Raw genomic sequence first — 230,686 nt, 5'->3', positions numbered from 1 at the left:
GTTGCTGTGCAACATCTTTTAACTCAGGCCATTGTGAAGGATGAAGCTTCAATAAATGGCGGCGAATAAGAAGACTCAGGGCATTTTTATTTTTGAAGCGAACTAAAAGATTTTGTGGCGTTTGCTCTAAGAAATCATAAAGTGATTTCTTATCTTTTTTAATTTTAATATCTAAGTAGTGAGCATCGAATTCGACTCGATTTATGTCGGCATTAAATTTTATATCTGCACAAAAACGGACCAGATAGTCTTGAATATCCTGAGGCTTAGAGCAGCGTACTGATATGCTATTTAAGGTAATTCGTTGGTCTACTAACCAACACATAAGCCCGTGTATTAATATTAAAAAGGTTGCATAGGTAAACATGCGTTTAGGTTGTTCACGATCATGAATCACTAAATAAGCTTTTCCTTGCTCCCGAATTAATTCTCCACGCATGTCATCAAGCACAAAGTTAAAAAACTTTAAAATGTCGTAGAGTGCTTTTTCTAAAGTTTCTGCGGTACTAACGAGTTTAGTCAGTAATTTATAGCTGCCACGACGCATTGGGTGGCTATCCATCCCAAAGAATTCATCGTTCATTACATTGGCAAGCTCGATCCATAATTGGGCATATGTCATAACAGGCACACGAGCCTTTGGAGACATCAGTAGTTCAGCGGGAATACCTGCATTATTTAGAATGATTTGTGTATTTAGCCCTTTGGCATAAGCCATACTCAGCGCTTCATGTACTAGCGCAATCGAAATTGTTCCTTTACTCAAAGAAGATTGGACAACCATGTCAGAGACTCATATTTTATAAACTTATTTCAAGTGAAGTATTTAATATTCAAGATCTGGAGTGATCAAAAGTTGCAAACATTTTGCTGCTTTTTGAAATTGTATCGGAAAAAAACAACTTTTACTCTCACTACTAAGCTTAAAGAACATTTCTATAGGACATTAAATCATGAAAATTCAAGGGAAACATTTTGTAATTACAGGGGGTGGCTCTGGTTTAGGTGCTGCAACTGCCGAATATTTAGTACAGCAAGGTGCTTCTGTTACATTGGTAGACATGAATGTAGAAGCGGGTGAGCAGCAAACAAAGCAATTAGGATCAAAAGCTGACTTTGTAAAACTTGATGTAACCGATGAGCAAGCTGCTGAACAGTTCTTTAAAGATATATTGGTAAAACATGGCAGTTTGCATGGTTTAGTCAACTGTGCAGGTATTGGTCCTTCTGCGAAGGTGGTTGGCCGTGAAGGTGTACATGATTTAGGGTTGTTTTCAAAGACTTTGCAGATTAATGTCACAGGTACATTTAATATGCTGCGTTTTGCAGCGGATGCAATGAGTAAAAACACAGTTGAAGCAGGTGAAGAAGATCGAGGCGTAATTATAAATACAGCTTCTGTGGCAGCTTTTGATGGGCAAATTGGTCAGGCAGCATATTCAGCATCTAAGGGTGCTATTGTGGCCATGACATTGCCGATTGCTCGTGAGTTGGCACGCCATGCTATTCGTATTATGACGATTGCACCGGGAATTATGGAAACTCCAATGCTTAAAGGTATGCCTCAAAATGTTCAAGATGCTTTGGGGCAAATGGTGCCGTATCCATCTCGTTTAGGAAAACCAGAAGAGTTTGCCCGTTTGGTTGCCCATATTGCTGAAAACTCATATTTAAATGGCGAAGTTATCCGTTTGGATGGTGCTATTCGTATGGCGCCAAAATGATGAGAAGGCCTTTTAATCATTGCTTGTGAAATAGCCCCAGTTGAAGCAATAAATTTCTTAACAATAAACGTTGAGTGCAAAAAACCGCATGGCATTTGCGGTTTTTTGCAATTAAAAGAAATATCCGTTTTCGTTATTCAAGGTTGGCTTTGGCTTCCTCGCCAATTAAATAAAAGGTTCCACCAGCGATATAGTGTAGGCTTCGAAGTTCTTTTGGAGCATCTTGAAAGTGCCAATGTCCATCTCTAAAAACACGGTTATCTGCCCATGCGCCCACAACAGAACCAATAAATAAATCATGAGCTGCCTGATTATGCGGTTCAGGAATAAGTTTGCATACGAGCCATGCGATACAACCTGATACAAGTGGGCTTGTAAGCCCTTCTTGATAAAATAGCTCTACTCCACAATGTTTAAGTTTTTGTGGGTCGTCTAATTTACTGATTGTTCCTAACCGTTGGGTCATATCTAGCTGAGCAAAGCAGGGAACTTGTAGTGTGAAATAGCCGCTTTGTTCCACAAGTTGTCGGGTTTTAGTACTCTTATCTAAAACTACAGACACTTTGGCTGGCTTAAATTCTAAGGCACATGCCCACGCAGCGGCCATAACGTTGCGATCATCTTCATGCTGAGCAGAAACTAATACCGTTGGACCATGATTTAACAGGCGATAAGCTTTTTCTAATTCGACAGGTGCAATATATGATTGAGACATATTTAGCCTAAGTGATAAAGAAAATAGATACCAAGTATTGTTGCAGAAAGTAGGGTAGATGTAATGTAGTGAATAAAGTTTAAAAGAATAAAAGGTTGTTTTTGTTTTATGGCTTTTCTAATCACTGACTTAATCATAAAATCATTTCGCCACTAAGTGAAAGGATCAATGCGTGACAGATCATCAAGATGTCGATTTTGTAGAGTTAAGTGATGAAGAGATGCATCTCTATAGCCGTCAGATTTTACTTGATGGATGGGATATTGAAGCTCAAGAAAAACTTAAACTCGCTAATATCCTGATTGTTGGTGCCGGAGGGATAGGTTGTAGTAGTGCAGAGTTATTGGCACGTGCAGGAGTTGGGAAAATAACACTCATTGATGCAGATACAATCGAAGTGAGTAATCTACAACGCCAGATTGCATTTGGTTATGAAGATATTGGCCGTTATAAAGCAGAAATTTTGGCAAAACGATTACAGAAAATTAACCCTTATATCTCTGTTGAATACTATAACGAACGTTTAGATGAACATAATATTGATGAACTCATTGCACACCAAGATGTCGTGTTAGATGGCTGTGATAACTTTACAACGCGTTATCTGGTAAATACAGCTTGCAAGAAATATCAGGTCGCATTAATTAGTGCTTCAGCAATTGGTTTTCAGGCACAAATGTTTATGGTGGAAGGCGATTCTGCGTGTTATGAATGCCTTTTTCCAAAAGAACAGCATGCCAATGAAGGGCTACGTTGTGCTGAGTCAGGAGTACTTGCTACTACTCCTGTAATGATAGCGTCATTACAGGCTCATCACACTTTGTTGTATTTAGGGCTTAATCGTACCCCCTTAAAACAGAAACTGTTGCTGTGGGATGGATTAAATATGACACAACGTCTTGTTAGTTTTGATAAAGATATAAATTGCCCACTTTGTCAGGCAAGCTAGTCAGCAAGTGAAATAAAATTTGCTACACTCAACCTGAATGTTTTGGTTTTGAAGAAATATGAAAAAAAATATTTTGTTTGATGGGCTGCGTTCAGTTGCCCGTATTGGTGAAACAGCAGTGGTTGCCGCTAAAGCTGGTATTAAATACGCAACTGAAAAACCAAGTAATGCCAAACTTATGAGAGAAACTTTTGAGTCGCTTGGCTCGACTTACATCAAACTTGGACAGTTTATTGCAAGTACGCCATCGCTTTTCCCTCGTGAATATGTAGAAGAATTCCAAGGTTGTTTAGACCAGACCCCAACTCTGCCATTTAGCTATATTCAAGAGGTTCTTGCTTCTGAGTTTGAAGGGCGAGATTTAAATCAGATTTTTAGCTATATCGATGAAAAGCCATTAGCTTCTGCTTCAATTGCTCAGGTTCATGCGGCTAAACTGACCACTGGCGAAGATGTCGTTATTAAAGTACAAAAGCCTGGTGTTGAAACCATTTTATATACAGATTTAAATGTTGTGCATTGGGCTGCTAAATTACTTGAACGCGCAGTACCAAAGATCAAGTTTGCTGCTCTTTCTGATATTGTTGATGAAATTAAAACCCGTATGGTGCGTGAAGTTGATTTCATTGAAGAAGCTCAAAACTTAGATGACTTTGTAGAATATTTAAATATTTCTCAAAACCATGCTGCGACTGCGCCTAAAGTTTATCATCAGTTTTCTACACGCCGTGTTTTAACCATGCAGCGTTTATATGGTGTGTCTTTGACAGATTTTAGTGTGGTAAAACAATATGCTAAAGACCCATCACAAGTGCTTATTACAGCAATGAACACATGGTTTGGTAGTCTAATGCTCTGTAAGAGTTTCCATGCAGACTTACATGCCGGAAACTTAATGTTGCTTGAAGATGGACGAATTGGTTTTATTGACTTTGGTATCGTAGGTCAGCTAAACCCAGAAGTTTGGACAGCGTGTATGGCCTTTATGGATGCATTGCAAAAAACAGATTATCAGGCAATGGCAGAAAACATGCTGAAAATGGGTATGACCCATAACAAAGTTGATGTGGATGTATTGGCTCAAGATTTAGAGCGCTTGTTTAATGGTGTTTTGATGGCTGATCCGCAGCAAATTCTGTCTACCAATCCTGCCGATTTAAACGACATTATGATGGATATGGTGGGTGTGGGTGAGCGCCACGGTATTAAATTCCCTCGAGATTTTGCTTTATTATTTAAGCAAATGCTTTATTTTGATCGTTTTATGCGCGTACTCGCACCATATACTGATATTTATGCAGACCAACGTTTGAAAATGGTTCAAAATATGGAACCTGCTTCGTTATTAAAGCACTAAGGTCAGTTTGAATTTATGGATGCCATAATTATTGAAGGTTTAAAGGTGGAAACAGTCATTGGCTGTTTCAACTGGGAAAGACAAATCATTCAACCTTTAATGTTGGATTTAACCATTCATAATGATTTGAGCCGCGCTGCACAGTCTGACAAACTTGAAGATACACTCAATTATGCGCAGATTTGTGAGTTGTCGGCTCAAACGATTCAAGATGCTAAGCCTGAATTAATAGAACATGCAGCACACTTGGTTTTGCAAAGCTTGTTTGAAACTTTTCCAACAGTTGAAAAAATTACCATAACCATCCGTAAGCCCGCCATCATTGCAGAAGCTAATGCTGTAGGAATTCGTCTTGAACGCACCAGAAACAATTTTTGCGCTCGCTCTGGCGAGTAATTTAGACGCAGAACAACACTTTAATTTTGCTTATAAGCAATTAGCAACATTGGGGAAAGTGCAGTTTTCATCTGTTTATCAAATTCCATGCCGAGATGGTATTGGAGATGATTACTGGAATTCAGCATGTCTATTAAAAAGTACTTTAGCCTGTGAACAAATTGAATCTTTTCTCAAGAAACTTGAGTCAGATTCTGGTCGTGTTCGTCCATCGCATCATATTTCTTTAGATGTAGATTTGATCGCATGGGGAAATGATCTGGACCATATGCAATTTAATTCTAAAAAATTACCTTTAGCACTTGATGTAAAAATCCCTTTATATGAGCTTTGGCATTGTAAGACTTTAAAGGCTGATAGCACGCTTTATCCAGTCGTTAATTTTAAAGTTTAGATTCTTTTAAACTAGATTTTACGTAAAATTTACGCGGTCTTTGAGTTCCTCAATAGAGAATTTACGAGCATTTTACCCATACTGAAATTCACTAAATTAGTGTTATTTCAGGACAATAAAGATGCTTATAAATTCTCAAATGCGCATCTTGCATCAGTCAGGCATTGTTTTATGCGGACTCAAAAAAAATGATATTTCTTCGTTTCTTCTTATTTCCAGTTTGGCAAATCAAGCCTTGGAATATAAAGGAGAATAGCCATGTTAGAACTTATACTTGTTTTATTTATTACTATTTTTTTAGCATGGTGTCTGAGTAAATATCTATCCAAAGTGATGGCAAATCAGCCGATGTGGGGTGATGGATTATTTCGTTGGATTGAAAATCCTGTTTATCGCTTGTTAGGTATATCTCCACAACAACAAATGAACTGGAAACAATATTCTTTAGCATTTGTTGTTAGCTGTGTCTTTCTGGCTGTAGCCGTTTTCGCTATTTTCATGACGCAAGCATGGCTACCATTAAACCCAAATCACGCACCAAACATGAGCTGGGATTTAGCATTACACACGACTATTTCATTTTTAACTAATACCAATCAACAGCATTATTCTGGCCAAGCTCAATTGTCTTATTTGTCGCAAATGACTGGTATTGTGGGCTTACAAGTCATCACACCAATGATGGGGCTAGCTTTAGTTGTTGCGACTTTAAGAGCTTTCTTTTATCAACGTCCTAGCCATATTGCAGCAGATGTTGCTGAACAGCCAGATCAAATTTTAATTGGTAACTATTGGGCAGATGTGATCCGCCCTACAGTACGTTTCTTGCTTCCACTTTGTTTTGTCTGGTCATTATTGCTCAATAGCCAAGGCGTGCCAGCAACTTTTCAGGGCGGACCCGAAGTACAAGTTATTGATAAAGCGAATACAGTACAAACCCAAAAAATTCCATTAGGACCAGTTGCCCCAATGGTGGCGATTAAGCAATTAGGTAGTAACGGTGGGGGCTGGTATGGTCCAAATAGTGCTGCACCTTTAGAAAATCCAACGCCACTATCTAACCTCTTTGAAATGATTGCGATTTTACTCATTCCAATGACAGTCATTTTTATGGTGGGGCATTTTACCCAACGCAAAAAATTTGCCTACTTTGTGTTTGGTAGCATGCTTTTGATGTCAATTATTTCAGGTGCTGCAGCTGTCTGGTCTGAAAGTATGTCATCGACGGCATCTCAAATTGCCGTAATGGAAGGTAAAGAGCAACGATTCGGAGCTGCGTCATCAGCAGTTTGGGCTGCGCTTACCACACAAGTGAATAATGGTTCGGTCAATATGATGCACGATTCTTCGGCACCTCTCACTGGGCTGGTTGAACTCATTAATATGTTGATTAATGCCATTTGGGGTGGTGTGGGCTGTGGTCTGCAACAGTTTATGGTTTATCTGTTACTTGCGGTATTTATTGCAGGTTTAATGACAGGCCGTACGCCTGAGTTGTTTGGGCGCAAAATTGAAGCCCCAGAGATCAAGTTACTTGCAATTATTATCTTGATTCAGCCTCTTATCATTCTTGCTTTTACAGCTCTAAGTGTCAGCATTCCGGGCTTATCTGGCATTACAAACCCAGGGCCACACGGTATTACCCAAGTGTTCTATGAATATGTCTCTGCATTTGCCAACAATGGTTCAGGCTTTGCAGGCCTTAAAAATACTACAGTCTGGTGGAATGTCACTTGTAGCATTGCACTTATTTTAGGGCGCTTCCCAGCTTTAATTTTGCCATTAATGATTGCGACACGTTTAGCAGCAAAAAGAAAAGCACCCGAAACAACAGGTAGTCTTCAGGTTGAAACACCAACTTTTGCGTTAACACTGATTACGATTGTTGTGTTGCTTACCTTATTACAATTTATGCCAGTTCTTGTCCTTGGGCCAATTGCCGATCAACTTTTGTTGGTTAAAGGCTAAGGAGGCGAGTGAAAATGAATACACAAACTCATGTAAATAGCCATAAAACAACTGTGGCAGTACCAACTTTTGAAGTTTGGAAAAATGCTTTTGTGAAATTGCTACCCCAGCATGCAATTAAAAACCCAGTTATGGCAATTGTATGGCTTGGAACAGTGATTACTGCTCTAAGTACCTTAATGGGATATGCCACCCTAGTGTTTGGCTTGGTCGTCACAGCAATTTTGTTTATTACGATTTTATTTGCTAACTATGCTGAAGCGGTTGCAGAGGCTAGAGGTCGTGGACAGGCATCTTCATTGCGTGCAGCAAGAGAAAACTTGACTGCTCGAAGACTCAATTCTTTGACCGACCGTCAAACGACTCAAATTCCAGCAACTGAACTTCACTTAAATGATTTTATTGAAGTACATGCAGGTGAGCTTGTTCCAGCCGATGGTGAAATTGTAGAAGGTTTTGCCACGATTAATGAATCGGCTGTTACAGGTGAGTCAGCACCTGTGCTACGTGAAGCAGGAACAGACCGTTCAGGAGTCATTGGCGGAACCAAAGTACTTACAGATCGTATTGTCGTACAAATCACTGCTGAGTCTGGTCAAAGTTTCTTAGACCGTATGATTGCTTTGGTTGAAGGTTCAAACCGTCAAAAAACACCAAATGAGATTGCACTTGGTTTCTTATTAATGGTGATGACACTCACGTTTTTAATTGTCGTGATTAGCCTGCCGTTTATTGCTCATTATCTGCATATTGAACTTGATCCAGTCGTGCTTGTGGCATTATTGGTTTGCTTGATTCCAACAACAATCGGCGGTTTGTTACCTGCGATTGGGATAGCGGGTATGAACCGTGCTCTCAAAGCCAACGTTTTAGCGAAATCAGGTAAAGCTGTCGAAGTTGCTGGTGACATTGATGTGCTTTTACTCGATAAGACAGGAACCATTACTTATGGTGACCGTCAAGCGACCTCATTTTACCCTTTAACTTCTGTGAGTGAGTCTGAGTTAAGAGCTGCTGCTTGGGTAAGTTCACTTGCCGACCCAACACCAGAAGGAAAATCAATTGTTAAGTTAGCAAAAGAACAGGGTCTAAAACAGCAAGAACCTAAGCAGGCCGAATTTATCTCTTTTAGTGCTTCAACTCGAATTTCTGGCGTGAATTTACCTAATGGTGACCAGATTCGTAAAGGTGCTTTAGATGCGATCTTGAAGTTTGTAGATGAAGATTATTCTCAAGATTTAGAGTTAAAAGCGCGTGTTGAACAAGTTGCCAAAAAAGGTGCAACACCATTGGTTGTCGCAAATCAACATCATGTATTGGGCGTCATTGAACTCTCAGATGTGATTAAACACGGCATTAAAGAACGTTTTGCCCGTTTAAGAGAAATGGGCATAAAAACCGTCATGGTCACAGGTGATAACCCATTAACTGCTGCCGCGATTGCTGCTGAAGCAGGGGTGGATGACTATATTGCCGAAGCAAAACCAGAAGACAAATTGGCCTGTATTCGGAATGAACAACAACAAGGTCGTTTAGTTGCGATGGTTGGTGATGGAACCAATGATGCACCGGCATTAGCGCAGGCCGATATTGGTTTAGCTATGAACTCGGGTACACAAGCTGCCAAAGAGGCCGGCAATATGGTCGATTTAGACTCTGACCCGACCAAATTGCTGGCTGTGGTTGAAATTGGGAAACAGCAACTTATTACTCGCGGCGCTTTAACAACGTTTTCTTTAGCAAATGACGTGTCTAAATACTTTGCCATTTTGCCTGCACTATTCGCGGCCGCAATACCGCAAATGCAAGTATTGAATGTTATGCATCTAGCGAGTCCAAATAGTGCGATTTTATCTGCATTAATTTTTAACGCGATTATTATCCCGCTATTAATTCCAATTGCACTTCGTGGTGTCAAATTTAAACCTTCAACTGCAACTCAGTTACTACGTCGAAATATGTTGATTTATGGTGTGGGTGGTGTGGTTTTACCGTTTATTGCCATTAAAGCAATTGATGTTGTGATTGTTCAATTATTTGGTTTGTAATCTGGAGTTTGAAATGAAAACTTATGCACAAAATTCAGAAGCAAATTTGGGTCAGACCTTAAGAGCATCTTTAGGACTCCTAATCTTTACCTTGGTTGGTTGTGGTGCTGTTTATAGTGCTATCGCTACAGGTGCTGGACAGGTTTTATTTAACAATCAGGCCAATGGTAGTTTGATCGAAATAGATCATAAAGTTTTAGGGTCAAAATTAGTTGCTCAGCCATTTGTTGGAGAGGCTTATTTTCATCCACGCCCTTCAGCAGTTGCTTATGATCCAATGTCTATGGGGGGTACAAATTTAGCCCTCACGAATCCAGACCTGCAAAAACAAATTGATGCTCAGATTCTTGAAGTGAAAAAACAGGATCATACGGGTAACACACCTATTCCAAGCGATTTGGTGACTAAATCGGGTAGTGGTATCGATCCTCATATTAGCCCAGAAGCCGCTCAATTACAGGTTGCTCGAGTGGCTCAAGTTCGTCATTTAGAACCTAAAGCTGTGGAAGAACTATTACAAAAGCATATTGAACCAGTTCAGTTTGGTGTATTAGGGCAAGCTCGTGTTAATGTATTAGAACTAAATATCGCTTTAGATCAATTACAATCTACACATTAACTTAAAAATAAAATTGTTAGTTTACCGGATGATATCAAGTGCAAAGCAATCGCGAAAATCAGGCTGAAGCCTTATTAAATCATGTCAACAGATATCAAGCCGGTCGACTAACGGTCTTTCTCGGTGCAGCGCCTGGCGTTGGTAAAACCTATGCCATGCTTGCCCGCGCTAAAGAGTTATTTCAACAAGGCACAGATGTTGTTGTTGGTATTGTTGAAACCCACGGAAGAATAGAAACTCTAAAAATTTTGGAAGGGTTGCCTCAAATTGCTAGAAAGGAAATGCAATATCAGGGGCATACTTTAGAAGAAATGGACCTAGATGCCATTTTACTTAGGCATCCAGAAATTGTTTTGGTTGATGAGTTGGCTCATCGCAACATACCAAATAGTCGCCATGAGCGACGTTGGCAAGATGTTAATGAATTGTTAGATGCGGGTATTGATGTATTCACGACCATCAATATTCAGCATTTAGAAAGTTTAAATGATGTGGTGCACCAGATTACTGGCATTAGAGTAAATGAAACTGTGCCAGATCGAGTGTTTGATCGTATTCGAGACATTCGCTTAATTGATTTACCCGTTAGTGAGCTTATTGAAAGACTTCATCAAGGAAAAGTCTATGTGCCCGAGCAAGCAAATCTGGCGTTACAAGGCTTTTTTAGCATTTCGAATTTAACTGCACTACGTGAGCTAGCAATGCAATGCGTTGCTGAGCATGTTGATTCAGATTTAAAAGAAAGCTATGTCTCTAAAGGTTTAAAATCTATATCGTTGCAAAATGAATTAATGATTGCGATAGATGGGCAAGGCTCTTCTGAGTATTTAGTACGGGCAGGTTGCCGTTTAGCAGAACGTTATGGGGCTACATGGACTGTAGTGAATGTAGCTAAGAATCTAGACTTTGGACAGAGTTCAGGAAATTCATATAAAAAAGAATATATCGAAATTGACCGTGCGTTTGAACTGGCCCGCCAACTAGGTGGCCGTACAGAAGTTTTATATGGGCATCGAGTTGCGTCAGTATTAATGGATGCGGCAGTTGATCGGGGAATTTCAAATCTTGTTATTGGCAAAAGTATCTCACCATGGTGGTTAAAATTATTTAAGAAAAATTTAGCTCAGCAATTATTGAATCAAGAAAACTCAATTGCCTTAACCATTTTGCATCCAGAACAAGGTACTAAAAAAACAACTCAGCTTGAAAAGCCATCATTTCTATCATTAAAAGAAAGTATTTTTGTTCTAGCTGTTACGTGTGCCAGCATTTTTGTAGCTCACTTTGCTGAAGTTTTATTAGGGATTGAAGACTTTTCTGTCATTTTTATTATTTCAGTTTTAATTGTAGCAACGAAAACTAGAATGCTCGCTGCGGTAGTGGCAGCGTTAATCTGTTTTTTATCTTATAATTTTTTCTTTATTGCCCCCCGTTTTACTTTTCAGATTTCAGCACACCAAGGGGTAGTGACCGTTGTTGCTTTTTTTGCAGCAGCTTTAATCGCTGGACGCTTGGCTTCTCAATTACGTCAGCAGGTTTTGTCTTTAAAAGCTGCCAATGTCTATACTACGGTGATGCAGGACTTGGCGCGTAAACTCTCTAGTGCCGTAAATCTTGAAGAAGTTATGCAAACAGGTCGTATGACTTTAGAAACACAACTTCAAACTAAGGTGTGGATTTGTATTCAAGATAAAGTAATTTCATCTGATGTTGAGTTAAACGATAAAGAAAAAGTGGCAGCAGATTGGTGCTTAAAACATCAACAACCGTGCGGACGTTTTACCGATACACTTAGCCAGTCAAATTGGTGGTTTTTACCACTTTTAGAACAAAAAAATAGCCTAGGTATAGTCGGAATTTATTTTAAAAATGAAGTGGTTTCTTTAAATTTTGAGCAAAAGAAACTGACGGAAAGTGTAATTGAGTATATTGCGCAGGCAGCACTTCGAACTCAATTAGTGAATGAACTTGAACAGGCAAAAGTAACCAGTGAAACAGAACGCTTACGTTCTGCTTTATTATCTTCGGTATCTCATGATTTACGTTCGCCACTTGCTTCTATTATTGGAGCAGCGGACACACTTGCTAATTTTAAAGCTGACATGTCAGAACAAGACCAACAAGATTTACTTGAGACGATTCATTTAGAAGGTGAGCGTTTAGACCGTTATATTCAAAACCTGCTTGATATGACCCGTTTGGGGCATGAAGGTTTAACTTTAAAAAGAGACTGGATTGGGATAGATGAGTTAATCGGTTCGGCAACCCGCCGTTTAAAGCGCTATAAACCAGATACCCAAGTCATAGTTCAGTTGCCTGAACAAACGATTAGTTTGTATGTTCACCCAGCACTGGTAGAACAAGCCATTTTTAATGTTTTAGAAAATGCGGCAAACTTTTCACCCCCAGATGAACCTGTCATGATTCGCGCTAATCTTTCATCAGAAGATGAAGTGAAAATAGAAATTGAAGACAGAGGTGTGGGAATTCCTGAAGAAGAAAGACACCGTATTTTCGATATGTTTTACACGATGGAGCGTGGAGACCGTGGAAAATTTGGTACTGGTTTGGGCTTAACGATTGTAAAAGCAATTATTGGCGCTCATATGGGAACAATAGAGGCATTTGCAGGACGACAAAAAAAAGGTACTCTAATTCAAATAAGATTACCCCTTCATCCAATAAAAGAATAAGTTGTAAATTCATGATAAGTCCAGAAACATCTCCAGTAGAAACACGTATTGTGATTATTGATGACGAGCCTCAAATCCGTAAATTTTTAGATATTGCTTTAAGAACACAAAAATACAAAACCATGCTTTGTGAGACTGGGTATAAAGGTCTAGAAGCCTTGGCAACACAAGGTGCCGACTTGGTTATTCTAGACTTAGGCTTGCCAGATTTAGACGGTAAAGAAGTACTGCAAGAATTACGTAGCTGGTCAAATATTCCAGTGATTGTGTTATCTGTACGTGCCGATGAATATGAAAAAGTTGCCTTGCTAGATGCTGGCGCAAATGATTACATGACCAAGCCTTTTAGTGTACAAGAGCTGTTAGCGCGTATACGCGTTATTTTAAGAAATCAACCCATTCAGCAAGAAGCGCATGTTTATGATGATGGCTACCTAAAAGTCGATGTTACACAACGTTTAGTTTGGATTGAGCAACAGCCAATTACTTTAACTCGAAAAGAATTTCAGCTTTTGACGCTATTAATGCGCTATCAAGGACAGCTTTTAACACAGCCCCAGCTCCTAAAAGAACTCTGGGGGCCAACCCATCAAGAAGATACTCACTATTTACGTATTTTAGTGGGTAAGTTGCGCAGTAAACTAGGGGATAACGCAATTCAGCCACGTTATATCGCAACTGAGCCAGGTGTTGGTTTGAGATTCTTATCTAAACAAAAAGTTATGAATTAAATAAAAAAAACCTTAGGGAATTTCTCCCTAAGGGATTGCAAAGTGGTTTATAGTTTTTTTGCTTTTTTTTATTTATATATCCCAATGTTGTTCTGCTTCAGTCATTTGACTATAAATATTTTGATACTCTGCCTGTTTAACTGTGTACCAATGCTCGACAAAGTCAGCTCCCAAATATCCTTTTAAAATAAGGTTCCCTTTAAATATTTTTAAGGCTTCTTGTTGATTATTGGCTAATAAAATGTGCTCATCTGGAAATTTTAAAAGATGTGCAGGTTTGGGCAGCGGTAATTTATGAGATAAGCCGTAATACACGCCGGCTAAAATAGTAGCTGTAACCAGATAGGGGTTACAGTCAGCTCCAGCAACCCGATATTCTAAGCGTTGATTTTGTACATCTGAGCATGGAATGCGGATGGCCACATTACGATTATTGGTATCCCAATTGGCTTCTAATGGCACATGATGACCAATTTTAAAACGTCTATATGAATTAATATTAGGCGCTAAAATAGCCATAGATGCTGGCATTAACTCAATTAGGCCACTAATCGCACTAAGTAGTTTGGGCGAAGGTTTATCTTTTTCTACTTCCGAACTGAATACATTTTCATTGTATTGATTAAGCATGCTCATATGAAAATGCATGCCACTACCAGCCTTTGATAAGTTTGGTTTAGCCATAAAACATGCAGTTAAGTCATGTTTTCTTGCGACTTGTTTTACAATTCTTTTTAAAGCATTAATTTGATCACAAAGCTTTAAAATATTATGGCTATGTTGAAGATTTAATTCGTATTGTCCTGGGGAAGACTCTGCCACTATCGCTGTAATTTCAATAGATTGCAGTAAAGCGGCTTTTTCTACTTCTTCTAAAACCTGTTGATAGTTTGTTGGTGCATCTATATCAAAACATTGCTTTTCTAAGCACGGTTCATTTTGATGATGGGGTGAAAAAAGATAAAACTCTAGTTCAGCAGCCATGACCGGAAAATAATGGACAGTCTGTAACTGATTTAATAATTTTTTTAATATATTGCGTGGCTCATAGCGACAGTCTGTGCCATCTTCTTCTTGCATTGATAAGTAAAGCTGGGCATTCAATTCAGGGGTTAAAGCACTGGGTTGTAAACTAGCTAAAATGGGCACGCATAGTCTGTCTGGTTCACCAATATATTTGCCTAAACCTGTTTCTTCAATAACTTTTCCATCGAGGCTCATTGCATAAACGGAAAGCGGGAAATAACATCCGCCAGAGAGATTTCTTAGACTTTTAACATCAATCCGTTTCCCACGAATATGTCCATTTAAATCATGTAGACAAATATCAATATGTTGAGTCTGAGGATATAAACTTAAATAGTCATCAACTTCTTTCAAAAACAGTTCTGAGTTGAAAGTATGATCTTGTATCGGTGAAATAAAATCATCTGATATTTTAAATGCCTTAAAGTGAGAATCTTTTAAGTTTAAATTGGGGTAAATAAGCGTACTCATTATAAGAAACCTTGGTGGTTATTTTGCTAAAATCCTACCTTAGCCTTTGAAGTTAATCGCGTAAAAAAAGAGTAAAATGATTAAAGTACATTTTAAAAAAAAATTATAATTTTTTGTTAAAAATTAAATGGTTGAAAATAATTTTCACATGTAACCTTTAAATAAAAATAGTGTATAGGGCAGTTTAATCGTGGATAAATTCTTCCGGTTTTTCCTTTTAAAATTAAATGATAGTACGAATTTTGAGCTTTGAATTTGGTGAGATGTTTAAACTGATTTAAACTTACGTTCTTATCCAGTTATAAACTTTTTGAAGTCTTCAATAGAGCAAGACTTAAATCGGGTATTTATTGGAATTTTATTTTTGCGTTTTTTTAATTTTATTTTTGAGTTGTCTTAATATGAAAAATATCGGTTTAGCCATTCTAGCAATCAGCCTTTCAGGTTGTGCTGCAATGAGTTTAGAAGAATGTAAGACTGCAAATTGGTCGTTAGTGGGTGAGAAAGATGGGGCGAAAGGTTCCACGCCTCGTTTAGATCAATATTACAAAGCATGTGGAAAAGCGAATATCGTTCCCGATCAAAAGTCATATGAGCGTGGATATAAGGAAGGCCTTGGATATTATTGTCAACCAGCGAATATTTTTTATAACGCTTTGGAGGGAAATGGTAACTTTAACGCGTGCCCAGTCGAGAAGCGTAACAGTTTAAGACCTTATTATCAGGCAGCTTCCGATTACTATAATGCAAAAAATGAGTATGATCGTTATGACGAAAAATTTAAGCAATATTCTGATAATGCTTACAATGAAAAATTGAAACCAGAAGAGCGTGAACGTTATCGTAAGCTTTTAAGAGAGTTACAAATTGATCGTGACCGTATTAATCGAAACTACTGGAACTCCATTCGAGATGTCGAGCGTTTTAAATACGATCATGGATTAAAATAATATTTGAAAAGAGGATTGATCATGATGAGATCAATCCTCTTTTTCTTTAAAGATAATAGCTGGTTTTTGTCATTAACTTCGAAATAGCTGTCATGGTGATTTTCACAGCATAAGGTAATTCAACACCGCCTGCTTCCAGTGCAGTATGGCGATGGTGTAATTCATCTTCATTCATTTGCTCTAAAATTTTACGAGAGCGTTCATCTTGAGCAGGTAACTGGTTTAAATGATCTTGTAAATGAAGACTCACCTGACGTTCGGTTTCGGCCACAAAACCTAAACTATATTTATCACCTGCAATACCAGCAAGAGCACCCATACCATAAGAAAGGCCATACCAAATTGGGTTTAATAAACTGGTATGACTATTTAACTCTTTTAATCGAACTTCACACCAAGCCAAATGGTCTTGTTCTTCAACTGCCGCTTGTTGCATTTCTTGGCGAACATTGGGTAATTTTGCCGTTAATGCCTGACCATGATAAAGGGCTTGTGCGCACACTTCACCACTATGGTTAACACGCATTAGACCTGCTACATGGCGAGCATCTTCTACTCCTAATTTTGCTTCAACTGTTTCGGCCGGATTTTGGCGCTGCGCTGCTGTTGCACCTGGAACAAGACTACGTAATGCCTGATCAAAAGAGTTAATAAGTCGATCAATGCCTGTATATTGGCGCATAAATTAGTCCTCTAAAGAAAGGTGGGCTGTGGCAAGCATTGGTTTTAGTCGAGCTAGAAGCCAAATACTAAAGATTGCACTAAGTACAGCTGTAATAATAAAAAGTATTTTAATATCAATTTTTAAAACACTTAAGATTAAGATTGAAAAAATTGCGGAAGAAACCATAAAGACGGCATTCAAAATATTGTTAGCCGCAACGACACGAGCGCGATGTGAGCGTGGTGAATATGCCTGCATCATTGCATAAAGGGGAACAATATAAAAACCACCACTAATGCCCAGTAAAGTCACTGCCAGCATGACATGATAGTAAACCCAGCCTTGAGTAAAAATATCTTTTAAAGTGAGCAATGCACCCGTTCTTTCTGGTACAAATGCTAGACTGGCTGCGAGGTAGAGCGCAAAAACAGTGAGGCCAATTGCACCAATCGGTACCATTTTAATATTAATCTCTGAACCACCAATTTTTCGGCAGAGAAGCGACCCCACACCAATACCAACCGAAAAGAAAGTAAGTAAAAGACTAACTACATTTTCTGAAGCATGAAGATTTTGCTGAGTAAGTTGAGGAATCTGAGTTAAATAAGTAGCACCATAAAACCAGTACCATGAGTTACCTAACAAAATTGTGAACACTAAAGGTAAGCTTTTGGCATATTTAATGGTTTGAAAACTGGTACGAATGAAATTCCAGTCAATTTTTAAATCGGGAGCAGCAACTTTCTGTGGCAAGATGAAGCGACTACATAAATAGCCAATACCAGCAATAATTACAACAGTAAGACTAATCCACAATAAGTTTCCATGGGAGGATGCAATTACAGCACCACCTAAAATCATCCCAAACAAAATAGCCATTGAAGTGCCTGACTGAAACAAGGCATTACCAGACATCAATTCATTAGGTTTTAAAATTTCAGGTAAAATTGCATATTTGATAGGGCCGAAAAATGTTGAATGTGTCCCCATCAAAAATAAAGCAAGTAACAATAGCCATAAATGTCCTAATAAAAAACCAGCAGAACCGATGAGCATAATGATGATTTCTAAAATTTTTATGCCACGAACGAGTTGTGAACGTTCATATTTATCTGCAATTTGTCCAGCTGTTGCTGAAAAAAAGAAATATGGCAAGATAAACAAAAGGGCTGCTAAATTATTAAGAGTACTAACAGGGGCAGATTGCTGCTGAATCAACCCATAAGTAATCACCAATAATAAAGATTGCTTAAAAACATTATCATTTAATGCCCCGAAAAACTGGGTAAAAAACATCGGTACAAACCGACGTGACGTCATCAGGTGCTCATCTTGTTTCATCATGTGCAAACTTCATTGTGTTTTATAAAAAAATGTGACCGAGTGTTAATTTGCATCGAAAACCATGTATGATATTTTTAACGCTTGATTAAATGAAAAATCAATGGTTTTGAGTGAGTTTTACACTCACCTTGGTGCGTTTTATTAAAAAATAAGTCTAGAGTTTTCTATGCCTTCTAAAATTAAGTTTAAACAGTCAACTCTCTCTCATTCTATGCATTTAATTTTAAAAATGCAGGGGATTCCTAAACTTATTTGTAGCAGCTTGTTGTTAACGGTTTGTGTAACTCCAAGCTTTGCTCAAACCTCTGTTGAGAGTAATTCCTCAACTTTAAACCAGACTGTGTCTGATGCATCAACTGAACAATTAGTTCCTGTGAGTCAGCAAACTGCTGCTCCAATAACCGATATTGCTACACTTGTAACTCAAGCTCAGCAACAACAAGATAGCTTGGCTATATTGCAACAACAAGAACAATTTCCAAATCAAATTAACGAATTTAAGCCAATTAGTCTTGATAATCTTGAAGATTTACCAGAGTTGCCTGTTGACCAAAACATGGCAAATGAAATTTATAAAGTTGCTGAGCAAGCTAAAAGTGAGGCGCAGAACTTCCAAAATGGCACTCAGAAGCTACCAGAAGTTACAGTCAGTGACGCAACTCAGTCTGAATTAAATCAGATTAATCAAGCGCCTGTAAATATTGACCAACTTATGCAAGAGATTAAATCTGATAGTCAGATTGTAGTCGAAGCCAATGAAACGGGAAAAACCTTACCTGAGTTAACTCCAGAGGCCGAAGTGCCGCCTGAGCAAGCTGGTTTCTTTAAACGTATTTTGAATAAAGTGCGTCCACCACGCGTAATTCCGATGGAGCAAGTACCTCGTATTACTGCGGAGGTAGATGGGGCTTCAGATGCGCTTGCTAAAAATATTAAAGGTAAGCTATCAACATTTACTCAAGAGTCATTTGAAGATTTTAATGCGGCCTTACCTCAGCTTAGAACATTGAGTAATCAGGCCGCGCAAGCAGTCGGTTATTATAATGCGGAGTTCCGATTTGAAAAATTAAGCCCAAGTCGAGTTCGTGTAAAAGTCACGCCGAATGAACCTGTTCGAATTAATGAACAAAATATCCAATTTACAGGTCCAGGCGAAAAACAACCACAGTTTCAAGTTATTCGCTTAGTTCCCGATCAAGATGTCGGTGATATCTTTAATCACGGTTTGTATGAAACCACTAAAAATCGTATTGTTAATGCAGCATCAGATAATGGTTATTTTGATGCTTTTTGGCGCTTGCATGATGTAAAAGTAAGTCAGCCAGAAAATAAGGCTGATATTAACTTACGCTATGAAACAGGTGAGCGATACAAACTTGATAAGGTTGAGTTTCGTATGAGTGATCCATCGAAACCTTTGCCATTGAATTTGAATATTTTAGAAAGTATGGCGCCATGGAAAGACGGCGATGATTATGCATTTTGGCGGGTAAATGTTTTAGCTAATAACTTAACGAACTCGCGTTATTTTAATTACACCTTAGTTGATTCAATAAAACCTGATCCAATTGAAAAGCCACTTGAGTTACCGCCAGATTTACAAGCGCTTGTCGATGAGCAAAATATTGATGTCGATGAATCTAATTTACTTTCACCAGAAGAAAGACAACTTGCTAAAGCTCGTCAATTAGCCACGTCGAATAAAGAAGTTACCCAAAATGTAGTAGATGAAAAACAGTTTGCAGGAACACAAAAGGTAAAAGAGGCAGGACCTCAAACAGCGATGTTGCAGAGTGCCCCAACTCAACAAAGTGAAAAAGAAACTGAACAGGATCGCCTGCAAGAACAAGCGCGTGAAACTAAAAGAATTCCGGTCATTGTGACTTTAAATGCAGATAAGCTAAACAGTCTAGAGACTGGTGTCGGTTATGGAACCGATACGGGCGCCCGATTACGTAGTCAGTATCGCCGTTCTATTGTGAATAAATATGGTCATTCTTTTGATGCCAATATGGAAGTCTCTCAAATTCGTCAATCTATTGATGGTCGATATAGTATTCCTTATAAACATCCGTTAAATGATTACTTTAACATTGTGGGTGGATATGAGCGCGAGACGAGGAATAATATTGGTCCTGATGTAGGTTTGCTTACTGAGTCGGCAGTATTAGGTGGAGAGCGCATAATTAAACGCCCATTAGGGAACTGGCAGCATACTTTTGGCGTACGTTATCGTTTAGACCGTTTGACCCAACAGGGTAATGTTGATATTTCTGAGTTACCAGATGCTTTTAAAACTGCTGCCTCAGAGCAAGAAGCATTATTATTTAGTTATGAGACATCTAAAACCACGAGTAATACACGTTTAAACCCAACGAAAGCTTTTAAACAAACTTATAAATTAGAATTAGGTAGCGAGTCTTTATTGTCTGATGCCAATATGGCAATTGCTAGCGCGGGCTGGAGATTTATTTATTCTCTTGGTGAAAATGATGATCATCAATTCGTTGGAAGATCTGATCTAAGCTACATTTTTACCGATGATTTTAATAAAGTTCCGTACAATCTTAGATTCTTTACTGGTGGTGACCAAACAATTCGTGGCTTTGACTATAAGAGTCTTTCCCCAGAAGTCGATGGATATAAAATTGGGGGACAAGCTTTGGCTGTAGGTTCTTTAGAATATAACTATCAATTTAAGGACGGTTGGCGAGCTGCTATTTTCTCTGATTTTGGTAATGCCTATGATAAAGACTTTAATAATCCAGCAGCTTATAGCGTTGGGGTTGGAATTCGGTGGAAGTCTCCAATCGGCCCAATTCGTTTAGATGTCGCTTCGGGTATTTCAGATGAAAACCATCCGATTCGTTTACATTTCTTTATAGGCCCACAACTTTAAAAATAAAATTTTATTAGGTTTATTTTATGGCGGAAGTAGAACAGCAGCCAACTTCGGCACCTAGGTCTCCTAAGAAACGGCGCATTTTGCGTAGTTTCTTGCTGACGATATTAATCATATTTTTATTATTAGCGTCTTCGTTAGTGATCATGATGTCAACAGATCGCGGAAGTCGTTTTTTATTAGATCGGGTTTTAGAAGCCCAGAAAATAATTAAATATGAATATGAAGGGGGTAATTTACTTAGAGGAATTATCCTTAAAAATATTATTGTTCAGTTAAAAGAAGTTGATGTTACTTTAGATAGAGCTGATGTTCGCTTAGGGTGGCGTTCTTTATTATTAGAAAAAGAAGTGCATTTAAGTCATGCAGATGTACGCAACTTAAGCATTATTAATAAAGCTCCACCATCGAATAAACCCTTTGAATTTAAACCCATTAAATTACCGTTTGTGCTTCGGGTAGATAAGGCAAATGTCGATCATTTAGAAATTAAAAATTCAGGCTCTATTGTAAATTTCCATGACGTTCACCTAAATAATGCGCTGTGGTCAGAGACTAAACTGGAGTTTGAAAAATCCAGTATGGATATGGGTTATCTCTCAGTCCATAACGCTACAGGAAAGATGGACTTTAGCGGGAAATATCCACTTAATGCGACCGCAGATTTAAGAATTCCGTCTTTAAAAAGCTTAAATATTCAAAATATTAAGGTTGCAGCTCGAGGAAGTTTAGATACTTTAAAAGCGGGTGTGGCGACAACAACACCAGATTTATTAACAGGGTGGGTCGTTTTACATCCAGTCCGTCATGAAGTGCCTATGCAAGGTGCGTTGTTATTCAAAAATTATCACTTGCCTTTATTGGTTGAACAAAAATTATTTGCAAAAAATGGTGTGATCAAGTTTCAAGGTGATATTAAACAACTTAATTTGGCACTTGATACCGATTTAAAGGGTGAGAATTTACCTGAAGGTCAATACAACGCTTTAATGAATACTGACTTGGTTCATCAGTTGAATATCACTGATTTTAATGGCCAAGTTATGAAAGGCACTGTTAACCTTAAAGGCTTGGTTAATTGGAAAGATCATGTAACGTGGGACGTCAAAGGCCGTTTAGACCATATTAACCCTAAAGACAAAGCAATTCCTCAGGTTGTTCAAGACTTTTTACCGCCAAGTTTAGATGCTGCTGTTGCCTCAAACGGTTCTTTGGAAAAAGGTACTGAAGTATTTGCTAATGTTAATTTTGACCGTTACGAGTCTTGGAAACTCAAGTTTAATCAGGCTCCTGAAAAAAATAAAAAACCCCAACCAATGCTCATGAATGTAGCTTGGACAAAAATAAATCGTGCAATGCCTTATATTGGATGGTTAAGTAGTGACAGTGGTCAGGTTGATTTAACGTTACGTGATGGCCAGCAAGATATTAAAGTGGCTACAAAAGTATATCAGCATGAAAAAACCTTATTGCTGACAGGACAGTATTTAGCCAATCTGAATATTAAAGATAATGTTTTAAATGTTCCCAATTTTAGTTTTACTGCTGAAAAAGGTAGCTTAACTGGTCAGGCTAAAGTTTTACTTCCTACGGAAAAACGCCAGTTAGTTTGGAACGCCTTGTTAAATGCAAAAGATTTTAATCCACAAAGTATTCAAGCGGCAGCGCCTATTAATCTTTTAAATGGTTCAATTAAGGCAAATGGTTTTGCTAAACCAAACCAGCAAATCATTCAATTTGAAAAAATTGACTTAACTGGTCGACTGGCTCAAGCCAGTCAAGAGACTGTAACTTTAGGTGGGAAAAGTACAGCTGCCTTATTATTCCATGATGTGAAAGCTGGTGGCGGCTTTAAAGGTTTTGCAGTTAATTATGATGGATCTTTAAAAGCCCTAAAACAGGCAAATGGTTTATTGAAGTTTTCTATAGCAGGTACGCCAGATTTTATTCGAATTAACCAGTTACAACATGATGGGGTAGCTGGAAAAATCTATGCGACAGGTTCTGTAAATCTAAAAGATCGTATTGCATGGGATATTAATAGTTCATTGGTACGCTTTAAACCCCAATATTTTACTTCAACTGTAAAAGGTGAAATTTCAGGGAATTTGAAAACACAAGGGGTTTGGTCAGACCATTTGAAACGAATTAATATTCAGCAATTGAACCTTGCTGGCTTTATAAATAATAAGCCTGTCCGAGGTAAGGGTAATTTATCTGTATTGTTGGACTCTAATCAAAAGGGTTTTTTACCTCAGCAGTTTGAAGCAAATAATTTATTTTTGGTGTATGGACAGAATCAGCTACAAGCGACTGGTAATGCACAAAATCTAAAAATCAAGCTCAATGCGCCTGCACTCTACGAGTTATATCCGGGACTACGCGGTCGAGCTTATGGTGACCTGAATGTACAATCACAACCACGTTTAAAAGCAACAGCAAATATCGCAATAGATAACTTTGCTTTTAATACTTTAGTCAGCGTGAAGAGATTGAGTATTCAGGGTGAACTTCCAACATCGGAAACAACACCGACTCAATTAACAGCAAAATTAGATAATTTACGTAGTGGAAATAGAGAAATTCAGTCTGCCGAATTGAATTTAACTGGAACAAGAAAAGCGCATTTATTGAAAGTGCTCGGCAATAATAGTATTTCCAAGTTCTATGTTCAGTTGGCAGGCGGATTTAATCAAAATAATGATTGGTTAGGTCAAATTCAGAAAGGAAGTTTTGATTCAAGACGAATTCGTCTAGCACAAAATCAAAATGCTCCAGTGATTTTTTCTTCTGCAAGGTCTGAGCTGTATGTAGGTCAACACTGTTGGCAAAGTGCGAATAGCCAGCTCTGTTTTGACCAGCCAGTACGGGTAAGTAAAGCACGCGGTAATATTTCGTTTGTAACTCAGAACATGGATTTAAGTGACTTCGCAGCATTTATGCCAGACGGCTTAGCAATGACTGGGCAGTTAAACGGTTATGCCAAAGCGGCATGGGTAAATGGAGGAAATCCAAAACTTGATGCACGTTTAATTACACGTAAAGGTGAAATTGGTTTAGCGGCTGAAGATCCTCAAGATCCTCCAACAACACTAGCTTATGATGAGTTAAGTGTTATTGCAAAAAGTGTATCTGAGGGTCTGTTGTTCCGTGTAGATGTTAAAACACCTGATATTGGTACGGGTTATGCGAACGTCATTATCAATCCCTTCCAGTCATCAATGCCAATGCATGGTGAGGTCGCCTTTAACGATGTTCAGTTAAAAGTCTTGAAACCATTTATTCAAGATGTCCGCTTACTAAGCGGGACCTTAGCCTTAGCTGGTAAAGTTAATGGTACATTAACTCAACCGCAGTTTACTGGTGAAATGCGTCTGAAAAATGGTGCAATCAGTATGATTTCGCTGCCAGTTAATTTAACTAATGTTCAGATCTATTCATCAATTCGTCAGGACATGGCAACAATTGATGGAGCATTTAACAGCGGTCAAGGTGTAGGGCTTTTAAAAGGTAGTTTTGAATGGAAAGATGCACCACGTCTTCAATTAAACCTCAAAGGTGATAATTTACTTGTACGTCAGGCTCCATTAATTACAGCAATTGCCAATCCAAACCTTACACTTGATATGTATCCTTTCGATAAGCGTTTAAGTTTAAAGGGATCGGTAGATGTTCCTCGTGCACGTATTTCAATGCCTGAGACAACTGCTCCAGTTATTAATACCTCATCAGATGTTCGCATAGTTCGACAAGGCCAAGACCCGCTTGCAATTTTACGTGCTGCTAAACCTTGGGATATTCGAGCAGATATTGCTGTTAATATTGGTAATCAAGTGATATTCCAAGGCTTTAACAGTAATATTCCTTTAGTAGGTCGTCTAAATTTAACCCAACGTGGCTATGAAACTGCAATGAGAGCTAACGGGGCAATTGGTGTCAGTCAAAAAGTAAAAATTGAAGCCTATGGACAAAGTTTAGATTTGAACCGAGCAATTGCACGTTTTAATGGTCCATTGGCAAACCCGACTTTAGATATCGATGCAAACAAAAATGTTCAGGGCAGTATGGTAGGTGTACGCGTGACAGGTACTGCCACAGCACCAAACATTCAAGTTTATAACGATGCAGGCCTATCTGAGCAAGAAGCATTGAATGCGCTTGTTACGGGGCGTATTAATGAAGGTTCAAGTGGTTTAAGTAATGCAGAAGGGTTTAAATCTGATGTAAATAACACCATTGCTGCCGCAGGGATCAGTATGGGCTTGGGCGGTACACGTGCTTTAACTAACCAGATCGGGCGTACTTTTGGTTTGAGTGGCTTAGCTTTAGATGCACAAGGTACGGGTGAAGATACGCAGGTGAGCTTAACGGGCTATATCACACCTGATCTATTTATCCGTTATGGTGTTGGCGTATTCACTCCAGTGAACAAACTCACTTTACGTTATCAAATGAATCGACGTTTATACTTAGAAGCAAGCCAGTCTTTAGAAAGAGCAATCGATTTATTCTACAACTGGCGCTTTTAGTAGATGGAAATTAAACATTAGAAAAGTACGCTAGTACCTATAATGATTTGATTAGTCTCAAGTAATAACGAAATAAAAGCTCACTTCTTAGTGGGCTTTTATTTTAAGCACTTCTATAGGATTTAAAAAAGTTGAATATTTATTATATAAAACATCGATTCTTTTAAAAGGAGCCAAAGCTTGAATACGGTTCTCATTAAAGAAAACTCACTTGAAAATTGCTATTTTATAAATTAGTTTTCAGAATCATTAAGTGAAATTAATAATACCTTGTTGAGAAGTGCAAATGAGGTGGGTTTTTCAAGGATATATCAGTGAAAATAGATACTTATGTTGAAATTAAATATAGCAAGGAAAACGATACAGATATTAAATATCGTGAGCTAATTCATAAATTAACAGCAACATTGTCATTGACGCTTTTGTCATTTGGATGGTGTTCCTCAGTAAATGCTGCACAACAACAAATCGCCTTAGTGGGAACATGGACATCAATCCCTGATGCACCACTTGTGCAAAAACCAAAACAAGCCAGTGAAGGTTTATACCAGCTTCAAGTAAATCGAGATGGGACTTTAACTCCTGTTAAGGTATTGAAAATGAAAAGTCCGTCTTGGATTGTAAAATCTAAAGATGGTCGTTTTGCATATACAACTAATGAAGAAAATGAAGGGTCGGTGACTGCATTATCCGTTCAAAATGGAAAGGTAGAGGTGTTGAACACGGTGAATAGCCATGGTGGGCATCCAACACATGCATCAATCAGTTTAGATGGTAAATTCCTGTTTGTATCGAACTATTCGGCATTTGATAAAGGTCGTGGGGGAGTGGCTGTTTTTCCAATTTTGCCGAACGGCCATTTGGGTGAAATGGTACAAAATATTGTTTTTGCGGAAGGTTCTGGCCACATCAAAGGTCGACAGGAGAGTGGTCATGCACATTCGACAACTTTCAGCCCAGATGGTAAGTATTTATATGCGACCGATCTTGGAAATGACAAAGTCTATACCTTTCTTTATAACCCGAATAAGCCTCAGCCACTCGAAGCGGACAGCACCCGAGATGTGAATTTTACGCATGGTTCTGGCCCACGTCATATGGTCTTTTCACCAAATGGCAAACATGCGTATGTCACCGCAGAAATGCGAAGTGAAATTGTGACATTTAATGTGCAAGATGGTCATTTGAAAAAAGTGACTGAGCTAAAACTGATTCACGAGGACAAAACACCTGAATTCAAGAGTGCGAGTGGAATTATCCTCAGTCCAAATGGCCAATATGTGATTGCTGCTAATCGCGGTGCAGACAACAAACTTTTAGTATTCAAAATTCAACAGAATGGATTACTAGGTAAGCCGACAGTTTATCAAGCCAATGGTATTGAACCACGTGCTTTTTCATTCGATGCGTCTGGTAAATATTTGTATGTGACGAACGTTTTTACTAATAACATTAGTTTGTTCCGCTTTGATGCGAAAAATGGCACTTTAAAACCAGCAGGTGATGCAGCAAAAATACCGACACCGACAGATATCAAATTTTTTAATTAACCAGAATGACGAAACTTGCATTTCTAATGCTTGATATAAAAAGACCGAGGGAATTTTATACCTCGGTCTTTTTATAGGGTAGTTTTTGCAAAAATATTGATTTTCCGTATGATATGAGCAGCAATAATTAGTGTAGTGAAATGATGAAAAAGATTTTATTGATTGCAGTGAGTTTGTTCTTTGTCGGTTGTTCAGAAAAGAAGCCATTAACACCAGAAGAGCAGTGGCATGGCTTTTGTACTAGCGTAGGAAATGCTGCTAGAAGTATTGTTTTTGATCGTCAGCAATCAATTGAAAAAGCTCAGGCAGTTGAGCATGCAAATAAAATTGAAGATGAAATAACAAAAAAATTCATTCTTAATATTATTGAAAAAGTTTATGCGATTCCAAAAGAAGAACTGACAAAAGATTCTCAAGCACTTCAAGAAAAAGTTAGAAAAGAAATGATGGATGAATGCTTGGCAACACCTCATGACAAAATGCCAAAATATAAATCGTTCTAATTGTGGGTGAAGTATTGAACTTTCACCAAGCTAAAGCTCTTTTTGCTTAAAAATAGCTCAATATTGCCCGATATGCTCATTATTTAAACACTGGTATTTAGATACAAAATAATGGGCATCACGGAGAAACACCCCGTTTTCATTAACTTTTACCTTGAACTCTAGTAAACTTTTGTAGTCCATATTACTTGTGAAGCTTTTTAGAAAGCTGGAATTTGCAAGTAATTTTTCAAAAAAAGAGGAATGAACACCGTGCTAGAAGCTTACCGCCAACACGTTGAAGAACGTGCCGCACTCGGAGTCCCACCGAAGCCACTTGATGATGCTCAAACAGCTCAGCTTGTTGAACTATTAAAAAATCCACCAGCAGGCGAAGAAGCGTTCTTGGTTGATTTGCTTGAAAACCGTGTTCCTGCAGGTGTTGACCAGGCAGCTTACGTAAAGGCAGCGTTCTTGGCAGCGATTGCAAAAGGCGAAGCAACTTCACCACTCGTTTCTAAAGAGCGTGCAGTTTACCTACTTGGCACGATGCTTGGTGGTTATAACGTAGCACCACTCGTTGAGCTTCTTGATAATGCTGAACTTGCAAGCCTAGCTGCTGAAGCGTTAAAGAAAACACTTCTTGTATTTGATGCATTCCATGACGTAGCAGATAAAGCAAAAGCGGGTAATGCCAATGCTAAAGCTGTTTTACAATCTTGGGCAGATGCAGAATGGTTCACAAGCCGTCCTGATGTTCCAGAAGAAATCAAAATCACTGTGTTCAAAGTAACTGGTGAAACAAATACTGATGACTTATCTCCAGCGCAAGATGCTTGGAGCCGTCCAGATATTCCATTACACGCAAATGCAATGTTGAAAAACGAGCGTGATGGTATCAATCCTGAAAAACCAGGTGAAGTTGGTCCATTAAACCAAATCAAAGAACTCATCGCAAAAGGCAATCAAGTTGCATACGTAGGTGATGTTGTTGGTACAGGTTCTTCTCGTAAATCTGCAACTAACTCTGTACTTTGGTTCTTCGGTGACGAACTTCCACACATTCCAAATAAAAAAGATGGCGGTGTGTGCTTAGGTACTAAAATTGCTCCAATTTTCTTTAATACAATGGAAGATGCAGGTGCATTACCTGTAGAAATCGACGTTGCCAACATGAACATGGGTGACGAAGTAGTATTGAAAATTGACCATGCTGCTGCAAAAGTTACTGCTTTTAAAGATGGTGTACAAATTTCAGAAGCAGAACTTAAAACTCCAGTGCTTCTAGACGAAGTACGTGCTGGTGGTCGTATCAACTTGATCATTGGTCGTGGTTTGACAACTAAAGCACGCGAAGAATTAGGTCTTGCACCTTCTACATTGTTCCGTACACCTGTACAACCTGCTGATACTGGCAAAGGCTTCACGCAAGCTCAGAAAATGGTTGGTCGTGCATGCGGTTTAGCAGAAGGTCAAGGTATCCGTCCGGGTACTTACTGTGAACCTAAGATGACTACAGTTGGTTCTCAAGATACAACTGGTCCTATGACTCGTGACGAGTTAAAAGACTTAGCTTGCTTGGGCTTCTCTGCTGACTTGGTAATGCAGTCTTTCTGTCACACTGCTGCGTATCCAAAACCAGTTGACGTAACTACTCACCATACATTACCTGACTTCATCATGAACCGTGGTGGTGTATCTTTACGTCCAGGTGACGGTATTATCCACTCTTGGTTAAACCGTATGTTACTTCCAGATACAGTTGGTACTGGTGGTGACTCACATACTCGTTTCCCAATCGGTATTTCATTCCCAGCGGGTTCTGGTCTTGTTGCGTTCGCAGCTGCAACTGGTGTTATGCCGCTTGATATGCCAGAGTCTGTACTTGTTAAGTTCAAAGGTAAAATGCAACCTGGTATCACTTTACGTGACCTTGTACATGCAATTCCTTACTACGCAATTCAAGCGGGTGACTTAACTGTAGAGAAGAAAGGTAAGAAAAACATCTTCTCTGGTCGTATCCTTGAGATCGATTTGTCAGAAATGGAAAATGACTTGACTGTTGAGCAAGCATTCGAACTTTCTGACGCATCTGCTGAACGTTCTGCGGCTGGCTGTTCAATCACACTTTCTGAAGAGAAAGTTGCTGAATACTTACGTTCTAACATCACCATGTTGAAGTGGATGATTGCAGAAGGTTATGGCGATGCTCGTACAATGGCGCGCCGTGCTGAAAACATGCAGAAGTGGTTAGACAATCCAAGCTTGTTAAAAGCTGATGCTGATGCAGAATACTTAAAAGTTTACGAAATCGATCTTGCTGACATCAAAGAACCAATTCTTTGCTGCCCGAACGATCCAGATGACGCGAAACTTCTTTCTGACGTTCAAGGCGACAAAATTGATGAAGTATTCATCGGTTCTTGTATGACGAACATCGGTCACTTCCGTGCAGCTGGTCAGTTACTTGATAAAGTACCTGGTGGTTCATTGTCTACTCGTTTATGGTTGGCTCCACCAACTCGTATGGACGAGCACCAATTAATGGAAGAAGGCTTATATAACATCTATGGTCGTGCTGGTGCGCGTACAGAGATGCCAGGCTGTTCATTGTGTATGGGTAACCAAGCACGTGTAGCGCCGAATACAACATGTGTATCGACTTCTACTCGTAACTTCCCGAACCGTTTAGGTCAAGGTGCAAACGTTTACTTAGCGTCTGCTGAGCTTGCATCTGTAGCTGCGGTTCTTGGTAAATTACCAAGCCCAGAAGAATATCAACAGTACGCGTCGCAAATCGACAGCGCTTCTGCTGACATCTACAAATACTTAAACTTCGACAAGATGAGCGAATATACTAAAGAAGCTGATCAAGTTGATACTAAGAAAATCCAAGCTGCTCAATTGACTTAATGAGCTAGGATCAAGAAAAGCCGAAAGGCTTTTCCCTAGCGCAAGAGCAAAGCTATGCTTTGCTTGAGTAAAAAGCTAAAAATAAGGGCTGATTAATCAGCCCTTATTTTTTTTAATAATTCCTAATGAATCTAAATTTTAAGACCATGCTTTAAATCAAAAAATTGTAGTAACTTCTGTGCTATACATCTCACCATTTTAATTGACATGGCCCAGTAATTTTGTCTTTACAATTCAATCCATCCATCATTTAATCATTGAAAATGAGTGATTTAAAAAGTAGATTCAACTAAATGGCTAAACAATCACGTTTCTTATGTATTGGTGGATTTCTTAACGGTTCAGCGGTTAAAGGCCAAGGGGACAGCTTTGTTTGTGTTGAAAATGACAAACAAGTAACCTATTACAAAAAGGAAATATTCCATCCAGACTCATGGGATCAAGATTATTACGTCTGTGAAACTACAACAGACCAACAAGCACGGAATTGGGTTTATGATATTAAGTCCGATTAATTAAGCAGATATAATTTAGTACTTTTAAATAAATATATGAAAAAGCCCCATTACAAGGGGCTTTTTTAAACTAAAACAATTCTACCAATAACCTAACACTTTCCACCAAAGTCCACCAATCACCACAAAGATGGTGATATTAACAACACTCATGACAAAGCCAGCTTTCCACCATTCACCAAGTGTGGTGTAACCCGAACCGAACACTACAGGGGACGTGCCAGTCGCATAATGGGTTAATGTCATCATAATACTTGAAGCTGCTGCCATCATTAAAGCAAACAACATTGGCGGTGCACCGAGAGCAAGTCCTGCCGTATAAAAGGCTGCAAACATGGCGGTAATATGTGCCGTGGTGCTAGCAAACATATAATGTGCATACAAATAGGCGAGCATTAATAATAGACAAGCAGGCATCCAGCTTAGCCCTAAATGACCAATACCAGTTTCTAAAACACCCGAGAACCATGCGATTAAGCCAAGCTTATTTAAATAAGTTGCCATCATGACTAATGCTGCGAACCAAGTAATCGTATCCCACGCGTTCTTTTGCGTCAGAATATCATCCCAAGTGAGTACACCTGTAAGCAGCAATAATCCTAAACCAATAAAGGCCGTGGTCGTTGGATCAACAGCCCAAGCGGAGCCAAAAATCATGGCAGGAATACCCGCCCATAACATCAATAAAATACCGAATACACCAAGCATGATGATTTCATTTTTACTGACAGGACCCATTTCTTTTAGTTTAGTTTTAGCAAACTGAGCTGCATTAGGCGTTTCTTTGACTTCAGGTGGATACATTAAATACATAATCAAAGGCATAATGATTAAGGCAATCAACCCCGGCAGTAACATCGCTAGTGCCCAAGTACTCCAACTTAATGAAATTTCACTATGGGTCGCCTTTGCCACTAAATCAACTACTAATGGGTTAGGGGCGGTTGCAGTAATGAACATTGCAGAGGTAATCGGGTTGGCTTGGTAATTAACCAACGACAGGTATTTTCCCATCCGTCCTTCGGTGCCTTTGGCTGGATCGGAATCATAACTAGTAGAAATTGCCAGTACAATTGGATGAATAATTCCTCCACCTCGTGCCGTATTGCTGGGTGTTACAGGAGCGAGAATGAGTTCGGAAAGCACCATGCTATAGCCGATACCAATCGTTTTTTTGCCCCAAACTGCGATAAATAAATAGCCTAATCGTGCACCCAATCCAGTTTTTTGCAAACCTTTAGAGATCATGATGGAAATACCAATCAACCAGATCAGGGGATTAGCAAAACTGCTCAGGGCATCTTGTATTGCACCACTTGGGCTGGTGTTGGTAACGCCAGTAAGGGCGACTAAAGTTATTGCAATAATGGCAATTGCACCAATTGGCATAGCTTTTCCAATGATTGCCGCAATCACGCCCACAAACATCGCTAATAAATGCCAAGCATTGGGATCAACACCTACGGGTACAGGAATCACGAACCAGATTAGCAATGTAATAAATAAAGAAATAAGTGTAGGGAGGGCTTTAAATCCCATGTAATTTCCCCTTGTTTTGATGTGTTTAAAAAATTAAAGTTCTTTATGAGTAGATCGCTAAAGAAATAGAAATAAGTATTAAAGTTCTATTATCAATCAAATCATTCAAAAATTCAAAATAACTCGTGGTAAGTACTAGTTTTCATTTCACTGGAAAAGACAATTCTTTTGAAATTAAGTATTTCTTAATTGAAATGAAAATTGTTAAGTTTTATTTTGTAATGGTGGCATTGAATTAATCTTTAAATTATAAATTGTCTATATAGGTATCATTCTAATAAATAGTACTTAACATTGTTAATTTTAGAACAAGTTATAAAGATATTTATCTGAATTAAAATATTCTAATACTAATTTTTAGAAAATTTTAAAGATCAAAAAATAAATTATATATTTATATGAAGGTGAAAGTTTCAGAAAAATTATTTAATAAAATAACTTATATATAATTTTGGGTAAAAAATAGACTTTTTGAGTTATTGTTTTTATTAAAAGCGTGAATTGGGTCGTACATTTATTTAAAAATAATAAATGCATCATTTTAAATTTAATATATATAAAATTAAATATAGTACTAGAAATTAACTGGTTTTTTGTTTTAAAATAATTAAACGAACTTAAAAATAATTAAAAAAAATATGAGTATTTTATATAGGGAATTTAAGAATGCTAAAGACAATTGTTGAATTTAAATTTGATGATTATCAACTTTATGAGCAAAAAACATACTTTAACGAAGGCGGTGTTTTAGTTCAAAAAACTGAAGATATTGCACAATATATTTTTAGTATATTGAAAAATAGATACCATTTAAATGTAGAGCTATATAGTGAGAACTGGGGATGGCAAATTGAGATTCCATTGCCTGAAATAACGATGTATCTTGGAATAAGTGTCTATGAAGAACATAGCAATGGATTCGCAATTTTTATTTCTCCAAATACACCTATTTTAAGAAAGTTTTTATTTAGAAAGCTTGATATTACCCATCACATCATGGTGCTGCAAAACTATATAAATATTATCTTAAAATCACACCCAGGCATCTATGATATGTTGTGGTGGGAAGAAAATGAATTCCGATGTGCTGTGGTGAATTGACCTGAGAACAAGTAGAAAATTTTAAATGCTGAAGTAAGTGAAGGAAAATTTATCAAAGACTATATTGGTGAATAGAGGGCAAGAGCTTACTATATCTTTAATATCAAGTGGTCAGATCTATATGCAAAATTCAGCTTGGAAGGGATTGCGTAAGTTTTTCTATAATAATCTTCATAATCATGACTATGAAACTACGATAAGTAGATGTATTAATTATTTTTTAGTCGTATTAATTATTGGTAACGTAGCGGCCGTTTTATTGGAAACGGTAAATGATTTGTACTCAAGTTATCATATTTGGTTTGACTATTTTGAAGTTATTTCAATTGCAATTTTTAGTATTGAATATTTATTAAGATTGTGGAGTATCGCCGATCGTGACACGACACAATCTGCATGGAAAATCCGCTTGAACTGGATGAAAAGTGGGGAAGCAATTATTGATTTGATGGCAATCTTACCTGCGTACTTAAATTTCTTCGTACGAATCGATCTTCGTATGCTCAGAATATTGCGTTTACTTCGTTTATTAAAATTAACACGCTATTTCATCTCGTTACAGATATTGTTATGTGTGATTAAACGTGAGAAAGGTTCTTTTCAGGCAGTTATCTTTATTTTAATTATTATGATTATTATGACTGCTTCTGGAATATATGTGGTTGAAAATAAGGCGCAGCCGGAAGCTTTTAGTTCAATACCTAAGTCTATGTGGTGGGCAGTTGTTACCTTAACTACGGTGGGGTATGGCGATGTCACTCCAGTGACCAGTTTAGGCAAATTATTGGGAGCACTCATTACTATATTGGGTGTTGGTATTGCTGCATTACCAGCAGGTATCTTGGCATCTGGGCTTGCAAATGAACTTAACCAGCGTAATCAAAGGCTAGAGCAAGAATTTCGTGAGTTACTGCAAGTGCGAGGGATTGATATTTTACATGATGAAATTGAAATAGAGCGGATTCGTCAAAAAGTGGGGCTGCCAAAAGAGCAGGCACATAACCTGATTATTCAAATTATGCGTGAGAAAGTATTAGAGGAAAAAGAGGCTGTGAGAGAGAAAAAATGTTATTGCCCTCATTGTGGCGGAAAGCTAACTGATTAGAAATAATAAGTTAGCATTTTCTTTGACTAAACTTTTTTGCTCGCTTTTTCTACTGCGAATGCAATGAGTAAAATGATAAGACCTCCGAGACTCAAAACAAAACCCACCCAGATTGGGGCGATCCAGCCCATTTGGTGGCTGAGTACCCATCCTCCTAAAAATGCACCTAATGCATTGGCAAGGTTAAAGGCAGAGTGGTTGAGAGAGGCTGCTAATGTTTGTGCATCACCTGCAACATCCATTAGACGAGTTTGCAAAGCTCCGCCTAATCCCATTACGGTAAGACCAATCAAAAATAATGAAGCAATAGCAGTATAGATATTACTCATTAAGAAACTAGCTACAACAAAAGCGATAGCTGAACTAATTAATACGCCTACAATCGTTTTGTTCAGGTTTTTATCAGCAAGCCATCCTGCTGCTAAGCCGCCAATAACCATACCGATACCCCAGATAGCTAAAGCGATAGGGACAATTTGGATATTAACTTTTGTATATTCAGTCAAAATTGGTGAGACATAACTATAAACAGAAAACATGCCTCCAAAACCGATAGCACCTACCGCTAGTGTTAACCACATATTGATATTTTTAAGGCCAGCTAACTCTGTTTTTATACTTGCTTTTGCTTGAACTGGAATATTGGGTACAAAGAAACCAACAGCAATTAAAGTGACGAAAGCAATAGTTGCTGAAAACTCAAAACCAACTCTCCAGCCAAAATTTTGACCTAACCACGTTGCGAGAGGAACACCAATTACAGTTGCCACTGTAAGACCCATCATCATTTGGGCAACCGCAGAAGCTCTTCTTGATGGACCTGCTAGTTCTGCTGCAACTAAGGCACCCACTCCAAAATATGCTCCGTGTGGTAAACCTGCAATGAAACGTGAGATTAAAACAGTTTCAGGTGTATGAGCTAAAGCAGTACAGGCATTAGCTACACCATAAAAAAGCATTAAGCCGAGTAATAAAGTTTTTCTCGGAACTTTGGCTCCGAGAATAGCAATGATAGGAGCACCAATAACTACACCCAATGCGTAGGCACTAATAAAGTGGCCAGCTTCTGGTACGGTAATATTTAAATTATTTGCAATTTCCTGAATCAGTCCCATTGCGACGAATTCGGTGGTTCCAATACAAAAGCCACCTACAGCGAGTGAGAAAATTGCTAAAAAGAGTGAATAGTGTTGCTGTGTAGAAAGAGGAGATTGGGGTGACGCCATAATAAGTTTAAAAGAGGCTCAAAAATGAGGAGTATAAGGGAAAAGGGGGCAGAATCATAAAAAACTAAAATATTGAGAGTATGTTTGCATATCTTAAGTAAAAAAATTTATCGAAATTTTTTAATAAATTATATATGATGTTTGCGTAATACTTTAGTTATTACAATAGCTTGTATAAATATTTAAAAAATAGAGAATCTAAATCGTGAGAAAATTATTTATTACCTACCTTATGGGGGTGGTTATGTTATCTATGTCTGGTTGTTCAGTCTTTATGGCGGGTAATCAACCAAGTAAAAAAAATTTAAATGTTTTAAATCCAGGTAGTTCCCGCAATTATGTTATTGCTGAGTTGGGCGCACCTGTACTTTCTGAATATCGTGATGGTACAAGAGTCGAAATTTATAGTTTCCAGCAAGGTTATCCGAAGTGGGCAAAAGTAAGCCGTGCATTTGGACATGGGATAGCAGATGTTGCCTCATTTGGATTATGGGAAGTGTTTGGTACACCTACTGAAGCATATTTCAGTGGGAAAGAAACTTCTTACGAAGTGACGTATGGGCAAGATGAGTTAGTAAAGAGCTTTAGACTTATTGATTTTGAACAAGCATTCCCTAAAGCAAAAGCACAGTAATGAAAAGGGCCATTAGGCCTTTTTCTTTGCCTGTATTAAAATCAATTTTTATTCAAAGAAAGTGATTAACTTTAAAATTATCAATATTCATCTAAAAGAAAAATAATCAAATAAAATTCATGTTGAAGAAAATTAATTAAGCTTGTGATAAGATGAATCTTGCTCATTGGTTGAGATTTATCTGAACTCACTCTATTTGCTACAAAGTGGTGAATAAGTTTAAAAATTTTATAGATAAATCTATTTGTTCAGGCTTGTGCCCATGTTAGAAATTCGTCATCTTAAAACCTTAGTTGCCCTACGTGAACATGGTTCATTGGTTTCAGCAGCTAATGATCTTTGTTTAACGCCATCGGCGATCTCTCATCAATTAAAAGAATTAGATCATTGGTATGGTGTAGAGGTTGTTAATCGGCGTAGTCGTCCTGTTAGTTTTTCTAATGTGGGACAGCGCTTACTCAAGTTAGCTGATGATGTTTTGCCTCAAATTCAAATTACTCAGAGTGATATTACTCGTATTGTGCATGGTCAGACAGGTAGAATTATTTTTTCTTCTGAATGCCACAGTTGTTTTGACTGGTTAATGCCTTTGTTAAATCAATATCGTCAGCAGTATCCAGATGTAGACTTAGATTTTGCTTCTGGATTTGAAGCTAATCCTCATGAACTTTTACAAAATGGTGAGTTTGATTTACTCATTACAGCCGATCCAATTGCATTAAAAGGAATCGAATATTTTCCTATTTTTGAATATGAGTCGCGTTTGGTTTTATCTAACACACATCCGTTGGTTCGCGCTGAAAATATTACAGTTCAAGAATTAGCAGAAGAAGTTTTAATTACTTACCCCGTAGATAAACACCGTTTAGATATTATGTCTAAGCTTTTCATTCCTGCGAATATTCAACCTAAGCATATTAGAACGACAGATTTAACCCAAATGCTTATCCAGCTTGTTGCAAGTGGGCGAGGTATTGCCGCATTGCCTGATTGGGTCGTGAATGAATATGAACAAAAAGGATGGGTGACTAGCCGCCGTTTAGATTGTGTTTCACCAATAGGCTTAAGACGGACATTGTATGCGGGTTACCGCACTGAAGAAAAAGAGAAAAGCTATTTTGAAGGTTTCTTAAAGCAGTTAGAAAAGTTCTCTCTAAAACGAACATCTTATTATTCAGGTTGAATAGATTAATTTAGCCTAAGCATTAAAGCTAAAAAGGTGCCTAATGGCGCCTTTTTTAATGCCAAAATTCTATTTGCCTATAAATAAAGAGAGTAGACCTGCGGCAATAAGGGGGCCAACTGGAACACCACGTAAAAGGGCAACACCTGCTACCGTCCCAATGAGTAAACCTCCCACAACATCAGGCTGGCTCGACATCAATTTCACACCGCGACCACCTAACCAAGCGACTAACAAACCAATTGCAATAGCTGTAAGAGATTTAAAACTAATAAAAGATTTTAAAATACTTTCTCCACTAAGCTTACCACTGGCAATTGGGGTAAGTACGCCAATAGTTAAAATAAGAATTCCTAAATTAAGACCATGTGCTTGAATATAAGGGAAAAACTGATTTAAAGGTGTGATTTTAACTACAATTAATACGCCTGCTGCAATAGTTACAGCTGCATTTTGACTTAATAAACCACAGATCAGCAGTACTAAAAGGACAATTAAATTAACATCAAATTGGGCGAGCATGAGAAGCAGCGAAAGCAAGAAATAAAATGGAATTGTATAATAATTAAGACAACAAATGTAAAAGCCTCCCCAAGTAAACTCATAGTTAAATCATTTTTTTAAAGATAAATCTTTATAGGCCATTCAATGTTAAGGAGTTTTGATTTTTAGTTACGCTTGGAAACAATGTTATATAAATTAACAAGTTAAATATTATTGTTTTCTGAAGCTATGGTATAAAAATAGTTAGTATTTATGGGGCAAGGATAACACCTATGGAAATTATCGATATCAAGATTAAAGATCAATTTGATCAGATTCATGATGCAAAAGCACAGTTAAAGCAAAATTTAGTTGAGCATGAAAATGAGCCCTTAAAGCTTAGTCAACGTATTGAACATATTATTGTGGATAATGAAATTATTTTACCTACAACCGAATTGCTGTTTGAAAGTGAACAGAACGAAAATATTTATCGAGTCGTTGAAGAATAGCGGAAAGTTTTAGTGAAGCAAATGTAAAGTATAGCGAGTAGGGTTTAGCAAAGAGTTGAAACTGCGTTAAAATAGCAGTTTGTTCTAATGAGAAAACTCCATGCTGCTGGAAAAAATTTTACAATCACAAGGGTTTGGTTCACGTAAATATTGTCAGCAGTTAATAAAAAATGGATCTGTAAATATTGATGGAGAAATTGCCAATGATTTGAAAAAGCAATTCTCTCCAGAAAATTTAGAATTTTCTCTTTTTGGGCAAACCTATCAATATCGAGAAAAAGTTTATATTGCTTTAAAAAAGCCAGCAGGCTTCGAATGTTCTCATCAACCTCAGCATCATCAAAGTGTTTTTAGTTTAATACCTGAAATTATGATTCATCGAGGCGTACAGGCAATTGGACGATTAGATCAAGACACAACAGGGTTACTCTTACTTACCGATGATGGTAAATATCTGCAAGCCTTAACTCATCCTCGTAAACACGTCCCAAAAGTTTATCATGTTACAACCACAGATCCAGTCACACCTGAGCAAATTGAAATGTTGAGTCAAGGCGTAAGCCTACATCAGGAAAAAGGTGTTTTTGCTGCAACGGATGTAGAAGTGCTAGAAACTCATCAGTTAACGATGACCATTCATCAAGGTGTTTATCACCAAGTCAAAAGAATGATTGCGGCTGTAGGAAATAAAGTAGAAGCACTACATCGGCATCAGATAGGGCAATTGGTCTTACCTGAAATTGCAGATGGCGAATGGATTTATTTATCAGAACAACAAAAGCAGCTTGCTCAAAATATCATTTAAGAAAGCAGTGGAAAGTCTGAAATTCACTATCTCGAATAAATCCCATCTGTTCATACAGACGATGGGATTCATGATTATTACTTTGAGTTTCTAGAGTAATTCTTAACGCATTTTCTTGTTTAGCAAATAAGATTGCTGTATCAATTAGCTGTTTAGCAGAGCCTTGACGACGAAAAACTGGGGTTACATAGACATCATCTAAGATATAGTAAGTGGAGCAAGCAACTGAAGAAAAACCTAAATAGAGTAAGACGAAGCCTGTAATTTTTTCATCTTTAATATGGATAAAGAATACACTTTCACTATTTTCAAAACGTTGTTTGAGAAAGTGAAGTGATTCATTGAAATTAGGAGAAGCGCCATAAAACTGGCGATATTCATCAAATAAAACAGCGAGTTGCTCTAAGTCTTCAAAAGTCGCTCGTCTAACGATCATTTGGCACTCCTTGTATTTTATCATTATGTTTTTTACAAAGAGAGCATAACTAAAAAAAGAGCCTTCTGACGTTAAAACTTGTTTAAAAATGCAACACTGTTAAGTTTTGTCACTTTCTCCTAACAGTGCATTTAGTTCTTCAAATAGGTCTTCGTGATCATCGTCTTCAGATAGAGCAGATGAATTCTGGTTCAATGAAGATGCTTTTGCTTTTCTCAGTTTTAATAATTGCTCCATATTAATATTCTGATTTTCAATCGCAAAAGGAATAGATTTAGTTAATACGACTTGTTTAAAAAAAAGTCGCACTGCTTGGGCAGGGGTAATTCCCAATTGTTTAAAAACAGCAAAAGCCTGTTTTTTCTCTTGGGAGTCCAGTCGAACCTGATAAACTTCTGTTTTTCGCATGAATAAAAAAACCAAATGATTTTTAATTTTTAGAAATTTATTCTAAACCATTGCAATGTAATTTCAATGTTTTTTGGCATAAAAAATAATCTTTTTGTCATTACGGTTACATTACAATGTCAATTCAAGCTCGGAATTAAAGGACATTTCCTCTTTTGTAAGTGGATCTATGAATGAAATATGTTTAGCTAAAAGTTGTAGCGGTTCTGAAAAATCATTATCAGCTTTATGTTGAACCTCTGGATAAAATGGATCATTTTTAATCGGAATTTCTAAATAATTAAGATGTACGCGAAGTTGATGTTGTTTGCCAGTGGTTGGTGCTAAACAGTATTTAGCCCAATATTGATTATGTTCAAGTAACTCAATTTTCGTTTCAGTATTTGCTTTAGCATTTGCGATAACTTGCATGGTGTAAAAAGGCGTTCCTTTATCTAAGTGCAAACAAAGTGTTTGAGGAAATTTTAATTCTGATTTGTATCTAGCGATAGCATGATAAATTTTATGTACCTGTCGATCTGCAAATAGTTGCTGGTAAATTCCGCGTGATTCAGGGCGTTTGCAAAATAAAACAACTCCAGCGGTTTCGCGGTCTAGTCGATGAATTGGTGTTAAAAATTCATTACCTGTTTGTTTTTTTAATCGAACCAATAGGGTTTCTTTTACATATTGTCCGGTTGGACTAATTGTTAAAAAGTGCGGTTTATCGACCACCAGTAAGTCATCATTTTCAAATAGAATCCGATGCTCGAAAGGAACATGGGGTTCATAGGCAAGAAAGCGATAGTAAAAAATATGTGTATTGCTTAAGTATGGGCTATCTAATGTTAATTTCTTTCCATTTGCTGCATAAATAAGCCCATCTTGAAAACGTTGTTGCCATTCTACTGCTTTGATATGTGGAAAGTGCTGGCATAAATATTGATAAATAGTTTGAGCATTAATGTGCGCTGGAAGGTAAATCTGACTTGCGCTAACTCCATCAATCATTGGCGGAAGAAATTCGTTCGGACTAGACATAAGAGGGTGTCAATATTTAATAAAAGTGATGTAAAAAAAGCCAACATTTAAGGCTTAAGTAGGCTTTTAAGGCAGGGCAATGGTATCATATCGATTATTTTGAATCATGTTATGTGTGCTATGTCGTATTCATTCAAATTGGTCTTAAATCATGAAGAAGATACTGAGCGTCTAGCTCAAGCGTTGGCGCAACATGTTCAGTCGGGTGTGATTTATTTAATTGGAGATTTAGGTGTGGGTAAAACCACACTTACGCGCTATTTTTTACAGGCTTTAGGTCATAAAGGGTCTGTTAAAAGTCCAACCTATACACTCGTTGAGCCATATAAAATCAATGACAAAGAAATTTTTCATTTTGATTTATATCGTTTGAATGACCCCTATGAACTTGAATTAATGGGAATCCGTGATTATTTAGATATTACGGATGCATTATTTTTATTTGAATGGCCATCAAAAGGTGGTGGTGAAATTCCAGAGGCCGATATCACCATTGATATTCAAAAGTCAGACGATGAAATGAGCCGTTTTGTAACTTTAACTTTACTATCAGAACATTTGTACCAGACTTTGCAGGAACAGTTTCATGATAAATGAAAAGCTAGCACAACGTCGTATTCATACATTAGACGCAGCGTTAGCCAACCAGATTGCTGCGGGTGAGGTGATTGAGAGGCCTTCTTCTGTAGTTAAAGAATTATTAGAAAACTCAATTGATGCCGGTGCAACCGAGCTCATTGTGCGAATTGCGCAAGGTGGTTCAACCTTAATTGAAATTATTGACAATGGACATGGTATTCATTCTGATGATTTACCATTGGCAGTCATGCGCCATGCGACAAGTAAAATTAAAACAGCAGAAGACTTACATGCGATTGTAAGTTTAGGGTTCCGTGGTGAAGCACTTGCGTCTATTGCTGCGGTTTCACGACTGACTTTAACCAGTAGCCAAGATGACAGCGGTATCGGTCATCAGGTTGAAGTAAACGGTACGGCATTTGATCATCAAGAGGTGCAAGCAGTTGCTGCACAAAAAGGAACTCACATTCGTGTGCAGGATCTATTTTTTAATGTACCTGCTCGTCGTAAATTCTTAAAAAAACCTAGCACTGAATTTGGTCATATTGAAGAAATTGTTCGCCGTTTGGCATTAACACATTTTGATATACGTTTTGTGCTAGAACATAATGACAATATTAGAATTAATTTACCTATAGCAGACAGTGGCGAACTCCGCTTTCAGCGTGTACAACAATTACTAGGTTCGCAGTTTATACAAAATGCTTACTGGGCTGACGCTGAAAGTATTAGCATGCGTTTGTCCGGTTGGCTTGGTCATCCTTCAGATGCCCGTGCGCAGGCTGATATGCAATATGTCTATGTAAATGGACGTATTGTTAAAGATAAAACGATTTCGCACGCGTTACGCATGGCATACGATGGAATTTTACATGGCCATCAACATTCATCTTATTTACTTTTTTTAGAAGTTGATCCTGAAAATATTGATGTGAATGTCCATCCTACAAAACATGAAATTCGGTTTTTAAATCAGAGAGAGGTGCATGAGTTTGTAAGACATTATGCAAAAGAAACTCTGGCGCAATTTCAGACAGCAAGCGCTGATTTAGCTCAGGCGATGAAGGTAGATGAAAACTCAGATTATTCAGTACAACCTCCACCCAAATATCAAGAACAATTTACATTGCATCGGGCAAATGAAGCTTCAAATCAAGATAATGATGCACGAACTCAAAATGCACCGACAGAGCTATTAACTGATTTTAACGCTAGCCGCCCGCAAGCTATTCACTATGCAGATCAAACACCAAGATATAATGGTTCTCCTCAGTTAAATAATGCGTTAAAAACATATTTAGCGCCACTGCGTGACCAGTCTGCTAATTTTTCAGTAAATGAAGATATCGAGCCAGTAACGAAAGTCGATGAATTTCCATTAGGTATCGCAATTGCACAGCTGCATGGAATTTATATTTTAGCGCAAAATACAGAAGGCCTTATTATTGTTGATATGCATGCAGCACATGAGCGTATTTTGTTGCAGCAAATGAAAAATGCTTGGGATAAACCTGAGTTTTGGACATCTCAGCAGTTGCTCATACCTAAAATTATTTCTATTAGTCGCATGCAAGCAGTGCGAGTAGAAGAATTAAAATCTCAACTTGAGCGTTTAGGTCTTGAAATTGATTTATATGGGGATGAGCAAGTTATTGTTCGTGGTGTGCCAGCCATATTACAAAAAGCTGATTTTGAAAATCTTATTCCCGAGCTTTTAAATGATTTAGATCCAAATGATGAGGCGCAGGGCTTACTTCAAAAGAGAGATGAGTTATTGGCTGGAATGGCTTGTCATGGAGCTGTACGTGCCCACCGACAACTTAGTCTTTCGGAAATGAATGCTTTACTTCGCCAAATGGAACAAACCGAATTTGCGAGCCAGTGTAATCATGGAAGGCCAACTTGGCGTGCATTTCCACTATCTCAATTAGATAAATTATTTGCTCGAGGAGAGTAGTTTTACATGTCAAATCAATTGCCCGTCATCAATTTAATGGGACCAACTGCAAGCGGAAAAACCGCTTTGGCATGTGAATTATACGAACGTGGAAATTTTGAGCTGATTTCTGTTGATTCTGCACTCGTTTATAAAGATATGGATATCGGTACTGCTAAGCCAACTCGTGAAGAACAAGAGCTATATCCTCATCATCTAATTGATATTATTACTCCTCTTGAAGTTTATTCAGCTGCTCAATTTGTTGAAGATGCTTGTAAGTTGATTGATGACATGCATTCACGGGGAAAAACTCCTATCTTGGTGGGAGGCACAATGTTGTACTTTAAGGCATTATTAGAAGGTCTATCGAGTAATTTGCCGAGCGCAGATGCCCAAGTTCGGGCGGCTATTGAAGAAAAAGGTTCAAATGAAGGCTGGCAAGCTGTTTATGATGAGTTAGCTTCTGTAGATCCTGTCGCGGCCTTAAAATTTAATGTGACTGATAAGCAAAGGATTATTCGAGCACTAGAAGTTTTTAAGCTTACGGGCGAACCAATTACTAAATTACAGGCAGAACAACCAAAGAACGTACCATATCGATACATATTTCATAATTATGCTTTACTTCCAGATCGGGTAGAATTACATCAACGCATTGAGCAAAGATTAAGCAAAATGTGGAATATCGGTTTTTTGAGTGAAGTTGAAGCTCTAATTGAAAAATACGATTTAGATGAAAATTTACCCGCAATGCGGTCAGTGGGTTATCGACAAGCACTAGAATTTCTATTAAAAAGTGATATAAGTCTCAAAAGTAAACGTGAAATGGAGGATAAAGCTTTATTTGCAACACGACAACTTGCCAAACGTCAATATACGTGGTTACGTTCTTTGCAAGAAATACACGATTTTAAAACTTACTTGACGATAAAGCAGGCGAAAGAAGACTTGCGAAACTCTTATGGATAAAGCAAAATTTGCACACTGTCTTTTTATAATTTTTAGTTGAAAAATAAAGATAGTTTTTTTTGCGCTGATTTAAAAATTTTTTTTTGGAGTTAAAAATGTCTAAAGGTCAAACTTTACAAGATCCGTTCTTAAATTCTCTCCGTAAAGAACGTATCCCTGTTTCTATTTTCCTTGTGAACGGTATTAAATTACAGGGTCATATTGAATCATTTGACCAATATGTTGTTTTATTAAAAAATACAGTAAGTCAAATGGTTTACAAACACGCGATTTCAACTGTTGTTCCAGCACGTAATCCACGTCCAGCAGGCGCACAAGGTACAGGCTTCCCAGCACAAGGTGGCACTCAAGGCGGCTTCGGTGGCGCTCAAGGCGGCTTCGGTGGCGCTCAAGGCGGTGGCTTCGGTGGTGCTCAAGGCGGTGGCTTCGGTGGCGCTCAAGGCGGCTTCGGTGGTCAAGGTGGCTTCGGCGGTGGTCAAGGTGGCGGCTTCGGCGGTCAAGGTGGCTTCGGTGGTCAAGGTGGTGGTTTCGGTGGTCAAGGCGGCTTCGGTGGTCATCAAGGTGGTTTTGACAACGACACTAAATTTGAAGATGGTCAAGAAGACGAAAATAATCGTTAATTGAAATCTAAAAAAAAACCAGTCAGATAATGACTGGTTTTTTTATGTTTATTTATAAGCCAATTCAAAATATTAAATTCATCAAAGGTCATGATTTGACCATGGTGACTCATATATTTAAATAAATAGAGTTTTAATCGATGCTATTAATATTAGCTGCTGCTTTAAGTAGTGTTTTGGTATCTATCTTATTAAAAAACTTAAAGAAAAAAGGTTATCAGCCGTTACAAATGATTGCATGGAACTATGCGAGCGCGAGTCTTCTCTGCTTTTGGTGGTTTCAGCCTGATATTCAACATATTTCAATACAAAAGACTCCTTGGTGGCTAATTATTGCATTGGGATTAATTTTGCCCAGTATTTTTCTGTGTCTAGCTAAGTCATTGGAATATGCAGGAATTGTTAAGACTGAGGTTGCACAACGACTTTCCGTAGTACTTTCTTTACTGGCAGCTTATTTCTTTTTTCATGAACAATTTAATTCCTTAAAACTATGGGGAATCGGTTTAGGAATTTTTGCTGTTTTACTCGTTCTCTTTGGACAAATGAATACTTCTTCGAGTCATCAATCTCGAAAAGCAATTTTTGCTTTATTGAGTGTTTGGTTTGGGTATGCAGCAGTAGATATTCTTTTAAAATATACGAGTAGTTTGGGGCTTCAATTTACGCTTACTCTGAATCTTATTTTTATTACAGCTTTTATATTATCAATTTCATATTTATTGGTGCAGAAAACTCAAAAGTGGCAGTTTAAAAGTGCTATAGCTGGGTTGATATTGGGTGTTCTCAATTTTTCAAATATCGCTTTATATGTGAAAGCCCATATTCTTTTAAAAGATTCTCCTGCAATTGTTTTCGCTAGTATGAATATTCTTGTGGTGTTATTTGGTATTGCCAGTGGAATTGTTTTATATAAAGAAAAATTAAAATGGCCAACTGTATTAGGAATTATTTTAGGAATAAGTGGGGTGGTGTGTTTAGCAACTGCAATGGTTTAGTAGTTCAAAAGAATTTAATCTTTTGAACTACAAGAATTTTATAAATAGGTGAAAACAGCTTCATCTGGTAGACGTGATTTAGGCAGTTTGGCATTAAAGTCATTTTCACTACGATAGCCTAAAGACACAATGACTGAACTACGTAGGCCTTTTTCAGTTAAACCCAGCTCAGTATTTAAAATATCTTCATCAAAGCCACCCATTGGAGTTGCATCAATTCCTTCTAAACCCGCAGCAAAAAGTAGTTGCCCTAGCGCAATGAATGTTTGATTTTCCATCCACCCAAACAAATTTTTTTGTTCATTTCGATAAAATTCTACATAGCCATGACGAGTATCTTTCTGGCCTAATTTAGCTTTTTCATCTTTAAAACGACCACTTAAATCATCTTGTTCAAGTAATTGATTTAAGTATTCAGATGAAATATCTGTTCTTGTGCAAAGTATAAGTGTGTGTGATGACTCAAGCACTTTGGGAGCATTGTAAGCATATTTACCTGTTAAGGCTTTCGAGATTCTTTCTTTAGCTGCAAGGTTGTCTGCAACGATAAAGTGCCAAGGCTGTATATTTACGGAAGAGGGGGTAAAACGTAAAATTTCTAATAATTTATTGAATTTTTCTTGAGGGATTTTCTTTTCAGGATCATACGCTTTTGTTGTGTAGCGACTTTTAACAGAATTCAATAGGTCCATAGGTGTACTCCATATCAATCTTATGGCAATTGAGAGAATTTAATCTTTTTCATCATACGCTATTTTATTCAAAAACATTTCCAATGTAATTTGATAAAGAAATATAATGCAGATATAAAATTTTAGTAATCTATTGAAAATGATTGATTTAATGCCAATAGATGCAAAGAGTAAGTTAAGGCAAACTAGAATTGTTAAAGCCTTTATCATTTTTGCATTTTTTTTGAGTCTTTTGATTTTATACATTGAGTATCAAAAATATGCACACATAAGCTGGATGTTTATATTTATTGCCAGTACATGTGTAATTTATGATTTTGATTTAAATAAAAAAATTAAAGAATTGAAATTTCAAATAAAAAATGACTAGTTTCTAGCTAATAATTCCAAACAATCAATTCGAGCTGTTGCGAATTTGAAGATGGATCAATTTCCAAAATATAAGCCTGATCTTCACGCCAATCGCCAAGAACAATTCGTTGTTTAGCTTGTACTTGATGAATTGAAGGGCGGTGAGTATGCCCGTGAATCAGTATATCTACATCTGCTAAAGCAGAAATAACGGCTTGCTCATTCACATCCATAATTTCATAGCTTTTTTGCTGTTTATTAGCAGAGCTTCTCTTGCGAAAGCCATTCACCAGCTTAGTGCGAAAACTGAGTGGGGTTCGACGTAAAAGAGCCACTAAGAGCGGATTTCGAATAATTTTTTTAAATTTTTGATAAGAAACGTCGTCTGTACATAGTGAATCACCGTGTTCTAGACGGTATTGATGTCCTGCAATATTGAGGGAATAAATATCTGGTAGTAATACGCCATCAAATTTACTGAGGAAAACCTGATTAAGAGCAAAATCACGGTTACCGACTTGAAAGTAAACCTGATTCCCTTTTTTGTTAAAGTCTTTTAAAGCTTCAACAATTTCATCAAGCCATGGTGCTGAATAGTCATCTCCAATCCAGGCATTAAACCAATCGCCTAAGATGTAGAGTTGAGTGTTTTTATCTTGGTAATGTGCCAACAAGTCTAAAAACCCTCGAACGAGTCGAGGGTGTTCAGGTGATAAGTGTAAATCTGAGATAAACAGATAAGTCACAGTTTTATCCTAAAATTATTCAGAAATAATTTTAGCAGATTCGATTACAACGTTTTCTAATGGAACGTCAGCATGATAACCACGGTTGCCAGTGCGAACACCTTTGATCGCTTCAACAATATCTAAACCTTCAACAACTTTACCAAATACAGCATAACCCCAACCTTGAGCAGTTTTAGAGGTATGGTTCAAGAAAGAGTTATTTTTCACGTTGATAAAGAATTGAGCAGACGCTGAGTGAGGAGCTTGAGTACGCGCCATTGCAATCGTACCTTCGTCGTTACTTAAACCGTTATCAGCTTCATTTTCAATTGAATCACGTGTCGCTTTTTCTTTGAAGTTTTCATCCATACCGCCACCTTGGATCATGAAACCATCAATAACGCGGTGGAAAATAACGCCGTCATAAAAACCGTCACGTACATATTCTAAAAAGTTTGCTACTGTTTTAGGTGCTTTTTCAGCATTCAGTTCAAGAACAATACGACCTTTATTGGTGTTTAATTCGACTTGAGGAAAACTCATTACATTAATCTCCTAAACATGGGCTTATGACCATGGGTTTTTGGTTGAGAGAAGCATAAGCAAACTGTAAACTACAAGGCAAGTAAAAAACGTTAAAATCTTTGTTAAAAATGAAGATAGCGTTTAAATTTTTCGAAATTTTATCTACAAAGAAGTGATTGATACACTATGAAGCCTAATGATGTTGTCTCGAGCCTGCCAAATAACCCGACACCGAATACTCATGCCTCTGTCGATTCTGCGCAGCAAGAACAACAGGCTGGCTTAGATTTTGTTCGCCAAGTCATTACTGAAGACTTGGCTGCTGGGCGTGCAAAGCAGATCGTAACTCGTTTTCCACCAGAACCAAATGGCTATTTACATATTGGTCACGTAAAAGCAATTTGCCTAAACTTTGGTGTAGCTGAAGAGTTTGATGGTTTATGTAATTTACGTTTTGACGATACAAACCCTGATGCTGAAGAGCAAGAGTATGTTGATGGTATTGCTAATGATGTGAAATGGCTAGGTTTTAACTGGAATGGTGAGCCACGCTATGCATCAGGTTATTTTGATCAACTATATGCATGGGCTGTTCAACTTATTGAACAAGGCGATGCTTATGTAGATTTGCAATCTCCAGAAGAAATTAAATTAAACCGCGGTAGTTTTGTTGAACCTGGTAAAAACTCGCCATACCGTGATGCATCTGTTGAAGAAAATCTTGCTCGCTTTGAAAAAATGCGTAGTGGGGAATTCAAAGAAGGTGAAGCTGTTTTACGTGCCAAGATTGATATGGCGAGCCCAAACGTACACATGCGTGACCCAATTTTATATCGCGTATTACATTCAGAGCATCACCAAACAGGTGATAAGTGGAAAATCTATCCAATGTATGACTATGCTCATCCATTGTCTGATGCGATTGAAGGGATCACTCATTCTCTTTGTACATTAGAGTTCCAAGATCATCGTCCGTTTTATGACTGGATTGTAGAAAAGGTAAAATCTAAAGCCGTTCCACATCAGTATGAATCTTCACGTTTAAACGTGGACTACACCATTACATCAAAACGTAAATTACGTAAATTGGTGGAAGGTGGTCATGTGAATGGTTGGGATGACCCACGTATGCCAACTGTAGTAGGTATGCGTCGTCGTGGTTTTACTGCTGAAGGTTTACGTGATTTCTGTAAGCGTGTAGGCGTGTCAAAAACTGATGGTATTGTCGATGTGGCAATGCTTGAGTTCTGTATTCGCCAGTCTTTGGAAAATACAGCTGCGCGTGGTATGGCTGTTTTAAGCCCACTTAAAGTGACTTTAACTAATTTACCAGAAGATATGGATCTTAAGCATGCTCGCCATCCTAACGTAGATATGGGCGATCGTGTGATTCCTTTAACCAAGGAAATCTATATTGACCGTAAAGACTTTGAAGAAGTACCACCAAAAGGCTTTAAACGTTTAATTCCTGATGGTGAAGTGCGTTTACGCCATGCTTACGTTATTAAATGTGATGAAATCATTAAGGATGCTAATGGTGAAGTGGTTGAATTGAAGTGTTCAATTGACCCTGAAACCTTAGGTAAGAACCCTGAAGGACGTAAAGTAAAAGGTGTAATTCACTGGGTATCGGCAACCAAAGGTATTCCTGCTGAAGTACGTATTTACGATCGTTTGTTCACAGAAGCAGACCCTGAAACTGGCGATGATTTCTTAGCTAACTTAAATCCGGATTCGTTGAAAGTATTGGACGCTGTAATTGAACCAGCTTTGGCACAAGCGAGCCCTGAAGATCGTTTCCAGTTTGAACGTGAGGGTTATTTTGTTGCTGATCAACATGATCATTCACCTGAAAAACCAGTGTTTAACCGCATTCTTGATTTGAAAGATAGCTTTAAGCCTGAGAAAAAGTAAGACGAGTAACATGTTTTGAGTAAGTAGTAGATATCAAAAAGCCCAACTCAGTTGGGCTTTTTGATATCTACTTTCCTAGCTATATTATTTTTTGGCAAATTAGCTAAGCTGGATTAATCACATAAAAATAAAGAACAATTACTATAAGAAGGATAAATGCTAGCGATAAATAAGTATTCATCGTATGAAAGCTTTTAATAAATTTCAGGATTTCCATAGTAAATCAGCGTTTATTTTGTGTTACAAAGTTAATAAATTAATAATACACTTAAATTAATTATAAATGTTACCAAATATAAATTAACAATCCATCTTTAGGTGAAAAAATAAGCATTTGGCTTTATGGATATAATTTAATTAATATATTGAATTGTATATTAATCGCTATACCCAATACGCTTAAGAAATTTTTGCATAACGTCAAAAGCAGCATGTTCGAGACTTTGAGCATATTGCTGATTTTCTTCGCGGAGTTTTGGAATTGAAATATTGGCTTGGCGAAGTTCACACGTATGGCCAATTAACCATTTTTCAAAATGTTCTTCAGTCGTTTCAATATGGAACTGTAATGCAAGAATATTATTTCCAACTTCAAATGCCTGATTGGTATAAATATCAGAACTTGCTAAGAGCACAGCATTTTCAGGAAGATCGAAAGTGTCACCATGCCAATGTAGAACATGAACATTATTAAGCAAACCAGATAAAACCTGATTAGCGCGTAGGCTTAAGCTTAGTGGGCCCCAGCCAATTTCTTTTTGATGTCCTGCATATACTTTTGCACCCAGCGCATGAGCAATAAGCTGTGCGCCTAGGCAAATGCCAAGAGTGGGTTTATCCGCTGCCAAGCGTTGTTTGAGTAGTGAGATTTCATCTTTTAAGAATGGATAATCGTCAGTTTCATAAACACCGATTGGGCCACCTAAAATAATGGTTAAACCTTCATGTGAAAAAGCCGGGATTAAATCATCAACACCCGCCTCAAAATAACGGACGCGAAATCCGAGTTGATAAAAGACATCTTCTAATGAACCTAAGTCTTCGAAAGCGAGATGCTGAATGGCATAAATAGTTTTAGGGAAGGCGTTTGTTGTGTTCATACAAATGATTCATAGAAGATCAATACGTGGAGTATAGCGATAAATATAAAGAAGAGAATATCTGTATAAATCACCAATACCTGAAAATTGATATTTTTCGTTACGATAATGTTGTAATGCAAGGAATTATTTATGCAGAATCCCTTGCATACCCCACGCTATTAAAATAATAATTTTTGAGTATCGTTTTGGCCTATGTTTGAAAGCTGATGTTCATCCTTCAAATTTACTCCTGACATGCCAAGTTGTTTTGATTTTTTCATAAGTGCCATTAAACGTTGAGTTGCAACGGCAATACTTAATCCAGCTGGGCGAACATTGGAAATACAATTGCGTTTCGCATCGAGGCAGCCTGAATATGCATTCCATGTATAGTAAATGCCCATACTGTCCGGAGAGCTTAGTCCCGGACGTTCGCCAATAAGCATAACAAGCATAGATGCCTTAAAGATTTCAGCAACTTCATCACCAAGAGCAACTCGGCTACCTGTCGCAAGTGAAACTGGTGCAAGACTCCAGTTTTCTTGCTGAATTTGTTCGCTTAGCGCTGTAATAAATGTCACAGCGTTTGCTTCAATTGCTCTTGCAGAGAGTCCGTCACCTACCACAATACAAACATCGTATGGCTTCGGATTTTCTGCATATTCCTTAATTAAGACATCTTTTGATTGATCTGAAAGCTGACGTCCTAAATCTGGGCGTTTGAGATAAATTTCTTTATTGGATGCATTACTTTGTACATGAATGCTTGGAAGCTGCTGTTGCTGTAATTGTTCAGATAAATGAAAAACGTCCAGATCTTGATAAACCGCATCTTTTGCTTGTGCATGAGACAATTGGAACTCAAGTAAGGCTCGTGTTGGGATGCTACAACCTGCACGACCCAAAGCAATACGGGCATCGGTAAACTGTTTGAGTTTTTCCCACTGATCTTGATGGGTAGAGGAGGGATATTGAATATCACGACTGAGTTTCATAGTGTTCTCCCTAATTCATGAGCAGACGAGAGAATTGGTCGGGCATGTGATCTGCCCAACAAATTTGAGAGTTTTGTTGTTTAAAAATACCTTGTTGTTCAAGCCAAGCGGAAAATTCTGGAGCAGGTTTTAAACCCAGGAGTTGTCTTAGATAAAGAGCATCATGAAACGAAGTCGTTTGATAGTTCAGCATGACATCGTCTGAACCCGGAATTCCCATAATAAAGTTGATTCCTGCTGCTCCAAATAAAGTAAGTAGAACATCCATATCATTTTGATCAGCATCGGCATGGTTGGTATAGCAAATGTCACAGCCCATGGGTACACCAAGTAACTTGCCGCAGAAGTGGTCTTCTAAACCCGCACGTATAATTTGTTTACCGTTAAAAAGGTACTCTGGGCCAATAAAGCCAACGACTGTATTCACTAAAAGCGGGTTGTACTTACGGGCTACGGCATAGGCACGCGTTTCTAATGTTTGTTGGTCAACGCCGTGATGTGCATTGCTGGATAGCGCACTGCCTTGACCTGTTTCAAAGTACATGACGTTTTGTCCAAGGGTTCCGCGTTTAAGTGCGAGTGTGGCTTCATAACCTTCTTGTAGTAAATCGAGTGAAATTCCAAAACCTTCATTGGCTAGTTGTGTGCCAGCAATCGATTGAAACATTAAATCAATCGGCACATTTTTTTCAGCAAGTTGAATACCTGAACTAATGTGAGTGAGGACGCAGGATTGTGTCGGAATCTGATATTCCTGAATCACATGATCAAGCAATTTCAGTAGCTCTGACAAATTATGTAAGTTGTCTGTTGCAGGGTTAATGCCAATCACGGCATCACCATTGCCATACATCAAGCCGTCTAAAATACTGGCAGAAATGCCAAGCACATCATCGGTCGGGTGATTGGGTTGTAAGCGCGTAGAAAGATGGCCTTTTAGACCAATGGTGTTGCGAAATTGGGTAATCACTTCACACTTACTGGCTATATAAATCAAATCTTGATTACGCATAATTTTGCTGACAGCAGCCACCATTTCCGGAGTTAAGCCCGAGGCTAGTGCTTTTAGGCTCTGTGCAGTTGCTTCTTCGCCAAGTAGCCAATTTCGAAAATCACCTACAGTAAAGTGAGAAATAGGGGCAAATGCTGCCAGATCATGTTCATCAATAATCAGTCGTGTAATTTCATCTGTCTCATAATCGACCACGACTTCATTTAAAAAAGTTTTAAGTGGTACATCGGCCAGTGTCATTTGAGCCGCAACATGTTCAGTCGCATCTCTTGCTGCTACACCTGCTAATTCATCGCCTGAACGTAACGGCGTTGCTTTTGCCATTAAAGTTTTTAGGTCAGCAAAGTAATACTGTTGATTGGCGACAATATTGCGATAACTCATTGTTGTATCCTTATATTATTTATAGTTCTTGTTCCGCAGCTTTAATATTTGCAAACTCTTCTTCTGGCGTTCCTTTAACTAAATGATAGCGGCTATAGAATAAAAAGTAAGCAATAAATACGATATAAATAGCCGCAGCAATAAACCAGACTTTCGGGTTTACCACAAAGCCTGCCACCACCGCAGCCACTGCCAAAACTAATGCAATGCTTGAGGTTACAATGCCGCCGGGCGTTTTATAAGGACGAGGCATGTCGGGTTTAGATAGGCGCAGTTTGATGTGGGATAAGAGAATCAACACATAGGAAATGGTTGCACCAAAAACAGCGATTAAAATGAGTGAATCACCTTCTTTGGTGAGTGAAAGTAAGAAGCCGATAATGCCCGGAATAATAATCGCAAGATAAGGAGCCTTATTTTTATTGGTTAAAGAGAGTGAAGTAGGTAGATAGCCCGCGCGCGATAGTGCAAAGATTTGACGCGAATAGGCATAGATAATTGAAAAGAAACTTGCGATTAAACCTGATAAACCCACAAAGTTTACAAAGGTCGCAAGCCAAGTGTGGGCGCCATAAACTTTAACGAGAGCATCTACGAGAGGAGCGCCAGAGTTTTGTAAAGTACTTGCACCCGCTGCACCTGCGCCCAAGAACAAAATGAGCATAGCAAACGCAGTTAATATGAGCATTGCACCGATTAAACCGCGTGGAAGTGATTTGGCTGGATCTTTCGCTTCTTCGGCTGCCAAAGGAACACCTTCAACTGCAAGAAAAAACCAGATAGCAAAAGGAACGGCTGCCCAGATACCCAAATAACCATGAGGCAGAAAACGACTTGCGCCTACACCTGTACCAACTGGAATATCTAACAAGTTTTGTGTATTAAAATGTAGAATCATTGCCACAATAAAAACTACAAGAGCAACTGCTGCGATAAGCGTAATCGCAAACATAATTTTTAAGGCTTCACCAGCACCTTTCAAATGTATGCCCATAAAAATCGCATAGCAGGCGAGGTAAATCATCCAGCCATTAATTCCAAATAAAGATTCGCAATAACCGCCAATAAATACAGCAATAGCAGCAGGGGCAATCGCGTATTCAATTAAAATAGCTGTACCTGTTAAATAGCCACCAAAAGGACCAAAGGCAGCGCGTGCAAAGCTATAACCACCACCTGCTGTCGGCATCATGGTGGACATTTCCGACATAGAAAGACATAGGCACAGATACATGATTGCAGCGAGGGCAGTGGCAATAAACATGCCACCCCAACCACCTTGGGCTATGCCGAAGTTCCAGCCAGCAAAATCACCCGATATCACATAAGCTACACCTAAACCAATCAGGAGTAACCAACCAACCGTACCTTGTTTGAGTTGACGCTGAGCAAAATATTCTGCTGATGAGACTTCTGTGCTTGAAGAAATGACGGAAGCTGTTTCTGGTTGATTCATACAATACTCCTGCGAGTGGGTCTGTATGAATCAATGCAAAAGCAATGCCTAAATGAAGCACTTTAGAGAGTAGATGGAGCTTTTTTATTCCAAATAATAAAAATTCAAGTTTAACAATCGCAAATAAAGAAGCCAGCAATCTAAATTACTGGCTTCTTATATCATTAGAGATGTAACTTCTTTTTAGAGTTGAGCGTTTTGGATCAACTTGGTGCAGAATTTAGAAGAAGCCCATTGGTTTAGTCGAATAACTGACTAACAGGTTTTTGGTTTGTTGATAATGATCTAACATCATCTTGTGGTTTTCACGGCCAATACCTGATTTTTTGTAGCCACCAAATGCAGCATGTGCAGGGTAGATGTTATAGCAGTTTGTCCAGACACGGCCCGCTTCAATAGCACGACCAGCACGATAAGAAATATGAGCTGAACGTGACCAAACGCCTGCACCTAAACCGTACATGGTGTCATTGGCAATTTTGATTGCATCATCAAAGTCTTTGAACGTTGTTACAGCTAGTACAGGACCAAAAATTTCTTCTTGGAAAACTTGCATGCTGTTGTGACCTTTAAAAATAGTGGGTTCGACATAGAAACCGTCACCCACCTCTTTACGGCCACTACCGCCGAGCAATAATTCTGCACCTTCTTCGCGGCCCGTATTAATACAACGTAAGATTTTCTCTTGTTGTTGCAGAGATGCTTGTGCACCAATCATGGTTTCAGTATCAAGAGGATGACCCGTTTTAATACGTTTTACACGTTCGATGGCAATCTCTAAGAACTGATCAGCAATACTTTCTTGAACTAAAGCACGAGAAGGGCAAGTACATACTTCACCTTGGTTCAAGGCAAACATAGCAAAACCTTCTAGTGTTTTCTCTAAGAAGTCATCTTCTTTATCCATGATATCTTCAAAGAAAAGGTTTGGTGACTTACCGCCAAGTTCTAATGTCACTGGAATAATATTTTCGGTCGCATATTGCATCACCATTTGTCCAGTTTGTGTTGAACCTGTAAACGCAATTTTGGCAATACGTGGGTTTGTCGCTAATGGGCGACCAACTTCCGCACCGAAACCATTCACAATATTAAGCACACCTGGCGGTAAGATATCTTGGATGAGTTCAGCAACCAGCAAAATGCCTACAGGTGTTTGCTCAGCTGGTTTAATTACAACACAGTTACCAGCCGCTAACGCAGGGGCTAGCTTCCATGCTGCCATTAAAATAGGGAAGTTCCATGGAATGATTTGGCCAACAACGCCTAATGGTTCATGAAAGTGGTAAGCAATCGTATCTTCATCAATTTCAGAGATGCCGCCTTCTTGAGCACGAATACATCCAGCGAAATAACGAAAATGGTCGATTGCAAGTGGAATGTCTGCTGCTAAAGTTTCACGGACTGCTTTACCGTTATCCCAAGTCTCTGCTACTGCTAACATTTCAAGATTTGCTTCTAAACGATCAGCAATTTTTAAAAGTATATTAGAGCGTACTGTTGGTGAGGCTTTATTCCATGTTGCTTTGGCTTTATGTGCTGCATCTAGAGCAAGTTCGATATCTTCGGCACTAGAGCGTGGAATACGTGTGAAAGCTTTTCCGTCAACAGGAGATACATTGTCAAAATACGCACCTTTTACAGGTGCTACCCATTCACCGCCAATAAAATTTTCATATTGTGATTTGAATTGAACTTTTGAGCCCGATTGATTTGGATCGATATAGCGCATATAAATATTCCTTTGCTTTTTAGGACTAAAGACTAACAAGAACCCTGTCAGTAGGTACTTTCGTACTTTGTATAATTAGGATATAAAGAAGAAGGTTGGAGAAAGGTTGGAATAGAAATGTGGATATATAAGGAATTTACAAATGTTCACAAAAAAGGATTTATTGCAGCAACGGACGTTGATTGATCAACTGCGCACGCAAAATAGTCTCTCTCCTCAGAACGCTGCCAAACTCGGCCAAAGTATTGCAAGCTCATGGGAACGATCAGCATCTGCTGCAATTCCTAAAGAACGTTTTGCGGCTCCATTAGTCGAGAAAAAAACTGCTTCACAAAATGCTCTAGATATGGCCCTAAGCCAATGTGCTGATGACTTACGTCATATTGCAGAGCAATCCTCAATGGTGATTGCCGTTGGTGACATTGGTAGTACGATCATTTGGACGGCAACAAGTGCTCAAATGCAAAGTGCAGCTGAGCGTGTTCACTTTGTGCAGGGTGGGCAATGGCGTGAAGAATTTGTTGGTACCAATGCATTGGCTTTGTCTTTAAAAACTCAGCAATCAAGTTGTGTTTTTTCTAATGAACATTATATGGAATCGATTCATGATTGGGTGTGCTATGCCGCGCCAATTATCGATCCATACTCAAAACAAACTCTAGGTGTCGTTGATTTATCGACTACTTGGAAGAACCATAATAGTTTAGGAATATTGGCTGCCGAACGTTGTGCATCAATTATTCAATCTGCCTTGCTAGAGCAGCAGCGTCAGCAATTACATATTCGTGCTTTTTCAACACCACAAGTTAAATTTAATGGCAAAAGTTTATTATTAACACCGCGTCAAATTGAAATTTTAACCATATTGGCGTTATGTCCACATGGTTTAACTTTAGAGCATCTCTATCAGGCGCTCTATGGCGAACGTAAAGTGAGTATGGGTACGCTTAAAGCTGAAATGTCTCAACTTCGAGATATTTTGGGTGGTTTACTTGGATCTCGGCCATATCGTTTGCTTGTACATGTTGAAGCCGATTTTTTACAAGCTGAACAAGCACTGGATGCGGGATATGCGGCTTCTGCTTTACAGCTTTACACAGGTGTTTTTCTGGCAAAAACTGAAAGCCCGTTTTTATGTGCATGGCGTGACTGCCTTGAATCGCGCTTGAGCGATGCAATTTTTAAAACGCAAGAAACAGATTTATTACTTAAGCATTTAGCTCATTTCCCTGAAGCAATCGATGCGGTAGAACGTCTTATGGAGTTAGTACCGAGTGAACATCCCGCGCATCAATTGCTGATGAAATACCTTGACTCACCTAAGCTCAGTTAAGTGATTTTTTGATCCAGCCACTGGAACAATTGTTGATAGACTTGTTCTCGTACTGGCTGGGCTGAAAGGACTAAATCATGCAAGCCATTGTGAATAGAGACAACAGAGACATCACCTTTGATTTTTTTGCCAAATTTTTCAATGTCTTTAACGTCTAAAATTACATCGCTTTGAGTCGCATCGGCTCCCCATTTTTTAGGGTTTTTAGTCTGATGAGAATGCATAATCAGTGCAGGAACATTGAGTTTAACTCCGCGATGTATTTCTTTTTGTGCTGTATGAATCGCATGTAGAAAGCTGAGTTGAACCGTAGGGGCAGAGGTAGGTTTCCAGTCCAGATTAAAGTCCCATTCGCCCTTGAGCTGTTTGTGAAGGCTCGCGGTGTACCATTTGTTCAGTTGGCTTGGGAATTTAACTTTAGGTAGATATTTTCCTACTCGACTGAGTACTGGAATACCAAACTTCTTTTCGACCAAGCTTAAATTAAAGTCATAAAATGGACTATTCGTCCATAGCGCTTTAATAAGAGGATGGTTCGGGTGATGGGCAGCATAAAGCGTTGCTGTCAAACCGCCAGTCGAATGGCCTGCAAGCAATACTTGTGTGTGCTGTTCTTTAGCAATGATATCTAATGCTTGAGTAATTTCGGCATCGTATTCACTTAAATCAAGCACATTATAGAAGATTTGATGGGGTAGCTTGGAACGACCGTATTTTCTTAAATCCAAGGCATAGAAGTCATAACCATGCGCGTTGAATTGTTCAGCCATTTCAGTTTGAAAGAAATAATCTAAAAAACCATGAATATACAGCACAGCTTTTTGAGTAGATTGAGCGGCCTTTTTACGCACTAAGGTAGCTACAACTTTACCTTCGTAATCATTAGGAAAGTTGAGTGTAAGCTGTTCGTAGCCAGTACCTAAAATATCTGGAACATAATTTTGAGTAGCTGAGGATGTATTCATTTTTATCGAGCTATTGTAATTAAGACATGCTGAGTATCCTTCAATGAAATGGGAGAATTGTCAATCAGGTTTAGAGGTTGGATTGGAATAGAGGTTTAAAAAAAGGGAATACCGCTGGAGCTAAGTATTCCCCAAAAAGTAAGTCAACGGTCGGAGGGTTTGACTTACTAGAGGGATGTGCCATTACATCAGTATTAAAGTGCTGCTTTGAAAATCTCCACAACTTGTGCATGATTTGCTTTACGAGGGTTGGTCAGCATACATGCGTCTTTTTGAGCGTTATCGGCCATGACAGAAAGGTCTTCAGTTTTCACACCTAACTCTGTTAAACCAGACGGAATACCAATCGATGACGAGAGTTTACGAATGGCATCAATTGCAGCATACGCAGCTTCCATTACAGTCAGTCCATGAGTTTTTACACCCATTAACTCTGCAATTTTTGCGTAGCGATCTGGGCAAGCAATTAAGTTAAATTCGCATACGTGAGGTAACAAGATTGCGTTACATACGCCGTGAGGTAGGTTGTAAAAACCGCCCAACTGATGTGCCATTGCGTGAACATAACCTAAAGATGCATTGTTAAATGCCATACCTGCTAAGTACTGTGCATAGCTCATTGCATCACGTGCTTCGATGTTTTCACCATTTGCAACAGCAGGTTGTAACCACTGACTAATCATGGTAATGGCTTTTTCTGCACAGGCATCCGTAATTGGATTTGCCGCCGTAGACACATATGCTTCAACTGCATGAGTTAAGGCATCCATACCTGTTGCAGCTGTTAGACCCGCTGGTTTTGCGATCATGAGTTTCGGGTCATCAATTGCAATGAGTGGGGTACAACGCCAGTCGACAATGGCCATTTTTACGTGAGTGTCTGTATTGGTAATAATACAGAAACGAGTCATTTCAGATGCAGTACCAGCCGTTGTGTTGACTGCAATCAGCGGAGTCATTGGAACTTTGCTTTTATCGATACCTTCATAGTCACGAATATGACCGCCACCAGCAGTGACTAATCCAATTCCTTTGGCGCAGTCATGAGATGAACCACCACCTAAGGACACAATAAAGTCACAGCCGTTGTCGTTATAGGCATTTACACCGTTATGAACATTAATATCGGTTGGGTTCGGTTCTGCACCCGGGAAAATATGGCTCGCAACGCCTGCTTCGGTTAAATATGTTGCGATAAGATCTGCGACACCAAATTTAAATAAACCTTCATCGGTCACAATTAATGCTTTTTTTGCGCCGAGGTTTTGTGCTTTGGTACCTATTTCTTTAGCACATCCTGGTCCAAAGAGAGATACGCAAGGAATATAAAAACCGTTTGTTTGATCTGCAATATTTTTAAAAGCCATGGAGTGATTCCTTCTTCCATTAGTCCGTTGTTTGTTATGACAGGTGAGCCTCACCATGGCCTTAGTATTGAGATACGAAGATTATTTTCCTACCTACCAAAAACCTACCAAATATTGTTTTGTTATTAGCTATTGATTTATATTGAATTTATAGAAAGTTTGGCTCATTCATTTAATTTTTTCGGGAAAGTCGTTAAGCTATGGGCTGTTGAAGATGTACATATGAGATTATGAAACAGGAAACTGCGCTTAAACTGCTTAAAGCAGGTGAAAATGTCTTTTTAACCGGCTCGGCTGGTGCAGGGAAAACCTATACACTCAATCAGTACATTCAATACTTAAAAGCACGTAAAGTGCCCGTGGCAATTACAGCCTCTACAGGTATTGCTGCAACACATATGAACGGCATGACCATTCATACATGGGCAGGCATCGGGATTAAAGATCAGTTAACTGACGATGATCTAAAACGTATGAAAGAGCGTAAATATCTCAAGGAACACCTTGAAAATGCGCAAGTTCTCGTCATCGACGAAATCTCGATGTTGCATGCGAAGCAGCTTAATCTGGTCAATCAGGTTTTAAAATATTTTAAAGAAAGCGATGAAGCATTTGGTGGTATTCAAGTCATTGTTGCTGGAGATTTCTTTCAGTTGCCACCAGTTGGGCGTAATAGTGAAGCCAACCGTGACAAGTTCTGTTTTATGTCTGATGCATGGGTCGAAGCCAAATTTCGCGTATGTTATTTAACAGAACAACATCGTCAGGATGATGAAATTCTTAACCAGATTTTAAATGCTATACGCGCACAAAGTATTCAAGCAGATCATTTACATGCACTACGCCAATCACGCTCGCATGATATTGGTGAAACCTTTACTCGTCTTTATACGCACAATATGGATGTCGACAATATTAATTATCAACATCTAAACGAAATTGATAATGAAGGGCATCAATTCAATGCGGTTTTAGACGGTAATGAAAAACTGGTAGAAACTTTAAAATCTTCAGTTCGTGCGCCAGAAGAACTCACGCTAAAGAAACATGCAAAAGTCATGTTTGTAAAAAACAATTTTGATATGGGATATATCAACGGAAGTTTAGGTGAAGTCATTGGCTTTGAAGAAGATGATGAAAATGGTCTACTGCCAAAAGTAAAACTCACTGATGGCACAACTTTATTGGTAGCACCTGAAACTTGGTCAGTTGAAAATGATGCAGGCAAAGTGATTGCCAGTTTTCAGCAAATTCCACTTCGTTTGGCATGGGCGATTACCATTCATAAAAGCCAAGGGATGACCTTAGAAGCTGCCGAAATTAACCTCATGAATACCTTTGAAAAAGGTCAGGGCTATGTGGCATTGTCGCGGTTAAAGTCTTTAACCGGGTTAAAGTTATTGGGAATTAACGAACAAGCTTTAGAGTTAGATAGTTTGGCTGTTAAGGCAGATCGTCGTTTCCAAGAGCTTTCTAAAGAAGCCGAAGACAATTTTGCTGATGTAGATTTAACTGCTCAACATAAAGCCTTTATTCGTCATTGTGGCGGAACTTTAAATGAAACCGAGATTTCCCGTAATGAGAAAAAAATCGCAAAAGGTGGAAAACAAAATTACGCTACGGCAACACTAGACGAGACACGTACGTTGTTTGAAGAAGGTTATGAGATTGAAGATATTGCGCATGAGCGTGGTCTTACTCCCGCAACCATCATTAATCATTTGGCACGACTTCATAAAGAGCAAAATCTGGATATTTCGGTTGCCCATCCGGGTGAAGAAGTGGTTGAAGAAATCCGGAAAATTTATAAGAAGCTGAAAAAACGTCAAAACCCAGATCATTTTTCTGACGATGGTTCGATCAAACTAAGACCAATCGTAGAAGCAACCAGTCCACGAATGGGATATGATCAGGTTCGATTAGCTTTATTATTTATTGAGTAAAGTTTAATTAACTTAATTACTTATTACATAAATTGAGGTGATGGCTATGCCGCACGTTGTGGTTGATTATTCAGATAACATAACTGGATTAAACGCAAAACAATTACTTGAAGAAATTAATGGCACACTTATCGAGACGACTTTATTTAGTCCAGAAGACATTAAAAGCCGTGCGCGTAAAGATGATGTTTTTCTGATTGGTTTAGGTGTAGATCAAGCTTATATTCATGTAAAAGCATATATTTTGTCTGGAAGAACAGCTGAACAAAAGCAGCTTATGGGGGATCAGTTACTGGCTACCTTAAGCCAAAAAAATTATTTACAACAAGAGTTTAATAAAGAAATTCAATTGTGTGTCGAGTTGATTGACATGCCAAGAGAAAATTACTTTAAGCAAGTCGTATAACACTAAAAAGCGCAATTTCGATCAAGAATAGAGATCAGCACTATGTAAAAGTAGTGCTATCGAATGAACAGACATAAATGTATGGCTGTATATACTCCAAAGCTGCAACTGGTTTGCGATTATATTCAAAGACATCTAGATGAAGATTTAGATGTTGAGAGATTGAGCCAGATTGCAGCCTTATCCAAGTTTCATTTTCATCGTATTTTTGCCATTCATATTGGTTTAAATGTGATGAAGTTTATTCAATTTTCTCGTTTAAAGCGGGCCTCTTTTCAACTGGCTTTTGAACCTGACCTCAAGATTATTGAGATTGCATTGCAAGCAGGGTTTGATAGTCCAGAGGCATTTACTCGTGCATTTAAACGTTCATTTGATCAAACTCCTCGGGCTTTTAGAGAGAAACCAGACTGGGAATCTTGGCACCAGAAGTTTGTTTTTACGATTCCAAAAAGTGAGCTAAAAATGAATGTAAATATTGTTGAGCGTCCTGCTGAAAAGATTGCCTATTTGTCCCATTTAGGAAGTCCCGATAAAGTTTTTGAAACTGCTGCACGTTTTATTGCATGGCGTAAGGAAACAGGTTTGTCACCTGTGACTAAATCAAAAACCTATGGTATTCCATTTGCAGACCCTGAACAGGCACCATCAGACGCGTTTCGGTTTGACATCGCTGGGTCAATTGCTATGGATGTGCCTGAAAATAGTTACGGTGTACAAACAGGTGAAATTCCTGCGGGTCGTTATGCAACTGTCAGGCATTTGGGAAGTCATGATCAGATTAAAGAAAGTGTGTATTACATTTTTAGAAACTGGTTGCCCGATCAGCCAGAAGAGGTGGGAGATTACCCAGTTTTCTTTCACTACCATAACTTTGTACATGAAGTGAAAGAATGTGATTTGATTACCGATATCTATTTACTTTTAAAGTAAATCTATATGACTAATAAAGGCATAACCTTAAGTTATGCCTTTAAGCCTAAAAGCTTGATATCTGCATATTGCTCAATTAGATTGGCATCTAACATATGGATATAGTCCATAAAGATATTACTAAAGCTTCCCATTGTTTGGGCTTGATTTGCTGCAAGCTTACCTGCAATCGCAAAATGCACATGAGCTGAAAGTGCTGCAATGGTTGGAGTCGTTACCGCACTATATGCAGCAATTAACGCACCTAATGCGCAGCCTGTTGCAGTAATTTTAGGTTGTAAAGGGCTACCGCCGTTAATTTGAATAACGACATTTAGTTCTTTAGATAAAATATAATCTGACTCGCCTGAAATTGCGATACAGTCGGTATGTACTAAGAGCGCGTAAGCCTGTCGATAGGCATCATCACTACTTAGGGTACTATCTACACCTTTAGATTGAACTTGATTGCCCGCAAGCGTACTAATTTCTGAAGCATTACCACGAATAACACTAGGCTTAAACTGTAAAAGTTCATCTGTCATTTGACTGCGCCAAGCTAAAACTGGTCCATAACCCACTGGATCAAGCACCCATGGAATATTATTCAGTTGCGCCGTTTTTGCAGAGATTTGCATGGCCTGCATTTGCTCTGAAGTCGGGGTGCCTAAATTAATGCTTAAAGCCGATGAAATTTTGGTAAAACTTTCTGCTTCATAAGGATTATCAATCATGGCAGGTGAAGCACCAGAAGCGAGTAATACATTGGCTGTATAGTTAGCTGCAACGCTATTGGTAATACATTGTACAAGAGGCGTTTTTGCCTGCATGTTCTGCCAAGCTTCAATGACCTGTTCAATCAAACTAGATGTCGATGTCATCTTATTATCTATCCTTATTAAGCCAGAGTGATTAAATTTTTAGTGGGTAAAATAGTGGTCTTGATGCTTACATTTTTGGCAAATCAAAGACACATAATCTGCTGCATCATAGTCAACGCTTAAATCATTTGAACCACAATACATACAACGTTTGACAGAATAAAAATTTAAACGTGGTTCAATTTTTCGCCATGCTTTCCATACAGGTTGTACAAATATCTGTTCGTCATAACCTAAAAAACGGTTCAGCAGAATGTAGCTCATTTTACTATAAGGAATATTGTGGGGACGAGGTAGCATGGAAGTTTCCCATTTTTCAGTTAATGCTCTCTCACGATATTGCTCTAAAGTTTTCTTTAATAAATTGGTGTTAATAAATTTATCATTGCGCGGCTGTAAAGCTTTTTGCTTATAAAGGTATTCGAGTGCGGTTTGTACTAGATAATAAATTTGTCCAATCGCTAATGAATCCATTAAACGATAACAAAAGCTTTGAAAATTTGTATTGCCCGCAATTTGGATTCCCCAAGTTCGGCAATAGAACTGCATAAACTGGATAATTTCTTGATAAAGTACCTGAAAAAGTACATCTTTCACTTCGTCTGCACTGCGAAAGGGAATTCCTGCACTTAAGTTTTCATAAAACCAATTGCGTAGCTGTTGAGCCACACTAAATAAACTTGGATCGCTATAACCATCTAAACGAATATTTAAGTGAAAACACTGTGGATCATCAGTTTGATCATTTGCATTTAAAATGCCATCTTTATGCAACTGTTTAATTAAGTAGCTCTGAAACATCCAGTTAGGCGTGATGGGATGGTATTTAACTTTGTCCCAATGAATATATTCATCATGAGTAATCTCTTCACGAGCATATTCATCTAAAAGACTCAGCAAGAAAAGTTTATGTAAGAAGCTGAGTTGTTCCAGACTGCGTTGTGGCTGTTCTTTTGACTTAAATTGGCGTTGTTCTTGTAATCGTGTTTGTTGTACAAGCTTTTTACGTTGTTTTGTACACTGTTCACAGTGGCAAGTCATTCGTTCATCTTTAAATACGCGGTGCTGACAATGACTGCACTCATGAAATTGAATGTCTTGTTCAAATTGCTCGGCATCTACCCAGTACATTGAAGCTTGGCAGAGAGGACAATGGCTACTTTCATCCAGTTGTTTCTGTAGAATTTGTAAGGCCATTTTGCTCCGAACATAAAATAAAAAAGATAGACCTATTATACACAGCCGCACTGTAGATGGCTGAGATTGCTAATTTCGTTTGTTGTTAAAATAGAAAGACCTAAAAACTATGTTGAGATTTTAGGTCTTCATCGCGAGTTAAATGGTTTATTAAACAGGGCACGGCAAGTTCTCATCATTCTGTCCAAGTTTTTTAGCATTAATAAGTGCCTGTACTTTTTTACTTGGTAATTTTACTTTGCCGAGTGCATCGTAAGTATTCACGATGGCAGTAACCTCCTGAGTCGTAATAGAAACACCTTCCGCAGTTAAGAATACGGCAATCACGTGGTGATCGAGTCCTGCTGAAGATAGATCATGAATAGCTTTAATATTTTCTAAACGATGAAAATGTGCTTTTAATTCCATGTTGACACCTCTTATTCTCATTGAAATACCTATGTTGGTACATTTAACTAGGCAAGAACCATGCCCAAAATGTAAGCTGACTCTAAAAAATGTTAAAAGCTAAAGGTGTTTTATTTTTATTGTATAGATTGTTTATATAAACAACGATTATCGTAAATTTGGTCTAATCTGTGCTAATAAAACAAGATTCTAATTTGAAATGTATAAATCAAGTCCCATTAATTTTAAAGGTAAGCAAATACAGTATGTATGACTTGGCGTATGATATTTCATGGCGACTCATACTACCGTTTTAGACGAGTATATAAGGAATAAAGATGAATATTGCGGCGCAGCCTCCAGTTCAGGCAGATCAAACAGTTTATTTAAAAGATTATCAAAAACCTGCATTTTTGGTTGAATCAATTAATCTTGATATTCAAGTATATGACGATAAAACGGTTGTTGATTCAACACTGGTCATGAAGCGCCAAACAGAGGGCGAGCTAGTCTTGCTAGGCCGTGATCTTGAGCTACAATCTGTTCAGTTAAATGGTCAAACGCTTACTTCTGCACAATATTCACTCGATAGTGAGCAACTGGTGATCACTGACGCACCAGATGAAGTCATTTTACAAATACAAGTCATTATTCATCCTGAAACTAATACTCAATTAGAAGGCTTATATAAAGCAGACGACTTGTTTGTAACGCAAAATGAACCTGAAGGTTTCCGCAAAATCACATTCTATCCAGACCGTCCAGACGTACTTTCTGAATTTACGACACGTGTAGAAGCAGACAAAAAATATCCAGTGTTACTTGCCAATGGTAATTTGCTAGAAACAGGTGAAGTGGGCGAAAACCGTCACTTTGCGATTTGGCAAGACCCGACAAAAAAGCCAAGCTATTTGTTTGCATGTGTCATTGGTGATTTAGCTGTTCTTAAAGATCGCTATACGACTTCTGAAGGGCGTGATGTTGCCTTAGAAATTTATGCAGTTGAGAAAGACATTCCAAAATGCCATATCGCGATGGAAGCATTAAAGCATTCTATGCGTTGGGATGAAGAACACTATGGCCGTGCCTACGACCTCGACAACTATATGATTGTTGCGGTGAGTCAGTTCAACATGGGCGCAATGGAAAATAAAGGTTTAAATATCTTTAATACTTCATGTGTGCTTGCCGATGAAGAGTACACCACTGATGCTGCAATTATGCGTGTACAGTCTGTGATTGCCCACGAGTACTTCCATAACTGGACAGGGAACCGTATTACTTGCCGTGACTGGTTCCAGCTCTGCTTAAAAGAAGGCTTAACCGTCTTCCGTGATCAATCTTTCTCAGAAGATTTACAATCTGCTGCGGTTCAACGTATTGATGATGTCGCTGTGCTTAAATCGCATCAATTCCCTGAAGATGCAGGTCCATTGTCGCATCCACCTCGTCCAGATCACTTTGTCGAAATTAATAACTTCTATACAGCAACAGTCTATGAAAAAGGTGCGGAAATTAACCGTATGATGTCGACTTTGTTGGGTAAAGAAAAATACCGTCAAGGGACGGATGAATATTTCCGCCGTCATGATGGACAAGCCGTTACTGTAGAAGATTGGGTGGCTGCACTATCTGCGGGTTCAGGTGTCGATTTATCTGCATTCTTAACTTGGTATAACCAACCGGGAACGCCAAAGCTTGAGGTAAAAGGTGAATATGATGCAGCGGCTCAAACGTATCGTTTAAGCTTTAAACAAAGCCTAAAAGCACATCCTAAATATCCCAATTTAAAGGCTGTTCCGATTCCTGTGGCTTTAGCGCTATTTAATGCTAAAACTGGTGAGCAATATGCATTGCACAGTGAGAGTCTATTTGTAAACGGCGTTAAAGATGGCGTGTATTTATTTGATCAAAATGAAGCAACTATTGAATTTACAGGTGTGACTGAACAACCTGTTGTGTCATTACTCCGTAATTTCTCTGCACCTGTAAATCTTGTATTTGATTATACTGATGCAGAATTAGCATTCTTAATTCAGCATGAAACGAATGGTTTTAACCAATGGCAGGCAACTCAAACCTTACTTGAGCGTATTTTGTTAGACGACCATTCTGCGGATGCGTACATTCAAGCCATTCAAAGTACTTTGCCTGAGTTGGTTGGTCGAGACCCGCTTTTAGCTTCGCGTTTGTTTGACGTACCAAGCGAAGGTTATTTGGGTAGTCGTATAGATCATGACTATGCACCAGCCGATATTCATGTAAAACGTGAAGCCTTGCTTAATCGTTTAGCTCAAGATTTAGGCTCGTTCTGGAAAGATACCTACCTCACACTTGACCCAGACTTGCAAAAAGAATTTTCTTTGGCAATGGGTGTACGTGCGTTAAAGAACATCATGCTGATGATGATGGCTCGTCAGGGAGACCAGACTGCATTTGAACTTGCACATGTTCAATATCAAAACACAGGTAATATGTCTGAACGCTTAGGTGCGCTGCGTGTATTGGTTTGGCAAAATGCGCCTCAAGCTCAAGATGCTCTTGCTGACTTTTATGAGCGTTTTAAAGACGAAGCTTTATCTTTAGATCAGTGGTTCATGATTCAGGCAGCAAACCCTAATGCAACAACAGAAACAATTGAGTACCTGACTCAACATCCTGACTATGATTTAACAACTCCAAACCGTATTCGTGCGGTAAGTGGCGGGCTGTCAAATAACCCTGAAAATACTTGGAGCTTTGGTGTAGCTCACTTCATTAATCTTGCACAATATCTCGATGAAAAGAACCCGATTTTAGGTTCACGACTGTTACAGGTATTGTCACGTTGGTACACTCTTGCAGAGCCTCAACGCACTCAAGTGCAACAAGCTTTGCAGGCATTGCAGCCTAAAGTGAAGTCGAAAAATGTCTCTGAAACTTTAAATAGTATGTTGAGCGTTTAATTGAGTTTAAATATAAAAATAAAGGCCTCATAAGAGGCCTTTATTTTTATATAAATTTAAGAATATAGACCAGTCAAAATTGAACTTGTAGATTTCGCCATAAGTAATTATTGAAGCTAAAGCAGTTAATAATTTAATTAAAATATATCTTTTAAATGTCATAAAAATAAAATAGCTGAAACTATTAAGATGAAAGATGGGATGGATAAAGTTTACTTTTTCATAATTAATGATCGAAAATAACCAAATTTTTGACATATTTATTTAAAATTTAACGAATAAATTTTAAATGTATTTTATTAAAACTATTTAAATCAATTGGTTGTATTTTTAAATATTATTTTTTGTTTGCGGAGTGTTAAGTTAAGTAATTGTATTTTATTAAATAGAAATTAAAACAATAACAAGGACATGCATTTTTATTATTTTTATGTATGATGTTTAAAATAGGATGAAAAATAAGCTTTAAAAGAGCAGTCAAATAAAAATGATTGTAAGGATAAGAGTTAATTTTTTTAGATCTATTAATTCGACAATTTAATTTAAAAGGTTTTGGCCATGAAAAAGACTTTTTTTTATTTACCAATACTTGCTGTAGGGTTATTTTCTCTTAATGCAGCAAATGCTGCTACAGCAACGGGGACATTAACTGTTAAGGCGGCAATAACAAATAGTTGTGTCCTTAATACTTCTGCAACAGGGACTACCACAAATGCAGTTTTGGACTTTGGTACTTTAAGCTCTCTCGCTGTTAACGAAGATGCTGATACAACAACAACTGGAGGTACCTCAATCAAAGTCCTTTGTAACAATACTGTGCCGTGGACCCTAGCTTTTGATGGCGGTAAGAATGCTCAAACGACCCAACGACGTATGATTGGTGGAGCAACAAGTAATGAATTTATTCCCTATAACCTTTTTTCTGACACAGGGCGTGCCACCGCAATCGGCATTGCAACAACAGCCTACAGCGGAACTGGTAGTGGTGCAGTACAAACTGTGAACGTATATGGTCGTATTCCTGCTGGTTCAGCATTGCCGAGTGCGGGTAGCTATGTTGACACTGTAACCGTAACAGTAACTTATTAATTTTTATAAATTAGAAATATTGTTAGCTCTTTTTGAAAGGGCTAACACATTAAAAAAGCTATATTTGAGTAAATCATGAAAAAAAATATCATTATTATTACGGGATTATTCTTATCTTTTTCTAGCTCTATTAACGCCGCTACAATCCGTCTTTCGCCTGTGAATGTAGAAATATTAAGTAATCAAAATGCTTCTTCAATTAGTTTATATAACCAGTCAAATGAAAGCGCTGATTTGCAGATTCGCGTATTTGAATGGACTCAAAAAAATGGGCAAGATCAGTTAACAGCTACAGATGAGATTGCAATTAGTCCACCATTTTTAAAATTACAGTCTAATGACTCTTACAACTTGCGTGTAGTTAGAATTAATCCAACACCTATTTCTGGTGAAAAAACCTATCGTATTATTATTGATGAACTACCAAAACCGATTGATAGCCGTAAAGCAGCGCAAGGAGTAAATGTATTACTTCGCTCATCATTACCCGTATTTGTAGTCAATAAAGACGCAATTACTCAACTGACTTGGAAAATTGATACTCATCAGGAAGCACCGTCCTTAAATATTAGTAATATTGGAAACCGGCATGCACTTTTAAATGACTTAATGCTTGTTGATACAACAGCGAATAAAAGTTACCCCATTAAAGTAAATACCGTGAACGGTTATATTCTTTCGCAGCAGGCACGAAGCTACTCTATTAATAATTTCGCATATCAGCCAAATCATAAATACAGCATTTCTCTGACAGTTAATGGTAAGAAAACCACACTTTAAGAGGCTTATATGAAATACATTATAGGTGTCTTATGTGTTGCGTATTTTCCAGCGCATTCATTTGCTGAGCAACTCGTAGATTATACAAATACTTTAATTCCAAGTGTTCCTGAATCTATAGATAGCAATAATAAATATACACAGGAAAAGATCAATGGGCAGGAGCAAGAACTTAATTTTATTCAGCTATTTTTAAATATTTCTATTAATTCTAATACTTCTGAAGACTTGTTTGCCGTGAAACAATCTAAGGATGGAAAGCTATATATTCGCTCTAGCGACTTAAAAAGTTTAAGGATGAAAATGGATGAGCATATTCCTGACAGCCAATGGATGTGTATTAACGAGCTAAAAGGAATCCAGTTTAAATATATAGAAAATGAGCAGTCTCTAAACTTACAAGTTCCTTCGAACATGTTGACAGACTATTCAGTGGACTTAAATGGTCAAAAACTTACGAGTCCTCATTTTTTTAAAAGGAAACCCTTAAACGCGGCTATTTTGAACTACAGCCTGTATCACACCATGACTAATGACGAGAATATTTTCTCTGGTTCAGCAGAAGGTATTTTTAACAGCGCAGTTGGTAACTTTTCTTCAGGGGTTTTATACAACGGTAGTAATGAAACTAGTTATAGCCATGAAAAGTGGGTGCGTCTGGAAAGTAAATGGCAATATGTAGACCCTGAAAAAATCCGGATATATACCTTAGGAGACTTTATTTCCAATAGTTCTGACTGGGGAAATAGTGTACGTCTGGCAGGTTTTCAGTGGTCAAGTGCTTATACCCAACGGGGTGATATTGTTACCTCGGCACTACCGCAATTTTCTGGTTCGGCAGCACTGCCTTCGACTTTAGATTTATACGTTAACCAGCAAAAGATTTATTCAGGACTTGTGCCATCAGGTCCATTTGATATTAAGCAGCTCCCGTTTATTTCCGGAAATGAAGTCACCCTTGTGACCACCGATGCAACGGGGCAGCAGAGCATTACCAAAAAACCTTACTATTTTTCATCTAAGATTTTAGCCAAAGGCATCAATGAATTTTCAGTAGATGTCGGGGTTCCACGTTATAACTATGGGCTATATTCAAACGATTATGATGATGCCACTTTTGCTTCGGGTGCGATTCGATACGGCTATAGCAATTCACTGACTTTAAGCGGTGGTGCGGAGGCTTCAACAGACGGCTTGTCGAACCTCGGAACAGGTTTTGCCAAGAACCTGTTTGGTTTTGGGGTGATTAATGCTGACATTGCAGCAAGCCAGTATAAAGATGAGAACGGATATTCTGCCTTGGTTGGTTTAGAAGGACGGATTAGTAAGAACATTTCGTTTAATACTAGTTACCGCAGAGTATTTGATAATTACTTTGACCTTGCCCGTGTGTCACAAATTCGATATTTAAAAGAGAACCAGATTACTTCTGAACCACAGAATTACTTGAGCTACAGTGCATTGGCAGATGAGATATTCAGGGCAGGGATTAACTATAATTTTTATGCAGGCTATAGTGCTTATTTGGGCTACAACCAGATCAAATATAGTGACAACTCCTACAAGTTATTGTCTGCCAATTTAAGCGGAAGCTTGAACAAGAACTGGGGGTTTTATGCTTCAGCATATAAAGATTATGAAAATCATAAGGACTATGGCATTTACTTTGCGCTGAGCTATACACCGTCTACTCGAGTCAATGCGATTACGAGTGTATCTAGTGATAGTGGCAGGCTGATTTACCGTCAAGAAATTTTTGGCTTATCAGAACCCAAAATCGGTTCATTTGGATGGGGAGGTTATGTTGAGCATGATCAGGATGCGAATCAAAACAATGCATCGGTCTATGGGTCTTACCGAACTCGGGCTGCCTACTTAACAGGTCGCTATAACCGAATTGGAGATAATGACCGAGTTGCAGTTTCAGCGACAGGATCGTTAATTGCAGCAGCAGGACGAATCTTTGCGGCCAATGAAATTGGAGAGGGTTACGCGGTTGTGACTAATGCCGGTCCGCAAAGCCAAATTCTAAATGGTGGGATAAATCTAGGAACAACGGACAAGTCTGGAAGGTTTCTTATTCCAAGCCTCATGCCATATAGAGAGAACCATATTTATTTAGATCCTTCGTATCTTCCTTTAAATTGGAATGTTAAATCTACAGATCAAAAAACAGTTGTAGGTTATCGCCAAGGAACTTTGGTTGACTTTGGTGCACATCAGGTCATTTCAGGCTTAGTGAGAGTCGTTGATAAAAACAACTCACCATTATTACCGGGTTATACGGTTCGAATTAATGGGCAACAAGATGGTGTGGTTGGTTACGATGGTGAAGTATTTGTTCCAAACTTATTAAAACAAAACAAACTTGAAGTAGATCTTCTCGATCATGGTTCGTGCCAAGTTGACTTCACATATAACAGTAATCAGTACTCAACTAAAAAATTGGGACCTTATGTATGTCATTAAATATTATGAATAAGGCTCAAATAGAGAGCTATAAAAAAATTTCCTTATCTTTAAAATACTTTATAGGTATTTGCTTATTTTATCTCGTTTATGCGTTTTTTAGTCCGGCACATGCTGCCTGTACGGTAGCTGGAACGACCAATAATACGTTTACCTACACGGCAGCAAATATTAATAGTGATGCAACTGTAAATTTTTCAGGAACAATTACTTGCACGAATGGAGGACTAATACCTCAGATCTCTCCGTTTATGTGTATGAAGACAGTATTTACGGGAGCGACCAACGCGAATAATAGCGTATCGCTACCATATACAGTCACTGCAACTGTGGGTGGAGCAGGTTCCTCTACCACTAACCAAACCTCTAATGTTTGGTATGGTCCAGTGGTAACTGTTGCTTCAAATAATATTCTTAGTTACTCGGTCAATGTGAAAGTACCGGCGCGAACAGGGTCGCTGATTGCCTATCCTCAAGGAACCTATACAGCTACGGTTCAACTCTTTTGGGATATGGATCTTCTAGCGGCGTTATGTTTAGGGGATGTCATCAGCTGGAGCTCTGGAAATGTAACTTTAACAGCGAACTTTGTGGTGCCGACGCTTTGCCAATTAAACTCAACCTCAATTGTAGATTTTGGCAGTATTCCTGATATTAGTACGACTAATCGTGATTACACTGCGCAAGGAGCTGTGAATACGACTTGTAATTCTGGAACGCCATATAGCATTTATTTAGGGGATGGAGACAACCGTATAAGCGGTGGATTCAGGCGTATGAGTCATGGCAATAATGAATTTATACCCTATCAGTTATACAAAGATGCTGCCTATAGTTCAGTATGGGATGCTACAGGGGGAGTAAATAGTGTTGGTGGAGCAGGTGGAGTGTCTGGTACAGGAACAGGTATCGCTCAAACCACTACAGTTTATGGAAAAATTCCACAAGGTACTACTATCGCAAGTAAACCAGGAAACTATTCTGATAGTGTGGTTGTTACGGTGACTTATTAATTTTTGAGTCTATATGTGGTTCTATTTTAATAGCATGGTTCAGCGTAGTTTTATCCTTTAAAACTGGCTGAATATAAAATGATATAAATCAAATGATTCTAGTTTTTCAAACTTGTTCGTCATTAAAAAAGTTTGACTTAAAAATGCATACTGTATATCTATTTTATAGTTCTAAAAAGGAACTAGTAGATGAAAACAAGCAATTAAAATAAAGGTGAACAAATGTCGGATATCATTTTGCATCAATGGGAAATTTCCCCATTTTGTCAGAAAGTTTCGAGAATTTTGAAATTTAAAGGAATTTCATACGATACAGTTAACTATAACGGCATTTTGGGAGCTAAAGTTCCTTTACTCAGTAAAGTAGGCAAGGTGCCTGTAATTGATCATAATGGACAGCGGATACAAGACAGTACTCGAATTGCCCGTTACCTAGAAGAAACTTATCCAAATACGCCTCGGCTTTATCCAGAAGATCCAAATCAAAAGGCGCTTGCAGAATTATGGGAAGACTGGGCAGATGAAGCTCTCTATTTTTATGAAGTCTACTTACGAGTCAATGACCCTGAAGCTTTAGATGAAGCAATCCGTATTAGTAGTATTGGCCGCCCAGCGTATGAAAAACCAATGGTAAAAGGATTTATTTTAGCCGAATTGAAAACACAACTTTTCTTTCAAGGTCTGGGCCGAATGAAATCTGAAAATGTTGAAACAGAGTTTAGAAGACACCTTGACCGTATTGAGCAGGTTTTATCACAAAGTGAATGGTTAGTTGGAGATTCCCTGACAATTGCAGATATTGCTGTTGCCGCTCAACTAGGTGAAGTGATTCGCACAAGCAAAAAATTTAGAAAAGAAATTTTGGATCGTCCGTTTATTGCATTATGGTATAAAAAACAAACAGGATAAAATGACCATGACATTAGCAACACCAGATAAAACCTTAGATTGTGTAGTTGTTATTGGCGTTGGAGCATCACAGGGTATTGGTGCAGCAGTGTGCCGTCTTTTTGCAAAAGAAGGCTTAAAAGTTTATGTCGCTGGGCGTACTTTCCAGAAAATTGAAGCAGTGGCTGCCGAAATCCATTCGAAAGGTGGCAACGCTGTCGCATTTCGTCTGGATGCAGAAGATGTAAAGCAAGTACAAGCTTTATTTGACACAATCACCAGTCAAAATGAGCGCATTACCGCTGTCATTCATAATGTGGGGGGAAATATTCCCTCAATATTCTTACGAAGTCCGTTGTCATTTTTTACTCAAATGTGGCAATCCACTTTTTTATCAGCTTATTTAGTTTCTCAAAGCTGTCTAAAAATTTTTAAAGGTCAAAACCACGGCACGCTTATTTTTACAGGAGCGAGTGCTTCTTTGCGTGGCAAACCTTTTTTTGCTGCCTTTACGATGGGTAAATCTGCTTTACGAGCTTATGCGCTCAATCTAGCTCAAATTTATAAATCACAAGGCATACATATTGCTCATGTGATTATTGATGGAATGGTCGATGGCGATAGAGTCAATAAAGCATTATTGGGTCTAGGGCGTTTAGCGCGTCTTACGCGTGGCACAGGTGGACTCAATATTGATGCAATTGCAGAAAACTATTGGATGCTTTACCAACAAATGCCTGAGCTTTGGACACATGAACTAGATTTACGTCCTTATCAAGAAAAATTTTGAGAGACTAAAATGCTAAAAAAAATATGTCAGAGATTTCGAAAAAAGCAGGGCTGTGTTGTCGTTGCTGGTCATGATTTACAACAGATCGAGCGTGATTTTGTAATTCTAGATAAAAATGCGAACTTTCCATTACATCTTTATCAAGTTGTACATGATTCAGCCGTGCAAAAAATCCAAGTTCATTCTGTAAACGATGGTGTGACAGCCGTCCATTTGAACTTAGTGAATGCCGATCATTTAAAAAAATTAGTGAGTTATATTTCCAATCACGGACATACAATTGAACTCAGTGTGTTTCAGCCAAGTTTCTCATCTGCGCCAAATATCGAAGCTTTATCTTTAGAAGAGATTGAGCACAATTGGCAGACTACAGGTTTAAGTGCGGTGAACGTAGCGCAAGCTGTGATTAAGCCTATGCTAAAACAGCAGCGCGGCACAGTTATTTTTCTTGGAGCGCCACTTAGCAACTCGTCTCACGATGTATTAAGCCAAAGCATGTTCGCAAGTATCCGTGCTTTAGCGCAGTCATTGGCAAGAGAATTTCAACCTAAAGGCATTCATATCACCTATTGCATGATTGAAAAATGGGATGGGCAAAACCCGCATTTTATTTCATCTCTTAAACAAGTGTGCCAACACATCTATCAGCAACCTGATTCAGCATGGAGCCAAGAACTTAGCCTATCTTGAAGTTTTACTTCGCATGTTCTTAAAATACAGTACTGATCTGGAATGATGACAGAACAATAATTTCGATAGGTATTTAAATGACAAAAATTAAGAATGTTCAGCAAGCAGTTAAAGTGGTTTGTGCTTTGGCGGCTTTGATGTATGTTCCTTCATTGGCTCAAGCATATCAGTATGATCAAACTGCTCGTTTAATTAACGAGCGCTTATCTTATATGAAGGATGTAGCGGGTTATAAGGCAGAACAGCATTTGCCAATTGAAGATTTAACTCAAGAAAAGAAAGTTCTCGATCAATCTGTTTCCGAGGCAGAGTCTTTTGGCCTAAATAGCGAAACAGTAAAACCATTTATTTTGACTCAAATGAATGTTGCCAAGGCAATTCAGTACCGATATCGCGCAGATTGGTTGTCTAGTCCTGAAACCAATTGGAAACCGCAAGATTTAGCAGAAGTACGTTTAAAAATTAGTACCCTAAACACTGAGCTTTTAAAAAATATTGCCTATGAACTCAAGAAAAATAATAACAAAGCACCGTATAGCTGTAGCTACATGTGGCCTGTTCAGCACCCTCAACTTAAAGAAGCCGACAAAAAGGCTTTATGTACGACACTCAATAAAGTTAAGTTAAGAGAATGAAATTCTTAAAGTGAAGCATATCAACTGCTGATTCAATCCATATTCAATCAGCAGTCTGATGTATTTAATTGAGAAACGCTTTTTGCTAAAAAGCGTTTACAACATTTTTATTTATTGAGTAATCAGCAGAACAGCAAGAATAAAGAAGATACAACCACTGATTTTATTTAATCTGGCAAAGTTGTTTCCAGACAGCATTTTTTCTTTAAAAATTGAAGAAAAATTAGCGTATACCAAGTGAATTAAGAAACCAATAAGGCAAAAGGTTAGAGAGAGTATTAAAAATTGGTTTATTATTTTTTCTTTTATATCAATAAATTGTGGAAATAGAGCAATAAAGAAAACAATGGTTTTTGGATTAAGAAGTGACGCAAACAATCCTTGATAGAATAATTTAGATTTACTTACCGCTTTTTCACTTGCTTCGGTATCTAATAAATCTTGAGAAGGTGAAGTTTTTAAAAAGTTTTTATAGCCTAGATACATTAAATAAAATGCACCAACAAATTTCAATACAGTAAAAATAGTTGGATTACTGGTAATGATTAAACCAACTCCACTCGCTGAAATGACTGCAATGACAAACATACCAATAATTAACCCAATAATTCCAAATAGGGCTGTACGTACCCCGTAATTTATTGAGTTTGTAACTGTAAATAAAACGCCTGGTCCGGGACTAGATAGCGTAAGAAAGGCAATTGTTATAAAAACTAGTAAACCACTCACTTAATATATCCTTTTAAAAATGAATTATTTAAATTTTAAAAGCCTTCTGATGTTACTCAGAAGGCTTTTAGTTTTATGCGCTTGCCAGTTCTTTAACTGAATCTAAAGTGGTTTTGTCTCTTACTTCAAAAGCAACAAGGCCTTTCCAATTGTGGCGGTTAATTGTTTCAATAAAGTCAGAATAATTTACAGTACCGCGACCAATACTAAAGTGTTGATCTTGTTCACCATTGTTGTTGCTAAAAGAAATACCTTTAATTTTTTGATGGTATTTTTCTACAACCGCAACAGGATCGCCTTCACCCACATTTGCATGTCCTGCATCTAAGAAGAAATAGACATTTTTGTGGTCAATTTTATTAAAAACATAATCGTATTCTTCCATGTGGGTAAAGACATAATGGAAAGGGCGATAGTTTTTATAATTTGATAAATTCTCTAAATAAATATCAACTGATTTTTCAGCAGCATATTCAGCTAATTCTTTAACAGAAAGAATATAGTTATCTAGAGCTTTTTGTTTAGCCAATACAATTTTCTTTGGTTCTACAATACCGCCGCCATGAATAACCAATGGAGCGCCAATTTTTGCGGCAATATCAATTTCTTTTTTAACATATACAACCGCTGCTTCTCGTAAATAATCTACATCGCTACCTAATGGTGCTTTGAAGTTACCGTGGAAAATTGGTTGAATATTATATTTTTTGATTAAGCTATTTAGATTTTCGATTCGTTCAGAAGACCAGTCTGGAACCATTTCCCCGTGCAAACTTCCATCCACATACCAGTGGGTGCAACCATCATTAAATGCCCTAAGGATACCTTCTTCGGCTGGTAAATACTGCTGATGGGCAATTCCAGAAGCAAAGTTAAGGTAATTATTCATTAACGGCGAAGTCATTGTTATGTTCCTGATTTATTAAAAATATTTTGGGTGTAATTATTTATTCACTAGTTACCCAGCCGACATCTTATTTTTATTTGGTCACAAAAACATTGGACTAAAGTCTAGTATATTTAAGAAGAGCAAGTGTCTATACAGACAGACCTGTATATTGCATAATTTATCAAAATATTTAGGCTCTATCTTTAAAATATTATTTTTGGATTAGTTGGATTTACTCAAAAGTAGTTGGTTTTTAATATAAATAGTTACTAATTTTTATTTTTTAAAATTTAGCGTTTTTTTATTACTGGCATTATATTACAAATTTTACCCTGTATATTTAATAGTCTAATGAAAAAATTAATCGTTTGTTGGTTCGAATTACATACACTATATCAATAGCAATAATGTCTAATAAAGTTAAATTATTCAATCGCAGTGTGAATTTTAATCATCAAATTAAAAGCTATCTTAAATAGAGGCCGATTTTTTATAGATTCCTCTCTATTCAATACCAACAACAGTTGTGATGTAGCTAGTGGTTAAAAGAATAGCTAGGCCTAAAAACATTTCAAATAAAATGGCATAACCCAACTGGTTTGCAAATTTTGAATATTGTAAGCGAGGGGTGAAATACCATTTATTAAAGGCAGCGAGTAGTAAAATACATAGAACAAAAAGTATTTTTATAATGAACGCATGACCATAAGGAGTATTGAGCAACGTATGGAAATCTTTAAGCAAGAGCAGGGCAATACTGGCACCACAGGCAAGTAAGACTCCGACAATAACGGCTGCAATTTTTCCAAACAGATGCATACGTTCTTTTAAAGGTAAACCTTTAATTATTTTGCTCGTTTTCCATAAGGGATAGAGCGACCCCATCCATAAAGACATTGCCAATACATGGGTTGACAGTAAAATTTGGGCAAATAAGGGTAAATTGGTGACATGACCTAATTGAGAAAAACTGAAAACAATGGGTGTTAATAGCAGAGCGAAAATTGTTCCTTCAATTTTGGAAATCTGGCTAGTTCCACTGCTTAATTTTACAAGCATCAAGAACAATAAAAGCAGAAAACTCATTGATCGAATGATATGGGCATGCCCTGTAGCGGTAGTTATCAATATGTTTATGTAGTTACTATCCCACATACCTGAAAGGCCAGTATTGGCAAAACTTCCGATGAGAACTAAGAAGCCAAGCATACTTGAGACAAGGCCCAACCCTGCACCAATAGTGATGTATTTGATAATAATTCTTTTAATTTCTACATACTGCCCAAGCAAGAAATAGCAGAAAGCACCCCCAATAACAAAAGAAACCCCTAGATATAAAAAGACTTTAATCAACCATGTGGCATATATCCAAGTTTCAAAAATCATATTTTCTCTCTCGTTAGGTCAACATGCTATAAACCAAATAGCATGTTGACCATGATTTTTTATTTTTCTGGTTTACTTAATGGTGAAGTTGTATTCGCCACTCATGTTATGACCGTCAGTGCCCATTGTGGCCCAGACCACGGTATATTTTCCTTTCTTAAGGTTAGGTACTGCGAATTTAAATGATTTCTTTAAATCATGGCTGACTTGGTAATTTAAAGGGATATCTTTGCGTTGAGCATCAAGTAAATTGACGTTCATTAACATGACTTCACCACCAAAATTAAGCGTTATATTTTTAGGTTGGCTCACGACTACAGCATTAATGCCGGGGCTTGCGCTTGTAAGGCTGACATGTGCGAATACATTTGAAGCAGCAACAACTAGAGTTGCCCCTACTAAAACGTTCCGTAGAGCAGTCATCTTATTGTGAAAAAACTTCATGTTGTTATCCTCGTAAAACGAATATTTGATTCAGTCATGACCAAATTAAAATAAAGAACGTGCTTTATTGGCCACACGCTTTGTAGATCTATTATTCAAGATTGAGAGAAACGGGTTGATGACTTCAAAATTACATTTTTGTCATTTTTACAATTTGAGTATGCTAGCCCTGAAAGCTTTTTCTGTTTTGGTAATATTTTCTAATTAAGCTACTTGGGCACATCAATTCAATATTTGAATGAATATGTGAAATCAGGAATATCATGATTTTTTAAATATAATTTCAAAAATAATATGTCCCTCATCGTAGCTAGCTTGAATTGTAGCGCCATGTACATCAAGAATAGATTTGGTAATTGCTAGGCCTAAACCTGTGCCTTCTTCAACTCGCTGTCTGGACGCATCGGTACGGTAAAAACGATCAAATAACCGAGAGAGTTGTTCTTGTGATAGGGGCGAGCTTTCATTTTCAATTGTGAGTACAGTTTTATCAATGTTCTGCTGACATTTAATTTTGATTACCGAATCTGATTTTCCATATTTGATTGCATTTGATAAAAGATTGCTAAGTGCTCGGCGTAACATTGAAGGATCACCCTCGACGGAACCTAGGCCAGTTTGTTGTAGTGACATTCCTTTTTCAGCAGCAATAGCATCATAAAAATCAAATAATGCAGAGACTTCTTCGACTAAATTCACTTGCTGTAAGTTTGCTATACGTAAGCCGTGTTCAGCCTTCGCAAGAAATAGCATGTCGGAAACCATTCGGGCTAAACGTTCAAACTCTTCCAAGTTAGAAAATAGAATTTCTTGATAGGTCGTAATATCTCGGCTACGCGATAAACAAACTTGGGTTTGAGTCATTAAGTTATTAATCGGTGTTCTAATTTCGTGAGCAAGATCAGATGAAAAATCCGAGAGTTTTCCTACCGCTGTTTCTAGTCGATCCAACATATCGTTAAATGCGACAGCGAGCGATCTTAGTTCAGTTGGTGTGTTGTCGACTTCTAACCGCTCGGAAAGATGCTGAGCTGAAATACCTTCGGTAACCTTTGCCATTTTTTGAACTGGACGCAGTCCTCGCCAAGCAGCAAACCAACCCAACAACATCAAACAAATTGTACCGATAACGCCGATATATAAGAGCTGGCGTCTAAAATCATTTAAGAAATGTAGGTGTTCAGATGTATCAATACCCACAATAATTCGAGCTGATGGAATAGTAGTGTTTTGATTAAAAGACTTTTTATAAACTAAGCCATGATATATTTTATTTTGAATTTTCCACTCAAGCCACGGGCCATGTTTAGATTTTACGAATGTTTTACTGTTAAGCATGGTAGGCGATGAGCTAAAAATAATTTGACCAGTTGGGCGCTCTATTTGCACAATTAGATCATGATGTCCTACTAAGGCATCTTTTAAATATACGTTTAATTCAGATGGGTTTTGATAATTCTGTTCAAGCAAGTTTTCTACAAGTTGAATTTTTCCTTCTAATTGAGTTCTATCTTGAGTTTCAAAATGATGCATGACGAGTTGGTGAATGACCAATCCCATAATCATTAAAATAAGAACAGTAGAGAAAGAGAAAATAATTGCAATACGAAAGCTGATCGCATTAAACAGTTTATTCAGCATCTTCAACCTCTAAAACATAGCCCATTCCACGTATGTTCTGGATTAGCTTGGGGGTGAAGTTACTATCAATTTTATTTCTTAAGCGTTTAATGGCGACTTCTACAACATTAGTATCACTATCAAAATTCATATCCCATATTTGAGAGGCTATGAGGGTTCGAGGCAAAATTTCTCCACGCCTACGCATGAATAGTTCCATCAATGCAAACTCTTTAGCGGTTAAGTCAATACGTTGACCAGCTCGAGTGACACGACGCTTACGCAAATCAAGTTCAAGATCGGCAATCGTAATAAGATTGCTATCTTCTTTTTGTTGCCCACGACGGAGTAGGCTTTTTATTCTGGCAAGCAGCTCAGCAAAAGCAAAAGGTTTGACCAGATAATCATCCGCCCCAAGTTCTAAACCTTTAACCCTGTCTTCAATTTGATCACGGGCTGAAAGGAAAAGAATAGGCATGGTTTTACCGCTTTTTCGTATATCGTTAATGATATTCCAACCATCTAACTTTGGTAACATTACATCCAGAATAATCAAATCATATTCTTCTAAAAGAGCTTGATGTTTACCCGATAATCCATCTGTGACCCAGTCGGTAATATATCCAGCTTCTGATAGACCTTGCTTAAGGTAATCACCTGTTTTTATTTCATCTTCAACCAATAAGATTCTCATTTATAAAAAATCTCAGATCATTCATTTAGAATATAATAACGTTATAAATACATGATTCGACGTAGATTACAAAAATGTCATTTTCAGGTCACCTAGATGTCCGCCCGAAGCCTATATGGTATTTATATAAAGTTAATTTTTGGACTAGAAAATGAAAATCTTATTTCGTCGTAGTTTAACAACGCTTATGTGTGTTGGAGCATTAATCACTGGAACCCAATCTTGGGCGGGAAATGTTAAACAATCAACGGCTACCAATGCAGAAATCAAGGCAAATACTAAAGCGCAAGAAAAATGCACTAAACCGTGTAGCACGAACAATGATGAAAAAGGGCAACAAGACAAGATGCAGCATGAGCATGGCAACATGGCAGATATGTCTCAAATGGATCACTCAAAAATGGGCGAAATGGACCATTCTCAGATGATGAATATGGATCACTCAAAAATGGGCGAAATGGACCATTCTAAAATGATGAATATCGATCACTCAAAAATGGGTGAAATGGACCATTCTCAGATGATGAACATGTCGAATAAATAAAAGAGTGGAGAGCACTGTTTTAGTAAGGATGGTTAAACAGTGCTCTTTGCATATACTATTGTAATCCAATGAAAAACAATATTTATTTAACCGATTTCTAGCCAATATCACATTGACACCCTAAACCTCTCCGATTATCCTTTGCCTGCTGGCCACATTGCCAGTCGGTTTTAGCAGACCGCCTTTTCATCTAGAACATCAAAAAAGTAATTTTTTGGTGGAGAACTCGTTCGTCCCCCTTCGTAGCGGTAGGACGGAGGAGGGACGCCCTCGGGCGTGCCGGTTCCTAGATGACTGGTCTGCTAACCCTTCTTCGTTCTGCCACCATAATCATTTAGCAGTGATTTGGCAGAACTTCTATTTCATCTAGGAGTCCGTTATGCGTACTAATTTTTCTTCTTATTTTTTGGCTTACGCCAAAGTCTTTACGTCTATACCATTCAACTGGTCTTTAAAACGGTTTAATCGACTATAGGTTTTAACCTTTAGATCATTACGACTAAAAAATCATATCAACAATAAAGCCTGAGATACGCAAGGCAGGGTTTTGTGCTGCCTTGATTTGCCTGTTTTTAACGCTCAATTTAAGAGTGACGGCATTTTTATCTCATTCATATACAACAAAAATTTATTTTAAATAGTACAAATATGCCAAATTTAGAAGCTTCATTTAGAGCACTCAGAGTGCTTCACACAGCAAAAGACTTATTTAATCAATATGGCTTTCATAAGGTCGGGGTCGACCGAATTATTGCAGAAGCCAAAACGCCCAAAGCGACTTTCTATAATGACTTTCACTCAAAAGCACGACTCATCGAGATGTGTCTGACTTTTCAAAAAGATGCGCTAAAAGAACAGGTGGTTTCAATTATCAATTCATACCGTGAACTTATGGTCTTTGACAAACTCAAGCAGATTTACTTTCTGCATGCTGACTTAGAAGGATTTTACCGTTTGCCCTTTAAAGCGATTTTTGAAATTGAAAAGCTTTACCCCGCAGCCTATAAAGTCGTCAGTGACTATCGAAAATGGTTTGTTCAAGAAATTTATAAGCTGCTTTTAACCGTAAAAGTGACTGCTACGCTTGAAGATGCTTACATGTTTTTGTTTGTGATTGATGGGGCAATGGTTCAGCTTTTAAGTGCAAATAAGATCGATGAAAGAGATAAGTTACTAGACTATTTCATGTCGATGTTCGCTTAGATTGATTAAAACTCTAGCGTTTAATGCTCATAGAAAAGCCCTCTAGCGAGGGCTTTTCATTTATCTAAAAGACGGTTGGTATAAGATTTTGTAGACTTTTTCTTTATATGCATCATTTGAAATGACGCCTTTATCTCGCTGTTGTTTTAGCGATCTAAACTGCTGGCCATGAATTTCTCTTTGAATATTCACATTATCATGATTTCTAATGTAGTAAAGGCTACGATCATGATCACTCATATTCACTGTTTCTTCAGTAGCGTAGGATGGCTTAGTTTCCTTTTCTTGATATTGCTTTGCAATTTCAAAAAAATCTACATTATGAGGAGGATTATTAGAATTAGAAAAGTCTTTTGGTTGCCCATTAAATTTATGGTCTTGAGAATTTGCATTTACTGCAAGCATGCTCTTATGCTGATTAAAGTTAGGGCGGTTATATTCTTGTTTCATTTGAAATGTGTTTGTTTCAGAAAATGCAGAGGAAGAAAAAAGACTAATATTTAAAGATAAAAAAATTAATAACAATCTATTCATTTCTTTTGAAGTCCAATTGAAATTGAGTAAATCACTGTATTGTAACATTAAAGTTGAATTTTTTGGGGGCTAATTTTTAGACTGTTTGATCATCAGGTCAATAACAAAGTGCATGGGTGGGTTTACGCAAAGTTCTATTGAAAGCTCTGCACAGAAAACTTTATTTAAAATGAGATCTAAAACTTTCAATTTCAGAGTATTTTTCCATTATCTAATTTTAATATTTGTTCCGTAACAAATTCTTATTTTAAAATGTTTTATCTAAAATTTATTATTAAGTATTTCTAAATAGTTGCGGTGTGACAAGAGCTTTCCAATTTGTTAAATTGTGTGGTTTTTATAACAGTGGGCGAAATTTATGAAGACATTTTTAGTTATATCTTTATTGGGTTTTGGGCTGATTGGTTGTGCCTCATCTACATATAATTCTCAAGAAAATTATTTAAATAAAGCTCCAATTGCACCAGTGAATAAAGCATTTAATAGTTTTAAAACACCCGAACACGGAATTATTACCAATCAAGATGTCTATAATATGCCAGAAAATTCGAATATGAATTTTCGCTATGAAGTGCCTTTTTAAAGAAAAATAAAGTATTAATTAAAACAAAGGTGGAATAACGAAAGCTTACCACCTTTGCTGACTAAAGATAATCAATGATTAATACGACCTTCGGGTGGTTTTTTAAATTTTAAACTGTTAAATTTAAATTATTGAAAAAGGTATTTTAAATGAAAAATTTCACAATTATTGCTTCTTTATTTTTATTAGTTGGGTGTACGACTGGTCACAAACAAGTTACTTCTGTTCAAGTGTCTGATAATAAAATTGTTGCAGAGGCTGAAAAATATAAAAAACAATATCAAAATAAGATTTATAAAATATGGGTTATTCCAAAGTCTTCTTCAGGGATGAGTGCAAGTGTTAAAGTATTCTTAACTGACACTGGCGAAATTGAGCAAATCATCTTTTTAGATAAAGAAGAACAAAAATTTAAAACAAGTATTGAAAAAGCGATCTGGCGTGCAAGCCCATTTGCTTTGCCTTCGGACCCAGAAGTAAGAAAGCAAGCAAGAAGATTCAATATGAAATTTCAGCCGAAATAAATGATCTCTTCTTAAATATGAGGGGGAATTTAAAATTGTTAAGGCATATTAAATTTTCCCTCTAGTTATATGAAGTATTGAGAAGGTATGGTTGCGCATCACAAGAAAATGCAGCATTTGATTCTATAGAGCAAATAAGACAGTTTATTTATAGGTAAACAAAATATAAAAAATTAGTTACATTGCTATCAAAACGTAACATAAACAAAACTTTAAAAGATTATTAAATTATTATAAAAAATGTGTGAATCCTTAAATATATAAAGACCTCACATGAGTGTATTAAAGAAATCTCATAATGAAAGTAAGGTTACATCTGTTGTCGCATGGTGTGTAATTTTTTTCGGCATTGTTTTAGGACTAACCTTTATTTTGTCGTATGGGCAAGTCGAAACAAGAAATGATAATTTAGACATTATTCAGGTGTGGTCTAAGGAAGTGATTACAAAGGGGCTTTTCATTATATTTAATGGGCTACTGTTTGGGTACTTACTTTTAAAAATTAGTAGTATTTTGAATCATCTTGAAAATAATAAAAAATAACCCTGTATCTCAAAGTGCAGTTACACAAATGATGATTGTTTGGTGTTGAATGTATCCGTTAATTATTTAAGCATGGAAGGACACAAGTTAAGTAAAGGATGAATCTCATGATAGATGAAGAAAAACCCTTAAATTTTGACGATGATGAAGAGCCTCTCGATTTTGCTGATGAAGAATTCATCGATGATAAAAAAGAAGATGAGTTATATAACAGCATTACAAAAGATGGCTCAAGTGTAGATCCCGCAGATGATGGTGAGCGACACATTCGCCCTGAAGATGGGGATCCCATCGAAATTGAAGAATAATTCAAAGCCCAATTCAATATTGGGCATTTTTAATATTTTTTGACTCTTTTATCTAAACGGTACGATACGCCCGAGCTTATTCAGTCATTATCATTAATGACTCAAAAAATTAAGAACTAAGCAATGAGTGTTGAGGTGAGTACATATATATTCATTGAATGATTCATTCTCGAATTGAAGAAAAACTATGAGTAATTATATTTCTACATTGACCAATAAAATCAAAAACAAAGCAGTTCCACCAGTCAATGATGTTCTGCTCGCGTTTAGGACTTTGAAAACCGTACCAGGCGGATTAACGCTGTTATCAAAAATTGTTAGTCGAATTGCTCCATATTTTCAGACTGTAAATCCAATTATCCAAAAATTAGATTTGAACGTGTGTGAAGCCTCAATCAAAAAAAATAAATCAATCGAAAATCATATCGGGACGGTACACGTTATTGCTATATGTAATGGATTGGAGTTTGTTATGGGTGTGTTAGCCGAAGCATCTGTGCCTCAACATTTAAGATGGTTACCCAAAGGCATGAACGTAAATTATGTAGCTAAGGCAGATTCTGATATTAAATTAGTGGCAACAATTGATGAAGCGTGGAAAGTTGGGGATATGCAAGTAAAAATTGATGCCTATAGAGCAGATGGACAGCCTGTAGTTCAAGGATATATTACGCTTTGGGTGACAGAGAAAAAGTAAGATGACAGGGCATTAAATGCAAAAAATATTGGATTATCTCCGTAAGATTTTTACTGTTAAGTCTCGGCCAAATGATGCCACAGATAGCTTCATTGCTACGGCAACTGATCATGGCGATGAATTAGTGGGTATCGCTGTTGGTGAGATGTCTCTTAGTGTGGAGGGTGTAAACCAAATCTGTAATTTTGAAGGCTTGAAACTCAGTGCTTATGATGATGGTAATGGCGTATGGACTATTGGATATGGCACAACGCGATATCCTAATGGCCAGCGTGTAAGTGAAGGAGACCGATGCACACTTGAACAGGCTAAAGCTTATATGCAGTATGATTTAAAGATATTTGAGCGCGCAGTAAATAGTGCCGTAAAAGTGCCTTTAAAACAGAATCAATTCGATGCATTAGTCTCTTTAGCTTATAACATTGGGGTAGGCGCTTTTAAAAACTCGACCTTACTCAAAAAGTTAAATTTAGGTGATTACCAAGAGGCTGCAAACCAGTTTGATGTATGGGTAAATGCAGGAGGTAAGCGTTTGCAGGGGCTTGTTAATCGCCGTGCAATGGAAAAGAAAATCTTTTTATCATCAAAGTAGTTATTCAATTCTCTAGTAAGTTTTTTCTGAAAAAGTCATGAAAAAGCCTCCAATGGTCAGGGCTTTTTCATATTGAAATTAAATGGACTAACTTTTATCACCTAAAGTGATTCTGAGCCTGTTTAATGCTCCCATGAGTGAAATGCTGGTCGTTAACTCTACAATCTCTCTTTCACTAAAATGCTGTGCCAATTGAGCTTTTACAGTTTCAATTTTTTCAGATAGAAAAGTGACTGCTTCTGCAAGTTCAAGAACAAGTTGTTGCTTCGTCGAAAAGACATTCGAATGTTTATAGCCCGGAATTTTATCAATGACTTCTTGGCTCACTCCCATATCTCTTAATTCCTGAGCATGAAAGGCGCAGCAGTAGGCACAGCCGTTGATTTGTGACACATATAATTCAGCTAAGGCAACTATTTGAGGGTCGATGCCTGAGGTACGAATAGATGCATGTGCTGAGTACAAATGATTAATCGTTTTTTTAGCAACTTCTTTATATTCCATAATGTAGACCAGTCTTTTCGTGATGAAAAACTATTATTTACCACTAGGTATAGATTGTAAATTAGGCACTATTTTGTTATATAGATATATTTTTTATACCTAATTAGACAATGAAAGATAATATTTCTGGCTGTTCCGTAGAAGAGGCAATGACAGTATTAGGTGGTCGCTGGAGAATGTTAATTATTTCATTTCTCATTGAAAGACCGATGCGTTTTAATGAGCTAAGACGAGCAATACCTAATATTTCTCAAAGAATGTTAACTTTAGAATTACGGTTTCTTGAAGAAGAAGGGTTTATTAACAGAGAAGTTTTTGCAGAAGTTCCTGTTAAAGTTGAGTACTCATTGACTGAAGATGGTAAGAAATTAAACGGTTTAGTTGATGTGCTAAAAGAAGTTGGCTCTTGGTTAAAAATAAGATAGTACAATTATCAAATTTTAGGCGTAAAAAAGCCTGATGCTACGAATCAGGCTTCAGTATTCATCGACAATAGGAGTCAATGAACAAGACCAATCTAACAGACCTGCTCTATAAAGGCAAACCAATGGTCGACTAAACAACTCATCTAAGCCTAAGTTTTCTTAAATTATAGGCATAAAAAAGCCCTTGCTCGAAAGCGAAGGGCTTAGTCGTTCATTGATCTAGCAATGAACTATATAAGGCTCATCTCATACTAAGTTCAGTATATCTGAAATTGAAGCAACAAAGAAGAAAACATTCTAAATATCTTCCTCATTCTATTGAGACTTAATGTATTTATCCCTATAGCAAGTTACATCTTTGATAAATCAATATACAAAATTTGCACTTTGCATTTTTGAGGGTATGGTATTTGTTTGTAGGCTCATGATTGGATTGTCTTAGAAAAGAGAGGGGTAGCCATTTAGAAAATCTTTAAGAAAAAAGTTCAAATAAATATATCAATGAATCAAGTTATTAGCGTTCGGCAAGGAAGTAGAGATGAATTTGATTAGATTAGAAGAACTTTCATTAATGAGTAATGCTGTTTTGACCCCCCAATTAAACAATTGGCCATGTGTACAATCTGAAAATATGGGTGTTATTTGCTGTAACAAACAGAAAGACAGTTTTTCGGAACAATCGGATAAAAAATTTTATAAAGAATGGCTGAAACAGCAAAAGAAAATACTTAAAACTATTCCGAGTAATGCTGTTTTAGTCAGCATCAAAGACCCTCTTTAGACTAGATATGAGACAGGTTTATAAAGATATATTACAAGGATGAGTTTTTAACTAAATATACACACTTAAACAATTAGTTGAAAAAAGCCTCCATCATCTAATCAAATAGCATGTTAAGTTTTTCTCAATCATAAAAATTTAAAAGGACTGAAACATGAAATTTTCATATCAAGATCTTGAAGGAAAGAATGTTGAAGTAGAGTGTGAAAGTTATATTCATATACCGTCAGGAACAGTAACAAAATCTACAGAAGCTAGTAATTACCACCCACCTGAAAGCTTCAGTTTCTTTAAGAAAACTGAAGCTGATTCTATGCCCATCTATCGATTTGCTATTGACCGAAATTTTAATGTTTTTAATAGTGATGAATTACCCGCACTAGCTCAAATTGGTAGTGACTGGAAAAAAATGGGCTAAGTTTTTACTTAAAAATAAAACCCTCAATTGAGGGTTTTATAGCCAAAATTTTAACAATTATTTCTTTTTGAATACGAGAAGTAAGCCCAGTAAAATTGCCATCATTCCTATTAAGCCTGCCAAGGGCAACTTATTTTTTAAAATGAAAAAGTCTAAAAGTGCAGTAACAATAGGAACTAAATAGAACAAGCTTGTCACATTTACAATATTGCCCTGACTTAAAAGTCGATAAAGTAAAAGCTGAGCAACTACAGAAATTAAAATTCCAAGAAATAAGACAGAAATAATCAGTTGTGAATTCCACGTTATTTCAAAATGTTCAAAGGGAACTATAAATAAGCAGACGACAAGGCTGATTACATATTGTAGCGGTAAGACATCTGTAGGGGCTTGTTGAATGTTCTTTTGCATTATGGCCCCAAAGGTTATACAAATGAGGGCGGTTAAGGCAAAAAACATACCGATTGGAGCAATAAAGGACATTGTTAGACTTTTCCAGACTAAAAGGATGAGCCCAGCTAAAGCAATGAATAACCCGACTAGCCTTTCTTTTTGTAAATTCTTTTCTAGAAGGCAAAGCGTTAAAATGGGTTGTATTCCCATAATTGTTGCCATTAAGCCGGGAGTGACTCCATGGGCCATCGCTTTAAAATAGCAAATTGAATAACCTGCAATAATGAGTAACCCTGTAAGCAGAACTTGTTTTCGAGTTCCATGTTTGGGTAAAAGTCTTTTTCTAAAAATAGCCAATATAAACAGAACAATTAAAGCAGTAGAAAAGCGCAGAATTAATAATGCTATGGGCGAGGCATTATCCAGTCCCCATCGAGTAAAAATCGCGGCACTACCCCAGAGCAAAACAAAAGCGGATGTCGCACTTTGTGATGCAAGCATCTGTTTATTTAGGCGCATAAAACCTCCTCTTAGTGCGTTATACCTAAGAAATACGAAGTGATGAAATTAATTGTTAGTAAGTGCAGCTATTAACGTGTTGTTCAGTCATGAATCAATTCATGGCTAATTTCTTTCAGAAAAATGAATTGTTTTAACTTCTTCTGGTTTTAGTATGGGAGAGAGAATGGATAAAGAAAAGCGCATAATTCTTTTATATACTATTTGAAAATCGAATAGATAAAATGTCATGAATTTAAAAAACCTACAGATCGATTGGCTAAAGTGCTTTGTCACGGTGGTTGATACAGGCTCGTTATCAAACGCAGCGCCTGAACTATATCGTTCGCAATCTGCGGTTAGCATGCAATTGAAAAAACTAGAAGAAGCGCTACATTGCCAACTTTTAATCCGAACTCACCGACAAATTGAATTAACCTCTCAAGGACAACTACTTTTAGGTTATGCACGCCGTATTCTTGACTTGCATGCAGAAGCGCAAATGGCATTTCATGGAGATGAGCTGAAGGGGCGTATACGCCTTGGAGTGCCCGATGATTATGCTGCTAAATATTTAACACCTGTACTTAAGCGTTTTGCACCACGTTACGGCGGTGTTGAAATTGAATTGATTTGTGAGCAATCTACTTCGTTGATACCACGGGTAGAAAGTGGTGATATCGACTTGGCATTAATTTCAAGAGATAACGCTCGTCAAGGAACACTTTTATTTCATGAACCAATGGTATGGGTAGGCTCTCCACAGTTTGAACTCTGGCGAGAAGATCCACTTCCAATTGCAGTTTATGAAAGTACTAGCCAAGCCAAAAAGAGTGCTATTCACTCTTTAGCATTACAAGGGCGACGTTACCGTGTGGTATATAACAGTTCAAGTTTAGCGGGTCAAATCGCCGCAGTTGAAAGTGGTTTAGCAATTGCTGTGTTCACACAGTGTAGTGCACCTGAACATTTAACGATCTTGGGGGCTGATCACGGCCTTGGGCCTTTAGAACCCATGGAAGCCGCTGTTTATCGGAGTAGATCATCGTTAGAGTCGAAAGCCGTAGATCACTTATATGATTTACTGATCAAAACGCTCAGACACTCAGTCAATGTTTAATCACCAAATTTAAAATTAATATTTAAAGGTCAGACTAAAGAGCTTTACATTTTTGCGTTAAATCTACAAAAAAGCCTAGAAACGTATGCTGATCATAAAACTAATAAAAAGTATTTATTAACTCACTATTTGAACAATTCATGAGGTGAAATATGACAAAAATTATGGCTACCTTAGGTTTAGCTGCCATTATTTCTTTAAGTGTGAGCGCTTGCCAAGGTGAAAATGATACAAAACAGCAAGATAAAACGACAACCCCTCATTCAATGGACAAAGATTCATAATCGATAAATGCTCAAGCCCATCGCAAGATGGGTTTTTTTATATCTTTTTTATTTTTATCTTAAAGTGTGACTTATGACTCATAATATTTATTTTTAATTGTACTGTTCAAAATATGTTGACTAATATGCTAGGTTTTAAATATATTTAAATTCAACACACATTATTTTAAAAATAACTCAATGTTTAAAATAATTTGCTTTAAGTGTTATCAGATCAGAAATTTAACCTTTAAATTTGATTATAAAAGATTAATTAATCAAGGAGGTGGGTGTGAACGCTAAATTTCATTCTGAAAATGAATATGGTTTTATTCTAGATATTTTGAATACTTACATGGTGATAAAGAAAACACTAAAAGATGACCATTATCCTTACGATTCATTTGGCTACCTTCTTGCTCTTTATCAACCGCTAAATGTTTATATACCGCAACTTCCTCATCCAAAAATTTATATTGAGGTTGGCGGAATTTCATATGACAGAATGATTGTGGGGCAAACACAAGATGAGACGGAAGCCATAAATATTTTATGGGATTTAGGCCAACTCATTGTTTAACGGCAAAACTTAAAGAATTTATTTGGTGTTTCTATTCACGCTCATTAAACAAAGACTCTAATAAGATACAAAAAACCACAAAAGCTAAATCTATAACTTTAAAAGAATTTGTTTATATAACTAAGAACATTAAAAAGTAGGTCATCGTAATGAAAAAAATATTCTTAGCAACATTAACTGGGTTGGCTTTATTGGGTAGTAATGCGGTATTTGCTAAACCTGATGCAGCCTTATTAAAAGAAGCGGCAAAAAATGTAGTCACTGTGTCTAAAGCAAAAACTTTGACTGATGAATCTGGAGTGACTTTAACGGGTACGATCGTAAAACATATTGCTGGCGATCATTTTGAGTTTAAAGATGCCACAGGTTCAATTGGAATCGAAGTTGATGATGACTTGTGGAAGCCTCTAAAACTAAAAGCAGGGGATAAAGTCCGTGTGGTAGGAGAGGTAGATACACACAAAATGAAGCCTACGGATATTGAAGTTTTTCAGATTGAGCGTGTTAAATAAAATCAGATCATTTATATATTTTTCAGCGTAAGTAAAAGAAAACTCCTATTCTTAGGCGTTTTCTTTTTTTTAAGATTAAAATTTTTAATTATTGTGCCGCATTAAATGCTTCATGATAGCTTACATCGCCTTTAGGAGTATTTCCTAAGAAACTCAAAGCTTGGAAATATTCACTTGGTACACCTGGCAAAATTAACTCGGGATAGGTTTTAAAACCAAATCGGCTGTAATAGTTGGGATCACCGAGTAAAACACATCCTTTTGCAGCTAACTTTTTTAATTTTTCTAGTGATTGATTCATCAGAAGCGAGCCAACACCAAGCCCTTGTTTATTGACCCATCATACGCTTTAATTTTTAAAATCAAGTTAACCTCTTTAAATTTTGTCGAAATAACGAAAAGGTATAGAGTTAAAATTCGGCTATTTATATTTTTAAATTATTTTACCAATCGTTAAATTATTTTTGTATTTATTTTTGCCGTTTGTCAGAAAAATTAGATAACTATTTCATGTAATTATTAAATAACTGTAATGGATTTATCTAAATTAATATTTTGCAAGAAATATACTAATTGATAAAAAAGGCAACTTGGCTATATTCCATAAATATATTGCAAAAACAGCAATATATTTCTAGGATGGAATAAAAATGAAAAAAAGAGTAATAAAAATAGCAATAGTGAGTTCATTGTCTCTAATCACAAGCATGAGTTATGCGCAGGAATTTAAAAGATTCTCTGTCTCTGCTGGTTGGTTACATGTAATGCCACAGGGTAAAGCTAATCCATTTAATATTAATACCGCTGTTAAAAATGGAACCGCTGCTAAAGTCGGGACCATTTCCACAACAAGTTTTTTAAATTCTATTGATCCGAATGCCACAGAAGTAGACTTAGGAGGTGAAGTCTTTAATCAGAAGGAGTTTCTAGAGCTGGCTTTAAAAGATGAGTACATGCGAGAGATTATTCTTGACGCTAACGGCAATATTAAGCCTGAAGTTTCAGGTATTGCAACTATTCATGGAATAGAGAACTGGCAACAAAATGAAGCAGGTCTTGAGGTGGATGATGCAGATACATTGGGATTAACTTTTAACTATTATCTTAATGATAACGTGTCCTTACAATTCATTGGCGGAATTCCACCTAAAGTAGATATTAAAGGGAAAGGAGAAATCTTAGCGCCTTTAAGTGGGGTCGCAATGTCTCCGAATGACTTAGTAAAATACCTTTTCCCTAATGGGATTACCTTAGGCCAAGCGATTCCGATTACAAACTTAGGCAATAAATCAAAAGCTGCAACTATTCGAGCATGGACGCCAACTATAGAAGCACAATATCAGTTTGGTAAAAGTGGGGTAAATAAGTTTAGACCCTATATTGGAGCTGGCTTAATGTATGCCCATTTTAATGATATTAAACTTAATGATGGAATTCGATCTGATTTAGTCTCCGCAGGTCATATGATTCAAAATGTGTTAGATGGCAAAGCAGGAGCGGCTTTAGACCGAAAAGAATCGAGCGGAAAAATGGTGGTTAATGTTGATGCGGACGATGCGATAGCGCCTATTTTTACTGCTGGCTTTACCTATGATTTTAATGATTCATGGTATACGGTTGCTTCTGTGTCCTATGCAAAGTTAAGCAATAATGCCCAGATTGATGTAGTCAATCAAAATACGGGTACTCGCCTAATACATGCTACAACAAAAGTTGATATTGATCCGCTTATTACCTATTTGGGTGTAGGTTATCGATTCTAGTATTTTTATTTTTTAAAAAGGGTATCTCAAAGTTAGATAATATTAAATCTTTGAGATACTTTATTTGTTACTAGTTATAAAAAGTAACTACTACTTATCAAATTTATACATAAAGTAAAGTTTTATAAAAATTATTTTTAATATAATAATTTAAAAGAATCTGGAGGGTCATAAATTGAAAAAAACCATTAAAACTTTATTATTAACTACACTCATTTCAATCACATCATTACCTATTTTAGCTAAAAATATTGAGCAAAAAGTTAATTTTTTACAAGGTTCAAGTCATACTACATTAACTGGGAAATTTCAGGGTTATGATGATGTCAAATATAGAGTTTATGCAAAGAATGGACAAATATTGAAATTCAATATTAATAGTCTTGGTAATTTAGCCTATGTCAATATTTTTGCACCGGGTAAAAAACCGGGTAAAGATAAGGCATTATTAATTGGCTCAACGGTAGGATCGAAAGGAGAAATTACATTGCCAGTTACTGGTGATTATATTGTTCAAGTTTATCAAATGCGTAATAGCGCTCGTAAAAATAAAACAGTGAAATATGATTTAGACATCGAATTATTAAATACAGTAAAAAAATAATATTTGATAAAACTTACTAGCTTCACATGAGGGCTAGTAAGTTTGAAAAAAGACATCAATAATGATTATTCGGCTAAAGAAAATGACTCATGAATAGCGCAACTTTCAACAAACGTTTGATCATGTGAAATGAGTAATACAGCACCTTCATAGCTATGAATAGCAGTAGCTAATAATTCTCTAGATTCAATATCTAAATGATTTTCCGGTTCATCTAATAACAGGAGTTCGGGGGTAGGATGTATCTGGCTAAGTGCTAATAAAGCTACCTTGAGCTTCTCACCACCACTTAGTTGTGACAAGAGATAAGTACTTTTATCACCACGAATTCGAAGTTGACCTAATAAATTCCTCCATTCTAATTCTGAAAGCCCGTTATTCATGTGGGTTAGATTTTCAATCACCGTCATCTCATCATATAAAAAGCTAAAGTTTTGATCGAGATAAAAACACTCTACAAATAATTGAATGCTGTCACAGGGCTGATTTTTCTGTACATTGATTGCTTTAAGTAGTGTTGATTTTCCAATACCATTTTGACCCGTGATATGAATTTTCTGAGCTGCGTGTACAGCTAAATCTATTAGTTTTTGAGTTCCGTATTTCAATTTGAGTTTTTTAACTCGAAGAATTTCTCCAGATTTCTTATGAAAAGTAGGAAAGACAAACTGTTGTGGCTTGACGGTTTCGAGACGCATTTTTTTGTCTTTTAAATCATTTTGGCTATTTGAAACTTGTCGTTGGTGTTGAGACTGTATAGCAGTAATACTTTGGCCTGCCTGTTCCTTTTTAAAATCGAGCAGAATTTTGGCTTGCGAATTTGATTCGCGTAATTTATTCCCAGCACGTTCACGTTTTTGAGCTTTCATTAATACTTCATGTTGCTTTTGCTTCATGTGTTTAACCTCACGTTGGTTCTGTTGAACAGATTGCTCTAAAGCTGCAACATGAGTTTGATATTGCTCATCAAATTTTTCATAGTTTCCAGTCGTGTGATGTAGGCCATGTTCATTTAAATGAAAAATATGATCTACTTCATTCAACAAAGTTCGGTCATGACTAATGATAAGTGTACCTGCTGGGTGTTTCTTTAAATGATCAATTAACCATTTTCTAGATTCCTGATCTAGATGATTACTGGGTTCATCAAGCAATAAATAATGATCTGATTTTAAAAATAAATTACTTAATGCCAATTTAGTTTTTTGACCTTCGCTTAGGTCTTTAACTGGAAAGTCTAAATCGGTGGGTAAATCAGCGGAGGCTAATAAGTTATTCCATAAGATGGGGAGGTCCCATTTACCTTCCAATAAATCATAATCATTGAAGCTGGCAACACCTTGCTCAACTCTTTTAAAAGCTTGATAAAGGTCTAAGATATCTAATGCTTCGGCTATGCTTAGTCCTGTTAACCGATGTAATTGAGGTAAATATGCATGTTTTACATGCCAAGATATTTGCCCAGATGTAACAATAGAATCTAATTTAAGCGTCTGATTTAACATTTGCATAAGCAAAGATTTGCCTTGGCCGTTACGACCAATTAAGGCAGATATCTGATTCGATTCAAGGTTGAAATTTAGTTGTTTAAACATGACTTTAGATGAAAATTCTAAAGTGAGTTGCGATATTACACATGCCTGCTGAGTCATAGAAAACCTCATAAATACAGGATGTACAAAATAGGAAAAATTAGCTTTAAGAAAAGACGTTAAATCACAGAAAATAGTCTATTTTGCACATCAAAAAAAAGAAAAAATGATGAGAAAAAAAGACTTACTTCATTGGCGTGACTCACGAAATTGAAAGAATAAGAAACTATTCTATCTGGGTTTTTGGGTGGTGTAAAATTTACACAGTTTATTTTATTAAAAAACCCAATCTAGCGATTGGGTTTTTTGCATCTAAAAAGGTTTATTCTTTTACAACCAATACCTGAATTTTGGTGCTGTTTAAAACATCTTGAGCAAAACTACCCAAAATAAGCTTTTGGAAGCCTTTGCGACCATGAGAACCAATCACAATCAAATCGGAACCTAAGCCTTCTACCGCTTTAAGGATGCCATCTGAGGAAATTTCACCTTGAATAATCTGAGTTTCAGCATCAATACCTTCTTCTGCGCATAAAGCTTTTACTTTTGCGAGAGTCTTTTCTGCATTGGCACGCGCTTCAACAAAATAATCTTTTACAACAGGTGAGATGTAATAAAAATCCACACCGCTAAAAGGATCTACCGCAACTAAGCTAATAGCAGTCAATTTACTCCCAAAAGCTTTTGCAATATGAGCTGCTTGTCTTGCTGCCGCTAAAGAAATCTCAGAACCATCGACAGGTACAATAATATGTTGGTAATTCATAATGTTATTCCTCTTATTTACAGTTGTTATATGTATGAAGCATTTATTAATTAAAGATTAACATATTTCATTCTCGGTAGACATCTATTCGACTACAGGAAAAGAAAATTAAATAAAATTATTTTAAATCATTTGCTTGCATTTATTTTTATGTTGATTGTTATGGGGGAAGTGTTGTTGCTAAATAATCGATAATATTTACATGAAAATTACAAAAAATTACCATTCATATTTCTGTCATATAGGAACCGTATAACAAAGTAATAAATAAAGGGGAGAGAGGAAGATGGCTGATTTAACAGCAAAGAAAGTTAATAAACTCATTGAAGAGTTTCGTCAAACAGGTAAAGAACCTGAAAAGTTAGTTATTGGCTATAAAACGTATGCCAGACTGATGGCTGAAGATAAATTTGCAGAAAAAGTTGTCCCTTCACTTGAAGATTCAAAAGAACGATTATATAAAAATCTAAAAATTAAACTTATAACTGAAAAGCATTACTTTGATGTTAAATAAAAGTTATGTGAATTACATCACTTTTTATTCAAGCAAAGTAACACTTAAATAAGTTTAATAACATGTTCAATGTATAATGATACAAATTAATAGTGTAGCCAACATTTGGAAACAGCAAACGTTTATAAAATCGCTAGAATGAATTGCTTTTATTTTAAATAGTTGAATAAACTGAATGTTAAAATTGATGTTAATTTTATTTTATCTATTCGCTATTCTAGGCTTTTTGTCTGTGCTTGGCGGAATATTAAATTTAAGCCTTTTTTTAATTATTATTGGAATAGGGTTTATTTGTGCTGCTTTTTTATTTAAAAAAGAATTTAAAATTGATGTTTTGTTCTGGAAGTAATTACTCGTAGGTTTTTTATTTTTATCACGAAACTGAGTAATAATTTGGTACAGTCAACCAGATATAAAATATTTTAAAATGAAATATGTTTTTATATTTTAATGTGGTCCTGTTTGAAAAAAGACCTATTTATAGGTCTTATAAAACTTTATTACGATTCTAAATAAAACAAAAAAATTAAAAGTTAGTTTAAATGTTTAAAAATAAAAAGATTTCCTTTACGATGAAACTAAATGAATTGATCTCTTTCATATTAGACAAAGAATAACAAAAGTGAGGTGTGCATATGACTTATAAATACGAGTACGCAGGGTTTTGGCTTAGATTTGGTGCAATGATTATTGATAGCCTTATCCTTTTTTTAGCCATTATTCCAGCTGCATGGATTTTTTACCGTGGTGATTACGATCTGATATTTGCTACAGGTATGAGTACTAAACCTCAAAATTACGGGTTTGATCTCATCATAAATTATGCTTTTCCATTTTTGTATACTGTTTTATGTTGGTTGTATTTTGCAGGTACTCCAGGGAAGCGCTTAATGCGTTTAAAAGTTCTTGATGAGAAAACAGGGAATAAGTTAACTTTTATGCAATCTATAATTCGGTATATTGGTTATATCCCGTCAATTTTAGTGTTTTGTTTAGGCCTTTTCTGGGTAGCTTTTGATGCCAAAAAACAAGGATGGCATGACAAAATGGCGAAAACTGTTGTGGTGAGAGAGCTATAAAGTGTAGTTGATATTTTGTTAACAAAAAAGTTACAAAAAACACCTTGTGTGTTCTATGGTAAAACATATACTTGCCGCGAGTTTATTTAATGGAGATCCTAAATGGGTAGTTGTTCGAGGTTTGAGTTTAATTATCAATTAAACCAAAGCTACTGCTGAGCAAGATAACCTTTAGGAGGAGCTATCTTGCAATGAGATAGCTTTGTTAAAAATTAGATTAAACCCATACAAATTACTTTATTTGTAATCATGTACTTCAAGCACTTATCTGTTTAGTTTCTCGCTGAAATGGGGAGAAGCCAATGTTTTTATATGCTTCCACACACTGTTATAACTACCAAGTTTCAATTTTGGTAAACAATTCGTCTAATACTATTCAAAGTATTCGAACTATGTTCAATATCGTGACTTTCCGTCAGCGTTGGTTCGGCTTTGGGTTAATTTTCTCTTCTTCATCGTAAGTCCACGAACTCCTATTTCTTTCTAAGTTTAAAATTTTAAAAGACTTTATTTTTCAATAAGGTCGAGAGCTTTGTACGCCTAAAAAATGGAGGATTTCGTGATGAAATTCTGGCAACGACTCTTCACAGCATTTTTACAAAGATTTCATTTGATGCGCTTTTTTGGTCGTCATCGATCTTTCAAAGAGCTACATCAATCTAGCTATGCTCAAGAAATTAGCAAAAATTTATCTATGCGTTTGCTTAATGCATCAAGATCTCAAACAAGTGATTTATTAAAAGAATTCGACACTCATTTTACGGGGCTTACAGAAGAGCAAGCACATACACAGCAAATGGCGGTGGGGCTCAATGAGATCACTCATGAAAAGCCATTAACTTGGTGGCAACACCTTTGGTATTGCTATCGTAATCCGTTCAATATTTTGCTTAGCCTTTTGGCATTAATTGCTTTCTTTACCGATGATTTGACGGGTTCAACCATTATTAGTGTGATGGTACTTCTTTCAACATTCCTTCGTTATTGGCAAGAAGCAAAATCAAATCAAGCTGCAGATGCTTTAAAGGCAATGGTCAGTAATACCGCCACAGTATTACGCCATCAGGTGAGTGCAGAAGATTTAGAACTTATGCATCAACGCTATGGCATTGATATTAAAAATCAAACCAATAATCAGTTTGAAATGCCAATTCAATATCTGGTTCCTGGTGATGTGATTTTATTATCTGCGGGCGACATGATTCCTGCTGATTGTAGAATTTTAACTGCAAAAGATTTATTTGTATCGCAAGCTGCAATGACTGGTGAATCAATGCCGGTTGAAAAGTTTCCTTTGCAGAAAAATCTTGAAGAAAACAGTGCTTTAGAGCTAGATAATATTGTCTTCATGGGCACGAACATTGTTTCTGGTTCAGCTCAGGCAGTTGTTTTAAGTACAGGTATCCAAACATATTTTGGTGCATTAGCTCATCGAGTTACAGCTAGTGATCGAAGCACAACGGCATTTCAAATGGGTGTCAACAAAGTAAGTTGGTTACTCATCCGATTTATGTTGGTGATGGCACCTGTTGTACTTTTCATTAATGGGTTTACCAAAGGAGATTGGACAGAGGCATTTTTGTTCTCACTGTCAGTTGCTGTAGGTCTCACGCCAGAAATGTTACCAATGATTGTCACTTCAACATTGGCAAAGGGTGCAGTTTTCTTATCTAAAAAGAAAGTAATTGTTAAACGTCTGGATGCTATTCAAAACTTTGGTGCAATGGATGTTTTATGTACGGATAAAACCGGAACGTTAACTCAAGATAAAATATTTTTATCTCAACATATTGACGTTCATGGTGAAAAATCAGATTTCGTACTCATGCAGGCATTTTTAAATAGCTATTATCAAACAGGTTTGAAAAATTTGCTTGATGTGGCTGTGTTAGAAGCTGTTGATGACCAGATCAAAACGCAAAAGTTACGTTATAAGAAATTAGATGAAGTTCCTTTTGATTTTGATCGTCGTCGTATGTCAGTTGTGGTGCAAACACCTCAAGAAAAAGTGCGCATGATTACCAAAGGCGCAGTTGAGGAAATGTTAAAAGTTTGCCGTTATGTTGAGGTAAATGGCAAAGTAGAACCTTTAACAAAACAACGTGAAGTGGCAATTGAGGCTTTAACTCAACGTTATAACCAAGATGGTTTACGCGTTGTTGCTGTAGCTTATCGTGAGTTTAATAACAATCAGGAAAATTACTCGGTTGTTGATGAAAGTGATTTAATTTTAATCGGTTATGTCGCTTTTCTTGATCCACCTAAAGAATCTGCTAGAGAAGCAGTACAGAGTTTGCATGCTCATGGCGTAACAGTAAAAGTGCTTACTGGTGATAATGAGTTTGTCACCCAAAAAGTCTGCCGAGAAATTGGTCTTAATTACGATCAGGTGTTATTGGGTGGTGTAATTGAGAATTTAACTGATGAGCAACTCAAAACAGCGGTAGAGCAATACCACATTTTTGCGAAGTTAAGTCCGGTACATAAAGAGCGTATTGTTGAGCAGTTAAAAGCAAATGGTCATGTGGTTGGTTTCTTAGGCGACGGTATTAATGATGCTGCGGCTATACGTACTGCTGATATTGGTATTTCAGTAGATACTGCAGTGGATATTGCTAAAGAGTCAGCCGATTTAATCTTGCTTGAAAAGAGTCTGATGGTGCTTGAAAAAGGTGTAATTGAAGGCCGTAGAACTTTTGCCAATATGCTTAAATATATCAAAATGACGGCCAGTTCAAATTTCGGTAATGTTTTTTCGGTATTAATTGCGAGTGCTTTTATTCCGTTTTTACCAATGCTACCTATTCACTTGCTTATTCAAAACTTGCTTTATGATGTTTCACAAATTGTGATTCCATTCGACAACGTTGATGAAGAGTTAATTGCAAAACCACAGCGTTGGCAACCTGAAGAAGTGGGTCGTTTCATGGTAGTGTTTGGACCGATTAGCTCAATTTTCGACATTATTACTTTTGCACTCATGTGGTTTGTATTTTCCGCAAATACACCTGAGCACCAAACTTTATTTCAATCAGGTTGGTTTGTTGTAGGTTTACTCACGCAGACATTAATTGTTCACATGATTCGTACTGCTAAAATTCCATTTATTCAAAGTCGTGCTGCAACTCCATTACTGGTGATGACTGTCGTGATTATGTGTATTGGTATTTTCCTACCAATGGGGCCTTTAGCAAGTTATTTAAAACTACAAGCTTTACCATTAAGTTATTTCTTATATTTGCCATTCATTGTAATTGCTTATATGGGTATTACTCAATGGGTGAAAAAAATCTATATCCGCCGTTACGGTTGGTAATAAAACTATAGGTACAAGATGAAGTTGCAATTTCTACAACATACAGACTTATCTAATATTGTTGATACTTTAATTAGTCTCTCGGTTGCTTTTGTTTTAGGAGCATTAATTGGATTTGAGCGTCAATATAGGCAACGTACGGCTGGCCTTCGAACGAATGTTCTAGTTGCTGTCGGTGCTGCAATTTTTGTAGATGTTGCAACTAATCTTACTGGGGCAGATGGGGCTGTTCGAGTCATTGCTTATGTTGTTTCTGGCATTGGCTTCCTGGGTGCAGGTGTCATTATGCGCCAAGAGGGCAATATCCATGGCTTAAATACCGCAGCGACTTTGTGGTGTTCGGCCGCTGTGGGTGCTGCGGCGGGTTCAGATTTAATTATTGAAGCTATAATGGCAACAGTCTTTATTTTATCTGCGAATACGTTATTAAGACCGATTGTACATATCATTGACCGTCGTCCATTAGACGATGACTCAGAGGTCTTACATGTAATTTATATTATATGTGATCGAGGTCAGAGCAAAGTGGTTATGGATGAATTAAATCTAACCTTGAAGCATCATAATTATCCTCCCAAAGACATTGATGTAACACCTTTTGGAGAGAAAGAGGTTGAAATAGAAGCGACGCTAATTGCGACCTCAATTGAAGCTGAAGAAGCGCAACATATTATTAATCACTTAAATGCTATGCCACAAGTAAGACAAGCTTTTTGGGATAAAAACGCAATTAATTAATTTAACAAGACTTTGCACTTAACTGTTTGTAAGATTCTTTAAATGGTTAAGCGCAAAGTCTTTATTTTAAGTTTTATTTTTTGGCCTTAAATTTAAGTATCACAAATACAATAAGACCGACAATCAATCCCCAAAAAGCTGAGCCAATACCAAAAAATTGAATGCCTGAAGCACTACATAAAAAGGTAAATAATGCCGCTTCACGATCTTCAACGGGTCCAAAGGCAAGCGCAATGTTATGGCTGATCGTACCAAGTAAAGCTATACCTGCTAAAGCTACAATAAAAATATGAGGAAAAGACATCAGCAAGCTAGTGAGTGTTGCTGCAAATAAACCCATCAAAGCATAGAAAAAACCACAGCTCATGCCCGCAATATAACGTTTACTTGGGTCAGGGTGAACTTGATCATCTAAGCTTACAGCAGCACTAATCGCGGCAATATTTACGCTATAGCAGCCAAAAGGAGCAAGAACAACTTGGGTTAAACCTGTCCAACCAATCAGTTGATTAACATGCGGTTTGTAACCATAACTTTTAATCATGGCAATACCGGGTAAATATTGCGAAGCCATACTAATCACAAAAAGTGGTAGAGCTAATCCTAAAAGTGCTGACCAGCTAAACACAGGACTAATCCAAACTGGTTTCGCCAAAGACCACTGAAGAGTCGGCATGTGAAAGTCTAAAAATACAGGGCAGAGAATAATACCTGCAAGTGCTGTGAATACGATGCTATAACGTGGCCACAATTTTTTTGTAATTACATAGATGATGAGTAAAGATAAAACGAATTCCCAATCATTTTGTAAACTGACAAAAAGTGAAATCCCAAATTTAAGTAAAACACCTGCAAGCATGGCACTGGTTAAGCTTTGCGGTATATATGAAAGCGCTTTTTGAAATATACCTGAAAAGCCTAAAATAGCAGTCAGTAAGCCGCCTATTAAAAAAGCACCAATCGCTTCATTTAAGCTATAGCCACTGCCTGTAGCCATAATTAAAGCAAGACCAGCGGTTGACCATGCAGTTGCTACAGGATATTTAAATTTCCAAGAGAGTATGAGTCCTGATAGGCCAATTCCTAGACCTAAAGCCCAAAACCAAGAAGTGATTTGCTCAGGTGAAGCACCTAGAGCTTGTGCAGCCTGAATCACTAAAATGGCCGAAACGCTAATACCAATGAGAAAGGTAATAAAACCAGCAAATACGGCTGGAATAGAAAAATCTTGAAGAATCTTTTGCATGGCTAAACGTTCTAAATCCCTGAAAAATTAATATGTTTCTGCCTTTGTTTTCAGCTAGGTAAATCTAACAATTTTTTTAAAGAAGGTGCTTTCTATTTTTAACCTAAAAGAGAAATAATATTTTCAAAATATTTAATAATGCTATTATTTCTTTCATGAGGAATACTAAATTTGGGATATTGTTTTATGGAAGAGCAGGCTGAAAATTTGACAGTGCTTGAACTTAAAATTATGCGTGTATTACAAGAAAATGGACGTTTAAGTAATGCTGAGTTGGCTAAACTTGTAGGCATAAGTACGTCATCTTGTTGGAATCATACTCAACGCCTTTTTAAAATTGGGGCAATCTTAGATGTGCGTGCTCGAATTAATCCAAGCATGGTGCAGCGTGATACGGTGGTGTTGGTTGGTGTTGTTTTAGACCGTTCAACGCCTGATAGCTTTCAGGCTTTTGAGCAAGCCGCAGGTGATTTAGAGAATGTTCTGGAATGCTATTTGGTTGCCGGAGAAGTCGATTATTTTCTAAAAATTCGTGTTAAAGATTTAGCTGCTTTTAACCGCTTTCATAGTGAAAAAATTATTGCCTTACCTGGGGTAAGACAAGTCAGAACATTTTTCGTGCTTAATGAAGTTAAAACAGATGGCATGCTGGCATTTTAGCAGTTCAACTATGTTCTAACTTCATGAGGTGAAATCTGATGAGATAAAGATTATGAAATAGTTGAGGTTGCGAGTTTTAAACCAAACCCGAAAAATAAAATTCCTACTAAAAAGATACTACTTGCTGCGGTTTTATGGTTTTGTTTAAAAAATGCAGAGAGTTTAATTCCAGAGAAAATGAGTGCTGTTAAATAACTAAAGCTAATAATTTGTAAAATAACCGCTAAAATTAAAAAACTTAAAGCAGGATAAGCGTAGCCTGGTTCAACAAATTGAACAAAGAAAGATAGGAAAAATAAAATTGCTTTAGGGTTGAGTAAGCTAATACTTAATGCTGTTTTATAAGGATGAATTTTATCTAAAGCAGGTAAATCGGTCATTTCAGGTTGAGACTGATGACGTAGCTTCCAGCGTTGAATACTGCCTTGTAAGAGTTTAAAGCCTAAATAAGATAGATAAAGCGCACCTGTTAATTTAAGAATAACAAAAATCCAAGGAAATGCTTTTAATAAAGAAGCAGCACCTAGTACGGTACATAGCATTAAAATTAGGTCGCCAGTAAATATACCTAATGCACCCATATATCCAGTTTTAATACCATAACGTGAAGCAATAGACATCACATAAAGAGAGTTCGGACCGGGCAATAACACAATTAAGAATGTACCAATAATATATGTTGTTAAATCTGTTATACCGAACACGAGAAACCTAATAAAAAACCGATTTTTGTCATAATAACAAAAATCGGTGATTTTGTATGAAAAGTGCAGTTTTTTAAGACTTTATTTCCGCATCAATTCCAAAAGATTGACGTAATAGGAGGCTTAACTGGTCACGTGCTTTAATAAAGCCATCAACACCACCTTGTAAAAGTTGGAAAGCCATTAAGTCATGATTAAGTTCGTCTTTAAAACTTTGTTCGTCTAGCGTTGGTCTAATAATAGCATCTGTTTGCTTTGATTTAGTTGCATCAAGAGCTGCATCGACAGCCCGTGTATCTTGTTCAAGCTCGGTAAGTAAGCCAGGAGAGATCGTCAGTAAATCACAACCTGCAAGACCAAGAACTTGATCAATACTGCGGAAGCTTGCACCCATCACTTGAGTTGGAATATTTTGTTGCTTGTAATAGGTATAGATTTTCTTAACTGATACTACGCCCGGATCTTTTTCGATTGGGTAAGCATCTACACCTTCAGCTTTTTTGTACCAGTCAAGAATACGACCTACAAATGGTGAAATTAAAGTTACTTTTGCATCTGCACAAGCTTGAGCTTGATGCAAACCAAAGAGTAAGGTGAGGTTACAAGCAATACCTTCAGCTTCGAGCACTTTAGCAGCTTGAATACCTTCCCAAGTAGACGCGATTTTAATGAGGATACGTGACTGGTCAATTCCATAACCTTTGTAAAGTTCACATAATTCATGCGCTTTTTGAATGGTCGCTTCAGTGTTATATGAAAGTGCAGCATCCACTTCGGTAGACACACGACCTTCAATCAGTTTTAAAATTTCTACCCCAAACTTTACAGTCAAAATATCAATAGTTCTTTCAATCAACTGATCGCTTTTATAGCCTTCTTCTTTAGCTTGATAATAAGCATCTTCAATCAGCTCTTTACTTTCTGGTTGTTCTGCTGCTGCCGTAATCAATGAAGGGTTTGTCGTCGCGTCTAATGGACGAAATTTACGAATTGCATCAAGGTCACTACTATCGGCAACAACGGTCGTTAATGTTTTTAATTGGTCAAGTGCTGTATGAGTCATTGATATTCAACATCTTCAGTAATAAATCTTATGTTTTCTTTATAGCACAAAGTCTATTCATGCTGTCGATATATCAATTGTTATCTTTCAAAGAAAAACGTTTAGGTTCTGCATCTAAATTGAAATAATTTTAAGGTGCCTGTTGCATTCGTTGCTTACGGATATATTCAATGAGATATCTGGCTGCGGCACCAAGTTCACTTTCACGGCTCCAGACTAAATCGACGTAGTATTCAAATCTTGGGGTGAAATCTAATAAATCCAATATTTTAAGTTTGTTTTTTAATTCGGGGTTTTCTTTGAACATTTCTTGTGGAAGAACTCCCCAACCCAGATTACGTAAAATCATTAAGCAAGCAGAGTGGTGGTTGTCGGTACGCCAATAATGTTTTGAAAACAGCAATTCTGGTTTTAAAGTCTCATCGCGACTTGCGACCACGATTTGTCGTGTAGTCAGAATCTCTTCAAAAGAGACTTGATGTTGGATTGCTAACGGATGGTTCTTTGCAATGACTGGAATTAAAGCCTCACGTTTTAGCTCTACAAATTGCTCTCTATTGTCCAGATGTTCACGTTCAAACATTAGAGCCAATTGGGCAGACCCATCTAATAACATTTGTAAGGCATCTTCTTGTGGAGCAGAAACAATATTAATCTGTAGGTCAGGGAAGCGACTCTCTAGCAGACAAATATAGTCAGTCCAATTGGTATGTAGTAATTCAGATACGATCACAATAGTTAAATTAGCTTCTAATCCTGTGCTTAGTGCATGGGCATGTTGTTTCCATTGGTTCATCTCAATTAAAAGCTGAGAGGTTTTTTCGTATAAAACCCGTGCTTGATCAGTTGGGATAGGTTCGCGTCCCTTACGGTCAAATAAGACCAAGTCGAGATCAATTTCTAGATTGGCAATAGACATGCTCACAGCCGAAGGAACTTTTCCAAGTTTACGGGCTGCTGCTGAAAAGGAACCTGTTTCAATTACGGCTTGAAACATGAGTAGTTGTTCTTGATTAATATTCATCTGTCAAAAAAAATGAAAGAACCTGATTAGATTAATCAACATTATAAAAATAAAATGCACATTATCCAAGTAATTATTGAGTATTTAAAAATGTTGATTTCCAAGAGAAGGCTCATTCATGCAATCAGTTATGAAGGAATTTTATTGGTCATCATTGCGATTGCATTAAGTTTTATTTTTGATATGCCTATGGATGTAACCGGAACACTCGGTGTGTTTATGGCAGTCGTTTCAGTTTTCTGGAATATGATTTTTAACCACTATTTCGAAAAAATTGAACATAAATATAATTGGGAAAGAACGATTCCCGTACGGATTTTACATGCGATTGGTTTTGAAGGCGGGTTGCTTATTGCAACTGTACCGATGATTGCTTATATGCTACAGATGAGTGTAATTGATGCACTTATTTTAGATATTGGCTTAACGCTATGTATTTTGGTTTATACCTTTATTTTCCAATGGTGTTATGACCATATCGAAGATAAGTTTTTCCCAGATGCAAAAGCGGCATCGCTTCATTAAGATAAAACCTAGAAATAAAATAAGCACCCGAATGGGTGCTTATTTTTTAAAGGGTAGTGTAGAAATTATTTTTCTACAATTGCTACAACACCTTCACCACCTGCTGTACAGATAGAGATTAATGCACGGCCTGAACCTTTTTGATTAATCAATTTCGCAGCAGTTGCCAAGATACGGCCACCAGTTGCAGCAAATGGATGGCCAGCACCTAAAGATGAACCATTTACGTTAAGTTTAGAACGCTCAATTGAACCTAAAGGTGCATCTAAACCAACACGTTCTTTACAGAATTTTTCATCTTCCCAAGCTTTCAAAGTAGACAGTACTTGAGATGCAAATGCTTCATGGATTTCGTAGAAATCGAAATCTTGAAGTTTAAGATTAGCGCGTTTAAGCATACGAGGTACTGCGTAAGCAGGCGCCATCAATAGACCTTCTTTAGGTCCACTTTTACCAATGAAGTCAACAGCTGCTGTTTCTGAGAAAGAAAGGTAAGCTAAAACTTCATGACCATTTTCTTTTGCCCATTCTTCAGAAGCAAGCAATACAACAGAAGCACCGTCAGTTAACGGCGTTGAGTTACCAGCAGTCATTGTTGCACTTTCGCCTTTACCGAAAACTGGCTTTAATTTAGCTAGTTTTTCAACTGTGCTGTCTGCACGTAAGTTGTTGTCACGGTTAAGACCTAAGAATGGAGTGATTAAGTCATCAAAGAAACCACGTTCATAAGCAGCGGCAAGTTTTTGGTGGCTGCTTGCAGCTAACTCATCTTGCGCTTCGCGAGTGATACCCCATTCTAATGCAGTGATTGCTTGATGTTCACCCATTGAAAGGCCAGTACGTGGTTCGCCGTTACTTGGTGCATCAAGAAGCTTTTTAAAATCAATTTTTGTTAATGCTTTAAGACGGTCTTTACCAGTCTTAGCAACATTGAGTTCAAGTAAAACTTTACGTAAGCCATCACCCACAGCGATCGGGGCATCAGAAGTTGTGTCCACACCACCTGCAATACCTACGTCGATTTGACCAAGTGCAATTTTGTTAGCAACAACAAAAGCAGCTTGTAAGCCTGTACCACAAGCAATTTGAATGTCGTAAGCTGGAGTTTCAGGAGCAAGATCAGTGCTCAATACAACTTCACGAGTCATATTAAAGTCACGGCTGTGTTTTAAAACAGCGCCAGCAACGACTTCACCAATACGCTTACCTTGTAAGTTAAAGCGTTCAACCAAACCATTCAATGCTGCTGTCAGCATGTCAGAATTCGATGCTTTAAAATAAGCAGTATTTGAACGTGCAAATGGAATGCGGTTGCCACCAATAATTGCAACGCGGCGAACAGTATTTTGGCTCATGGTTTTATCCTGTTGAACAGAAGTTTTGGTTTTTGTTGCTTTTGGTGCTGCAGCTACATCATTAGAAGATGTAGATGGGGTTGCCGTAGCTGCGCTCTTAGTGCGAGGGCTACGTGCAGGTGCAGTCGTTGAACGAGTACGTGTCGTTTTTGGAGTATTAGTTGCTGCTTTAGGAGTGGTGCTGTTACGCTTAGTCGTGTTAGAAGCCGACTTTGATGTATTTGACACTTTTTCCTGAGCAGAATTTTCGACTGCTGGATTTTCTTGAGTTGTTTTGCTCATAAGGCTTTTCCAAGCATATTAACGATATTCTTATAACCTACCTTAACACAATTCAAATAGACCTGTATTGACTAGAATGACATTGTAGATAGCATTCAGGTCAAGACATCAAAAGATGAACTCAAGTATCATTTGGGATGACTCTAATGAACGACTGATTTCATATTGTGCCTCTCCATTTCATAACATAATGAAGCCTGTCGTAGAAAATCATTTTTTTGAGAGATAATAATCATGACTGATCAATACCAAGCATTTACACAATCTCCTATTGGTAAATTTGTTGTTAAAAATCTGGGTTTACCATCGCCAGTTGCATTAGAGCGTTTTGAAAGTGCTCAGCCAGTAGTGAATGGTGCAGTATTGGTTGGCGCGGCGCCGTCAAGTGTATTGTCTGGTGCGATTGCACAAGTACTTAGCAATATTCATGCAGATAGCTATGTAGGCAATAATGTTGCATTACAGCAAGAAGCTGCAAAAGTTGGTTTAAATTTACGCCCATTCAATGCAGGCGATAAAGAATCAAAATTCAAAGCAGTGGTATTTGATGCTTCTGGTATTCAAAACTCAGAACAGTTAAACGAACTTTATAAATTCTTTAACCCGATTGCACGTCAAGTTGCGACTTCTGGCCGTGTGATTGTGATTGGTACAACACCTGAAACTGCAAAAACCGTAAAACAAGCAATTGCTCAACGCGCACTTGAAGGATTTATCAAGTCTGTAGGTAAAGAATTTAAAAAGGGTATTACAGCTCAAGTTGTATATGTAGATGAAGGTGCTGCTGCAAACCTTGAATCGACATTACGCTTCTTGCTTTCTCCACGTTCAGCTTATGTGTCTGGTCAAGTAATTCGTGTTTCTAAGGCAGATGTAGTTGACGTAGATTGGGCAAAACCACTTGCTGGTAAAACTGCGTTGGTAACTGGTGCAAGCCGTGGTATTGGTGAGGCAATTGCACATGTATTGGCACGTGATGGCGCTCATGTTATTTGTTTAGATGTACCACAGCAACAAGCTGATCTTGACCGTGTAGCTGCTGACATTGGCGGTTCTACATTGGCAATTGATATTACAGCTGCCGATGCAGGCGAAAAAATTAAAACTGCTGCTGCAAAACAAGGCGGTTTAGATATTATCGTTCATAATGCGGGTATTACTCGTGATAAGACTTTGGCAAACATGAAGCCAGAGCTTTGGGATTTAGTAATCAACATTAACTTATCTGCTGCTGAACGTGTAAATGATTATTTGTTAGAGAACGATGGTCTAAATGCAAATGGACGCATTGTTTGCGTATCATCAATTAGTGGTATTGCAGGTAACCTTGGTCAAACGAATTATGCTGCTTCTAAAGCTGGTGTGATCGGTCTAGTGAAATTTACTGCACCTATTTTAAAAAATGGTATTACCATTAACGCAGTAGCACCTGGCTTTATCGAAACACAAATGACAGCTGCAATTCCATTTGCAATTCGTGAAGCTGGTCGTCGTATGAACTCAATGCAACAAGGTGGTTTACCTGTTGATGTAGCGGAGACGATTGCATGGTTTGCATCAACTGCCTCTACAGGGGTAAATGGAAACGTGGTACGTGTATGTGGTCAAAGCTTGTTGGGCGCTTAAGCACTCTGAGCGAAATAGGGGGTGCTTGAGCATCCCTTTTTTATTAAAGAATCTATAAATTATAAAAGGTTAGGTATGAATACTCGTCATTTTAGCCAGCTACCAAAAGCGGCATTAGCTTACCCAAAAGTTGTGCAAGGTTTAATTTTTAAAAAACCTACAGGTCCAAAAAATTTGCCACAAGTTGAATATGTGGTAGATCGTCTTGAGATTGATCAGAAGCATCTTAAGGCCTATAACGAAGTATGTGGCTTTGAAAATAATGGCTTTGTACCTGCGATTTATTTGGCTGTGCTTTCTCAAAGTTTGCAAATGCACATGATGACAGCAGAAGCCTTTCCATTTCCAATTTTAGGTTTAGTCCATATTCGTAACCAGCTTAAACAGACTAGACCGATTGGTGTGACTGAAAAATTAACTTTGTCATGCAAATTTGGGGAACTTAAACCACATGATAAAGGTGTTCAGTTTGACTTTATTACCACTGCAAAAGTTGGCAATGAAGTGGTTATGGAAGGCTTAACGACGTATTTATCTCGTCAAAAAGTTGAGAAAAGAGTAGGTGAGAAAGCCAAAGAAGAGCAAGCGCCAACTTATGTTCCTCAAGCTGAGTGGGATATTTTAGAAAACACAGGCCGTCGCTATGCGAAGGTATCGGGTGATTTTAACTTAATTCATATTCATGCTATTACTGCAAAAGCATTTGGCTTTAAGCAAGCCATTGCACATGGCATGTGGAGCAAGGCTAAAGCACTAGCGAACCTTGAATTACCAAATGCTTATGAAGCAGATGTATGGTTTAAGCTACCAATGTTCTTACCGTCAAAAGTTGAGTTTTTAACTGCTCATATAGATAAAAAGACTGATTTCTTGATTCGCAATGCCAAATCACAGAAACCACATGTTGCAGGAACGGTAAAAGCATTATAAAAATATCAGCAGTCTAAACAGATGTTGAGGCTGCTTTTGAGCAAAATAACAAAAAATGTAAGGAAACTCGTGTGATTAAAGAGATTTTATTGGCCGATACCCATAACTATCACGGTGTTTTAGATGAACGTTTTATTGATTTAGCTCACCAGTTCAGCCGTTTTCAGGACGCACGAACAGATCAAGGTGGAGCTGCATTAACGGTTTATTTTAGAGGCCAGAAAGTTGTCGATATCTACACGGGTCTTCAGTCACAAACCCTGCCTTGGCAACCTGACACTTTGGCGGTCTGCTACTCTACGGGTAAAGGTGTACTTGCAACTTTAGCTCACATTTTAGTGAGTGAAGGTTTTTTAGAATACGACAAACCGATTTCGACTTATTGGCCTGAGTTTGCTCAAAATGGTAAAGAGCAAACCACATTACGGCATGTGCTTAGTCATCAAAGTGGTATGTTTGATATTCGAAATATCATTGAAAGTGCGAGAGAAATGCTCGACTGGTCGCATATGTTAAATGTGATGGCTGCGTCTAAACCAAGATTTGTTGCAGGACAGGGCAATGCCTATCAAGCCTTAACATTTGGTTGGCTCGTGGGTGGCGTACTTGAAAAAGCGACAGGTCAATCTCTAGATCAGCTTATGCAAAAATATCTGGTTGAACCTTTGCAGCTAGATGGTGCTTATTTTGGAACCCCTGCAAGCGAGTTAGACCGTGTAGCACGTTTAATTATTCAATCGAAACCAGAAACTAAGCCTGTATCGGTTCCATCTGATAAGACGAAAAGCTCTAAACCACATAAGAGTTCACTTTCGGAAAAAATGATCACATGGACGGGGCAAGACCCGCAAGACTTTCAAGATGCCATGATTCCAAAGGGAATGAAGCACTTTAGTTTCTTTAGTGATGAAGGGCTGCAAGCGGTGATTCCGGCAGCAAACGGAACATTTACTGCAAATAGCCTTGCTAAAGTGTATGCGATGTTAGCAAATCACGGTGAATGGGATGGGCAACAACTCATTCGTACCGAAATCTTTAAAGAACTCAGTACCATTCAGAGTTATGCGCGTGATCGTGTCATGCCTATTCCAATGAATTGGCGTTTAGGATATCACCGCATTATTACCATGGGTAAACGTGCTAAAACTGGCTTTGGGCATATTGGCTACAATGGTTCAGGTGCCTGGTGTGATCCAGAACGCGATCTTAGTTTTGCCTATACTCACAACTTCCAGGTTGGTTCAATAACAGGTGATTACCGTTTGTGGGGGCTTACCCAAGAAGCCTTACGGTGTACCGACCAAATTTTAAAAGGTCGTAAAGGTTGGTTCTAATTTTAGTATTTTACAGCTGGTGTTTTTAATACATGCCAGCTTCTACATTTATAACAATTCTAAGCGAATGATAGTTTCGGTATGGCGCTTGAAGTCTTCTTCGGCTAACCCTTGTAAACCGAGTTTATAAATACCTTCTAATCCGCATACAAAAGCAATTAAGCGCCATGCGATGTCTGTTGAATTAGATATATTTTTAAATTCGCCTTCTTTTTTGCCACATTCAATTGCCTGCACAATCGTTTCATGCCAACTCTGCATGGCGAGGTTATACGCTTTTTGTATTTCAAGATCTTGTTCGATTAAGAGTTCTGCTTCGTTCCATAAGCGTAAATAGGGCTGAAGCCTGTCTATGTTTTCTGCACCTAATAAAATGAAAAGCCTTTGAAATTGGCTATTGGTTTGTAGGGTTTGTTCAATTTCATTCAGCTGTTCCATAAGCTTTAAAAAAGCTTCAGCTTTTAAATGAGAGGCCGAAGAAAAGTGGTGGTGAACTTGTCCTGTAGAGGTTTGAGCTTCTGTTGCGATTCTACGTACTGTCATGGCTGTAAAACCTTCAGCCAAAGCAACTTGCATGGCAGCTTGCAGAATCATTTCTCTGCGTTGATCGCGATTAAGATAGGCCATGTTTCTTTCACCTGACTGAATTTGGCACAAACTACATTAAAATTTAAAGTTGGACAAGTGTCCAGTTGTGTATATAATAACCATGATTTGAACACATGTCCAAGTTTTGGATATTGAAGAGCGTTATGCAAAAAAAATGGTTAATCCTGACAATTATCGTCCTTATTTATTTACCGGTTACGATTGATGCAACGGTGATGCATGTTGCAACACCATCTTTAAGTGCAGCATTGAATTTAACTGCCAATCAGCTTTTATGGGTCATTGATATTTATTCGCTGATTATGGCGGGTTTGATTTTGCCAATGGGTGCGCTTGGTGACCGTATTGGTTTTAAAAAATTATTATTTATTGGAACGGCTATTTTTGGACTCGGTTCCTTAGCTGCTGCTTTTTCTCCAACTGCCTATGCTTTAATTGCTTCTCGCGCTGTTTTAGGCTTGGGGGCAGCCATGCTTATTCCTGCAACTTTATCAGGCATTCGAAATGCTTTTAGCGAAGAAAAACAAAGGAACTTTGCGCTTGGGCTTTGGTCTACTGTTGGTGGCGGTGGTGCGGCTTTTGGTCCATTAGTGGGGGGGGGCTTACTAGAGCATTTCCATTGGGGCGCCGTATTCCTCATTAATATCCCAATTATTTTTGTTGTTTTGATCATGATTGTGATGATCATTCCTAAACAGCAAGAAAAAACTAATCAGCCCATTAATTTAGCTCAAGCATTAGTGTTAGTCGTGGCGATTTTGAGCCTGATTTATTCTCTTAAGTCAGCCATGTACAACTTTTCTGTACTTACAGCCGTAATGTTTGTGATTGGTGTAAGTGCATTAATTCACTTCATTCGTAGTCAAAAAAGAAGTACAACGCCAATGATTGATCTGGAGTTGTTTAAACATCCTGTCATTTCTACGAGTATTGTGATGGCTGTCGTTTCCATGATCGCTTTGGTTGGATTTGAATTACTTTTGGCTCAAGAGTTACAGTTTGTGCATGGGTTCTCACCATTACAAGCGGCGATGTTTATTATTCCATTCATGATTTCGATTAGTTTAGGTGGACCATTAGCGGGAATTTGCTTAAATAAATGGGGGCTTAGACTTGTATCTACTGTTGGTATTTTAATAAGTGGATTTAGTTTATGGGGACTTGCTCAGCTTAACTTTTCAACCGACCACTTTTTAGCATGGACGTGTATGGTCTTTTTAGGCTTTAGTATTGAGATTGCTTTACTAGCTTCGACAGCCGCCATTATGTCTTCTGTACCGCCACAAAAGGCCAGTGCAGCGGGTGCAATTGAAGGTATGGCCTATGAGCTTGGTGCTGGTCTAGGTGTGGCTATTTTTGGTCTAATGTTATCTTGGTTTTATAGTCATTCCATTATTTTGCCAGAGGGCCTTCCAGCTAACTTAATCGAAAAAGCGAGTATTTCTATTGGCGAGACGATGCAACTAGCATCTAATCTTGAAAATCCTTTAGGAGGTCAATTAATTGCAGTTGCTAAACAGGCGTTTAGTTATGCACATAGTTGGGTGCTGACAATTTCAGCCATTTGTTTTTTCCTCTTAACGATATTTGTTTGGTTTAGTTTTCCAAAGAAGGTAAATTAAAAAACTAAAATAAAGGATAAAAAGCGAGAGTTTCCTTTCTTTTTATCCTTAAAAGCTTTTTGGTATTTTGCCCATATTGAAATGTTTCTGGTTATTTAGTTCGCATAAAAAATATTCTTTAATAACTTTCATATTTTTATTTCAAAATGATTCAGTAATCATGTATTTGAAATTTAATAAAAAAATAATCGATCAAAAATTGACTATAAAAAAATCATTTGCTACTGTGCTTTTTGCATGATTCTAAAAAACAAATAAAAGAGGCTGCTGTGAATTTTAAATTGAAAACATCATTCATTATCGGCGCAATTGTTGCATCTTCACTTGTATATGCTGCAACTGTAATTTCACCAAATCAGAATAATAATAGTGGAGTAATTCCATCTGGTTATCCAGATTTAGAATTTTCGTTAGCGAATGGAAATTGGACTAAAAATCTATCTTTGCCATCAAGCGCGAATAATTTAGACAAAATTACAATCCGTTCTAGTGCTGGTTATAGTAGCTATTTAGATACTTCAAATACCAATATTCCATTAGAAGTATTAAAAATAAACTCTGGTGATAATTACCAGTTTGTATTTAATAGTAGTCAAAATAAATGGATCGCTCAGTTATCGACGGTTAGTCCTACTAATGGGACTAACTATGAAATAGTGGCTTTAACCACTGCATCAATTCAAAAAGTACTCATTCAAGATGGTAAATGGGCACAGACTATTGCATTACCAAGTGATGTACGTGATGGAACAACAGTACAAATTGTTTCTACTGCCAGTGTAAGTTCAGAGATCGACAAAACAAATTTATTATTTCCAAGTAGTTTTTCATTAAAAAGTGGGTCTGAATATTGGTTTAAATATTATTCTGCTTTAGGGAAATGGGTACCAGAATATATTAAACCTCAGAAGTTAAATGTACAGCAGATTGGAACCTCTTTAGCATCGGTAAGTAGCCCGTTAACGGAAATCTCATTTGGAGATGGAAATTGGGTTTCCAATTTTACTCTTCCTACGACTGCAAATGATCGGGATAGAATTATTATCAAGTCGACTGCGACTTGGTCTGCAAAAATTAATAATACCAATATTAATAGCCAAGCGACCTTAACGCTTAAAACAGGCGATCAATATGAGTTTATGTATGTAAGTGACAAAGCATATTGGCAACTGATCTCTGCACCAACAAAGGTGATTGATTCAACAGCGACAATTCCTGCAACTTTACCGAATATGGCTGAGCCCGTTTTAAAGGTGAAGCTGTCTACATCAAATTGGCAGTCGACCTTGCAACTACCAGCTAAAGCTCAAGTTGGGGACAAGGTGGTTATTGTGTCGAGTGCATCGGCAGACACCTATATTAATGCTGCTAATGGTTTGTCTTCGATAATTAAAAATGGTGAAAACCGCCGTTTTGTTTATACGGCTCAAGGCTGGGCAGTAGATAGTTATACAATTGATATGCTGTTGGTTTCTAGTCCTGAAGTAAATTCAATTTTAGGAGAGAGTGCTGCCAAACTTAGAATGATCGAAGGGGTAAATTTAACGAATTTAACTGCTGAAAATTCAAATGCACGTTTTTACTTAAGAGAGGTGGGTTATTTAAACTATAAAATCCCTGCTGCCACTTTAAAAGAAGCTATTTCTACTGGGCGAGATGATACGACGGTACAAAATGAGCGAAAACGTGTATTGGCAGACGGTGTCTATTATCAAGGTAATGAACCCGGTGACGGTGGTTGCGGTTGGGCGTGGATCAATGCTTCTGCATATAACATGATTGGAGCAAATGATATCGCAGGTTGTTCTTTCGCGGCCATGCGCCATGAAGTCGGGCACAATCTTGGTCTATATCATAATGGTTCAACCAATATTGGTTCGGGTTTTGCCCATCCTTTAGGAAGTACCGCGATGGGTGGTAATAATATTAATTTTTACTCAAGCCCATACCTATACAACCCTAAATATGGTGTTCGTTTGGGTGAAGAAGGAAAAATTGATGCTGTCAGTGTCATTAACCTAAATGCACAAAAAATTTCTCTATATAACTAATCTCTATTTTTAGCCGTAAATAATGAAGAAAAATAAATTGTTAATAGGAACTGCTATCGCTTGTGTGGCGTTAGCAGTTTTAATCTGGTTTGCTTTTTCACAGCAAAGCTCTTCTGCCTTAACGTCATCTGTAAATAGCCAGAAAGATGAAGTTGGCTTAAGCAAAGTTGAAAATAAGAACGGTTTTGCTCGTCAAAACATGCTGAATTTGAGTCCGCCAGAAAAAGAAAGATTGTCTCAGCAACAAATTTTTTTTAATGAAATTGAGAAGGATCAACTGCCTTCTAGTGTTAACTTTCCACTAATTAAAAATGCTCAAGGCATGGTGATTAAATATGATCCCAATGTGATTGAACTTAAAAAAGTGGGTGACACTGTTAAGTTTCAAATGTTGGAATATGGCATTAATCGTACAGGGAAGATTGTAGAGATCGAACCTGTTGACCAAGATATTGTTCGATGGACTGGAAAATTTGATCAGGGTGATCCGAATCAGAATTTTTTTACCATTACTCAAAGTCAAAAAGATCACTACACGATCATGCAAATTTTTACCGAGAAAGGAAATTATTCGGCTGAAATTAAGGATGGTGTTGGACTGGTGCAAGCGATGGATGAGGGCATCATCGATCAGGAGTTACATCATGATCATCCTTAGATAAATAAATGGTTCTTGTAGAGAAAAGAGGTCAGTTCGCAGTTTATCTGTACGGATATGAGCTTTATGCGTTCACACTCTTTTAAAAACAAAGTATGCTTAAGCCTGTAAAAAGGAGCATACATGTATCAAGTACTTGCTAGAAAATACCGTCCACGTAATTTCAATGAGTTAGTGGGGCAAAACCATGTTTCTCGTGCATTAAGTAGTGCATTGGAACGTGGCCGTCTTCATCATGCTTATTTATTTACAGGAACGCGTGGGGTGGGTAAAACCACAATTGCACGTATTTTAGCCAAGTGTTTGAACTGTGAAACTGGTGTAACTTCTACACCTTGTGAAGTATGCGCAACGTGTAAAGCAGTAAATGAAGGCCGTTTTATTGACCTGATTGAAATCGACGCTGCATCACGAACTAAAGTAGAAGATACGCGTGAACTTTTAGACAACGTTCCTTATGCGCCGACGCAAGGGCGTTTTAAAGTTTACCTGATTGACGAAGTACACATGTTGTCTACGCATTCCTTTAATGCGTTATTAAAAACACTCGAAGAACCCCCAGAACACGTTAAGTTTCTTTTTGCAACGACTGACCCGCAAAAATTACCGATTACAGTCATTTCACGTTGCTTACAATTTACCTTACGACCACTAGCGGTTGATGAAATTACAAAGCATCTTGGGGTGATTCTTGAAAAAGAACAAATTGCAGCCGAGCAAGATGCAATTTGGCAGATTGCCGAATCCGCTCAAGGTTCCTTACGTGATGCCTTGTCTTTGACCGACCAAGCAATTGCTTATGGTCAGGGTGCTGTACAGCATCAAGATGTTAAAGAAATGCTGGGCCTGATTGACCGAACTATTATCTATGATTTGATTTTAGCAATTCATCAGAACCAACGTGAAAAAGTGAGCCAGCTTTTATTGCAATTTAGACATCAAGCATTAGATGTTTCACTTGTGCTTGATCAGTTGATTTCGACATTGCATGAATTGGCTATTTTGCAATATTTGCCTGATTTGAGCTTAAAATATAGCGAAGAAATCAATCGCAAAATCATGCAACTGTCTAAGCTGATTTCTGCTCAAGATTTGCAGCTTTATTACCAAATTGCATGTAAAGGACGCTCAGACTTGCAACTTGCTGTAACGCAAGAGCAAGGTTTTGAAATGTGCGTTTTACGCTTATTGGCATTCCGTCCTTTAGCTCCTAATGAAATTGTGGTATCAGCGCCTGTTCAGCAAAGTGAGCAAGTGGCTGTTGTGAATCATGAAGCACAGCAAATATCCCAAGATATTGCTCCGCCTAATGCTGTTCAACCTGTTGAAGTTATTATCCAACCCGCTATGGTTGAACCTGAACCTGAACCTGAACCTGAACCTGAACCTGAACCTGAACCTGAACCTGAACCTGAACCACGGCCTAATCAGGATTTAATGGTTTTTGACCCAAATCATCATGAGCTCATTGGGTTTGAGTCAGCACCTGTTCACGAAACAATTAGTGTTCTGGAGGAAGATTTCATTCCTGTACCAGAGCAAAAAATTGCACAAGTTCAAGCCGAAACCATCGCTAAAAATATTGAACCAGAACCAGCTTTCACTGCTGAGCCTATAGGTTTATTTGAAACGCCTAGCGCTGATTTTTCACTTACTCAAGATACGCCTGTTACGCCTCATGATTTAGTCTTAGAACCTATGGTGGAGCAGCCGTCACTGGTACAGGCCCAACAAGTGATTGAGAATGTTGTAGCTGAAACGCAATCTAGTTCAAATGATACTGGGCAGCTCATGCCTCAGGATATTTTGAAGCTTTCTCCTCAAGTTTTGGAAGGCGAGTGGACACTTGAAAAATGGGAATATTGGTTCAGAAATAGTCAGCTTTCTCCAGCCGTTCAAGAACTTGCTCAGCATGGCGTGATGAAAGGTCAAATTGGTAGCAATACAGTTTTCCATATTCCTGAAGAATATGAAAATATGCTGACTCAATTACAACAAGGCCTTATTGATGCTTTAAATGAGCAATGGCCAGATACACAATTTACAGTTGAATATGGTGCTTTAAATACGTCTACACCATATACCATTCAAAGTGCGCGCAAAGAAAAAGCCTTTCACAGAGCAGCTGAGTTATTACAACAACAGCCAGTCATTAAAAGTTTGATTGAAACTTTTGATGGTGAATTACAAAACATTCAATTAAAGCCTTAATCTAGTTTGAGTTTTGATCCAGTGAAAATATGAGAATAATAGAATTTTCATATATTTCACTGGATTGAAATATTCAGGTCACGCCACTGTCATTGTACTTTTCTATGTTAGCCATTTTAGATTATAAATGGATTGTACATCGTCATGAAAAGGCAATGCATAGGAATAGCTTCCTTTAAATATTCGTATTTTTTATTAATTAGCGCGATTCTGCTGAGTGGTTGCAACGACTCGGCAAATGATAATTCAAATACACCAGAAACAGGTAAAAAGCCTGTTATGCGCTGTGCCCCATAACTTTAAATAATAAAAAGAACTTGATCATGATTACACGTCGTAAATTTTTAAATTATTCTTTAAACATGGGCTTTGGTGCTGCGGCATTGGCAGCTTTCCCATCTAGTATTCAAAAAGCTTTAGCAATTCCTGCAAACAATAAAACAGGCACTATTCAGGATGTTGAACACGTTATTATTTTAATGCAGGAAAATCGATCTTTTGATCATTATTTTGGTACGTTAAAAGGTGTTCGAGGTTTTGCTGATCGTTTTACGATTCCTCTACCGAGTGGCCGCCGTGTTTGGGAACAGCTTAGAAGTAATGGGCAAGTCCTAACACCTTTTCATTTAGATGGTACAGCCAATAATGCACAGCGTGCAGATGGTACGCCACACACGTGGAACGACAGCCAATTGGCTTGGGACAATGGGCGTATGGCAAATTGGCCAGCCCATAAAACCAATATATCCATGGGTTATTTCAAAGAGAAAGAACTTCCATATCAGTTTGCGCTTGCAAATGCCTTTACGATTTGTGATGCCTATCATTGTTCTATGCATACAGGAACAGATGCAAACCGATCATTTCATTTAACGGGTACAAATGGGGCAACACCGACCAAACGATCATTTGTGAACAATGAGTGGGACTGGATTGATGGTAACCCATCGACAGCAGATCGTGGTTATACATGGAAGACTTACGCAGAACGTTTGGAAGACGCAGGGGTAAGCTGGATTTGTTATCAAAATATGCCAGATGAATGGGGCGATAATATGCTTGGTGCATTCCGTTCATTTAGAAAGGCAAATATTGCGTCTGGCTATCCGGTTGCAAGTGGTGGTGAGCCAAATAAACCTTATGCAGATACAGGACAAAAATTACCCTACAAAGCCTATGATGCTGCGACTGATAATGTCAAAAATCCACTCTATAAAGGCATTGCAAATACGCTACCGGGTAATAAACCAGAAGAGTACCTCGACGCTTTTAAACGAGACATTCGTGAGGGTAAGTTACCGCAAGTCTCTTGGATTAATGCACCATCAATTTATTGTGAACATCCTGACCCTTCAAGCCCAGTTCAAGGAGCATGGTTTATTCAGGAAATTATTGATGCGTTAACTGCGGTGTCAGAGGTTTGGAGTAAGACAGCACTGCTGATCAACTTCGATGAAAATGATGGCTACTTTGACCACGTACCATCACCATCAGCACCATCACGACTTGTAAATGGGCAATACGCTGGCAAATCGACATTAAGCAGTGCCGACATGCAGGATGAATATTTTGACCATGCCGCACCTGACGGAAGCCATTCACAGCCTACACCTGATGGACGAGTTTATGGTCCGGGTCCACGTGTCCCGTTATATGTGATTTCTCCATGGAGCCGTGGTGGCTGGGTGAATTCACAAGTTTTTGACCATACTTCCGTGCTGATGTTTCTAGAAAAACGATTCGGTGTGAAAGAGCCGAATATTAGCCCATACCGCCGTGCTATTTGTGGTGATTTAACCAGTGCATTTAACTTTAAAACTCCAAACGCAGATGTTTTACCGCAGCTCAACGGGAAACAAACACGTGTGCAGGCAGATGAGTTAAGAGTGACTCAAGAAGCTTTGCCAGCTGTTCCTTTACCAACGGATATTAAGTTACCGATTCAGCAAAGTGGCATACGTCTGTCACGGGCATTGCCTTACGAGTTGCATACCAGTGCGCGTTGTAACGCGGATGGCAAGGTGCAATTGATATTCTCTAACACGGGTACGCAAGCCGCTGTTTTTCATGTGTATGACAAGCTCAATCTGGACCTTATTCCAAAGCGTTATATTGTCGAGCCGAATAAAACCTTAGACGATGAGTGGAATGCTTTAAAAGATAACTTAGGCCGCTATGATTTATGGGTGCTTGGCCCTAATGGTTATCATCGTCATTTTAAAGGGGATACTCAACGTATTGTTGATAGTGGCATCAAACCTGAAATTCGAGTGTGTTATGACATTGCCAACGGTGATGTATATGTAGAACTCATGAATGAAGGAACTAAGGATGCAACATTGACTGTCAAACCATGTGCTTACCGAAAAGATGCTCCGTTACAACTCACTGTAAAAGCAGGCCAAGTTGTTAAGCAACATTGGGCTTTAGCTGACGTAGGGCATTGGTATGATTTTGAAATCACGAGCCAGAGTGATCCGTACTATTACCGACGTTTTGCTGGTCGAGTTGAAACGGGTGAAGATTCGTTTAGTGACCCCGCAATGACCTAAGTTCAGACGAGGCAAAAAGAGTAAGTTATTTTCTTTTTGCCTCATTTTTTATAATAAAAAATTCTCTAAAACCTCACGAACTGACTGGGATATTGGAACAGTCTTACGCGTTTCACGATCAACAAACACATGCACAAAATGACCTTGAGCTGAGGCTGGATCTTGACCTTGTTTAAAGATTGCTAGTTCATAACGCAGAGAAGTTGTACCGATTTTACCAATCGCAACCCCTACCTGAATAATTTCGGGAAATGACAGCTCTTGAAAAAAGCTACAAGCTGAATCGACGACTAATCCAATTGATTTTGCTTCATGAATATCAAAACCTGTTTTTTGAATGAGTAAAGCATTGGCTGCCGTATCAAAGTAGCTATAGTAAGTCACATTATTCACATGACCATAGATATCGTTATCTGCCCAGCGAGTTTGAATGTCTAAAAAGAACTTAAATTGGTCTCTGGTTTTTAAAACGGGTTTGGTCATCAATGAATCGCCTGATAAATTGCTAAAGCAGCAGCCTCTGTCATGTCACGTGGGTTATTTTGCAGTAAGCGAGTTTGCAACATAGCATCTTGAGCAAGCAGAGGTAGGTTGGACTCATCAATACCTAGATCTTTAAGTTTTAAGGTTAAACCACTACGGTCTAAGTGATTTTGCATATGGTCAATAAACAAATCGCATAAACCATCTGTGCTGCCATTACTATATGGATCGAGCCATTGCATAAGTTCTGCATAATATTGCTTGGCATTTGGTGCATTAAATTTTAATACTTCAACTAACACTAATGCATTGGTATGGCCGTGCGATAGATGAAAATGCCCGCCAAGTGGATATGCTAAAGCATGCACAGCGGCAACGGGCGAGTTTGCAAATGCTTGACCTGCGAGCATCGAACCGAAAAGCATATTTTGCCTTGCTTCTAAGTCATTCCCGTTTTTAAGAACTTTCGGTAAATTATGGTTCAGTAATTTAAGCGCATGTTTTGCTAAAATATCGGTATAAATATTTTTTTTGTGCTTAGAGGTATATGCCTCAATCGCATGCACCATCGCATCAATACCTGTGGCAGCAGTAATATGTGCCGGAAGATTTTGGGTGAAGTTTGCATCTAAAATAGCTGTATCCGCATATAGTACCGGAGAGACAATTCCCATTTTGGTCGTCTCACCAGTGGTCACAATTGAGATTGGTGTCACTTCTGAGCCTGTGCCGGCTGTCGTTGGAATTAAAATAAGTGGAAGGCGAGTGGTTGTTACTTGGTTTACGCCATACATCTCTTGCAAACTTTGAGTTTGGTTAGGGTGGGCAAGCAAAGCGATTACTTTTGCAACATCTAAAGAACTACCACCGCCAAAACCAATAATGGCATCTACATTTTGCTGTTTTGCATAATTGGCTGCATCTAAAACGACTTGTTCTGGCGGGTCAGCCTGAACATCAGCATAAGTAACATATTCAATATTGAGCGTATCTAAAATTTTGAGAATGGGTAGCTGTAGCTGATTTTTGATCATTCCTGCATCGGTCACTAGTAATAATTTACCGTAACCTTTTTGTGCTAAAACATTCTGTAATTCTTGTATAGAGCCTAAGCCAGAGATGATATTCGGAACAGTTTGAAATTGAAAATGGCTCATATACATTATTTCCTTATTTTTAAACATTATTGTTGAACGGTTCTATAAGATTCAATCTTCAAATAACTTAGCATAAGACACTCTAAAATAAAGTAGTTATGAGGTGATTATGTTTGTCTCAATTTTTTGCTGTACCTGATAACCACTTGTTCTGTTGTAGAATTCAAAATGTAAGTGAAGATCACGCATAATATTTAAGAGCCATAGAAAGGTGGGCTTTTTGTTATTTATGCAGTTCTGTAGATTTTCCTAAAAGCTACTAATTCATATAATGCCCTAACAATTTATAATTTTATTCGGTTCAAAAATGAAAATTTCTAAAACTTTACTTAGTCTTATTGGATGTACTTGTTTAATGCTTAGCTCCGTAGCAATGGCGAAAACCAGCTCTAGTGTCTATTCACCTAAAAAGGGTGTCATTTGTGACAAATATATTTGCGCTGACAAGAAGGGCGTATCTAAAAAACTTACGGCTAAATACTTAGGAACTAACAAAGCAAACAAAGCATTCTCTCAAGGCGACTTTGATACTTCAGCATTCACACTCTCAAATGGTGTGTTCTGTGATACCAAGACAAAACTATGTCATGTCGATCGATACTTTCAGAATGGGCATCGCAGTAAGATTGATAGAAGTGTGACTGATAAACTATTTAAAAATAAATAATTTTTGTTCTAATCTTACTTCAAAGCCCTTGATAGTGGGGCTTTGAAGATAATATAAAAAAGTTATTCCTTGTTTTTGCGAGGAATGAGTTTCAGTTCTAAATTCTTAAAATCTATGACTTGATTAGATGAATCAACAAGCTTTAATTTGAGTTCATCATCAGTATTTTTATTAAAAACTTTAACGACATCTTTATCTGCTGAAATAAAATGGCCGCCAGACTCAAGCATGGCAAGCAATACAATATTTAAGCTTTTTCCTTTTGTAGTGAGTAAGTATTCTTTTCGCTCTCGAACCCCAACTTCTTTATAAATGGATAGTTCAAATATTTCTAATTGGATAAGGTGCTTCAAACGATTAGATAAAATTTGCTTTGATATTCCTGTATTTTCTAGAAAATCATTAAATTTTGTTACCCCGTAAAAAGCTTCTCTCAACAATAGGATCGTCCAACTATCATTCAATATCTCAGCAATTTTGAAGATTCCACATACATCGACTGAAAACTTATGATCAGGAATAATATTTGACATCAGGGGAAGCTCCAATTAACATGGGTCTATAATTTAGACCTAGACTTAATTCAGGTAGCATTATGCCATTTATAAATATACAAACCATAGAGGGTTTACTAGATAAAGATAGTAAAGCTGAGCTTTTCAAACGGATAACAGACTTATTTGTAGAAATAGAGGGAAAGGGAAATGCTTCTTTTCAAGAGCATGTCTGGATACGAATTGATGAATATCCACCTGAACAGTGGCAATTAGGCAGTTTAAGGCCAACGAAGGAAATGATTGAGTTAATTACTACAGCTAAATGATTATTTGAGGCATTTTTCTGAGAGCTCTCTTCGGAGGGCTTTATTATTTCTTTAAAAATTTGAAGATCAAATACTTTGTCGACTGATTTATCAACTTTTAATCTATTGATAAACATTATTTTCCTTTTCAAGCCATGTGAGTTTTGACAAAATGCAATACGTCACAATGGTCAATTCAATTTTGACAATAATTTATAGTTTTGTCAGGATTCTGCATGCACCATATTTATTTCTACGTAATTCAAATGTTTGGAAGTAATTTCTAATGGAAACACAATATAAGGTGTTATGTGTCTGTTTAGGAAATATTTGCCGTTCTCCCACGGCTGAAGTGGTTTTTAGACATTATTGTGATGCATATCAACTCAATGTAATTGTCGATTCTGCTGGAACGAGTAATTATCATCCAAACAAAGCACCAGATCAGCGCAGTCAATTGCACGCTAAAAAAAGAGGTTATGACTTATCTTCATTGCGTGCAAGACAGCTTTCAACTCAAGACTTTTTAGAATTTGATTTGATTTTGGCAATGGATCACCAAAACTTTGATGACATTCATGACAGGCTACAAAGTGCGGTTTCTCAGTTTGGCACTCATCAAATTCGTGCAAAAGTAGCTTTAATGAGCGAGCATGATCCTGAATATAGGCAACAAGCCTTACCTGATCCTTATTATGGCGGTGCTGAAGGCTTTGAACGTGTACTTGACCAATGCGAGTCCAGTAGTTTGGCATGGATTAATATTTTAAAAAAACAATTGAATGTTTAAGAATAGGTTTTTCAATACGATGCAAATTCAAAATCAGGTACAGCTTAAGCCATTCAATACTTTAAGTTTAGACGCAACAGCTTCTCATTACACTAAAGTTCAAACTATTCAGGATATTGAAGAAGCTTTGGATTTTGCCGAGCAGCATAATCTAAATGTACTTGTGTTATCGGGCGGCAGCAATATGCTATTGCCGCAGCAGATCAATGCTTTAGTTGTTCATCTTGATATTCAGGGTATCGAAGTTTTATCGAACGATGATGATTTTGTTCGAGTTCATGTTGGTGCAGGCCAAGTCTGGCATGATTTCGTTTTATACAGCACTGAAAAAAATTGGTTTGGCTTGCAAAATCTCGCACTTATTCCTGGATTAGTCGGCGCTTCACCTGTACAAAATATTGGTGCTTATGGGGTAGAAGTAGGTGAGTTTATTGAGTCGGTACAAGTGTATGACCGTCAATTAAAACAAACTCAGACAATTTTAGCGGAAGACTGCCATTTCGCTTATCGTCATAGTATTTTTAAAGATGATCCGAACCGCTATATCATCACGCATGTCACTTTTAAATTACTTAAACAACCACATTTAAAACTTAACTATGGTGATTTGAAACAAGCCGTTGGAGACAACCAGACAGCTGAGAATTTACAAAATCAAGTCATCCATATTCGCCAAAGTAAACTCCCTAATCCAAAAGAATATCCAAATGTGGGCAGTTTCTTTAAAAATCCGATTGTTAATGCTCAAGAGTTTGAACGCTTAATCACACAATTCTCAACAATTCCACATTATCCTCAAGCCAATGGAAACGTTAAAATTGCAGCAGGATGGTTAATTGATCAGGTGGGTTGGAAAGGTAAACAACTTAATATGGTGGGGATGTTCCATAAACAGGCATTGGTTTTGGTGAATTATGCCACTGCATCTCTTACAGATGTAAAGAAAACTTATCAGGCCGTACAACATGATGTTGATCAGCGTTTCCATATTATGTTAGAACCAGAGCCTGTCCTTTATAACAGTTTAGGTTTAATTGAAAATCATACGGAATAGTTTTATGCCAAAAGTACACTTAATGGTACGTTTTGTACAAGTAGTTACTCTGCTATTTGTACTATTAGGCTGTTTCGTGGTTTTTTTATATTCGCCGTTTTATTCAAAACTTATTGTAGCTGGGCTTAACTATTTCGTTCCAGTAGATGTGAATGAAGTGGCTGCAGAAAGCCAGCGGAAAGCCGCATTAAGTGAACATGATAATTTAGAGCCGGGTTCAAATTTATGGATTGCTCATCAGGCTTATTTAAAGCTGACAGAAGAGGCTGTGCGTGAAAAAAAGACAGCTGATTTGGGCTATATACAAGAAAACTATAAGGCTTTGCAGCAAATTATTCTTTTAGAAGAAAAGGAAGAGGAGCTAGAGGATGAAACGGCAGCTGTCAGTGTTCCTTTGGTTGCTAAAAATTCAGAAATTGATGCAGCAGATGAAGCAAGTGATCCTATTGATGAAGCGCTCTTTATTAATAGTTCGGAAAATAAAGCACTTACAGAGCAATATACCGAGTTTTTAGCAAGAAAACCTGTGCTGCCAGAACATCAACAAGCTGTTAGTGAACCTGAGCAGAAGATTGAATATGTTCGTAAAAATCCTTTACCAGTCCCATCTAAAAAGTTGTCAGAACCTTATGCGATTGTTGTATTGGGTGGTGGTTTGACTCTCGATAAAAATGGAAAAGATATTGTAGTCAATAGTTATACGCGTTTGAGACTGGAAAAAACATTAGAAGTTGAAAAACAGAATCAGCTACCTATTGTACTTAGCGGTGTTGAAGCCCCTTATATGCAAAGTTGGTTAAAAGAGCGGGGCGTTGATGCAAAACTATTAGAAAAACGTAGTATGAACACCTGTGAAAATACACGATTTAGTTCTTTATTGCTTCAGAAAAAAGGTGGAGCGCCGACCGTTATGTTGGTTACAGATGAATATCATATGCCGCGTACACGTCGACTATTTGCTTTAAATGGTATAGAAACAATTCCTGTTGTGGCACCAATGCCAACACCACTGACACGCTGGCAACCAAGTGTGCAAAATTACGATCATAGTCGTCGTGCAAATTATGAATTACTTGCGACAATTCGCGACATGTTGTTTGGCTCAAGTGATTGTCGAGAGGTACCTTAATGTCAGATATCCCGTTTCTCAATCCTGCCGTATTAAAACAATTAGATTTACCGGTTCCCAACCGTGATCTTACGCCACAGGTTTTAAGCCCACTCAATTTAAATACGTTAGAAGAACCATCTCGAGATTTGCTTGCCTACCGCAAATTGTATGGTTTACATTTACTTGAATGTGATCATTGGCAGGGTTATGTTCAAATGCCTTTATTTCGCTTACATGTTCAAGTTTTCAAACCTAAAGTAGAAAAAATACAGGGTACGGTCTGTTTATTACATGGCTATCTTGAGCATAGTGGTATTTATCAGCCTATCATTCGTGAAATTCTTGAACAGGGCTTCAGTGTTATTACCTACGACTTACCCGGGCATGGTTTAAGCAATGGTTCACCAGCAAGTATTCAAAATTTTGATCACTATCAACAAGTCTTGATGGCTGTTTACCAATATGTAAAGCATGCAGATCAATTGCCAAAACCTTGGGTAGGAATTGGTCAAAGTACGGGTGGCGCAATCTGGATGCATCACTTGTTAGAATATGCTGAAAAACGTCAAGACCCGATTGTAGATAGAGTCCTGTTACTTTCTCCCTTGATTCGCCCTGCAAAAACAGCATGGTGGCATAACCCAGTTGGATTGGGCATTATTCGCCGTATTAAGCGTCAAGTACCAAGACACTTCAGACGTAATAATCATAATCCTGAATTTTTGCGTTTTATTCGTTTAAAAGATCCATTGCAGCCTCGAATGATGGGGATGGACTGGATTCTGGCAATGTCAAAATGGATGCAACAGATGGAAGAGCGGCCCGCTTGCCGTATCCCTGTTTGGCTTGCACAAGGTGCTCTCGATCAGACAGTTGATTGGCGTTACAACATTGAATTTATTCGTCGTAAATTTAGGCTTCAAACGCTATTGATGCTTGAAGAAGGGTCACATCAATTAATTAATGAACGTGCCGATATACGTGCAGCTTTAACTGGATTAATTCCGGCCTTCTTACATGCAAAGCCAAAACATTTTTATTATTAAAAAAGTAAGACATCTATCCAATAATTCTGGATAGATGTCTTACTTGCTTTGTATATTTTATTTGGAATTTTGATAAAGCTGCATAAAGTTCTTATAAACTGAAGATTGTTTTTGTGGACTATACATATTGCGTTCAATCGTTCCTTTATCCGTTTTTATCAAAACGTTTACATTTTGAGCATTTTTAAACTCTTGCAAGAATTTGCTTGGAATAATAAAGAACGTTGTTGAATGTTTAGGAACTAATCGACTTACATTGGTTTTTTCAGTCGCTTGAGCCGGTTGATAAGTAAATCGTTTCCCATCAATATCAAATATTAAGTCATTAATATCATAAAAGTTGTAACTACTACTTAAATGAACATCTACACGAAGCTGATCTTTTTGATTCTCGTTCCATTTAACGAGCAAGCTAGGACATAATTCAGTTGGTAAACAGTTGAGCTGACCAGCTGTCTTTACTTCTTTAGGAGCTGTTGCTTTATCTGTACCAAATTGTGTGGTGCTACAAGCCGTTGTCAGTAGACAAGAACTCAATAATAGTAGAGATTTCTTCATCATATAAATTCCAAGATAGTATGTTTAATATTATTTCTGTTAAAGCCAATAAATTTTGACATAAATTAACGAGTAGTTGGGCCTAAAAATACAAAAGGTTTTGCAAATTTAAAGGATGAGGTGGCATCGCCTGCATAGATATGGCTTTGATCTGGCCCTAAATCAAGTCTACGTGTTTTACCATCTTTAAAATTAATTTTTTTCAAATCAACCCAAAACACGTTTGGTGATAGCGCCGACTCGAAAAAATAGAGCATCTGTTGATGATCGGCAACAGTTCGCCAACGGGTCGAAGAGATATTAGGTTCTTCTTGAGTATTTAGTCCATAGGGAACAGACGCATTTCGAATTACGCTAAATACAGAGACTTGAGCCTGTTTACTATCATCATTTTTAGGAATTGCATTAATGTAAAATGATGCACGTGCAAAGCGATCAGATGCTCGGTTTGTACCGGGAAGCATGATCGTTCCACCAATTTGTTTCCAATATTCTGCAAGTGCAAGTTGCTTATCGAAAGTAGGTGAGTTAGTCATGACTTGATAGCTACGGCTATGATGAATCACTTGTTTTCCACCAATATATTCAATAATTGCGCTATCACCTGTTTTGTCAGAAATGGATAAATGCAGGGTGGTGAGCCTTGATTCGCCTGGAACACTATCTGTAATGATTGTATACGGTTCTTTCTCAAGGGCTTTGACAGCTTCATCAACGGTTGCGAAATTATCGAGTACATATTGTGCCCAAGCCGCAATGCTGAGTAGCGGTTTATTAGATTTTTTTACATCGGGGTATTCAGATTCAACTAACCATAAGACATTAGCAACCAGTCCAGCTTCATTCATACCATCTGTTGTGGAAACTTCATAACCTGTGGCAATCACGCTTCCATATTTAGATGTCCACTTAATTGAATTAGATCCCGCACTCCCATCACGAGCAACGCCACTTGGCATAATCCATAAATTTGTACCCGTATCAACTTTCCAGTCCATTGAACGGGCAGTAATAACATGTTGGTTATTCCCTAAATATACGGCACGCGTACAAGCAACAGCATAACTACTTAAACCTATAGCTAGAGCAACAAAAGAAGAGATAAATGTTTTTTTCAACATGATGAGATACCTTCTTGTTATAGACGTTAAAAATTTTTATTAAATAAAATTAAAATATGTACGTTATTTATACTTTTATATTAGGTGAAAAATCTATTAAATACAAATTAAAAGGGGGAGTGAACTTTAAGCAAAAATCACATATTAGTTTTAAATGCGGAAGAGCATCACACTATAAATGCAATGCTCAGATTATAAAATTAAGACAAATTAAAAATGATTGGCATCAGCCATATTCCACATCCGATAATAGAAATTATCATCGTCATTACTAAGTTCAGATTGTAAAAGTTCACCTTCTTTTAAGAAAAAATGCAATTGAGCATAGTTCTTAATTTCACGGTCGTTTACTCGCTGAGCCAAATGATGGGCTTTAATATCTGAAGGATGACGTAAACCAGCGGCGGCAATCATTTCAGATAAAGCATGCAAGGTGTTTTTATGGAAATTAAATACACGTTCTGCTTTGGTTGGTACATCAATTGCTTTTTGACGGTCTTTATCTTGAGTTGCAACACCTACTGGGCATTGGTTCGTGTGACAGCTTTGTGCCTGAATACATCCAACAGCAAACATAAAACCACGTGCTGAGTTAACCCAATCTGCGCCTAGTGCAAAGGTACTAGCAATATCAAATGCACTAATGATTTTACCACTAGCACCAATTTTAACTTGATCTCTTAACCCTGCACCGATCAGCGTGTTATGGACGAAGCGTAAACCTTCACGTAATGGCGTACCAATATTATCGCTAAACTCAATTGGTGCTGCGCCTGTACCACCTTCAGAACCATCAACCACAATAAAGTCAGGAACAATTTTTGTTTCTAGCATTGCTTTAACAATACTCATAAATTGCCAAGGCTGACCAATACACAGTTTAAAACCAACAGGTTTACCACCTGATAATGTGCGTAACTTTTGTAAGAAATGCATCATTTCAATTGGGGTAGAAAAACTAGAATGCTTTGCAGGAGAAATACAGTCATGATCGCGAGAAACGCCACGGATTTCGGCAATTTCTGCTGTAATTTTATGTTTAGGTAAAATACCGCCATGTCCCGGTTTTGCACCTTGTGAAAGCTTCAGCTCAATCATCTTGATCTGTAGTAATTGAGATTGCTTCGCAAATTTTTGCTCGTCAAATTTCCCATCTAGAGTGCGGCAACCAAAATAACCACTGGCAATTTGCCAAACAATATCACCGCCATTTTCTAGATGATAAGGGCTTAAACTACCTTCGCCTGTATCATGATAAAACCCACCTAACTGCGCTCCTTTATTTAATGCACGGATTGCATTAGCACTTAAACTACCAAAGCTCATGGCAGAGATGTTCATAATAGAAGCACTATAGGGTTGTAGGCATTGTGCATTACCAACCTGAATACGGAAGCTCTTCGGATCTGCTGGTGGGCAAGGGCTTATTGAGTGGACAATAAAGCGATAATTTTCTTGATAAACGTCAATGATTGAACCAAAAGGCTTATCTGCATTTTCATTTTTAGCGCGTTGATAAACTAAGCTTCTTTGCATGCGAGAAAAAGGTAGAGCATCTTGATCTGCTTCAATAAAGTATTGGCGAATTTCTGGACGTATATCTTCAAACAAAAAACGAAAGTGCCCCATAATTGGGTAATTTCTTAAAAGTGAATGTTTATTCTGCAAAACATCATAGAGGCCTAATAAGCTTAGTGCACCCGTGATCACCCATAAACCATTAAGCAGAGTATCTGAAATAAAATAATAGATACTATGAGGGGTATATACGGTTCGAAACCATGTAATACTGAGTGCAGTAAAAATACATAAGAACCAGAGCGAATGGCGTGAAAAGAATGTATTGAGAAATTTATGTCGAATGATTTGTGCTGGACTCGCCATGTTGGAACAAATTCCTAATGTTTTACTGGTACATACCTTGCCAAGAAGCAAGTAAAACTACAAGTATGGAATTGTTAGTTTTAAAGGAGAAGAAAGAGTACATTCAAAGGTTCGTTCAATTTAGAAATATATTTTTAAATAGAAAATATTTTAACGATAAATAATATTTAATTCGAAGCTTTTAAGGGGCGAGATAAATTATAAAATTAATAGATTTCATAAATATTTAGCTGTAATGGAAACTATATTTTATTAAATATTTTTCTAAAAATTTATATATATCAATTAAAGGTAAATTTAGATTTATTTAAATGTTAGAAAAATGTTTGAGTGTTATTTGTACATTTTGGGGGGCGGTCAATACTGTGCTATTTAATTGTTTTTTGCTAATATAGATACATTGAAATCATATTTTCAATAGCGATTACTACAACGATATAAGATTCTAAAAAATTATTGAAGGACTGCAATGAATTGGAAACTATTAATATGCTCTTTTCTTCTAACAGGAGTCTTTTTCTTAACTTTAATGTTCTATCTAGGTTTTGATCTATATACTTTCAAAAAAGTAGCCCTAATAGAAAGTTTATTAGTTGCCGCGGCTATAATATTTGATTACATGGAACGAAAGAAGAACCCTATCTTTCCGGGATGTATCGTTTATCCCTTGCTTGGTATTTTATTTGTTTTAGGGTTTACACCCATTCTAGATTTTTTTGCCGAAAGACCCAAAGGATTTCATAGTTGGGATATGAGAAATATATTTGTGATCAACTCTAACAGTGCAGACTATCAATTTAGGAAACTGGCTTGGTATGGCAAAGCCTATATACAGTTAGGTTTTGCTATGGTAGGTGGATTTCTCGGCTTGTTTTTTCATTTAATTTTTAGAAATAATTAAGCTAACGTTATCTTACTTCTGGTAAATGAAAAGTTTTGTCTAATTGCTAAAACTTTTTTTAAATTCTTAGAATTGGTATGAATTACTTAGATTTCTTATTCATAAAATATTCTTTTCTTATTCATTTAAAATATATAGAACAATCAGAAGCTTACTTTTTGTTCTTATTTTTTTAACCAAAGGTTAAAAAAACGTAAAATACTGAAAGTAATGGTAAACTTTAACTAATGAAAAAATATAATTTTTTTAGTAAAACTAATAAAAGATGAATAGAAGTATCGAAAATAGATATAAAAAGTGTGATAAACCATAAAATTTTTTATAATTGAGAAATTCATCAGAATTTGAATTGTTAATTGATATTTAGAATGAAACTCATGTTAGTGTTTTTGTTGTTTTTTTGTATTATGCGCGACTAGTAGAGTAAAGAAATAACGCTTTGAAAAAACAATCAGAAAAGCTAGTGATTGTGATGGGGAAGGCTAGTTTTTACATCTATTAATTTTATTGGCGTAATGTAAAAAAAAGGTTTTCAACCATGAAAAAGTCTCTCATTTGTTTATCAGCAATTACTATGGGTTTAATGTCTATCAATGCCGCAAATGCTGCAACAGCAACAGGTACCTTGACTGTTAAAGCAACAATTACAAATAGTTGTGTATTGAATACTTCAGCTACAGGTACAACTTCAAATGCAGTTTTAGATTTCGGTACTTTAAGTTCTCTTGCTAGTAACGTCGATGCAGACACTACAACGACAGGTGGTACTGCAATCAAAGTTCTATGTAACAACACTGTGCCATGGACTTTGGCTTTTGATGCCGGTAAAAATGCTCAAACGACCCAACGTCGTATGATTGGTGGAGCAACAAGCAACGAATTTATTCCTTATAACCTTTTCTCTGACACTAACCGTGCAACAGCGATTGGTATTGCAACAACAGCCTACAGCGGAACTGGTACTGGTGCAGCACAAACTGTTAACGTCTATGGCCGTATCCCTGCTGGCTCAACTTTGCCAAGCGCAGGTAGCTATGTTGACACTGTAACTGTAACAGTGACTTATTAATTTTTAATAAGTTTTATGTGTCGCTGCTAGCTCTTGTTTGAGAGAGCTAGCCTAATTTGAGAAAAGTAGTTCTGGGCAAATCATGAGAAAAAATATCTTTGTTACTACAAGTTTATTGTTATTTTTGCCTAGTATGCTGAACGCTGCATCAATTCGCCTTTCGCCTGTAAGTGTTGAAATGTTAAACGATCAAGCGGCATCCTCAATTAGTTTATATAACCAGTCAAATGAAAGCACTGATTTGCAGGTACGTGTATTTGAATGGCGCCAAAATGCTGGGCAAGATCAATTAATCCCTACCGATGATATCGCAATTAGCCCACCGTTTTTAAAATTACAACCCAATGATTCTTATAACTTACGTGTAGTTAGAATTAATCCAGCACCTGTTTCTGGCGAACAAACCTACCGCATTATTATTGATGAATTACCAAAACCGATTGACAACCGTAAAGCGGATCAAGGGGTTAACGTACTACTACGTTCGTCATTGCCTGTATTTGTCGTAAATAAAGATGCAATGACTAAACTGAATTGGTCAATACATCAAGAGCAAAATAATTCTTATCTTACAATGAGTAATGTTGGCAATCGACATGCACTTTTAAGTAATTTAACACTTCTTGATATAACAGCAAATAAAAGCTATGCCATCAAAGTAAATACGGTGAATGGTTATATTCTTGCTGGCAAATCAAGAAATTTTAATATTAGCCCTGATTTTAAATTTCAAACTGATCATAAATATAATATTTCACTGAATATTAACGGTAAGCAAACATCTCTTTAAAGAGGCACACATGAAATATCTCGTAAGTGCCTTATGTGTTATGTACTTGCCGATTCATGCTTTTGCTGAATCATTGCAAGATAATACTAATGTTGCTTTACCAAGTATTCCCGAAGTTACAAACTCTTCTCATCAGGTGTTTAATTCTGGTAAGGCATACACACAGCTTTTCTTGAAGATTTCTATTAACTCGAATATTTCAACAGATTTAATGTCGGTACGCCAAGATCAAAATGGAAAGCTGTATATCCGCTCTCGTGACTTAAAAGTTTTAAGAGTGAAAATGGATGAGCATATTCCTGACAGCCAATGGGTGTGTATTAACGAGCTAAAAGAAATCCAGTTTAAATATGTAGAAAATGAGCAGTCTCTAAACTTACAAGTTCCTTCGAATATGTTGACAGACTATTCAGTGGACTTAAATGGTCAGCAGATCACCAGTCCTCATTTACTCAAAAGGAAACCCTTAAACGCGGCTATTTTGAACTATAGCCTGTATCACACCATGGCCAATGACGAGAATATTTTCTCCGGTTCAGCAGAAGGCATTTTTAACAGCGCGGTTGGTAACTTTTCTTCAGGGGTTTTATACAACGGTAGTAATGAAACTAGTTATAGCCATGAAAAGTGGGTGCGTCTGGAAAGTAAATGGCAATATGTAGACCCTGAAAAAATCCGGATATATACCTTAGGGGACTTTATTTCCAATAGTTCTGACTGGGGCAATAGTGTACGTCTAGCAGGTTTCCAGTGGTCAAGTGCTTATACCCAACGGGGTGATATTGTTACCTCGGCACTACCGCAATTTTCTGGTTCGGCAGCACTGCCTTCGACTCTAGATTTATACGTCAACCAGCAAAAGATTTATTCGGGGTTGGTACCTTCAGGTCCATTTGATATTAAGCAGCTCCCGTTTATTTCTGGCAATGAAGTCACCCTCGTGACTACCGATGCAACGGGGCAGCAGAGCATTACCAAAAAACCTTACTATTTTTCATCTAAGATTTTAGCAAAAGGCATTAATGAATTTTCCGTAGATGTCGGAGTTCCACGCTATAACTATGGGCTATATTCAAACGATTATGATGATGCCACTTTTGCGTCTAGTGCGATTCGATACGGTTACAGCAACTCACTGACTTTAAGCGGTGGTGCTGAGGCTTCAACAGACGGCTTGTCAAACCTCGGGACGGGTTTTGCCAAGAACCTGTTTGGCTTTGGGGTGATTAATGCCGACATTGCAGCAAGCCAGTATAAAGATGAGAACGGCTATTCTGCCTTGGTTGGTTTAGAAGGACGGATTAGTAAGAACATTTCGTTTAATACCAGTTACCGCAGAGTATTTGATAATTACTTTGATCTTGCCCGTGTGTCACAAATTCGATATTTAAAAGAGAACCAGATTACTTCTGAACCACAGAACTATCTGAGCTACAGTGCATTGGCAGATGAGATATTCAGGGCAGGAATTAACTATAATTTTTATACAGGCTATGGGGTTTATCTGGGTTATAACCAGATCAAATATAGCGACAACTCCTACAAGTTATTGTCTGCCAATTTAAGCGGAAGTATTAACAAGAACTGGGGGTTTTATACTTCAGCGTATAAAGATTATGAAAACCATAAGGACTATGGCATTTACTTTGCGCTGCGTTATACACCGTCTAGTAAAATGAATGCGATTACAAGTATTTCTAATGAAAGTGGTAAAACAACGTATAGACAAGAAATAAATGGATTTAGCGACCCACAAATCGGTGCATTTGGATGGGGAGGTTATGTTGAACATGATCAGGATTCACAAGAGAATAACGCATCAATCTATGCCTCTTACCGTGCCCGTGCTGCCTACTTAACAGGTCGCTATAACCGAATTGGAGAGAACGATCAGGTTGCACTTTCAGCGACTGGATCATTGGTTGCAGCAGCAGGACGGATTTTTGCGGCCAATGAAATTGGAGAGGGTTACGCGGTTGTGACTAATGCCGGACCGCAAAGCCAAATTCTAAATGGTGGAGTAAATTTAGGAGCGACTGATCGAACCGGTCGATTCTTAATTGCAAATTTAAGACCTTACCAGCTTCATCATATCTATCTAGATCCATCATATTTACCTTTAGAATGGGATGTTACATCGACTAACCAAACAGCATTCGTGGGTTATCGCCAAGGAACCTTGATTGATTTTGGTGCTCATCAGGTTATTTCAGGATTAGTAAAACTTGTTGATTCGAACAACTCGCCATTATTGCCAGGTTACAGTGTTCGAATTAATGGGCAACAAGAGGGTGTGGTGGGCTACGACGGTGAAGTATTTGTTCCAAATTTATTGAAACAAAACAAACTTGAAGTAGATCTTCTCGATCATGGTTCATGCCAAGTTAATTTTGCGTATGAAAATAAGCAATACAGCGCTAAAAAATTGGGACCTTATGTATGTCGATAAATACTGCGAGTCATAGTCTTTGGATAAAGGGCAAAAAGTTTTCATTGGCCATAAAGTATATTTTAACGATTGTTCTGTTTTTTATATTATATGCATTTTTTAGTTCGGCACATGCTGCTTGTACGGTAACTGGAACCACTAACAGTACGTATACCTATACGGCTGCTACTATTAATAGTGATGCAAACATCAATTTTTCCGGCACTATTAGCTGTCTAGGGGGACGTACTACTCCTGAAATTTCACCTTATATGTGCATGAAAACCGTATTTACGGGAACTACAAACACCAATAATAGTGTTTCATTACCTTATACGGTCACTGCAACTGTAGGTGGAGCGGGTTCTTCTACCGCGAACCAGACCTCAAATGTTTGGTATGGACCAGTGAAAACGGTTGCTTCAAATAATATTATTAGTTACTCGGTCAATGTGAAGGTACCAGCCCGCACTGGTTCTCTCATTGCATACCCTAAAGGAACATATACTGGTACGGTTCAGCTTTTTTGGGACATGCAAGCAAGCTCTAGCACTGTGTGTGAAGGGGATAGCGGAGGCGGTTGGGATTCAGGCAACGCCACTATAACTGCTAATTATGTTGTACCGAGTTTGTGCCAATTAGATTCAACATCAAATGTCGATTTTGGCAATATTACTGATATTGGTACGACTAGCCATGATTACACAGCTCAAGGAGCTGTGAATACGACTTGTAATAATGCAACTCCATATAGTATTTATTTAGGAGATGGTAATAACCGCATTACTGGGGGCTTTAGACGTATGGCAAATGGTAGTAGCCAATATATTCCTTATCAACTTTATCAGAACTCGACTTATAGTACAGTATGGGACACTACAGGTGGTATAACCTCGGTTGGAGGCTCTGGTGGTGTTTCTAAGACGGGATCGGGGAGTGCTCAAAGTACAAATGTCTATGGAAAAATTCCACAAGGTACTACTATTTCAACGACTCCTGGTAGCTACTCAGACACGATAGTTGTTACGGTAACTTATTGATTGTATTTACGTTGCTCGGTTGGTGGTGTGAATAGCTGTGAGTTTTAGATTTGGTGCTTAAAGCCAAGTTTTATTTGAACATTTAGTTATCTATAAATTTGATTTTAATTGTTCTAATTTAAAAGAAGTAGAAGAGCTTTTAAAGAAAAGATAGATGTAAAAATGTGATTAACGGTAATGTTGTTTTAGAATAAGTAAAAACAGGAAAAGACAAATTAAAAAAATAAGAAAAAACATCAGATGAATAAATACCTTATGAATATTAAATGTATTTTTACACAAGTTAACACATTGTACAAATTAAATTACAATTCTATTATCTTTATTTATTCTTTCTTATCAATAAAAAGAGCTTTTGGGGCCATATTGTTATTAATAAATTAGTTATTTGTATTGGAAAACAAAATGTTAAAATTGTAGGGTTGGGATGTTCTGATATATAGCTATCTCGAATTTTAACCTATTGAAAATACTAAGGTTTACAACTTGTTCCAACCTCTTACAATCCAAACTAGACTCGGCGGATTCTACTTCTTTTACTATTCCATTGTTGGCACATTTATGCCGTATTGGAATTTATATCTTCAAGATCAAGGATTTAACTACCAACAAATTGGTGTTTTATCATCAATTGCCATTATAACGCGTTTTTTTGCACCTTTAGTTTGGGGATGGATTGCTGACAAGTCTGGTAAGAGAATGCTACTTGTGCGGCTGGCAACTTGGATGGAATCATGTATATGGTTGGCTATTTTTCTAGTTCCAAATACGTTTCAATCCATTGCTTTACTCATGCTTATTTTTAGCTTTTTTCAAAATGCTATTTTAGCTCAATTTGAAGGCGTTACTTTATTTTGGTTGGGCGATCAAAAAGCTAAACTTTATGGCAAAATCCGTAAGTGGGGGTCTGTTGGATTCATTGTGGGCGTATTTGTTATTGGTGCGCTTCTAGAAATCGTACCTATTTCGATGCTCCCGATTTTATTATTAATTATTGCGTCATTGGCATTTATTTGGTCTTTCACTATCCGAGAACCGGATGGTGCACCTACCTCACAAAAGCATTTAGAGCCTTTACTTCCTGTGCTTAAACGCCCGACAGTAGCTGCATTTTTTACAATTGAATTTATTTTACTTTTTTCACATGCGCCTTTTTATAGTTTTTATAGTAATTTCCTGAAATCTTTGAATTTCAGTACGACTGAAATTGGATTTTTATGGGCTATAGGGGTTTTTGCAGAAATTTTTATGTTTTCAATTGCTTCAAAAGTTTTTCAACATTTTTCGTGGCGTAGTTTAGTAGTTGTTTGTTTGCTATTGACGAGCATACGTTGGATGTTAGTTGCATTATTCTCGCATTACTTTATTGGTCAACTTTTTGCACAGTGCTTGCATGCTTTTAGTTTCGGCTTATTTCACCTAATTGCGATGCGAGTTATTTTTCAAAACTTCTCGGCTGGACAACAAGGACGTGGACAAGCTCTTTACAGCACTATGTGGGGATTGGGTGTAGCTTTTGGTAGTGTTCTGGCTGGACATTTTTGGAAAATTCTTTCAGGTGAGGTTATCTTTATGTGTGCCAGCGTGGTTGTACTTTTAGGTTTATGCTTTGTAATGTGGCTTCCTAAGCAAATTGATTCTTCAGCAACATAAGTTTGAGATGATGAAAAAAGGCATTTATATTGAAAAAAGCAAGTAAATATAAAATTGTTTGATGACTTGTTGTAGCACGTTACAGTTGAAAAATATTGTTTTTATATGGTTATGAACCAGTGAATTTATCAAAAAATATGCTAACTTAACTTCATGCGTTTAATGATTAATAAATCTATGAAAAATATTTATATTATTGGATTATTGTGGGCTTGTTCTGGTTTTGCTGTGGCAGAAACGGCGACTCAGCAACCAGCTGAACAACCCGTTCGTACCGCAAGTAATCCTAATGCTATACGTATTGTTACGCGTCCTGAAATTATGGGATTATGGGGAATGGAAATTCCAAATAATAAGAAATGTGTGGAATATTATAACTTCCGTAGTAGTAATGATGTGGTGATCAAAAGTGGTCAAGAATGGTCATATGGTTTATATGAATATCAACCAGCCGATGATCCTAAAGAGCAGTTAGCAGCTTTAGTGATGCAAATTAAATTTGATAATAATAAAGTGGATTGTTCTGGTCAGCAGCAAGATCAAACAGGTGATGTTTCTCAATATTTTGTACAATGGAAAAATGATCATACTATCAATTTCTGTTCAACCGCTAAGGGTGAGAAGTGTTTTGCGACTTTACGCAAAGTACTGCCATAAAGTATTAGATATAAAAAAAGCCTCTTATTTATAAGAGGCTTTTTTATTATGCAGTTTCAGCTTTCTTCTTTTCTTCCAATTGCTTTAGCAAGTGTTTTTCAAGGTAATGGATGTCCATTGCTTGAGAGCAGAAGCTTTTATCTTGCAAAATAAGATCTTTATGCAGAGGAATATTGGTTTTAATTCCTGTAAGGATCATTTCATCTAATGCTTGACGCATACGCGCAAGTGACGTTTCACGGTCTTTACCATGAGAAATCAGTTTGGCAATCATAGAATCATAGTAAGGTGGAATGCTATATTCTGGATAGATATGAGAGTCTAAACGAATACCTGCACCGCCTGGCGCATAGAAACTTTCAATTTTACCTGGTGAAGGTAAGAAAGTTGTTGGATCTTCTGCATTAATACGACATTCGATTGCATGACCACTAACTTTGATATCTTCTTGTTGAAGCTCTAGTCCTAGGCCGCCTGCAATACGTAGCTGTTGTTCAATGATATCAACACCAGTAACCATTTCAGTAACAGGGTGCTCTACCTGAACACGAGTGTTCATTTCGATAAAGAAGAATTCACCGTCTTCAAATAAAAATTCAAACGTACCAGCACCACGATATTGCATTAACTGACATGCATGAACACACGCTTCTAAAATATCAGCTCGAGCTTGTTCTGGTAGATTTGGTGCAGGTGCTTCTTCTAGCACTTTTTGGTGACGACGTTGTAATGAACAGTCGCGGTCATATAAATGAATCGCATGACCATTACCATCACCAAGGATTTGAACTTCGACATGGCGAGGTTTTTGTAAAAAACGCTCCATGTAAACAGTATCATCACCAAACCACATTTCTGCATCGCGTTGTGCTGCTTGAACTGATTCAAGTAATGTATCTACACGCTCAACGATACGCATACCACGTCCACCACCACCAGATGCCGCTTTAACAATAAGCGGGAAGCCAATTTCTTTAGCTTCGGCTAAGGCATTGTGGATGGTCACAGCATGGTCGCAACCAGGTACCGTAGGTACACCAGCTTTTTTCATGGCAACAATCGCAGAAACTTTGTTCCCCATAAGGCGAATATGTTCTGGACGAGGCCCAATAAAAGTAAAACCTGAACTTTCTACAATTTCAGCAAATTCAGCATTTTCTGAAAGAAAACCATAGCCGGGATGAATAGCATCGGCGCCGGTAATTTCTGCAGCAGTAATAATTGCCGGGATATTTAAATAGCTATCACTACTTGCACCCGGACCAATACATACTGCTTCATCAACAAAACGTAAATGCATCAAATCCTTATCGGCATCTGAATAGATACCAACAGTCTTGATTCCTAATGTTTTGCAAGCCCGGGTAATTCGTAAAGCGATTTCACCACGGTTTGCAATTAAAACTTTTTGCAACATAGACGTCCCCGAGGTAATTACGCGCGATAACGGAATAAAGGTTGACCGAATTGGATAACATCACCATTTTTCACTAAAATTTCTTCAACCACGCCACTTTGAGTTGCTTCAATTGGGTTCATGATTTTCATTGCTTCAATAATACCCAAAGTTTCACCAGCAGATACAGTTTGACCTACTTTCACAAATGGTGCTTCGCCTGGGCTTGGAGCAGCGTAGAACACGCCAACCATTGGAGAAGTTTCAACTGCTCCACGTGGTGTTTTTGCAACTGGCGCTTCTGCAACAGCAGCTGCCGGAAGTGCTACACCAGCCGCAGCAACGACTGGACTACGGCGAGTTAAAGCGATTGATTGATCACCTTCTTTAACTTCAATCGCTTGCAAGTCAGACTCAATCATTAAATCGATGAGTTTCTTAATTTTGCGGATATCCATGGGCGACTATTCCTAAACTAGTTTGGGTTAGATGGTTGAATTTTTTCAATAGCGTAATCGAGTGCAAAACTATAGCCTTTTGCACCGAGACCACAAATTACGCCAATTGCTTTATCGGATAAATATGAATGATGTCTGAACGCCTCTCTTGCATGGACATTCGACAAATGGACTTCAATAAATGGAATAGCAACACCCAGTAGGGCATCGCGTAGAGCAACAGAAGTATGGGTGAGGGCGGCAGGATTAATAATAATAAGTTTTACGCCTTCAGTTTGTGCCTGATGAATACGGTCAACAATGGCACCTTCCCAATTGCTTTGAAAAGTATCTAGTGTAATTGAAGCGTTTTGAGCTTGGATAACGAGTTGTTGGTTAATATCACCTAAGGTAAGATGACCATATACTTCTGGTTCGCGTTTTCCCAGCAAATTCAAATTCGGTCCATGAATCACCAAAATGGTTGAACTCATTTAGATTGCTCCAGCTCTAAAGTTGCAAATATTCTTTGCAAGATGTCTGCAAAGTTTGCTTATTATGGCATATGTTTCTACAATTTTTTTATAATTTGTTTTAATCGTCGCAGAAAGGGTACACCAAATTCGGCTTATATATTGTAAATTTTGCGATGATTTAGCAATGTTAAAAAATGACAAAATTTTAAGTAATTTAATGAAGCTTATTTTAAACTGAATTGACAAAAACAGTTCATGTATTTTGTGTAACGACTATAGAATTATCTTCAATCACGAGCAATTCATTCCATCTGGTTAGATAGTTTTTTGAACGGTGACATTGTTTCATATGCCAAGATGGGCTAGGTGAATGATAACCGACTTGTAAATAGTGACTACCGAATCGATTACGAACTGTGTTTAGGGTTTTCATTAATTGTTGTCTTTGCTGAATCAGCTCAAGAGGTTGCCATAAATCATCAATGTGATGTTGATGGGCGTGCAAACCACAAAATAAAACTCCAATCTTAATGTATCTTTTATTTTCTTTATATAAAACATCAATTTGTTGCATTGCTGCTTTAGTTATTATGCATAGATCATCCGTTGCATAATTTAAGCCTATCGCTTGAGATGACGCTTTTTTATAAGGTGGTTGATCTGTTTTTTCATAAAGCATGACTTGAATACAGGCACACAGTTGTTCTTGTTTCATTAAACGCCGATGAGCACGATTGAGATGAAAGATAAGCGCTTGTTTAATAATCTCTAGATTGGATAAAGCTTGAGCAAAACTTCGTGATGCTAAAATTCGTTTTGTTAAGATGGCAGGATCATCAAGTTGGATACAGGATTGGCCTTTTAGCTCACGAATAGTACGTGCCATAACCACAGAAAAAGCTTTTGCTAGATGGTGTTCATTGGCAAAAGTTAAGTCTAGGCATGAATAAATTTCATAGCTTCGTAATTGTTTGACTAATTGGTAGCCAATTCCCCACACTTCTTTGACAGAAGTTTGTTGCATGAGGTCTTCAAGCAGTAAGGGGTCTAAAGTAATGAAATTACAAATTCCCTTAAAGCTTTTAATTTTTTTAGCATAGTGGTTGGCTAATTTAGCCTGAGTTTTTGAGTATCCGATGCCAATGCAGCAAGGCAAACTTAACCATTCTTCTAAGGTTTCTACGACATTGCCACAATATGAATGAATATCTAGAGATTGAAGGTAAGGGGTAAGACGGATAAAACACTCATCTATAGAGTAAGCCTCTAAATCATCGGGCGAGAAAAATTCACCTAAAACTGAAAAAAAACGACGCGACATCTCTGCATATAAAGTGTAATTGCTTGAATAGACCTGTACACCCGCTTGCAATGCTTCTTGTTCTACTTGATACCATGGGATACCCATTTTTATACCCATGCTTTTTGCTTCTTCACTGCGTGATACAACACATCCATCGTTATTAGAAAGTACAACAACGGGCACACCAATAAGTTTAGGGTTAAATAGTCGCTCACAACTGACATAACAGTTATTAATGTCTACAAGCGCATAAATTTCGCGGTGTGAGATTTCCATTGTGTTTTCGCCCCATTAAAAATATTGTTGAAACTACATATTTGTATTGGTTTTCATAAACACAGTGATGTGAAGTGTTAGCTGAAAAAGTCGCATTTTGAATATGTAACAAAATCAAGTTAACAAAATTTCTGATGGAAAGCTAGGGGAGTTCCGATAGCCTGCCTTGAACCGACAAAGAAAAAAAGATAAAGCTTTAATACTTTTTAATAAAAAAGGAGATCTATACGATCTCCTTTTTTGTGACGCCCTCTATGTCATTCTTTATTACCATTTATGGCTATAAGAAACTTTAAGAGTCGCGCCATTTGCGACTAAGTGGCTGGTATTGTCACTTGTTCTTAATAATTGGCTATAAAGCGGGTAGTACTTACGGTTAAACATGTTCTCTAAACCAATCGTCACAGTGTCTTTTTTGTTAAGTGCAAAACTACTGATTAAATCTGCTGTGGTATAAGACTTTACATCGTATCGACCAAAACCATTTACACCATTTAGGCGGTAATCTTCTGAACCGAAGTAAGTTGCTTGTAAGCGGTTCGTCCAAGTTTCGGTTGGGCTATAAGAAATATAACCTGTTAGTTTTAATGGCGGAATGCGGAAGCCTGTCATATCCTGTTCAGCACTACTGTTTTGAGGTCTTTCACGACCTTTCATCCACGTAACGCTACCACCAGTTCCCCAAACATTTGCATCGTCAATATAATCAAGTGTTGCTTCTACGCCAGTTACTTTCTCTTTGGTTCTAGCCAGTACTAAACCATTGTTAAAAGATTGCACAGCACCAAGGTCAGACGTTGAACGGAATACAGCTAAGCTTGAAGAAAAGTTATTAAAGCTTCCTTTCCAGCCCAGTTCATAGTTATCAACTTTTACAGGTTCTAAGAATGATGATCCAAGATTGAACCCTTCGCCTGCATTACGAATAATCAAACCGACATCAGGTAACTGAAAACCTTGATTAAAAGATGCATAAATCGAGTGTTGGTCGTTTGGTGAGAAAGTCACATTGGCATTGTATAACCATGCGCTAGCTTTTACTTTTCCACCCGGAACTGTGTAAGGGTTGGTTTTGCCTAATTGTGATAAGGGAACGAAGCTATCAATTTGTGCATAGCTGTCTTCATAGCGTGTACCAGCTTCTGCTGACCATTGGTCATTAAAGCGGTGTTTTAACTGTACAAAGCCACCCACACTTTGCGTGGTGAGCTCAGGTAAATAAATGAGTTTGCCAGTTTTTACAAATTCTAGACCACCTGATTGGTCATAAATTTTTTGATCAAAAATATCTAAAGGCATTTCGCTTTTTTCTCGGCTAAAATCGCCACCCCAAACCAATGAGGTATCACCTAAAAACTCAAGGGGAGTGGTAACAGTTAAGCGACTACCGAGCACGTTATTTTCTTGATAAATCTGGTCGACTTGTCCGCCGCGTGTACTGACTTTACGGGCATCAAATGGTGAAAAACGGGTGAAGAAGTCACGGTAATAAACTTGAGCATCAACTTTATTGCCTAATAAGTCTTTATTGGTATAGGTCAAATTGTATATCTGGTTTTCGTTTTTATTTTGGTCTTTGAGTTTTAAGCCTTTAATGGCTTTAGCAGGAACTGTTCCAGCGGGATATTTTTTAACACTTGGATCAGATGCATAATCTGAGTCTTGCTCGGCATTATAGTAGTTTGCAGCAAATTGTAGATATTGATTGTCATCAATATGGTAACCCAGCTTACCGCCGATGCTATAACCATTTGAGTCGTAAAGGTCGCCTTGACTTGGTTCTGGTGCAACGCGGTCACCACTTGCATCGTATGGGCTACCAATACGCTGATAACCAAAGTCAAATGCATAGTCAAAGGCGTTAAAACTGCCCGTAAAATATTGGTGAATATCACCACCCAAAGCATCAGAACGAAAGTTTGTGAGTGGTGTTTGCAGTCCAATGACCGTTTTAGCTGTAGGTTCACCGCCAGCCGCTTTAGTGGTAATAGAAATAATACCACCCGCAGCACCGCCGCCATAAATTGCATTACTGCCGCGAATCACTTCAATGTTGGCAATACTTTCAGGGTCAATGGCCGAAAGTCCTCTGGCTGTATCACGTGTCAGGTTCATTGGAATGCCATCGACGAGGATTAGGGCATTACGACCACGTAAGGTTTGACCATAATCAGTAATGGTTCGGCTTGAGTCAGACAGGCCCGGTACAGCTTTGGCTAAAACAGTCGCAATGTTCCCAGACGATCCATTTTTTAAAAGCTCAATTTGTTTTTCATCGAGTTTGGTGACTTGCTTGGCAGAGGTTGAGAGTTCATCTGCACGTGTAGCGGCAATTGTAATAGTAGGGAGGGCTTCAGGCTTTTTTTCTGTTTCTATGGTGTCAGAAGTTGAAGCTGCAAATGCTGAGTTTGAAAGAAAAATAGCTCCACCAAGTGAAAGAAGTGGAATGATATTTTTAACTTCAGACTTCCTCGTAAAAAGTTTATTACTTTTCTTATTTCCCATTGTCTCGCCCTGAGAGTGATTTTAAATTGACCGAATTATAAATGAGAATCATTGTAATTAACAATATTATTAATTGCTTTACAATAATATATTTGAAATTTATTCAATGGATTAGGGGAATGGGCTTTTATTCCCCTAAAAGATTCGAACGGTTATCAAATGTCCTTAAAGGCATTTAGATGGTTTTGATGGGCACGGCGAATAATGCTGCGGTCATCACCGAGTACAAAAAGCTGAACAGATTGCTGTTTCCAAGCCGCAATATCCTCTGGCTTTCGCGGAATAGCACAGAAATGCTTTTGACTATTTCTAGTCTTTGTATACATCACTTGAACTTTCTCTTTGACCTTTGGATGGCTGGTTTGCCATGGCATTCCCATCGATTGAGAAAGGTCGGCAGCACCTTCAAGAATAATATCAATGCCTTCAACTTTTAAAATTTCATCTAGCTGCTCTAGTCCTTCTAAGCTTTCGATCATGGCAATGACAACAGTCTCGTTTACTGCTTGTTGAACAAAACTCGCTAAATCATCCATGCCGTATCGATTTAATCTGGTCGAATTAAGGCCTCTTTGCCCAAGCGGCATATAGTGGCAATAGTTTACAGCTTCTTGTGCCTGCTGGGCATTTTCAATACGCGGGAAAACAATGCCCGTTACCCCTGCATCGAGCAGAGGTAAAACTAGGTGGTTTGCGTTTAAAGGCACTCTTACAAACACATCGAGGCTCATGGCTCTAGTGGCTAAAATCATGGTCTCGACTTGAGACGTACTAAATAAAGTATGTTCCAAGTCGATAATAATAAAGTCATAGCCCGCGAGAGCCAGTTGCTCAACATTAATTGGAGAAGCTACGGAACAGAATATTCCGTAGAGTGTCTCGCCATGCGCTATTCGTTTCTTAAAAGAAATCGAATGCTTATTCATATTCGATTTCCTTAATAAGGCTGAGCGGGTTCGGTGTAGTTTGTACTCTTAAGCGAATTTCCGGAAGGAAGCGGCGGCTTGCGAGCTGTTCAATGTCGATGGTGTCATCTGTAAAGTTAAACAATTCATATCGCTCGGCAAACTCTGGGTGAGCTTCTTTATGTTGATTAATGATGGTTCTTAACATGGTCCAGAATTTGATTTCATCGAAGCCATAATGTTCGTTTAAGAAAATTGCTAACTCAGCCAAATTTACAAACCAAAGTGCATCTTGCGTAAAGTCTCTTAACTCATTTGGAGAGTGGGTTTCCAAGAATGAGTTCGGGTTAATTTTGGCATGTTCTTTTGGTGCATCTTGCAAGTTAGGTAAAAGATCTGGCTCGCGTAAAAGATGACGGCTAAAGCGAATACCATCATGAAAATCTTTTAACGCAGCTTTAACGGGTAAGCCATTTTTATGAATCAAAACCATGTTTTGTGCATGTGACTCTAAAGCGAGGCCATGGCACCATAAAATATGCATGATTGGTAAATAGGCATTGGTAAGTAACTTTTCTAACCAGAACTCGATACCGTAATCTTGAATCCACTCATCAATTAAAGGCTTTTGGTCAATATCGACCTGCATTAAACCAGTAACTGGCGTTGCCGATTCACCTTCGTTTAAGTAGCTATAAATACTTTCTCGCCAAATGCAGGCGAGTGCGCCGTATTGAACTGGTAGGGCAATCTGCTGATTAACTGAAAGACCGCCAATCTCTCTTAAAATAACTGGCTTACGCTGTTTTTCTAAAATATGATCTTGCTCAACAATGTTATAAAGCCAGTCACTCATTTTTGCAGCGTTTTGAACGGTATGTGGTGCCAATACGCGAGAAGTCGATGTGTTGACCAAGTTCATTGCCAATTTGAGAGAAAGCGCCGAGATATCACTAATATTCGATAAGGTCCGAATCGATTGCTGTGGTAAATAAGTTGGACCTTCAATATCTAGAGGAATAATGAGTTGGTTGCTAATTGCATCTTGATAATATAATTCAATAATTTTATCCCACTGCCACGGGTGAATTGGGGTAAGAATATAATCTTTAAAATCTACATTTTGCTTTTTTAATTGGTCGCTAATGGTTTGTAGATCTTTTTCTGAAAAATGCTGTTTATAAAGCTGCTCTAAATTAATCGTTTCACTTAAAACCAGTTTGCATAAACTGTTATGAGTCGCTGCCCATTTAACCGTAAATCCTTCAGAAAGCTCTGGTGCATATTTTTGGTTTTCTTTTAAATCGAAGCCAATACGCGACTTAAAACTTGGGTGATATAAATGTGCATTGGTAATTCGCGCTTCCTGTTCTAAGTAAGGCAAGGTTCTTAAAGGTTGAGCTGGTACTTGGCTCAAAGTCTGCGCATGTTTAACGTAAGTTAAATTCAACTCATCATTAAAGTTTTGCCATTTAACTGGGTCAGCTTCAATAATATTTTTTAAGTCGGCAAGTAGCGTTTTTAAGTTAGGGCGAGTTTCGGTGCCTAAAGTAATATCAGAACGGACTAAACTTGAAGGGTTCAATTTGATGCGTTTAAAGCTGAAGTGTCGTTTAGCTAAGCAGGTATAAAAAACAGTATCGGAAATATAGAACTTGATCTGACCGTTAGATAATTCGTATTTAAAGGTATTTTCAAAAATGAGTGCTTCTAGTAATTGGCCCATCACGCGATTTTCTGCAAGGGTTTTATAATTTGCTTGCTGTGTCGGTTGAAGAGGACAAAGGGATTCTGCGCCGCGATATTTATAAATAGGATTTTCAACTTCAATCCAGATTGGATTGCCACCACTGTGGTAGAGCGTATTTAACATATTTGCCTTAATTGGTAGTGTGAGTGAATTAATTAATAAATCACGGTACTGTTGGCCTTTGGCGCTAAAGTTTTCTTGTGTGAGCGTAAGGCGGGTGGTTTGCCAAAGTTCAGATTCTTCAATGGCCGTAACTCGTGCAATTGCACTGATGAGGTGAGAAATGTGATTGATCACCAGGTAATATTTTAAAAAGGTCCATGCATCTTTTTGAGAGAACCAAACAGTACTATCTTCAGAAATAGATGAGTCGTCCTCTATCATTTCTGGAACAATACTAATGCCTTCCATGTCTCGAAGAATAAGACGATGCGGATAGCCATTTTTAAATTCCATCAAACTGTTTTGCATGTGTGCTTCTACGCTAATGCCTTTATTTGCAAACAGCTCGATTAATGGAATAAGCGACACTTTAACGTACTGTTTCCACCAAAAAGTAATGAAGTCCTTTGCTTCACTGGCTTGCAAGTTTTGGTTGGGCGCGGCTTGTTGAATAAAGCTGAATAGAGGAATTTCATGACTTTCATTTTCTTCCACTAAACCACCGAGCATTCTTGTATTTTCTAATACATCAGGTGTGAGTCCTGCTCTATAAATAATGCCAAATGAACTTTCAAGCTCTGGAATTTTGACTGTTTTCGCCTCTAACTCTGGCAGAATAACAAGGTCTGGATATTGCTCATTAATCTTGTGATTGATAATAATTTTGCTCGCATCAATCGCTCTTTCCATTTCATCTATTGGGTTATTACGAATGAAACTGGTAATTCGCACATCAATTGAAAGCTTTAAGAATAAGTTCGATTGAGGTAACCACACTGTACGAACGGATGAGGTTGGCCATACGGTTTGACCTAAAGCTCCCAGATAGATCACGTCTTGGCTATCTAAATGTTTCTTTAAAGATGGATGTTGAAATAAGAAGTTGGCTTGCCACGGGTGGGTTGGCATGAGCTCATAGTTTGCTAAGTTCTCTTGTAAGTGCTCTTTTGCAGTTTTTAAAACTTCATTTTCAATATGATTAGATGGTTCGGTTTCGCTGACTAGCTTTTGAATTAAAGATGAATGAACCGCGAAGTAATGGAGTTGGAAACTTGCACCTAACTCAGGGCTATACTTTTTCATATCTTCTTTAGAAAAACCTAAGTTGGCTTTAGAAGTCACATGAAAAGGGTGCCCATATAACATGCCTTGTTCGGTTGCCTGAAAACCGCTTAATGCTTTAGTTGCTGATTGGGATGGTCTATTTTCTAAAAAGAATTTTGTATTTTCGATACTATTGGCAATATCGGAGTACAGATTCTTATTTTGATTTTTATCTTTAAATAAGCTATTTAGCTCATCTGTAATCAGCTTCACTAACTTTTTAGGGTCGGTGAGCGAGTCAAATGTATGGTCGCTTAAGTTTTGCAGTACAAAACCACGTTGATATCTATGGTAACCCGTAGTTGATAGGTGCTGAACTGCGCCATAAACAACTGTTTTAGATGCATTAAACGTATAAGTAAAATACAGCGTGTCTGGTTGCTCCGCATACAGGGTGAATAAAGGAGAATCTTGAGATGCAATAAGGTGCTCTTCAAGATTCACTTTAAGTTCTCGAAAGAAAGTGTTCAGGTACTGTTCGAAAAGTTTATAAGACCATGCATTTGTTGTAATAATTGAGTTCATTCTTGTGCCTCTTCTAAAATTGTATCCATTAAGAATCTGTTCAAAATCACCACTAATCCCGCACCGATAAAAAATAGTGAGGTGCAGATTAATGCGGCTGTAATATTGAAAAATGAGTAGGTAAGCGTGATGGTAATAGGGCCAAATAGTTGGCCTAAGACAAAGGCACTATTCGAAATGCCAATCACTTTTCCTTGGCTTTGAGCGCCAGCTTTTAGAGAAATTGTGTGTAAGATCGAAGGAATAAGGGCCGCGAAGCAAAAACCTTGTATGAGTCTTAATACAAGAATGAGCCAGAGATTCGAAACCCATATCAATGCGAAAATCGTGATGCCGCAAATTAAAGATGCATAAATGAAGTTATTAAAAGAATCTCCTTTATCGTCATTTCGCTTTCCCCAATAGGTTGCAGCAATAAAAGCAGCTCCCCATGAAAGTGCATGGATTGTGCCTGTTAAACTTGCAGCAGATAACGATGAATGTGCGCTTTGGCTTATTTCGCTAATGTATAAAACAAAACAAGAAACTAAACCAAAGCCACCGGCTTGAACCAGAATGCCGGCGCTTAACCAAGAAAAAATTGTTCTATCAAAAAAGTCTGGGAGTTTAGATTTTTCTTTGGTTTTTGTAGCCTCGGTTTTAACGGGATTGGTTAATACAAATGACGCAATCACAATGAGTGTCATCACCACAAATGCTGTCGCGTTGAGTAATATTTCAACCCGCCATTGACCCATAAATATTCCGCCGAGCACGGGACCACATAGGCAAGCGAGCGCAACACTACTTTGTAGTTGCCCAAAGGCGGCGCCTCGTTGTTGTTCATTAGAAAGGTGTGAAACATAGGCATTCAAAATCACGGAAAGACCACAAAAACCGAGTAAAATCCGCGCGAAAATAAATAGGTATAAATGCTGGGCGCTCGCCATGAGCAGTATTGAAATACAGAAACCAGCCAGTGAAAGTAACAGAGCTCTTTTGTGGCCAAAAGTGTCTGATAAATGACCAATAAGAGGGGCTGTAAATAAACTGCCAATGGCGGGAGCCGCGAGTGCCAAACCTGCCCAGATTGTAGGAGCACTCATATGCGCCGTCAGTTTTTCCATATAAAGCGGCATGATCGGAATGAGCACCATGAGCCCAAAAGTGGAAAAAAACTGACAGAGCAAAATAATGAAATGATCTAGGCGAGATGAGCGCATGATTTAGATATCCATGGTCTCATAGCTAGAAACAGATAAGCTGTGATAAGGGTTCGGGGTCGTTCCGATTTTGCTTGGCATGCCCGTCGAATCACTTTCTTGGGCTAACAGCGGCGTAAGTAGCTGTTTGAACGGCCAAGTCTTATTATCAAAAAGATAGGTTTGAATTTGCGATTTTGTTTGCTCTGAAAGTGGTTGGGTTTCTACAAAATCATGAATAATGTCTTGAATCATTTCCCAGAAATCGCTTTCTGAACGATCTGTATATTTCAAGGTAGCTAAAGCAATTGGGTAGAGGTTAATTTGAATCCCTAAGGTAATGAAGTAGTTAAATAAGTCTTCATTCTTACTAAAGATAAGATTGTTTGGCGTGCTCGTGTCGATGGTATAGATCGGAGGTGTGAAGCCACTTTCTTCAATTGCTGGTGTACATATTCTTAAGGTATCGTGGTCACGTAAAATAAAGCATTTGAACTTATTATTTTCATAACACACCATGGTGTTTTGCCCATGGCATTCAGGCATGATCCCTTTTGACCAAAGCGTTAAGAATGTTTGAATAAAATGAACACTTAGGTCTTTTAATAATGACCATTTATCACCTTCAACCCCTAACGTTTCCCATGGGTCGACATAGCTACAGCTCAAAGCCGACATGGTAATTGGGGTGACGTTTTTATCTTGGCAAAATTCGGGTAGGTGCCTTACTTGGCAACCGATTACACCTAAATTTTTTACAATGTGCTCTTGTTTACCCAATACCCACCAGTGAGTTTCATTACTCAGAAAGAGTCGGTTTTTTAATAAAGAAGTTTCATTAATAACTTTATTTAAAAAATCATATGCTCTATGCCCATTTATTAAATAACGTCCAGGCATAGAACGGATCGCACCTAATGTTTTGGCATTCGTTGATAGTTTTAAATGCAGATTAGGATTTGAGTTGTGAATAAGAGTTCTTAAAGATGAGGTCGGTAAACCAATTGTCGTGACATGGTTCAGGTCAATACCGTCATACTTATTTTCTTCAAATTTTAAATAGCGATGTTGAGTCTCTAACAAAGGAAGTGCTAAGTACTCATCTGAAAACTTAGCCATTTTCTCAGTAATATGATTGTCCTCAGCTTCTGATAACAGAAGCTCCTTATAAGGAATCGAATCCATATTGTTGATCACGTCATCTTTCTTAAAAGCCCACCAATACACCTCAATTTCTTTTTGAATCGTAAGTGGTGCAAGTTCACCTTTTGAGTGGGCGAACGGATGAAATGGACGGTCAGCAACAAGGGAAAGCAATTCACTTGTAATTAAAGGTGAGGAAAATGAAAGTGCTGACTGTAAAATCTGATGGATTTTTCCAGCCGTTACTAAGTTGTCGAGCCAATAGTCAATTGCCTTTTGATGATGCGGTGAAGGCCACCAAGAGGCTTTTGTTAAATAGGTAAAAACTTCAGAAATAGAAATTTTAGAAGTCGTATTACTCAAGACGTTATGAACTAAAACTTCGGGTTGAGTAACATAGAAAGGATTTACACCATCTACTTTTAAACAGCTGAAATAGAGTTCCAACTCATCATTGAGAGTGATTGCCAGATAAGGCTTTTTATAGGAAATATGATCTCTAAAATCTCCATAATTCTCCATGTAGAGGGCATCTATTGTTTTTTGTAGTTGTGCTGTGTAAATCCGATCTAGCATTTTAGTTATTCCTATTCTTATAAAAGTGGTAGAACCGTGCCAACGTTTTGTTCTTGTGCGGCATTGAAGAACCATTTAGCGCAGACAATATCGTCAATCGCCATGCCCATTGGGTTAAGCAAAATAATTTCATCTTCATGTTCGCGGCCGTTTTTATGACCAATAATGATGTCGCCAAGTTCAGCATGCAGTTTTTCACGACTGAATAAGCCATCTTCAACCAGCACATTGATGACTTTCTTTTCTCGATTTGATTGATCCCAGTCATCCACAATGACTTTGTCAACTTTTAAGAACACTTCAGGCTCAATATCCATAATTGAAATATTTGAAACAAAGCAGCCTTTTTTAAGCCATTCAAATGGGATGTAAGGCTTATCTGAAACTGTGCAGGTAATAAGCACATCTGCTTGCTGAATTGCAGATTTGGCACTGTCATGAATTTCAATTTCTAGATGTGGATATTCTGAAAGGAACAATGCTTTGAGTTTTTCCGCCGCTTCAGGGTTCACATCAAATAAATGTATTTTTTTCACTTGAGCGTATTGTTCAAGCACAGTCTTAATCTGCATTTGAGCAATTGGTCCGCAACCAATTACGGTAATATCTGAAAAGTCTTTTTTCGCTAGATATTTAATTGAAACACCAGTAATTGCAGCAGTTCGCATGGCACTAATTAAGCTGCCTTCCATCACTGCGACTGGGTAGTTTGTTTCTGAGTCATTCAGAACAATCAGTGCACTGGCACGTGGAATATTGAATTTTTTAGGGTTATGTTGTCTTGAACCAATCCATTTAATTCCGGCAATTGGGTCATTGCCGCCTAAATAACAAGGCATTGCAATAATACGATCGGCAATGTGGTCTGCACCTTGCCAGCGGAGGTAAGGTTTTAATGGCTGTACAAACTGCTTATTTGCATGCAGGGTTAAACCTTCAGTAATCGCTTCAATAAATGAATTACTATGATTTGCGCCCAGATTTAATAAATCTGATTGACTTAAGTAGCGAAGGGTAGCCAAATTGCTCATGAATATGTCCTAAGGAGAGGGTTAAACAACATTTTGTAAAGTAAGGTTTTCGTGACGTCGTAAATTTTGATTGAAGTGACGTTTCTTAATCATTTCAAACCATTCATCTGCATAAACGAGATCTAGATAACGATCACCTCGATCAGGCAGTAGCGTTAAGACGCATGAACCTTCGGGAATGGTTGGAATCAGTTTTTTTATGGCTGAAATTGATGAACCACTGGAACCACCAGCAAAGATTCCTTCATGTTCAAGGAGTTCTCTGCAACCGAGTGCCGATTCATAGTCATCTACATAAATAACGTCATCAATTTCATCGGGGGAGAGTAGAGGTGGAACAGTACTTGCTCCAATTCCGGGAATTTCACGTGGACCAGATGTACCACCAAACAAAACAGAGCCGACAATATCGACAGCGATGACTTTTAATTCTGGGAATTTTTCTTTAAGGCGACGAGACACGCCCATAATCGTTCCTGATGTACTCGCCCCAATCACGAGATAATCAATCTTTCGATCAATTTGATTTAGGATTTCTTCTGCTTCACCAAAATAGTGACTTTTCCAGTTATTTGGATTTGCATATTGATTAATCCAAACCGCATTTGGCAGTTGTTGGCAGAGTCGCTTTACGGTATCAATTCTGGTTTTTAAATAACCGCCGTTTTGATCTTTCTCAGAGACCATTTCGATGTTGGCTTTGTAGAGCTTCAGCATTTGTAGGTTTGCTGAGGCAATTTTCGGGTCAATAACAGCCGTAAATTTTAATCCATATATTTTGCATGCCATTGCAAGAGCGATGGCTAAGTTTCCTGAAGAACTTTCAACAATATGACTATCTTTATTAATTACTCCAGATTTCAGACCTTCCTGTAGCATGAATAATGCTGGACGGTCTTTAATGCTTCCTCCTGGATTTAACAATTCCATTTTCGCAATCACTGAGATCGATTGATGCGTGAATAGCCTTGATAATTGTAATAGTGGCGTTTTACCTATGCAGTCGAGAATATTTTCATGGATCATGGTAGATCTTCTCAGGTTTTTATGTGATGTGAATGATAATGATTATTAATTTAATTATTATTACCAATTGTGACATGATTGTTGCGGTTTGTAACGCAAAACAGGGGTGACTTATAGGAATTTTCACTAAATTTTTTTGTGTAATTATTTGAATGTTAATATTTATATTTTATAAAGTGACTAATTAATAAATGTTTTAAATATAACTAGATAGGCAATAAATTACTTTTCACCTATAAAAAATAATTTAATGAGCATAGGGTTTTGCAAATTAAAACTCGTGACTGAAATTGCTTTAAAATTAAATCGGAATATTTGTGCTGATTAACATATTTTATGCAGCCTACATTTTGTAGAGTTTATGACCATATTTAACGCCTACAAAAAGAGCAATATTCAAAGGCTTGCTTAAAATGTTAAGGATGATTGAGTGAAATTGATGATGTGTCAGTTATTGATATGAAAATGTCTGAAAATGATACGTTTAGATGGATATGATCATGTCCATAAGCGCTATATTTTAAATGGATCAATTGAGTCCAAAAAGTATAGTAATGCGTGTTTCGCATTTTGTCTTATGGGTCTTTCAAGCTGTCTTTTATATAAAAGACAGCTTTTTTTTTTGTTGATTGATAGGACGTGTTAGACGAAATTAAGCTGCTTAGCTTGTTCATAAGCCATAAGATTGATGCATTTATGACCCAGTGTATTGATTTGTGCTTGGTCTAGCTGAAGGTCATCCCACTTCTGCATTTGCTGAAAGAGCCAATAAAAGTCTTCTACTTTCGGAAGAGCGCTTTCTTTTACCAAATGACGGACAATATCCTGAATCATATAGTATTTGTCGACATGCACTTCTTCTGAGCAATGAAAACGAACAATTCCAAACTCGACCAATAATTTTAAAATTGGAGCAAAGTCTTCTAGTTCGCTAAGTTCTTGCTGAGCTTTCATAATTGCAGCGGTGAGTGCAACCAGCGTTTGTGGATGCTGTTCAGCCCATTCCTGAGTTACGGCTAAAACTTTGTCAGCTACAGGTGGAATAATGTTCTGACTTGAGCAAATCATTTTACTTAAACCGAGAAGCTCACCCTGAGTATTCCAAGGTTCTCCGACACAAAAACCATCAATCACATGTTTATCTAGTGCTTCGACCATATAAGGTGGTGGTAAGGTTTTGAGTTGAATCGATTGAGCGAGTTCTTGGTTTGCTAAAGCTAACCATTCTCTTAAACAATAATGATGAATGGAGTGCTTAAACACGTGGGCTAAAGAAAGGGAATGACCTTGTTCAATGTAATGCACCACTTTTTGCGCCGTTACTTGAGCTGTATCATTTTTCTGAATCTTAAGTTGATGGGTTAATTTTTGACTTAAGCTGATAAATGCACGATTTTCACTTAAAACTAGCGAAGTTTGCAGTGGCGTACCAATTTGATCTGATCCTACCGCAGCCGCAGGTAACATTGCAGATAAACAATGAGCGGCATCTAATAAACCAAAAGCAAGGCGATCACGAAGACTTGCCCATGAAGCTTCTTTAACTAAAGTAACGTCGAGCCCTACTTCGTCAAAGAAACCCCTTTGTTTCGCCCAAAGCAATGAAAGACAATCAAGCAAAGGAATATAGCCGAGTTGTAATTGAGTCTTTTCTAATGTGCTCATTTATTCATCCTTTAGTTGATTGCCAAGTAATTTTTGGGCGTCAAGTAAACGCCGAGCCATTTCCCCAATTGTAATACGGTGGCTCATGGCATTTTTTCTGAGCAACTGGAATGCTGTATCTTCAGGAAGGCCATGGAGTTGCATAAGTAAAACTTTGGCTTTTTCAACATCTTTACGATCAGCTAGTTTAGTTTGAGCATCTCTTAAATCTCCTTCGAGTTTTTTGTGTTTTTTATATTGCTCAATAGAGATTTCTAAAATGGTATGTAAGCGGGAAGGGTCAATACCATCAACAATATAAGCAGTCACCCCCGCATCTATGGCTTGTTTGATTGTATCTTTATCTGAATTTTTGGTGAATAGAACGGTAGGAAGGTCATAGCTACTGACACAGCTTTCAATAATGTCACGGTGAGGATGGTCCATATCAAGCAAGATCACATCAGCTTGTAAATGTTCGAGGCGAAAGATATTCAAGTGGTCCAAAGTAAGGCAAGCGACCACTTCAAAATCATTTTCAAGCAGACTTTTTCTTATGTAGTCGGCTCGCGCATGATCATCATCAATAAGGGCTATTTTGAGTTTTGGCATAAGTTCAGAAAATCAGGCTAAGAAAATGCGCCAATTCGACGCGTTTTTTGTTATCAGTTTTTTAAGCAAGATTAGTGCCATCGAAAACTAAAGAAAAAATCGAGCTTTAATGGCACTTTAGCATGCCAAAGTATGGGTCTGATCAATCTTGGTGCAAAAATGCGATTCATTTTGTAGCAAGGCGTATTTTTATTTAAACCATATAAGTGTGCAGTGATAGAGCACGCAAAATAAGACTTCATTCTTTATGCACACATTGAAAATTTCTATCTGTATGAAATTAAATATAAAAAATATTATCTACTTAAGGTTTTAAAATATTGGCATGCAAAGTGCTTACTTAATTACAGGTCGAAGACGACCATGAGTTTTAAAGACGGCCAACGATGTCCGTTCTGATCGAGTTTGTGAGTGCAACCGTACACACAAAGAAGTTACGTTCAGTCGGAGTGAAGGTCATGTCTTTATTTTTATTGCATAAAAAAGTTACATCTGAATTATCTGAGTTTTCAGTTCCAGCGATGCGAGCCTTCTCTATGAGGGGGCTCGCTTTTTTTATTTCTTTTTATGACTTTGCTGTGCATTGGGTGTCGTCAACGAGTGCAAAAAATTGGCTGCAAGCAGCTACATGCTTCGTGATGTTGATTCGCTTCTCGGTAGAGCACAAGGCAAAAGAACAACGTCTATTTGAGAACGCAATAACGCAGCTTAAAAGCAACGTGATTTGAGGAGAAACACTATGAAATTGGTAATGATTGGTCATGGTATGGTGGGCCACAAATTCATCGAAGCCATTTTAGAAAAAGCAGATGATGAACTGGAAATCACGATTCTCGCGGAAGAACCTCGTATCGCGTATGACCGCGTACATTTGACTGAATATTTTTCGGGGAAATCGGCAAAAGATTTATCTTTAGCTCGTTTTGACTTTGCAGATGCACATGGCATAGACCTGCGTTTAAACACCAAAGCAACTGCAATTGATACTGCTGCACAAACAGTAACAACCAATCATGGCGATGTGATTAGCTATGACAAATTGGTGTTGGCAACAGGTTCGTATGCATTCGTTCCACCAATTTCGGGTAATGACCGTGAAAACTGCTTTGTTTACCGTACCATTGAAGACTTAGATGCCATCCGTGCAGCGAGCCTGAATGCTAAAACAGGTGTGGTGATTGGTGGTGGATTGCTTGGTCTTGAAGCAGCGAAAGCATTACGTGACCTAGAATTAGAAACACATGTTGTTGAGTTTGCACCACGTTTAATGGCCGTTCAAATTGATGACTTAGGTGGTAAAGTTTTACGTCGTAAAATTGAAGACCTTGGTGTAAAAGTTCATACACAAAAAGCGACTCAATCTATTGAATCGGGCAACAGCACTACGCATGTAATGAAGTTTGCTGATGGTAGTGAACTTGAAGCAGATATCATTTTATTCTCGGCAGGCATTCGCCCACGTGATGAGTTAGCACGTAACAGTGGTCTGGCGATTGGTGAACGTGGCGGTATTGTAATTAATGATTACTGCCAAACCTCAGATAGCAACATTTACGCAATTGGTGAATGTGCGCTTTGGCAAAACAAAATCTACGGTTTGGTTGCACCGGGCTATGACATGGCACGTATTGCAGCGAAACATGTGCTAGCTGAAGAATGTCACTCTTTCGCTGGTGCGGACATGAGCACCAAGTTGAAATTGATGGGTGTTGATGTTGCATCTGTAGGTGATGCGCATGCAATGACTCCGGGTGCATTAAGCTACTTCTATACAGATGAGCATGCACTAGTTTATAAAAAGATTGTTGTAAATGCAGATAAAACTAAATTGCTTGGCGCAGTTTTGGTGGGCGATGCGAAAGAGTACAACGACCTTTTACAAATGATGTTAAACGATCTGGCTTTGCCTGAAGTGCCTGAAAGTTTGATTATGCCGGGCTTCGAACAGTCAGCAGCAAAGCCTGGAGGTAGTGGTGTAGATTTACTTCCAGACAGTGCGACCATCTGTTCGTGTAACAACGTATCAAAAGTAGACATTTGCCAAGCGATTAGCGATGGTTCGACCTCTTTAGGTGCATTAAAGAAATGCACTAAAGCAGCAACAGCGTGTGGTGGTTGTGCACCATTAGTGACTCAAGTATTGAAGTCCGAATTACAACGTCAAGGTGTGACTGTAAATAACCACATTTGCGAACACTTCCCATACTCTCGTCAAGAGTTGTATCACTTGGTTCGCGTGAATGAAATCAAAACCTTTGATGACTTGATTCATCAACATGGTCATGGCTTAGGGTGTGATATCTGTAAACCTGCTGCGGCGAACATTTTGGCATCTTGCTGGAATGATTTTGTACTTGAACCAACGCATGCAGGTCTTCAAGACAGTAATGACTACTACTTGGGTAACATCCAAAAAGATGGCTCTTACTCGATTGTACCGCGTATGGCTGGTGGTGAAGTCACCCCAGATGGTTTGATTGCAATTGGTCAAATTGCCAAGAAATATAATCTCTACACCAAAATCACTGGTGGTCAACGTGTAGACATGTTTGGTGCTCAAGTTCACGAGCTTCCATTTATTTGGGAAGAGTTAAATGCTGCTGGTTTTGAGTCTGGTCATGCCTACGGTAAATCATTACGTACCGTGAAATCTTGTGTAGGTAGCACATGGTGCCGTTACGGGGTAGACGACTCAGTTGGTTTGGCGATTGAACTTGAAAACCGCTACAAAGGTTTGCGTTCACCACATAAATTAAAAATGGCTGTGTCTGGCTGTACACGTGAGTGTGCGGAAGCACAAGGGAAAGACGTCGGTATTATCGCGACCGAAAAAGGCTGGAACCTTTATGTGTGCGGCAATGGTGGGATGAAACCACGTCATGCAGAGTTACTTGCATCTGACCTTGATAAAGCAACACTCGTTCGTTATATCGACCGTTTCTATATGTTCTACATCCAAACCGCAGATCGTTTACAACGTACCAGCGTATGGCGCGACAACTTGGAAGGTGGTCTAGATTATCTTAAATCTGTGGTGGTTGATGATTCTCTTGGTTTAGCTGCTGAGCTTGAGCGCCGTATGGAACATGTGATTAGTACTTATCAAGACGAATGGCGTACTGCGGTGGAAAATCCTGAAGTGCGTAAACGCTTTCAAACTTATATCAACGCAAGTGCGAATGAGCAGACCGATCCACACATTCAGTTTACGACTGAACGTGGTCAAATCCGTCCATTAACTAAGGCTGAACGTTCAGAAGACCGCATTCCAATGGTTGAAGCATAAAGGAGAATTCTATGAATATTGTACAAGACAAAAATATGCTTCCTGATGATCAATGGATTGATGTGTGCGCACTTGATGATTTAACTCCCAACACGGGGGCTGGCGCACTAGTGGGTGGGCAAGCAGTAGCAATCTTTCGTGTAGGACATGAAAAACGTGTTTATGTATTAAGTAATAAAGATCCGTTTAGCCAAGCAAATGTCATGAGCCGTGGGATTATCGGTGACTTGCAAGGCGAGCGTGTCATTGCATCACCAATCTATAAACAACATTTTAGTTTGGCAACGGGCCGTTGTTTAGAAGATAAAGACCAAAAACTTTCTGTTTACCCGAGCAAAATTGTTGATGGTCGTGTTTGGATTAATTCTGTACCGCAAAAAACTTATATTACGAATACGGGCGTGTCTCAAGACAAACTCAAACTGGTACTGATTGGTAATGGCCTTGCGGGTATGCGTTGCTTAGAAGATTTACTTGATATGGCACCAGATCGTTATGAAGTTACGGTCATTGGCGAAGAGCCTTGGGGTAACTATAACCGTATTATGCTATCTCCGGTTTTATCGGGTGAAAAAACCATTGAAGACATCATGCTCCATCCACCCAAGTGGTATAGCGATAAAGGTATTCAATTTATTGCGGGTGATAAAGCGGTAAAAATTGATCGCCCACGTAAAGTGGTTTACACCGAAAAAGGTCAGACGGTTGATTATGACCGTTTGATCTTGGCAACAGGTTCGGCTCCGTTTATTCCGCCAGTACAAGGTATTGACTTAAAAGGCGTGTTAACTTTCCGTGATATTTATGACGTTAACACCATGATTGAGTACTGCGGTTCAAAAACTAATGCAGTGGTGATTGGTGGGGGGTTACTCGGTTTAGAAGCGGCATACGGTTTAAAACAACGTGGTATGAATGTGACTGTGCTGCATTTAATGGACCGTATTATGGAACGTCAACTTGACAGCCGTGCGAGTCAGTTACTGCGTCATAGCATTGATCAAAAAGGTATTAACATTATTACCGAAGCGAATACAGAAGCGTTAATTGGTGATGAAAACGGTTATGTGAAGCAAATACGTTTGAAAGATGGCACAGTTTTAGAAGCCGATCTTGTGGTGTTTGCAGTGGGTATTCGACCAAATATTAGCTTGGCGCAAAGTGCTGGTTTACGTTGTAACCGTGGTGTGTTGGTCAATGACACTATGCAAACTTTTGACCCAAGTATTTACGCGGTAGGTGAGTGTATTGAGCACCGCGGACAGACCTTTGGTTTGGTTGAACCACTTTGGGGGCAAGCTTTTATTTGTGCGACTCATTTAGCAGAGCACGGCAGCTTAACCTTTAAAGCACCCATTGTACCGACTCAGTTAAAAGTCAGTGGTGTCGATGTATTCTCTGCGGGTAATTTTGAGCCGAAAGATGACTACGAAGATATTATTTTGAATGATGAAAAACGCCAGATTTATAAACGCATTATTATTCAAAGCGATCGGGTAATCGGTGCAGTACTGTTCGGTGATACTGAAGATGGCATGTGGTATGCAGAGTTAATTGCAGATCAAACACCTGTTTCTTTATTCAGAAACAAGCTGCTATTTGGTCGAGACTTTGCATTAAAAAATGCAGGCTAATAGGGAAAGGAGCAGTTATGAATAGTATTCGAAGCGATGAAATCAATAGCTCCGACCATGTTGCAAAAATCACCAAAACAACATGTCCATATTGTGGGGTGGGTTGTGGGGTCAGCGTAAACGTCCAACAAAAACCGCAAGGACCTCTGGTACAAGTTGAGGGGGATGCTGAGCATCCTTCCAATTTTGGACGCTTATGTATTAAAGGTAGTCGCTTGGCGGATACTTTGGGCTTAGAAACACGTGTTTTACAACCGATGATGGGACGAAAAGCTGATCGGGTAGTAACGACATGGGATGCGGCAATCAATAAGATTGCTGATAAATTCCAATCTTGTATCGATCAATATGGTCGTGACAGCATTGCATTTTATGTTTCAGGTCAGCTTTTAACTGAAGATTATTATGTAGTAAACAAGTTTGTAAAAGGCTATTTAGGTACTGCAAATATCGACACCAACTCGCGCCTTTGTATGTCATCTGCTGTCGCAGGGCATAAACGCAGCTTTGGCGAAGATATTGTCCCTGCAAGCTATGAGGATTTTGAACATGCCGACATGGTGGTCTTAGTCGGTTCTAATACCGCATGGTGCCATCCTGTGCTATATCAGCGGATTATGCAGGCTAAAAGCCAAAATCTCGATATGTTTGTGGTGGTGATTGACCCACGTTTTACCAGTACTTGCGAGCAGGCTGATTTACATTTACCAATTTTACCGGGTCAAGATGTCACTTTATTTAATGGCTTATTTCAATATTTATATCGAAATGATCATGCCGATCAGGCTTTTGTAGATGCTTATACCGAAGGTCTGGAAGAGGTTCTGGCAAGCAGTCAGCAAGAAACTGATATTGAATATGTGGCAAAACGTACAGGAATTGCACTTGATAAGTTGCAATTGTTCTTTGAAAAATTCGCTCAAACTGAAAAAGTGATAACCCTGTTTTCAATGGGCGTGAATCAATCAAGTCAGGGCGTGAATAAAGCCAACAGTATTATTAATTGCCATTTATTGACTGGAAAAATTGGTAAGCTTGGTGCTGCTCCATTTTCAATGACAGGTCAGCCCAATGCAATGGGCGGCCGTGAAGTGGGCGGTCTAGCTAATATGCTGGCTGCACATATGGATTTAGATAATCCACTACATCAAAAAGTAGTGCAAACTTTCTGGAACAGCCCATTTATTGCGACTCAAGCGGGCTTAAAAGCAGTTGATTTATTCCGTGCCGTTGAAGCTGGAAAAATTAAAGCCATCTGGATTATGGCAACCAATCCAGTCGTGAGTCTGCCGAACGCCGATCAAGTTAAACGTGCCTTAGAAAAATGCGAATTGGTCGTGGTGTCAGATATCTGTGCTGATACCGATACGATTGCTTACGCTGATGTGTTACTTCCTGCTTTAGGCTGGGGCGAAAAGGATGGAACGGTTACTAACTCTGAGCGCCGTATTTCACGTCAGCGTGCATTTTTGCCTGCGCCGGGGGAAACAAAAGCAGATTGGTGGTCAGTGAGCCAAGTCGCGAGAAAATTAGGTTTTAATGGTTTTGACTTTGCGGGTGCAGGTGACATCTTTAATGAGCATGCGGCGTTATCTGCACAAGACAATGTAGACATGGATGCACGTGAAGAAAGCAGTAATTTTCGCTATTTCAACCTGAAAGGTTTGATGAATTTGAGTAGTGCTGAGTACGATGCTCTACAACCCATTCAATGGCCAGTTTGGACTAAAAACCAAGATACGAAAACCGTTCAACAACTGTTTGGCAAGGGCCAGTTTAGCCATAAAAATGCTAAGGCAAAACTTATTCCAACTGTTGCAATTGATCCAGTTCATGCGGTTTCAGAAGACTATCCACTCATTTTGAATACGGGCCGTATTCGAGACCAATGGCACACCATGACGCGTACGGGTTTATCTGCAAACTTGACTAGTCACCGTGCCGAACCCTTCTGCGAGATTCATCCAAGTGATGCACTAAAATTTGGTGTGCGTGATCAAGGTTTGGTCGAAGTCCGTTCGAAATGGGGCAGTTGTGTACTACGTGTGACATTTTCGTCGGGTGTACGTCGTGGTCAAATTTTTGCACCGATTCACTGGACTGAACAAGTTGCTTCCGATGCTCGTATTGGGAAAGTCGTTAACCCAGAGGTCGATGCAATTTCAGGTGAGCCTGAGTTCAAACATACCCCTGTAACCATTCAACCTTTCTATACCACTTGGCAAGGTGTGCTCTATATACGTGAAGGATATGATGCCCATATCCAAGAATCGTTACATCACTGTGCATGGTGGACTAAGGTCAAAATGGTGAAAACCAACCGTTACGAACTTGCAGACCGTCAAACTTTTCATGATACTCAAAAGAACCTAAAAAGCTTTTTGCCATTTGCAGATGAAATTTTTGAATGGTTGAGTATTGAAGATATTTCCTCACAACTGAGCCATAGCGTTATTTTGAAAGATGGCGTGGTAATTGCAGGTCTATATATTGCACCGCCAGATTTGTTGCCAGATCGTGAGTGGGTAGCGAGTCTTTTTAAACGTGAACGTTTAAGTGCCTTGCATCGAAAGGCGTTACTAGCGGGCATGCCAATGACTGCTACAAATAATGACGGACCTTTAGTATGTAGCTGTTTTAAAGTAGGTAAGAACAAAATTATAGATGCAATCAAAACTCAAAATATTACACATGAAAAACAAGTGACGGCTTGTTTAAAAGCAGGTGGTAATTGCGGTTCATGTTTACCTGAAATCCGTGGCTTGATTAAAGCTTGCCAACAAGAGGTGGAAGTGTGAATAAGGGATATCCCATAACTGATTTAGTCATTCTGGCCGGTGGACAAGCCCGCCGTATGAACGGTTTAAATAAGTTGTTACAGCAATTTGATGGTGAAACTCAACTGATTAAGATTCATCAGAAATTAAGATCATCAGTATCTGAAATTTGGGTCAATAGTCACCGTGATTATTCTATTTATCAAAGTATTGTGCCTGATATTCGATGTTATCAAGATGATGCATCTGGCTTTTTTGGCCCACTCATGGGCATGAAAAGTGCATGGTCAAATGTAAATGCAGACTATGTTTTGTTTATTCCTTGTGATGTGACTTATGTGCCAACGCAAGTCGTTGTGAAATTACATTATGCAATCCGAAAAAATAAGCATGCTCAAGCGGCTTATGTTTCAATTAATGGAGATGCTTTGTATCCATTTTGCTTATTAAAACGTGAAAGCCTTAGCACGATAACAGAGCAAATTGAAAAGCAACGATTAAGTTTAAAAGAGTGTTTTAAACTTTTGCATGCTCAAGTCGCTATATTTCAAAAACAAAACCTGTTTTTTCATAGCATCAATTCATTGGATGAACTCCAGCAATACAAACAAATCAAAGCATTTAAAGAAATTTTTACAGCAAATTAGCTTCGTATATTAGAGCTTTAAAACTTACATTGGTCGGATGAAACACGCTTTTAAATTTTGAGCTGTTGACTATTTATTGTTTAAGTTCTATTTTGGAACTTGTTATTTTCATTCCTGTGAAATGTATAAAAATAAAGGGAGTCAATGGACATGGTAGAAGCGCAACAGCAAAATAAAACAGATGTGACCGCATGTATTTTGTGTTCTAGAAACTGTGGTCTAAGTGTTGAAATTAAAGATAATCAGTTTGCCAAAATAAAAGGCAATCCTGACCATCCATTTTCTCAAGGTTATATTTGTCAAAAAGCTGCCAGATTACAACATTATCAGCAACATGCAGACCGATTGACCACACCTTTAAAGCGCCAGCCAGATGGTTCATTTCAAGAAATTAGTTGGGATGTTGCCATACAAGAAATTGCCGATCGATTAGTTCATATTCGCGATAATTTTGGTGGGACTGCTTTTGCTTCTGTGGGAGGGGGCGGCCAAGGTAACCATCTGGGTGCAGCGTATGGTCGACAACTCTTAATGGCCATGAAAAGTTACTATGCTTATAACTCTCTTGCTCAAGAAAAAACGGGTGATTTCTGGCTCAATGGGCGTTTATTCGGTAGTCAGGCTTGCCATACCACAGAAGATGTTGAATATGCCGATTACGTTCTTTTTATTGGGACAAATCCTTTTCAGGCACATGGTATTCCCAATGCGCGAGACACACTAAAACACATTAAAAAAGACCCGAACCGCACCATGGTGGTGTTTGATCCACGTGTTACCGAAACAGCCAAACAAGCAGATCTTCATGTGCAATTAAAGCCCGGGACAGATGCTTTTTTAATGTCGGCCATGATTGCGATTATCATCAAAGAACAACTCTATGATCTACCATTTATTGAGCAACATACTTTAGGCTTCCAAGAGGTGAAAGCCGCCTTTAGCAGTGTCCCGATTGAGGAATATATTGCTAAGGCTGATGTGCCAGTCGATTTGATTTATCAAGTTGTTCGAGATTTTGCAAAGGCAAAAAGAGGTTGTGTTCGCATTGATTTAGGTATTCAACATACTTTAAATACGACATTAAATGGCTATTTAGAAAAACTACTGTGCTTATTAACTGGAAACTTTGGAAAGCAAGGCACCAATAATTTACATACCATGTTTATTCCAATTTTAAGCGATACGGATGAACGAAAGCCTAAGTATCACCGTAGTGTTTACCATGAAATGTTTCCAATTTCTGGTTTTTTCCCACCCAATATTTTACCCGATGAAATATTAAAAGCAGGGGAAAAACGAATTCGTGCAGTTTTTGTAGATAGTTGCAATCCGCTATTAACTTATCCCGACACGCCAGCCTATGAAAAGGCATTTAAGGCGCTAGATTTGTTGGTTGTGGTCGATGTTGCTATGACAGAAACAGCGAGACTTGCGGACTACATTTTGCCAGCACACACTCAGTTTGAGAAATGGGAATTTACTGGTTTTAACTTGGAATTTCCTAAAAATGGTTTTCACCTTAGACATCCCGTATTTTCCGCTCAAACTAATACATTACCCGAAGCAGAAATTTATACACGGTTACTTGAAACAATGAATGCCATTCCTAAAAGTTTTCCATTGTTAGAAAAAATCGCTTCAGTCGACTCTAAGAAAACAGCATATTTACCTTATCTATCGGCTTTAGGTTTAACTTTTGCCCGACATAAAAAATACATTCCTTTTGCCGCTTCAATTCTCTATCGAACTTTAGGTAAACGTTTAGAAAACTCAGCTGCTTCAGCCGCATTTTTATTACCATTGTCGATTCAATATGCTGTTTTACACACTAAAGCTGTCCGCCGCGCAGGTTATAAAGGTAATCCGTTAACTTTGGGTGTTCGATTATTCGACCAAATTTTAAAGCAGCGTTCAGGTGTGGTGTTATCACAACATGAATATGACGAAGTTTGGAAACTTATTGCCTATAAAGACAAAAAAGTACGCCTCGCTATTCCTGAAATGTTAAGTGAGCTGGCGAGTTTAAAAAATCATCAAGTGAATGTTGAGGAGTTTCCTTTCATACTTTTATCTGGTGAGCGTCGTAGTTATAACGCCAATCAGATTTATCGTGATCCTGCTTGGCGAAAAGTAGATGCAGAAGGGGCTTTAAGGATTCACCCTGAAGATGCAACACATTTAAATGTAGAAGCTGGAGATCAACTGAAATGTATTTCACAGCACGGAGAAATTCAGGTCACTGTAGATTTTGATGAAGGAATGCGAAAAGGTGTGGTGTCACTTCCACATGGTTACGGTATGCGCTTTCAAGGGGGAGAGCCAATTGGTCCGCAATTAAATCTCCTGATTTCAGCTGAACATTGCGATCCTCTATCTAAAACTCCGTACCATAAATATGTACCCATCCGTTTAGAAAAGTGCTAGAAATAATGTAGGGCATATCATAGATTGGCGCCGCACTAAATTTGTACAGTTTTTAAAACTCAAATAAAAATAGTACGGTGATTAATCTATCAAAAAGACCAAAAAAGTTATGGATGATAAATAGAATTGGAACAAATTTTGCATAAAGATCAAAGCACTATTGAAGGGCAATTTGTTGTTTTAATTGCCCCTAAAAGTGCCAGCAATATTTGAACTGTTCTCGACATGAGTGCAACTAATGAAACAATATCACTCTGAAAATACGCCATCTGTTCTACAAGACCAATATGGGCGTATCAAGCGAAAGTTACGGATTTCTGTAACTGATCGCTGTAATTTTAAGTGTGTATATTGCATGCCTGAACATCCTGAATGGTTAAATAAACAAGATTTACTGAGTTTTGAGGCACTTTTTGAGTTTTGCCGTTTTATGGTGCAACACGGTGTGGAAAGCATTCGTATTACGGGTGGTGAACCATTAATGCGTCAAGACATTGTTCATTTCGTTCGGGATTTACAAGCCTTAAAAGCGATAGGTTTAAAGCGTATTTCAATGACCACCAATGGACATTATCTGGCTAAATATGCTCACCAATTAAAAGATGCTGGCTTAGATGACTTAAATATTAGTTTAGATAGTCTTGATCCAATTCAATTTAAACAGCTCACCAAGAAAAAATTAGAACCAGTTCTTGAGGGTATGCAAGCTGCAAAAGACGCAGGACTACCCTTTAAAATTAACTGTGTATTGATGAAAAATAAAAATGATGATCAGATCCTACCCATGGTGAAATGGTCAATCGATAACAACATTCCTTTACGTTTTATTGAGTTTATGCCACTCGATGGTGATGCATTGTGGTCAAGTCAAGATGTGGTCAGTGAAGCTGAAATTTTACAGACTTTACAACCGCATTATTCAGTACAAGTTGTCGAGCAACAACATGAGCCAGCACGACAATATCTGATTAACAATGACTCCATTCTTGGCATTATTTCTACAATCACTCATTCATTTTGCCACCAATGTGACCGTATACGTCTAACCGCACAAGGTGAGTTGTATAACTGTCTCTTTGCTCAGCAGGGTTTAAATATTAAGCCGCAGCTTCAAGCATTATTACGCGCACAGAACTCAACCGATCATGTGCTGTATAGCCAGCAGTTAAAAGATCAAGTTATGCCGTATATCTGGCACAAAGCAAAAGGCTTTCATGCCTTACAACATCAACAAACCCGTAAAATCAGTATGCATATGCTTGGGGGATAAATGCAGCAATCTATCCAAATTAAAATCGAATCGTTTGGTGCAATTGAAAAATTGCTTCCTCAACATCTTTCGTTAGTTTGTCCCAGCCATATTTTAGTGAAAGATGTCTTAGATCAAATTGTGTCATTGCATCCGGAATGTACACAGGCCATGGAAAAATGTGCATGTGCTTTAGAAGATAATGTCATAACTCGACAGTCTGTTTTAAGTCAGCCTTGTACTTTGGTTTTATTGTCACCAGTTGCAGGAGGGTAAGCCATGCGAGATTTTGCACGTATACAAGAGCAGGCTTTAAGCCTTGATACCTTTGATTCTATTCAATCATTTCCTGAATGTGGTGGAATCGATATTTTTATAGGTACGGTTCGTAATCACCATGAGGGAAAAGCTGTTAAAGCACTGAAATATACCTCGTATAAACCGCTTTCTGAAAAAATGATACGTGAAATTGAACTGGAAATTGAGAAAAAGTATCAGGTATCTTATGTGCGAGTAGTTCATCGGATTGGACATCTAGATGTTGGTGAAACAGCCATTATTGCAATAGCTTATGCAGCCCATCGCCATGAAGCTTTTCAAGCATGTGAAGAAGCGGTTGAGCGAGTGAAGCATGAAGTACCTGTGTTTAAAGAAGAGTTCTTTACTGATGGTACAAGTCATTATGTAGAGGGCTGTTGTATTCGTAAGGATGCACCGCAAGAACACAAGCATCACCATCATGCCGGCCATGAACACTCACACTGAAATAAGCAAGACTAGGATAAATAATGAAAAACGTAGGAATGAAGCCGGAAAGTTATCGTGTTGCCGAAGCACAAGCCATTTTATATGCACCACCGCACTGTATCGAACTATTAAGACAAGGAAATACTGAAAAAGGGGATGCATTGAAAACTGCACGTGTTGCAGGAATTTTGGCAGCAAAACGAACTGATGAGCTGATTCCTTTGTGTCATCCACTGCCGATTTATCGTGCAGATGTTGAATATGAATTAGAACATGATTTTGTAAAGATTATTACCGTGGTCGAAACTATCGGTCCTACTGGCGTAGAAATGGAAGCCTTAACGGCTGCAAGTCTTGCAGGGTTAACCATTTACGACATGTTAAAGCCACATTGTGAACCAGAAGAGCTCTGGATGGATCAATGTAAATTGCTTAAGAAAAAAGGTGGAAAATCACACTTTAAGCGCGTTCTTCGTCAGCCTGTTTCGGCTGCTGTTATTGTCCTGTCCGATACCGTCGCAGCGGGCAGAAAGCCCGATACTGCCGGAAAATCTGTGGTTGAAACTTTAACCGAGGCAGGATTCGATCCGATTCACTACCAGATTTTGCCAGATGAAGCGGATACTTTAAAAAACTTAGTTCTTGAGTTGAGTAAGTCATATGCTTGCATTATGACCGTCGGCGGTACTGGAATTGGTAAGCGTGATATTACGGTTGATACGCTAGAGCCACTTCTTGAACGTAAGTTAGATGGCTTAATGGAAGCTGCGCGTTCATTTGGGCAAAAACGCACGCCATATGCTGCAATGTCGCGTGGAGTGGCTGGTTTTATCGACCGTTCTCTAGTGGTGACTTTACCGGGAAGCCGTGGTGGAGCAAGTGAATCAATGGCTGCTATTTTACCTGCCTTAGTCCATATTTTTGATGTTTGCCGTGATTTACCACATCCGGGAGGCTATGAATAATGTCAGGTTGTGGTACAGAACGTGGGTTGATTAGCGTAGATGAAGCAATTGAGCTGATTAGTGACCGACCTAAAAAATTAGGCTCAATTCAGCAAGTTCTTCAAAATAGCCTAAGTAGATATCTAGCTAAGGAAATTTATTCAGAAATTAATTTGCCAAGTTTCTCTCAAAGTGCTGTAGATGGTTACGCACTTTGTAGCCACGCAGAAGATTTAAATAATCAAAAGTTTCAGGTTACTGGCGAGATTCGCGCCGGAAGCGAAAGTCATGAAATTCTGAGTGAAGGACAGGCAATTCGTATATTTACTGGTGGCAAAATCCCTGAAGGCACAACGCATGTTGCGAGGCAGGAAATAGTAGAGGTCGTTTCAGCACAAGAAATTTCATTAACTGAACATATTCGCCCTCAAGCTGATATTCGTTTTACGGGCGAAGAAATCCAGAACGGGCAGTTGCTTGCCCAAGTTGGACAGTTCTTAAATATTGGAAGTTTAGCCGCCTTAAGCATGGCGGGTGTACACACGGTTGACGTTTACCGTGCGCCGAAAGTTGCTGTTTTAGTCACTGGTGATGAAGTTGCCGAAAAAGCAGAAGATCTTGCTGAAGGTAAAATCTTTGATGCAAATGGTCCATTACTAAAAGCTTGGTTTGAAGATTATGGTTTAGAGATTGAACTCATTCATGTGGCAGATGAAGCGGCGCAAGTCACGCATTACTTTAATGAGTTAAAAGATAGTTATGATGTCATCATAACCACAGGCGGAGTGTCCGTAGGTGATTATGACTTTGTTCGCCCATGCGCTTTTGAGACTGGCTTTGAACAGATCTTTTGGAAAGTAAAACAAAAGCCGGGCAAGCCACTCTTTTTTGCTGAATATTCTCACACGGAAAAAGGTCACCGTTGTTATTTGCTGGGATTACCGGGTAATCCAGCTGCGGTCTATGTATCAATGCAAGTTTATGGTAAAGCATTGCTCGACACTTTGCAGGGAAATCAAGCAGGGCCGGAGTGGTTTAGTGCAATTTTAGATCATGATTTAAAAGAAGATGCGCGTGAACGTTTTCTAAGAATGCATGCTTATTTTGACAATGGACAACTTAAAGTTAAAAGTCTGACAAAACAGCAATCACACATGCTCAGTAATTTAATGCAGGCCAATTGTCTGGTGCGAATTCCAGCAAGTGTGAAACTAGAAGCAGGTCATATTTTGAAGGGCGTATTCATCTCAAATTAATGATGAGTAATAATAGATATAGCTCACTATACAATTGGGTGAGTTATATTTGTTAAGTGAGTTTATATAATAGCTTTCTATTTTTTTATAATAAAAATTCTTTTATAAAGTTGATAAGAAGTTATTTTTATAATGAATCTTGCATAACTCGTGGTAAGTGGTTTAGGGTATAAACAATAGGGCCGTTAGGCTAGGAAATATCGAGGAACGCATAAAGATGAAATGGGATGACATCGGTGATCAACCTTGTTCGGTTGCTCGTATGCTATCAGTGATTGGCGATCGATGGACGATGCTAATATTACGTAATGCTTTTATGGGAATACGCCGTTTTGACGATTTTCAAAAATCATTAGGCGTAACTCGTCATGTCCTTTCAGATCGTTTAAAGCGTTTGGTTGAATATGAAATTTTAGCCAAAGCTCCTTATTTTGATCGTCAAGAACGTTTTGAATATCGCCTCACTGATAAAGGTTTTGAACTTTATCCAATTATTTTATCTATGGCGAATTGGGCAGATAAATGGATGGATCAAGGTTTAGGCAAACCTTTAGAGTATCGTCATAAAACTTGTGGCCATAAGTTCGAACCAGTTATGGTGTGTTCAGTCTGCCATGAACCTTTACATGCAAAACAAGTGCAAGTTTCAGCTGGGCCAGGCTATTTTGCATATATAGAACAAAAACAGAAACAAGCTTAATTTTCCTCTCTATAAATTATGAAGACTCTTGTTGAATTGCATCAGCTAGAGTCTTATAGATATGGTCATGATTTGACTGTGTTACATTAAAACGTATGAATTGACCAGCATTGGGAGCTTGGCTAAAAGCATTTCCTGGCGCAAGAATAACATTATGATTAATACAATATTTCGCAATTTTTGAAGCTTCTAAACCTTCTGGTAAATGACACCACACAAAAATACCAGCTTGCGGCTTAATCCATGGTCGTATGCCTAGCGGTTCTAGCTTGGTAATGGTGTCATGCATGGCTTTTGCTAAACGGACTTTTAATAACTCTAAATGTTTGCGATAAGAACCATCTGTCAAAGCGGAAAGCAAAACCTCTGCAGAAACACCGTTATGCGAAAAAGTGGTGGCAATTTTTAAATCGGTGAGCTGATCAACCCATTCTGGTTTAGCAATAATATAGCCACAACGAATAGATGCAGATAATGTTTTAGAGAAGCTTCCAATAAAAATTACACGTGAAAGATTATCTAAAGCGGCAAGTCTCGGAGCAGGTGTATATTCAAAATCTGAGAATATATCGTCTTCTACTACAATTAAATTAGATTGTTCAATCAACTTTAATAATTGATGCGCCGTGGAAAGAGAAAGGGTAGCCCCAGTTGGATTATGAATGCCTGAATTAGTAATATAGAGGCGAGGGTCATATTTCTCGATGGCTTCTTTAAATGCTTCTAAGTCTGGACCATTTGCAGTGTAAGGTACCCCAACCACTTTAACTTGATGCACTTTGAGCAAAGCATGAAAGTTAAAATAACAAGGATCATCAATCAAAACGACATCATCGGGCTTTAGTAAAAACCTGAAAACTAAATCAATCGCTTGAGTTCCTGAATCTGTTAAAAGCACTTGATTTAAATTTGCATCTATTCCTTTTGATTGGGCACGTCTTGCCAATAAATCGCGTAAAGCTGGTAATCCTAACGGGGCTGAATACCCCATTAAACAAGCGTCTGAACTCCTTGCCGCAGATCTTAAACCCTTACGAATACTGTCTAACGGCATCCAGTCATCAGGTAGCCAGCCACAACCGGGTTTAAAAACACCAGCTTTTGCTTCTAAAGACTGACGAGAAATCCATAGCGGGTCTACAGATCTTTCTAACTGAGGACTTAACTCACTTAAAGATAGAGGCGCAAGTGGGCCAACAATATAAAAGCCTGACCCTGTTCGTGATTCAATTTTTCCTAATGCAATAAGCCTTTCATAGGCTTCCACAATTGTTGATACAGAAAAGCCAAGATCACTTGCTAATTTGCGAACAGAAGGTAAGCGTGCGCCGGGCATTAAAGATCGGTTTTTTATTTGTTGTTCAATCTCAGAAATGACAATTTCAATCTTTGTTTTTGTCTGTTGCAATGACTTAAATCCTAACTGTACTGGTTATTTATACATAACAGTTCTTTTGAATTGTACTGCTTTGTATATGGTTTTATCACCTTAGCACAGCTTAAATTCTTCGTACAGTGACGGAGAAAATTATGAATAGGTTTATGAATGGCTGGGTGAATGGTTTTATTGGCGTGGCTATTTTTGCAGGGTCATTACCAGCAACACGTGTAGCAGTAATGGGGTTTGAACCTGGTTTCTTAACCGCAGCACGTGCAGCGATTGCTGGTATTTTAGGGCTTATCCTTATTTTGGTTTTAAAACAAAAAAAGCCAGCCAAGCAAGATTGGTGGCCCCTTACTATTGTAGCCCTCGGGGTGGTGATAGGATTTCCTTTGTTTACAGCGCTTGCCCTGCAATATATGAATGCTGCCCATTCTATTGTCTTTGTTAGCCTTTTGCCGCTCGCAACTGCAATATTTGCCGTGCTGAGAGGTGGAGAAAAACCGAATCAATTTTTCTGGATATTTGCAGTCTTGGGGAGTGCAGTTGTTTTCGCTTATATGTTTTTTATTTCTGGTGATACATCACTTGGAATAGGAGACTTTTATATGTTGATGGCGATTATTTTTTGTGGCTTTGGTTATGCAGAAGGCGGGGTACTTTCAAGAAAAATAGGTGGATGGCAGGTGATTTGCTGGGCACTTATTTTGTCCTTACCTTTTATGCTATTGCTAACTATTTTTTATATGCCTACTTCATTTCAGAGTGTATCTACATCAGCGCTAGTTGGTCTTATTTATGTATCTTTGTTTAGTATGCTAATTGGTTTCTTCTTTTGGTACAAAGGACTTGCTCAAGGTGGAATTGCAGCTATTAGCCAACTACAACTTTTACAACCCTTAATGGGATTGGGTATTGCTGCTGCCTTGTTACATGAACAAGTAAGCTGGTCCATGTTAATAGTTACAGCAGCGACAATTTTGTGTGTAGCTGCTGCTAAAAAATTTACTTAAGCTTATAAACAATTTGCTGGTTTGGGAACACCTGCCAAACGACTTAAATGACGGGCAACTAAACCAGTGTTAAATTGTTGCTGTAAAACAGCATTATTAATATCTGGACTTACCGTTTTCATTAAAAATTTAATGAGCGGGCGAGTTGCAGGAGAGTGCCCAAACTGTTGATAAAACTGGCGAACTGCAGCTAAAACCTCAAAATGCCAATCGGTTAACTCAAGATCGAGTGATTTGGCAAGTTCTTTTGCGACGTCAGGCGTCCAAATCGTATAATCAACCAAATGACCGTCTTGGTCTAATTCTAAATTCATGAAACAGCCTAAATATATTATTTAAGAGAAATACAGCGATTAAACGCTAAAACTAGATCGGTAAATTGTTCATAGTTCAAGATATTCATCTGATCTAAGAGGTTTGCATCAAGCAAATCTTTTTCAAGAACCAAGCAAGAAATAGCATTAAACTCTAGAAGAAGAGTAGATGAAATTTGTGCAACAGAATCGCCCATAAAAACAATCTGGTCACCTGCCTGAAAAAGATCACGCAACTCATCAATAATCTTAGGGGTGCTATGGTAAGAAGATTGCACGAGATAAAGTGTTGATGGATTCATTAAACTTACACCTTCATCTACCAATATAGAACATGATCAAAAGATTGAATAAATTCGGCATTCAGCTGAACGAACTCAATTTCTTGCTCGGTTTTTTGAACAAAAGGATGTTGCTGATTCTTACTTTCAATCAGAATAGGACTCAAATCATAGAACTCGAAACTTTCGACCATATTTGAGGCCACTTTGAAAGAATGATGAAGCTGGTCAAAGCTTAAGTCATCTTGCAAAAGACTAAGAGCAGCATCTTTCAATAATACTTTGACTGGTGAGCCAAAGGTTGCTAAAACCATAGTAGCAGAAAGGCTTTCATTGATTTGAAGACTGGTTAAATTGGCTTGATTTAAAATGACGAGTACAGATTTCACACAATATACCTTTTAAAAGCAACAATCTAAGCAAACAAAGTAACTTAAAATTGAATAAGACGAGATGCTGACTGTACTGCATCAGCAAGTTCACCTAACCCGACGAGTTCAAAGTCTTTGGCAAGGTTGTGATGAGTCAGGTTATGGCGACTGGCATTTTCTGCATCTGTAATACCGCGAGCGAGGGCAGCACTCACACAAACAGGAAGTCGAATCGAAAGCTTTTGCCATTCATGCGTTAAATTACGCTGGTCGTCAGGTACCCATTGAAAATCATTCGCAACCTGCACGCCATCTTGGTAAAAGAATACACGGAAGTCTTCATTTTTACTTTTGAGTGCCTGAGCAAGTCCGAACGCATGCCAAGCATGAATGGAAGTAGGAGCAGAGGTAATTAGTAGTAATGTACTCATTGAGAATTCACTATGGTCATACGTCTAAATGGGCGTAGATACATTAAGAGAAAGGTAAGTATACAATGATTTTAGTGACAGGTGGTTTAGGCTTTATCGGTTCACACATTGCTTTGAGTCTAATGGCTCAGGGTCAAGAAGTGGTAATTGTCGATAATTTGGCTAATTCAACCCTGCAAACGTTGGAGCGGCTGGAATTCATTTCTGGTATGTATGTTCCGTTTGTGAAACTCGATGTACGTAATACGCCCGCTTTGAATAAGGTGTTTGAGCAATACTCCATTGATGCAGTGATTCATACTGCCGGATTTAAATCAATTGAAGAGTCTAATCTCAAACCTCTTGAATATTATAATGATAATGTAAGTTGCATCATGAGTTTGCTACGCGCTATGCAACGCACAGGTGTACGACATTTCATTCATCTGTCTAGCCTTGCAGCCTATGGGAAATCTAGTTTGCAATTAAGCGAAACAGAAGAATTTAATTATTCTTATCCTAACCCTTATATTAAGTCTCAGCAGATGATTGAAGAAATTATCCGTGATACTTACAGAATCGACCATGAGTGGAAAATTGCGATTTTGCGTTTATCTAATATTGTGGGTGCATTCGAGCATGGGGTATTAGGTGAATATGTTGCTCAGCTTCCAAAAAATATTGTGCCGCTTGCTATGCAAGTTGCAGCTATGCAACGTGATTTAATCGAATTACAAGATCAAGCTGAAACATCAGATCATACGACTGAACGCAGTTTTCTACATGTTTTAGATGTGTGTGAAGCCGTAAGTGCAAGCTTACATTGGTTGCGTGATCAAACACATTGTTGTGAGGCATTCAATATTGCCCATGACCAGGTTCACTCTGTTCGTCAATTGCTAGATGAAATTTCGCAAGTAACCCAAGCTGAAATTGCGACTCAACCTGCGATTTACAAACATGTTGAGTTAGGACAAGTTGGGGCAGATATAACGAAAGCACAAACATTATTAAAATGGACACCTAAACGACCGTTAAAACAAATGATTGAAGATGAATGGCGTTTTTATCAAAATACATTAAATGGAAGATAAGATAATGATTCTTATTTACAAAAATAGTATGCTTGAGTACGATATTAAAATTAACTAGCCAGAGCAAAGCCTTGCTTCAGCCCGTGAGTTCTTTAACCAGACAACTGAGGTTTCTATGCAAACACGAATTGAACATGACACTATGGGTGAGATTGAAGTTCCGAATGAAGCAATGTGGGGAGCACAGACTCAACGCAGCTTACAGAATTTCAAAATCGGGCAAGAACGATTACCCCGTGCCATGATTCGAGCAATGGGCTTGGTAAAAAAGGCTGCTGCTATAACGAATGCTGGACTTGAGCAATTACCGCAAGATTTGAGTCAATATATTGTGGGTGCGGCTGAAGAAGTCATTGATGGTAAGTGGGATTCACAGTTTCCTTTAGTGGTCTGGCAGACGGGTTCTGGTACGCAAAGTAACATGAACTGTAATGAAGTGATTGCAAATATTGCAAACCAAAAGTTGGGGCAGGCTTTAGGCGCTCAAAAACCTGTACATCCAAATGATCATGTTAACCGTGCACAGTCTACAAACGATTCATTTCCAACAGCAATCCATGTGGCTGCAAGTTTGCAAATTAATGAGTTACTCATTCCTGCGGTAGAGCAGCTTAAAGCCACTTTGCAAAAAAAATCAGATGAGTTTCAGTCTATTGTTAAAATTGGTCGAACCCATTTGCAAGATGCAACTCCGTTAACATTAGGTCAAGAATTTAGTGGTTATGTGTCTCAACTTGAGCATGGTGTAGTGCGTTTACAACAAGCATTAACAGGTTTATATGAATTACCATTGGGTGGTACTGCGGTAGGGACTGGCTTAAATGCACATCCTGATTATGCCGTAAAAGCAGCAGCTCAGCTTGCCTCACTTACAGGCTTACCATTTGTAACTGCACCTAATAAATTTGAAGCACTTGCAGGACGTGATGCTGCGGTTTTCGCTTCGGGTGCATTAAAAACGCTTGCAGTTAGTTTAAATAAAATTGCAAATGATATTCGTTGGTTGGCCAGTGGGCCACGTTGTGGTTTCGGTGAAATCCGTATTCCAGAAAATGAACCTGGTTCAAGTATTATGCCGGGCAAAGTCAATCCAACACAAAGCGAAGCAATGACGATGGTTGTTGCACAAGTGCTTGGAAATGATACGACTATCAATGTGGCAGGTGCATCAGGTAACTTTGAATTAAACGTATTTATGCCAGTGATTGCTTACAATCTATTGCAATCTATTCAGTTGCTTGGCGATGCTTGTAATAGTTTTAATGATCACTGTGCAGTGGGAATTGAACCTAATCGCGACAAGATTGATCACTTCTTACATAATTCTCTCATGTTGGTAACCGCTTTAAACCCTGTTATCGGCTATGAAAATTCTGCAAAAGTTGCAAAGACTGCTTATAAAGAAAATAAAACTTTAAAGCAGGTGGCTGTTGAGCTTGGTTTAGTTACGGCAGAGCAATTTGATGAAGTGGTTAAACCTGAAAAAATGGTTTTACCAAATAGTAAATAATCTCTGCTAATGGGCTTTTTTATTCTTAAAGACTTCTGTAATATCCGCGAGTTGCTAAGTACAACAAAAGTCCTGAATGATCAGCGCAAAAAATCATAAGGGGAAGGCCTGCTTGAAAGAGTGGGCTTTTTTTATACGTTGAAATAAGAATGTCATAACTAAACTTTATTTTTGCTACGTTCTTTTAAGCTCAAATCAATGGAAAAGACTAAATCAATCGTTGTTTTAGCAATTTATGTTGTCAGGTTGTTTACCAATGTTTCCACCTACTGTAGCGCGGATGTTAGTTCTATCAAATGTATGAGGGTATAAGAAACCCGACTAGTATCGACTAATGGCGGGGTTTTTTATTGTTAAGTATTTCTGTAATATTTGTATATTAGTTGAGCGATGATTTTTCGCTAGGTTTATTTCCGATTGAGTAGGGGGCGTGAGCTTTTTTATTATTTAAGAAAAAACATAATTTTTTAGATGGAATTTAAATAGTGATGTACACAATTAGATATGTTCATCGGAACAATATTTACTTTATCGCTTCGAATATCGAAGGGAGTTTTATTATTCTTGAGTCAATTGATTCAGAATTCCGTATGGGCCATCAAATTTCTTATGATGGTGAGAAGGTATTTAACCTTACTTTGAATGATGAAACTGATGCGATCATTAAATTAGAGAGTAATGAAAAAACAGCATATGAATATTTGCTTTCGGTTAAATAAATTCGCTTTTTATTATGAAATATTTGTGTAAGAACTAATTAAGAGTAAAAGATTCTCCGCATAACAAAAAGTTAAAAGCTTTGTTTTCTTTGGCAAAGGTATGGTATGGTTATTTACGCTTTAATTATGGGCAGTTAAAACGAATGAACTGTTTATTAAATAAAATTACCACCACCACGACCTTTAAAGAAGGCTGCGTGTGATTTTTATTAAAGTGACTTAATAATATAACCAAACCCAGCCAATAATGGCTGGGTTAATTTTTCTCTGTTCATTATTGGTTTTACAGAGAAAGATTATGGAAAAACTCAGTAGTAACTCAAAATCGGCTTTACTCGTCATTGATATGCAAAATGGCCTATTTAACGGCCCGTCTAAGCCACATAATGCTCAACTTGTACTTTCAAATATTCTTAGCCTTATTGAATATTGTCGCTTGAATGATAGACCCATTATCTTTATTCGGCATGTCGGTCAGAAAGGTACACCATTAGATCCAAATGGCCCGAATACTCAATTGATCACAGAGTTAGCTTTTAATCCACATACAGATAGAGTCATTGAAAAAATGTACCCTAGCAGTTTTAAGAATACTGTTTTAAAAGAAGTATTAGAGAAACTTGATGTTGATGAAATCATAATTACTGGAATGAAAACTGAGTATTGTATTGATACAACTATGAGGGCTGCTGCAGGACATGGATATAAAGTAATACTCATCTCAGACGCACATACAACAACTGATTCAGTAGCTTTAAATGCTCCGCAAATCATTGATCATCATAACCAAGTTTTAAGCAATGCTTTTGCTCAGTTAAAAACGACAGAAGAGTTCATTTCTGAAATTTAATCTAGAAATAAAGCGAATAGCATTATTCAAAAAGTCTTATTAGTTTTATCTATTAAGGCATAAGCATCCTTTTGAAGACTAGTGATTGGTCGGCTTTTAGCAGTAACAAGAATTGAACCTGCATCAACAAAGAGCTCTTTTCGGAGGGCTTTTTATCAAGAGGGTGTAAGTTTCACTAATTAATGGCGAATTAGCGTTGAATAAGCTGTCATAATTGTTAAAATGCCCACCTTGTCCTGTTTTTATATTGTTTTTGTTTTGCATATTTTTTGCAATATTTGAAATAAATTAATTAAAAACAGAAGCTTAGTTAAGGATTTTTTGAATGCTCTCTATTTATTTAACAGATACCCAACAACAAGTGCAATTTAATGATTATCCCGGTGATCAGCCTGTTAAGTTTCTGTTAAATCTTAAAAAGATTTTCCCAAGTACAGGTGACTTGTTATTGCCAGTTTTACCTGATGATAATGATCTAGAAAATGTAACATGGGAATCAACTTCAGAAGATTTTGATGTCTTTAAAAAATTATTGGCTGGATGGGGTGTTATTGAACTCCGTTTAAATGCAATTACGGCTTATAAAGATAAAAACTTTGCGAACGAGTTAGTGAAACAAGCTCAAGCGAAACGTAAGAAAACAGCACAAAAAAATCATGAACTTTCTTTGGTTGCACTTGATTATATTTTTATGCACGAAGTTCACGCATTGATTGATGCGGAATTGGTCACTATCGGTGAGAAATTTTATTTACCTACCTTGCGTGAGCAATGGAAGGGTACAGTTTCAGACCCAATACTCAATGGAAAATTCTAATTAAACATAAAAGGTGAATTTGTAAAGATTCGCCTTTTTTATTTTTATAATTAAATTAATGATTTATAAATTGATAATTGCTGGTACAAAAGTTTACAAGAAAAGAATGCGTTTTTTTTAAAGTGGCAGATACATTGCTTATATAAATACAAAATTATTGCGGGAGAGAGGTTCGAAAGAACCCGCCGAAGGAGCAACAAGCCCGGAAACTCTCAGGCAGAAGGACTGTAATAATTAAAAAATCTGGAGAGAAGCTTAGATTTATAAGAAGTGAAAATAATAACTTATAAATTATAAACTCACCGAAGGGGAAGATCTAAACGTTAAAAGGTAACGTTGGGGTCGAAACTCTCAGGTACCAATGACAGATGGGCTGTACTGATGAAATGTTTTGCATTTCTGAGGAGTCTGTTATGCCACATGTTATTGTGATAGGTGCGGGAATCACAGGGGTTACCTCTGCCTATGAATTATCGCAACTGGGTTATCAAGTCACAGTGATTGATCGACATTTATATCCTGCAATGGAAACATCATTTGCCAATGGAGGGCAATTATCGGCTTGTAATGCCGAAGTATGGAACCAGAAAGCCACAGTTGTTAAGGGTTTTAAGTGGATGAGACAAAAAGATGCACCGTTATTGCTGAACCCTTCATTTAGTTTGCATAAGTATAGCTGGCTGGTTGAGTTCTTATCCCATATTAAACACTATGAAGCTAATACGATCGAGACGGTCCGATTGGCATTGCTGGCTCGTAAGCGCTTGTTTGAAGTTGCAGAAAAAGAGCAGCTTCAGTTTGATTTGGAGAAACGTGGCATTCTCCATATGTATCATAGTAAGGCTGACTACGAGATTGCTAAACAAGTTAATGATGTCTTGAATAAAGGCAAATTGGAGCGCTATTCGGTTTCACCTGATGAAATGAAAACGATAGAGCCATCATTAACGGGTGAATATTTTGGTGGCTATTACACGCCAAGTGATGCAACGGGGGATATTCATAAATATTCAACCTCTTTGGCTGAAAAGACTAAACAATACGGCGTTGAATATAAATTCGGGCTAGAAGTCACAGATATTAAGTGCCATACAGACAAAGTGATCGTAAGTTGTCAGCCAAGTGCAGAGCATCCACATCTTTCAGAAACTGAGAATATTCAACTCGAAGCTGATCTTCTGGTTGTTTGTGGTGGTGTAGGAAGTTATCAACTCGCCGATATGATTGGAGAGCGAGTAAATGTGTACCCAGTAAAAGGTTATTCAATTACCGTACAATTAAAGGATGAACAAAGTGTAAAGAATGCACCGTGGGTCAGCTTATTAGACGAGAGTGCTAAAATTGTGACTTCTCGTTTAGGTAAAGATCGGTTGCGTGTGGCGGGAACTGCTGAATTTAATGGTTATAACCGCGATATACGGGCTGATCGTATTCAACCTTTAGTAAATTGGGTAAACCGTAACTTTGATATTTCAACTGAACATGTCGTACCTTGGGCCGGCTTAAGACCGATGATGCCGAATATGCTGCCTGTGGTGAAGCAGTCTAAACAACCTCGTATTTTCTACAATACAGGACATGGGCACTTAGGGTGGACTTTGTCTGCGGCAACCGCAGTTTTAGTGGGGCAGGATATTGCCCAAAAATATCCAGTCTAGAAATTAAAAAAGCCAGTGTTTAAACACTGGCTTTTATTTCACGTATTAATCATATAATCGGTAGATTCCGCTAAAACGCTCACAGCCTTTTTGTTGGGTTTTCACATTCAGTAAAGCTTTTTGAAAATTAAACTGATATTTACAGTTATGTTCATTGTCTAAAATTTCACTTTTTTGTTCAGGTGAACTATAGGCCATTAAAGAAATTGTTTGAGTTTCTTTACGGTTATTTGGATTGCGGTATGCTATTCCTTCAATCTTGATTTTATCTTTTGCGAGCTGATGGACTTGAATATGAACAGGCTGCGCTGCTATGCGTCCATTTTCAAACTTAAGATAATGTTGGGTAAGTGTTTGCTTAAGTGATGCATAAAAATTTAGGTCATCAGTACGTAAATCAAACTGTTGTTGAATGCATGTATTACTCTTGCATTGCTCAGTGTGTTTAGACCATAACTTTTGCGTATCCTGTAAAAGCTGTAAGGGGGCATCAGTAACTAAATATGCAGAAAGATATTTATTATTGAGTTGTTTTCTCGATTCACTAAATGTTTTTGAGCAGATTTTAAGCTCAGCTCCACTATTAGAGCAGTCTATTGATTCTGCAAAGACAAGAGGTGAACAGAAACAACTCAATGTCACGGCAAAACTTAATCTTTTCAATTGATTCATATCAGTATTAGACAGCATGATCGCTTATACTTTCAGTCTACTTTGCTAAGTGTACTATAGCGAAACAGAAAGGCTGAATACAAGATTTCTTAAGTTTTTATGGAAGGTAATAGTTATATGGTTGCTCAAATTCGCATTGGACAAGGAATGGATGTGCATGCCTTTGAGGCGGGGGACTTCGTTACATTGGCTGGCATTCAAATTCCACATACACATGGCTTGAAAGCACACTCTGATGGTGATGTGGTGCTCCATGCCTTATGTGATGCTTTGTTAGGTGCCTTGGCACTCGGAGATATTGGACAACATTTTCCTGACACAGACCCAGAATTTAAGGGCGCAGATAGCCGAGTATTGTTAAAGCATGTTTACCAATTAATATTGGACCGCGGTTATCAGTTAAATAATGCTGATATTACGGTGGCTTGTGAGCGCCCTAAATTAGCTAAGCATAATTTAGAGATGCGTCAAAGCATTGCTGATGTTTTAAATGTAGATATTAATCAAATCAGTATTAAAGCAACGACAACCGAAAAACTCGGGTTTACCGGTCGTCAAGAGGGTATTTTAGCTACAGCAACAGTACTCGTCTCTTATCACACTAAGTGATCGGCCTGTTGCAAAGACTGTTGAAGCTCGAGAGTTGCCTTACGGCCTTGTAACTGTAAGGTAATACTATGAATAAGCCCTGTCCAAGTTTCATTAGGTTCCCAAATTTCGTGTAGTAAATTTTGAGAAGTAGGCATGTCCATATTCATATAAAACTGTCTGTAAACATACATTAGACAACTTGAGCGGTCGTTTTTAGAACAATGTACCCAAACAATTTCATTTTGAACCAAGTGATCAATAAGATCGAGCACGAGTAAACATTGCCCGGCAGAGGGAGTTTCCCAGTCAATTGGAATGTGGATGTAATTTAAACCAATATCTAAACAAATACGGTCTTCATTCTCAATATGGTTTGGGGCATTACTTAAGGTGAGATTAATGACTGTGCTACAACCATATTCCTTAATCAATTTCAGTTGTTCAACTGAAGGTTGGGCTGAACAAAATAAATGTTCGTGAATCATCGAAAATGCGGGAATTTGAGATAATGATTGTTCAAGGGTTGTCATGATCGCACTCTACAAGAGTAGGCTTAGCTTATTGTGTACAATGTTATACACGATTCTAGGGAATAGTTGAAATACAGCCTGCTTATATATTCGACAACGTTATCAAAATTTTAAAAATAATTAACTGGAAGAGTACAAGTCTTATAAAATAAAAAACAGCACCATAAAGATGCTGTTTTTATCTAAATAGTTAAGCTTTTTTTAGATTTTCATTCAATAAAAATTCTACTAAAGCTTTTTGCGCATGTAGGCGGTTTTCCGCTTCATCCCAGACCACTGCATTTTTATGGTCCAGCATGGTTTCAGAGATTTCTTCGCCGCGATGTGCTGGCAAACAGTGCATGAATAAACATTCAGGATGCGCAAGTCCCATTAATTTTTCATTGACCTGAAAAGGAGCAAAGGCTTTTTCACGAAGCTTCTGTTCTTCTTCTTGTCCCATGCTTGCCCATACATCTGTCACAATGAGGTCAGCATTTACGGCAGCATCTTCTACATTGTCAAAAACTTCGACACAATGGCCAAACTCTGCTAAAAATTCAGCTTTAGGCTCATATCCTTTTGGCGATGCAATTTTAAGTTTAAAACTCATCATGTGTGCAGCTTGAATATATGAATTACACATATTATTGCCATCACCAATCCAAGCAATAGTTTTACCTTTAATGCTGCCGCGGTGTTCAATATAAGTTTGTAAATCGGCAAGTAGCTGGCAAGGGTGATGGTCGTCTGTCAAACCATTAATAACGGGAACTTTTGAATATGATGCAAAACGTTCAACAATGTCATGACTGAAAGTACGAATCATCACAATATCAAGCATACTTGAAATTACACGTGCTGAGTCTTCAATTGGTTCACCACGACCCAGTTGCGTATCGCGAGGTGATAAGAAAATCGCGCTACCGCCAAATTGATTAATGCCTGCTTCAAAAGAGATTCGTGTACGCGTGCTTGATTTCTCAAAAATCATTCCCAATACTTTACCGACAAAAGGTTGGTATACCTTATTGTCATGCTGCATTTTTTTAAGCTCGCTTGCGCGTTCTAAAATGCGATTAAGTTCTAGAGTGGATAAATCACGTAAAGTCAGGAAATGTCTTAGAGCCATGTAGCTACTCCATAATAATTGTTATGAAAAACAACAATTATCTGTTGTTGGCTGGGTGGATGTGGGAAAAAAGAAGTCTACTATACTATAAGCATTTTAAAATGCAAAAGAATTAGATTTTATGATGGCCCCTCAAGAAAACATCAACACAATAGTTAATATAATCAATTACTTCTTCCTCAGTAGGTGGTAGAGGCATCCCCATAATCATGCGCCATTCTATGTCACGTAAAATTCCAAAATACATGAGTGATGAATGATCTGGAGATGTGCAAAGAATTTCTTCAGCTTGATGGGAAATTAGAAGTGCCTGAGCAATTGTATTTTGTACATCTTGAGCACATTTTTCATATAGGTATTTGCTCAAAGTTGCATTGTATTGTGTTTGTTCGATAACCAACCGTAAAAAAGCGATATGTTCGGGTTGAATAATATGAGTATAAAAACGAATAAGTGTTTGAATTAAATAGTTGCGTAATGATGTTTGGGAAGGTTGAAATGGTACACAAATATCTTTAAAGAACATTTCACGGCGATAATCGCAAATTGCGGTAAATAAGCCATCTTTATTGCCAAAATATTTGTAGATAGAAGCTTTTGAGCCGCCAGCATGATTAACAATGTCATCAAGAGAAACGGCTTCATATCCTTTATCCAAAAACAGCTCGGTTGCGCTTAGCAATAGAGCTAAGCGACGTTCTATACCTCTGCGTGTTTGGGGTTTCTCACATACTGAATGATGTGAGTCAAGGACGGAATCATGCATAAAATTTTATAACAACGGTTAACTTTGCTTGTTTAGTATAGCAAAACTATCTTTAAGGATGGTCTTCACTATTTTTTTAGGTCATCTGCTGAACAGTAAGCACATAATTTAAAAAATAAACGAATAGAAAATATAAACTTAGGGCGAGTTTTGAAATAATTTAATGATGTAACCTGATGTTTATTTTTAAATTTAATAAAAATAAAGCGGTTAAGACATTCTTAGCCGCTTTAAATTTAGTTGGTAAGTTTTTTAGGCTTCAGTTTGGCTAACCTTGTGTTCATCTTCCTCATCATCGTCAGCAGAGTCCATTCCAAGTTCTTTTAACTTGCGAGTTAAGGTATTACGGCCCCAACCCAATAATTCTGCTGCGTGACGTTTTCGACCACGTGTTTGTTGTAAAGCAGCGTTAATTAACGTGCGCTCAAACATTGGGGTGGCAATGTCCAAAATCTTCATTTCACCATTTTTTAGCTTTTGAATTGCCCATTGATTTAGTAGTTCATCCCAATGATGCAATGAAATACGTTCAAATGAAGGAGCAGGCTGTCCAGCATCACTGTTCTTTTGTAATGGAACCTGTTTGAGCTCCGAAGGTAAATCTTCTGGATAAACTTCACGTCCAGTAATCATTACCGTTAGCCAGCGACACGTATTTTCAAGTTGTCGAACATTGCCGGGCCATGGCAACTGTTGCATATAATCTGTTGTCTCTGTACGTAAGATTTTTGGACTTACGCCAAGTTCTTTACCGGCACGTGCGAGAAAATGCTGGGCAAGCATAGGAATATCTTCGCTACGATGGGCCAGTTTAGGAATATGAATACGAATCACATTTAAACGATGGTATAAATCCTCGCGGAAGCGGCCTTCATTCACTAATTTTTCTAAATCTTGATGAGTTGCTGCAACAATTCGCACATCAACTTTAACAGGAATGTGTCCACCCACACGATAAAACTCACCATCTGCTAATACACGAAGTAGGCGGGTTTGAGTTTCAAATGGCATGTCGCCAATTTCATCAAGAAATAGTGTTCCACCATTTGCTTGTTCAAAACGACCTTGGTGTTGAGTGTTTGCTCCAGTAAAAGCACCTTTTTCATGACCAAATAGCTCGGTTTCAATCAAGTCTTTTGGAATTGCTGCCATATTTAAAGCAATAAAAGGCTTGGTACGGCGCGGAGAGTGCTTGTGTAAAGCATGTGCGACTAATTCTTTACCTGTGCCCGATTCACCATTAATTAAAACGGTAATATGGGATTGAGATAAACGGCCAATGGCGCGGAAAACTTCCTGCATTGCCGGAGATTCACCAATAATTTCGGTCGATTGAAGAGGTGAAGCTGTTTTTGTAGCTTCTTGCTGTTGTAGTTTATTGATATGCAGGATTGCACGATTGACTAAGGCTAAGGCTTCATCAATATCAAATGGTTTTGGTAAATATTCAAAAGCACCTGTTTGATAGCTTGAAACAGCAGACTCTAAATCGGAGTGTGCTGTCATAATAATCACTGGTAAATCTGGATGAGAGTTTTTGACTTTAGATAAAAAAGTTAAACCATCTATTCCAGGCATTCGGATGTCAGTCAAGATGACATCGGGAGCATCATGATGTAAACGTTCAAGCGCAGTTTGAGCTTCTTCAAAATTGGTAACGTCAAATCCTTCTTCTTTAAAGGTCTTTTCCAATACCCATCGCATGGCGCGATCGTCATCAATAACCCATATTTTATTTCGCGACACGGTCTGACTCCCAAGGTAAATATAAGCTAAAAATAGTTTTTCCAGGAACAGATTGGCATTCAATCATTCCGTTATGTTGATGCATAATATTCTGTGCAATACTCAGGCCAAGGCCAGTACCTTTTGCTCGTCCAGTAACCAATGGATAGAACACGGACTCTAAAATACTTTCAGGTATACCAGGTCCATTGTCTTCAATATCAATCCGCACGGTAGATCGATTCAGTACACCATTAATCGTGACAAGACGTTGTATACGTGTACGTAAAATTAACTCAGGTTCTTCCTGATCTATAAAAAATGCTTTATTCTCTGTTATAGCTTGAATTGCATTTACGCTAATGTTGAGCATGACCTGAATTAACTGATCCCGATCAGCATTAACATCGGGTAAAGACAAGTCATAGTCACGTATAATTTTAATTTTCTTCTTTGTCTGGTTTGCAATAAGAGAGCGTACCCGTTCTAAGGGTTCGTGTACGTTAACATTTTCATAACTTGGTAGTTGTCTAGAACCCAGCATGGTATCAGCCAAGTTGGTTAAACGATCTACTTCACTAATGATGACATCGGTGAATTCAGCATAAGTTTTATCATTTAAACTACGAGCGAGTAACTGGGTTGCTCCCCGAATACCGGCAAGTGGGTTTTTAATTTCATGTGCAACGCCACGCACGAGCTGTCTTGCTACCTGATGTTGTTGAACTAGATTTTCTTCTTTTGAAATCTTTAACATGCGATCGATTGGATTGAGCTCAATCAATAGTAGTGAATGGTAGCTTTTACCTGCATTTAATTGAGAAACTGTGTAATCCACGTGCAGGTCTTTAAAGTTGACATTAATGACAGCTTCTCGACGCGTATAAGGTTGTCCAGTTTTTATGGTGTTTAATAAAGCCTCATGTGTATTAAAAGTATCGTCTGGGGCATGAAGCAAGTTTAAAACGGGTTGGCCTGAAGCACGAAGCAAACTAATGTCAAATAGTGCTTCACAGGCTGAATTTAAATAAAAAATATTCAAATTACTATCGATCAATAAAATCGCAGTAGTTAGGTTGTCTACCAATAGGCGATAGTCGATAGGGTTGTGTTGATCCATTAGCGAATCGTTCCTGTCTTAAAATAGCGCAATGGCATCTTCATTGGTTATCGGCTTTTCACCGTTATAGAACATGTACGATGCAAAATATACGCCAACTTTGTTTATGGGTTATTTTAAAGTTTTAAAGTACTTAAAAACGCGCTGAAATCGTTCTTTATATCTTTTGATCAAAACGGATAGCTCAAGTTTAAATAATAACATGATCTAAATTGGTGCAAAAATGGGTTTTGGTGCAAATGTTGGTTGTATTTTGGTGCATTACACAAAGAGTAGGCTTTCCACCTATGCTTGAGCCAAGAAAAGACATACAATACGCGCATTCAAGTGGAGCGCAGATTCATGAAGACCCCCAAAGTCGGTTTTGTTTCTTTAGGTTGTCCTAAGGCATTGGTAGATTCTGAACGAATTTTAACTCAGTTAAAGACTGAAGGTTATCAAGTTGCATCAGATTATGATGGTGCTGATTTAGTAGTTGTTAATACCTGTGGTTTTATTGAATCTGCGGTACAAGAGTCGCTAGATGCAATTGGCGAGGCCATGAGTGAAAATGGTCGAGTGATCGTTACTGGATGCTTAGGTAAAGATGAAGATAAAATTCGTCAAATGCATCCAAACGTTTTAAAGGTTACTGGTGCAGCAGCTTATCAAGATGTAATGGAAGCTGTACATGAATATGTACCAGCGCCGCCTAAACATAATCCGTTTATTGATTTGGTTCCTGAACAAGGAATTCGCTTAACACCAAAGCATTATGCCTACTTAAAAATATCTGAAGGATGTAACCATCGTTGTACCTTCTGTATTATCCCAAGTATGCGTGGTGACTTGGTTTCTCGTCCAGTTGGTAGTGTATTGGAAGAAGCTGCGGCACTTAAAAGAGCGGGTGTAAAAGAAATCTTGGTTATTTCTCAAGATACATCTGCTTATGGCGTAGACACTAAGTACAAACTTGACTTCTGGAATGGTCAGCCTGTTAAGACAAAATTCTTCGACATGTGTGAAGCACTAGGCCAATTGGGCATCTGGATGCGTCTACACTATGTTTATCCATACCCACATGTGGATGCGGTAATTGATTTAATGGCACAAGGTAAAATCCTACCATATCTAGATATTCCATTCCAACACGCAAGCCCACGTATTCTTAAGTTAATGAAGCGTCCGGCTCACAGTGAAAATACGCTAGAAAAAATTAAATTATGGCGTGAAAAATGTCCTGATCTTGTGATTCGTTCTACTTTTGTAGTAGGTTTCCCAGGTGAAACTGAAGAAGATTTCCAGATTTTGTTAGATTGGTTGGTTGAAGCTCAACTTGATCGTGTAGGTTGTTTTACCTATTCACCAGTAGAAGGTGCTACGGCAAATGATTTACCAGATCATGTGCCAGAAGAAATCAAACAAGAGCGTTACGAGCGTTTTATGCAAGTCCAGCAACAAATTTCTGCTGCCCGATTGCAAAAACGTATTGGTCAAACGATGACTGTATTAGTCGATAGTTTAGAAGATGAATATCCTGTTGCCGTTGCACGTTCTTATGCCGATGCTCCGGAAATTGACGGTAATGTGTTTGTAGAAGATATCGATAAGAGCACTATTCAACCGGGCGATATGTTGGAAGTCGAAATTACCGATGCGGACGAATACGATTTGTTTGCAAAGTTAATTAAAATTAAATCGGTTTAATCGAAATATATTTAAAGAGCATTCAGTTTTAGAGGTTTTGGAGCAAAGTCATGGCGGAAACTATTAGCCCTCGTTATTCACGTATTCTATTAAAATTATCTGGTGAGGCATTATCAGGTAATAAAGATATGGGTATTGATGCCCAAGTTTTAGATCATATGTCCCTTTCAATTGCACACTTGGTTGGCTTGGGTGTGCAAGTGGGTATTGTTGTGGGTGGCGGTAATTTGTACCGTGGTAGCCAGTTGCAAAAAGATGGTCTGGTTGGTCGTGTAACAGGCGATCAAATGGGTATGCTTGCAACCGTGATGAATGGCCTAGCTATGCGTGATGCTCTAGTTCGTCGTAATATCAGAACTCGTCTTATGTCTGCATTGCCAATTGGTACGGTGGTAGAGTCTTATTCAAGTCGTGACGCTATCCGTCATTTGAGTCAAGGTGAAGTTTGTGTTTTCGTTGCGGGTACAGGAAATCCATTTTTCACAACGGATACAGCGGCATGTTTACGCGGAATTGAAATTGAAGCCAATTTAATTTTAAAAGCGACCAAAGTAGATGGCGTTTATAATAAAGATCCAAGTAAATTTGAAGATGCTGTCAAGTATGATCATTTAACCTTTGACCAAGTGTTAGACGAAAAACTTGGTGTTATGGATTTGACGGCTATTTGTTTGTGCCGTGACCATAATGTGCCATTGCAAGTTTTTGATATGAATAAATCAGGTGCGTTATTGTCAGTAGTAATGGGTGAAAAAGAAGGGACGCGCGTTACTAAATAATGTACGTGTTACCGAAAGCTCTTTATACTAGCGCTAAATTAAATTTGTTAAATATATCTTTGAATAAATAAGTAAGGTAGATCATATGATTAACGATCTGAAAAAAGACAGCGAACAGCGCATGTTAAAAACTCTAGAGTCTTTGGAGCTAGGGTTTGCTAAAGTTCGTACCGGCCGTGCACACCCATCAATCTTAAATGGTGTGATGGTTCCTTACTACGGTTCTGATGTGCCATTAAATCAAGTAGCAAACGTGGGTATCGAAGACTCTCGTACACTTATTGTTCAGCCATTTGAGCGTACAATGGTTTCAGCTATTGATAAGGCAATCCGTGAAAGTGATCTTGGTTTAAACCCGATTACAGCAGATGCAATTCGTGTACCTTTACCAGCATTAACTGAAGAAACACGTCGTGATATGCAAAAAGTTGCGCGTAATGAAGCTGAAAATGCAAAAGTTGCGATTCGTAATATTCGTCGTGATGTATTGGGTGATATCAAAGCATTGCTAAAAGAAAAAGAAATTTCTGAAGATGATGAACGTCGTGCAGGTGATGATATTCAGAAAATTACTGACAAATATGTTGCAGAAGTAGACAAACGTCTTGCAGCGAAAGAAGCAGAATTGATGAAGGTCTAATTTTATGACCGATTCTGAAGAGTATCATCTTCCCAAGCATGTTGCCATCATTATGGATGGCAACAACCGCTTTGCAAAAAAAAATCAAATGCAAAAGGGTGATGGGCATCGGGAGGGTAAAAATGTTCTTGATCCTATCGTTGAACATTGTAAAAAAACTGGTATCCGTGCTCTAACTGTTTTTGCATTTTCAAGTGAAAATTGGAATCGACCGCAGTATGAAGTCGATCTGCTTATGATGCTTCTGGAAGAAAGTATTCACGAGCAAATTCCTCGCATGAAGAAATTTAATATTGCTTTGCGTTTTATAGGTGATCGTTCCCGATTATCCTCACACTTAGTTGCTTTAATGGAAGATGCAGAGCAACAGACAGCACACCATGACACTATGACCCTAACTATTGCAATAAGCTATGGTGGGATGTGGGACATTGCAAATGCAGCAAAACAGGTTGCAGAGGCTGTTTCCCGTGGTGAATTTAGTGCTGATCAAATAAATGTTGATTTGTTCGAAAAATATGTCAGTCTAAACGATCTGCCACCTGTGGATTTATTAATCCGTACAGGCGGAGATTACCGCATATCTAATTTCTTGTTATGGCAAGCAGCTTATGCGGAACTGTATTTTACGGAAGCTTTATGGCCAGAATTTACAGTAAAAGAGTTCGATCATGCATTGAATGTTTTTTCAGGGCGTGAACGTCGTTTTGGTAAAACATCTGAACAAATTCAGCAAGAGAAAATAGAGAATTTATAATGTTAGAGCGGATTGTTACCGCATTGGTACTTGTTGCAGTTGTTTTAGGCTGTATGTTTGCTACGCAATCACATTATCCAATGTTGGTTCTTATGATTGTTGCAGCAGGGGTTGCAGGGTATGAGTGGTATAAGTTGATGCCTCGCGAAACTGTAAATGCTGTAAAACCCAAAGCTTGGTGCTATGGTCTGCTTGTTGCATTTGTTTCAGGTGTTGCCTTATTTTTCCATGATATTGCATTAATCTTGTGGTCTGCTTCCATTTTGACATGGATTGTAAGTGTATATTGGGTCAAATCATTTCCTGAATTTGATGGCTGGTATAACGCGACGTTATATATAATTGGCATAATATTAGTCTGTGCTGCAGTAACGTCAATTTTTGTAGTATGGCAAAGTTCACCATGGTGGTTAATGTATCTCTTCTTGCTCGTATGGGGTGCAGATAGTGGTGCTTACTTTGTTGGTCGAAAATTTGGAAAAAGAAAACTAGCTCCGACAGTAAGCCCTAATAAATCAGTAGAAGGTTTGTATGGTGGTGTTATTACGACCGTAGTAATAATGTTAGTTGTGCAATATCATTATCTAAATTTAACTTTAATTCAGCAAATTCTGTTTCTTGTATTGTCGTTAATTACAGTATTTGGTTCAGTTTTGGGTGATTTATTTGAATCAATGATTAAACGTCGTGCCGGTATTAAAGATTCTGGCCGTGTTCTGCCTGGTCATGGTGGTGTTTTAGACCGTATTGATTCTTTACTTGCTGCAGCCCCGATCTTTGCAACGGGAATGTATATATTAAAACTTATTGGTGTAGATTTATAGATGACACAATCTGTTTGCATATTGGGTGTAACCGGTTCCATTGGTCAAAGTACCTTAAAAATTTTAAATCAACATCCTGATAAGTATTCAGTGTTTGCGATTTCAGCTCATAGCCGAATTTCTGAGCTAGTTGAAATTTGTAAACAGTTCCAGCCAAAAGTCGTGGTTGTTCCTGAGCAAAAAGTTGTCGAATTAACAGCTTTAATTGCGCATAATAAATTACAAAATATTGAAATTTTGGTGGGTCAGCAAGGTCTGGTAAGCATTGCTTCACATCCAGATGTTGATGTTGTTATGGCAGCAATTGTTGGCGCTGCAGGCTTGTTGCCTACATTGGCTGCTGTGAAAGCTGGTAAACGTGTATTGTTGGCGAATAAAGAAGCTTTGGTTATGTCGGGTGAAATCATGATGCAAGCAGCACGTGATCATCAGGCGTTGTTATTACCAGTAGATTCCGAACACAATGCTATTTTTCAGTCATTGCCTCATAATTATTTAGAAGCCGAAAGAAATGGGCAGCCGCAGCAGGGTGTATCCAGAATATTATTAACAGCCTCTGGTGGCCCTTTTTTAAATCATTCTTTAGAGCAATTAAAAGAAGTTACTCCTCAGCAAGCTTGTAAGCATCCTAATTGGTCTATGGGACAAAAAATCTCTGTTGACTCAGCTACTCTTATGAATAAAGGATTAGAGTTGATTGAGGCGTGCCATTTGTTTTCAATATCGGAACATTTTGTTACAGTTGTTGTCCACCCACAAAGTATTATTCATTCTATGGTGCAATACGTAGATGGCTCAACATTGGCACAAATGGGTAATCCTGATATGTGTACGCCAATTGCACATGCTTTAGCATGGCCTGAGCGTTTACAGACGAGTGTTCCTGCTTTAAATTTATTTGAATATTCTCAGCTCAATTTTCAGGCTCCAGATATTCAAAAATTCCCAGCACTTGATTTGGCTCGTCAAGCAATGCGTGCGGGAGGTTTGGCACCTACTATTTTAAATGCTGCAAATGAAATTGCTGTTGCTGCATTTTTAAAGGAACAGATTGGATTTACAAATATCCCACAAGTGGTAGAGCATACTTTGCAAAAATTGGAAAATTCAGTTGCTGAAAATATTGAGTGCATTTTAGATAAAGATGAAATAGCACGACATGTTGCACAGCAATATATATCAAGTATAGGAGGCTGAAATGAACGCATTATTTATGATTGCAGCAGCGGCTCTTTTACTTGGTCCTTTAATTGCAATCCATGAGTTCGGCCATTATTGGGTTGCACGAAAATTAGGTGTAAAGGTTTTAGTATATTCTATTGGTTTTGGACCTACATTACTCAAATGGACATCAAAAAAATCTGGAATCAAATACCAGCTTTCAGCTTTGCCATTGGGTGGCTATGTAAAAATGCTCGATGAGCGTGAAGGTAATGTTGCAGAGCAGGACTTACCTTATGCATTTAACCGTCAAAAACCATGGAAACGTATAGCAATTGTTGCAGCAGGTCCTTTAATAAACTTGATTTTTGCTGTCTTACTTTTCTGGATTCTATTTTTACCTGCACAAGAACAGCTAAACACTAGAGTAGGTAAAGTTATACCAAACTCACCAGCAGCAACTGCACAAATGCAAGTAGGTGACAAGGTCATTGCAGTTGATGGAAAAGAAATACAAACTTGGGAAAAGCTTAATTTTGCTTTGATTGATCGAGTAGGTGAAACTGGTAGTGTAAATATTGATGTAGACCGTGCAGGTACTGAAAAAAATATTGTTTTACCGATTAAAGACTTCTTAAAAAATCAAAATGAATCAGCTTTAGATGTATTAGGTTTTTTACCATATCGTCCGGTTATTCCGGCTGTTGTCACTGAATTGACTCAAGATGGAGCTGCAATTCGCCAAGGGGTGAAAGTAGGTGACCGTATTGCTTCAATTAATGGCCAGGCAATGAAAGACTGGTTTGATGTTGTAGAGGTAGTACAACATTCTCCAGAAAAATTACTCAATATTGATGTGTTGCGTAATGGTCAAATAGTTCATTTGCAAGTTATGCCTCAAGGGAAAAGGGATAACATGGGGCAAGTGAGTGGTGTCTTGGGCGTGAAAAGTGATGCAGGAAAAATTACAATTCCTGACGAATATAAGCAAACAATTCAATATACTCCAATACAAGCTTTCGAGATGTCACTAGATAAAACTGGTCAAATCTCTAGCATGATATTGAGTTCAATAGTAAAAATGGTTAAGGGTTTAATTGGTTTAGAGAATCTTTCTGGACCGATTACAATTGCGAAAGTAGCGGGACAAAGTGCAGAAATGGGATGGCAGACTTTTATCTCATTTATGGCTTTAATGAGTGTAAGTCTTGGAATTTTAAATTTATTACCAATTCCAATGTTAGATGGTGGACATCTGGTTTATTACATTATTGAAGCTATTCGTGGGAAGCCTGTTTCTGAACAAATACAAATGTTTGGTCTAAAAATTGGTATGGTACTGCTCGGTAGTATGATGCTTTTGGCTCTATTTAACGATTTTATGCGTTTGTAAACGTATATGGATTTATAACTTACTGGAAAAAACTGGCATGCGGCACACACATTTTTTAATGCCTTTGGCACTTGTTAGCGCTATGGCAGCGGTACAACAAGCATATGCAGCTGATGATTTCGTTGTTCGAGATATTCGCGTAGATGGCTTGGTCCGTCTTACACCTGCAAATGTTTATACCATGTTGCCAATCAACAGTGGCGATCGCGTTAATGAACCGATGATCGCAGAAGCAATTCGAACATTGTATGCCACTGGACTTTTTGACGATATTAAGGCATCAAGAGATAACGATACTTTAGTTTTTAATGTCGTAGAGCGCCCAATTATTTCAAAACTTGAATTTAAGGGTAATAAACTTATTCCTAAAGAGGCATTAGAACAAGGCCTCAAAAAAATGGGAATTGCTGAAGGGGAAGTTTTTAAGAAATCAGCTTTACAAACAATTGAAACCGAATTAGAGCAGCAATATACCCAGCAGGGCCGTTACGATGCTGATGTAACTGTTGATACGATAGCGCGTCCAAATAACCGTGTTGAACTTAAATTAAATTTTAATGAAGGTACTGCGGCTAAAGTTTTTAATATCAATATTATTGGTAATACTGTTTTTAAAGATAGTGAAATTAAACAAGCCTTTGCACTTAAAGAAAGTGGTTGGTCTTCTATTGTAACTCGTAATGACCGTTATGCGCGAGAGAAAATGGCTGCAAGCCTTGAAGCTTTACGCGCTATGTATCTTAATAAGGGTTATATTAATTTCCATATCAATAACTCACAGCTTAATATTAGTGAAGATAAAAAGAATATCTTTATTGAAGTTGCTGTAGATGAAGGTAGCCAATTTAAATTTGGACAAACCAAATTTTTGGGCGATGCACTTTATAAACCAGAAGAATTACAAGCTTTAAAAATTTATAAAGATGGCGATACTTATTCTCAAGAAAAAGTAAATGCCGTTAAGCAATTATTATTGCGTAAATATGGTAATGCTGGTTATTACTTTGCTGATGTGAATATTGTTCCGCAAATTAATAATGACACAGGGGTTGTTGACTTAAATTACTATGTAAACCCAGGTCAGCAAGTCACTGTACGTCGTATCAACTTTACAGGGAACAGTAAAACTGCCGATGAAGTATTACGTCGTGAAATGCGTCAAATGGAAGGCGCTTTAGCCAGTAATGAAAAAATTGATTTATCTAAGGTTCGTTTAGAGCGTACAGGATTTTTTAAAACTGTTGATATTAAGCCAGCTCGTATTCCAAACTCACCAGATCAGGTGGATTTAAACGTAAATGTTGAAGAACAACATTCTGGAACTACAACATTAGCTGTAGGTTACTCACAAAGTGGTGGTATCACGTTCCAGGCAGGTTTGAGTCAAACTAACTTTATGGGAACGGGTAACCGCGTTGCGATTGATTTGTCTCGTTCGGAAACTCAAGATTACTATAACTTAAGTGTTACAGATCCTTACTTTACAATTGATGGGGTAAGTCGCGGTTATAATGTTTATTACCGTAAGACTAAACTTAATGATAACTATAACGTTAACAACTATGTTACTGATAGTTTTGGTGGTAGTTTAAGTTTTGGTTATCCAATTGATGAAAATCAGAGCTTAAGTGCTTCTTTAGGTATTGATAATACGAAGGTGACAACAGGTGCGTACGTATCTACTTATGTACGTGACTACTTGTTAAAAAATGGTGGAAAAACTACTTCAACCAGCACTTACTGCCTTGTTGACCTTGTTCAAGATAAGACAACTGGTTTATATAATTGCCCAGATGGACAAACTTCTAAGCCTTATGGCAGTGCATTTGAAGGTGAGTTCTTTACTTATAACTTAAACTTAGGTTGGTCATATAACACATTAAACCGTCCGATTTTCCCAACGTCAGGTATGTCACATCGAGTAGGTCTGGAAATTGGTTTGCCAGGTAGTGATGTTGACTATCAAAAAGCGACTTATGATGCTCAGGCATTTTTCCCTATTGGTAGTAAAGGTTTTGTGTTGCGTGGCTATGGTAAACTTGGCTATGGTAATGATTTGCCATTCTATAAAAACTTCTATGCGGGCGGTTATGGCTCTGTCCGTGGTTATGATAACAGTACCCTGGGGCCGAAATATTCAAGTGTAAATTTACAAGAAGAAGGTAAAGATGATTCTTCACCAGAGGATGTAGGTGGTAACGCTCTAGTGCAGTTTGGTACTGAGTTAGCTCTACCATTACCTTTTAAAGGTGACTGGACTCGTCAAGTTAGACCAGTAATTTTTGCTGAAGGCGGTCAAGTATTTGATACTAAGTGTGACGTTCGTTCTTATTCTATGATAATGAATGGTCAGCAAATTCCAGACGCTAAAAAATACTGTGAAGATAACTATGGTTTCGACTTGGGTAACATGCGTTATAGCGTAGGGGTAGGTTTTACATGGATTACCATGATTGGACCATTATCACTTAGCTATGCATACCCATTAAATGAAAAGCCTGGTGATAAAACCAAAGAAATCCAATTTGAAATCGGTCGTACTTTCTAAGTACGACTTGACTAAACATGAAATAAGGACACAAATTTAAATGAAAAAATTAAATATATTAATGTTAGGACTAGGCCTGACAGTTTCTGCTATGACTAATGCTGCTGGCTATGGTGTTATTGATCTGGCTAAAGTTGTAGAAAATAGTGCTTATTTGAAACAACAAAACGCAAGTTTAAATCAATCAGTTAAGCCAACAACAACTCGTCTTGAGCAGCTGGGTAAAGAATTAGAAGGTCTTCAACGTCAAGCCCAAACTCAGGGGCAAAAAATGAAAGAAGATGATATTAAAAAGCTTCAAGCACAATATCAGACAAAACTTAATGAATTTAATTCAACTCAACAAGGTTTGCAGACTAAAGTTCAAACTAGTTTGCAAGGAATGAATTCAACTTTCGAGAATCGTGTGAAGCAAGCAGCTGAACAATTACGAAAAGAAAATAATCTTGACTTCATTTTGAATAAAAATTCAACCGTTGCCTATGACGCTAAATATGATTTAACTGATAAAATGATTCAAAAGGTTAATTCAATGAAATAAATTAATGACAGTGCAATATTATCGTTTAGATGAACTAGCTCACTTAGTGAATGGTGAGCTAGTAGGTACAGGTAATCTTCAATTTATAAACTTAGCAAGTTTAGAAAATGCTGAAACTAATCAAATTGCTTTCGTGAATGGCGAAAAGTATATTGCTCAAGCAAAGGCTAGCCATGCGGGTGCGTACATTGTTACAAGCCCCATTAAAGAACAACTCCCCGATAAACAAAATTTTATTATTGTTGATAATCCTTATTTAGCTTTTGCCATACTTACTCATGTTTTTGATAAAAAAATCACTTCTGTAGGTATAGAGAGTACGGCTCAAATTCATCCTTCTGCGATTATTTCTGATACAGCATATATCGGTCATTACGTTGTAATTGGCGAAAATTGTGTGGTAGGTGATAATACAGTTATCCAATCCCATACAAAGCTTGATGATAATGTAGAAGTTGGGAAAAATGGTTTTATTGACTCTCATGTCACTATTACGGGTGGTTCTAAATTACAAGATCGTGTTCGTATTCATTCCAGCACTGTGATTGGAGGGGAAGGTTTTGGCTTTGCCCCTTATCAAGGCAAATGGCATCGTATAGCTCAATTAGGTTCAGTTTTAATCGGAAATGATGTTCGGATTGGATCAAATTGTAGTATTGATAGAGGTGCACTTGATGATACAATTTTGGAAGATGGGGTAATTATTGATAACCTTGTGCAAATCGCACATAACGTTCATATTGGTTCAAATACGGCTATCGCTGCTAAATGTGGAGTTGCAGGTAGTGTTAAAATTGGCAAAAACTGCATTCTAGGTGGAGCTTGTGGAGTATCAGGGCACCTTTATATCACTGATAATGTAACTTTAACTGCAATGTCAATGGTCACAAAAAATATTTCTGTAGCTGGAACTTATTCTTCTGGAATCGGGTTATTTGAAAATAGTCATTGGAAAAAGACAATTGTACGCTTGCGACAATTAGCAGATGTGCCATTGACCCAAATCACTAAACGACTTGATCATATACAAGCTCAAATAGAGTCTCTTGAATCAACCTTTAATTTGCGTAAATAGAATATTATGACCGAGTCAACTACACCTAAATTTGCCATCCCTGAATTACCAATGCAGATTCAAACGATTCGTCAATATTTGCCGCATCGTTATCCATTCTTATTGGTTGATCGTGTGACTGAAGTTACTGACAATAGTATTGTTGGTTATAAGAATGTTTCTATCAATGAAGAGTTTCTACAAGGACATTTCCCAGAATATCCAATTATGCCTGGCGTTCTAATTGTTGAAGCACTAGCTCAAGTTTCAGGTGTTCTAGGATTTATTATGAACAACGAAACGCCAAAACCAGGTTCTTTGTTCCTGTTTGCTGGTGCAGAAAGAGTTAGATTTAAAAAACAAGTAGTTGCAGGCGACCAACTTGTATTAAAATCCGAGTTGGTAATGCAGAAGCGCGGTATTTACAAATACAATTGTACAGCTAGCGTCGACGGCATCGTAGCAGCAACCGCTGAGATTATGATTTCACACCAAAAAACAGAGCAGGCATGAGCAATCACGATTTAATCCATTCTACCGCCATTATTGATCCATCTGCAGTGATTGCTTCAGATGTTCAAATAGGACCTTATTGTGTCATTGGTCCTCAAGTGACTATAGGTGCTGGTACTAAATTACATTCTCATGTGGTAGTAGGTGGTTTTACCAGAATTGGCCAAAATAATGAGATCTTTCAATTTGCAAGTGTTGGTGAGGTATGCCAAGACCTGAAATACAAAGGTGAAGAAACCTGGCTTGAAATTGGTAACAATAATTTAATTCGCGAGCATTGCAGCTTACATAGAGGTACTGTGCAAGATAATGCATTAACTAAGATAGGTAGTCATAACCTATTGATGGTAAATACGCATATTGCGCATGACTGTATTGTAGGTGATCACAATATTTTTGCTAATAATGTTGGTATTGCTGGGCATGTGCATATTGGTGACCATGTTATTGTAGGTGGTAATTCTGGCATTCATCAATTCTGTAAAATCGATTCTTACAGTATGGTGGGTGGCGCATCGCTAATTTTAAAGGATGTACCAGCTTACGTTATGGCTTCTGGTAATCCTGCTCATGCATTTGGTATTAATATCGAAGGAATGCGTAGAAAGGGTTGGTCTAAAAATACAATTCAAGGCCTCAGAGAGGCTTATAAGTTAATTTTTAAATCAGGGCTTACCTCTGTTCAAGCTGTTGAGCAGATTAAAAATGATATTCTTCCGAGTGTTCCAGAAGCTCAATTATTGATTGACTCTGTTGAACAGTCAGAACGTGGTATTGTGCGCTAAGAGAATATATTAAAAAAAGACACTGCATATTGCAGTGTCTTTTTTTTTCTTTAAATTATTATTTATTAAAAAATTTGGCTTCTTCAGATTTTGAATACTGACTCAAGATTTTAGTTTTATATTGGTTTGCTGAAGCTGTATTTTTATCGACATCTTTAGCAATGCTATAGAGTTGATATAGGGCGCGGGGAGCTTTACTAGAATTTGGATATCGAGTTGCTACTACATTATAATTCTTTTTTGCTTCATTATAGTTTACCGGATCAGTTGCTAAATTAAATTCAGCTAACCAAAAGTAGGCATTTCCAGTATAAACACTATTTGGATGATTTTTAATAAAGTTTTGCATTGGAGCAATTGCTTTTTTGGCACCACCTTGCTTATAGGCATCTAAAGCTACAGTATAAGCTGCCTTTTCAAGCTCTACTGAGTTTGACTGGTTTTGTGAAGGTGGTTGAGACGCTTCTGGTTGTGATGGTGGAGTGGTGGAGCTGCTTGTTTGAGTGGCATTTACTACTTTGTTATCTACTGCGGAGGCTTCTGTGCTTGCCGTAGCAGGAGTGTTGCTGTTCGCAGGATTATCTGATGGTGCACTTTCTGGGTCGACTTTCTGATTAAGTAGTTCTAAACGTTGATCTAGGTCAGTATAACGATTAGATAAATCTTTTTTTAATTGTTCAATATCGTTTGATTGCTCTTCTAATTGACCACGTAAGGTACGTACATCATTTTCTAATTGTTGGTTTTTTTGCATTAATTCCCAGTTTAAGTTACTAGGTACTGATACATTATTAGAAGAAGTGTTAGTTGAACTGCCATCATTTTGGCTTAAACCGCGAGACTCAATTGGAATGTTGGCATAGAGAGAGGTAGTGCTCATTAAGGCAATAAATAATAAAGAATGCTTCATCAATCGCATGAGTATAGATCCATAATTTTATGTAAAAGCCAATTTGAGAAAGGAATATATAAACTATTCACTTAACTATCTAAGATTTTAATTGGTCAATGCAATTAAAACAGCTAACAATATAAATGCAAGAATAGTTTACAATCTTCAAGCATATTTTATCCAAAATAAGATACAAGAAAGAATATAGGAGAGAGAAATATAGAAAATTACGGTTTTTTGCTGATGAATTAATCAATTGAAACATAAACTTGCTTAAAACTGTGAAGAAGGGTTGCAACTCTTTTAAAAATCTCTATACTCTGTTTTGCAATGGTAGCCCCGCTGGTGGCTTCGCAATTGTACTCTGTGAACCCCGCCAGGACCGGAAGGTAGCAACGGTAGCAGATCTATGATGTGCCGAAGTTTTGCTAGTGGGGCTACCACCATTTCTCTTAGTCCACTCTCCGTTGGACTGCTTTTATAATTACATCTAAATCAAATCCTCTATATTGTAAAAACCTAATCTGTTTTGCTTTAAGTTTTGGATCTTTTTCTACTTCTTCACCAAATTTTTTCACTTTCAGTTGATACGCTTGCTCTATCCAATCAATATTATGAATATCTTCTGCAATTAAATCATTTTCGATTTGTTTTGTTTTTAAAGCTTGTTTAATACGCTTTGGTCCTTTGCCTTTCCGAATCTGGCTAGCAAGCATTTGTTCAGCAACACGTTGATCACTTTGATAATTCTGTTCAGATAATTCATCAACAAGTTGTTTAACCTCTTCAGGATTTTGAGCATAACGAGTTAATTTTTCAATAAGCTCTGCTTTGGAGTAATCTCGACGAGTTAATAAAGCAAAAGCATAGGAGCGTAAACGCTGACCTGTAAGCAAAGCTCTTTGTTGAGACTGTTCTTCAGTTCTTTTGAACATAGTATTGGGATTCCCTTGTAAAAAAACGCCCCGAAGGGCGTTTTAAGGCTCATGAATAATTAAGATTCTAATAAAAGATCGGCTTCTTCTTCATCTTCAACTTGAGCAGTATTAGTACCCGTTGTTAACAGCTGTTCACGGATATTACGTTCAATCTCTCCAGCCATTTGAGGGTTTTCTTCAAAGTGGCGAATAACATTGTTCTTACCTTGACCAATTTTATTACCTTGATATGAATACCAAGCACCTGCTTTTTGTACGATATCTTGTTGTACAGCTAAATCTACAAGTTCGCCTAGCTGGTTTGTGCCTTTACCATATAGGATTTGGAAAAGAGCCTCTCGGAAAGGAGGAGCCATTTTGTTTTTAACAACTTTAACTCGAGTTTCAGAGCCGACGATTTCATCGCCTTCTTTTACTTGACCAATACGGCGGATATCTAAACGTACAGAAGCGTAGAACTTCAATGCGTTACCACCAGTTGTAGTTTCAGGGCTACCAAACATTACGCCAATCTTCATACGGATTTGGTTAATGAAAATGACCATACAGTTTGAGCGTTTAGCATTACCAGTAATTTTACGAAGTGCCTGACTCATTAGACGAGCTTGCAAACCCATATGAGAGTCACCCATTTCACCTTCAATTTCTGCTTTAGGGGTAAGGGCAGCGACTGAGTCGACAACAATCATATCAATTGCGCCAGAGCGAACTAGCATATCTGCAATTTCGAGAGCTTGTTCACCGTTATCAGGCTGTGATACAAGCAGATTGTCAATGTCTACACCAAGTTTACGTGCATATTGTGGATCTAATGCATGCTCTGCATCAATAAATGCACAAGTACCACCAGCTTTTTGACATTGTGCAATCGCTTGTAGAGTCATTGTGGTTTTACCAGATGATTCTGGACCATAAATTTCGACAATACGACCTTTTGGTAAACCACCAATCCCCAATGCAATATCTAAAGTCAAAGAGCCTGTAGATACAGCTTCAACAGCTTGAACAGTGTTGTCACCGAGACGCATCACCGTATTTTTGCCAAATTGTTTCTCAATTTGACTTAGCGCGGCTTGTAATGCTTTGCTTTTATTCTCATCCATCTCAAAAACCTCAATACTCTATGTTCATCACGTTTAACCCAAGTGGATGCATTGAATCTCAACTTGTTTCACTGGGTTAATAGTGACAGATTTTTTCTATAGCTTCTATGTGTTGTATGTGTGTGTGCGACACAACTCGACGTTTTTATTCATCATCGTATGACCAATGTTGATCATTCTCCTGTTTAAACCGACTAATTTGTCGACGATCCTTTTTAGTGGGTCTATGGTCAGGTCGAGCTAGATTATGCAATTTTCGTTGCGATGCAATCAACTCCCGTCTAGCAATACTTACTTCGGTTTCTTCATAAAGTTGCTGTGCCACTGGAGCTGGACCACGTGTGTTCGAAAGGGCCTTTATTACAACAGTTTTTTTATCAAACCCTTGCTGAATAATAAGCTCCATTCCAACACGAATTTCTTTAGAAACTTTTACACGCTCATTATTGTGATGTACTTTACCTCCTTCAATTGCTGATTTAGCAATTGAACGAGTTTTAAAAAAACGAGCAACCCATAGCCATTTGTCGACACGCATGGTCTCTACAGCATCGTTTTCATGCAATTTTGACATCATTATCCTTTCTATCAATTTGATTCAATATAGACAGCAATTCTGTAAGTCGATCTAGTGCTTTATACTCTAGATCCTGTTGCTGTCTTATACCCTTTAGACTTGAGGGCTGTGAGATAGTAAACAAGTGTTTAATACCAAATTTCTCTGCCGTTTTTAATACAGGAGTCGTATCGTCAATAAAAATCGTTTCATCTGGATTGAATAAATGTAAACGTTGGAGTTCTTGCCAAAAATTAATATTTTCTTTGGCATAACCAACTTGTTCACTTGATATGATTACATCAAAGAAATGTTCAATTGCAATATTGTCGAGTTTTAAGCGTAAGCTGGCCCGGTCAGCATTAGTCACTAGCCAGCACATATATCCTTGCTCTTTAAGTTGTTGCAAAAGTTCAATACAGCCAGAACGAGCTTTGATTTTAGATTGAAATTCTTGCTGTAATCTCAGTACATCAACGCCTACAGTTTTAGTCCAATAGGTTGATGAATACCAAACAAGAGTATGCCTATGAGATTGATAAAATTGATATAGTGTTTTTTGGCTTTGGATGAGTGGAAGTCGATGTATCTGGGCGTGTCGTTCAGGAAGGCATTCATTCCAAATGAAATCATCAAAAGCAAGATCTAATAGCGTACCATCCATGTCAAACATTACAATCTTAGACATGCGTCAAAAATCTCCAAAGGCTTTTAAAGCAAAATTTTTATGACACATCTACCATATATCCTTTTAAAATCACAAATTATAAAAAATTATGAACACTCAAATTAAGGTAAAATTCCATCCATTAATTTTTTCTAAAATTTATACAGATTAATGTGACGGATAGGGAAATGAATCGTTTGAAATTATAGCGCGTAATTTTGCAAAACAGAAAATAATAATAAGTGGTTTTTAGTAGAAAGTTCTTCTTTTATATGGAGTAAAACAATAACCAGAATCTTCTAAATTAGAAATCTAAATGATTATTTAAGAGTTTTTTCTAATTATGGTTACATACGATACTTTTTGATAAACAATATATAAATTGAAGAGTACTCAATTAACGTTATATTGAAAATTATCCTAATAAGAACTTAGAGACAGCAATGAAAATTGGATTTATTGGTGGAACCAATGATGGCATCGTAATCAATGCCGCTGATGGCCTTGATACTTATAAACTTGAATGGCACTACAAAGCAGAAAAGCACTGTGAATCACAACTTACATTGGGGCTAAATGGACCTGAATATGATTATTACAATTTATTAATTCTAAGAAAAAATAAAGAGGCTAAACTTTTTTATGTGCTTAACACCATGGAGAAAGATGAAATAGCAGATAAAATCCATGAATATTGGGAATGCTCGACCTCTGTTGGTTATGATTTTGATGAGTAAGTTTTTTTAATTTTTTTATTTATAAAGACTCAAGTTATTAATTTTCATTGTAAATTGAATGAAGAATTCGTGATTTCATATAGCACATGTACTCTTAATTCGTGATGGAGAGGAACTTTAGGGTGATTAAAGTTTTTAACTTTCTGCATTCCAAGTCTTTCCATTACCGCTTGAGATGGTTTATTGGGAGTAGCTGTGAATGAAACAATCTTATCTAAATTGAGTACATTAAAAGCATAGTCTAACGCTGCTTTTGCTCCTTCAGTAGCATAACCTTGTTTCCAAAACTCTTTAGCTAGTCTCCAACCAATTTCAACGCATGGAGAGAAATCAAACTGTTCAGGTTGATGGTGTAATCCAATAAAACCGATAAATTGATGGGTTTCTTTTAACTCTACTGCCCAAAAGCCCCAACCTTTTTCATGGATGAGAGATGAAATTTTTTGGATTAAATTAAGGCTTTCTTGGGGCGTCAAAAGATTTGGGAAAAACTGCATAACATCTTGATCTAAGCCCATTTTTATAAAAGGCTCAAAATCACTTTCTTTCCACTGTCTTAAAATTAAACGTTTAGTTTCGATCATAGGATGGCTCTTTAATAGGGAATGAGGGGAGTCAAAGTGGTTTTTGCACAATTTTCTGTAATATGATTTTAGAGTTGATGCTCACTACACCTTTAATTTTATTTAAAGTATTAATAACAAAATGGGAAAAAGAATTCAGATCTTTCGTCGCAACATGTAAAACATAATTAGACTCGCCAGTAATAATATATGCATTAATGACTTCATCAAAATTTTTGATCTGACTTAAAAAAAAGTTGTGATCATTTTCTGTTAGTTGGGCAAGTTTTATTTCAACAATTGCCTCAATCTTTATACCTAATTTTTCATAGTTAACTTTAGCTTGATATTTTTCAATTACTCCATTGCTTTCTAAAATTTTAACTCGCCGATGACATGCTGATGCTGAAAGGTTAACGAGATCGGCCAGTTCTTGGTTACTTAACCGAGCGTTATCTTGTAAATACTTCAAAATTTTTAGGTCGATTGCATCTACATTCATTTTCGAATTTCATCCATGTTTTTTAATTTTAATTCGAATTTTATACGAAAATAGCAAATTTTAATCAAATATTATCGAATAAATCGAAAGAATTGGCGTGATAAAATTCAAATACAAGGAAATGTTGAAAATAGGTGAAATAACAAATGATTACTCACGAACAATGCCTCTATTGGGATCAGGAAGATGAACTCAAAAACTTTAAAGAAGACTTTGCTCTGCCAGAAAATGTCATTTATTTAGATGGTAATTCTTTAGGTGCACGACCAAAGAAATCATTAGATGTTGCTCAGCATATTATTTCTAAAGAATGGGGCGAAGACCTCATTAATAGTTGGAATAAAGCAGATTGGTGGGGGCTACCGACTAGATTAGGCAATAAAGTAGCAAAACTTATTGGTGCTGAAAAAGACGAAGTCGTTATTTCAGACTCTACAACTCTAAATTTATTTAAAGTCTTGTCAGCAGCGGTGAAAATTCAAGCCGAAAAATTTCCGGAACGTAAAATTATTGTTGCAGAAAAAGATGCTTTCCCAACAGATATTTATATTATTGAAGGCTTTATTGATTTAATTCATCAAGGTTACAAAGTTGAATTGATTGATGGTGTAGATGATTTATCCCGTGTTTTAGCAAAAGATGTAGCTGTAGTCGTTCTTTCTCACGTGAATTATCGAACTGGATATTTCTATGATATGACATCTATTAATCAACAAATTCACGCTAAAGATGCTTTGATTATTTGGGATTTATGTCATTCGGTTGGTGCAGTGCCTATGGATCTTAATCAGAGTAATAGTGATTTTGCGATTGGGTGTACTTATAAATATTTAAATGGTGGTCCAGGTTCTCCAGCTTTGTTATGGGTACATCAAAAGCATCGGGACCAGTTTTGGCAACCTTTATCAGGCTGGTGGGGGCACAAGAAACCATTTGATATGGCGCAGCACTATGAACCAGCTAACAGTATTCGTCGTTATTTGTGTGGAACGCAGCCCATCATTTCTATGAGTTTAATCGAATGTGGTGTCGATATTTTTTTAGAAGTAGATATGCAACAAATACGCGAGAAATCTCTTAAATTAACTGATCTATTTATTCAGCTCGTCCAACAAGAATGTTGTCAGTTTGGCTTTGAACTTATTACACCTTTAAATTATCAATATCGTGGTAGCCATGTGAGCTATAAACATGAGTTTGGCTATGAAATTATTCAGGCACTCATTGCTCGAGGCGTAATCGGTGATTATCGAGAGCCAGAAGTATTAAGGTTTGGGATTACACCTCTCTATTTAGGTTTTGAAGATATCTGGAATGCAGTACAGCAACTTAAGCAGATTATGCTGAATAGTGAATGGAAAAATGAGCGTTATCTGGTGCGCAGCGAAGTGACCTGATATTTAAAGGTCAACATCAGAAAAGTGGCTAGGAGGGCCTATGAGCAGTTTTGATGAAATACAAAATAGAGAAGCGGGTTTACATAAGAAATTATCCGCAAAGCAAATGGGAATGATTGCAATTGGTGGAGCGATTGGTACAGGGCTGTTCATGGGAAGCAAGTTTGCAATCAGCTTTGCTGGCCCAGCCGTGATTGTGAGCTATGCTATTGGTGGTCTAATTGCATTTGCTATTATGGCTTGTTTAGCTGAAATGACAGTTCAACATCCCACATCAGGTTCCTTTGGGGCCTATGCAGAGCATTATGTAAGTCCACTGGCTGGGTTTTTGGTCCGCTATTGTTATTGGGCATGTATTGTATTAGCTGTGGGCACGGAAATCACAGCAGTTGCTGACTATATGAAATTATGGTTCCCACATGTTGGTTCATGGATCTGGATTGCTTTTTTCTCGATTACCTTGCTGGTGGTAAATGCCTATAGTGTTAAAGCTTTTGGGTTGGTTGAATATTGGTTTTCGACAATAAAAGTCTTTGCCATTATTGTATTTATTCTTTTATCTATTGGCATCTTGACTCAAAGTCATGAAGGGACAGGACAAGTCATTTCCAATTTAACAGAGTATGGGGGCTTTTTTCCTCATGGTTTTAGTGGGGTGTGGATTGGCGTAATCATTTCCATATTCAGTTATTTAAGTATTGAAATGATTGCTGTTGCAGCAGGTGAGGCTAAAGATCCCGAAAGAGCTGTCAAGAAAGCATTTAAAAGTACTGCAATTCGCTTAATCCTATTTTATTTACTGTCTTTATTTCTCATTGTGGCACTTGTTCCGTGGACAACTTTAATTGGTGCCGATGCAACCAGCCCTTTTGTAATGGTGATGAAAATTGTAGGTATTCCTTATGCAGACAGTATTTTAAATTTTATTGTAATTGTCGCGGCTTTATCCGCCATGAATAGTATGCTCTATATCTCAACACGTATGCTATTTAGCTTGTCACGCGCAGGTGATGCACCAAAACTATTCGGCAGTATTAGTAGCAATGGCGTACCAGTTAACGCGTTGCTATTGTCCGCAGTCGGGATTGGTATTGCGAGTATTATCTATACAATTAATCCAGCTTCTGCTTTTCCGATTATGATTGCTCTTTCAATGTTTGGAGCATTATTTACGTGGGGGAGTATTTTTGTTACGCATCTATTTTTTAGAAAAAATATGGCGCAACAAGGCCTAGCATTAAAGTTTAAAGTTCCAGCAAGTCGGTTAATTTCTTTATTGGGACTAATCGCAATTTTAAGTATCACGATCACGACTTGTTTTACCAATGAATTTAAGTCAACTTTGCAATTCGGTGTTCCTTTAATCATTATTCTTACGTTTTTCTATTATTTAAAACGTTCGCCAGCCAAGCTTTCTTTAAGTGCTCATAAAGAGTCATTGAAGTGAGAAGTATATGAGGCAATATGACAATGCTAGAACCGTAGCAAATGAACACGAAATATTGGCAGAATTTCAAAGAAGAAGCTTGGAGGTCTACCAAAAATTTACCCATATTAGAGATATCCAATATGGTTCAAACCCAAGATCAACTTTAGATTTATTTCACTCAGAGCATGCCAAGAAGACTGTTATTTTTATTCATGGTGGCTATTGGCAATGGTGTGATAAATCAGATTTTGCATTTATCGTACCGCATGTTCTATCAAAAGGAGCCCAATGTGTCCTTTTAGAATATGATCTAGCTCCACAAAGCAAAATTTCAGATATTGCTTCTCAGGTTTATCAAGCTCTCGATTTTATTCGAGAGCAAGATTGGATAACTGATCAGGTTGTTTTGGTTGGGCATTCAGCAGGAGCACATCTTGCTGCCTTGTCAGTGGACTATCCATTCCTATCTGAATTGGTTTTATTAAGTGGAATTTATGATTTAGGGCCCATACAAAGGACTCATTTAAATCATGCACTTAACCTAGCAAATGAAGATGTCTTAAAATATAGCCCTATTCATTTCAGCAATCGAATTGCAATTCCATGTTCAATTTTATGTGGTGAACTTGAACTCGAAGAGTTGAAATGGCAAAGCCAAAATTATTTTGAAAGTAAAAAAGGGCAAGATCAGAATTTAGTATCTTGTAAGCTTATACCTCATATTAATCATTATACGATTTTAGAGCATTATTTCAGGCATATATTAAGATAGATATTATTTTATAAAATGATTAACTTAAGCGATTAGAAAATAAATGTGAAATAGTTCACAACTCATCCTATTTTTTATAGAAGGTATAGGTTGTTCTTGACCTGAATATAGAACTTAATTAGATTAAATAGATAGTGCTTTCTCGCTAAGTGACAAGTTGTTTAGCTGAGTTTCAAGTCCGTAGCTTCCCACGATACGGACTTTTTTATTTTTTAATAATAAGTAAAATATAATAATTATTTTTTATAATTTTTCAGAAAATTTTTTATGTTTAATGAAGTTTATATAAATAATAATTTAAAAAACTCTTCATCAATTTGTAATATCTCTTAGTTAAAGTAAAAAAAGAAAAACAGAAAGCTTTAGAGAATAATTAAAAAATATGTAGTGTTCTTATGTGGATAGATTTAGTCGGCTCATATAAGTTGGCTTTTTTATTTAAAAAGGAGCCTTTATGAAAGTACAATATTTTGAAGGCGGGATGTATGAACACATGTGTCCGGCTTGTGGGCATCTTCACTATATTCCGGTGGAGTACCCCTTTTCTAATGGTTGTCAGTGGGTCTTTAACGGTAGCTTTGAAAAACCAACTTTTAATCCGGACATAAGTATTATTGGACGTTGTCATTATTTTATAGAAGAAGGTTTTATTAAATATTCTTTTAACTGTAAACATCATTTAGCGGGGCAAAAATTGGAATTACCTGAATTAAAAAATAAAACCAACTTATAATCCTTGCATTTTATTTATTAAAAATAATGAGTAATATGTTTTACGTATTTTGTAGTGAAGCAGTATAGTTGAAAAATGTAGACCTTTTTAGATTCTAGGTTAAATAAAATATTGAAATAATTTTTATAACTAATTGTTTTATTTTTGGATATTTGGGAAATTTAATACAGTTAGTATCTATCTTGCAATTTCTTTATTTGATAGAGAGTATACCTAGTGCTAATTTTTGAGTTGCAATCATAACGACATTGTTACTTTTGGGTTAGCTTTAAAGTGAGTCAGAAAACTCCATTCAAAAGTACTAACTGATACCATAAGAAGTGTAAATAAACTTAAGGTGGGGTAAGTTTCATGGCTATAGAGAATTTGAGACTTTTAAAAGTGGCCGAAGAATAGCATAAGTTCTTAAAGTTGACTAAATGCGCTTACTAGGTAGAGGCGATAGAAGGGGGATCTTAATTTTTCATTTAATTTGTCTGTTCTGAGTACTCAGGTGTACTTTTAAAAAGATTTAAATAGCTACTTTTATGCAACAGAGCCTTCTAGAAATTTGGATTTTAATAGATTTGTTATTCTTCATAATACAAATCATATAGATAACTCATATAAACCTTTTTCCTTAGGTGTGAGTAATTCTCCGAAAATTTTTGGAAATTTATAAGGCTGAACATATGAATAAACATTTATTGGCTAAAATCACTTTTTTAGGTGCAGCACAGCTATTAATACTTAATACAGCATTTGCAGATATTCCTCTTACACCCGCTCAATTTGCAAAAGCTAAAACGGAAAATTTTGATAAGAAAGTTATTCTGACCAATTTGAATAAACCACATGCTTTGTTATGGGGGCCAGACAATCAAATTTGGTTAACTGAACGAGCAACTGGTAAAATTTTAAGAGTTAACCCTGAGTCGGGCAGTGTAAAAACAGTTTTTCAGGTGCCTGAGATTGTAAATGATGCTGATGGACAAAACGGTTTATTAGGCTTTGCTTTCCATCCTGACTTTAAAAATAATCCTTATATCTATATTTCAGGTACATTTAAAAATCCAAAATCGACTGATAAAGAATTACCAAATCAAACTATTATTCGTAGATATACCTATAACAAGACAACAGATACTTTTGAAAAGCCAGTAGATTTATTGGCAGGGTTACCTTCATCGAAAGACCATCAGTCGGGGCGTCTTGTAATTGGACCAGACCAAAAGATTTACTATACGATTGGTGATCAGGGGCGTAACCAGCTTGCTTATTTATTTTTGCCTAATCAAGCACAGCATACACCGACTCAACAGGAACTCGGCGGCAAAGACTATCATACCTATATGGGTAAAGTATTACGCTTAAATCTGGATGGAAGTATTCCAAAAGATAATCCAAGTTTTAATGGAGTAGTTAGCCATATTTATACGCTTGGTCATCGTAACCCACAGGGCTTGGCATTTACTCCGAATGGAAAACTATTGCAATCTGAACAGGGCCCAAACTCTGATGATGAAATTAATCTTATTGTTAAAGGCGGTAATTATGGCTGGCCAAATGTAGCAGGTTATAAAGATGATAGTGGTTATGCCTATGCAAATTATTCAGCAGCAACCAATAAGGCACAGATTAAAGATTTAGGACAAAACGGCTTAAAAGTGGCAACCGGCGTTCCAGTAACTAAAGAGTCTGAATGGACTGGTAAAAACTTTGTACCGCCGTTAAAAACTTTATATACCGTCCAAGATAACTACAATTATAATGACCCAACTTGTGGGGATATGACCTATGTTTGCTGGCCGACAGTTGCACCGTCATCTGCTTATGTCTATAAGGGCGGCAAAAAAGCAATTTCTGGTTGGGAAAATACATTATTGGTTCCATCTTTAAAACGAGGTGTTATTTTTCGTATTAAGCTAAATCCAACTTACAGTGTTACTTATGATGATGCTGTGCCGATGTTTAAGAGCAACAACCGCTATCGTGATGTAATTGCAAGTCCAGATGGAAATGTTCTATATGTATTGACTGATACTGCCGGAAATGTACAAAAAGATGATGGTTCTGTAACGAATACATTAGAAAATCCAGGATCTCTGATTAGATTTACATATAAGGGTCAGTAATACTAAGTAGTAAAAAACCGATCTTATGTAGATCGGTTTTTTTAGCTTAAAATAACTATTCAGTTACGACTAATACCGGTAAATGAATTTCTCCTAAAAGAGCTTGAGTCACACTTCCTAAGAAGAACTTTTTAAATCCTTTTCGACCATGGGAGCCAATGACTAACAAGTCTGCTTTGAGCTCAGTCGCTGCTTTAATAATTTCTGTATGAATTGTTTGACCCTCAACAATTTTTGTTTCAACAGAAATTCCATGCTGGTTAAATTGTTCTTTCGCTTGGTCTAAAATACCCTGAATTGATGCTCTAGCTTTATTGAAATAATCCTGTGCTAATTCTGTACTATCAATGAATTCTACAGAAATGAAAGGATCTATAGTAAGCGCATATACTAGAGTCACTTTACTACCAAAGGCCTTAGCAAGTGCTGCTGCATGATTAACAGCAATGAGTGAAGTAGGAGAACCATCAACTGGAACCAAAATATGGTGATAACTCATATATTGCTCCTTATTGTCCTATGACAATGTATGGTGTCAAAACACCGACTTATTATCTTTCTGCTTATATTATGAACAATTTTTAAAAAATTATTGTTTATTTTTAGTAGGAATAGAGGAAAGAGAGTTTATTAAAGATTTATCTTAAAGCATTGTAATGACTTTCTAAGTAGGGCTGATTTTGTTTAAGTATTGCAATGACTTGATTGGCGTCTATAGCGGATTCAAACAAAAATCCTTGACCTATACTATATCCAAACTGTTTAAGTAACTCTTCTTGTTCTGGAGTTTCAATGCCTTCTGCGATGAGCCCCAATGATAAATTTGGAGCGAGTAAACCAATTGCTTGGACAATTGCATAAATTGATGGGTCATGTTGCATCTTTTGTATAAAACTACAATCTACTTTCAAACTGTCAATTGGATAGTCACGAATATGAGTGAGTGATGAAAAACCAGTACCAAAGTCGTCTAGTGCAATATGTACTCCATGCTGTTTTAATTTATTAAGCGCACGGATAACATATTCTGAACCTCGGTCACCTAGCATATGTTCAGTTACTTCTACTTCAATATAATGTGTTGGAATGTGAAATTGATTGATCTTTTTCAAAAGCCGTTCAGCATAGTTGTCTCTTAAAAACTCAACTGGTGCAGCATTGAGTGAAACAGGTAGGGGGTTAATACCAAGAGCTATCCATTTTGCGATGTCACGTAAAACTTGATGTTGCATAGTTTCACCGATTTTACTCGCTAAATTATAATCTTTAAAAGCCTCAGCAATTTGTGCCGGATAACCTCTTTGGGCTGAGGTAGTATGCCAGCGTAATAAAGCTTCGAACCCTACAACACGATGGGTTCTTAAATCTACTTTTGGTTGGTAGTAGGGCTGAATTGTATGATGGCGAATAAGTTGACGTGCTAAATTAAGTTGAGAAGCGACTGTTTCAGTCATTTGCATCATGCATGGATCATACATGCGGATACCACCACGACCACGCGCTTTTAAGTCATGCAATGCCATATCTGCACAACTGAGTAAACTTGACTGATCTATGGCATCTTGGGGATAAATTGCACAACCAATACTCATGCCACCATTTAGAACATTCCCTAAATAGGTAATAGGCTGATTTAACTGTTGAAGTAAAATAGCTGCTAGGTCGCGCACATCATTTTCAGATTCGAGGTTATTAATAATAACCGCAAACTCGTCTCCCCCCAGTCGGGCAACAAAACATCTTTCATCATCAACACATTGACCAAATCGTTTGGATAGGACTTTTAAAAGATGATCACCTGCGCTATGCCCTAAAGTGTCATTAATATGCTTAAAATGATCAAGATCAATTAATAGTAAACCCACACTTGTTTGGGTATCTTTTGAATAGGCAAGGGTACGTTTAAGTTGAAATTTAAATGAACGCCGATTACATAATCCGGTAAGTTCATCTCTTTCACTCATATTTCTAAGCTGATTTTCTGTTAAATGCTGTTGAGTGACGTTACGTGATACACAAAGTATTTGTATGATTTCACCATTCTCCCGATGAATTGGGGTAAGCATATTATCCCAATACTCAGGCTCTTGATCAGGTAAACAGCTCATTCCTGCAAATCTGGCAACTTTGCCTTGAAGAGCTTTTTTTAAAGCGACGCGCCCACGTTTACGGATATGCGGCGGCAAGAGCTCAAGCCATTTCATTCCAAATTTTGTTTCATTAACAGGAACACCTAAAGCAAGGCATCCTGATTTATTCATATGAGAGACTGTGCCATCTACGTTTAATACTTTAATGCAGTCTACACTGATGTCTAACATTTGATTTTGTATTTCAATGTTCTTTTGCAAGTTTTGTTGTTCTTGAATATCGTGGTCAATATCTAAAAAGCTGACATACCATTCACTGGCTAGAGAAGAGCCGTGATATTTGGATGCTTGAATAGAGAGTTTGCACCATCTATATTGATTACCACTTTGTAAAAGTCGGCATTTTAATTCTATTCTTTTTCTCAGGCGAATTGCTTCGAGCCAACTATTTTTGACTTCATATAAATCGACAGGAGATATAAAATCTAACCATTGCTGAGGTAATGGAGAAAAAGTATCCTGCCAATATTCTGTACACTCTACATTGCAATATAATATCAAGCCATTTTCATCACTTACCCAAGTCGGTAGTGGAATTTGCTCAACAATAAAATGCTTTTGGGTGTTGTTCGACATTGAAGTCATAACATGCCTAGAAAGATTGTATGGTGTTAATCTGTTTATCAGTCATTATTGTAATCTTTCTGTAGTAATCAAAACAGTAATAAATAAATTCCACCTGTATTTTTTTTGAACTAAAATTGATTTGTTAAATATATTATATACTTAATATTTAATTTATGTTTTTGTTATTTATTGATTTTTATCTATCTTGAGTAAAAAAAAGATTTATGCTTATTTTTGTAAAAAACTTATTAAAACAGAAGCTTATAACTATTTTAAGAGACTTATCTTAATAAAAACAATGAAAATAAATTATAAAATGATATGAAGTAAATTGCGATGATTAAAATTTTAATAAATCAAATTTTAATCATTATATATAAATATGGGAGTTTTAAAAAAGTCTAAATAAATACAATAACCACCATTAATTTTACAAAAGTAATATAAAATAAAGGCTTATATTATCGTAAAATTCTTCTTATCAAGAAGGATATATATTTCCTTTTTGTGCATTTTATAGCCTACATTTTCCCCAAGATGTAGGTTTTTTTTATTCATAATTTTTAATTTTATAATCTCTAATTATTAAAAATAAAAAAAAGCCAAATGGCTTTTTTATACAGTTTCTGGTTTTTTCAACTGTTGTTGAATGTAAAGATTCATATAGTATTGTTCAATATAATCATCAGCATAGTTGTTTGCTAAGGTTTTTGTTGCCACTTGTTCATGTTTTAAATAGCAGTTTGACTCGAGGTCTTTTTCAAGTACCCACCATTGACGGTTAATACGACGTACTTGAAATTTGTCACTTTTGTATTTTCTTTTAGCCATTTTCAAAGATTTGCTATTCAGTTGTTGAAAGAGAATTTCTACTGGAGTTAAGGGCTCAAGTCAACAGATGGGAGGTTAATTGATTACTTTATGTGGGATGTTGTTTCAATCAATACCTAGATGATGCATTAAAATACAGAAAGCTCTCATAAAGAGAGCTTAATTATTACTTACTATAAGACATCTATTCCATTTCTAACGAGAAAGATTTTTTAAAAGTAATTTTAAACTTTCCATCATTTTTTCTAATTGCAAAGGGGTAATGCCTTCAAAAGATTGCTCGAGTACTACGCTGGTTAGATCATTAATCTTATTGATCATTTCAGTACCTTTTTCTGTAAGTACCACGCGGGTGATTCGACCATCAGTCTGACAAGAATAAGTTTCAACCAAACCTTCATCTTTTAAACGGTAGACAATTTTGGTGGTTGTCGACATTTTTGAAATAATCATATCTGAAAGTTCAGAAACACTGGCATGGGGCTTACTACTTAAAGCCAACATAATGCGTCGACGTGAGTTATCTAAACCATATTTTTTTAAAGCATTATCAATATTTTGTACATACTGAGCATGTACTTGAGTAATCCAATAATATGGAAAATCTTCAAGAGTAAAAGATTCTGTTGTAGGTAAAAAACGCGCATACTTCTTTGTCATTGACTTTTCCCCATACCTTGGTGGATCGCATTTCTGGTGAACTATCGTTAATAGTTGAAAAATATAGTTTCATCAAGCAAGTTATAGCAGGACTTTACTTGGTGAGCAAAAGTTATATAACTTCATTTAACAATGACTTTTTATAACTGGCCTTACCTTAATAAAACGTAGCTATACTTGGTAAAGACTGCAAATAATTATGCTTACTTGATCGTTAATTAAACGATATTGGTTTGCCAAGGCATCGTAGAAAATTTTTTTTGTTTTGACCGTGGCATTGAACGAGAAAGTTTTTGTCTCTAAAGTCATAATTATGAAAAATCAACATATTTAAATAATAAATAATTATAAATATCAATTGGTTGATTTGAGTCGATTCAAGGAAAATTTACCATACATTTAACATGATTCATCTATTATTTTATAAGGTAAAATGATTTTTGTGGTTAACTAATTAATTATTATAAATAAATTATAATTTTTCTTTATTTAAGTAACATTTTAAAACTCACTCTTTTTTCTATAAATTATATTTCTCACTACTCTTATTAAAGTACTTGCTTAATTGTTAATCTAATGAATTGTATTTTAATTGTTATTTTTTGTTTCATTTAATATAGTGCGCACTCCAATAAATATTGATAAATCTTTTGGCTTAATGATGAAAAAAGTATTACTTACATCTTTGATTGCTTTAACTTTAGGAATTAATGGTTGTGCAACTATTGTTTCTGGTTCTTCACAAATAGTTACTTTTACTAGTGTTCCAGAGTCTGCAACAATTGAGATTAAAAATCGTAAAGGTGTAAAAATCCATACGGGTCAAACTCCAGTCACCGTAAGTTTGAAAAAGGGAGCTGGTTATTTTAAACCTGAAAGTTATCAGGTCAGCTTTAGTAAATCAGGTTATCAAAGCAAAACTGTAGAAGTTACTGGGGCATTGAGTGGTTGGTATTTTGGTAATATTCTTTTTGGCGGTTTAATTGGAATTTTAATTGTAGATCCTGCAACAGGTGCAATGTTTAGATTAGCTCCAAAAGATGTAAATACAGTTTTAGAATCTCAGAATTTATCTACGGAATCGCAAAAAGACCCAACTTTAACTGTAATGTTAGCAGAGGAAGTGCCAGTACAGATTATGGCCCGAGCTATTCAGATTAAATAATAATAAGATTATTTAAGTTAGCGTTAGATAATAATGAGCTTAATTTTTTTATTTGATTAAGTGCTGTAAATTAAAAGGGAGAATTTATATTCTCCCTTTTTTAATTATGCAGTAGTCACAATTTTTTCTTCTACTTTTTTCTTAACAATGGCATAGCTTATTCCTGTAACGATACTACCTGCTGCAATTGCAGCGAGATATAGCCACGCATGATTAATTGCATTTGGAATTAAAAGAACAAATACACCGCCGTGAGGAGTAACTAACTCGCAGTGGAATAAGGCCACAAGTGCTCCAGTCACAGCTCCACCTAAAATACAGGTCGGAATAACACGCATTGGGTCTTTAGCTGCAAAAGGAATTGCACCCTCTGAAATAAAACATAAACCTAATACAAAAGCGGCTTTACCTGCATCTTTCTCTCCTATACTAAATTTATTTTTAGCCACAAAAGTTGCAATAGCCATACCAATAGCAGGGACCATACCGCCCGCCATTGTTGCTGCCATTGGCATATAGGTATTTGTTGTGAGTAATCCGACAGTAAAAGCGTAGGCTGCCTTATTGATTGGGCCGCCTAAATCAATGCACATCATGCTTGCTAATATAATTCCCATTAACACAGCATTTGTTGTACCCATATTATTTAGGAAGTCTTTCATTAGCTCGAAAATATGTGCTACAGGTTGTCCAACCACGTAGAACATAATGAGACCAACAAATAAAGTGCCTAATAAAGGAATAATTAAAATCGGTTTAAGGGCTTCTAAACTTGTAGGAAGTTTGAGTTTTTTTGCAATAAAAAGAGCGATATAACCAGCAAGAAAACCTGAAACAATACCGCCTAAAAAACCTGCTTGTAATTGAGAGGCCAGTAAACCACCAATTAAACCAGGTGCAAGACCGGGGCGATCGGCAATTGAGTAGGCTATATAACCCGATAACATCGGGACCATGAGCATAAATGCTGCCGCCCCAATTTGTTTCAATATAGCTGGTAAACTTCCGGCTTGCTCAGCAGCATTTAGACCAAAGCATAAGGAGAGGGCAATTAAAAGACCTCCAGCTACAACCATCGGTAACATATAAGAAACACCTGTTAAAAGATGTTTATATACGCCAACTTTTTCGGTTTTATCCTTGTTCTCGGCTGATGTTTGTTGCTTACCTTGTTCTAAAACTTGTGCATTGCTGATTGCTTCAGCAAAGATTTTTTCTGTTTGCTTTAATGCAAAACCAGTGCCGCATCGATAGACGCGCTTACCCACAAAACGGTCTGTGTTAACTTCAATATCAGTAGCAAGAATCACGATGTCCGCTTCAGCAATGGTTTGGGCTGATAAAATATTTTTTGCACCAACGGAACCTTGTGTTTCTACTTCAATTTCATATCCAAGTCTTTCTGCACCTTGTTGTAGCGCTTCGGCAGCCATAAAGGTGTGTGCAACCCCAGTAGGACATGCAGTGATTGCTACGAATTTAGTGACTGTGCTTGCAGTTGGTTTATTATCATTTTGCCAATCTTGAGCAGGCTTAAAATGATCTAAGGCAGTTTGGAAAGCTGAATGAGCATCATGTTTGATCTCTTCAATGCTAACTAATGATAAAGGGTGTGTACCAAAAACTTTAAGGTCTTTTGGGCGTTGTCCAACAACAATGACTTGATCCAAGTTTTCATTTGCTTCGAATTCATCAAGCGAAATAATGTTATTGGGATAACCCTGTTGGGATGCGACTTGTGCAAGTTTACGAGCCAAAATCAAAGCATTGACTTGCTGTTGCGGACTATTAATGACTAATAATAAATGTTTAGCAGTTAGCATCAGATTCACTCAATGAATTGATTGTAGTTTGGGCTTTTAATTGACTTAGCTTTTCAGTATTTGGAATCCGAAAGCCAATTTGTGTTACAGCATGGCTCGCAATTGCCGTAGCCGTTTTTAATGTTTCTTCGGGAGAGAAGTTATTTATTAGGCCATGAATCATACCGGCTAAAAGAGAATCGCCCGCACCAACAGTACTTTTAACGATCACTTTAGGGGCTTGAGCATGTAGGGGGTGTGTTTCATGTAGCCAATTTACACCGTCTTCACCCATCGAAATAACCACATGCTCAATTTTAGCTAAGTTATCAAAAAGCTTTTTTTGTTCAGTATAAGTCGTGGCAGGTAGCTGATAACTTTCTACTAACTCATCGGTATTTGGTTTAATCATCCATGGCTGGCACTCAATTGCAGCGACCAGTGCTTTACCACTTGTATCGAGAGCAACTTTTTTCCCTTGCTCTTGAATGAGTTTAATAAGTTGCTGTAACTCATGGACACTAAAACCTTGCGGAAGACTCCCAGCAATAGCAACCACATCGGCCTGCGGCAAAATCATTTCGATTTTTTGAAATAGATTCTTTTTGTCTTGTTCTGAAACTAAGAAACCTTTTCCATTTAAATCCGTCATACGTCCAGAATGTTCAGCAATTTTTATATTTTGGCGAGTTTCACCTTCAATATAAATAAACTCAGGTTGGAATTGAGCTTCCTTAAAATGCTTATCAAAAATCTGTCTGTTAGTTGTTCCGAGAAAACCAGAAACAATAACCTCATGCCCCAAATCTTTTAAAACTTGTGCAATATTTAAGCCTTTGCCTGCTGCATGTACTTCTACAGATTCTTGGCGATTTACTTCACCGACCTGTAACTCATTGAGTTGTATAGTTACATCAATTGCAGGATTTAAAGTAATTGTTAAAACTTTAGCCATTACTGTTCCTAATCTTTACATTTTTTGTTCGGATAACTGGCGTACAGCAGGGGCACTATCACATTCGAGTGCACGCTGTGCAAGCACTTGAGCCTGACTGTAATTCAGTGTGCGAATTTGTGCTTTTACCAAAGGAATACTATTTGGAGACATACTGAGCTCATCTACGCCTAATCCCATAAGGATTGGGACAGCTTTGGGGTCGGCTGCCAGTTCACCACAGATACCTACCCATTTGCCATGTTTATGTGCAGCTTTTACAGTGTGATCAATCAATTGCAAAATGCTTGGATGTAGGCCATCTGCTTCAGCCGAGAGGATGGGGTGACCACGGTCAATAGCTAAAGTATATTGAGTTAAGTCATTTGTTCCTATGCTGAAAAAGTCCACTTCTTGAGCAAGAATAGGGGCAAGTAAAGCTGCTGAAGGAACTTCTATCATAATACCAACTTGTAAGTTGGCGCATGAATATGTAGTTTTTACTTCATCAAGAATGGCTTTAGCAGCACGCCATTCCTCTACACGACCAATCATTGGAAACATGATGCGTAAAGGGCGACCATCGGCGGCTTTAAGCAAAGCGGTAAGTTGTTGACGTAACAGCTCTGGCTGTCTTAGTGTCAAACGAATACCTCTTAGACCTAAAAATGGATTTTCCTCTTCAGCAATTGGAAGGTAAGGGAGAGGTTTATCACCTCCAACATCTAAAGTACGCACTACAAGTGGACGACCAGCAAGAGCATCTAAGACAACACGATAATCTGCTTCTTGAGAAGCTTCATTTGGAGCACTATTATGAGCCATAAAAACAAGCTCAGTTCTAAGTAAGCCAATTGCTTCGGCACCACATTCTACCGCATGGGCTGTAGCTTGAACTTTTCCTAAATTGGCAGCAATTTCGATTTGATGTTGATCTAGAGTAATCGCAGGTTCTTGGCTATGACGTTCAGCTTCTTCACGGATTTTTTGTTGTAGCTCACGTTCCTGTTTTGCTTGTTCGATTTGCTGAGTATTGGGGTTTAATACAAAAGTTCCTGTATCTCCATTAATTAAAAGAGAACTTTTTTGTTCAATATCTAGTACTTGATCGCCAGCACCAACAATTGCGGGAATACCCAAAGCACGTGCAACAATAGCGCTATGGGCACTTGCACCGCCTACAGCTGTCAAAATACCTGCTACACGATCTTTGTTAAGTCGAGCTACATCACTTGGTCCCACATCATACATGATTAGAATATAAGGCTCTTTTGGCTCTTCGATGATAACTTCACCACAGAGTTGAGCTAAAACCCGATCGCCAATATCACGTAAGTCTGTAGCGCGCTCAGCCAGTAAACGGTCTGGTAAAGCTGCTTGCTCTTTAGCTGCTGCTTCAATATGTTCATGCCAAGCAGCAGGAGCAGAAAGGTTTAGGTTAATCTTTTGATAAACACCATTAATCAGATCTGGGTCGTCTAGCATTTCCAAATGTGCTTGGAAGATCTGCTTAATTTCATTAGCTTCAGATTTTGCAATAACTTGGTGAATATTGTTTTTAACTGCGTGAAGTGCAATATCCAGTTTTTCTTTTTCTGCTTTAACACTTAAACCCATACGTTCATATTGATAAACCTTAGGTTTAATGACATGTACAGGTCCAAATGCTAAGCCAGTTGAAGCTGGAATACCGGTATTCGTACTTAGTATTTTTGGCAGTGATTTTACTATTTGGGACGATTGAGCTTCTTTTGTATTTAAAGACTGAATTGGTTCAACTTCTTCGCCTAAGCCTTGTTGCACGGCTTGAATAACTTTATCTAAAGCTTCAACAGCATCTGTTTCTGGCTCAGCAATAAAACGTAAGGTCTGACCGCGTTTACAACCTAATGCGAGTAGACGAGTCAGACTTTTGGCTGAAACAAAATTACCTTCGTCCACTGCGACTTGAATATCGCCTTGAAAAG

General features: G+C 37.6%; 212 protein-coding genes, 1 other RNA gene, 4 pseudogenes and 1 riboswitch (2 of these 218 only partly in view). Of the genes and pseudogenes, 130 read left to right on the top strand and 87 right to left on the bottom strand.

The genetic code is table 11. The features are described 5' to 3' along the window. Positions 1-784 carry the 5' portion of an AraC family transcriptional regulator gene (locus I5515_RS01370; protein WP_199964409.1) on the bottom strand. It extends 245 nt beyond the left edge of the window, so 784 of the gene's 1,029 nt are visible here — the first part of the coding sequence; it begins with the start codon at positions 782-784; its stop codon lies off the left edge, out of view. A 169-nt stretch (positions 785-953) separates the two neighbouring features. Between I5515_RS01370 and I5515_RS01365 the strand changes: the two genes are divergently transcribed. After that, positions 954-1,724, top strand: a complete 771-nt coding sequence (locus I5515_RS01365; RefSeq protein WP_199964408.1) for a 3-hydroxyacyl-CoA dehydrogenase — start codon at positions 954-956, stop codon at positions 1,722-1,724. Between the two features lie 133 nt (positions 1,725-1,857). On the opposite strand, the gene I5515_RS01360 is transcribed toward I5515_RS01365, so the two are convergent. Further along, positions 1,858-2,439, bottom strand: coding sequence for a flavin reductase family protein (locus I5515_RS01360; protein ID WP_199964407.1), 582 nt, complete (start codon positions 2,437-2,439; stop codon positions 1,858-1,860). A 172-nt stretch (positions 2,440-2,611) separates the two neighbouring features. Between I5515_RS01360 and I5515_RS01355 the strand changes: the two genes are divergently transcribed. The 9 genes from I5515_RS01355 to I5515_RS01315 all read left to right on the top strand — a co-directional run bounded on the left by I5515_RS01355 (position 2,612) and on the right by I5515_RS01315 (position 13,594). Beyond that, positions 2,612-3,388, top strand: a complete 777-nt coding sequence (locus tag I5515_RS01355; RefSeq protein WP_199964406.1) for a HesA/MoeB/ThiF family protein — start codon at positions 2,612-2,614, stop codon at positions 3,386-3,388. Positions 3,389-3,446: 58 nt separating this feature from the next. After that, positions 3,447-4,745 (top strand): ABC1 kinase family protein, encoded by a 1,299-nt coding sequence (locus I5515_RS01350; protein ID WP_199964405.1) that lies wholly within the window; start codon positions 3,447-3,449, stop codon positions 4,743-4,745. A gap of 15 nt (positions 4,746-4,760) precedes the next feature. After that, positions 4,761-5,141, top strand: a complete 381-nt coding sequence (gene folB / locus I5515_RS01345) for a dihydroneopterin aldolase (protein WP_199964404.1) — start codon at positions 4,761-4,763, stop codon at positions 5,139-5,141. Continuing rightward, positions 5,098-5,535, top strand: a complete 438-nt coding sequence (locus tag I5515_RS01340; protein ID WP_199964403.1) for a 2-amino-4-hydroxy-6-hydroxymethyldihydropteridine diphosphokinase — start codon at positions 5,098-5,100, stop codon at positions 5,533-5,535. The genes folB and I5515_RS01340 overlap by 44 nt, the downstream gene beginning before the upstream one ends. A gap of 258 nt (positions 5,536-5,793) precedes the next feature. Continuing rightward, positions 5,794-7,503, top strand: a complete 1,710-nt coding sequence (kdpA, locus tag I5515_RS01335) for a potassium-transporting ATPase subunit KdpA (protein ID WP_199964402.1) — start codon at positions 5,794-5,796, stop codon at positions 7,501-7,503. An 8-nt stretch (positions 7,504-7,511) separates the two neighbouring features. After that, entirely contained in the window at positions 7,512-9,551 is a 2,040-nt protein-coding gene (kdpB, locus tag I5515_RS01330; RefSeq protein WP_199964401.1) for a potassium-transporting ATPase subunit KdpB, read from the top strand. A 13-nt stretch (positions 9,552-9,564) separates the two neighbouring features. Next, positions 9,565-10,170 (top strand): potassium-transporting ATPase subunit KdpC, encoded by a 606-nt coding sequence (gene kdpC, locus I5515_RS01325; RefSeq protein WP_199964400.1) that lies wholly within the window; start codon positions 9,565-9,567, stop codon positions 10,168-10,170. 38 nt (positions 10,171-10,208) lie between these two features. After that, complete coding sequence (locus I5515_RS01320; RefSeq protein ID WP_199964399.1) at positions 10,209-12,863, top strand: ATP-binding protein; 2,655 nt, start codon at positions 10,209-10,211, stop codon at positions 12,861-12,863. 11 nt (positions 12,864-12,874) lie between these two features. After that, positions 12,875-13,594 (top strand): response regulator, encoded by a 720-nt coding sequence (locus I5515_RS01315; protein WP_199964398.1) that lies wholly within the window; start codon positions 12,875-12,877, stop codon positions 13,592-13,594. Positions 13,595-13,666: 72 nt separating this feature from the next. Here I5515_RS01315 and I5515_RS01310 read toward each other — a convergent pair whose 3' ends face one another. Further along, a complete protein-coding gene (locus I5515_RS01310; RefSeq protein ID WP_199964397.1) occupies positions 13,667-15,091 on the bottom strand; it encodes a glutamine synthetase family protein in 1,425 nt (474 codons plus the stop codon). Positions 15,092-15,492: 401 nt separating this feature from the next. Here I5515_RS01310 and I5515_RS01305 point away from each other — a divergent pair, with 401 nt between their 5' ends. Further along, positions 15,493-16,041 carry a DUF2799 domain-containing protein gene (locus tag I5515_RS01305; RefSeq protein WP_199964396.1) on the top strand — a complete coding sequence of 183 codons (549 nt, stop codon included), beginning with the start codon at positions 15,493-15,495 and terminating at the stop codon, positions 16,039-16,041. A 46-nt stretch (positions 16,042-16,087) separates the two neighbouring features. Here the strand turns inward: I5515_RS01305 and coq7 are convergent, their stop codons facing one another. Continuing rightward, the gene (gene coq7 / locus I5515_RS01300) at positions 16,088-16,723 is read right to left on the bottom strand and encodes a 2-polyprenyl-3-methyl-6-methoxy-1,4-benzoquinone monooxygenase (protein WP_042897016.1); all 636 of its coding nucleotides are present in this window, start codon (positions 16,721-16,723) and stop codon (positions 16,088-16,090) included. A 3-nt stretch (positions 16,724-16,726) separates the two neighbouring features. Beyond that, complete coding sequence (locus tag I5515_RS01295) at positions 16,727-18,049, bottom strand: MFS transporter (RefSeq protein ID WP_199964395.1); 1,323 nt, start codon at positions 18,047-18,049, stop codon at positions 16,727-16,729. A 391-nt stretch (positions 18,050-18,440) separates the two neighbouring features. Here I5515_RS01295 and I5515_RS01290 point away from each other — a divergent pair. The 6 genes and pseudogenes from I5515_RS01290 to I5515_RS01265 form a co-directional block, all read left to right on the top strand. Then, positions 18,441-20,948: pseudogene (locus I5515_RS01290) on the top strand (autotransporter assembly complex protein TamA); the annotation flags it as partial. A gap of 26 nt (positions 20,949-20,974) precedes the next feature. Then, the gene (locus I5515_RS01285; RefSeq protein ID WP_199964393.1) at positions 20,975-25,480 is read left to right on the top strand and encodes a translocation/assembly module TamB domain-containing protein; all 4,506 of its coding nucleotides are present in this window, start codon (positions 20,975-20,977) and stop codon (positions 25,478-25,480) included. A 314-nt stretch (positions 25,481-25,794) separates the two neighbouring features. Beyond that, positions 25,795-27,030: a lactonase family protein gene (locus I5515_RS01280; RefSeq protein WP_199964392.1), complete on the top strand. Its 1,236-nt coding sequence runs from the start codon at positions 25,795-25,797 to the stop codon at positions 27,028-27,030. Between the two features lie 140 nt (positions 27,031-27,170). Further along, positions 27,171-27,533 (top strand): hypothetical protein, encoded by a 363-nt coding sequence (locus I5515_RS01275; RefSeq protein WP_199964391.1) that lies wholly within the window; start codon positions 27,171-27,173, stop codon positions 27,531-27,533. Between the two features lie 252 nt (positions 27,534-27,785). Continuing rightward, positions 27,786-30,425, top strand: coding sequence for a bifunctional aconitate hydratase 2/2-methylisocitrate dehydratase (locus I5515_RS01270; protein ID WP_199964390.1), 2,640 nt, complete (start codon positions 27,786-27,788; stop codon positions 30,423-30,425). A gap of 293 nt (positions 30,426-30,718) precedes the next feature. After that, a complete protein-coding gene (locus I5515_RS01265; protein ID WP_199964389.1) occupies positions 30,719-30,940 on the top strand; it encodes a hypothetical protein in 222 nt (73 codons plus the stop codon). A gap of 81 nt (positions 30,941-31,021) precedes the next feature. Here the strand turns inward: I5515_RS01265 and I5515_RS01260 are convergent, their stop codons facing one another. Continuing rightward, complete coding sequence (locus I5515_RS01260; protein ID WP_199964388.1) at positions 31,022-32,479, bottom strand: DASS family sodium-coupled anion symporter; 1,458 nt, start codon at positions 32,477-32,479, stop codon at positions 31,022-31,024. A 666-nt stretch (positions 32,480-33,145) separates the two neighbouring features. On the opposite strand from I5515_RS01260, the gene I5515_RS01255 reads away from it, so the two are divergent. Together I5515_RS01255 and I5515_RS01250 are read left to right on the top strand one after the other, a co-directional pair. After that, positions 33,146-33,580: a hypothetical protein gene (locus I5515_RS01255; protein WP_199964387.1), complete on the top strand. Its 435-nt coding sequence runs from the start codon at positions 33,146-33,148 to the stop codon at positions 33,578-33,580. A gap of 121 nt (positions 33,581-33,701) precedes the next feature. Beyond that, positions 33,702-34,685: an ion transporter gene (locus tag I5515_RS01250; protein WP_199964386.1), complete on the top strand. Its 984-nt coding sequence runs from the start codon at positions 33,702-33,704 to the stop codon at positions 34,683-34,685. 26 nt (positions 34,686-34,711) lie between these two features. Here I5515_RS01250 and I5515_RS01245 read toward each other — a convergent pair whose 3' ends face one another. Further along, positions 34,712-35,911: an MFS transporter gene (locus I5515_RS01245; RefSeq protein WP_199964385.1), complete on the bottom strand. Its 1,200-nt coding sequence runs from the start codon at positions 35,909-35,911 to the stop codon at positions 34,712-34,714. A 205-nt stretch (positions 35,912-36,116) separates the two neighbouring features. Here I5515_RS01245 and I5515_RS01240 point away from each other — a divergent pair, with 205 nt between their 5' ends. Further along, positions 36,117-36,545, top strand: coding sequence for a hypothetical protein (locus I5515_RS01240; protein WP_199964384.1), 429 nt, complete (start codon positions 36,117-36,119; stop codon positions 36,543-36,545). Positions 36,546-36,807: 262 nt separating this feature from the next. Then, a complete protein-coding gene (locus I5515_RS01235; RefSeq protein WP_199964383.1) occupies positions 36,808-37,728 on the top strand; it encodes a LysR family transcriptional regulator in 921 nt (306 codons plus the stop codon). Between the two features lie 69 nt (positions 37,729-37,797). Here the strand turns inward: I5515_RS01235 and I5515_RS01230 are convergent, their stop codons facing one another. Next, positions 37,798-38,250: a DUF441 domain-containing protein gene (locus I5515_RS01230; protein WP_199964382.1), complete on the bottom strand. Its 453-nt coding sequence runs from the start codon at positions 38,248-38,250 to the stop codon at positions 37,798-37,800. Positions 38,251-38,504: 254 nt separating this feature from the next. Here I5515_RS01230 and I5515_RS01225 point away from each other — a divergent pair, with 254 nt between their 5' ends. After that, a complete protein-coding gene (locus I5515_RS01225; RefSeq protein WP_199964381.1) occupies positions 38,505-38,723 on the top strand; it encodes a hypothetical protein in 219 nt (72 codons plus the stop codon). 100 nt (positions 38,724-38,823) lie between these two features. Continuing rightward, positions 38,824-39,528, top strand: coding sequence for a pseudouridine synthase (locus I5515_RS01220; protein WP_199964380.1), 705 nt, complete (start codon positions 38,824-38,826; stop codon positions 39,526-39,528). Here the strand turns inward: I5515_RS01220 and I5515_RS01215 are convergent. The 3 genes from I5515_RS01215 to I5515_RS01205 form a co-directional block, all read right to left on the bottom strand. Continuing rightward, entirely contained in the window at positions 39,521-39,964 is a 444-nt protein-coding gene (locus I5515_RS01215) for a GNAT family N-acetyltransferase (protein WP_199964379.1), read from the bottom strand. The two genes, I5515_RS01220 and I5515_RS01215, sit on opposite strands and share 8 nt — an antisense overlap. Positions 39,965-40,063: 99 nt before the next feature. Further along, positions 40,064-40,372, bottom strand: coding sequence for a type II toxin-antitoxin system RelB/DinJ family antitoxin (locus tag I5515_RS01210; RefSeq protein ID WP_199964378.1), 309 nt, complete (start codon positions 40,370-40,372; stop codon positions 40,064-40,066). A 111-nt stretch (positions 40,373-40,483) separates the two neighbouring features. Beyond that, on the bottom strand, positions 40,484-41,392 hold the full coding sequence (locus I5515_RS01205) for a pseudouridine synthase (protein WP_199964377.1): 909 nt from the start codon (positions 41,390-41,392) through the stop codon (positions 40,484-40,486). A gap of 120 nt (positions 41,393-41,512) precedes the next feature. Here I5515_RS01205 and tsaE point away from each other — a divergent pair, with 120 nt between their 5' ends. The 5 genes from tsaE (at position 41,513) to I5515_RS01180 (ending at position 46,497) form a co-directional block, all read left to right on the top strand. Beyond that, complete coding sequence (gene tsaE / locus I5515_RS01200) at positions 41,513-41,989, top strand: tRNA (adenosine(37)-N6)-threonylcarbamoyltransferase complex ATPase subunit type 1 TsaE (protein WP_199964376.1); 477 nt, start codon at positions 41,513-41,515, stop codon at positions 41,987-41,989. Beyond that, positions 41,979-43,928, top strand: a complete 1,950-nt coding sequence (mutL, locus tag I5515_RS01195; protein ID WP_199964375.1) for a DNA mismatch repair endonuclease MutL — start codon at positions 41,979-41,981, stop codon at positions 43,926-43,928. The genes tsaE and mutL overlap by 11 nt, the downstream gene beginning before the upstream one ends. 6 nt (positions 43,929-43,934) lie before the next feature. Further along, a complete protein-coding gene (miaA, locus tag I5515_RS01190) occupies positions 43,935-44,879 on the top strand; it encodes a tRNA (adenosine(37)-N6)-dimethylallyltransferase MiaA (protein ID WP_199964374.1) in 945 nt (314 codons plus the stop codon). A gap of 95 nt (positions 44,880-44,974) precedes the next feature. After that, positions 44,975-45,499: an RNA chaperone Hfq gene (gene hfq / locus I5515_RS01185; protein WP_199964373.1), complete on the top strand. Its 525-nt coding sequence runs from the start codon at positions 44,975-44,977 to the stop codon at positions 45,497-45,499. 140 nt (positions 45,500-45,639) lie between these two features. Then, the gene (locus I5515_RS01180; protein ID WP_199964372.1) at positions 45,640-46,497 is read left to right on the top strand and encodes a DMT family transporter; all 858 of its coding nucleotides are present in this window, start codon (positions 45,640-45,642) and stop codon (positions 46,495-46,497) included. A gap of 38 nt (positions 46,498-46,535) precedes the next feature. Here the strand turns inward: I5515_RS01180 and nfsB are convergent, their stop codons facing one another. Further along, a complete protein-coding gene (nfsB, locus tag I5515_RS01175; RefSeq protein ID WP_199964371.1) occupies positions 46,536-47,189 on the bottom strand; it encodes an oxygen-insensitive NAD(P)H nitroreductase in 654 nt (217 codons plus the stop codon). 139 nt (positions 47,190-47,328) lie between these two features. On the opposite strand from nfsB, the gene I5515_RS01170 reads away from it, so the two are divergent. Beyond that, positions 47,329-47,559, top strand: coding sequence for a hypothetical protein (locus I5515_RS01170; RefSeq protein ID WP_199964370.1), 231 nt, complete (start codon positions 47,329-47,331; stop codon positions 47,557-47,559). Positions 47,560-47,566: 7 nt separating this feature from the next. On the opposite strand, the gene I5515_RS01165 is transcribed toward I5515_RS01170, so the two are convergent. Together I5515_RS01165 and I5515_RS01160 are read right to left on the bottom strand one after the other, a co-directional pair. Beyond that, positions 47,567-48,286, bottom strand: a complete 720-nt coding sequence (locus tag I5515_RS01165; protein ID WP_199964369.1) for a UDP-2,3-diacylglucosamine diphosphatase — start codon at positions 48,284-48,286, stop codon at positions 47,567-47,569. 15 nt (positions 48,287-48,301) lie between these two features. Then, positions 48,302-48,811 (bottom strand): peptidylprolyl isomerase, encoded by a 510-nt coding sequence (locus I5515_RS01160; protein ID WP_003652397.1) that lies wholly within the window; start codon positions 48,809-48,811, stop codon positions 48,302-48,304. Between the two features lie 168 nt (positions 48,812-48,979). Here I5515_RS01160 and I5515_RS01155 point away from each other — a divergent pair, with 168 nt between their 5' ends. Continuing rightward, positions 48,980-50,707 carry a glutamine--tRNA ligase/YqeY domain fusion protein gene (locus I5515_RS01155; protein ID WP_199964368.1) on the top strand — a complete coding sequence of 576 codons (1,728 nt, stop codon included), beginning with the start codon at positions 48,980-48,982 and terminating at the stop codon, positions 50,705-50,707. A 377-nt stretch (positions 50,708-51,084) separates the two neighbouring features. Here the strand turns inward: I5515_RS01155 and I5515_RS01150 are convergent, their stop codons facing one another. The 5 genes from I5515_RS01150 to I5515_RS01130 all read right to left on the bottom strand — a co-directional run bounded on the left by I5515_RS01150 (position 51,085) and on the right by I5515_RS01130 (position 57,368). Further along, positions 51,085-51,807, bottom strand: a complete 723-nt coding sequence (locus tag I5515_RS01150; RefSeq protein ID WP_199964367.1) for a glutamine amidotransferase — start codon at positions 51,805-51,807, stop codon at positions 51,085-51,087. Between the two features lie 161 nt (positions 51,808-51,968). Beyond that, complete coding sequence (gene eutC, locus I5515_RS01145; protein WP_199964366.1) at positions 51,969-52,784, bottom strand: ethanolamine ammonia-lyase subunit EutC; 816 nt, start codon at positions 52,782-52,784, stop codon at positions 51,969-51,971. A 10-nt stretch (positions 52,785-52,794) separates the two neighbouring features. Then, the gene (locus I5515_RS01140) at positions 52,795-54,180 is read right to left on the bottom strand and encodes an ethanolamine ammonia-lyase subunit EutB (RefSeq protein WP_199964365.1); all 1,386 of its coding nucleotides are present in this window, start codon (positions 54,178-54,180) and stop codon (positions 52,795-52,797) included. Between the two features lie 19 nt (positions 54,181-54,199). Next, entirely contained in the window at positions 54,200-55,636 is a 1,437-nt protein-coding gene (gene eat, locus I5515_RS01135; RefSeq protein ID WP_199964364.1) for an ethanolamine permease, read from the bottom strand. Positions 55,637-55,856: 220 nt separating this feature from the next. Next, positions 55,857-57,368: an aldehyde dehydrogenase family protein gene (locus tag I5515_RS01130; RefSeq protein WP_199964363.1), complete on the bottom strand. Its 1,512-nt coding sequence runs from the start codon at positions 57,366-57,368 to the stop codon at positions 55,857-55,859. A gap of 142 nt (positions 57,369-57,510) precedes the next feature. Here I5515_RS01130 and I5515_RS01125 point away from each other — a divergent pair, with 142 nt between their 5' ends. Then, a complete protein-coding gene (locus tag I5515_RS01125) occupies positions 57,511-58,701 on the top strand; it encodes a helix-turn-helix domain-containing protein (protein WP_100193583.1) in 1,191 nt (396 codons plus the stop codon). Here the strand turns inward: I5515_RS01125 and I5515_RS01120 are convergent. Then, positions 58,698-59,666: an alpha/beta hydrolase gene (locus I5515_RS01120; RefSeq protein WP_199964362.1), complete on the bottom strand. Its 969-nt coding sequence runs from the start codon at positions 59,664-59,666 to the stop codon at positions 58,698-58,700. The two genes, I5515_RS01125 and I5515_RS01120, sit on opposite strands and share 4 nt — an antisense overlap. A gap of 194 nt (positions 59,667-59,860) precedes the next feature. Further along, on the bottom strand, positions 59,861-61,033 hold the full coding sequence (gene mdh / locus I5515_RS01115) for an iron-dependent methanol dehydrogenase (RefSeq protein WP_199964361.1): 1,173 nt from the start codon (positions 61,031-61,033) through the stop codon (positions 59,861-59,863). 230 nt (positions 61,034-61,263) lie between these two features. On the opposite strand from mdh, the gene I5515_RS01110 reads away from it, so the two are divergent. From I5515_RS01110 to I5515_RS01100, 3 genes are all read left to right on the top strand, one after another. Beyond that, positions 61,264-62,976 (top strand): AAA family ATPase, encoded by a 1,713-nt coding sequence (locus tag I5515_RS01110; RefSeq protein ID WP_199964360.1) that lies wholly within the window; start codon positions 61,264-61,266, stop codon positions 62,974-62,976. Positions 62,977-63,022: 46 nt separating this feature from the next. Beyond that, positions 63,023-63,382, top strand: coding sequence for a 5-carboxymethyl-2-hydroxymuconate Delta-isomerase (locus I5515_RS01105; protein ID WP_199964359.1), 360 nt, complete (start codon positions 63,023-63,025; stop codon positions 63,380-63,382). 81 nt (positions 63,383-63,463) lie between these two features. Beyond that, positions 63,464-64,315 (top strand): AraC family transcriptional regulator, encoded by an 852-nt coding sequence (locus I5515_RS01100; RefSeq protein ID WP_199964358.1) that lies wholly within the window; start codon positions 63,464-63,466, stop codon positions 64,313-64,315. Positions 64,316-64,347: 32 nt separating this feature from the next. Here the strand turns inward: I5515_RS01100 and thiM are convergent, their stop codons facing one another. The 3 genes from thiM to I5515_RS01085 all read right to left on the bottom strand — a co-directional run bounded on the left by thiM (position 64,348) and on the right by I5515_RS01085 (position 66,780). After that, the gene (thiM, locus tag I5515_RS01095; RefSeq protein ID WP_199964357.1) at positions 64,348-65,175 is read right to left on the bottom strand and encodes a hydroxyethylthiazole kinase; all 828 of its coding nucleotides are present in this window, start codon (positions 65,173-65,175) and stop codon (positions 64,348-64,350) included. A gap of 39 nt (positions 65,176-65,214) precedes the next feature. Beyond that, positions 65,215-66,372, bottom strand: coding sequence for a hypothetical protein (locus I5515_RS01090; RefSeq protein ID WP_199964356.1), 1,158 nt, complete (start codon positions 66,370-66,372; stop codon positions 65,215-65,217). A gap of 150 nt (positions 66,373-66,522) precedes the next feature. Continuing rightward, entirely contained in the window at positions 66,523-66,780 is a 258-nt protein-coding gene (locus tag I5515_RS01085) for a hypothetical protein (RefSeq protein ID WP_199964355.1), read from the bottom strand. Between the two features lie 317 nt (positions 66,781-67,097). Between I5515_RS01085 and pepN the strand changes: the two genes are divergently transcribed. The 9 genes from pepN to I5515_RS01040 all read left to right on the top strand — a co-directional run bounded on the left by pepN (position 67,098) and on the right by I5515_RS01040 (position 78,058). After that, positions 67,098-69,704: an aminopeptidase N gene (pepN, locus tag I5515_RS01080; protein WP_199964354.1), complete on the top strand. Its 2,607-nt coding sequence runs from the start codon at positions 67,098-67,100 to the stop codon at positions 69,702-69,704. A 552-nt stretch (positions 69,705-70,256) separates the two neighbouring features. Continuing rightward, positions 70,257-70,793, top strand: coding sequence for a spore coat U domain-containing protein (locus tag I5515_RS01075; RefSeq protein WP_199964353.1), 537 nt, complete (start codon positions 70,257-70,259; stop codon positions 70,791-70,793). Between the two features lie 75 nt (positions 70,794-70,868). After that, positions 70,869-71,573: a molecular chaperone gene (locus I5515_RS01070; protein WP_199964352.1), complete on the top strand. Its 705-nt coding sequence runs from the start codon at positions 70,869-70,871 to the stop codon at positions 71,571-71,573. Between the two features lie 9 nt (positions 71,574-71,582). Continuing rightward, on the top strand, positions 71,583-74,042 hold the full coding sequence (locus I5515_RS01065) for a fimbria/pilus outer membrane usher protein (RefSeq protein WP_199964351.1): 2,460 nt from the start codon (positions 71,583-71,585) through the stop codon (positions 74,040-74,042). Further along, positions 74,033-75,055, top strand: a complete 1,023-nt coding sequence (locus tag I5515_RS01060) for a spore coat U domain-containing protein (protein WP_199964350.1) — start codon at positions 74,033-74,035, stop codon at positions 75,053-75,055. Before I5515_RS01065 ends, I5515_RS01060 begins: the two co-directional genes overlap by 10 nt. 222 nt (positions 75,056-75,277) lie before the next feature. Further along, positions 75,278-75,964, top strand: a complete 687-nt coding sequence (locus tag I5515_RS01055) for a glutathione S-transferase family protein (RefSeq protein ID WP_199964349.1) — start codon at positions 75,278-75,280, stop codon at positions 75,962-75,964. A gap of 7 nt (positions 75,965-75,971) precedes the next feature. Further along, positions 75,972-76,733: an SDR family NAD(P)-dependent oxidoreductase gene (locus tag I5515_RS01050; RefSeq protein ID WP_199964348.1), complete on the top strand. Its 762-nt coding sequence runs from the start codon at positions 75,972-75,974 to the stop codon at positions 76,731-76,733. 9 nt (positions 76,734-76,742) lie between these two features. Then, positions 76,743-77,423: an SDR family NAD(P)-dependent oxidoreductase gene (locus I5515_RS01045; RefSeq protein ID WP_199964347.1), complete on the top strand. Its 681-nt coding sequence runs from the start codon at positions 76,743-76,745 to the stop codon at positions 77,421-77,423. 77 nt (positions 77,424-77,500) lie between these two features. Then, positions 77,501-78,058, top strand: coding sequence for a chorismate mutase (locus tag I5515_RS01040; RefSeq protein ID WP_199964346.1), 558 nt, complete (start codon positions 77,501-77,503; stop codon positions 78,056-78,058). 111 nt (positions 78,059-78,169) lie between these two features. On the opposite strand, the gene I5515_RS01035 is transcribed toward I5515_RS01040, so the two are convergent. The 6 genes from I5515_RS01035 to I5515_RS01010 form a co-directional block, all read right to left on the bottom strand. Then, on the bottom strand, positions 78,170-78,787 hold the full coding sequence (locus I5515_RS01035; RefSeq protein ID WP_199964345.1) for a LysE family translocator: 618 nt from the start codon (positions 78,785-78,787) through the stop codon (positions 78,170-78,172). Positions 78,788-78,860: 73 nt separating this feature from the next. After that, the gene (locus I5515_RS01030; RefSeq protein WP_199964344.1) at positions 78,861-79,691 is read right to left on the bottom strand and encodes a sugar phosphate isomerase/epimerase family protein; all 831 of its coding nucleotides are present in this window, start codon (positions 79,689-79,691) and stop codon (positions 78,861-78,863) included. 489 nt (positions 79,692-80,180) lie between these two features. Beyond that, positions 80,181-81,062 carry a copper resistance D family protein gene (locus I5515_RS01025; RefSeq protein WP_199964343.1) on the bottom strand — a complete coding sequence of 294 codons (882 nt, stop codon included), beginning with the start codon at positions 81,060-81,062 and terminating at the stop codon, positions 80,181-80,183. A 72-nt stretch (positions 81,063-81,134) separates the two neighbouring features. After that, positions 81,135-81,506 (bottom strand): copper resistance protein CopC, encoded by a 372-nt coding sequence (locus I5515_RS01020; protein ID WP_199964342.1) that lies wholly within the window; start codon positions 81,504-81,506, stop codon positions 81,135-81,137. Positions 81,507-81,767: 261 nt separating this feature from the next. Continuing rightward, entirely contained in the window at positions 81,768-83,147 is a 1,380-nt protein-coding gene (locus I5515_RS01015) for a heavy metal sensor histidine kinase (RefSeq protein WP_199964341.1), read from the bottom strand. Further along, entirely contained in the window at positions 83,137-83,820 is a 684-nt protein-coding gene (locus tag I5515_RS01010) for a heavy metal response regulator transcription factor (RefSeq protein WP_199964340.1), read from the bottom strand. The genes I5515_RS01015 and I5515_RS01010 overlap by 11 nt, the downstream gene beginning before the upstream one ends. Before the next feature lie 151 nt (positions 83,821-83,971). On the opposite strand from I5515_RS01010, the gene I5515_RS01005 reads away from it, so the two are divergent. Together I5515_RS01005 and I5515_RS01000 are read left to right on the top strand one after the other, a co-directional pair. Then, positions 83,972-84,364, top strand: a complete 393-nt coding sequence (locus tag I5515_RS01005; protein WP_199964339.1) for a hypothetical protein — start codon at positions 83,972-83,974, stop codon at positions 84,362-84,364. Between the two features lie 648 nt (positions 84,365-85,012). Beyond that, on the top strand, positions 85,013-85,567 hold the full coding sequence (locus I5515_RS01000) for a TetR/AcrR family transcriptional regulator (protein ID WP_199964338.1): 555 nt from the start codon (positions 85,013-85,015) through the stop codon (positions 85,565-85,567). Positions 85,568-85,627: 60 nt separating this feature from the next. On the opposite strand, the gene I5515_RS00995 is transcribed toward I5515_RS01000, so the two are convergent. Beyond that, on the bottom strand, positions 85,628-86,149 hold the full coding sequence (locus I5515_RS00995) for a hypothetical protein (protein ID WP_199964337.1): 522 nt from the start codon (positions 86,147-86,149) through the stop codon (positions 85,628-85,630). 310 nt (positions 86,150-86,459) lie between these two features. Between I5515_RS00995 and I5515_RS00990 the strand changes: the two genes are divergently transcribed. From I5515_RS00990 to I5515_RS00965, 6 genes are all read left to right on the top strand, one after another. Beyond that, positions 86,460-86,684 carry a hypothetical protein gene (locus I5515_RS00990; protein ID WP_199964336.1) on the top strand — a complete coding sequence of 75 codons (225 nt, stop codon included), beginning with the start codon at positions 86,460-86,462 and terminating at the stop codon, positions 86,682-86,684. A gap of 149 nt (positions 86,685-86,833) precedes the next feature. Beyond that, on the top strand, positions 86,834-87,208 hold the full coding sequence (locus I5515_RS00985) for a cell envelope integrity protein TolA (RefSeq protein ID WP_199964335.1): 375 nt from the start codon (positions 86,834-86,836) through the stop codon (positions 87,206-87,208). A gap of 273 nt (positions 87,209-87,481) precedes the next feature. Beyond that, on the top strand, positions 87,482-87,751 hold the full coding sequence (locus I5515_RS00980) for a hypothetical protein (protein ID WP_199964334.1): 270 nt from the start codon (positions 87,482-87,484) through the stop codon (positions 87,749-87,751). A gap of 107 nt (positions 87,752-87,858) precedes the next feature. After that, positions 87,859-88,059, top strand: coding sequence for a hypothetical protein (locus I5515_RS00975; protein WP_004791647.1), 201 nt, complete (start codon positions 87,859-87,861; stop codon positions 88,057-88,059). Between the two features lie 187 nt (positions 88,060-88,246). After that, on the top strand, positions 88,247-88,756 hold the full coding sequence (locus I5515_RS00970; RefSeq protein WP_199964333.1) for a hotdog fold domain-containing protein: 510 nt from the start codon (positions 88,247-88,249) through the stop codon (positions 88,754-88,756). 16 nt (positions 88,757-88,772) lie between these two features. After that, complete coding sequence (locus I5515_RS00965) at positions 88,773-89,348, top strand: lysozyme (protein ID WP_199964332.1); 576 nt, start codon at positions 88,773-88,775, stop codon at positions 89,346-89,348. An 87-nt stretch (positions 89,349-89,435) separates the two neighbouring features. Here I5515_RS00965 and I5515_RS00960 read toward each other — a convergent pair whose 3' ends face one another. Then, on the bottom strand, positions 89,436-89,852 hold the full coding sequence (locus tag I5515_RS00960) for a carboxymuconolactone decarboxylase family protein (RefSeq protein WP_199964331.1): 417 nt from the start codon (positions 89,850-89,852) through the stop codon (positions 89,436-89,438). A 110-nt stretch (positions 89,853-89,962) separates the two neighbouring features. Here I5515_RS00960 and I5515_RS00955 point away from each other — a divergent pair, with 110 nt between their 5' ends. The 3 genes from I5515_RS00955 to I5515_RS00945 all read left to right on the top strand — a co-directional run bounded on the left by I5515_RS00955 (position 89,963) and on the right by I5515_RS00945 (position 91,476). Beyond that, positions 89,963-90,277 (top strand): winged helix-turn-helix transcriptional regulator, encoded by a 315-nt coding sequence (locus I5515_RS00955; protein WP_199964330.1) that lies wholly within the window; start codon positions 89,963-89,965, stop codon positions 90,275-90,277. Positions 90,278-90,815: 538 nt separating this feature from the next. Further along, entirely contained in the window at positions 90,816-91,058 is a 243-nt protein-coding gene (locus tag I5515_RS00950) for a hypothetical protein (protein ID WP_199964329.1), read from the top strand. Between the two features lie 154 nt (positions 91,059-91,212). Beyond that, positions 91,213-91,476, top strand: coding sequence for a hypothetical protein (locus I5515_RS00945; protein WP_199964328.1), 264 nt, complete (start codon positions 91,213-91,215; stop codon positions 91,474-91,476). Positions 91,477-91,533: 57 nt separating this feature from the next. Here the strand turns inward: I5515_RS00945 and I5515_RS00940 are convergent, their stop codons facing one another. Next, complete coding sequence (locus tag I5515_RS00940) at positions 91,534-92,388, bottom strand: DMT family transporter (RefSeq protein WP_199964327.1); 855 nt, start codon at positions 92,386-92,388, stop codon at positions 91,534-91,536. Between the two features lie 229 nt (positions 92,389-92,617). Between I5515_RS00940 and I5515_RS00935 the strand changes: the two genes are divergently transcribed. The 4 genes from I5515_RS00935 (at position 92,618) to I5515_RS00920 (ending at position 94,842) form a co-directional block, all read left to right on the top strand. Further along, complete coding sequence (locus tag I5515_RS00935) at positions 92,618-93,487, top strand: LysR family transcriptional regulator (protein ID WP_199964326.1); 870 nt, start codon at positions 92,618-92,620, stop codon at positions 93,485-93,487. A gap of 152 nt (positions 93,488-93,639) precedes the next feature. Further along, the gene (locus tag I5515_RS00930; RefSeq protein ID WP_004643213.1) at positions 93,640-93,771 is read left to right on the top strand and encodes a hypothetical protein; all 132 of its coding nucleotides are present in this window, start codon (positions 93,640-93,642) and stop codon (positions 93,769-93,771) included. Between the two features lie 271 nt (positions 93,772-94,042). Continuing rightward, a complete protein-coding gene (locus I5515_RS00925; RefSeq protein WP_199964325.1) occupies positions 94,043-94,330 on the top strand; it encodes a hypothetical protein in 288 nt (95 codons plus the stop codon). 149 nt (positions 94,331-94,479) lie between these two features. Continuing rightward, positions 94,480-94,842 (top strand): NirD/YgiW/YdeI family stress tolerance protein, encoded by a 363-nt coding sequence (locus I5515_RS00920; protein WP_199964324.1) that lies wholly within the window; start codon positions 94,480-94,482, stop codon positions 94,840-94,842. Positions 94,843-94,930: 88 nt separating this feature from the next. Here the strand turns inward: I5515_RS00920 and I5515_RS00915 are convergent. Continuing rightward, positions 94,931-95,176: pseudogene (locus tag I5515_RS00915) on the bottom strand (GNAT family N-acetyltransferase); the annotation flags it as partial. Between the two features lie 316 nt (positions 95,177-95,492). Here I5515_RS00915 and I5515_RS00910 point away from each other — a divergent pair. From I5515_RS00910 to I5515_RS00900, 3 genes and pseudogenes are all read left to right on the top strand, one after another. Then, positions 95,493-96,605: an OmpW/AlkL family protein gene (locus I5515_RS00910; protein ID WP_199964323.1), complete on the top strand. Its 1,113-nt coding sequence runs from the start codon at positions 95,493-95,495 to the stop codon at positions 96,603-96,605. 54 nt (positions 96,606-96,659) lie between these two features. After that, positions 96,660-96,746 (top strand): annotated as a pseudogene (locus tag I5515_RS00905) (hypothetical protein); the annotation flags it as partial. A 34-nt stretch (positions 96,747-96,780) separates the two neighbouring features. Then, positions 96,781-97,209 carry a DNA breaking-rejoining protein gene (locus I5515_RS00900; protein ID WP_199964322.1) on the top strand — a complete coding sequence of 143 codons (429 nt, stop codon included), beginning with the start codon at positions 96,781-96,783 and terminating at the stop codon, positions 97,207-97,209. A 65-nt stretch (positions 97,210-97,274) separates the two neighbouring features. On the opposite strand, the gene I5515_RS00895 is transcribed toward I5515_RS00900, so the two are convergent. Beyond that, positions 97,275-98,861 (bottom strand): ATP-binding cassette domain-containing protein, encoded by a 1,587-nt coding sequence (locus I5515_RS00895; RefSeq protein WP_199964321.1) that lies wholly within the window; start codon positions 98,859-98,861, stop codon positions 97,275-97,277. A 262-nt stretch (positions 98,862-99,123) separates the two neighbouring features. Further along, entirely contained in the window at positions 99,124-99,567 is a 444-nt protein-coding gene (locus I5515_RS00890) for a universal stress protein (RefSeq protein WP_004643207.1), read from the bottom strand. A gap of 286 nt (positions 99,568-99,853) precedes the next feature. On the opposite strand from I5515_RS00890, the gene I5515_RS00885 reads away from it, so the two are divergent. The 5 genes from I5515_RS00885 to I5515_RS00870 all read left to right on the top strand — a co-directional run bounded on the left by I5515_RS00885 (position 99,854) and on the right by I5515_RS00870 (position 105,214). Further along, positions 99,854-100,081, top strand: coding sequence for a hypothetical protein (locus I5515_RS00885; protein ID WP_199964320.1), 228 nt, complete (start codon positions 99,854-99,856; stop codon positions 100,079-100,081). Between the two features lie 175 nt (positions 100,082-100,256). Beyond that, entirely contained in the window at positions 100,257-100,430 is a 174-nt protein-coding gene (locus I5515_RS17450) for a hypothetical protein (RefSeq protein WP_227562593.1), read from the top strand. 286 nt (positions 100,431-100,716) lie between these two features. Then, on the top strand, positions 100,717-101,160 hold the full coding sequence (locus I5515_RS00880) for an RDD family protein (protein ID WP_199964319.1): 444 nt from the start codon (positions 100,717-100,719) through the stop codon (positions 101,158-101,160). Positions 101,161-101,722: 562 nt separating this feature from the next. Then, complete coding sequence (mgtA, locus tag I5515_RS00875; RefSeq protein ID WP_199964848.1) at positions 101,723-104,476, top strand: magnesium-translocating P-type ATPase; 2,754 nt, start codon at positions 101,723-101,725, stop codon at positions 104,474-104,476. Positions 104,477-104,494: 18 nt separating this feature from the next. Next, positions 104,495-105,214 (top strand): MgtC/SapB family protein, encoded by a 720-nt coding sequence (locus I5515_RS00870; protein ID WP_199964318.1) that lies wholly within the window; start codon positions 104,495-104,497, stop codon positions 105,212-105,214. Between the two features lie 73 nt (positions 105,215-105,287). Here I5515_RS00870 and I5515_RS00865 read toward each other — a convergent pair whose 3' ends face one another. Beyond that, entirely contained in the window at positions 105,288-106,460 is a 1,173-nt protein-coding gene (locus I5515_RS00865) for a benzoate/H(+) symporter BenE family transporter (protein ID WP_199964317.1), read from the bottom strand. Between the two features lie 186 nt (positions 106,461-106,646). Between I5515_RS00865 and I5515_RS00860 the strand changes: the two genes are divergently transcribed. Next, on the top strand, positions 106,647-107,120 hold the full coding sequence (locus tag I5515_RS00860) for an Lrp/AsnC family transcriptional regulator (RefSeq protein ID WP_199964316.1): 474 nt from the start codon (positions 106,647-106,649) through the stop codon (positions 107,118-107,120). Positions 107,121-107,170: 50 nt separating this feature from the next. On the opposite strand, the gene leuE is transcribed toward I5515_RS00860, so the two are convergent. The 3 genes from leuE to I5515_RS00845 form a co-directional block, all read right to left on the bottom strand. Then, positions 107,171-107,824, bottom strand: coding sequence for a leucine efflux protein LeuE (gene leuE, locus I5515_RS00855; protein ID WP_199964315.1), 654 nt, complete (start codon positions 107,822-107,824; stop codon positions 107,171-107,173). Between the two features lie 73 nt (positions 107,825-107,897). Beyond that, a complete protein-coding gene (gene tal / locus I5515_RS00850; RefSeq protein ID WP_199964314.1) occupies positions 107,898-108,887 on the bottom strand; it encodes a transaldolase in 990 nt (329 codons plus the stop codon). 130 nt (positions 108,888-109,017) lie between these two features. Beyond that, positions 109,018-109,911 carry a LysR family transcriptional regulator gene (locus I5515_RS00845; RefSeq protein WP_199964313.1) on the bottom strand — a complete coding sequence of 298 codons (894 nt, stop codon included), beginning with the start codon at positions 109,909-109,911 and terminating at the stop codon, positions 109,018-109,020. 90 nt (positions 109,912-110,001) lie between these two features. Here I5515_RS00845 and aceI point away from each other — a divergent pair, with 90 nt between their 5' ends. Continuing rightward, positions 110,002-110,436 (top strand): chlorhexidine efflux PACE transporter AceI, encoded by a 435-nt coding sequence (aceI, locus tag I5515_RS00840; RefSeq protein ID WP_002115172.1) that lies wholly within the window; start codon positions 110,002-110,004, stop codon positions 110,434-110,436. Positions 110,437-110,501: 65 nt separating this feature from the next. Here the strand turns inward: aceI and I5515_RS00835 are convergent, their stop codons facing one another. Continuing rightward, entirely contained in the window at positions 110,502-112,073 is a 1,572-nt protein-coding gene (locus I5515_RS00835; protein WP_199964312.1) for an acetyl-CoA C-acetyltransferase, read from the bottom strand. Between the two features lie 234 nt (positions 112,074-112,307). Here I5515_RS00835 and I5515_RS00830 point away from each other — a divergent pair, with 234 nt between their 5' ends. From I5515_RS00830 to I5515_RS00820, 3 genes are all read left to right on the top strand, one after another. Beyond that, the gene (locus I5515_RS00830; RefSeq protein ID WP_019458676.1) at positions 112,308-113,699 is read left to right on the top strand and encodes a 3-oxoacyl-ACP reductase; all 1,392 of its coding nucleotides are present in this window, start codon (positions 112,308-112,310) and stop codon (positions 113,697-113,699) included. Positions 113,700-113,774: 75 nt separating this feature from the next. Continuing rightward, positions 113,775-114,629, top strand: coding sequence for a MaoC family dehydratase (locus I5515_RS00825; protein WP_199964311.1), 855 nt, complete (start codon positions 113,775-113,777; stop codon positions 114,627-114,629). A 71-nt stretch (positions 114,630-114,700) separates the two neighbouring features. Beyond that, entirely contained in the window at positions 114,701-115,963 is a 1,263-nt protein-coding gene (locus I5515_RS00820; protein WP_199964310.1) for a serine hydrolase domain-containing protein, read from the top strand. Between the two features lie 48 nt (positions 115,964-116,011). Here the strand turns inward: I5515_RS00820 and I5515_RS00815 are convergent, their stop codons facing one another. Further along, positions 116,012-116,590, bottom strand: a complete 579-nt coding sequence (locus I5515_RS00815) for a TetR family transcriptional regulator (RefSeq protein ID WP_199964309.1) — start codon at positions 116,588-116,590, stop codon at positions 116,012-116,014. Positions 116,591-116,715: 125 nt separating this feature from the next. Here I5515_RS00815 and I5515_RS00810 point away from each other — a divergent pair, with 125 nt between their 5' ends. The 5 genes from I5515_RS00810 (at position 116,716) to I5515_RS00790 (ending at position 125,666) form a co-directional block, all read left to right on the top strand. Beyond that, positions 116,716-118,194: an MFS transporter gene (locus I5515_RS00810; protein WP_199964308.1), complete on the top strand. Its 1,479-nt coding sequence runs from the start codon at positions 116,716-116,718 to the stop codon at positions 118,192-118,194. Positions 118,195-118,463: 269 nt separating this feature from the next. Continuing rightward, entirely contained in the window at positions 118,464-120,245 is a 1,782-nt protein-coding gene (gene cpaA, locus I5515_RS00805) for a metalloendopeptidase CpaA (protein ID WP_199964307.1), read from the top strand. Positions 120,246-120,267: 22 nt separating this feature from the next. Beyond that, positions 120,268-120,903 (top strand): metalloprotease secretion chaperone CpaB, encoded by a 636-nt coding sequence (gene cpaB / locus I5515_RS00800; RefSeq protein WP_199964306.1) that lies wholly within the window; start codon positions 120,268-120,270, stop codon positions 120,901-120,903. A gap of 123 nt (positions 120,904-121,026) precedes the next feature. Continuing rightward, entirely contained in the window at positions 121,027-123,114 is a 2,088-nt protein-coding gene (locus I5515_RS00795) for a DNA polymerase III subunit gamma/tau (RefSeq protein WP_199964305.1), read from the top strand. 323 nt (positions 123,115-123,437) lie between these two features. Then, positions 123,438-125,666 carry a phosphocholine-specific phospholipase C gene (locus I5515_RS00790; protein WP_199964304.1) on the top strand — a complete coding sequence of 743 codons (2,229 nt, stop codon included), beginning with the start codon at positions 123,438-123,440 and terminating at the stop codon, positions 125,664-125,666. Positions 125,667-125,714: 48 nt separating this feature from the next. Here the strand turns inward: I5515_RS00790 and I5515_RS00785 are convergent, their stop codons facing one another. Then, complete coding sequence (locus tag I5515_RS00785; protein WP_265092287.1) at positions 125,715-126,149, bottom strand: acyl-CoA thioesterase; 435 nt, start codon at positions 126,147-126,149, stop codon at positions 125,715-125,717. Continuing rightward, the gene (locus I5515_RS00780; protein ID WP_199964302.1) at positions 126,149-127,306 is read right to left on the bottom strand and encodes an iron-containing alcohol dehydrogenase; all 1,158 of its coding nucleotides are present in this window, start codon (positions 127,304-127,306) and stop codon (positions 126,149-126,151) included. The genes I5515_RS00785 and I5515_RS00780 overlap by 1 nt, the downstream gene beginning before the upstream one ends. A gap of 355 nt (positions 127,307-127,661) precedes the next feature. Between I5515_RS00780 and I5515_RS00775 the strand changes: the two genes are divergently transcribed. Next, positions 127,662-127,973, top strand: coding sequence for a YcgJ family protein (locus I5515_RS00775; protein WP_413784473.1), 312 nt, complete (start codon positions 127,662-127,664; stop codon positions 127,971-127,973). Between the two features lie 62 nt (positions 127,974-128,035). On the opposite strand, the gene I5515_RS00770 is transcribed toward I5515_RS00775, so the two are convergent. Next, complete coding sequence (locus I5515_RS00770; RefSeq protein ID WP_199964300.1) at positions 128,036-128,506, bottom strand: winged helix-turn-helix transcriptional regulator; 471 nt, start codon at positions 128,504-128,506, stop codon at positions 128,036-128,038. A gap of 62 nt (positions 128,507-128,568) precedes the next feature. Here I5515_RS00770 and I5515_RS00765 point away from each other — a divergent pair, with 62 nt between their 5' ends. The 5 genes from I5515_RS00765 (at position 128,569) to I5515_RS00745 (ending at position 132,776) form a co-directional block, all read left to right on the top strand. Then, entirely contained in the window at positions 128,569-128,796 is a 228-nt protein-coding gene (locus tag I5515_RS00765) for a tautomerase family protein (RefSeq protein ID WP_199964299.1), read from the top strand. A gap of 265 nt (positions 128,797-129,061) precedes the next feature. Next, positions 129,062-129,565 carry a low molecular weight protein-tyrosine-phosphatase gene (locus I5515_RS00760; RefSeq protein WP_199964298.1) on the top strand — a complete coding sequence of 168 codons (504 nt, stop codon included), beginning with the start codon at positions 129,062-129,064 and terminating at the stop codon, positions 129,563-129,565. A 19-nt stretch (positions 129,566-129,584) separates the two neighbouring features. Then, on the top strand, positions 129,585-130,619 hold the full coding sequence (gene murB / locus I5515_RS00755; protein ID WP_199964297.1) for a UDP-N-acetylmuramate dehydrogenase: 1,035 nt from the start codon (positions 129,585-129,587) through the stop codon (positions 130,617-130,619). Positions 130,620-130,623: 4 nt separating this feature from the next. After that, entirely contained in the window at positions 130,624-131,748 is a 1,125-nt protein-coding gene (locus tag I5515_RS00750) for a YdcF family protein (protein ID WP_199964296.1), read from the top strand. Then, entirely contained in the window at positions 131,748-132,776 is a 1,029-nt protein-coding gene (locus tag I5515_RS00745; RefSeq protein ID WP_199964295.1) for an alpha/beta hydrolase, read from the top strand. Before I5515_RS00750 ends, I5515_RS00745 begins: the two co-directional genes overlap by 1 nt. Positions 132,777-132,833: 57 nt before the next feature. Here the strand turns inward: I5515_RS00745 and I5515_RS00740 are convergent, their stop codons facing one another. From I5515_RS00740 to I5515_RS00730, 3 genes are all read right to left on the bottom strand, one after another. Further along, a complete protein-coding gene (locus I5515_RS00740) occupies positions 132,834-133,337 on the bottom strand; it encodes a hypothetical protein (protein ID WP_199964294.1) in 504 nt (167 codons plus the stop codon). A 62-nt stretch (positions 133,338-133,399) separates the two neighbouring features. Then, positions 133,400-134,455, bottom strand: a complete 1,056-nt coding sequence (locus tag I5515_RS00735; RefSeq protein WP_199964293.1) for a linear amide C-N hydrolase — start codon at positions 134,453-134,455, stop codon at positions 133,400-133,402. A 210-nt stretch (positions 134,456-134,665) separates the two neighbouring features. Further along, the gene (locus I5515_RS00730; RefSeq protein WP_199964292.1) at positions 134,666-136,339 is read right to left on the bottom strand and encodes an FMN-binding glutamate synthase family protein; all 1,674 of its coding nucleotides are present in this window, start codon (positions 136,337-136,339) and stop codon (positions 134,666-134,668) included. A gap of 469 nt (positions 136,340-136,808) precedes the next feature. On the opposite strand from I5515_RS00730, the gene I5515_RS00725 reads away from it, so the two are divergent. The 7 genes from I5515_RS00725 to I5515_RS00695 all read left to right on the top strand — a co-directional run bounded on the left by I5515_RS00725 (position 136,809) and on the right by I5515_RS00695 (position 144,877). After that, the gene (locus I5515_RS00725) at positions 136,809-137,240 is read left to right on the top strand and encodes a hypothetical protein (protein WP_199964291.1); all 432 of its coding nucleotides are present in this window, start codon (positions 136,809-136,811) and stop codon (positions 137,238-137,240) included. Between the two features lie 538 nt (positions 137,241-137,778). Further along, entirely contained in the window at positions 137,779-138,309 is a 531-nt protein-coding gene (locus tag I5515_RS00720; RefSeq protein ID WP_199964290.1) for a spore coat U domain-containing protein, read from the top strand. A gap of 82 nt (positions 138,310-138,391) precedes the next feature. After that, positions 138,392-139,099, top strand: coding sequence for a molecular chaperone (locus I5515_RS00715; RefSeq protein ID WP_199964289.1), 708 nt, complete (start codon positions 138,392-138,394; stop codon positions 139,097-139,099). Positions 139,100-139,139: 40 nt separating this feature from the next. Then, positions 139,140-141,548 (top strand): fimbria/pilus outer membrane usher protein, encoded by a 2,409-nt coding sequence (locus tag I5515_RS00710; RefSeq protein ID WP_227562613.1) that lies wholly within the window; start codon positions 139,140-139,142, stop codon positions 141,546-141,548. Then, positions 141,539-142,567, top strand: a complete 1,029-nt coding sequence (locus I5515_RS00705; RefSeq protein ID WP_199964287.1) for a spore coat U domain-containing protein — start codon at positions 141,539-141,541, stop codon at positions 142,565-142,567. The genes I5515_RS00710 and I5515_RS00705 overlap by 10 nt, the downstream gene beginning before the upstream one ends. Positions 142,568-143,053: 486 nt before the next feature. Further along, positions 143,054-144,220, top strand: a complete 1,167-nt coding sequence (locus tag I5515_RS00700; RefSeq protein WP_199964286.1) for an MFS transporter — start codon at positions 143,054-143,056, stop codon at positions 144,218-144,220. 153 nt (positions 144,221-144,373) lie between these two features. Beyond that, entirely contained in the window at positions 144,374-144,877 is a 504-nt protein-coding gene (locus I5515_RS00695) for a hypothetical protein (RefSeq protein ID WP_199964285.1), read from the top strand. Positions 144,878-144,923: 46 nt separating this feature from the next. On the opposite strand, the gene accC is transcribed toward I5515_RS00695, so the two are convergent. The 11 genes from accC to sbnA all read right to left on the bottom strand — a co-directional run bounded on the left by accC (position 144,924) and on the right by sbnA (position 160,673). Then, positions 144,924-146,294 (bottom strand): acetyl-CoA carboxylase biotin carboxylase subunit, encoded by a 1,371-nt coding sequence (accC, locus tag I5515_RS00690; RefSeq protein WP_199964284.1) that lies wholly within the window; start codon positions 146,292-146,294, stop codon positions 144,924-144,926. A gap of 17 nt (positions 146,295-146,311) precedes the next feature. Beyond that, positions 146,312-146,731, bottom strand: coding sequence for an acetyl-CoA carboxylase biotin carboxyl carrier protein (accB, locus tag I5515_RS00685; RefSeq protein ID WP_199964283.1), 420 nt, complete (start codon positions 146,729-146,731; stop codon positions 146,312-146,314). Positions 146,732-146,748: 17 nt separating this feature from the next. Continuing rightward, positions 146,749-147,204: a type II 3-dehydroquinate dehydratase gene (gene aroQ / locus I5515_RS00680; protein WP_004791768.1), complete on the bottom strand. Its 456-nt coding sequence runs from the start codon at positions 147,202-147,204 to the stop codon at positions 146,749-146,751. A gap of 235 nt (positions 147,205-147,439) precedes the next feature. Next, positions 147,440-148,765 (bottom strand): Y-family DNA polymerase, encoded by a 1,326-nt coding sequence (locus I5515_RS00675; RefSeq protein ID WP_199964282.1) that lies wholly within the window; start codon positions 148,763-148,765, stop codon positions 147,440-147,442. Positions 148,766-149,032: 267 nt separating this feature from the next. Then, positions 149,033-151,270 (bottom strand): TonB-dependent receptor, encoded by a 2,238-nt coding sequence (locus I5515_RS00670; protein ID WP_199964281.1) that lies wholly within the window; start codon positions 151,268-151,270, stop codon positions 149,033-149,035. A gap of 155 nt (positions 151,271-151,425) precedes the next feature. Beyond that, a complete protein-coding gene (locus I5515_RS00665) occupies positions 151,426-152,196 on the bottom strand; it encodes an HpcH/HpaI aldolase family protein (RefSeq protein WP_199964280.1) in 771 nt (256 codons plus the stop codon). Beyond that, positions 152,189-155,716: an IucA/IucC family protein gene (locus I5515_RS00660; RefSeq protein ID WP_199964279.1), complete on the bottom strand. Its 3,528-nt coding sequence runs from the start codon at positions 155,714-155,716 to the stop codon at positions 152,189-152,191. Before I5515_RS00660 ends, I5515_RS00665 begins: the two co-directional genes overlap by 8 nt. Then, positions 155,713-156,918, bottom strand: coding sequence for an MFS transporter (locus tag I5515_RS00655; protein WP_199964278.1), 1,206 nt, complete (start codon positions 156,916-156,918; stop codon positions 155,713-155,715). The genes I5515_RS00660 and I5515_RS00655 overlap by 4 nt, the downstream gene beginning before the upstream one ends. Before the next feature lie 3 nt (positions 156,919-156,921). After that, a complete protein-coding gene (locus I5515_RS00650) occupies positions 156,922-158,562 on the bottom strand; it encodes an IucA/IucC family protein (RefSeq protein ID WP_199964847.1) in 1,641 nt (546 codons plus the stop codon). Between the two features lie 71 nt (positions 158,563-158,633). Then, positions 158,634-159,647, bottom strand: coding sequence for a 2,3-diaminopropionate biosynthesis protein SbnB (gene sbnB / locus I5515_RS00645; protein ID WP_003652251.1), 1,014 nt, complete (start codon positions 159,645-159,647; stop codon positions 158,634-158,636). Between the two features lie 21 nt (positions 159,648-159,668). Continuing rightward, a complete protein-coding gene (gene sbnA / locus I5515_RS00640; RefSeq protein ID WP_199964277.1) occupies positions 159,669-160,673 on the bottom strand; it encodes a 2,3-diaminopropionate biosynthesis protein SbnA in 1,005 nt (334 codons plus the stop codon). 524 nt (positions 160,674-161,197) lie between these two features. Between sbnA and I5515_RS00635 the strand changes: the two genes are divergently transcribed. Further along, positions 161,198-161,302, top strand: a complete 105-nt coding sequence (locus tag I5515_RS00635; protein WP_199964276.1) for a hypothetical protein — start codon at positions 161,198-161,200, stop codon at positions 161,300-161,302. 13 nt (positions 161,303-161,315) lie between these two features. Here the strand turns inward: I5515_RS00635 and I5515_RS00630 are convergent, their stop codons facing one another. Both I5515_RS00630 and I5515_RS00625 read right to left on the bottom strand, forming a co-directional pair. Continuing rightward, positions 161,316-162,338, bottom strand: coding sequence for an ABC transporter substrate-binding protein (locus I5515_RS00630; RefSeq protein WP_199964275.1), 1,023 nt, complete (start codon positions 162,336-162,338; stop codon positions 161,316-161,318). Next, positions 162,339-162,929 (bottom strand): ANTAR domain-containing response regulator, encoded by a 591-nt coding sequence (locus I5515_RS00625; RefSeq protein WP_092706999.1) that lies wholly within the window; start codon positions 162,927-162,929, stop codon positions 162,339-162,341. It lies immediately after the preceding gene. Between the two features lie 386 nt (positions 162,930-163,315). Here I5515_RS00625 and I5515_RS00620 point away from each other — a divergent pair, with 386 nt between their 5' ends. From I5515_RS00620 to I5515_RS00565, 12 genes are all read left to right on the top strand, one after another. Next, positions 163,316-163,657, top strand: coding sequence for a hypothetical protein (locus tag I5515_RS00620; protein ID WP_199964274.1), 342 nt, complete (start codon positions 163,316-163,318; stop codon positions 163,655-163,657). 11 nt (positions 163,658-163,668) lie between these two features. Continuing rightward, on the top strand, positions 163,669-166,215 hold the full coding sequence (gene nirB / locus I5515_RS00615) for a nitrite reductase large subunit NirB (RefSeq protein WP_199964273.1): 2,547 nt from the start codon (positions 163,669-163,671) through the stop codon (positions 166,213-166,215). Positions 166,216-166,226: 11 nt separating this feature from the next. Then, positions 166,227-167,849: a nitrite reductase small subunit NirD gene (nirD, locus tag I5515_RS00610; RefSeq protein ID WP_199964272.1), complete on the top strand. Its 1,623-nt coding sequence runs from the start codon at positions 166,227-166,229 to the stop codon at positions 167,847-167,849. A gap of 17 nt (positions 167,850-167,866) precedes the next feature. After that, positions 167,867-170,647, top strand: a complete 2,781-nt coding sequence (locus I5515_RS00605; RefSeq protein ID WP_199964271.1) for a nitrate reductase — start codon at positions 167,867-167,869, stop codon at positions 170,645-170,647. Further along, positions 170,644-171,273 carry a molybdenum cofactor guanylyltransferase gene (locus tag I5515_RS00600; RefSeq protein WP_199964270.1) on the top strand — a complete coding sequence of 210 codons (630 nt, stop codon included), beginning with the start codon at positions 170,644-170,646 and terminating at the stop codon, positions 171,271-171,273. The genes I5515_RS00605 and I5515_RS00600 overlap by 4 nt, the downstream gene beginning before the upstream one ends. Positions 171,274-171,423: 150 nt before the next feature. Next, positions 171,424-173,697 carry a molybdopterin-dependent oxidoreductase gene (locus I5515_RS00595; RefSeq protein WP_199964269.1) on the top strand — a complete coding sequence of 758 codons (2,274 nt, stop codon included), beginning with the start codon at positions 171,424-171,426 and terminating at the stop codon, positions 173,695-173,697. Between the two features lie 229 nt (positions 173,698-173,926). Further along, entirely contained in the window at positions 173,927-174,967 is a 1,041-nt protein-coding gene (gene moaA / locus I5515_RS00590; protein WP_199964268.1) for a GTP 3',8-cyclase MoaA, read from the top strand. Beyond that, complete coding sequence (locus I5515_RS00585; RefSeq protein WP_199964267.1) at positions 174,968-175,222, top strand: MoaD/ThiS family protein; 255 nt, start codon at positions 174,968-174,970, stop codon at positions 175,220-175,222. 3 nt (positions 175,223-175,225) lie between these two features. Continuing rightward, positions 175,226-175,711, top strand: a complete 486-nt coding sequence (locus I5515_RS00580; RefSeq protein ID WP_199964266.1) for a molybdenum cofactor biosynthesis protein MoaE — start codon at positions 175,226-175,228, stop codon at positions 175,709-175,711. 23 nt (positions 175,712-175,734) lie between these two features. After that, positions 175,735-176,658 (top strand): bifunctional molybdenum cofactor biosynthesis protein MoaC/MoaB, encoded by a 924-nt coding sequence (gene moaCB, locus I5515_RS00575; protein WP_000799986.1) that lies wholly within the window; start codon positions 175,735-175,737, stop codon positions 176,656-176,658. Next, positions 176,658-177,893: a molybdopterin molybdotransferase MoeA gene (locus tag I5515_RS00570; protein WP_199964265.1), complete on the top strand. Its 1,236-nt coding sequence runs from the start codon at positions 176,658-176,660 to the stop codon at positions 177,891-177,893. The genes moaCB and I5515_RS00570 overlap by 1 nt, the downstream gene beginning before the upstream one ends. A 217-nt stretch (positions 177,894-178,110) precedes the next feature. Further along, on the top strand, positions 178,111-178,593 hold the full coding sequence (locus tag I5515_RS00565) for a winged helix-turn-helix transcriptional regulator (protein ID WP_004791810.1): 483 nt from the start codon (positions 178,111-178,113) through the stop codon (positions 178,591-178,593). Positions 178,594-178,609: 16 nt separating this feature from the next. Here the strand turns inward: I5515_RS00565 and I5515_RS00560 are convergent, their stop codons facing one another. After that, the gene (locus tag I5515_RS00560) at positions 178,610-180,001 is read right to left on the bottom strand and encodes a PLP-dependent aminotransferase family protein (RefSeq protein ID WP_199964264.1); all 1,392 of its coding nucleotides are present in this window, start codon (positions 179,999-180,001) and stop codon (positions 178,610-178,612) included. 122 nt (positions 180,002-180,123) lie between these two features. Here I5515_RS00560 and I5515_RS00555 point away from each other — a divergent pair, with 122 nt between their 5' ends. Then, positions 180,124-180,987, top strand: coding sequence for a DMT family transporter (locus tag I5515_RS00555; protein WP_199964263.1), 864 nt, complete (start codon positions 180,124-180,126; stop codon positions 180,985-180,987). A 2-nt stretch (positions 180,988-180,989) separates the two neighbouring features. Here I5515_RS00555 and I5515_RS00550 read toward each other — a convergent pair whose 3' ends face one another. The 4 genes from I5515_RS00550 to tusD are packed head-to-tail and all read right to left on the bottom strand — an operon-like array spanning position 180,990 to position 182,384. After that, positions 180,990-181,301 carry a TusE/DsrC/DsvC family sulfur relay protein gene (locus tag I5515_RS00550; RefSeq protein ID WP_199964262.1) on the bottom strand — a complete coding sequence of 104 codons (312 nt, stop codon included), beginning with the start codon at positions 181,299-181,301 and terminating at the stop codon, positions 180,990-180,992. A 17-nt stretch (positions 181,302-181,318) separates the two neighbouring features. Beyond that, positions 181,319-181,603 (bottom strand): DsrH like protein, encoded by a 285-nt coding sequence (locus I5515_RS00545; protein ID WP_199964261.1) that lies wholly within the window; start codon positions 181,601-181,603, stop codon positions 181,319-181,321. A gap of 17 nt (positions 181,604-181,620) precedes the next feature. Continuing rightward, entirely contained in the window at positions 181,621-181,971 is a 351-nt protein-coding gene (locus I5515_RS00540; protein ID WP_199964260.1) for a hypothetical protein, read from the bottom strand. A gap of 44 nt (positions 181,972-182,015) precedes the next feature. Then, positions 182,016-182,384, bottom strand: a complete 369-nt coding sequence (gene tusD, locus I5515_RS00535; RefSeq protein WP_199964259.1) for a sulfurtransferase complex subunit TusD — start codon at positions 182,382-182,384, stop codon at positions 182,016-182,018. Positions 182,385-182,449: 65 nt separating this feature from the next. Between tusD and I5515_RS00530 the strand changes: the two genes are divergently transcribed. From I5515_RS00530 to I5515_RS00505, 6 genes are all read left to right on the top strand, one after another. Further along, complete coding sequence (locus I5515_RS00530; protein WP_199964258.1) at positions 182,450-183,457, top strand: NAD-dependent epimerase/dehydratase family protein; 1,008 nt, start codon at positions 182,450-182,452, stop codon at positions 183,455-183,457. 115 nt (positions 183,458-183,572) lie between these two features. Continuing rightward, entirely contained in the window at positions 183,573-184,967 is a 1,395-nt protein-coding gene (gene fumC, locus I5515_RS00525) for a class II fumarate hydratase (protein ID WP_199964257.1), read from the top strand. A 488-nt stretch (positions 184,968-185,455) separates the two neighbouring features. After that, positions 185,456-185,686 (top strand): hypothetical protein, encoded by a 231-nt coding sequence (locus I5515_RS00520; RefSeq protein ID WP_199964846.1) that lies wholly within the window; start codon positions 185,456-185,458, stop codon positions 185,684-185,686. A 298-nt stretch (positions 185,687-185,984) separates the two neighbouring features. Continuing rightward, the gene (locus I5515_RS00515; RefSeq protein WP_199964256.1) at positions 185,985-186,536 is read left to right on the top strand and encodes a cysteine hydrolase family protein; all 552 of its coding nucleotides are present in this window, start codon (positions 185,985-185,987) and stop codon (positions 186,534-186,536) included. A gap of 325 nt (positions 186,537-186,861) precedes the next feature. Further along, entirely contained in the window at positions 186,862-187,353 is a 492-nt protein-coding gene (locus I5515_RS00510; protein WP_199964255.1) for a hypothetical protein, read from the top strand. A gap of 150 nt (positions 187,354-187,503) precedes the next feature. Then, positions 187,504-187,591: riboswitch (glycine riboswitch) on the top strand. Between the two features lie 175 nt (positions 187,592-187,766). Beyond that, a complete protein-coding gene (locus tag I5515_RS00505) occupies positions 187,767-189,011 on the top strand; it encodes a D-amino acid dehydrogenase (protein WP_199964254.1) in 1,245 nt (414 codons plus the stop codon). A gap of 45 nt (positions 189,012-189,056) precedes the next feature. On the opposite strand, the gene I5515_RS00500 is transcribed toward I5515_RS00505, so the two are convergent. Then, positions 189,057-189,701, bottom strand: coding sequence for a hypothetical protein (locus I5515_RS00500; RefSeq protein ID WP_199964253.1), 645 nt, complete (start codon positions 189,699-189,701; stop codon positions 189,057-189,059). Positions 189,702-189,800: 99 nt separating this feature from the next. On the opposite strand from I5515_RS00500, the gene ispF reads away from it, so the two are divergent. Continuing rightward, entirely contained in the window at positions 189,801-190,292 is a 492-nt protein-coding gene (ispF, locus tag I5515_RS00495) for a 2-C-methyl-D-erythritol 2,4-cyclodiphosphate synthase (RefSeq protein ID WP_199964252.1), read from the top strand. On the opposite strand, the gene I5515_RS00490 is transcribed toward ispF, so the two are convergent. The 5 genes from I5515_RS00490 to glnL all read right to left on the bottom strand — a co-directional run bounded on the left by I5515_RS00490 (position 190,280) and on the right by glnL (position 195,526). Beyond that, positions 190,280-190,804, bottom strand: coding sequence for a protein tyrosine phosphatase family protein (locus I5515_RS00490; RefSeq protein ID WP_199964251.1), 525 nt, complete (start codon positions 190,802-190,804; stop codon positions 190,280-190,282). The genes ispF and I5515_RS00490 overlap by 13 nt on opposite strands. 190 nt (positions 190,805-190,994) lie before the next feature. Further along, positions 190,995-191,915: an ornithine carbamoyltransferase gene (argF, locus tag I5515_RS00485; RefSeq protein ID WP_199964250.1), complete on the bottom strand. Its 921-nt coding sequence runs from the start codon at positions 191,913-191,915 to the stop codon at positions 190,995-190,997. A 112-nt stretch (positions 191,916-192,027) separates the two neighbouring features. Next, positions 192,028-192,681: a TetR/AcrR family transcriptional regulator gene (locus I5515_RS00480; RefSeq protein WP_199964249.1), complete on the bottom strand. Its 654-nt coding sequence runs from the start codon at positions 192,679-192,681 to the stop codon at positions 192,028-192,030. A 252-nt stretch (positions 192,682-192,933) separates the two neighbouring features. Beyond that, complete coding sequence (glnG, locus tag I5515_RS00475) at positions 192,934-194,427, bottom strand: nitrogen regulation protein NR(I) (RefSeq protein WP_199964248.1); 1,494 nt, start codon at positions 194,425-194,427, stop codon at positions 192,934-192,936. Further along, positions 194,414-195,526 carry a nitrogen regulation protein NR(II) gene (gene glnL, locus I5515_RS00470; protein ID WP_199964247.1) on the bottom strand — a complete coding sequence of 371 codons (1,113 nt, stop codon included), beginning with the start codon at positions 195,524-195,526 and terminating at the stop codon, positions 194,414-194,416. Before glnL ends, glnG begins: the two co-directional genes overlap by 14 nt. Positions 195,527-195,868: 342 nt before the next feature. On the opposite strand from glnL, the gene rimO reads away from it, so the two are divergent. The 12 genes from rimO (at position 195,869) to lpxA (ending at position 208,207) form a co-directional block, all read left to right on the top strand. Continuing rightward, positions 195,869-197,212, top strand: a complete 1,344-nt coding sequence (rimO, locus tag I5515_RS00460) for a 30S ribosomal protein S12 methylthiotransferase RimO (protein ID WP_199964246.1) — start codon at positions 195,869-195,871, stop codon at positions 197,210-197,212. Between the two features lie 50 nt (positions 197,213-197,262). Further along, positions 197,263-197,991 (top strand): UMP kinase, encoded by a 729-nt coding sequence (pyrH, locus tag I5515_RS00455; protein WP_003652185.1) that lies wholly within the window; start codon positions 197,263-197,265, stop codon positions 197,989-197,991. Between the two features lie 85 nt (positions 197,992-198,076). Next, positions 198,077-198,631 carry a ribosome recycling factor gene (gene frr / locus I5515_RS00450; RefSeq protein ID WP_004791853.1) on the top strand — a complete coding sequence of 185 codons (555 nt, stop codon included), beginning with the start codon at positions 198,077-198,079 and terminating at the stop codon, positions 198,629-198,631. Positions 198,632-198,635: 4 nt separating this feature from the next. Further along, positions 198,636-199,388: a polyprenyl diphosphate synthase gene (uppS, locus tag I5515_RS00445; RefSeq protein WP_199964245.1), complete on the top strand. Its 753-nt coding sequence runs from the start codon at positions 198,636-198,638 to the stop codon at positions 199,386-199,388. Beyond that, on the top strand, positions 199,388-200,212 hold the full coding sequence (locus tag I5515_RS00440; protein WP_199964244.1) for a phosphatidate cytidylyltransferase: 825 nt from the start codon (positions 199,388-199,390) through the stop codon (positions 200,210-200,212). The genes uppS and I5515_RS00440 overlap by 1 nt, the downstream gene beginning before the upstream one ends. Further along, complete coding sequence (gene ispC, locus I5515_RS00435; protein WP_199964243.1) at positions 200,213-201,409, top strand: 1-deoxy-D-xylulose-5-phosphate reductoisomerase; 1,197 nt, start codon at positions 200,213-200,215, stop codon at positions 201,407-201,409. A gap of 1 nt (position 201,410) precedes the next feature. After that, positions 201,411-202,766, top strand: coding sequence for an RIP metalloprotease RseP (gene rseP / locus I5515_RS00430; protein WP_199964242.1), 1,356 nt, complete (start codon positions 201,411-201,413; stop codon positions 202,764-202,766). A 37-nt stretch (positions 202,767-202,803) separates the two neighbouring features. Further along, positions 202,804-205,314, top strand: coding sequence for an outer membrane protein assembly factor BamA (gene bamA, locus I5515_RS00425; protein WP_199964241.1), 2,511 nt, complete (start codon positions 202,804-202,806; stop codon positions 205,312-205,314). 40 nt (positions 205,315-205,354) lie between these two features. Next, positions 205,355-205,855, top strand: coding sequence for an OmpH family outer membrane protein (locus I5515_RS00420; protein ID WP_199964240.1), 501 nt, complete (start codon positions 205,355-205,357; stop codon positions 205,853-205,855). Positions 205,856-205,859: 4 nt separating this feature from the next. Beyond that, positions 205,860-206,930, top strand: a complete 1,071-nt coding sequence (lpxD, locus tag I5515_RS00415; RefSeq protein WP_199964239.1) for a UDP-3-O-(3-hydroxymyristoyl)glucosamine N-acyltransferase — start codon at positions 205,860-205,862, stop codon at positions 206,928-206,930. A gap of 6 nt (positions 206,931-206,936) precedes the next feature. Beyond that, positions 206,937-207,422 (top strand): 3-hydroxyacyl-ACP dehydratase FabZ, encoded by a 486-nt coding sequence (gene fabZ, locus I5515_RS00410; protein ID WP_000140523.1) that lies wholly within the window; start codon positions 206,937-206,939, stop codon positions 207,420-207,422. After that, positions 207,419-208,207: an acyl-ACP--UDP-N-acetylglucosamine O-acyltransferase gene (lpxA, locus tag I5515_RS00405; protein ID WP_199964238.1), complete on the top strand. Its 789-nt coding sequence runs from the start codon at positions 207,419-207,421 to the stop codon at positions 208,205-208,207. Before fabZ ends, lpxA begins: the two co-directional genes overlap by 4 nt. A gap of 58 nt (positions 208,208-208,265) precedes the next feature. Here the strand turns inward: lpxA and I5515_RS00400 are convergent, their stop codons facing one another. Beyond that, the gene (locus I5515_RS00400) at positions 208,266-209,126 is read right to left on the bottom strand and encodes a YbgF trimerization domain-containing protein (RefSeq protein WP_199964237.1); all 861 of its coding nucleotides are present in this window, start codon (positions 209,124-209,126) and stop codon (positions 208,266-208,268) included. A 313-nt stretch (positions 209,127-209,439) separates the two neighbouring features. Between I5515_RS00400 and ffs the strand changes: the two genes are divergently transcribed. After that, positions 209,440-209,536: signal recognition particle sRNA small type (gene ffs, locus I5515_RS00395), an RNA gene on the top strand. 15 nt (positions 209,537-209,551) lie between these two features. Here the strand turns inward: ffs and I5515_RS00390 are convergent. The 4 genes from I5515_RS00390 to I5515_RS00375 form a co-directional block, all read right to left on the bottom strand. Further along, positions 209,552-210,034 (bottom strand): regulatory protein RecX, encoded by a 483-nt coding sequence (locus I5515_RS00390; RefSeq protein WP_199964236.1) that lies wholly within the window; start codon positions 210,032-210,034, stop codon positions 209,552-209,554. Positions 210,035-210,093: 59 nt separating this feature from the next. Continuing rightward, positions 210,094-211,140 (bottom strand): recombinase RecA, encoded by a 1,047-nt coding sequence (gene recA, locus I5515_RS00385; RefSeq protein WP_005040004.1) that lies wholly within the window; start codon positions 211,138-211,140, stop codon positions 210,094-210,096. A gap of 145 nt (positions 211,141-211,285) precedes the next feature. Continuing rightward, positions 211,286-211,714, bottom strand: coding sequence for an RNA-binding S4 domain-containing protein (locus tag I5515_RS00380; RefSeq protein ID WP_199964235.1), 429 nt, complete (start codon positions 211,712-211,714; stop codon positions 211,286-211,288). Continuing rightward, entirely contained in the window at positions 211,698-212,384 is a 687-nt protein-coding gene (locus I5515_RS00375; RefSeq protein ID WP_199964234.1) for an HAD-IA family hydrolase, read from the bottom strand. Before I5515_RS00375 ends, I5515_RS00380 begins: the two co-directional genes overlap by 17 nt. Before the next feature lie 422 nt (positions 212,385-212,806). On the opposite strand from I5515_RS00375, the gene I5515_RS00370 reads away from it, so the two are divergent. Continuing rightward, complete coding sequence (locus tag I5515_RS00370) at positions 212,807-213,100, top strand: hypothetical protein (RefSeq protein WP_199964233.1); 294 nt, start codon at positions 212,807-212,809, stop codon at positions 213,098-213,100. Positions 213,101-213,144: 44 nt separating this feature from the next. Here the strand turns inward: I5515_RS00370 and I5515_RS00365 are convergent, their stop codons facing one another. Next, positions 213,145-213,684, bottom strand: a complete 540-nt coding sequence (locus I5515_RS00365; RefSeq protein WP_199964232.1) for a GNAT family N-acetyltransferase — start codon at positions 213,682-213,684, stop codon at positions 213,145-213,147. Between the two features lie 31 nt (positions 213,685-213,715). Then, positions 213,716-214,165, bottom strand: a complete 450-nt coding sequence (gigD, locus tag I5515_RS00360) for an Lrp/AsnC family transcriptional regulator GigD (RefSeq protein ID WP_199964231.1) — start codon at positions 214,163-214,165, stop codon at positions 213,716-213,718. A gap of 146 nt (positions 214,166-214,311) precedes the next feature. On the opposite strand from gigD, the gene kynU reads away from it, so the two are divergent. The 4 genes from kynU (at position 214,312) to I5515_RS00340 (ending at position 218,496) form a co-directional block, all read left to right on the top strand. Beyond that, the gene (gene kynU / locus I5515_RS00355) at positions 214,312-215,562 is read left to right on the top strand and encodes a kynureninase (RefSeq protein WP_199964230.1); all 1,251 of its coding nucleotides are present in this window, start codon (positions 214,312-214,314) and stop codon (positions 215,560-215,562) included. Between the two features lie 40 nt (positions 215,563-215,602). Further along, positions 215,603-217,009 (top strand): amino acid permease, encoded by a 1,407-nt coding sequence (locus I5515_RS00350; protein ID WP_199964229.1) that lies wholly within the window; start codon positions 215,603-215,605, stop codon positions 217,007-217,009. A gap of 7 nt (positions 217,010-217,016) precedes the next feature. After that, positions 217,017-217,763: an alpha/beta hydrolase gene (locus I5515_RS00345; protein WP_199964228.1), complete on the top strand. Its 747-nt coding sequence runs from the start codon at positions 217,017-217,019 to the stop codon at positions 217,761-217,763. Between the two features lie 454 nt (positions 217,764-218,217). Next, entirely contained in the window at positions 218,218-218,496 is a 279-nt protein-coding gene (locus I5515_RS00340; RefSeq protein WP_199964227.1) for a DUF6527 family protein, read from the top strand. Positions 218,497-218,698: 202 nt separating this feature from the next. On the opposite strand, the pseudogene I5515_RS17445 reads toward I5515_RS00340, so the two are convergent. After that, positions 218,699-218,817: pseudogene (locus tag I5515_RS17445) on the bottom strand (hypothetical protein); the annotation flags it as partial. A 350-nt stretch (positions 218,818-219,167) separates the two neighbouring features. Between I5515_RS17445 and I5515_RS00335 the strand changes: the two are divergent. Then, positions 219,168-220,610, top strand: coding sequence for a glucose/sorbosone family PQQ-dependent dehydrogenase (locus I5515_RS00335; protein WP_199964226.1), 1,443 nt, complete (start codon positions 219,168-219,170; stop codon positions 220,608-220,610). 55 nt (positions 220,611-220,665) lie between these two features. Here the strand turns inward: I5515_RS00335 and I5515_RS00330 are convergent, their stop codons facing one another. From I5515_RS00330 to I5515_RS00315, 4 genes are all read right to left on the bottom strand, one after another. Next, the gene (locus I5515_RS00330) at positions 220,666-221,109 is read right to left on the bottom strand and encodes a universal stress protein (protein ID WP_199964225.1); all 444 of its coding nucleotides are present in this window, start codon (positions 221,107-221,109) and stop codon (positions 220,666-220,668) included. A 139-nt stretch (positions 221,110-221,248) separates the two neighbouring features. Continuing rightward, entirely contained in the window at positions 221,249-223,345 is a 2,097-nt protein-coding gene (locus tag I5515_RS00325; RefSeq protein ID WP_199964224.1) for an EAL domain-containing protein, read from the bottom strand. A gap of 597 nt (positions 223,346-223,942) precedes the next feature. Further along, a complete protein-coding gene (locus tag I5515_RS00320) occupies positions 223,943-224,158 on the bottom strand; it encodes a hypothetical protein (protein WP_199964223.1) in 216 nt (71 codons plus the stop codon). A 195-nt stretch (positions 224,159-224,353) separates the two neighbouring features. Beyond that, a complete protein-coding gene (locus I5515_RS00315) occupies positions 224,354-224,818 on the bottom strand; it encodes a MarR family winged helix-turn-helix transcriptional regulator (RefSeq protein WP_002121027.1) in 465 nt (154 codons plus the stop codon). Between the two features lie 661 nt (positions 224,819-225,479). Here I5515_RS00315 and I5515_RS00310 point away from each other — a divergent pair. Next, positions 225,480-225,983, top strand: a complete 504-nt coding sequence (locus I5515_RS00310; RefSeq protein WP_199964222.1) for a hypothetical protein — start codon at positions 225,480-225,482, stop codon at positions 225,981-225,983. 104 nt (positions 225,984-226,087) lie between these two features. Here I5515_RS00310 and I5515_RS00305 read toward each other — a convergent pair whose 3' ends face one another. The 3 genes in view from I5515_RS00305 to ptsP are tightly spaced (at most 15 nt apart) and all read right to left on the bottom strand, a layout consistent with a single transcriptional unit that may run on beyond the window. Beyond that, complete coding sequence (locus tag I5515_RS00305; RefSeq protein WP_199964221.1) at positions 226,088-227,806, bottom strand: fructose-specific PTS transporter subunit EIIC; 1,719 nt, start codon at positions 227,804-227,806, stop codon at positions 226,088-226,090. Further along, positions 227,793-228,740, bottom strand: a complete 948-nt coding sequence (gene pfkB, locus I5515_RS00300; RefSeq protein WP_199964220.1) for a 1-phosphofructokinase — start codon at positions 228,738-228,740, stop codon at positions 227,793-227,795. The genes I5515_RS00305 and pfkB overlap by 14 nt, the downstream gene beginning before the upstream one ends. A gap of 15 nt (positions 228,741-228,755) precedes the next feature. Then, positions 228,756-230,686: the 3' portion of a phosphoenolpyruvate--protein phosphotransferase gene (gene ptsP / locus I5515_RS00295; protein WP_199964219.1), read on the bottom strand. Its footprint extends 925 nt past the window's final position; only the last 1,931 of its 2,856 coding nucleotides appear in the window; its start codon lies beyond the right edge, outside the window; its stop codon occupies positions 228,756-228,758.

This window comes from Acinetobacter calcoaceticus (assembly GCF_016508255.1).
Lineage (GTDB): Bacteria > Pseudomonadota > Gammaproteobacteria > Pseudomonadales > Moraxellaceae > Acinetobacter > Acinetobacter calcoaceticus_E.
The sequence above is the reverse complement of the archived record's forward strand: the minus strand, read 5'-3'. Positions and strand labels throughout refer to the sequence as shown.

Bases quoted from the DNA above. Each gene is read 5' to 3' on its own strand.
- I5515_RS01365 (WP_199964408.1), top strand. From the start codon at position 954: ATGAAAATTCAAGGGAAACATTTTGTAATTACAGGGGGTGGCTCTGGT.
- I5515_RS01360 (WP_199964407.1), bottom strand. From the start codon at position 2,439: ATGTCTCAATCATATATTGCACCTGTCGAATTAGAAAAAGCTTATCGC.
- I5515_RS01350 (WP_199964405.1), top strand. From the start codon at position 3,447: ATGAAAAAAAATATTTTGTTTGATGGGCTGCGTTCAGTTGCCCGTATT.
- folB (WP_199964404.1), top strand. From the start codon at position 4,761: ATGGATGCCATAATTATTGAAGGTTTAAAGGTGGAAACAGTCATTGGC.
- kdpA (WP_199964402.1), top strand. From the start codon at position 5,794: ATGTTAGAACTTATACTTGTTTTATTTATTACTATTTTTTTAGCATGG.
- kdpC (WP_199964400.1), top strand. From the start codon at position 9,565: ATGAAAACTTATGCACAAAATTCAGAAGCAAATTTGGGTCAGACCTTA.
- I5515_RS01315 (WP_199964398.1), top strand. From the start codon at position 12,875: ATGATAAGTCCAGAAACATCTCCAGTAGAAACACGTATTGTGATTATT.
- I5515_RS01310 (WP_199964397.1), bottom strand. From the start codon at position 15,091: ATGAGTACGCTTATTTACCCCAATTTAAACTTAAAAGATTCTCACTTT.
- I5515_RS01305 (WP_199964396.1), top strand. From the start codon at position 15,493: ATGAAAAATATCGGTTTAGCCATTCTAGCAATCAGCCTTTCAGGTTGT.
- coq7 (WP_042897016.1), bottom strand. From the start codon at position 16,723: ATGCGCCAATATACAGGCATTGATCGACTTATTAACTCTTTTGATCAG.
- I5515_RS01295 (WP_199964395.1), bottom strand. From the start codon at position 18,049: ATGATGAAACAAGATGAGCACCTGATGACGTCACGTCGGTTTGTACCG.
- I5515_RS01285 (WP_199964393.1), top strand. From the start codon at position 20,975: ATGGCGGAAGTAGAACAGCAGCCAACTTCGGCACCTAGGTCTCCTAAG.
- I5515_RS01275 (WP_199964391.1), top strand. From the start codon at position 27,171: ATGATGAAAAAGATTTTATTGATTGCAGTGAGTTTGTTCTTTGTCGGT.
- I5515_RS01265 (WP_199964389.1), top strand. From the start codon at position 30,719: ATGGCTAAACAATCACGTTTCTTATGTATTGGTGGATTTCTTAACGGT.
- I5515_RS01260 (WP_199964388.1), bottom strand. From the start codon at position 32,479: ATGGGATTTAAAGCCCTCCCTACACTTATTTCTTTATTTATTACATTG.
- I5515_RS01255 (WP_199964387.1), top strand. From the start codon at position 33,146: ATGCTAAAGACAATTGTTGAATTTAAATTTGATGATTATCAACTTTAT.
- I5515_RS01250 (WP_199964386.1), top strand. From the start codon at position 33,702: ATGCAAAATTCAGCTTGGAAGGGATTGCGTAAGTTTTTCTATAATAAT.
- I5515_RS01245 (WP_199964385.1), bottom strand. From the start codon at position 35,911: ATGGCGTCACCCCAATCTCCTCTTTCTACACAGCAACACTATTCACTC.
- I5515_RS01235 (WP_199964383.1), top strand. From the start codon at position 36,808: ATGTTAGAAATTCGTCATCTTAAAACCTTAGTTGCCCTACGTGAACAT.
- I5515_RS01230 (WP_199964382.1), bottom strand. From the start codon at position 38,250: ATGCTCGCCCAATTTGATGTTAATTTAATTGTCCTTTTAGTACTGCTG.
- I5515_RS01225 (WP_199964381.1), top strand. From the start codon at position 38,505: ATGGAAATTATCGATATCAAGATTAAAGATCAATTTGATCAGATTCAT.
- I5515_RS01220 (WP_199964380.1), top strand. From the start codon at position 38,824: ATGCTGCTGGAAAAAATTTTACAATCACAAGGGTTTGGTTCACGTAAA.
- I5515_RS01215 (WP_199964379.1), bottom strand. From the start codon at position 39,964: ATGATCGTTAGACGAGCGACTTTTGAAGACTTAGAGCAACTCGCTGTT.
- I5515_RS01210 (WP_199964378.1), bottom strand. From the start codon at position 40,372: ATGCGAAAAACAGAAGTTTATCAGGTTCGACTGGACTCCCAAGAGAAA.
- I5515_RS01205 (WP_199964377.1), bottom strand. From the start codon at position 41,392: ATGTCTAGTCCGAACGAATTTCTTCCGCCAATGATTGATGGAGTTAGC.
- tsaE (WP_199964376.1), top strand. From the start codon at position 41,513: ATGTCGTATTCATTCAAATTGGTCTTAAATCATGAAGAAGATACTGAG.
- mutL (WP_199964375.1), top strand. From the start codon at position 41,979: ATGATAAATGAAAAGCTAGCACAACGTCGTATTCATACATTAGACGCA.
- miaA (WP_199964374.1), top strand. From the start codon at position 43,935: ATGTCAAATCAATTGCCCGTCATCAATTTAATGGGACCAACTGCAAGC.
- hfq (WP_199964373.1), top strand. From the start codon at position 44,975: ATGTCTAAAGGTCAAACTTTACAAGATCCGTTCTTAAATTCTCTCCGT.
- I5515_RS01180 (WP_199964372.1), top strand. From the start codon at position 45,640: ATGCTATTAATATTAGCTGCTGCTTTAAGTAGTGTTTTGGTATCTATC.
- nfsB (WP_199964371.1), bottom strand. From the start codon at position 47,189: ATGGACCTATTGAATTCTGTTAAAAGTCGCTACACAACAAAAGCGTAT.
- I5515_RS01170 (WP_199964370.1), top strand. From the start codon at position 47,329: ATGATTGATTTAATGCCAATAGATGCAAAGAGTAAGTTAAGGCAAACT.
- I5515_RS01160 (WP_003652397.1), bottom strand. From the start codon at position 48,811: ATGAGTTTTCCTCAAGTCGAATTAAACACCAATAAAGGTCGTATTGTT.
- I5515_RS01155 (WP_199964368.1), top strand. From the start codon at position 48,980: ATGAAGCCTAATGATGTTGTCTCGAGCCTGCCAAATAACCCGACACCG.
- I5515_RS01150 (WP_199964367.1), bottom strand. From the start codon at position 51,807: ATGAACACAACAAACGCCTTCCCTAAAACTATTTATGCCATTCAGCAT.
- eutC (WP_199964366.1), bottom strand. From the start codon at position 52,784: ATGAAACTCAGTCGTGATATTCAATATCCCTCCTCTACCCATCAAGAT.
- I5515_RS01140 (WP_199964365.1), bottom strand. From the start codon at position 54,180: ATGAGTTATCGCAATATTGTCGCCAATCAACAGTATTACTTTGCTGAC.
- eat (WP_199964364.1), bottom strand. From the start codon at position 55,636: ATGAATCAACCAGAAACAGCTTCCGTCATTTCTTCAAGCACAGAAGTC.
- I5515_RS01130 (WP_199964363.1), bottom strand. From the start codon at position 57,368: ATGCGCTATATCGATCCAAATCAATCGGGCTCAAAAGTTCAATTCAAA.
- I5515_RS01125 (WP_100193583.1), top strand. From the start codon at position 57,511: ATGTTCACAAAAAAGGATTTATTGCAGCAACGGACGTTGATTGATCAA.
- I5515_RS01120 (WP_199964362.1), bottom strand. From the start codon at position 59,666: ATGAATACATCCTCAGCTACTCAAAATTATGTTCCAGATATTTTAGGT.
- mdh (WP_199964361.1), bottom strand. From the start codon at position 61,033: ATGGCTTTTAAAAATATTGCAGATCAAACAAACGGTTTTTATATTCCT.
- I5515_RS01110 (WP_199964360.1), top strand. From the start codon at position 61,264: ATGAAACAGGAAACTGCGCTTAAACTGCTTAAAGCAGGTGAAAATGTC.
- I5515_RS01105 (WP_199964359.1), top strand. From the start codon at position 63,023: ATGCCGCACGTTGTGGTTGATTATTCAGATAACATAACTGGATTAAAC.
- I5515_RS01100 (WP_199964358.1), top strand. From the start codon at position 63,464: ATGGCTGTATATACTCCAAAGCTGCAACTGGTTTGCGATTATATTCAA.
- thiM (WP_199964357.1), bottom strand. From the start codon at position 65,175: ATGACATCGACATCTAGTTTGATTGAACAGGTCATTGAAGCTTGGCAG.
- I5515_RS01090 (WP_199964356.1), bottom strand. From the start codon at position 66,372: ATGGCCTTACAAATTCTACAGAAACAACTGGATGAAAGTAGCCATTGT.
- I5515_RS01085 (WP_199964355.1), bottom strand. From the start codon at position 66,780: ATGGAATTAAAAGCACATTTTCATCGTTTAGAAAATATTAAAGCTATT.
- pepN (WP_199964354.1), top strand. From the start codon at position 67,098: ATGAATATTGCGGCGCAGCCTCCAGTTCAGGCAGATCAAACAGTTTAT.
- I5515_RS01070 (WP_199964352.1), top strand. From the start codon at position 70,869: ATGAAAAAAAATATCATTATTATTACGGGATTATTCTTATCTTTTTCT.
- I5515_RS01065 (WP_199964351.1), top strand. From the start codon at position 71,583: ATGAAATACATTATAGGTGTCTTATGTGTTGCGTATTTTCCAGCGCAT.
- I5515_RS01060 (WP_199964350.1), top strand. From the start codon at position 74,033: ATGTCATTAAATATTATGAATAAGGCTCAAATAGAGAGCTATAAAAAA.
- I5515_RS01055 (WP_199964349.1), top strand. From the start codon at position 75,278: ATGTCGGATATCATTTTGCATCAATGGGAAATTTCCCCATTTTGTCAG.
- I5515_RS01050 (WP_199964348.1), top strand. From the start codon at position 75,972: ATGACATTAGCAACACCAGATAAAACCTTAGATTGTGTAGTTGTTATT.
- I5515_RS01045 (WP_199964347.1), top strand. From the start codon at position 76,743: ATGCTAAAAAAAATATGTCAGAGATTTCGAAAAAAGCAGGGCTGTGTT.
- I5515_RS01040 (WP_199964346.1), top strand. From the start codon at position 77,501: ATGACAAAAATTAAGAATGTTCAGCAAGCAGTTAAAGTGGTTTGTGCT.
- I5515_RS01030 (WP_199964344.1), bottom strand. From the start codon at position 79,691: ATGACTTCGCCGTTAATGAATAATTACCTTAACTTTGCTTCTGGAATT.
- I5515_RS01025 (WP_199964343.1), bottom strand. From the start codon at position 81,062: ATGATTTTTGAAACTTGGATATATGCCACATGGTTGATTAAAGTCTTT.
- I5515_RS01020 (WP_199964342.1), bottom strand. From the start codon at position 81,506: ATGAAGTTTTTTCACAATAAGATGACTGCTCTACGGAACGTTTTAGTA.
- I5515_RS01015 (WP_199964341.1), bottom strand. From the start codon at position 83,147: ATGCTGAATAAACTGTTTAATGCGATCAGCTTTCGTATTGCAATTATT.
- I5515_RS01010 (WP_199964340.1), bottom strand. From the start codon at position 83,820: ATGAGAATCTTATTGGTTGAAGATGAAATAAAAACAGGTGATTACCTT.
- I5515_RS01005 (WP_199964339.1), top strand. From the start codon at position 83,972: ATGAAAATCTTATTTCGTCGTAGTTTAACAACGCTTATGTGTGTTGGA.
- I5515_RS01000 (WP_199964338.1), top strand. From the start codon at position 85,013: ATGCCAAATTTAGAAGCTTCATTTAGAGCACTCAGAGTGCTTCACACA.
- I5515_RS00995 (WP_199964337.1), bottom strand. From the start codon at position 86,149: ATGTTACAATACAGTGATTTACTCAATTTCAATTGGACTTCAAAAGAA.
- I5515_RS00990 (WP_199964336.1), top strand. From the start codon at position 86,460: ATGAAGACATTTTTAGTTATATCTTTATTGGGTTTTGGGCTGATTGGT.
- I5515_RS00985 (WP_199964335.1), top strand. From the start codon at position 86,834: ATGAAAAATTTCACAATTATTGCTTCTTTATTTTTATTAGTTGGGTGT.
- I5515_RS00980 (WP_199964334.1), top strand. From the start codon at position 87,482: ATGAGTGTATTAAAGAAATCTCATAATGAAAGTAAGGTTACATCTGTT.
- I5515_RS00975 (WP_004791647.1), top strand. From the start codon at position 87,859: ATGATAGATGAAGAAAAACCCTTAAATTTTGACGATGATGAAGAGCCT.
- I5515_RS00970 (WP_199964333.1), top strand. From the start codon at position 88,247: ATGAGTAATTATATTTCTACATTGACCAATAAAATCAAAAACAAAGCA.
- I5515_RS00965 (WP_199964332.1), top strand. From the start codon at position 88,773: ATGCAAAAAATATTGGATTATCTCCGTAAGATTTTTACTGTTAAGTCT.
- I5515_RS00960 (WP_199964331.1), bottom strand. From the start codon at position 89,852: ATGGAATATAAAGAAGTTGCTAAAAAAACGATTAATCATTTGTACTCA.
- I5515_RS00955 (WP_199964330.1), top strand. From the start codon at position 89,963: ATGAAAGATAATATTTCTGGCTGTTCCGTAGAAGAGGCAATGACAGTA.
- I5515_RS00950 (WP_199964329.1), top strand. From the start codon at position 90,816: ATGAATTTGATTAGATTAGAAGAACTTTCATTAATGAGTAATGCTGTT.
- I5515_RS00945 (WP_199964328.1), top strand. From the start codon at position 91,213: ATGAAATTTTCATATCAAGATCTTGAAGGAAAGAATGTTGAAGTAGAG.
- I5515_RS00940 (WP_199964327.1), bottom strand. From the start codon at position 92,388: ATGCGCCTAAATAAACAGATGCTTGCATCACAAAGTGCGACATCCGCT.
- I5515_RS00935 (WP_199964326.1), top strand. From the start codon at position 92,618: ATGAATTTAAAAAACCTACAGATCGATTGGCTAAAGTGCTTTGTCACG.
- I5515_RS00930 (WP_004643213.1), top strand. From the start codon at position 93,640: ATGACAAAAATTATGGCTACCTTAGGTTTAGCTGCCATTATTTCTTTA.
- I5515_RS00920 (WP_199964324.1), top strand. From the start codon at position 94,480: ATGAAAAAAATATTCTTAGCAACATTAACTGGGTTGGCTTTATTGGGT.
- I5515_RS00910 (WP_199964323.1), top strand. From the start codon at position 95,493: ATGAAAAAAAGAGTAATAAAAATAGCAATAGTGAGTTCATTGTCTCTA.
- I5515_RS00895 (WP_199964321.1), bottom strand. From the start codon at position 98,861: ATGACTCAGCAGGCATGTGTAATATCGCAACTCACTTTAGAATTTTCA.
- I5515_RS00890 (WP_004643207.1), bottom strand. From the start codon at position 99,567: ATGAATTACCAACATATTATTGTACCTGTCGATGGTTCTGAGATTTCT.
- I5515_RS00885 (WP_199964320.1), top strand. From the start codon at position 99,854: ATGGCTGATTTAACAGCAAAGAAAGTTAATAAACTCATTGAAGAGTTT.
- I5515_RS17450 (WP_227562593.1), top strand. From the start codon at position 100,257: ATGTTAAAATTGATGTTAATTTTATTTTATCTATTCGCTATTCTAGGC.
- I5515_RS00880 (WP_199964319.1), top strand. From the start codon at position 100,717: ATGACTTATAAATACGAGTACGCAGGGTTTTGGCTTAGATTTGGTGCA.
- mgtA (WP_199964848.1), top strand. From the start codon at position 101,723: ATGAAATTCTGGCAACGACTCTTCACAGCATTTTTACAAAGATTTCAT.
- I5515_RS00870 (WP_199964318.1), top strand. From the start codon at position 104,495: ATGAAGTTGCAATTTCTACAACATACAGACTTATCTAATATTGTTGAT.
- I5515_RS00865 (WP_199964317.1), bottom strand. From the start codon at position 106,460: ATGCAAAAGATTCTTCAAGATTTTTCTATTCCAGCCGTATTTGCTGGT.
- I5515_RS00860 (WP_199964316.1), top strand. From the start codon at position 106,647: ATGGAAGAGCAGGCTGAAAATTTGACAGTGCTTGAACTTAAAATTATG.
- tal (WP_199964314.1), bottom strand. From the start codon at position 108,887: ATGACTCATACAGCACTTGACCAATTAAAAACATTAACGACCGTTGTT.
- I5515_RS00845 (WP_199964313.1), bottom strand. From the start codon at position 109,911: ATGAATATTAATCAAGAACAACTACTCATGTTTCAAGCCGTAATTGAA.
- aceI (WP_002115172.1), top strand. From the start codon at position 110,002: ATGTTGATTTCCAAGAGAAGGCTCATTCATGCAATCAGTTATGAAGGA.
- I5515_RS00835 (WP_199964312.1), bottom strand. From the start codon at position 112,073: ATGAGCAAAACAACTCAAGAAAATCCAGCAGTCGAAAATTCTGCTCAG.
- I5515_RS00830 (WP_019458676.1), top strand. From the start codon at position 112,308: ATGACTGATCAATACCAAGCATTTACACAATCTCCTATTGGTAAATTT.
- I5515_RS00825 (WP_199964311.1), top strand. From the start codon at position 113,775: ATGAATACTCGTCATTTTAGCCAGCTACCAAAAGCGGCATTAGCTTAC.
- I5515_RS00815 (WP_199964309.1), bottom strand. From the start codon at position 116,590: ATGGCCTATCTTAATCGCGATCAACGCAGAGAAATGATTCTGCAAGCT.
- I5515_RS00810 (WP_199964308.1), top strand. From the start codon at position 116,716: ATGCAAAAAAAATGGTTAATCCTGACAATTATCGTCCTTATTTATTTA.
- cpaB (WP_199964306.1), top strand. From the start codon at position 120,268: ATGAAGAAAAATAAATTGTTAATAGGAACTGCTATCGCTTGTGTGGCG.
- I5515_RS00795 (WP_199964305.1), top strand. From the start codon at position 121,027: ATGTATCAAGTACTTGCTAGAAAATACCGTCCACGTAATTTCAATGAG.
- I5515_RS00790 (WP_199964304.1), top strand. From the start codon at position 123,438: ATGATTACACGTCGTAAATTTTTAAATTATTCTTTAAACATGGGCTTT.
- I5515_RS00785 (WP_265092287.1), bottom strand. From the start codon at position 126,149: ATGACCAAACCCGTTTTAAAAACCAGAGACCAATTTAAGTTCTTTTTA.
- I5515_RS00780 (WP_199964302.1), bottom strand. From the start codon at position 127,306: ATGAGCCATTTTCAATTTCAAACTGTTCCGAATATCATCTCTGGCTTA.
- I5515_RS00775 (WP_413784473.1), top strand. From the start codon at position 127,662: ATGCTTAGCTCCGTAGCAATGGCGAAAACCAGCTCTAGTGTCTATTCA.
- I5515_RS00770 (WP_199964300.1), bottom strand. From the start codon at position 128,506: ATGTCAAATATTATTCCTGATCATAAGTTTTCAGTCGATGTATGTGGA.
- I5515_RS00765 (WP_199964299.1), top strand. From the start codon at position 128,569: ATGCCATTTATAAATATACAAACCATAGAGGGTTTACTAGATAAAGAT.
- I5515_RS00760 (WP_199964298.1), top strand. From the start codon at position 129,062: ATGGAAACACAATATAAGGTGTTATGTGTCTGTTTAGGAAATATTTGC.
- murB (WP_199964297.1), top strand. From the start codon at position 129,585: ATGCAAATTCAAAATCAGGTACAGCTTAAGCCATTCAATACTTTAAGT.
- I5515_RS00750 (WP_199964296.1), top strand. From the start codon at position 130,624: ATGCCAAAAGTACACTTAATGGTACGTTTTGTACAAGTAGTTACTCTG.
- I5515_RS00745 (WP_199964295.1), top strand. From the start codon at position 131,748: ATGTCAGATATCCCGTTTCTCAATCCTGCCGTATTAAAACAATTAGAT.
- I5515_RS00740 (WP_199964294.1), bottom strand. From the start codon at position 133,337: ATGATGAAGAAATCTCTACTATTATTGAGTTCTTGTCTACTGACAACG.
- I5515_RS00735 (WP_199964293.1), bottom strand. From the start codon at position 134,455: ATGTTGAAAAAAACATTTATCTCTTCTTTTGTTGCTCTAGCTATAGGT.
- I5515_RS00730 (WP_199964292.1), bottom strand. From the start codon at position 136,339: ATGGCGAGTCCAGCACAAATCATTCGACATAAATTTCTCAATACATTC.
- I5515_RS00725 (WP_199964291.1), top strand. From the start codon at position 136,809: ATGAATTGGAAACTATTAATATGCTCTTTTCTTCTAACAGGAGTCTTT.
- I5515_RS00720 (WP_199964290.1), top strand. From the start codon at position 137,779: ATGAAAAAGTCTCTCATTTGTTTATCAGCAATTACTATGGGTTTAATG.
- I5515_RS00715 (WP_199964289.1), top strand. From the start codon at position 138,392: ATGAGAAAAAATATCTTTGTTACTACAAGTTTATTGTTATTTTTGCCT.
- I5515_RS00710 (WP_227562613.1), top strand. From the start codon at position 139,140: ATGTACTTGCCGATTCATGCTTTTGCTGAATCATTGCAAGATAATACT.
- I5515_RS00705 (WP_199964287.1), top strand. From the start codon at position 141,539: ATGTCGATAAATACTGCGAGTCATAGTCTTTGGATAAAGGGCAAAAAG.
- I5515_RS00695 (WP_199964285.1), top strand. From the start codon at position 144,374: ATGCGTTTAATGATTAATAAATCTATGAAAAATATTTATATTATTGGA.
- accC (WP_199964284.1), bottom strand. From the start codon at position 146,294: ATGTTGCAAAAAGTTTTAATTGCAAACCGTGGTGAAATCGCTTTACGA.
- accB (WP_199964283.1), bottom strand. From the start codon at position 146,731: ATGGATATCCGCAAAATTAAGAAACTCATCGATTTAATGATTGAGTCT.
- aroQ (WP_004791768.1), bottom strand. From the start codon at position 147,204: ATGAGTTCAACCATTTTGGTGATTCATGGACCGAATTTGAATTTGCTG.
- I5515_RS00675 (WP_199964282.1), bottom strand. From the start codon at position 148,765: ATGGAAATCTCACACCGCGAAATTTATGCGCTTGTAGACATTAATAAC.
- I5515_RS00670 (WP_199964281.1), bottom strand. From the start codon at position 151,270: ATGGGAAATAAGAAAAGTAATAAACTTTTTACGAGGAAGTCTGAAGTT.
- I5515_RS00665 (WP_199964280.1), bottom strand. From the start codon at position 152,196: ATGAATAAGCATTCGATTTCTTTTAAGAAACGAATAGCGCATGGCGAG.
- I5515_RS00660 (WP_199964279.1), bottom strand. From the start codon at position 155,716: ATGAACTCAATTATTACAACAAATGCATGGTCTTATAAACTTTTCGAA.
- I5515_RS00655 (WP_199964278.1), bottom strand. From the start codon at position 156,918: ATGCGCTCATCTCGCCTAGATCATTTCATTATTTTGCTCTGTCAGTTT.
- I5515_RS00650 (WP_199964847.1), bottom strand. From the start codon at position 158,562: ATGGAGAATTATGGAGATTTTAGAGATCATATTTCCTATAAAAAGCCT.
- sbnB (WP_003652251.1), bottom strand. From the start codon at position 159,647: ATGAGCAATTTGGCTACCCTTCGCTACTTAAGTCAATCAGATTTATTA.
- sbnA (WP_199964277.1), bottom strand. From the start codon at position 160,673: ATGATCCATGAAAATATTCTCGACTGCATAGGTAAAACGCCACTATTA.
- I5515_RS00635 (WP_199964276.1), top strand. From the start codon at position 161,198: ATGGATCAATTGAGTCCAAAAAGTATAGTAATGCGTGTTTCGCATTTT.
- I5515_RS00630 (WP_199964275.1), bottom strand. From the start codon at position 162,338: ATGAGCACATTAGAAAAGACTCAATTACAACTCGGCTATATTCCTTTG.
- I5515_RS00625 (WP_092706999.1), bottom strand. From the start codon at position 162,929: ATGCCAAAACTCAAAATAGCCCTTATTGATGATGATCATGCGCGAGCC.
- I5515_RS00620 (WP_199964274.1), top strand. From the start codon at position 163,316: ATGTCCGTTCTGATCGAGTTTGTGAGTGCAACCGTACACACAAAGAAG.
- nirB (WP_199964273.1), top strand. From the start codon at position 163,669: ATGAAATTGGTAATGATTGGTCATGGTATGGTGGGCCACAAATTCATC.
- nirD (WP_199964272.1), top strand. From the start codon at position 166,227: ATGAATATTGTACAAGACAAAAATATGCTTCCTGATGATCAATGGATT.
- I5515_RS00605 (WP_199964271.1), top strand. From the start codon at position 167,867: ATGAATAGTATTCGAAGCGATGAAATCAATAGCTCCGACCATGTTGCA.
- I5515_RS00595 (WP_199964269.1), top strand. From the start codon at position 171,424: ATGGTAGAAGCGCAACAGCAAAATAAAACAGATGTGACCGCATGTATT.
- I5515_RS00585 (WP_199964267.1), top strand. From the start codon at position 174,968: ATGCAGCAATCTATCCAAATTAAAATCGAATCGTTTGGTGCAATTGAA.
- I5515_RS00580 (WP_199964266.1), top strand. From the start codon at position 175,226: ATGCGAGATTTTGCACGTATACAAGAGCAGGCTTTAAGCCTTGATACC.
- moaCB (WP_000799986.1), top strand. From the start codon at position 175,735: ATGAAAAACGTAGGAATGAAGCCGGAAAGTTATCGTGTTGCCGAAGCA.
- I5515_RS00570 (WP_199964265.1), top strand. From the start codon at position 176,658: ATGTCAGGTTGTGGTACAGAACGTGGGTTGATTAGCGTAGATGAAGCA.
- I5515_RS00565 (WP_004791810.1), top strand. From the start codon at position 178,111: ATGAAATGGGATGACATCGGTGATCAACCTTGTTCGGTTGCTCGTATG.
- I5515_RS00555 (WP_199964263.1), top strand. From the start codon at position 180,124: ATGAATAGGTTTATGAATGGCTGGGTGAATGGTTTTATTGGCGTGGCT.
- I5515_RS00550 (WP_199964262.1), bottom strand. From the start codon at position 181,301: ATGAATTTAGAATTAGACCAAGACGGTCATTTGGTTGATTATACGATT.
- I5515_RS00545 (WP_199964261.1), bottom strand. From the start codon at position 181,603: ATGAATCCATCAACACTTTATCTCGTGCAATCTTCTTACCATAGCACC.
- tusD (WP_199964259.1), bottom strand. From the start codon at position 182,384: ATGAGTACATTACTACTAATTACCTCTGCTCCTACTTCCATTCATGCT.
- I5515_RS00530 (WP_199964258.1), top strand. From the start codon at position 182,450: ATGATTTTAGTGACAGGTGGTTTAGGCTTTATCGGTTCACACATTGCT.
- fumC (WP_199964257.1), top strand. From the start codon at position 183,573: ATGCAAACACGAATTGAACATGACACTATGGGTGAGATTGAAGTTCCG.
- I5515_RS00520 (WP_199964846.1), top strand. From the start codon at position 185,456: ATGTACACAATTAGATATGTTCATCGGAACAATATTTACTTTATCGCT.
- I5515_RS00515 (WP_199964256.1), top strand. From the start codon at position 185,985: ATGGAAAAACTCAGTAGTAACTCAAAATCGGCTTTACTCGTCATTGAT.
- I5515_RS00510 (WP_199964255.1), top strand. From the start codon at position 186,862: ATGCTCTCTATTTATTTAACAGATACCCAACAACAAGTGCAATTTAAT.
- I5515_RS00505 (WP_199964254.1), top strand. From the start codon at position 187,767: ATGCCACATGTTATTGTGATAGGTGCGGGAATCACAGGGGTTACCTCT.
- I5515_RS00500 (WP_199964253.1), bottom strand. From the start codon at position 189,701: ATGCTGTCTAATACTGATATGAATCAATTGAAAAGATTAAGTTTTGCC.
- ispF (WP_199964252.1), top strand. From the start codon at position 189,801: ATGGTTGCTCAAATTCGCATTGGACAAGGAATGGATGTGCATGCCTTT.
- I5515_RS00490 (WP_199964251.1), bottom strand. From the start codon at position 190,804: ATGACAACCCTTGAACAATCATTATCTCAAATTCCCGCATTTTCGATG.
- argF (WP_199964250.1), bottom strand. From the start codon at position 191,915: ATGGCTCTAAGACATTTCCTGACTTTACGTGATTTATCCACTCTAGAA.
- I5515_RS00480 (WP_199964249.1), bottom strand. From the start codon at position 192,681: ATGCATGATTCCGTCCTTGACTCACATCATTCAGTATGTGAGAAACCC.
- glnL (WP_199964247.1), bottom strand. From the start codon at position 195,526: ATGGATCAACACAACCCTATCGACTATCGCCTATTGGTAGACAACCTA.
- rimO (WP_199964246.1), top strand. From the start codon at position 195,869: ATGAAGACCCCCAAAGTCGGTTTTGTTTCTTTAGGTTGTCCTAAGGCA.
- pyrH (WP_003652185.1), top strand. From the start codon at position 197,263: ATGGCGGAAACTATTAGCCCTCGTTATTCACGTATTCTATTAAAATTA.
- frr (WP_004791853.1), top strand. From the start codon at position 198,077: ATGATTAACGATCTGAAAAAAGACAGCGAACAGCGCATGTTAAAAACT.
- uppS (WP_199964245.1), top strand. From the start codon at position 198,636: ATGACCGATTCTGAAGAGTATCATCTTCCCAAGCATGTTGCCATCATT.
- I5515_RS00440 (WP_199964244.1), top strand. From the start codon at position 199,388: ATGTTAGAGCGGATTGTTACCGCATTGGTACTTGTTGCAGTTGTTTTA.
- ispC (WP_199964243.1), top strand. From the start codon at position 200,213: ATGACACAATCTGTTTGCATATTGGGTGTAACCGGTTCCATTGGTCAA.
- rseP (WP_199964242.1), top strand. From the start codon at position 201,411: ATGAACGCATTATTTATGATTGCAGCAGCGGCTCTTTTACTTGGTCCT.
- bamA (WP_199964241.1), top strand. From the start codon at position 202,804: ATGCGGCACACACATTTTTTAATGCCTTTGGCACTTGTTAGCGCTATG.
- I5515_RS00420 (WP_199964240.1), top strand. From the start codon at position 205,355: ATGAAAAAATTAAATATATTAATGTTAGGACTAGGCCTGACAGTTTCT.
- lpxD (WP_199964239.1), top strand. From the start codon at position 205,860: ATGACAGTGCAATATTATCGTTTAGATGAACTAGCTCACTTAGTGAAT.
- fabZ (WP_000140523.1), top strand. From the start codon at position 206,937: ATGACCGAGTCAACTACACCTAAATTTGCCATCCCTGAATTACCAATG.
- lpxA (WP_199964238.1), top strand. From the start codon at position 207,419: ATGAGCAATCACGATTTAATCCATTCTACCGCCATTATTGATCCATCT.
- I5515_RS00400 (WP_199964237.1), bottom strand. From the start codon at position 209,126: ATGCGATTGATGAAGCATTCTTTATTATTTATTGCCTTAATGAGCACT.
- I5515_RS00390 (WP_199964236.1), bottom strand. From the start codon at position 210,034: ATGTTCAAAAGAACTGAAGAACAGTCTCAACAAAGAGCTTTGCTTACA.
- recA (WP_005040004.1), bottom strand. From the start codon at position 211,140: ATGGATGAGAATAAAAGCAAAGCATTACAAGCCGCGCTAAGTCAAATT.
- I5515_RS00380 (WP_199964235.1), bottom strand. From the start codon at position 211,714: ATGTCAAAATTGCATGAAAACGATGCTGTAGAGACCATGCGTGTCGAC.
- I5515_RS00375 (WP_199964234.1), bottom strand. From the start codon at position 212,384: ATGTCTAAGATTGTAATGTTTGACATGGATGGTACGCTATTAGATCTT.
- I5515_RS00370 (WP_199964233.1), top strand. From the start codon at position 212,807: ATGAAAATTGGATTTATTGGTGGAACCAATGATGGCATCGTAATCAAT.
- I5515_RS00365 (WP_199964232.1), bottom strand. From the start codon at position 213,684: ATGATCGAAACTAAACGTTTAATTTTAAGACAGTGGAAAGAAAGTGAT.
- gigD (WP_199964231.1), bottom strand. From the start codon at position 214,165: ATGAATGTAGATGCAATCGACCTAAAAATTTTGAAGTATTTACAAGAT.
- kynU (WP_199964230.1), top strand. From the start codon at position 214,312: ATGATTACTCACGAACAATGCCTCTATTGGGATCAGGAAGATGAACTC.
- I5515_RS00350 (WP_199964229.1), top strand. From the start codon at position 215,603: ATGAGCAGTTTTGATGAAATACAAAATAGAGAAGCGGGTTTACATAAG.
- I5515_RS00345 (WP_199964228.1), top strand. From the start codon at position 217,017: ATGAGGCAATATGACAATGCTAGAACCGTAGCAAATGAACACGAAATA.
- I5515_RS00340 (WP_199964227.1), top strand. From the start codon at position 218,218: ATGAAAGTACAATATTTTGAAGGCGGGATGTATGAACACATGTGTCCG.
- I5515_RS00335 (WP_199964226.1), top strand. From the start codon at position 219,168: ATGAATAAACATTTATTGGCTAAAATCACTTTTTTAGGTGCAGCACAG.
- I5515_RS00330 (WP_199964225.1), bottom strand. From the start codon at position 221,109: ATGAGTTATCACCATATTTTGGTTCCAGTTGATGGTTCTCCTACTTCA.
- I5515_RS00325 (WP_199964224.1), bottom strand. From the start codon at position 223,345: ATGACTTCAATGTCGAACAACACCCAAAAGCATTTTATTGTTGAGCAA.
- I5515_RS00320 (WP_199964223.1), bottom strand. From the start codon at position 224,158: ATGGCTAAAAGAAAATACAAAAGTGACAAATTTCAAGTACGTCGTATT.
- I5515_RS00315 (WP_002121027.1), bottom strand. From the start codon at position 224,818: ATGACAAAGAAGTATGCGCGTTTTTTACCTACAACAGAATCTTTTACT.
- I5515_RS00310 (WP_199964222.1), top strand. From the start codon at position 225,480: ATGAAAAAAGTATTACTTACATCTTTGATTGCTTTAACTTTAGGAATT.
- I5515_RS00305 (WP_199964221.1), bottom strand. From the start codon at position 227,806: ATGCTAACTGCTAAACATTTATTATTAGTCATTAATAGTCCGCAACAG.
- pfkB (WP_199964220.1), bottom strand. From the start codon at position 228,740: ATGGCTAAAGTTTTAACAATTACTTTAAATCCTGCAATTGATGTAACT.